The 230686-nt window shown below is 41.5% G+C and carries 208 protein-coding genes, 4 tRNA genes and 1 pseudogene (2 of these 213 only partly in view); 194 read left to right on the forward strand and 19 right to left on the reverse strand.

All coding sequences use genetic code 11. The features are described from left to right. From LI288_RS06360 to whiA, 14 genes are all read left to right on the forward strand, one after another. Window positions 1-1720: the 3' portion of a tetratricopeptide repeat protein gene (locus tag LI288_RS06360; protein ID WP_227089826.1), read on the forward strand. It extends 1172 nt beyond the left edge of the window; only the last 1720 of its 2892 coding nucleotides appear in the window; the start codon falls outside the window, past its left edge; the stop codon is at window positions 1718-1720. A 60-nt stretch (window positions 1721-1780) separates the two neighbouring features. Next, window positions 1781-3769 (forward strand): transketolase, encoded by a 1989-nt coding sequence (gene tkt, locus LI288_RS06365; protein WP_227089827.1) that lies wholly within the window; start codon window positions 1781-1783, stop codon window positions 3767-3769. A 158-nt stretch (window positions 3770-3927) separates the two neighbouring features. Then, the gene (locus LI288_RS06370) at window positions 3928-5139 is read left to right on the forward strand and encodes an iron-containing alcohol dehydrogenase (protein WP_022433178.1); all 1212 of its coding nucleotides are present in this window, start codon (window positions 3928-3930) and stop codon (window positions 5137-5139) included. A 153-nt stretch (window positions 5140-5292) separates the two neighbouring features. Continuing rightward, window positions 5293-5844, forward strand: a complete 552-nt coding sequence (locus tag LI288_RS06375) for an RNA polymerase sigma factor (protein ID WP_022433177.1) — start codon at window positions 5293-5295, stop codon at window positions 5842-5844. Continuing rightward, a complete protein-coding gene (locus LI288_RS06380; protein ID WP_022433176.1) occupies window positions 5837-6814 on the forward strand; it encodes a hypothetical protein in 978 nt (325 codons plus the stop codon). The genes LI288_RS06375 and LI288_RS06380 overlap by 8 nt, the downstream gene beginning before the upstream one ends. Before the next feature lie 52 nt (window positions 6815-6866). After that, complete coding sequence (locus tag LI288_RS06385) at window positions 6867-7844, forward strand: AAA family ATPase (RefSeq protein ID WP_022433175.1); 978 nt, start codon at window positions 6867-6869, stop codon at window positions 7842-7844. Next, a complete protein-coding gene (locus LI288_RS06390) occupies window positions 7845-8930 on the forward strand; it encodes a DUF58 domain-containing protein (protein ID WP_227089828.1) in 1086 nt (361 codons plus the stop codon). It abuts the gene before it with no gap. A 33-nt stretch (window positions 8931-8963) separates the two neighbouring features. After that, the gene (locus tag LI288_RS06395) at window positions 8964-11384 is read left to right on the forward strand and encodes a transglutaminase-like domain-containing protein (protein WP_227089829.1); all 2421 of its coding nucleotides are present in this window, start codon (window positions 8964-8966) and stop codon (window positions 11382-11384) included. 12 nt (window positions 11385-11396) lie between these two features. Further along, the gene (uvrC, locus tag LI288_RS06400; protein WP_022433171.1) at window positions 11397-13217 is read left to right on the forward strand and encodes an excinuclease ABC subunit UvrC; all 1821 of its coding nucleotides are present in this window, start codon (window positions 11397-11399) and stop codon (window positions 13215-13217) included. A 241-nt stretch (window positions 13218-13458) separates the two neighbouring features. Then, window positions 13459-14406 carry an HPr(Ser) kinase/phosphatase gene (hprK, locus tag LI288_RS06405; protein ID WP_227089830.1) on the forward strand — a complete coding sequence of 316 codons (948 nt, stop codon included), beginning with the start codon at window positions 13459-13461 and terminating at the stop codon, window positions 14404-14406. After that, complete coding sequence (locus LI288_RS06410) at window positions 14396-15358, forward strand: ROK family glucokinase (RefSeq protein WP_320055225.1); 963 nt, start codon at window positions 14396-14398, stop codon at window positions 15356-15358. Before hprK ends, LI288_RS06410 begins: the two co-directional genes overlap by 11 nt. Before the next feature lie 4 nt (window positions 15359-15362). After that, window positions 15363-16307 (forward strand): UDP-N-acetylmuramate dehydrogenase, encoded by a 945-nt coding sequence (murB, locus tag LI288_RS06415; RefSeq protein WP_022433168.1) that lies wholly within the window; start codon window positions 15363-15365, stop codon window positions 16305-16307. A 28-nt stretch (window positions 16308-16335) separates the two neighbouring features. Next, a complete protein-coding gene (rapZ, locus tag LI288_RS06420; RefSeq protein ID WP_022433167.1) occupies window positions 16336-17208 on the forward strand; it encodes an RNase adapter RapZ in 873 nt (290 codons plus the stop codon). 11 nt (window positions 17209-17219) lie between these two features. Then, window positions 17220-18164, forward strand: a complete 945-nt coding sequence (whiA, locus tag LI288_RS06425) for a DNA-binding protein WhiA (protein ID WP_022433166.1) — start codon at window positions 17220-17222, stop codon at window positions 18162-18164. A gap of 76 nt (window positions 18165-18240) precedes the next feature. Here whiA and LI288_RS06430 read toward each other — a convergent pair whose 3' ends face one another. Both LI288_RS06430 and LI288_RS06435 read right to left on the reverse strand, forming a co-directional pair. Continuing rightward, complete coding sequence (locus tag LI288_RS06430; protein ID WP_022433165.1) at window positions 18241-18999, reverse strand: SDR family NAD(P)-dependent oxidoreductase; 759 nt, start codon at window positions 18997-18999, stop codon at window positions 18241-18243. A gap of 14 nt (window positions 19000-19013) precedes the next feature. Continuing rightward, the gene (locus LI288_RS06435; RefSeq protein ID WP_022433164.1) at window positions 19014-19601 is read right to left on the reverse strand and encodes an HD domain-containing protein; all 588 of its coding nucleotides are present in this window, start codon (window positions 19599-19601) and stop codon (window positions 19014-19016) included. A gap of 275 nt (window positions 19602-19876) precedes the next feature. Between LI288_RS06435 and LI288_RS06440 the strand changes: the two genes are divergently transcribed. From LI288_RS06440 to LI288_RS06465, 6 genes are all read left to right on the forward strand, one after another. Next, window positions 19877-20434 carry a YcxB family protein gene (locus LI288_RS06440; protein ID WP_227089831.1) on the forward strand — a complete coding sequence of 186 codons (558 nt, stop codon included), beginning with the start codon at window positions 19877-19879 and terminating at the stop codon, window positions 20432-20434. A gap of 131 nt (window positions 20435-20565) precedes the next feature. Next, complete coding sequence (locus tag LI288_RS06445) at window positions 20566-21147, forward strand: hypothetical protein (protein ID WP_227089832.1); 582 nt, start codon at window positions 20566-20568, stop codon at window positions 21145-21147. 98 nt (window positions 21148-21245) lie between these two features. Further along, complete coding sequence (locus tag LI288_RS06450; RefSeq protein WP_022433161.1) at window positions 21246-22640, forward strand: citrate/2-methylcitrate synthase; 1395 nt, start codon at window positions 21246-21248, stop codon at window positions 22638-22640. A 29-nt stretch (window positions 22641-22669) separates the two neighbouring features. Continuing rightward, a complete protein-coding gene (aroA, locus tag LI288_RS06455; protein ID WP_227089833.1) occupies window positions 22670-23962 on the forward strand; it encodes a 3-phosphoshikimate 1-carboxyvinyltransferase in 1293 nt (430 codons plus the stop codon). Window positions 23963-23996: 34 nt separating this feature from the next. Beyond that, entirely contained in the window at window positions 23997-24665 is a 669-nt protein-coding gene (locus LI288_RS06460; RefSeq protein ID WP_227089834.1) for a GntR family transcriptional regulator, read from the forward strand. A 202-nt stretch (window positions 24666-24867) separates the two neighbouring features. Next, a complete protein-coding gene (locus tag LI288_RS06465) occupies window positions 24868-25998 on the forward strand; it encodes a hypothetical protein (RefSeq protein WP_227089835.1) in 1131 nt (376 codons plus the stop codon). Between the two features lie 3 nt (window positions 25999-26001). Here LI288_RS06465 and LI288_RS06470 read toward each other — a convergent pair whose 3' ends face one another. Beyond that, window positions 26002-26418 (reverse strand): GNAT family N-acetyltransferase, encoded by a 417-nt coding sequence (locus LI288_RS06470; protein WP_227089836.1) that lies wholly within the window; start codon window positions 26416-26418, stop codon window positions 26002-26004. 263 nt (window positions 26419-26681) lie between these two features. Here LI288_RS06470 and LI288_RS06475 point away from each other — a divergent pair, with 263 nt between their 5' ends. The 40 genes from LI288_RS06475 to LI288_RS06670 all read left to right on the forward strand — a co-directional run bounded on the left by LI288_RS06475 (window position 26682) and on the right by LI288_RS06670 (window position 74657). Then, entirely contained in the window at window positions 26682-27080 is a 399-nt protein-coding gene (locus tag LI288_RS06475; protein WP_227089837.1) for a hypothetical protein, read from the forward strand. A 268-nt stretch (window positions 27081-27348) separates the two neighbouring features. Then, on the forward strand, window positions 27349-28032 hold the full coding sequence (locus LI288_RS06480; protein ID WP_227089838.1) for an RluA family pseudouridine synthase: 684 nt from the start codon (window positions 27349-27351) through the stop codon (window positions 28030-28032). A 214-nt stretch (window positions 28033-28246) separates the two neighbouring features. Continuing rightward, on the forward strand, window positions 28247-29344 hold the full coding sequence (locus tag LI288_RS06485; RefSeq protein ID WP_227089839.1) for an AI-2E family transporter: 1098 nt from the start codon (window positions 28247-28249) through the stop codon (window positions 29342-29344). 37 nt (window positions 29345-29381) lie between these two features. Further along, window positions 29382-30821, forward strand: a complete 1440-nt coding sequence (gene proS, locus LI288_RS06490; protein WP_022433151.1) for a proline--tRNA ligase — start codon at window positions 29382-29384, stop codon at window positions 30819-30821. Between the two features lie 180 nt (window positions 30822-31001). Then, on the forward strand, window positions 31002-32246 hold the full coding sequence (locus LI288_RS06495) for a CCA tRNA nucleotidyltransferase (protein WP_436970287.1): 1245 nt from the start codon (window positions 31002-31004) through the stop codon (window positions 32244-32246). Window positions 32247-32567: 321 nt separating this feature from the next. Beyond that, window positions 32568-33605 (forward strand): hypothetical protein, encoded by a 1038-nt coding sequence (locus LI288_RS06500; protein WP_227089841.1) that lies wholly within the window; start codon window positions 32568-32570, stop codon window positions 33603-33605. A gap of 95 nt (window positions 33606-33700) precedes the next feature. Then, window positions 33701-35041: a PEGA domain-containing protein gene (locus LI288_RS06505; RefSeq protein ID WP_227089842.1), complete on the forward strand. Its 1341-nt coding sequence runs from the start codon at window positions 33701-33703 to the stop codon at window positions 35039-35041. Between the two features lie 112 nt (window positions 35042-35153). Next, window positions 35154-36359, forward strand: a complete 1206-nt coding sequence (locus LI288_RS06510; RefSeq protein ID WP_227089843.1) for a DegT/DnrJ/EryC1/StrS family aminotransferase — start codon at window positions 35154-35156, stop codon at window positions 36357-36359. Window positions 36360-36413: 54 nt separating this feature from the next. Beyond that, a complete protein-coding gene (locus tag LI288_RS06515; protein WP_022433146.1) occupies window positions 36414-37100 on the forward strand; it encodes a sugar transferase in 687 nt (228 codons plus the stop codon). A gap of 54 nt (window positions 37101-37154) precedes the next feature. Then, window positions 37155-38243, forward strand: a complete 1089-nt coding sequence (locus tag LI288_RS06520) for a glycosyltransferase family 2 protein (protein WP_022433145.1) — start codon at window positions 37155-37157, stop codon at window positions 38241-38243. After that, on the forward strand, window positions 38230-40092 hold the full coding sequence (locus tag LI288_RS06525; RefSeq protein WP_022433144.1) for a polysaccharide biosynthesis protein: 1863 nt from the start codon (window positions 38230-38232) through the stop codon (window positions 40090-40092). Before LI288_RS06520 ends, LI288_RS06525 begins: the two co-directional genes overlap by 14 nt. 20 nt (window positions 40093-40112) lie before the next feature. Continuing rightward, entirely contained in the window at window positions 40113-41180 is a 1068-nt protein-coding gene (locus LI288_RS06530) for a glycosyltransferase family 4 protein (RefSeq protein WP_227089844.1), read from the forward strand. A gap of 121 nt (window positions 41181-41301) precedes the next feature. Next, window positions 41302-42396 (forward strand): glycosyltransferase family 4 protein, encoded by a 1095-nt coding sequence (locus LI288_RS06535; protein WP_227089845.1) that lies wholly within the window; start codon window positions 41302-41304, stop codon window positions 42394-42396. Between the two features lie 7 nt (window positions 42397-42403). Then, window positions 42404-43678: a glycosyltransferase family 4 protein gene (locus LI288_RS06540; protein WP_227089846.1), complete on the forward strand. Its 1275-nt coding sequence runs from the start codon at window positions 42404-42406 to the stop codon at window positions 43676-43678. Continuing rightward, a complete protein-coding gene (locus LI288_RS06545) occupies window positions 43675-44451 on the forward strand; it encodes an ABC transporter permease (RefSeq protein WP_022433140.1) in 777 nt (258 codons plus the stop codon). Before LI288_RS06540 ends, LI288_RS06545 begins: the two co-directional genes overlap by 4 nt. A 22-nt stretch (window positions 44452-44473) precedes the next feature. Beyond that, window positions 44474-45736 carry an ABC transporter ATP-binding protein gene (locus tag LI288_RS06550; RefSeq protein WP_022433139.1) on the forward strand — a complete coding sequence of 421 codons (1263 nt, stop codon included), beginning with the start codon at window positions 44474-44476 and terminating at the stop codon, window positions 45734-45736. 17 nt (window positions 45737-45753) lie between these two features. Continuing rightward, window positions 45754-46215, forward strand: coding sequence for a hypothetical protein (locus tag LI288_RS06555; RefSeq protein ID WP_227089847.1), 462 nt, complete (start codon window positions 45754-45756; stop codon window positions 46213-46215). A 32-nt stretch (window positions 46216-46247) separates the two neighbouring features. Continuing rightward, window positions 46248-47330: a glycosyltransferase gene (locus LI288_RS14410; RefSeq protein WP_227089848.1), complete on the forward strand. Its 1083-nt coding sequence runs from the start codon at window positions 46248-46250 to the stop codon at window positions 47328-47330. Window positions 47331-47333: 3 nt separating this feature from the next. Beyond that, window positions 47334-48515, forward strand: a complete 1182-nt coding sequence (locus LI288_RS06565; RefSeq protein ID WP_022433136.1) for a glycosyltransferase family 4 protein — start codon at window positions 47334-47336, stop codon at window positions 48513-48515. A gap of 41 nt (window positions 48516-48556) precedes the next feature. Then, window positions 48557-49756, forward strand: coding sequence for a glycosyltransferase family 4 protein (locus tag LI288_RS06570; RefSeq protein ID WP_227089849.1), 1200 nt, complete (start codon window positions 48557-48559; stop codon window positions 49754-49756). Beyond that, the gene (locus LI288_RS06575) at window positions 49746-50795 is read left to right on the forward strand and encodes a glycosyltransferase family 4 protein (protein WP_227089850.1); all 1050 of its coding nucleotides are present in this window, start codon (window positions 49746-49748) and stop codon (window positions 50793-50795) included. Before LI288_RS06570 ends, LI288_RS06575 begins: the two co-directional genes overlap by 11 nt. Before the next feature lie 7 nt (window positions 50796-50802). Further along, on the forward strand, window positions 50803-51915 hold the full coding sequence (locus tag LI288_RS06580; RefSeq protein ID WP_227089851.1) for a hypothetical protein: 1113 nt from the start codon (window positions 50803-50805) through the stop codon (window positions 51913-51915). A gap of 2 nt (window positions 51916-51917) precedes the next feature. Beyond that, a complete protein-coding gene (locus LI288_RS06585; RefSeq protein ID WP_227089852.1) occupies window positions 51918-53507 on the forward strand; it encodes an MBOAT family O-acyltransferase in 1590 nt (529 codons plus the stop codon). Between the two features lie 373 nt (window positions 53508-53880). Next, a complete protein-coding gene (locus LI288_RS06590; protein WP_227089853.1) occupies window positions 53881-54951 on the forward strand; it encodes a mannose-1-phosphate guanylyltransferase in 1071 nt (356 codons plus the stop codon). 45 nt (window positions 54952-54996) lie between these two features. Continuing rightward, complete coding sequence (gmd, locus tag LI288_RS06595) at window positions 54997-56025, forward strand: GDP-mannose 4,6-dehydratase (protein WP_227089854.1); 1029 nt, start codon at window positions 54997-54999, stop codon at window positions 56023-56025. A 25-nt stretch (window positions 56026-56050) separates the two neighbouring features. Further along, complete coding sequence (locus LI288_RS06600) at window positions 56051-57001, forward strand: GDP-mannose 4,6-dehydratase (protein ID WP_022433130.1); 951 nt, start codon at window positions 56051-56053, stop codon at window positions 56999-57001. An 84-nt stretch (window positions 57002-57085) separates the two neighbouring features. Then, window positions 57086-57167, forward strand: a tRNA-Tyr gene (locus LI288_RS06605). Window positions 57168-57207: 40 nt separating this feature from the next. Next, window positions 57208-57294, forward strand: a tRNA-Leu gene (locus LI288_RS06610). A gap of 78 nt (window positions 57295-57372) precedes the next feature. Then, entirely contained in the window at window positions 57373-59151 is a 1779-nt protein-coding gene (locus tag LI288_RS06615; RefSeq protein ID WP_227089855.1) for a hypothetical protein, read from the forward strand. Window positions 59152-59178: 27 nt separating this feature from the next. Next, a complete protein-coding gene (locus LI288_RS06620) occupies window positions 59179-61878 on the forward strand; it encodes a hypothetical protein (RefSeq protein WP_227089856.1) in 2700 nt (899 codons plus the stop codon). Window positions 61879-61895: 17 nt separating this feature from the next. Next, entirely contained in the window at window positions 61896-62693 is a 798-nt protein-coding gene (locus LI288_RS06625) for a glycosyltransferase family 2 protein (RefSeq protein WP_227089857.1), read from the forward strand. Window positions 62694-62725: 32 nt separating this feature from the next. Next, window positions 62726-63868 (forward strand): glycosyltransferase family 4 protein, encoded by a 1143-nt coding sequence (locus LI288_RS06630; RefSeq protein WP_227089858.1) that lies wholly within the window; start codon window positions 62726-62728, stop codon window positions 63866-63868. Between the two features lie 2 nt (window positions 63869-63870). Continuing rightward, window positions 63871-64809 carry a glycosyltransferase family 2 protein gene (locus LI288_RS06635; protein WP_227089859.1) on the forward strand — a complete coding sequence of 313 codons (939 nt, stop codon included), beginning with the start codon at window positions 63871-63873 and terminating at the stop codon, window positions 64807-64809. Between the two features lie 136 nt (window positions 64810-64945). Further along, window positions 64946-65725, forward strand: a complete 780-nt coding sequence (locus LI288_RS06640) for an ABC transporter permease (protein WP_022433124.1) — start codon at window positions 64946-64948, stop codon at window positions 65723-65725. Next, on the forward strand, window positions 65725-66987 hold the full coding sequence (locus LI288_RS06645) for an ABC transporter ATP-binding protein (RefSeq protein WP_227089860.1): 1263 nt from the start codon (window positions 65725-65727) through the stop codon (window positions 66985-66987). Before LI288_RS06640 ends, LI288_RS06645 begins: the two co-directional genes overlap by 1 nt. Window positions 66988-67183: 196 nt before the next feature. Beyond that, window positions 67184-68281 (forward strand): UDP-galactopyranose mutase, encoded by a 1098-nt coding sequence (gene glf, locus LI288_RS06650; protein WP_022433122.1) that lies wholly within the window; start codon window positions 67184-67186, stop codon window positions 68279-68281. A gap of 70 nt (window positions 68282-68351) precedes the next feature. Next, window positions 68352-70217 carry a glycosyltransferase gene (locus LI288_RS06655; protein WP_227089861.1) on the forward strand — a complete coding sequence of 622 codons (1866 nt, stop codon included), beginning with the start codon at window positions 68352-68354 and terminating at the stop codon, window positions 70215-70217. A gap of 26 nt (window positions 70218-70243) precedes the next feature. Next, window positions 70244-72007, forward strand: coding sequence for a right-handed parallel beta-helix repeat-containing protein (locus tag LI288_RS06660; RefSeq protein WP_227089862.1), 1764 nt, complete (start codon window positions 70244-70246; stop codon window positions 72005-72007). Window positions 72008-72081: 74 nt separating this feature from the next. Continuing rightward, window positions 72082-73638: a glycoside hydrolase family 25 protein gene (locus LI288_RS06665; RefSeq protein ID WP_227089863.1), complete on the forward strand. Its 1557-nt coding sequence runs from the start codon at window positions 72082-72084 to the stop codon at window positions 73636-73638. A 2-nt stretch (window positions 73639-73640) separates the two neighbouring features. Further along, window positions 73641-74657 carry an acyltransferase family protein gene (locus LI288_RS06670; protein WP_227089864.1) on the forward strand — a complete coding sequence of 339 codons (1017 nt, stop codon included), beginning with the start codon at window positions 73641-73643 and terminating at the stop codon, window positions 74655-74657. An 85-nt stretch (window positions 74658-74742) separates the two neighbouring features. Here LI288_RS06670 and LI288_RS06675 read toward each other — a convergent pair whose 3' ends face one another. Together LI288_RS06675 and LI288_RS06680 are read right to left on the reverse strand one after the other, a co-directional pair. Next, complete coding sequence (locus tag LI288_RS06675) at window positions 74743-78168, reverse strand: RICIN domain-containing protein (RefSeq protein WP_227089865.1); 3426 nt, start codon at window positions 78166-78168, stop codon at window positions 74743-74745. Window positions 78169-78211: 43 nt separating this feature from the next. Further along, window positions 78212-80272, reverse strand: coding sequence for an acyltransferase family protein (locus LI288_RS06680; RefSeq protein ID WP_227089866.1), 2061 nt, complete (start codon window positions 80270-80272; stop codon window positions 78212-78214). Between the two features lie 244 nt (window positions 80273-80516). Here LI288_RS06680 and LI288_RS06685 point away from each other — a divergent pair, with 244 nt between their 5' ends. The 26 genes from LI288_RS06685 (at window position 80517) to LI288_RS06810 (ending at window position 108072) form a co-directional block, all read left to right on the forward strand. Next, window positions 80517-81854 (forward strand): SGNH/GDSL hydrolase family protein, encoded by a 1338-nt coding sequence (locus tag LI288_RS06685; RefSeq protein ID WP_227089867.1) that lies wholly within the window; start codon window positions 80517-80519, stop codon window positions 81852-81854. A 156-nt stretch (window positions 81855-82010) separates the two neighbouring features. Beyond that, on the forward strand, window positions 82011-82934 hold the full coding sequence (locus tag LI288_RS06690; protein WP_227089868.1) for a magnesium transporter CorA family protein: 924 nt from the start codon (window positions 82011-82013) through the stop codon (window positions 82932-82934). Between the two features lie 229 nt (window positions 82935-83163). Further along, complete coding sequence (locus tag LI288_RS06695; protein ID WP_227089869.1) at window positions 83164-84573, forward strand: sugar transferase; 1410 nt, start codon at window positions 83164-83166, stop codon at window positions 84571-84573. A gap of 35 nt (window positions 84574-84608) precedes the next feature. Beyond that, window positions 84609-85607 carry a GHMP family kinase ATP-binding protein gene (locus tag LI288_RS06700; protein ID WP_227089870.1) on the forward strand — a complete coding sequence of 333 codons (999 nt, stop codon included), beginning with the start codon at window positions 84609-84611 and terminating at the stop codon, window positions 85605-85607. Between the two features lie 27 nt (window positions 85608-85634). Then, window positions 85635-86927: an HAD-IIIA family hydrolase gene (locus tag LI288_RS06705; RefSeq protein WP_227089871.1), complete on the forward strand. Its 1293-nt coding sequence runs from the start codon at window positions 85635-85637 to the stop codon at window positions 86925-86927. Between the two features lie 21 nt (window positions 86928-86948). Continuing rightward, window positions 86949-87596, forward strand: coding sequence for a D-sedoheptulose-7-phosphate isomerase (locus LI288_RS06710; RefSeq protein ID WP_264473947.1), 648 nt, complete (start codon window positions 86949-86951; stop codon window positions 87594-87596). A gap of 2 nt (window positions 87597-87598) precedes the next feature. Continuing rightward, the gene (locus tag LI288_RS06715; protein ID WP_227089873.1) at window positions 87599-88336 is read left to right on the forward strand and encodes a WecB/TagA/CpsF family glycosyltransferase; all 738 of its coding nucleotides are present in this window, start codon (window positions 87599-87601) and stop codon (window positions 88334-88336) included. A gap of 22 nt (window positions 88337-88358) precedes the next feature. Further along, window positions 88359-89450 (forward strand): glycosyltransferase family 4 protein, encoded by a 1092-nt coding sequence (locus tag LI288_RS06720; protein ID WP_227089874.1) that lies wholly within the window; start codon window positions 88359-88361, stop codon window positions 89448-89450. Between the two features lie 4 nt (window positions 89451-89454). Beyond that, complete coding sequence (locus LI288_RS06725) at window positions 89455-90549, forward strand: glycosyltransferase family 2 protein (RefSeq protein WP_227089875.1); 1095 nt, start codon at window positions 89455-89457, stop codon at window positions 90547-90549. 14 nt (window positions 90550-90563) lie between these two features. Beyond that, complete coding sequence (locus LI288_RS14415) at window positions 90564-91127, forward strand: acyltransferase (protein WP_320055226.1); 564 nt, start codon at window positions 90564-90566, stop codon at window positions 91125-91127. Between the two features lie 22 nt (window positions 91128-91149). Then, entirely contained in the window at window positions 91150-92160 is a 1011-nt protein-coding gene (locus LI288_RS06735; RefSeq protein ID WP_227089876.1) for a glycosyltransferase family 2 protein, read from the forward strand. Between the two features lie 11 nt (window positions 92161-92171). Further along, window positions 92172-92885, forward strand: coding sequence for an acyltransferase (locus LI288_RS06740; protein ID WP_227089877.1), 714 nt, complete (start codon window positions 92172-92174; stop codon window positions 92883-92885). A 5-nt stretch (window positions 92886-92890) separates the two neighbouring features. Further along, entirely contained in the window at window positions 92891-93853 is a 963-nt protein-coding gene (locus tag LI288_RS06745) for a glycosyltransferase family 2 protein (RefSeq protein ID WP_227089878.1), read from the forward strand. 66 nt (window positions 93854-93919) lie between these two features. Beyond that, window positions 93920-95098, forward strand: coding sequence for an O-antigen ligase family protein (locus LI288_RS06750; protein ID WP_227089879.1), 1179 nt, complete (start codon window positions 93920-93922; stop codon window positions 95096-95098). Next, a complete protein-coding gene (locus LI288_RS06755; protein WP_227089880.1) occupies window positions 95088-96035 on the forward strand; it encodes a glycosyltransferase family 2 protein in 948 nt (315 codons plus the stop codon). The genes LI288_RS06750 and LI288_RS06755 overlap by 11 nt, the downstream gene beginning before the upstream one ends. Further along, window positions 96032-97096 carry a polysaccharide pyruvyl transferase family protein gene (locus LI288_RS06760; RefSeq protein WP_227089881.1) on the forward strand — a complete coding sequence of 355 codons (1065 nt, stop codon included), beginning with the start codon at window positions 96032-96034 and terminating at the stop codon, window positions 97094-97096. The genes LI288_RS06755 and LI288_RS06760 overlap by 4 nt, the downstream gene beginning before the upstream one ends. Further along, window positions 97096-98205, forward strand: a complete 1110-nt coding sequence (locus LI288_RS06765; protein ID WP_227089882.1) for a radical SAM protein — start codon at window positions 97096-97098, stop codon at window positions 98203-98205. The genes LI288_RS06760 and LI288_RS06765 overlap by 1 nt, the downstream gene beginning before the upstream one ends. Before the next feature lies 1 nt (window position 98206). After that, entirely contained in the window at window positions 98207-99601 is a 1395-nt protein-coding gene (locus LI288_RS06770) for a lipopolysaccharide biosynthesis protein (protein ID WP_227089883.1), read from the forward strand. A gap of 61 nt (window positions 99602-99662) precedes the next feature. Then, a complete protein-coding gene (locus LI288_RS06775; RefSeq protein WP_227089884.1) occupies window positions 99663-100142 on the forward strand; it encodes a hypothetical protein in 480 nt (159 codons plus the stop codon). A 21-nt stretch (window positions 100143-100163) separates the two neighbouring features. Next, complete coding sequence (gene glmS, locus LI288_RS06780; protein WP_227089885.1) at window positions 100164-102002, forward strand: glutamine--fructose-6-phosphate transaminase (isomerizing); 1839 nt, start codon at window positions 100164-100166, stop codon at window positions 102000-102002. A 31-nt stretch (window positions 102003-102033) separates the two neighbouring features. Next, on the forward strand, window positions 102034-103203 hold the full coding sequence (locus LI288_RS06785; protein WP_227089886.1) for a hypothetical protein: 1170 nt from the start codon (window positions 102034-102036) through the stop codon (window positions 103201-103203). After that, a complete protein-coding gene (locus LI288_RS06790; RefSeq protein WP_227089887.1) occupies window positions 103203-103730 on the forward strand; it encodes an RICIN domain-containing protein in 528 nt (175 codons plus the stop codon). The genes LI288_RS06785 and LI288_RS06790 overlap by 1 nt, the downstream gene beginning before the upstream one ends. Window positions 103731-103906: 176 nt before the next feature. Further along, window positions 103907-104932: an Rpn family recombination-promoting nuclease/putative transposase gene (locus tag LI288_RS06795; protein WP_227089888.1), complete on the forward strand. Its 1026-nt coding sequence runs from the start codon at window positions 103907-103909 to the stop codon at window positions 104930-104932. 41 nt (window positions 104933-104973) lie between these two features. Continuing rightward, the gene (locus LI288_RS06800) at window positions 104974-105939 is read left to right on the forward strand and encodes a hypothetical protein (RefSeq protein WP_227089889.1); all 966 of its coding nucleotides are present in this window, start codon (window positions 104974-104976) and stop codon (window positions 105937-105939) included. Between the two features lie 226 nt (window positions 105940-106165). Further along, the gene (locus LI288_RS06805; protein WP_227089890.1) at window positions 106166-107830 is read left to right on the forward strand and encodes a retron Ec67 family RNA-directed DNA polymerase/endonuclease; all 1665 of its coding nucleotides are present in this window, start codon (window positions 106166-106168) and stop codon (window positions 107828-107830) included. Between the two features lie 14 nt (window positions 107831-107844). Then, complete coding sequence (locus LI288_RS06810) at window positions 107845-108072, forward strand: hypothetical protein (protein WP_227089891.1); 228 nt, start codon at window positions 107845-107847, stop codon at window positions 108070-108072. 35 nt (window positions 108073-108107) lie between these two features. Here the strand turns inward: LI288_RS06810 and LI288_RS06815 are convergent, their stop codons facing one another. Then, entirely contained in the window at window positions 108108-108818 is a 711-nt protein-coding gene (locus LI288_RS06815; protein ID WP_227089892.1) for a LytR/AlgR family response regulator transcription factor, read from the reverse strand. Between the two features lie 200 nt (window positions 108819-109018). On the opposite strand from LI288_RS06815, the gene LI288_RS06820 reads away from it, so the two are divergent. The 29 genes from LI288_RS06820 (at window position 109019) to LI288_RS06960 (ending at window position 141746) form a co-directional block, all read left to right on the forward strand. Next, window positions 109019-110230 carry a C40 family peptidase gene (locus LI288_RS06820; RefSeq protein ID WP_227089893.1) on the forward strand — a complete coding sequence of 404 codons (1212 nt, stop codon included), beginning with the start codon at window positions 109019-109021 and terminating at the stop codon, window positions 110228-110230. Window positions 110231-110320: 90 nt separating this feature from the next. Then, entirely contained in the window at window positions 110321-111547 is a 1227-nt protein-coding gene (locus tag LI288_RS06825) for an AAA family ATPase (protein WP_227089894.1), read from the forward strand. 12 nt (window positions 111548-111559) lie between these two features. Beyond that, window positions 111560-112234: a DUF4276 family protein gene (locus tag LI288_RS06830; RefSeq protein ID WP_227089895.1), complete on the forward strand. Its 675-nt coding sequence runs from the start codon at window positions 111560-111562 to the stop codon at window positions 112232-112234. A 146-nt stretch (window positions 112235-112380) separates the two neighbouring features. Beyond that, window positions 112381-112830: an RrF2 family transcriptional regulator gene (locus tag LI288_RS06835; protein ID WP_022431716.1), complete on the forward strand. Its 450-nt coding sequence runs from the start codon at window positions 112381-112383 to the stop codon at window positions 112828-112830. Between the two features lie 105 nt (window positions 112831-112935). Further along, window positions 112936-113694 carry a Fe-S cluster assembly ATPase SufC gene (gene sufC, locus LI288_RS06840; RefSeq protein ID WP_227089896.1) on the forward strand — a complete coding sequence of 253 codons (759 nt, stop codon included), beginning with the start codon at window positions 112936-112938 and terminating at the stop codon, window positions 113692-113694. A 51-nt stretch (window positions 113695-113745) separates the two neighbouring features. After that, a complete protein-coding gene (gene sufB / locus LI288_RS06845) occupies window positions 113746-115152 on the forward strand; it encodes a Fe-S cluster assembly protein SufB (protein ID WP_227089897.1) in 1407 nt (468 codons plus the stop codon). A 21-nt stretch (window positions 115153-115173) separates the two neighbouring features. After that, a complete protein-coding gene (locus LI288_RS06850) occupies window positions 115174-116271 on the forward strand; it encodes a SufB/SufD family protein (RefSeq protein ID WP_227089898.1) in 1098 nt (365 codons plus the stop codon). Continuing rightward, a complete protein-coding gene (locus LI288_RS06855; RefSeq protein WP_227089899.1) occupies window positions 116258-117475 on the forward strand; it encodes an aminotransferase class V-fold PLP-dependent enzyme in 1218 nt (405 codons plus the stop codon). The genes LI288_RS06850 and LI288_RS06855 overlap by 14 nt, the downstream gene beginning before the upstream one ends. Then, window positions 117465-117890, forward strand: coding sequence for a Fe-S cluster assembly sulfur transfer protein SufU (gene sufU, locus LI288_RS06860; RefSeq protein WP_227089900.1), 426 nt, complete (start codon window positions 117465-117467; stop codon window positions 117888-117890). Before LI288_RS06855 ends, sufU begins: the two co-directional genes overlap by 11 nt. A gap of 69 nt (window positions 117891-117959) precedes the next feature. Then, the gene (locus LI288_RS06865; protein ID WP_227089901.1) at window positions 117960-119468 is read left to right on the forward strand and encodes a transglutaminase domain-containing protein; all 1509 of its coding nucleotides are present in this window, start codon (window positions 117960-117962) and stop codon (window positions 119466-119468) included. Between the two features lie 21 nt (window positions 119469-119489). Beyond that, window positions 119490-119687 (forward strand): hypothetical protein, encoded by a 198-nt coding sequence (locus LI288_RS06870; protein WP_227089902.1) that lies wholly within the window; start codon window positions 119490-119492, stop codon window positions 119685-119687. A gap of 16 nt (window positions 119688-119703) precedes the next feature. Continuing rightward, entirely contained in the window at window positions 119704-120600 is an 897-nt protein-coding gene (locus LI288_RS06875) for a glycosyltransferase (RefSeq protein ID WP_227089903.1), read from the forward strand. Window positions 120601-120606: 6 nt separating this feature from the next. Then, entirely contained in the window at window positions 120607-121383 is a 777-nt protein-coding gene (locus LI288_RS06880) for a hypothetical protein (protein WP_227089904.1), read from the forward strand. 85 nt (window positions 121384-121468) lie between these two features. Continuing rightward, the gene (locus LI288_RS06885; RefSeq protein ID WP_022431726.1) at window positions 121469-122470 is read left to right on the forward strand and encodes a glycosyltransferase family 2 protein; all 1002 of its coding nucleotides are present in this window, start codon (window positions 121469-121471) and stop codon (window positions 122468-122470) included. Further along, a complete protein-coding gene (locus LI288_RS06890) occupies window positions 122467-123639 on the forward strand; it encodes a glycosyltransferase family 4 protein (RefSeq protein ID WP_227089905.1) in 1173 nt (390 codons plus the stop codon). Before LI288_RS06885 ends, LI288_RS06890 begins: the two co-directional genes overlap by 4 nt. A 92-nt stretch (window positions 123640-123731) precedes the next feature. Next, complete coding sequence (locus LI288_RS06895; protein ID WP_227089906.1) at window positions 123732-125003, forward strand: hypothetical protein; 1272 nt, start codon at window positions 123732-123734, stop codon at window positions 125001-125003. 170 nt (window positions 125004-125173) lie between these two features. Continuing rightward, window positions 125174-125950 (forward strand): glucose-1-phosphate cytidylyltransferase, encoded by a 777-nt coding sequence (gene rfbF / locus LI288_RS06900; protein ID WP_022431729.1) that lies wholly within the window; start codon window positions 125174-125176, stop codon window positions 125948-125950. 11 nt (window positions 125951-125961) lie between these two features. Then, window positions 125962-127011, forward strand: a complete 1050-nt coding sequence (gene rfbG / locus LI288_RS06905) for a CDP-glucose 4,6-dehydratase (RefSeq protein WP_022431730.1) — start codon at window positions 125962-125964, stop codon at window positions 127009-127011. A 36-nt stretch (window positions 127012-127047) separates the two neighbouring features. Next, a complete protein-coding gene (gene rfbH / locus LI288_RS06910; protein ID WP_022431731.1) occupies window positions 127048-128385 on the forward strand; it encodes a lipopolysaccharide biosynthesis protein RfbH in 1338 nt (445 codons plus the stop codon). Between the two features lie 3 nt (window positions 128386-128388). Continuing rightward, complete coding sequence (locus LI288_RS06915; RefSeq protein WP_227089907.1) at window positions 128389-128871, forward strand: GtrA family protein; 483 nt, start codon at window positions 128389-128391, stop codon at window positions 128869-128871. A 2-nt stretch (window positions 128872-128873) separates the two neighbouring features. Next, window positions 128874-130745 (forward strand): thiamine pyrophosphate-binding protein, encoded by a 1872-nt coding sequence (locus tag LI288_RS06920; protein ID WP_227089908.1) that lies wholly within the window; start codon window positions 128874-128876, stop codon window positions 130743-130745. Between the two features lie 11 nt (window positions 130746-130756). Next, window positions 130757-131674 (forward strand): NAD-dependent epimerase/dehydratase family protein, encoded by a 918-nt coding sequence (locus tag LI288_RS06925; RefSeq protein ID WP_227089909.1) that lies wholly within the window; start codon window positions 130757-130759, stop codon window positions 131672-131674. Between the two features lie 13 nt (window positions 131675-131687). Further along, window positions 131688-132644 (forward strand): glycosyltransferase family 2 protein, encoded by a 957-nt coding sequence (locus LI288_RS06930; protein ID WP_227089910.1) that lies wholly within the window; start codon window positions 131688-131690, stop codon window positions 132642-132644. A gap of 24 nt (window positions 132645-132668) precedes the next feature. Beyond that, window positions 132669-135029, forward strand: coding sequence for a type I phosphomannose isomerase catalytic subunit (locus LI288_RS06935; RefSeq protein ID WP_227089911.1), 2361 nt, complete (start codon window positions 132669-132671; stop codon window positions 135027-135029). A gap of 39 nt (window positions 135030-135068) precedes the next feature. Further along, entirely contained in the window at window positions 135069-135617 is a 549-nt protein-coding gene (locus tag LI288_RS06940) for a hypothetical protein (RefSeq protein ID WP_022431737.1), read from the forward strand. A 14-nt stretch (window positions 135618-135631) separates the two neighbouring features. Next, window positions 135632-138388 (forward strand): YfhO family protein, encoded by a 2757-nt coding sequence (locus tag LI288_RS06945; protein ID WP_227089912.1) that lies wholly within the window; start codon window positions 135632-135634, stop codon window positions 138386-138388. Between the two features lie 144 nt (window positions 138389-138532). Next, entirely contained in the window at window positions 138533-139708 is a 1176-nt protein-coding gene (locus tag LI288_RS06950; RefSeq protein ID WP_227089913.1) for a hypothetical protein, read from the forward strand. 19 nt (window positions 139709-139727) lie between these two features. Beyond that, window positions 139728-140894, forward strand: coding sequence for a hypothetical protein (locus tag LI288_RS06955; protein WP_227089914.1), 1167 nt, complete (start codon window positions 139728-139730; stop codon window positions 140892-140894). 111 nt (window positions 140895-141005) lie between these two features. After that, window positions 141006-141746: a polyprenol monophosphomannose synthase gene (locus LI288_RS06960; RefSeq protein WP_022431741.1), complete on the forward strand. Its 741-nt coding sequence runs from the start codon at window positions 141006-141008 to the stop codon at window positions 141744-141746. A 304-nt stretch (window positions 141747-142050) separates the two neighbouring features. On the opposite strand, the gene LI288_RS06965 is transcribed toward LI288_RS06960, so the two are convergent. Further along, entirely contained in the window at window positions 142051-142476 is a 426-nt protein-coding gene (locus LI288_RS06965; RefSeq protein WP_022431742.1) for a GtrA family protein, read from the reverse strand. A 196-nt stretch (window positions 142477-142672) separates the two neighbouring features. On the opposite strand from LI288_RS06965, the gene LI288_RS06970 reads away from it, so the two are divergent. The 6 genes from LI288_RS06970 (at window position 142673) to LI288_RS06995 (ending at window position 150161) form a co-directional block, all read left to right on the forward strand. Then, window positions 142673-144187 carry an MBOAT family O-acyltransferase gene (locus LI288_RS06970; RefSeq protein WP_022431743.1) on the forward strand — a complete coding sequence of 505 codons (1515 nt, stop codon included), beginning with the start codon at window positions 142673-142675 and terminating at the stop codon, window positions 144185-144187. A gap of 27 nt (window positions 144188-144214) precedes the next feature. Then, complete coding sequence (locus LI288_RS06975; protein ID WP_227089915.1) at window positions 144215-145261, forward strand: hypothetical protein; 1047 nt, start codon at window positions 144215-144217, stop codon at window positions 145259-145261. Window positions 145262-145317: 56 nt separating this feature from the next. Beyond that, window positions 145318-146334 (forward strand): UDP-glucose 4-epimerase GalE, encoded by a 1017-nt coding sequence (gene galE, locus LI288_RS06980; RefSeq protein ID WP_022431745.1) that lies wholly within the window; start codon window positions 145318-145320, stop codon window positions 146332-146334. Window positions 146335-146374: 40 nt separating this feature from the next. Continuing rightward, entirely contained in the window at window positions 146375-147730 is a 1356-nt protein-coding gene (gene glmM / locus LI288_RS06985) for a phosphoglucosamine mutase (protein ID WP_227089916.1), read from the forward strand. Between the two features lie 220 nt (window positions 147731-147950). After that, window positions 147951-148433 (forward strand): protease complex subunit PrcB family protein, encoded by a 483-nt coding sequence (locus LI288_RS06990; protein ID WP_227089917.1) that lies wholly within the window; start codon window positions 147951-147953, stop codon window positions 148431-148433. 135 nt (window positions 148434-148568) lie between these two features. Continuing rightward, complete coding sequence (locus tag LI288_RS06995; RefSeq protein ID WP_022431748.1) at window positions 148569-150161, forward strand: DUF3794 and LysM peptidoglycan-binding domain-containing protein; 1593 nt, start codon at window positions 148569-148571, stop codon at window positions 150159-150161. A gap of 154 nt (window positions 150162-150315) precedes the next feature. On the opposite strand, the gene LI288_RS07000 is transcribed toward LI288_RS06995, so the two are convergent. Together LI288_RS07000 and LI288_RS07005 are read right to left on the reverse strand one after the other, a co-directional pair. Further along, window positions 150316-151134: an ATP-binding protein gene (locus LI288_RS07000; protein ID WP_227089918.1), complete on the reverse strand. Its 819-nt coding sequence runs from the start codon at window positions 151132-151134 to the stop codon at window positions 150316-150318. Window positions 151135-151985: 851 nt separating this feature from the next. Then, window positions 151986-152774 (reverse strand): sporulation initiation factor Spo0A C-terminal domain-containing protein, encoded by a 789-nt coding sequence (locus tag LI288_RS07005; protein WP_227089919.1) that lies wholly within the window; start codon window positions 152772-152774, stop codon window positions 151986-151988. Between the two features lie 524 nt (window positions 152775-153298). Between LI288_RS07005 and LI288_RS07010 the strand changes: the two genes are divergently transcribed. The 26 genes from LI288_RS07010 (at window position 153299) to LI288_RS07135 (ending at window position 174400) form a co-directional block, all read left to right on the forward strand. After that, on the forward strand, window positions 153299-154486 hold the full coding sequence (locus LI288_RS07010) for a site-2 protease family protein (protein WP_227089920.1): 1188 nt from the start codon (window positions 153299-153301) through the stop codon (window positions 154484-154486). Window positions 154487-154720: 234 nt separating this feature from the next. After that, on the forward strand, window positions 154721-154900 hold the full coding sequence (locus tag LI288_RS07015) for a hypothetical protein (RefSeq protein WP_022431759.1): 180 nt from the start codon (window positions 154721-154723) through the stop codon (window positions 154898-154900). Window positions 154901-154916: 16 nt separating this feature from the next. Continuing rightward, window positions 154917-155525 carry a signal peptidase II gene (locus LI288_RS07020; protein ID WP_227089921.1) on the forward strand — a complete coding sequence of 203 codons (609 nt, stop codon included), beginning with the start codon at window positions 154917-154919 and terminating at the stop codon, window positions 155523-155525. Between the two features lie 368 nt (window positions 155526-155893). Continuing rightward, window positions 155894-156067 carry a hypothetical protein gene (locus LI288_RS07025; protein ID WP_227089922.1) on the forward strand — a complete coding sequence of 58 codons (174 nt, stop codon included), beginning with the start codon at window positions 155894-155896 and terminating at the stop codon, window positions 156065-156067. A gap of 268 nt (window positions 156068-156335) precedes the next feature. Beyond that, the gene (locus tag LI288_RS07030) at window positions 156336-156968 is read left to right on the forward strand and encodes a hypothetical protein (RefSeq protein WP_227089923.1); all 633 of its coding nucleotides are present in this window, start codon (window positions 156336-156338) and stop codon (window positions 156966-156968) included. 14 nt (window positions 156969-156982) lie between these two features. Next, window positions 156983-158122, forward strand: coding sequence for an ABC transporter permease (locus tag LI288_RS07035; protein ID WP_227089924.1), 1140 nt, complete (start codon window positions 156983-156985; stop codon window positions 158120-158122). A gap of 4 nt (window positions 158123-158126) precedes the next feature. Then, on the forward strand, window positions 158127-158789 hold the full coding sequence (locus LI288_RS07040; protein WP_227089925.1) for an ABC transporter ATP-binding protein: 663 nt from the start codon (window positions 158127-158129) through the stop codon (window positions 158787-158789). Further along, window positions 158789-159043 carry a hypothetical protein gene (locus LI288_RS07045; protein ID WP_227089926.1) on the forward strand — a complete coding sequence of 85 codons (255 nt, stop codon included), beginning with the start codon at window positions 158789-158791 and terminating at the stop codon, window positions 159041-159043. The genes LI288_RS07040 and LI288_RS07045 overlap by 1 nt, the downstream gene beginning before the upstream one ends. A gap of 19 nt (window positions 159044-159062) precedes the next feature. After that, on the forward strand, window positions 159063-160340 hold the full coding sequence (locus LI288_RS07050) for a hypothetical protein (RefSeq protein ID WP_227089927.1): 1278 nt from the start codon (window positions 159063-159065) through the stop codon (window positions 160338-160340). Between the two features lie 25 nt (window positions 160341-160365). Beyond that, window positions 160366-161079, forward strand: a complete 714-nt coding sequence (locus LI288_RS07055; RefSeq protein ID WP_227089928.1) for a hypothetical protein — start codon at window positions 160366-160368, stop codon at window positions 161077-161079. 85 nt (window positions 161080-161164) lie between these two features. Continuing rightward, window positions 161165-162358: a hypothetical protein gene (locus tag LI288_RS07060; protein ID WP_022431772.1), complete on the forward strand. Its 1194-nt coding sequence runs from the start codon at window positions 161165-161167 to the stop codon at window positions 162356-162358. Window positions 162359-162384: 26 nt separating this feature from the next. Beyond that, entirely contained in the window at window positions 162385-162663 is a 279-nt protein-coding gene (locus LI288_RS07065; protein WP_022431773.1) for a hypothetical protein, read from the forward strand. 52 nt (window positions 162664-162715) lie between these two features. After that, window positions 162716-163594, forward strand: coding sequence for a hypothetical protein (locus LI288_RS07070; RefSeq protein WP_227089929.1), 879 nt, complete (start codon window positions 162716-162718; stop codon window positions 163592-163594). Further along, window positions 163587-163805 (forward strand): hypothetical protein, encoded by a 219-nt coding sequence (locus LI288_RS07075; protein WP_227089930.1) that lies wholly within the window; start codon window positions 163587-163589, stop codon window positions 163803-163805. Before LI288_RS07070 ends, LI288_RS07075 begins: the two co-directional genes overlap by 8 nt. Then, window positions 163806-164210 (forward strand): hypothetical protein, encoded by a 405-nt coding sequence (locus tag LI288_RS07080; protein WP_227089931.1) that lies wholly within the window; start codon window positions 163806-163808, stop codon window positions 164208-164210. Continuing rightward, a complete protein-coding gene (locus LI288_RS07085) occupies window positions 164210-164932 on the forward strand; it encodes a hypothetical protein (protein WP_227089932.1) in 723 nt (240 codons plus the stop codon). The genes LI288_RS07080 and LI288_RS07085 overlap by 1 nt, the downstream gene beginning before the upstream one ends. 19 nt (window positions 164933-164951) lie before the next feature. After that, window positions 164952-165599, forward strand: a complete 648-nt coding sequence (locus LI288_RS07090; RefSeq protein WP_022431777.1) for an ATP-binding cassette domain-containing protein — start codon at window positions 164952-164954, stop codon at window positions 165597-165599. Between the two features lie 54 nt (window positions 165600-165653). Beyond that, window positions 165654-166820, forward strand: a complete 1167-nt coding sequence (locus tag LI288_RS07095; protein WP_227089933.1) for a hypothetical protein — start codon at window positions 165654-165656, stop codon at window positions 166818-166820. A gap of 48 nt (window positions 166821-166868) precedes the next feature. Beyond that, window positions 166869-167180: a hypothetical protein gene (locus LI288_RS07100; RefSeq protein ID WP_227089934.1), complete on the forward strand. Its 312-nt coding sequence runs from the start codon at window positions 166869-166871 to the stop codon at window positions 167178-167180. A 168-nt stretch (window positions 167181-167348) separates the two neighbouring features. Further along, entirely contained in the window at window positions 167349-167477 is a 129-nt protein-coding gene (locus LI288_RS07105) for an AgrD family cyclic lactone autoinducer peptide (protein WP_227089935.1), read from the forward strand. A gap of 35 nt (window positions 167478-167512) precedes the next feature. Beyond that, on the forward strand, window positions 167513-167887 hold the full coding sequence (locus tag LI288_RS07110; RefSeq protein ID WP_227089936.1) for a hypothetical protein: 375 nt from the start codon (window positions 167513-167515) through the stop codon (window positions 167885-167887). Window positions 167888-168035: 148 nt separating this feature from the next. After that, the gene (locus tag LI288_RS07115) at window positions 168036-169322 is read left to right on the forward strand and encodes a hypothetical protein (RefSeq protein ID WP_227089937.1); all 1287 of its coding nucleotides are present in this window, start codon (window positions 168036-168038) and stop codon (window positions 169320-169322) included. A 39-nt stretch (window positions 169323-169361) separates the two neighbouring features. Then, a complete protein-coding gene (locus LI288_RS07120) occupies window positions 169362-171698 on the forward strand; it encodes a hypothetical protein (protein WP_227089938.1) in 2337 nt (778 codons plus the stop codon). A 42-nt stretch (window positions 171699-171740) separates the two neighbouring features. After that, window positions 171741-172457 (forward strand): LytR/AlgR family response regulator transcription factor, encoded by a 717-nt coding sequence (locus LI288_RS07125; RefSeq protein WP_227089939.1) that lies wholly within the window; start codon window positions 171741-171743, stop codon window positions 172455-172457. 11 nt (window positions 172458-172468) lie between these two features. Next, a complete protein-coding gene (locus tag LI288_RS07130) occupies window positions 172469-173773 on the forward strand; it encodes a sensor histidine kinase (RefSeq protein ID WP_227089940.1) in 1305 nt (434 codons plus the stop codon). 42 nt (window positions 173774-173815) lie between these two features. Then, on the forward strand, window positions 173816-174400 hold the full coding sequence (locus tag LI288_RS07135) for an accessory gene regulator ArgB-like protein (protein ID WP_227089941.1): 585 nt from the start codon (window positions 173816-173818) through the stop codon (window positions 174398-174400). A 163-nt stretch (window positions 174401-174563) separates the two neighbouring features. Here LI288_RS07135 and LI288_RS07140 read toward each other — a convergent pair whose 3' ends face one another. After that, on the reverse strand, window positions 174564-175178 hold the full coding sequence (locus tag LI288_RS07140; protein WP_227089942.1) for a hypothetical protein: 615 nt from the start codon (window positions 175176-175178) through the stop codon (window positions 174564-174566). A gap of 612 nt (window positions 175179-175790) precedes the next feature. Here LI288_RS07140 and LI288_RS07145 point away from each other — a divergent pair. Both LI288_RS07145 and LI288_RS07150 read left to right on the forward strand, forming a co-directional pair. Further along, complete coding sequence (locus LI288_RS07145; RefSeq protein ID WP_227089943.1) at window positions 175791-176417, forward strand: flavodoxin family protein; 627 nt, start codon at window positions 175791-175793, stop codon at window positions 176415-176417. 203 nt (window positions 176418-176620) lie between these two features. Continuing rightward, window positions 176621-177859, forward strand: coding sequence for a hypothetical protein (locus LI288_RS07150; protein ID WP_227089944.1), 1239 nt, complete (start codon window positions 176621-176623; stop codon window positions 177857-177859). Window positions 177860-178045: 186 nt separating this feature from the next. Here the strand turns inward: LI288_RS07150 and LI288_RS07155 are convergent, their stop codons facing one another. Next, entirely contained in the window at window positions 178046-179446 is a 1401-nt protein-coding gene (locus tag LI288_RS07155; RefSeq protein ID WP_227089945.1) for an MATE family efflux transporter, read from the reverse strand. A gap of 157 nt (window positions 179447-179603) precedes the next feature. Here LI288_RS07155 and LI288_RS07160 point away from each other — a divergent pair, with 157 nt between their 5' ends. The 15 genes and pseudogenes from LI288_RS07160 (at window position 179604) to LI288_RS07230 (ending at window position 193416) form a co-directional block, all read left to right on the forward strand. After that, on the forward strand, window positions 179604-180476 hold the full coding sequence (locus LI288_RS07160) for an AraC family transcriptional regulator (protein WP_227089946.1): 873 nt from the start codon (window positions 179604-179606) through the stop codon (window positions 180474-180476). Window positions 180477-180558: 82 nt separating this feature from the next. After that, window positions 180559-181422 (forward strand): 4-(cytidine 5'-diphospho)-2-C-methyl-D-erythritol kinase, encoded by an 864-nt coding sequence (gene ispE, locus LI288_RS07165; protein ID WP_227089947.1) that lies wholly within the window; start codon window positions 180559-180561, stop codon window positions 181420-181422. A gap of 30 nt (window positions 181423-181452) precedes the next feature. Continuing rightward, window positions 181453-182121, forward strand: a complete 669-nt coding sequence (locus LI288_RS07170) for a GntR family transcriptional regulator (protein WP_022431785.1) — start codon at window positions 181453-181455, stop codon at window positions 182119-182121. A 211-nt stretch (window positions 182122-182332) separates the two neighbouring features. Further along, window positions 182333-182992 (forward strand): stage II sporulation protein R, encoded by a 660-nt coding sequence (gene spoIIR / locus LI288_RS07175; protein WP_022431786.1) that lies wholly within the window; start codon window positions 182333-182335, stop codon window positions 182990-182992. Between the two features lie 112 nt (window positions 182993-183104). Beyond that, a complete protein-coding gene (gene murI, locus LI288_RS07180; protein ID WP_227090122.1) occupies window positions 183105-183923 on the forward strand; it encodes a glutamate racemase in 819 nt (272 codons plus the stop codon). A gap of 8 nt (window positions 183924-183931) precedes the next feature. Further along, on the forward strand, window positions 183932-184399 hold the full coding sequence (locus tag LI288_RS07185; RefSeq protein ID WP_022431788.1) for a DUF1934 domain-containing protein: 468 nt from the start codon (window positions 183932-183934) through the stop codon (window positions 184397-184399). Between the two features lie 22 nt (window positions 184400-184421). Further along, window positions 184422-185753 (forward strand): MATE family efflux transporter, encoded by a 1332-nt coding sequence (locus LI288_RS07190; protein ID WP_022431789.1) that lies wholly within the window; start codon window positions 184422-184424, stop codon window positions 185751-185753. 100 nt (window positions 185754-185853) lie between these two features. Next, window positions 185854-187596, forward strand: a complete 1743-nt coding sequence (locus LI288_RS07195) for a methyl-accepting chemotaxis protein (RefSeq protein WP_227089948.1) — start codon at window positions 185854-185856, stop codon at window positions 187594-187596. A 105-nt stretch (window positions 187597-187701) separates the two neighbouring features. Continuing rightward, window positions 187702-187953 (forward strand): hypothetical protein, encoded by a 252-nt coding sequence (locus tag LI288_RS07200; protein WP_022431791.1) that lies wholly within the window; start codon window positions 187702-187704, stop codon window positions 187951-187953. Between the two features lie 267 nt (window positions 187954-188220). Beyond that, window positions 188221-188847, forward strand: a pseudogene (locus LI288_RS14590) (amino acid ABC transporter substrate-binding protein); the annotation flags it as partial. Window positions 188848-189003: 156 nt separating this feature from the next. Continuing rightward, window positions 189004-189648 carry an amino acid ABC transporter permease gene (locus LI288_RS14595; RefSeq protein WP_264473948.1) on the forward strand — a complete coding sequence of 215 codons (645 nt, stop codon included), beginning with the start codon at window positions 189004-189006 and terminating at the stop codon, window positions 189646-189648. Between the two features lie 73 nt (window positions 189649-189721). Beyond that, complete coding sequence (locus tag LI288_RS07215) at window positions 189722-190480, forward strand: amino acid ABC transporter ATP-binding protein (RefSeq protein WP_227089949.1); 759 nt, start codon at window positions 189722-189724, stop codon at window positions 190478-190480. A 17-nt stretch (window positions 190481-190497) separates the two neighbouring features. Continuing rightward, the gene (locus LI288_RS07220; protein WP_227089950.1) at window positions 190498-191340 is read left to right on the forward strand and encodes a M15 family metallopeptidase; all 843 of its coding nucleotides are present in this window, start codon (window positions 190498-190500) and stop codon (window positions 191338-191340) included. A 106-nt stretch (window positions 191341-191446) separates the two neighbouring features. Beyond that, window positions 191447-192430 (forward strand): D-isomer specific 2-hydroxyacid dehydrogenase family protein, encoded by a 984-nt coding sequence (locus LI288_RS07225; protein WP_022431795.1) that lies wholly within the window; start codon window positions 191447-191449, stop codon window positions 192428-192430. Window positions 192431-192543: 113 nt separating this feature from the next. Continuing rightward, the gene (locus LI288_RS07230) at window positions 192544-193416 is read left to right on the forward strand and encodes a phosphoribosylaminoimidazolesuccinocarboxamide synthase (protein WP_227089951.1); all 873 of its coding nucleotides are present in this window, start codon (window positions 192544-192546) and stop codon (window positions 193414-193416) included. A 232-nt stretch (window positions 193417-193648) separates the two neighbouring features. On the opposite strand, the gene rfbC is transcribed toward LI288_RS07230, so the two are convergent. The 5 genes from rfbC to LI288_RS07255 form a co-directional block, all read right to left on the reverse strand. Continuing rightward, window positions 193649-194260 carry a dTDP-4-dehydrorhamnose 3,5-epimerase gene (gene rfbC / locus LI288_RS07235; RefSeq protein WP_022431797.1) on the reverse strand — a complete coding sequence of 204 codons (612 nt, stop codon included), beginning with the start codon at window positions 194258-194260 and terminating at the stop codon, window positions 193649-193651. Window positions 194261-194394: 134 nt separating this feature from the next. After that, window positions 194395-195279: a dTDP-4-dehydrorhamnose reductase gene (gene rfbD, locus LI288_RS07240; RefSeq protein WP_227089952.1), complete on the reverse strand. Its 885-nt coding sequence runs from the start codon at window positions 195277-195279 to the stop codon at window positions 194395-194397. A gap of 18 nt (window positions 195280-195297) precedes the next feature. Further along, window positions 195298-196317, reverse strand: coding sequence for a dTDP-glucose 4,6-dehydratase (gene rfbB / locus LI288_RS07245; RefSeq protein ID WP_022431799.1), 1020 nt, complete (start codon window positions 196315-196317; stop codon window positions 195298-195300). A 10-nt stretch (window positions 196318-196327) separates the two neighbouring features. Beyond that, window positions 196328-197224, reverse strand: coding sequence for a glucose-1-phosphate thymidylyltransferase RfbA (rfbA, locus tag LI288_RS07250; RefSeq protein WP_022431800.1), 897 nt, complete (start codon window positions 197222-197224; stop codon window positions 196328-196330). A gap of 137 nt (window positions 197225-197361) precedes the next feature. Next, window positions 197362-198546 (reverse strand): MerR family transcriptional regulator, encoded by a 1185-nt coding sequence (locus LI288_RS07255; protein ID WP_227089953.1) that lies wholly within the window; start codon window positions 198544-198546, stop codon window positions 197362-197364. A gap of 212 nt (window positions 198547-198758) precedes the next feature. Between LI288_RS07255 and LI288_RS07260 the strand changes: the two genes are divergently transcribed. From LI288_RS07260 to LI288_RS07310, 11 genes are all read left to right on the forward strand, one after another. After that, window positions 198759-199082: a P-II family nitrogen regulator gene (locus LI288_RS07260; RefSeq protein ID WP_022431802.1), complete on the forward strand. Its 324-nt coding sequence runs from the start codon at window positions 198759-198761 to the stop codon at window positions 199080-199082. A gap of 16 nt (window positions 199083-199098) precedes the next feature. Further along, window positions 199099-199431 carry a P-II family nitrogen regulator gene (locus LI288_RS07265; RefSeq protein ID WP_022431803.1) on the forward strand — a complete coding sequence of 111 codons (333 nt, stop codon included), beginning with the start codon at window positions 199099-199101 and terminating at the stop codon, window positions 199429-199431. Window positions 199432-199561: 130 nt separating this feature from the next. Next, entirely contained in the window at window positions 199562-200344 is a 783-nt protein-coding gene (locus tag LI288_RS07270) for an ABC transporter permease (protein ID WP_022431804.1), read from the forward strand. A gap of 53 nt (window positions 200345-200397) precedes the next feature. Then, window positions 200398-201435, forward strand: coding sequence for a taurine ABC transporter substrate-binding protein (locus tag LI288_RS07275; protein ID WP_227089954.1), 1038 nt, complete (start codon window positions 200398-200400; stop codon window positions 201433-201435). A gap of 29 nt (window positions 201436-201464) precedes the next feature. Next, a complete protein-coding gene (locus tag LI288_RS07280; protein WP_227089955.1) occupies window positions 201465-202280 on the forward strand; it encodes an ABC transporter ATP-binding protein in 816 nt (271 codons plus the stop codon). A gap of 175 nt (window positions 202281-202455) precedes the next feature. Further along, window positions 202456-203652 (forward strand): BMP family ABC transporter substrate-binding protein, encoded by a 1197-nt coding sequence (locus LI288_RS07285; protein ID WP_227089956.1) that lies wholly within the window; start codon window positions 202456-202458, stop codon window positions 203650-203652. Between the two features lie 12 nt (window positions 203653-203664). Beyond that, window positions 203665-205365 (forward strand): methyl-accepting chemotaxis protein, encoded by a 1701-nt coding sequence (locus LI288_RS07290; protein WP_227089957.1) that lies wholly within the window; start codon window positions 203665-203667, stop codon window positions 205363-205365. A gap of 371 nt (window positions 205366-205736) precedes the next feature. Beyond that, window positions 205737-205961: a hypothetical protein gene (locus LI288_RS07295; RefSeq protein ID WP_227089958.1), complete on the forward strand. Its 225-nt coding sequence runs from the start codon at window positions 205737-205739 to the stop codon at window positions 205959-205961. Window positions 205962-206014: 53 nt separating this feature from the next. Next, complete coding sequence (locus tag LI288_RS07300; RefSeq protein ID WP_227089959.1) at window positions 206015-207106, forward strand: iron-containing alcohol dehydrogenase family protein; 1092 nt, start codon at window positions 206015-206017, stop codon at window positions 207104-207106. Window positions 207107-208136: 1030 nt separating this feature from the next. After that, complete coding sequence (locus tag LI288_RS07305) at window positions 208137-209042, forward strand: delta-lactam-biosynthetic de-N-acetylase (protein WP_227089960.1); 906 nt, start codon at window positions 208137-208139, stop codon at window positions 209040-209042. Window positions 209043-209153: 111 nt separating this feature from the next. Continuing rightward, window positions 209154-210941 carry an ABC transporter ATP-binding protein gene (locus tag LI288_RS07310; RefSeq protein WP_227089961.1) on the forward strand — a complete coding sequence of 596 codons (1788 nt, stop codon included), beginning with the start codon at window positions 209154-209156 and terminating at the stop codon, window positions 210939-210941. A gap of 105 nt (window positions 210942-211046) precedes the next feature. Here the strand turns inward: LI288_RS07310 and LI288_RS07315 are convergent, their stop codons facing one another. Both LI288_RS07315 and LI288_RS07320 read right to left on the reverse strand, forming a co-directional pair. Further along, window positions 211047-213170, reverse strand: coding sequence for a methyl-accepting chemotaxis protein (locus tag LI288_RS07315; RefSeq protein WP_227089962.1), 2124 nt, complete (start codon window positions 213168-213170; stop codon window positions 211047-211049). Window positions 213171-213187: 17 nt separating this feature from the next. Continuing rightward, window positions 213188-214144, reverse strand: a complete 957-nt coding sequence (locus LI288_RS07320; RefSeq protein WP_022431814.1) for an alpha/beta hydrolase — start codon at window positions 214142-214144, stop codon at window positions 213188-213190. A gap of 198 nt (window positions 214145-214342) precedes the next feature. Here LI288_RS07320 and LI288_RS07325 point away from each other — a divergent pair, with 198 nt between their 5' ends. The 19 genes from LI288_RS07325 to LI288_RS07415 all read left to right on the forward strand — a co-directional run bounded on the left by LI288_RS07325 (window position 214343) and on the right by LI288_RS07415 (window position 230643). Then, window positions 214343-216460 (forward strand): methyl-accepting chemotaxis protein, encoded by a 2118-nt coding sequence (locus LI288_RS07325; protein WP_227089963.1) that lies wholly within the window; start codon window positions 214343-214345, stop codon window positions 216458-216460. Between the two features lie 211 nt (window positions 216461-216671). After that, on the forward strand, window positions 216672-217220 hold the full coding sequence (gene spoVT / locus LI288_RS07330; RefSeq protein WP_227089964.1) for a stage V sporulation protein T: 549 nt from the start codon (window positions 216672-216674) through the stop codon (window positions 217218-217220). Between the two features lie 30 nt (window positions 217221-217250). Further along, on the forward strand, window positions 217251-217763 hold the full coding sequence (locus LI288_RS07335; protein WP_022431817.1) for a MazG nucleotide pyrophosphohydrolase domain-containing protein: 513 nt from the start codon (window positions 217251-217253) through the stop codon (window positions 217761-217763). A 174-nt stretch (window positions 217764-217937) separates the two neighbouring features. Further along, entirely contained in the window at window positions 217938-218213 is a 276-nt protein-coding gene (locus LI288_RS07340; RefSeq protein ID WP_022431818.1) for an HU family DNA-binding protein, read from the forward strand. A gap of 120 nt (window positions 218214-218333) precedes the next feature. Further along, window positions 218334-218573: an RNA-binding S4 domain-containing protein gene (locus LI288_RS07345; RefSeq protein ID WP_022431819.1), complete on the forward strand. Its 240-nt coding sequence runs from the start codon at window positions 218334-218336 to the stop codon at window positions 218571-218573. A 64-nt stretch (window positions 218574-218637) separates the two neighbouring features. Next, window positions 218638-218925: a sporulation protein YabP gene (gene yabP, locus LI288_RS07350; RefSeq protein WP_022431820.1), complete on the forward strand. Its 288-nt coding sequence runs from the start codon at window positions 218638-218640 to the stop codon at window positions 218923-218925. Then, a complete protein-coding gene (gene yabQ, locus LI288_RS07355) occupies window positions 218922-219350 on the forward strand; it encodes a spore cortex biosynthesis protein YabQ (RefSeq protein WP_022431821.1) in 429 nt (142 codons plus the stop codon). The genes yabP and yabQ overlap by 4 nt, the downstream gene beginning before the upstream one ends. After that, window positions 219340-219666, forward strand: coding sequence for a septum formation initiator family protein (locus tag LI288_RS07360; RefSeq protein ID WP_227089965.1), 327 nt, complete (start codon window positions 219340-219342; stop codon window positions 219664-219666). The genes yabQ and LI288_RS07360 overlap by 11 nt, the downstream gene beginning before the upstream one ends. A gap of 92 nt (window positions 219667-219758) precedes the next feature. Further along, a complete protein-coding gene (locus tag LI288_RS07365; RefSeq protein ID WP_022431823.1) occupies window positions 219759-220883 on the forward strand; it encodes a SpoIIE family protein phosphatase in 1125 nt (374 codons plus the stop codon). Between the two features lie 15 nt (window positions 220884-220898). Beyond that, window positions 220899-222452 (forward strand): tRNA lysidine(34) synthetase TilS, encoded by a 1554-nt coding sequence (tilS, locus tag LI288_RS07370; protein ID WP_227089966.1) that lies wholly within the window; start codon window positions 220899-220901, stop codon window positions 222450-222452. A gap of 1 nt (window position 222453) precedes the next feature. After that, window positions 222454-222981: a hypoxanthine phosphoribosyltransferase gene (gene hpt, locus LI288_RS07375; protein ID WP_022431825.1), complete on the forward strand. Its 528-nt coding sequence runs from the start codon at window positions 222454-222456 to the stop codon at window positions 222979-222981. 20 nt (window positions 222982-223001) lie between these two features. Continuing rightward, the gene (gene ftsH / locus LI288_RS07380) at window positions 223002-224822 is read left to right on the forward strand and encodes an ATP-dependent zinc metalloprotease FtsH (protein WP_227089967.1); all 1821 of its coding nucleotides are present in this window, start codon (window positions 223002-223004) and stop codon (window positions 224820-224822) included. 365 nt (window positions 224823-225187) lie between these two features. Beyond that, a complete protein-coding gene (locus tag LI288_RS07385) occupies window positions 225188-227245 on the forward strand; it encodes a glycoside hydrolase family 13 protein (protein ID WP_440311445.1) in 2058 nt (685 codons plus the stop codon). A 33-nt stretch (window positions 227246-227278) separates the two neighbouring features. Beyond that, window positions 227279-228181, forward strand: coding sequence for a GDSL-type esterase/lipase family protein (locus LI288_RS07390; protein ID WP_227089969.1), 903 nt, complete (start codon window positions 227279-227281; stop codon window positions 228179-228181). Further along, window positions 228181-228909, forward strand: coding sequence for a tRNA (guanosine(37)-N1)-methyltransferase TrmD (gene trmD, locus LI288_RS07395; protein WP_022431829.1), 729 nt, complete (start codon window positions 228181-228183; stop codon window positions 228907-228909). The genes LI288_RS07390 and trmD overlap by 1 nt, the downstream gene beginning before the upstream one ends. A 104-nt stretch (window positions 228910-229013) precedes the next feature. Next, window positions 229014-229086, forward strand: a tRNA-Phe gene (locus LI288_RS07400). A gap of 5 nt (window positions 229087-229091) precedes the next feature. Further along, window positions 229092-229162 (forward strand) — tRNA-Gly (locus LI288_RS07405). Window positions 229163-229269: 107 nt separating this feature from the next. Next, the gene (gene nth, locus LI288_RS07410) at window positions 229270-229899 is read left to right on the forward strand and encodes an endonuclease III (protein WP_227089970.1); all 630 of its coding nucleotides are present in this window, start codon (window positions 229270-229272) and stop codon (window positions 229897-229899) included. A gap of 27 nt (window positions 229900-229926) precedes the next feature. After that, a complete protein-coding gene (locus tag LI288_RS07415) occupies window positions 229927-230643 on the forward strand; it encodes a 3'-5' exonuclease (RefSeq protein ID WP_227089971.1) in 717 nt (238 codons plus the stop codon). A 32-nt stretch (window positions 230644-230675) separates the two neighbouring features. Here the strand turns inward: LI288_RS07415 and LI288_RS07420 are convergent, their stop codons facing one another. Then, window positions 230676-230686, reverse strand: the final stretch of a protein-coding gene (locus LI288_RS07420) for a hypothetical protein (RefSeq protein ID WP_227089972.1). It continues 481 nt past the right edge of the window; 11 of the gene's 492 nt are visible here — the last part of the coding sequence; its start codon lies off the right edge, out of view; its stop codon occupies window positions 230676-230678.

Here is a 230686-nt window from a genome sequence, read left to right on the forward strand (position 1 = left end):
AGAGATTAAAGTGGACATTCCGGCATATAACAATCCGTATGATACACAAAATTTACAGGCGGCACTCGCTAAAAATTTAAGTGAATTCATGGAGGAAGAAAAAGCAGAGGCAGAGGCACTGCGTCCTCAGCCGGCGAAGCAGGAAGAAACGGCCGGTGAAAGTCAGGAAGATGAACAGATTGAAGGTCAGTTAAGCCTTGCAGACTGGTTAGAAGCGGTCCGTGAAGAAAAATACGGAAAGCAGAATACAAGGGAATTCTCAAAGACAGAGCTGGAAAAGATGTTAGATGAGAAGGACGAAAAGAGTGCGGCATACGAGCGCATTATGGTTGAGCAGAAAGCAGCGGCACAGGCAGCAGGCAAAGCCTTTGATGAAAAAGAAGCAAGCCGCCATGCACACGCACAGGTGATGTTACAGGCAGCAAAGACCGATCTTGCAATCCGTACCGGAAAAGCAACCGTACACTTAGAAGAAGCAGCAGCACAGGATGTCCGTCGTCAGCAGGCAGAGGAAGAAGCAAGAAGAAAAGCGGAGGCCGAAGTACAGATTCAGAGGCGCATGGAAGAAGCCCAGAAAGCAAGAGCCGAGGCAGAAGCCAGACGGTTAGCCGAAGCACAGCGTGCAGCTGAAGAAGCCAAGCGGGAAGCTGCAAAGAAAGCTGAAGCACAGCGTATAGCCGAACAGGAAGCAGCGCAGCAGGCAGAAGCCCAGCGGTTGGCGGAAGAAGCAGCACAAAGAGAACAGGCACAGCGTGCGGCAGAGCAGGAAGCGGCGCAAAGACAGCGGGCGGCTGTCAGTGAGGAAGTTTCATTAAATACACAGCAGCTTCCGCCGATGGAAGACCATCTTTCCGATATGAATCCGCTGGAAGCAATCAGCAGTGCAAAGCTTGCCAGTGCCGTACAGCAGGAGAAAGTTTACACCGGCATGGGCGAAGGCACGGAAATTGATGAAGAAAAGAAGTTAAGCGGAGAACTTGCAAAGATTTTCAGAAAATACCGTGAAATGCCGGGACTGGAAAGCCAGCTGGCAGCATATTTTGAAAGCCTTGAACAGGAAATGGCGATTTCAACGTCGCAGGTCGGCAATATTATCATTTCCGGTAATTCAAGCTCAGATAAGTCTGATCTTGCAAGAGCCATTGTGCGTGCGGTGAATTACCTGTATCCGGAACACACACGTAAGATTGCAAAGACGACCGGTGACAGTATCAATAACCGTGGACTGGCAAAGGCGATGAATAAGTTAAAAGGCACCGCACTGATTGTTGAAGGTGCGGGGGCAATCCAGCCGAAGCGTATGAGTGAAATGCTGGAATGTCTGGAACAGGATACGGAACGTATGATTGTTATTCTGGAGGATTCGGATGCAGAAATGAATGTACTGCTGAATTTTAACCCGGAAATGACACAGAAGTTTAATCATCGCATCGTGTTAAAACAGTACACGGTCAATGAACTGGTTGAAATGGCAAGAAAATTTGCAAGAAAACGCCAGTATGAAGTCAGTGATGATGCGCTGCTGGAACTTTATTTAAAGATTGATAAATTACGCAATAATGTAGATAATATCCGTATGGATGATATTAAGGAAATTATCAATCACGCAATTGTAAAAGCAGAAAAACGCGGCTCAAAAAGATTTTTTGGCGGTTTAAAGAGAAAACGCGGCGAAAACGGAGATGTTACCATCCTTGTTGAAGCAGATTTTAAAGATTGATAAAAAAAAATAAAAATGCCGGTACAGGCACACAATAAGAAATGGAGGAAATGAATCATTATGAAGAACATAGAGGAACTGTCAGTAAATACAATCCGTGTGTTATCAGCAGAAGCGATTCAGAAAGCAAAATCAGGACATCCGGGACTGCCGCTTGGCGCAGCACCGATGGCATATGAATTATGGACAAACCATATGAACCACAATCCGGCAGACCCGGAATGGGCAAACAGAGATCGTTTTGTACTCTCAGGAGGACACGGCTCGATGCTGTTATATTCTTTATTACATTTGTTTGGCTACGGAAATCTTTCTATGGAAGACTTAAAGAATTTCAGACAGCTGGGTTCATTGACACCGGGACATCCGGAATACGGTCATACCGTTGGTATTGAAGCAACGACAGGCCCGCTTGGACAGGGTATGGCAATGGCAGTCGGTATGGCAATGGCAGAAGCACATCTTGCCGCTGTATTTAACAAAGACGGTTACGATATTGTAGACCACTATACTTATGTACTTGGCGGTGACGGCTGTATGATGGAAGGTATTTCATCAGAAGCATTTTCACTCGCAGGAACATTAGGACTGCATAAGCTGATTGTATTTTATGATTCCAACAACATTTCTATTGAAGGAAGCACCGATATTGCATTTACGGAAGACGTAACAAAGCGTTTTGAAGCATTCGGCTTCCAGACACTTGAAGTTAAAGACGGCAACAATCTTGCAGAAATTGCTGCAGCGATTGAAGCGGCAAAAGCAGATACAACCCGTCCGACAATGATTAAGGTCAATACGGTGATCGGCTATGGCTGTCCTGCAAAGCAGGGTAAGGCAAGCGCACACGGTGAACCGCTCGGTGAAGAAAATGTTGCGGCTTTAAAGGAATATTTAGAGTGGCCTTGCAAGGAAGCATTTACTGTTCCGCAGGAAGTATATGATCATTTCAACGAAGCTGCCAAGAAGAAAGCAGCAGTTGAAGATGAATGGAATGTATTATTTGAAAAGTACAGAAAAGAATATCCGGATATGGCAGAAAAATGGGATGCTTATTACAACGGATATGATTTATCAAAGCTGTTTGATTCAGAAGATTACTGGAAGAAAGCAGAAAAACCGGAAGCGACCAGAAGCACATCCGGCAGCATTTTAAATGAAATTAAACAGTTCATGCCAAACCTGATTGGCGGTTCAGCCGACCTTGCACCGTCCAATAAGACAAACATGAAGGATGCCGGTGATTTTTCAAAAGACAATTATGCAGGTACCAATCTGCATTTCGGCGTCAGGGAACAGGCGATGGCGGCAATCGGCAACGGACTTGCACTGCATGGCGGATTAAAGGCATTTGTAGCGACATTCTTTGTATTCAGTGATTATACAAAGCCAATGGCAAGACTGTCCGCATTAATGAATCTGCCGCTGACATTTATCTTTACACATGATAGCATCGGTGTCGGAGAAGACGGACCGACACACGAACCGGTTGAACAGCTTGCGGCATTCCGCTCCCTGCCAAATTTCTGTGTATACAGACCGTGTGACAGAACAGAAACCGCAGCGGCATGGTACCGTGCAGTTACTTCAAAAGACCAGCCGACAGCACTTGTGCTGACAAGACAGAATCTTTCACAGATGCAGGGTTCTTCAAAGGAAGCATTAAAGGGTGGCTATATCTTAGAGGATTCTAAGAAGGAAGTGCCGGATGCCATCATTATTGCCAGTGGTTCGGAAGTAGAACTGGCAGTTAATGCAAAGGCAGAACTTGCAAAAGACGGCGTGGACGTGCGTGTTGTCAGTATGCCGAGTATGGAAGCATTTGAAGAACAGACAGCAGAATACAAGGAATCCGTTCTTCCGAAGGCATGCCGGAAGAGAGTTGCGGTCGAAGCGCTTTCAGACTTCGGCTGGTACCGTTACGTGGGCTTAGACGGCAAAGTTGTTTCCATGACAGGCTTTGGCGCATCCGGTCCTGCGGCATCACTGTTTGAAAAATTCGGATTTACAACGGAAAATGTTGTAGCGGCTGTAAAATCTGTTTTATAAAAGTATTGAAAAATTTATGTAAAACATACAAAAAATTCAAAAAAAACACTTGCAATTCACAGCAGATAATACTATAATAAACTCAAGATTGTTGAAAAATTAACAAAGTCCTGCGGGGACATTCAACAAAATACATAGTATATGGAGGATTTTGAGTTATGACACGTTTTACATTACCAAGAGACTTATATCACGGAAAAGGATCATTAGAGGCATTAAAGACACTGGAAGGTAAGAAAGCCATTATCTGTGTAGGCGGCGGTTCTATGAAGCGCAACGGCTTCTTACAGAAGGCAGAAGACTACTTAAAAGAAGCAGGAATGGAAGTAAAACTGTTTGAGGGCATCGAATCCGACCCGTCAGTAGACACTGTCATGAAGGGTGCTAAGGTTATGGAAGAATACGGACCGGACTGGATTGTAGCGATTGGCGGCGGTTCTCCGATTGATGCAGCAAAGGCAATGTGGGTAAAATATGAATATCCTGACATTACATTTGAAGAAATGTGCAAGGTATTCGGTATGCCGAAGCTTCGTAAAAAAGCACATTTCTGTGCAGTATCTTCTACATCCGGTACAGCAACGGAAGTTACGGCATTCTCAGTTATCACAGATTACGAAAAAGGTATTAAGTATCCGCTGGCTGATTTTGAAATTACACCGGATGTTGCAATCGTAGACCCTGAACTGGCTGAAACAATGCCTGTAAAGCTGGTAGCCCATACAGGTATGGATGCGATGACACATGCCATTGAAGCGTATGTATCAACCGCAAACTGCGATTATACAGACCCACTGGCACTTCATGCAATTAAGATGATTCATGAAACACTGATTAAGTCATACAACGGAGATATGGCAGCCCGTGATTCTATGCACAACGCACAGTGTCTTGCAGGTATGGCATTCTCCAACGCATTACTCGGTATCGTTCATTCAATGGCACATAAGACCGGTGCTGCATTTGAAGGCGGACATATTATCCACGGTGCTGCCAATGCAATGTATCTGCCAAAGGTTATCAAATACAATGCCAAGAATGAGGAAGCTGCCAAGAGATATGCAGAAATTGCAGATTTCATTCACTTAGGCGGTAATACAACAGAAGAAAAGATTGATAAACTCATCGAACTGCTCCGCAAGATGAATGATGAACTCAATATCCCGCACTGCATCAAGCATTATGGTGAAGGCGGACTTCCGGCAGAAGAAGGTATTGTACCGGAAGATGAGTTCTTAAAGAAGCTTCCTGAAATTGCAGCAAACGCAATTCTTGATGCCTGTACAGGTTCTAATCCTCGTCAGCCAAATCAGGAAGAAATGGAGAAATTACTGAAGTGCTGCTATTATGACACAGAAGTAGATTTCTAATCAATAAGCTTATAACGGAAAAATAAATTTTCCATTTTACGTTTCTCCTTTCATAAATGCCGTATTTTTCATAGAATATATGAAAATACGGCATTTTTTTTGCAACTATATCATGTCCGGTTTCGTATAAAGAATAAGAGGAGGTGGCAGGAAGTGTTTGAAACAGATGAAACGCTTATCAGGCGCATATTACAGGGGAAAGACCGTGAGGCAGGTGAACTGCTGGTTGAACGGCATTATAAAAGAATATATAAAGAGATTTACTTAAAAACTTCAGATGAGGAGCTTGCAAAAGACCTTACGCAGGAAGCATTTATACAGATATTAAAAAATCTATATCAGTTTGACAGTAAAAAGGCGTCCTTTAAGACGTGGATTACAAGAATTGCCTGCAATAAAGTGATTGATTACATGAGAAGCCGCCAGCACCATGAAATGCTTATGACTGAAATTTTGGACGATTATGATAAAGAAGATGCGCACAATCTTGAGGAACGTGTGACAAACCGCATGGCAACACAGCGGGTAGAGCAATTACTTGAAAAAGAGGAAGTACAAAACCAGAAGATATTTAACCTGAAAGCACAGCAGGGTTACACATTTGAAGAAGTCAGTACGATTACGGGGGTAACAAAAACTGCTGTAAAAAACCGCTATTACTCCATGGTGAGAAAGATGAGAAAGGAGCTGAGTGATTATGAGTAGGATTAAATATCCGGGTGAACAGGAAATGAAGCGCCAGATTCAGGTGATTTTGGATGAGTCCGGCATGTTTGAAGATGACGAAAAAAGTCAGGGTTATACAGAGTGTGTGCAGGTGAAGAAACGTCCGGCGGTAAAGACGGCGATTTTATTTCCCCTGGCAGCCGCGGCGGTAATGTTTCTTGTTGTCACTGCGGCAGGACTGATACCGCAGCAGACAAATTCCAGGGTCGAACCGATGACAAATGTGCTGACGGATGATACAATAAGATCAGTATCAAAAACACAGCTAAGCGACGATATTACGGTTCAGATTTGTACAGACTGTTCTTATCTGCCATTAAAAGCATCCGGGTCAGACAGCGTATCGGACAGACAGATACAGTTTAGTTATACGTATCCGAAAATTTATTATCAGGGAACAGAGGTGGAGTCTGTTACGCGCTATTACGAGGACAGAATCGAACAGTTAAAAACACAGGCGCAGACACAGTTTAAGAATGTTGCCTTTGTAAAGGATTTGGATATTCCGGTAAAGATTTCATATCATTGTTCGGCATTAAACGATGTGACCGCACCGGAAAATAATCTGGTGTCAATTTATGAAAATTATTCGGAGAGTTATACAGCATACGATAAAGATGGGGCGTATGTTACGGTAATGACCAATGCTGTTTATGGTGGGAATTTTAATGCAAAGACAGGAAAGAAGCTCTCTTTAAATGAACTTTTTGAAGAAAATGACTTGTCAGGGCTGGAAAAAGAATGGATCGGTATCGGACAGACAGAACAGGAATTACAGACGATTGCAGATACGGATGCATGGTATTTATCGCAGGACGGACTGGCACTGTGTATCAACGGCTGTGAAAACGATTATGAGAATAACGCAGGAAAGCTGCGGTATCACAATGTTTCATGCAAAACAAATGTCGTGGCTTATGACACGCTTTCCGGATTAAAGAAAGGCTAAAAATCCACAGGCAGAATGAATACAGGAAGATACGGCAGAATGTGAGGAGAGTATGCCAAACGAGATGGAAGAATTAGAATTTTATTTAAAAAAGGCAAAACAGGTTGTATATGAAGTCAAAAAGACAGTTGTCGGCAAAGATGAGGCTATCTGCAAACTGCTGATGGCAATCTTAGCAAAGGGACATATTCTGATTGAAGATATTCCGGGGGTCGGAAAGACAACGATGGCGCTGGCATTTTCAAAGGCACTGGGATTGGAATGTAACCGGCTGCAGTTTACACCGGATATTATGCCGTCGGATCTGACGGGATTTAACTTATACAACCGTCAGACAGGGCAGTTTGAGTACAAGCCGGGAGCTGTGCTGTGCAATATTTTACTGGCAGATGAAATTAACAGAACCTCGCCAAAGACCCAGTCTGCGCTGTTAGAGGTGATGGAGGAGCGCAGGGTGACGGTGGACAGCCAAAGCATTGAGCTGCCAAAGCCGTTTATGGTCATGGCAACACAGAATCCGTTTGGTTCAATCGGAACACAGAAACTTCCGGAATCCCAGCTTGACCGTTTTATGATTCAGATATCACTGGGATATCCGACCGTGGAAGATGAAATTGCCATTTTAAAAAATAAGACAAACGGCAGTCCGAAAATTATTTCGGAAAAGGTGCTGACAGCAGAAGAATTAATGGCAATGCAGGCTTATGTGGAACAAATCTATGTCGATGACAGGGTTTATGATTATGTGGCGCGGATTGCAAAGGCAACGAGAAACAGCCCAGAGATTTTACAGGGCATCAGTCCGAGAGGAAGTATCGCGGTGCTTGCGATTGCCAAGGCGGAAGCGTTCTTACGCGGACATACTTATGTGCTGCCGTCGGATATCCAGTATGTATTAATGGATGCTGCGGCACACCGTATTATTGTGGATAACGGATTGAGAAATGGAAATGTGACGGCAGAAACGGCATTAAAAAATGTGCTTGAAACCGTTTCCGTGCCGAAACTGGATGTGAAAAGGGTCGTTTAAATGAGAAAAAGAAGACTTTTGTATATCGTCTGTCTGCTGGGGGTATTCTGGCTGAATGTCATCTATGTCGAATACCAGTTCTTTCTGCTGCTGGTACTGCTGATTGTTGTTCCGGCGATTTCCGGGGTGCTGTTTGAACTGGCGGCAAACGGATTAAAGCTGTATCTGAACATTCCACAGAAGGAAGTGCATCCCGGACAGCTGGTGACAGTGTGCATTAAGGCCGTAAACCGCCATGTGATATTTTTAGGGAAACAGCAGTTTCAGATTGGCGTGGTCTATCTGAATACTCCGGGAAATGAAAAGGAAATGCTGCAATGTGACGGAGTTACGGAAAAAGTACAGCAGACAATGGCGGAATTTAGTCCAAAGCACTGCGGCATCGCACAAATTGACATTGAAAAAGTATTTTTGCAGGATTATCTGGGGCTGATTGGTACACAAAAGAATTTTCGCGGAAGCTGCCAGCTTGCCGTACTGCCGGAGCCGGTTTTATCCACGCGGATCAGGACGGGGATGGAAAAACAGCAGGAATACCGCTATTCAGCGGTAGCAGATGATGATTCGGATATTCTGGATTTGCGGGCGTTCCGTCCTGGTGATAATTTAAACCATATCCACTGGAATTTAAGCCTTCGTACAGATGATTTGATTGTGCGGCAGTATGGAGAACAGATTGATGTAAAAAAAGTGATTCTTGTGGATTTAAGCATTTTGAACACAGCGCAGTACAGGAGCCGAATGGATGCAGTCTATACAGCAGTGGCTTCCATTGCCAATTTATACGTTGAAAATGAGGTGAATACGCTGATTCTTGCATGGAACGGACAGAAACAAAGTGCAGAGTATCTGGAAGTCCATGACCGGACAGAATTAAACCGTGCCATGATACGGCTGATGCAGATTCCATGCAGCAGCAGGGCAGGAGAGCATGCAGCGGCGGTATATTTAAAGGACATTGAAGCACAGGGACAGCAGGCATTATTTGTGACAGCAGGAAGCTATGAGAATAACAAAGTAAGAATTGTCAATGTGGAAAAGATACAGTTACAGGAACTGATCGATGAACTTTGGGAAAAGATATAAGGGACAGAAATTAGAAACAAGGGGTAAGACAGCATGGAAGAAAATCGTGAAATCAGTTACATCGTAAGAATGCTTCTTACAACAATCGGATCATATGGAATTATAAGGGTGCTGACTTCATGCGCCCTTTTTCAAGTGTCGGATATGGCAGTGATTTTTGGAATTCTGGCGGCTGCTGTTATTTGTGTGTACGGACTGTACGGCAGGAAAAAGCATTTTTTAACCGTGACGGGAATTATATTTGCCGGATTGTCCGTTTTGAGTTTTGGCATTTTAAGAGCCGGATTCTGCCACATTTATAATGACTGTATGACAGCCCTTGAAAAGCCATACGGACTGAGTCTTGGCAGAATTGCCGTAAAGGAAACGGCGGCGCGGCCGATGCAAGAAACAATAGCGGTGTTGTTTATTGCAGTTCTTGTGACATTTGCAGCAGCAGTTATTGTGATTTACCTGCACAGTATGCTGGGGACACTGCTTTCTATTCTGCCGCTGCTTATTTTATTCGTATCGCTGGGAGCAGTCCCGGACAGCTGTACATTTTTTCTGTGTATCAGCTACGTGCTTGGTGTTTCGGCTTTGCAGGGGCAAAAAGGCGGGGAACAGCAGTCACTGATGGTTTTGTTTTTATGTCTGATTGCACTGACGGTTTCGGTTATTGTGCGCCCGCCGGTAAACTATGAACGGTTTCAGGTATTTCAGGTGTTAAATGAAGAAGCGAAAAACCGTTTTTCATGGGTCGGCGGAGATTTAGAAACAGATGTTGACCTTGCAAACGGTGGAATTAATAACGGGGAACTGGGGAAAATTGATGGTATCCGCTACAGCAACCAGACCCTGCTGACAGTGACTACGCAAAGTACCGGGAAAAATCAGTATTTTCCGAGGTTTATCGGGCTGGATTATGATACAGGCCGGTGGTCAGAGCTGCTAAGCAGTACACTAAAAAACGATCAGAAGGAAAATCTTGTGGATTATATGGATACACAGGCGCAGGCGCAGCAGTATATTGAAAATACAGTGGGCAGTTATTACCAGATGATAAAAAAAGTACCATATATTCTCCGGTATACGGATGGAACGACACAGAACGGAACCAATGTCATTGCCGGTGTGAATAGTTACAGTGCTTTTAATAATCTTTTGGAGTATCTGCGGTATGAGTATCTTGGCGGTGGTGCGCCTTTGTATAAAAATATGGTTTCTTATCAGAATCTGGTAAAAAATAATTATCTTGATGTGCCGTATGATGTACGGGAAGTGATTGAAAATCTGCTCGGAGAAACCAGCGTTACAACGACGGAACAAAAAGAAAATTATATTAAATATGTAAAAGATTATCTTTCACAAAACTATACTTACAATATGTTTCCGGGGAAAGTGCCGGAAAATGAAGATTTTGTAAAATATTTTCTGACAGAAAGCAAAGAGGGATATTGTACATATTTTGCAACGGCGGCAGTACTGATGTACCGCTGTGCAGGAATTCCGGCAAGATATGTCGAAGGATATGTGGCGGCAGATGATACTATAAAGTCGGGAGTTCCGATACAGACGACACAGACAAGAAAGACATCGGACAATGTGCAGACGGAAGAAAATGTTGTTGAATATCAGGTGGATTTAAAGGACAATGCGGCACATGCATGGGTAGAAGTCTATATGGACGGTTACGGCTGGGTTACGGTGGAAGTGACACCGCAGGCATCGGCGCAGGGCAGTACCGGTGCAGCCACAGAAGCAGGCGCATCATCCGGAGAAGGACAGAATATACAGCAGGAATTACAGACAGAAAGCCCGTCAGAAGTTTCCACAGACGGACAGGAACTGACACAGGATGCAGCCGTACAGCCGTTGGAACAGCAGACAGATTCAGTTCCGGAAATTTCACAGGGTGCAGCCGGAGAGGCAGATAACACGGCACAGGATGACAGCAGTGCAGGTAGTACGCATGTGGGGAAGGCGCAGACAGAATCTGCTTTTACACGGCTTGTAAAACAGTATCCGCTGCTTTGGATTCCAATCGGACTGATATTGCTGTTTACAGTAATGTCTGCTATAATTCTGATACGGTATTTTACTGTCAGACAGATGCGTACAGCAAAGAAAAGAAAGACAGATATTAAGAGTATGGTACAGGAAGAACGGCGGGAAATGGTGATGGAGGCTTACCGTAGTTTTGAAAAAATGCTTGCGACAGCGGGATATGGCAGAACAAGCGGTCTGGAGTACGAAGCGTATGCGGGCTATCTGACCGAGGCATCGGAAATTTTTAAGGAAAATCATATCAAACGGATTTTTGATCTGGTACTGCGGTGTTCATTTTCCGAAATACCGGTCAGTGAGCAGGAGTACCGCGAGTACCGCAGGGATATGCAGAATATCCGCAATGCCATAGAACAAAAGCTTGGATTTTGGGAAAGACTGTATTTTAAGTATATATGGTTGTTTTAAATAAGGAGAGGTATGTTTGATTTAGAAGATGAGTTAAAGAAACTCCCGGCAAAGCCGGGAGTTTATATTATGCATGACAATACGGATACGATTATTTATGTGGGAAAAGCTGTGAGCCTGAAAAACAGGGTGCGGCAGTATTTTCAAAGCAGCCGGAATCATTCGTCCAAAATAAAGAAAATGGTTTCGCACATCGCTTATTTTGAGTATATTATTACAGATTCCGAACTGGAAGCGCTGGTTTTGGAGTGCAACCTGATTAAGGAGCACCGCCCGAAGTATAATACGATGTTAAAGGACGATAAAACCTATCCGTTTATCAAAGTTACGACAGGTGAAGCGTATCCGAGAGTTTTATTTTCAAGGGATATGAAGCATGGTGCGGGCAGATACTTTGGCCCGTATACTTCGGCAGGGGCGGTCAAGGACACGATTGAACTGCTCTGCAAGCTCTATAAAATCAGAACGTGCAGCCGCAATCTGCCAAAAGATGAGGGGAAACAGCGCCCATGCCTGAATTACCATATCGGGCAGTGCAGTGCGCCGTGCCAGGGATACATTTCTGAAATCGAATACAGAAAAAACGTAGATAGTGTGCTGGAATTTTTAAACGGCAATTATGATAAAATTTTAAAACAGCTGACGGCGCAGATGAATGACTGCGCGGAAAAACTCGAATATGAAGAAGCGGCGCGCTTCCGGGATTTAATCCAAAGTGTTAAGCAGGTGGCACAGAAGCAGAAAATTACGGCAGATGACGAAACCGACCGTGACGTGGTGGCGTGTGCAAGTGACGGCACGGATGCGGTGGTACAGATTTTTTATATCCGCAGCGGAAAGCTTCTCGGCAGGGATCATTTTCATATGAGCGTGGCGGAAGGTGATACCAGAAGTGATATTATCAGCGGATTTTTAAAGCAGTATTACGGCGGGACACCCTATATTCCAAATGTAGTAATGCTACAGGAAGAAATTGAAGATGCGCAGATTATCAGCGAGTGGCTCGGCAGTATGAAAAAGCGCAAGGTGTCTGTTGTGACACCGAAAAAAGGCACAAAGGAAAAACTCGTGGAGCTGGCATATAAAAATGCACAGATGGTGCTGCTTCAGGATACGGAAAAGATTAAACGGGAAGAACAGCGGACAGTCGGTGCAATGCAGGAAATTGCAGACTGGCTTTCCCTGCCGCATCTGGTACGCGCGGAAGCTTATGATATTTCCAACACCAGCGGTATTGAATCCGTTGGTTCAATGGTTGTTTTTGAAAACGGACGGCCAAAGAAAAATGATTACAGAAAATTTAAGATAAAAACGGTGAAAGGACCGGACGATTATAAAAGTATGCGCGAAGTACTGACAAGGCGTTTTCTGCGCGGAAAAGAGCAGTCGGAAGGATTTGCGGTATACCCGGATATTATCATGATGGATGGCGGCAGAGGACAGGTCAATATTGCACTGGAGGTTTTAAAGGAGCTGGATTTACACATTCCGGTGTGCGGCATGGTCAAAGACGACAATCACAGAACCCGCGGACTCTACTATAATAATATAGAAATTCCAATTGACAGGAACAGTGAAGGGTTTAAGCTGATTACAAGGATTCAGGACGAAGCACACCGTTTTGCCATTACGTATCACAGAAGCCTGCGAAGCAAGGCACAGGTTCATTCGGTATTAGACGGTATTGACGGTATTGGTCCGGCAAGAAGAAAGGCACTGATGAAGCATTTCTTAGACATTGAAAAAATCCGCACGGCACCGGTGGAGGAGCTGATGAAGGTGGACGGCATTACGGAAAAGGTGGCAGAAAATATTTATGCGTTTTTCCATTAAAAACCCATAATTGACCGCGTACTATACGGTGTGATAAAATAAAAATACTAAAAAGTCAGCGTAAAGAGTGCGACAAAGTCGCCCAGAAATAAGAGGATAGTGTGAAAAATCCTTAAATCAAAGTTTTTTCACACAACAGAATTTGTGCCGCAGGCGTCACGAATTCTGTTTATATCGCAGGACTGAATAATCAGTCCGCGATTCCTCCGGCATTAAAAATGCCTGCGGAAAGAGGAGTAGTATGAATGGAAGCGAAAGAGTGAAGCTGTCTAAAGTCGTTGAGAAGATGCAGCTTGAGAACATGACACCACAGATTGATATTTCAGGAACATGGCTTCATATTCCGGAGGTCAACAGACCGGCATTGCAGTTGACCGGGTTTTATAACCAGTTTGATAATGACCGGTTACAGATTATCGGAAATGTAGAATATTCATATTTAAAAAGCCTTTCGGAAACAGAGCGGTATGAGCGGTATATGCAGCTGCTTTCAAGCAATATTCCGTGTCTGGTATTCTGCCGCGGATTAGAGCCGGAACCGAAAATTTTAGAGCTTGCGGTGAAATGCCAGATACCGATTTTTAAATCACAGGAAGCGACATCTTCCTTTATGGCAGAGGTTATTGGCTGGTTAAAGGTACAGCTTGCACCGTGTATTGTTATTCACGGGGTGTTGGTTGATGTATATGGTGTCGGTGTGTTAATTACCGGTGAAAGTGGTATCGGTAAGAGTGAAGCGGCATTGGAACTCATTAAAAGAGGACACCGTCTTGTAACCGATGATGCAGTAGAAATCCGCAAAGTCAGCAACGAAACGCTGGTCGGTTCTGCGCCGGGTGTCACAAAGTATTTTATTGAACTGCGTGGTATCGGCATTATTGATGTTAAGACCCTGTTTGGTGTAGAAAGCGTTAAAGAAACCCAGCAGATTGATATGGTTATGCAGTTAGAAGACTGGAATAAAGACAGGGAATACGACAGACTGGGTCTGGAGGAAGAATATACAGAATACCTTGGCAATAAAGTGGTATGCCACGCACTGCCGGTACGTCCGGGACGAAATCTTGCGGTTATTGTAGAAGCGGCTGCGGTCAACCACAGACAGAAAAAAATGGGTTATAATGCGGCGAAGGAATTATACCGCAGAGTACAGGAAAATCTCATGCGGGGAGATGATGATGATGAATAAAGTTCTTTTTGGCATTGATATCGGCGGTACAACTGTAAAATGTGGATTATTTACACTGAATGGGGAACTGCTTGAAAAGTCAGAAATTCCAACGGATAAGCAGGATAACGGAAGCCGGATTCTGTCTGATGTGGCAGCACATATACGGAATATATTGGGAAAAAGGTGCCTGACAGTTTCAGATGTGGCGGGTGTCGGTATCGGTGTGCCGGGTGCGGTGACACCGGACGGCATTGTTAATAAATGTGTTAATTTAGGCTGGGATATCAAAGATGTTGCAAAAGAAATGCAGACATTTCTGCCGGTCTTTGTAAAAGTGGGAAATGATGCCAACATGGCGGCACTCGGTGAATTCTGGAAGGGCAGTGCGAAAGGCTATCAGAGCGTTATGCTGGTAACGGTAGGAACCGGTGTCGGCGGCGGGCTAATTATAGACGGAAAGCCGGTTGCCGGTGTACATGGTGCGGCGGCGGAAATCGGGCATCTGCCGATTGTGGAAGGCGAACAGGAAGCCTGCAACTGTGGGAAAAAAGGCTGTCTGGAGCAGGTAGCTTCCGCGACAGGCATTGTACGTGTTGCAAAGCGGATTCTGGCAGCAGCAGAAACAGAATCGGTTCTTAGAAATATAGACAATCTTACGGCAAAGGATGTATTTGATGCGGCACAGGCGGGAGATGCGCTTGCTGTGCAGACGGCAGAAACGGTCTGTGAATATTTAGGCAGGGGGCTTGCGTGCGTGGCGGCAGTTGTAGATCCGGAGTGCTTTTTAATCGGCGGCGGGGTATCCAAGGCAGGTAAATATTTTACGGATTTAATGGGGAAATATTATCAAAAGCATGCATTTCACCCAAGCCGCGGTACGAAGATTGTAACGGCACAGCTTGGTAACGATGCAGGCATGTATGGCGCGGCAAAGCTGGCGGCAGACAATATAAAGAATGGAGCGGAATAAAGAAATGGATAGGCTGGCAGAAATATTTGGAAAAGAAAATGTACTCAAAGATGAACCGATGAGCAGACATACGACATTTCGTATCGGGGGAGCGGCAGATTTCTTTGTTAAAGTACAGACAATATCGCAGCTTCAGGAAGCCATGCGCTATTTAAAAAAAGAGCAGATTCCATTTTATATTGTCGGAAACGGAAGCAATCTTTTAGTGCGTGATGAGGGTGTGCGCGGTGTTGTATTGCAGCTGGGGGAGCGTTTCAGCGGTTATGAATTTCTGCACGAAACGCCCGGCAGTGTGGCACAGTCAGGCACGGCGGTTGACAAGAATCAGATTGTCATGGTGCGTGCAAAGGCGGGTTCCCTGCTTGGCAGACTGGGTAAAGAATTTGCGGAATACAGCCTTTCGGGATTTGAATTTGCTTCGGGAATTCCGGGAACACTCGGCGGTGCGGTTTATATGAATGCCGGGGCTTACGGCGGAGAAATCAAAGACATTTTAGTGCGTGCAACCCTTATGGATATGGACGGCAGCCTGTTTGAATTTACGAATCAGCAGATGCAGTTCGGATACCGCAAAAGCATTGCGGCAGAGAAAAATTATATTGTACTGGAAGCCGATCTGGCGCTGCACGTATCATCGAAAGAAGAAGTGCTTGCAAAAATGGCAGAGCTTTCCGCACAGCGCAGATTAAAACAGCCGCTGGAATATCCGAGCGCCGGAAGTACGTTTAAACGACCGGAAGGATATTTTGCAGGCAAGTTAATTTCCGATGCCGGATTAAAAGGATTTTCTGTCGGCGGCGCACAGGTTTCCGAAAAACATGCCGGATTTGTGATTAATACCGGCAATGCAACGGCTGCAGATGTCATTGCACTGACTGATGCCGTGCGCGATAAAGTATTTGAAAAATACGGTGTAAAACTGGAATTAGAGATAAAGCAGTTAGGATAGGCTTTCAGTGAAAGGACGGCTCATCGTTATGAAAATGGTTATTGTTACAGGAATGTCGGGTGCGGGCAAATCAACGGCACTCAATGTATTGGAAGACGAAGGCTATTATTGCGTTGATAATATGCCGATTTCCTTAGTCGTAAAATTTGCGGAGCTGGCGGCAGGTCAGGAAGAAGGATATTCAGACATTGCGCTGGGAATTGATATCCGCAGCGGCAACGCACTCGGGGAATTCGATGAGGTTTTAGATGAGCTTTCCCGCAGGCACTACCGGTATAAAATCCTGTATCTGGACTCAAGCGATGAGGTGCTTGTCAAACGCTATAAAGAAACGCGCAGAACGCATCCGCTTGCAAAAGATGACCGTGTTGATAAAGGCATTGCAAGAGAGCGCAAAAAGCTGGAGTTTTTAAAGAAGCGCGCGGATTACATTATTGATACCAGCCAGCTTCTGACAAGGGAATTTAAGCAGGAGCTTGAAAAGATTTTTATTCAGGGAGAGCATTACAACAACCTGTTTGTAACCGTGTTATCCTTTGGATTTAAATACGGGATTCCGTCGGATGCCGACCTTGTTTTTGATGTCCGTTTTCTGCCAAATCCCTACTACGTCAGTGAATTAAAGCCGCTGACGGGAAATGATAAGGCGATTCAGGATTATGTCATGGGATTTAAGGCGGCAAGGGATTTTTTGGACAAAATTACGGACTTAGTGGCATTTTTACTGCCCAACTATGTGCAGGAGGGGAAAAACAGCTTAGTTATTGCGATAGGCTGTACCGGTGGAAAACACCGCTCCGTGACACTTGCAAATGCCCTTGCGGACAGGTTAAAACACACGGAATACGGCTGTAAGGTCGAACACCGGGATATAGATAAAGATACGAAACGTAAAAAGTGAGGACAGGAAACATGTCGTTTTCATCTGAGGTGAAAGAAGAATTAGGAAAAAGGCTGGATACGGCAAGGCACTGCCAGATTGCGGAATTTGCCGCCATTATGGCATTTTGTGGTAAAATGCGCAGTGACAGCGGTGAGGAAATGCAGATTGAGGTCATGACGGAAAATGAAGTCGTTTTGCAGAAATTCATCCTGCTGGCAGAAAGCATTTTTGAAATGGAAGAACACGATTTTGTGATTGAACATGAGGGAAAGAAAAACAGTCTGATTCATGTGTATATTAAAGAGCCGGTTTATGTTACAAAGATTCTGATGACATTAAAGTGGTGTGATGAGCAGTTTACGCAGATTGAGCCGGTTTTTGTGCATCCGATTCTGGTGCAGAAGGAGTGCTGTAAAAAAGCATTTATCCGCGGGGCGTATCTTGCGGCGGGTTCAATCAGCGACCCTAACAAATTTTATCATTATGAAATTGTCTGCGAATACGAAGAAGATGCGGTGCAGCTACAGGAATTACTGCTGTATTTTGAGCTGGATGCCAAGGTGATTCAGCGCAAGCGCAATTACATTGTATATTTAAAAGAAGGAAATAACATTACAGATGTACTCAATCTCATGGGTGCGGTGGTGTCCCAAATGAATCTGTATAATATTATGATTTTAAAGGGGATGCGAAATGATGTAAACCGCAAGGTCAACTGTGAAACTGCCAATTTAAATAAGACGATTGAGGCGGCGGTCAAACAGATCCGCGACATTGAATATCTGCGGGATACGGTCGGATTAGAGAGCCTGTCGGACGGACTGCGCCAGGTCGCCTATGTGCGCCTTGAAAATCCCGATATGAATTTAAAGGACATCGGGGAACGCTTAAATCCGACAGTTGGCAAATCCGGTGTGAATCACCGCCTGCGTAAAATCAGTGAAATGGCAGAACAGCTTCGCGGAGAAGCCTAAGGCGCCAACCGGCATAAACAGACATAAAGGGCAGATGAGAAAACGTCCGTGCGGATTTCTCATCTGCCCTTTGCAGTTAGTAGCCTTTCTTTTTTTGCTGTTTAGAAAGAATGGAAAGTAAAATCTTTTTCGGTGTAAAGCGGCTGCCCCATACGGCGGCACGCATAAGTGGTGATGGTACAATCGTAAGCGTACCTTTTGACATTTCCTTTAAGCAGTAAGAAACACAGCGTTTTGCGGAAATGCCCGGAAGGGCGAAAGTGACATTTGCCGTTTCGTTAAAATTTGTATTGACAGGACCAGGACAGAGCATACTGATATGGACATTGCTGTGTACTTCCTGTAATTCCTGATAAATGGCATTGGTCAGGCTGGTGACGTAGGCCTTGGTTGCGTAATAAGTAGACATATACGGTCCGCCGGGCAGCAGTCCGGCACTGGAAGCAACATTTAAAATGTAGCCGCGGTCTTTTTTCATCAATTCCGGCAGCAGTTTGCGCGTTAAAATGTGCAGTGCTTTGATGTTCACATTAATCATGTCCAGTGATTTTGATAAATCCGACTGCGCGAAGCGGTCTAAGTCGCCAAATCCTGCGTTGTTAATCAGAATTTGGATATCAAGCGGTTTTAATTCTTCTGCAAGCTGCATACACTGTGCTTCTTTGGATAAGTCGCAGGAAATGATGCGGCATTTGCAGGCAAGTTCTGCGGCAAGTTCTTCTAACGCTTTGGTGTTACGTGCCACTAAAATCAAGTTGTAGCCGCGTGCGGCAAGCTGCGCTGCAAATTCTTTTCCGATGCCGGAGCTGGCACCGGTGATACATGCTGTAGGCATAAAATCCCTTCTTTCTAATTTGATATGTTCCCTTTTTCGATGTTTTCACGAATGATACGGTCAACGACCTCAAATAACTGTTCTGAGCCGAGGCGGGTTTTGGACTGACGTCCGTAAACCTGTTCTGCGGTAACACCGTGTTCACGCCAGTCTCCGCCGCCGTTGCTGTTATTTAAAAGTAACGGCTGTAAATTATCCATGGAATGTGCAAATTTGGATTCCGGTGTTTCATACGCTTCAAATTCGTCAAACAGCGCAGTCAATTCTTCTTTTTGTTCGTCCGGAAGCAGGGAGAAAATGCGTTCCTTTGCGGCATCTTCCCTTGCTTTCTGCGTTTTTAAGCCCTCGGCATCATACGCATACGTATCGCCTGCATCAATTTCCACAATATCGTGAATCAGGCACATCAGCATAACTTTTGCAATGTCTACAGGCTCATTGGAATATTCCTGCAGCAGATATGCCATGATAGCCATATGCCATGCGTGTTCGGCATCATTTTCATTTCTTCCGTGCCCCGACAGGTGTGTCTGTCGGAAAATATTTTTTTCTTTGTCAATTTCCAGCGCAAAATCCAGCTGTTGTTTTAATCGGTTATTCATACTATCCCCATTCCTGAGCAACTTGTTGCGAAGTGGCGATGAGAAATTCGCGCAGGCGATTTCTCATCTGCCATTAGGGATATTTGTTTTTGCTCAAAAACAAATATCCGTATGAAAAATAAGCGCATCAGCGTCATTTTTCACATTATCTCCATTTCATACTAATCTCCTGATTCTTATTGTAACTTTTTCAATTCTGATTTACAATAAGAACATATTTGTTTTTCATAAGGGAAAAGAAAATGTCCGGACGTCGGATAAAGGGGTATAAGTATATGGTAATAAAGAATCAGACAAAAATGAAAAAGGAGCATATTCAGGCAGTCATGCGCGCGGCAAATTTCGACAATGACCGCTATAAAAAGTTTAAGCTGATGTACAATTTTTTCGGACTGTTATTCGGCATGATGTTTGTGCGCTATCTCATATTTGAAATGCTTGGAAGCAGTGAGCGCCAGCCGGTCATGATGGTGTTATACGGCATTGTGGGAGCGGTCTTTTTGTATATCGGCATGTACGGCATGGATAAAAGCAATTATAAAAAGTATTACCGCATTTACGGCAATATGATAGGAATTACGTTTACTTACGAGGCAGACAGTGAAGGAATCCGCATGACTGATGAGGAAGGCGACAATGAATTTTTTGAATGGGAACGCATGTTAAAATGGGTAGAAGATTTAGACAGCTTTTTTGTATACATGGGGCTGGAGGAGTGCCTGATTTTAGACAAGAACAGTTTTGTGGAAGGAACGGACATTAATTTTAAGGAACTGCTGACGGCGGTTGCGGGACTGAAAAAAGAGGAAAATGGAGATGAGTATGAAAAATAACGCTGATGCGCTTATTTTTCACACAGCATTTTGTGCCGCAGGCGTCACAAAATAGCTTTTATCGCAGAGCCAAATGTAACTTTGGCTCGCGATTCCTCCGGCATTAGAATGCCTGCGGAATGAGAGGAAATATGACAGAAAAGGTATATATGCGTGAACTGACCGAACAGGAAATGACAGAAATTTATCAAAGTCATCTGGTTGAGGATTTTCCGGCGGGGGAGGTAAAGCCGCTGGCACATATGTTAGAGGGCAGAAAAAAGGGACAGTATGAGGCATACGGGCTGTTTGAGAAGGATACGTTAAAGGGTTATGCGTATTTTATCAAAAACAGCACACAGCCGGCTGCACTGCTGGACTATTTTGCGATTGTCCGGGGGCTGCGGAGTGCCGGTTACGGTTCGCTGTTTTTAAAGAAATTACAGGCAATGTGCATAGAACAGCAAAAACAGCTGATTCTGGAAGTGGAAAACCCGGATTATGAAACGAGGGAAGATAAAAAGGTACTGATGCACCGCCGCATTGCATTTTATCAGAAAAACGGCATGCAGTTAAGCGGTGTGACATGCAATTTTTATGACAATGAATACCGCATTATGTATGCGGGAGCGCATTGTGAAGATACAAAAGTGCAGGAAATAACGATGAATACATATCTGAACTTTTTCGGTGCAGATGTTGTCCGGAAACGTGCGGTATTTCATGCGCTTTAATGCTGTAGCGAATTGACAAAGAAAAGTAAATGTTGCATAATACATTGAAGACTTTTTTGAAAATGAGAAAAGACAACGGGGAAAAAGGAGGAAGCAATATGAATAATCAGCAGATGATGGAATTGACAACCGTAGAAAAGAGTGAGTTTGAACAGTTGGTATCTGAATGTACCCGCTCCGGTTCAATTGATTCCAATTTGTATATTGAATACGACGTTAAGAGAGGTCTGCGTGACAGTAACGGTAACGGTGTGCTTACCGGTCTGACAGAGATTTCCGACGTCTGCGGATGTCATAGTGTGAACGGACGAAAGATTCCGGTGGACGGTGAATTATATTTTCAGGGATACAATGTGGAAGATATTATCAAGGGTTCATCCAGAGACCGTTTCCGTTTTGAGGAAGTGACGTATCTGCTGTTATTCGGTTCGCTGCCGGATGATAAGCAGTTTGAAAGCTTTCTTAGAATCCTTACGGATTTACAGGAACTTTCCGGTGCGTTTATCCGTGATGTTATCATGAAGGCAACCAGTGCGAATCTGATGAATTCCCTGATGAAAAGTATTTTAAGCCTGTATTCTTACGATGAAAATCCGGACGATATTTCCGTGCCGAATGTCCTGCGCCAGTCTTTACAGCTGATTGCAAAAATGCCGCTGCTTGCGGTTTATGCATATCAGGCATACAGACATTACAAGCTGGACGGCACACTGATGATTAAGAATCCGAAAAAGGGCTATTCCACAGCGGAAAATATTTTATATATGTTAAGAGATGACGGACAGTTCAGCGAACTTGAAGCCAAGGTACTCGACATCTGTCTGGTACTTCATGCAGAGCACGGCGGCGGTAACAACTCTACATTTACAACACACGTTGTTACATCTTCCGGTACGGATACGTATTCTGCGATTTCTGCATCAATTGCATCTTTAAAAGGACCAAAGCACGGCGGTGCCAACTTAAAGGTACAGAAAATGTTTGCAGACATCGAAGCAAACTGCAAGGATTGGGAAGACAGAGAGGAAGTCTGTGCATATCTTAACAAAATTCTTGATAAGGAAGCCTTTGACAAGGCAGGACTGATTTACGGTATGGGACATGCCGTTTATACCAATTCTGACCCGCGTGAAGTGATTTTAAAGAGATTTGCAAAGCGCCTGTCAGAGGAAAAGGGCATGCAGAGAGAATTTGCACTGTATGAACTGGTAGAAAAGGAAGCCGGGGAACTGATTATGCACAAGAGAAAGCTGTTTAAGCCGGTTTGTGCAAATGTCGATTTCTACAGCGGATTTGTATACAGTATGCTGGGAATCCCGGAAGAATTATTTACTCCGATTTTTGCGATTGCAAGAATTTCAGGATGGTGTGCACACCGCCTGGAAGAACTTGTTAATGCAGGAAAGATTATCCGTCCGGCATATAAGTATGTGGGACATCACAGACCATACTGCACAATGCAGGATCGAAATGAAGGAAAACAGCCGAGATAGGCGAATATAGATAAAAGCAGGAGAAGAAAATGTCACAGTATAAGGTAAAAACAGTTCATCACCCGCTGAACTGTACGGTTGAAGTACCGGGGTCTAAGAGTATCACAAACAGGGCACTGTTAATGGCGGCGCTTTCAGATGGGGAGTGTACGCTTCATAGCGTGTTATTCAGCGATGATTCAAGACATTTTTTGACAAGTTTAATTGCCCTTGGATATGTCATTGAAGTCAATGAGGTGGATAAGTATGTGCTGATTCACGGAAAAGGCAGACAGATTCCGAAGAAGGAAGCAGCGATTGATGTAGGAAGTGCGGGTACGGCAGCAAGATTTTTAACGGCAATGTTGGCACTTTCCGATGGGGCATATACCATTCAGGCATCAGAACAGATGAAAAAACGTCCGATGCTGCCGCTGTTTGAGGCGCTGACCTCGATGGGGGCGGAATTTACATTTTTAGAAAAACCGGGACATCTTCCGGTACAGGTTAAGGGTGCGGCATTTGGCGGAAAAAAGCCTGCCGATAAGGTACAGGTAGATATCAGCGAAAGTACACAGTTTTTAAGTGCATTGCTTATGGTTGCGCCGATGCTTGAAAATGGTTTAAAGATTCACATTACCAGTAGAAAAACAGACGGCTCGTATATCCGCATTACAACGAAGATGATGCACCAGTTTGGCTGTAACGTAGTTCATGAAGGCAGTTTATATGCGATTGCACCGGCAGAGCGGTATATGCCGGGAACATATCAGATTGAGCCGGACGTATCGGCGGCATGCTATTTTTATGCAGCAGCGGCGCTGACAGGCGGACACGTTATTGTAAAAAATGTGCATTCAACCTCCATGCAGGGTGATATGAAATTTATTGACGTTTTAAAACAGATGGGATGTGCCGTTACGGAAGAACGAGAAGGCATCTGTGTGACAGGACCAAAAGACGGTGTATACAGTGGAGTGGACATTGATATGAATGATTTTTCAGACCAGACCATGACACTGGCGGCGCTGGCACCGTTTGCCCAGACACCGACGTATATCCGCAACATCGGACATATCCGTTTACAGGAGTCTGACAGAATCCATGCCATTGTAACGGAGCTTACACGGCTTGGCATTGAAGTAAAAGAAGAAGAATCTGCAATTTTAATTTATCCGGGAACGGTAAAGCCTGGAATTGTCAGTACATATGATGACCACCGTATGGCAATGGCATTTGCACTGCTCGGTATTCGTGCGGAAGGAATTGTGATTGATAATTGTGAGTGCTGCCGAAAGACCTTTGAAGATTACTTTAAGGTACTGGATCGGGTACTTGCGTAAATGACAGCAAATCAGCGGGAAATGGGGTGTGCAGTTGGACAGCAGGCGACAGGGGTCAGCGAAAGACTATGTGGTACAGGAGCTGATTCATGACATTGTAAATATAAAGTTAAAGCCGGGAGAAAAGTTATGTGAACCGGCATTGTGTGAGCGCTTCGGGGTCAGCCGCACACCGTTTCGGGAGGCGGAACTGGAACTGGCACAGCGGAAATTAATCGTTGTCCGTCCGAAGATTGGCACATTTGTATCGTTTATTGATAAGGAACTGGTAGAGGAAGTGCGCCATTTAAGAAGCGTTCTGGAAGCGGAGCTTGCGGTGATGGCATGCTCTATGCTGACAAAAAAAGATATTGACCGGCTCTGGGAAAATGTTGCGGTCTGGGAAATGTATATGCAGCGGGGCGATTACGAGAAAATTTTACAGCTGGATAAATCGTTTCATGCCATGGTGTATGAGATGTGCGGCAGAACTTACTGGCATGAACTGGTGGAAAGTATTTCACCGCATTTTGACAGAACGACCGTACTGAGCCTGCAATGCCGTCCAACCGATAATATTTTGTCCGACCATAAAAATCTTGTCGAAGCTATAGAAAAAAAAGATGCGGTGCTTGCCGGGCAGGTGGCAAGACAGCACATGGACCGCTATTCGGAAAACATTGACACGATTTATCAGCAGTTTGGTGAATATTTTGCAAAATGATGGAAGTTACAGCTCTTTACGGGCTGTAATTTTTTTATGGGGTGCGCTGGCAATCAGCGGTGCATGAAAATGTACAGTATAGTAAAACATTGGTAAAAAAATATCAATGTGGTATAATGTGCATAGTGAAGCTTGCTGTTGGCTATATTGTTTTTGAGCAAAAACAAATAGTAATACTGGCAGATGAGAAATCGGCTGCGGAATGGAGGAGATTAGTGTGCGGATTCATGTATTGGGCGATTCAATCGTAACGGCATATGGCAGTGACGAGAATAATTTTATCGGCGGATGGGGTGACCATTTAAACAGTTTTTTTAAAAATGAAGTACCGGTGTTTGTTTATGCAGAAGGTGGCAGAAGCAGCCGGAGTTTTCTGAACGAGGGCAGATTTATTAATTATGGAATATTTTCAAAGGATAAATTTCCATATGGCATGGGACCGGCATATGACAGGATTTGCCCCGGAGATTATGTTCTAATGCAGTTTTGTCATAATGATGATGAGAGCAAAGGATACGGCACCTATGTAGACAGGCTGACGCCACTTGGAATACCGGACGGTCATGGAATCTATCCGACAGTCGTGCCTGATGAACAGATGAAGGTGTCAACCGGAGAAATTCCGCCGGAATATGTTACATTGCTGAGAAAAAACGGAATGGCAGAGCAGGAAATAGCTGTTTATGAAAGAAAGTACCGGGAACTGATTGCGCAGTATGGTGAAAAATATTGGTCGTATGATTGTGGTGCAACATATAAAGGATATTTGAAATTTTATATTGATAAAATAAGAGCGCGCGGAGCAGTTCCGGTATTAGTAACACCACCGCCGCGTCAGTATTATAAAAATGGAAAAATTGCGGCAGTTGCAGGACAGCATGGTGGAGAGGATGCATTTGGTGCATTTCCTTATGTGAGGGCAATCAGGCAGCTTGGAAGACAGGAAAATGTTGTTGTACTGGATTTGTTTCAAAGAAGTTTGGAATTGCTGGAGCGGCTTGGAGAAACGACGGCAAAAAGTCTTCAAAGCATTAAAGATAAAGAGGGCGTAACAATTGGAGAAGCACGGTATGGCAGACCAGAGAAATGGGTGGAGGATTATGATATATATTGGGAAAATGGAAATTTTACAGTAGATAAGACACATCAGAATCGCCTGGGGTCATATCTGTATGCGGCAATAATTGCAGATTGTATTAGTGAGCAGATTTCCAATCTGACACAGTGGCAGCTTCCATGTGCATCAAAGTCTATGCGTTGTCCGGCGAGGATTCGGACATTTATTCCGGTAATGGAAGCTGCAGTGCATCATATTGGTATAAAGATAGTGTAAAAATTACAGCGTTTTTTCCATATAAATATGCGGGCAGTTTTCCTCAAGGTATTCTTCACCCTGACGGACAAAGCCCAGCGTTTCATAAAAGCCTGCGGCGCGCACCTGTGCAGAAATGCCGATTTTTGCGGCATTTTTTGCAGTTACATAAGACTGTGCTTCGGTTAAAAGTAAAGACCCCAGTCTCGTGCCGCGGTAAGGCTTTAAAACAGCAATTCTTCCAAAGATATAGATACTTTTTGCCGGATCATAAAAAATTCTGCATGTTGCAACAGGACTGCCATTTTCGTATCCGACAAGAAAATGCGCCTCGTTATCCTTTTCGTCAAATTCATTTTTAAAGCCCTGTTCTTTTACAAAAACTTCTTTTCGGATAAAAACGGCGTCTTCCGGTAACGTATCAAAATGTTTTATCTGCATAATAATCCTCATTTCTGAGCAACTTGTTGCGAAGCGGCGATGAGAAATTCGCGCAGGCGATTTCTCATCTGCCATCATAGCAATTTGTTTTTGCTCAGAAACAAATCGCTGTGTGAAAAATCAGCACATCAGTGTGATTTTTCACACTATTCTCCATATTCCTGTAGTTGTTTTATAAATATTTTATATCGGTAAATGATGAATCGTATGATACTATATTAGCGGGAAAGTGTCAATTTGCACATCCGCAGAATCTTGACAGATTGAAAAAATTAATTCTTAATGATATACTAAAGCCCATAGAGGACAATTGTGAATCAGGAAATATAGAGGCATCTGATGCGGTGTCGTTAAAAGAACTGACACTGAAATTGTATGACCATCTATATGCCCACTATTATGAGATGATAAACGGAGGCGTAAATTCGATGGTAAATGATGTATTAGAGCTGGAAAGCGACAAGATTATTGCGCGGATTCGTGCGGAATTTGCGGACGAACTGGATCAGACCAAAGAACAGCTTGAGGAAGCGCGGGAAGAAACGGCAAAGACCAAGGAAATCATCCGGCAGTTACGGGCAGGAAAAGAAATTGTAGAAGTGGCAGACGAGCTTCAGATTTCAACAGATAAGGTGAATGAAATTGCAGAATTATTAAAGTAGAAAATCATAAAAACAGGGAGCGGTTCAGCAATTCCTGAATAACTCCCTGTCTGATTAAAGAAAAAGTATGCTTACCATTCCGAAGAAGGGCAGGATTGGCTGGGTGGAAGTGGATTGTTATTGTAATTATTCATGTGAAGGCCCCTTTATTTTTTTAGTAAGAGTATGAGTATAATTGTAGGGGATTGGTGAATGTTCGTCAAGAAGGAAATTACAGCCGGAAATACAGGAACAGATGGTGATAAAAAGCAGAATGGAAGGAAAAAACGTGAAAATTATCTATGAAGATACGGAAAAATTAATTGTAGAAAAACCGGCAGGGGTATTGACCCAGTCGGCGCGTTCCTTTGATACAGACCTTGTCAGTGAAGTGCTGACCTACAGAAGGAGCAAAAAAGAAACAGCATATGCGGCAGTTATTAACCGGCTGGACAGACCGGTTGGCGGGCTGGTGCTGTTTGCAAAGACAAAGCAGGCGGCGGCGCGGCTGTCAAAGGAAATGCAGCAAAATACACTGAATAAACAGTATTATGCGTTGATTTGTGGAAAACCGGAGCAGTCAAAGGGAACGTTTGTGGATTATCTGCAAAAAGATGCGAAAGCGAATCTGTCCAAAGTTGTTTCAAAGGAAAGCAAAGAAGCAAAGCGGGCAGAGTTAGAATATGAAGTACTAAAAACCGTGTATGTACAAGCGCATGAACAGATGCCGGTTACACTTGTAAAAATTCATCTGATTACCGGAAGACATCACCAGATACGGGTGCAGTTTGCTTCCCGCGGACTGCCGTTACTGGGAGATACCCGGTACGGCGACCAGACAGAAGCAGACTACCGGATGGCTTTACAAAAAAGCGGAAAACCGCTGATACAGCAGTATGAAATTGCGTTGTGTGCGTATGCACTGACCGTAGACAAAAAGACTTATGAACTTGCACTGCCGTGGCAGGTTTAAATTCTAAAAAAAACGGAAATACTGTTCTCATAAAAGCGGCATAAAAATGCCTGCCAAGAATCGAGGGAGTATGAAAAATAATGCTGATGCGATTATTTTTCATACGGTTGTTTATTTTCAGATGAAAACAAACAACCTTGATGGCAGATGAGAAATCGCCTGCGCGAATTTCTCATCGCCACTTCGCAGCAAAGCTGCTCAGAATCGAGGGAGTATGAATAATAAAGAATCAGTATGGACGTTTAGGCGGCGGATGGTATTGCTTTTGGGAAGCGGTGTCATTGTTTTTTTGGTATATCTGGCGGTGCGGTATCTTTTTGTACTGGCATCTCCGTTTATTATTGCTTATGGTATTGCACTGGTGATTGAAAAACCGGTCAATGCGCTGGCAAAGGTGTTCAGAGGGAAAAAGGCGCTGGCATCGACTTTGATTGTAACAGGGCTGACCATTATCATTGCGGCGGCGGTTTTTTATATTACATGGCTGGGTGTGGCAGAAATTAAGAGTTTTATTGCTAATTTTGAATATTTATTTATTATGGTACGGCAGAAAACCGCGGGGATTTGTCTGGATGTTGATGGAATGTTAGGGCTTTCGGACGGATGCAGCCTGGAATTTGTATGCAGCTGTGCAGACAGAATCCGGCGCATTTTCCGAAACGGACAGCCGGAAGAAGTTGTTAGCAGTGTGCTGCGGATTTCCTTTCCGATTCTTGTAAACACGGCGGTTATTGCAGGTGCAGTCATTGTGTGCCTGATTTCCGTAGTGTATTTATCCGGTGTGCTTGAAAAGGTAAGAAAATGGCGGGAAAACAGCATTTTCAGGGAGGAAGTCTGTGCGCTGACACTGGAACTCAAAAAACTGATACAGGTTTATTTTAAAATAGAACTTATCATTATGCTTATTAATGCCGGAATCTGTATTGCGGGATTGCTGCTTATTCACAATCCGTATGCGGTTGTGATTGGCATTTTAATCGGACTGGTGGATGCACTGCCGTTTTTTGGCACGGGGACGGTACTGATTCCGTGGGCGGTTATTTTACTGCTGTTTCGCAATTACTATGCCGGTGCGGTACTGCTGTCCGTGTATGTGATGACGTATTTTGTCCGCGAAATCATGGAGTCAAAATGTATGGGCGACCGGCTGGGCATTGCACCTTTTACAATGCTGATGGTCATATTTACGGGCATTATGGTGTATGGAATTTTGGGATTTATTTTAGGACCGTTGTCATACTGTATGATGAAAGCACTCATAAGATATTTTGCAAGTGTTCTTGAAAATGCGGGGGGAACGTGGTACACTTGAAGCTATCTAGCGATTGCGAGGAAAATGGAGGAGAATCATGGCTGAAGAGAAGAAGTTAGTTGAGGCAATTACATCCATGGATGTGGACTTTGCCCAGTGGTATACAGATGTTGTAAAAAAAGCAGAACTGATGGGATATTCCAGTGTCAAGGGCTGCATGATTTTTAAACCGGCAGGTTATGCAATCTGGGAAAATATCCAGAAGGAACTGGACAGAAGATTTAAGGAAACAGGCGTTGAAAATGTATATATGCCGATGTTCATTCCGGAAAGCCTGTTAGAGCGTGAAAAAGACCATGTAGAAGGCTTTGCACCGGAAGTTGCATGGGTAACATACGGCGGCTTAAATCCGCTTCAGGAAAGACTGTGTGTCAGACCGACTTCCGAAACACTGTTTTGCGATTTTTATAAAGATGAAATCCAGTCTTACAGAGATTTGCCAAAGGTATACAACCAGTGGTGTTCTGTTGTAAGATGGGAAAAGGAAACAAGACCGTTCCTTCGTTCAAGGGAATTCTTATGGCAGGAAGGCCACACGGCACATGCGACAGCAGAAGAAGCTGAGGCAAGAACACAGCAGATGTTAAATGTTTATGCGGATTTCTGTGAACAGGTGCTTGCTATTCCGGTTGTAAAGGGACGTAAGACGGATAAAGAAAAATTTGCGGGTGCAGAAGCAACGTATACAATTGAAGCATTAATGCATGACGGTAAGGCATTACAGTCCGGTACAAGCCATAACTTCGGTGACGGATTTGCCAAGGCATTTGGTATACAGTATACAGACAAAGACAATAAGTTAAAGTATGTACATCAGACTTCATGGGGTATGACAACACGATTAATCGGTGCGCTGATTATGGTACACGGCGATGATTCGGGACTGGTGCTTCCGCCAAAGATTGCGCCGGTACAGGTTGACGTGATTCCGATTATGCAGAATAAGGACGGCGTGCTTAATAAGGCATATGAAGTGAAGGAAGCCCTTGTAAAGGCGGGTCTGCGTGTCAAAGTAGACGACACCGACAAGAAGCCGGGCTGGAAGTTCTCAGAACAGGAAATGAGAGGTATTCCGGTCAGAGTTGAAATGGGACCGCGTGATATTGAAGCCGGACAGGCAATTATCGTAAGACGTGATACCAGAGAAAAGACAACGGTTGCAATTGAATCACTTGCAGAAGAAATCAAGAACATTTTAGACAAGATGCAGACTGAAATGTTAGAGCGTGCAAGAACACATCGTGAAGCACATACCTATGTTGCGACAAATTACGACGAATTTAAAGATGTTGTTGCCAATAAGCCGGGCTTTGTAAAGGCAATGTGGTGTGGTGACCAGGCATGTGAAGATAAAATTAAAGAAGAAACAACGGCAACTTCAAGATGTATGCCATTTGAACAGGAACACCTTTCCGATGTATGTGTATGCTGTGGCAGACCTGCAAAGAAAATGGTTTACTGGGGTAAAGCATACTAAGAGTTGAAATACGTTAAATAAATCCGTCTTGTACGGGTGATTATGGGCGCAACGCAGCATAATGGCTTGTATAAGGCGGATAATTTTATTTATTTTCAAAAATTACGGTGACAGACAGAAACAAAAATGAAAAGTGGAATTGAAATGGGAGCAGGAATGGAACAACAGGAAAAAAATGAAATCAGGCTGGAACTGCCGGAAAAAGTGCGGCAGATAATAGAACAGATTCAGAAACACGGATTTGAGGCATATGCGGTTGGCGGCTGTGTAAGGGACAGTCTGCTTGGCAGAACGCCGGATGACTGGGACATTACCACATCGGCAAAGCCGCAGGAAGTCAAGGCAATTTTTCCAAGGACGATAGATACGGGTATTGAACACGGCACGGTAACGGTCATGATGGGAAAAGAGGGATTTGAAGTGACAACCTACCGGATTGACGGCGCTTATTTAGATGGCAGACACCCGGAATCCGTGGAATTTTCTTCAAATCTGGTTGAAGATTTAAAGCGCAGGGATTTTACGATTAATGCCATGGCATATAATGAACAGCAGGGGCTGGTAGATGTATTTGAAGGCATAGAGGATATGCAGAGGAAAGTTATCCGTTGTGTCGGCAATCCCAAAGAGCGTTTTGGCGAAGATGCACTGCGCATGATGCGCGCAATCCGTTTTTCGGCACAGCTTGGTTTTGAAATTGAAGAAGAAACATACCGTGCTGTAGAAGAACTGGCACCGACACTTGAAAAAGTCAGCATGGAGCGGATACAGGTGGAACTGGTAAAGACTCTTTTGTCCGCACACCCGGATTACGTGCGGTTTTATCAGGAAACAGGACTGTTTTGTGATGTATTGCCGCAGGCGGATGTTATTTTGTCCGGAAAATTTAAAAATCCGACGTTAAAGCTTCTTACACATGCTAAAAATACGTCGGTACTGCGCTATGCGGCGCTGTTTTACCATGCCGGACCGGATACGGCAAAAGAGGCATTAAAGCGGCTGAAACTGGATAATTACACGGTCAATACGGTATCAAAGCTTCTGTTGTATACACAGAAGTCTATAGAGGAAAATGAACCGGCGGTGCGTGAGGCAACTTATACATATGGAAAAGAGATGATGCCGCTCATTTTTGCACATCAACATGCGCTGTTAGATACGACAGAGGAGCTGGTCGGCATTGGCATGACAACAAAGCGCAGGCATCTGGAAACCGTAGAGCGGATGTATGAAGACATTATAAAGCGCGGCGACTGCATTTCTATCAAAGACCTGGATATTACGGGAAATGACCTTATGGAATACGGACTTACCGGAACGCAGATTGGAAAGACGTTAAAAGACCTGCTCCATATTGTGCTTGAAAATCCAAAGCTCAATGAGAAGGAAACGCTGGTTGCCATGATAGAACATTTAGACCTCTAAAAATGTGTTCATTTTTTACCATTACCCCTCATATGATAAGTTGGGAAGTGCGAAAATCCATAAATCAAAGATTTTCGCACGACACTTTGTGCCGCAGGCGCCGCAAAGTGTTATTATCGCAGAGCCAAATAAGATATGGCTCGCGGTTCCTCCGGCATTAAAATGCCTACGGAGTTTGAAGAAGCCTTAAATCAGAGCTTCTTTAAACGGCTATTTGTTTCTGAGCGAAAACAAATAGCCATGATTGCAGATGAGAAATCGCCTGCGCGAATTTCTCATCGCATCTTCGCGACAAGGTCGCTCAGGAATGTGGGGAATGGTATGAATGAGAAATCGCTAGAGGTGTTGAAACAGTATGATTTTGAAGTGAACCGCGTACTGCGGGGGCGCGGCGGTATGATTTTAAATACGGACCGCGGTGTGAAATTATTTCTGGAATGTGTAAAAAGTGATAAATATTATGAGCGTGAAAACGACATTACAAGACGTGTTGCGGACAGCGGATTTTTGTGGGTGGATACCTATGTGCAAAACAGCAGTGGGGAGATTCTGACACCGGATGAAGACGGCAGACGGTTTTATGTCAAAGACTGGTATGAAGGAAAAGAGTGTAATGTGCGGGATTTAAAGGATTTGTGCAGGGCGGTGCAGACATTGGCACAGCTGCACCTTGTGCTTTTAGAGGTTGCAGGAGAGTTTTCCGGTACCACAGAAGAACAAAATGAAAAGGATGTGAAAGCCAAAGCTTTGTCAGGCATTGAAGCGGGAGGAGAAACCCAGCTGCGCCTGATGTATACACGCCATATGAAAGAGCTGAAACTCACGGGAAATTACCTGAAAAATAAAAAAAAGAAGTCCGAATTTGAGCAGCTTGCATATAAGAATATAGGAAGCTTTTTTTCGGAGGCGGAAAAAGCAGTACAGCTGCTTGCAGGACCACAATTTCAGGAGCGTCTTTCTTATGCGAAAAAAACAGGTGAGCTATGTCATGGCAGCTATAATTATCACAATATTATATTTACTAACGGAAATACTGCGGTTACTAATTTTGATAAGTATAAAAATGAATGTCAGATTAGTGATTTGTATCAGTTCATGCGTAAAATTCTTGAAAAATACGACTGGGATATCCAGACAGCCTATAAGATGATGGAAGAATACGATAAAATCAAGCCGGTCAGCGATACCGAGCGGGCGCTGCTTGCGGCACTGTTTGCATTTCCGGAAAAATTCTGGAAAGTCATGAATTACTATTTTAATTCCAATAAGGCATGGATTCCGCCAAAAACCAAAGAAAAACTGGAAAAAGTCGTGCAGCAGAATGAAAAAAGACAAAAATTTTTAGAAACGCTTTTGTAAAAATATGAAAAAATGATGGCAATAATTGCATATACCGTCCGCTTGTGATAGAATTGCCCATGACAGTCGAAAAGAATATTGGGGTACAGATATTTATGAATAATAAAAAAACGATAAAAAAAATATTTGCGGTTTTCCTGCTTCCGGCGCTTTTATTGTCCGGCTGCGGAAAGCAGAGCAGCAATAAGACACTGATTCCGGGCAGTTCTATTCTGCCGGCACCGACAAAGGCAGTAACGGAAATGGAAACGAAGAAAGCCAACCAGATTGATTTAACAGGAGTGCTTACGTACGTCAATACAGACGATCTGATTATGCACTTTGTGGATATAGACACAGGAACAGAATATGAAGTAGCGTATACGGGTGGTACGGATATTCAGGACAAATACGGAAAAATTATTGCGGCAACAGGGACGCAGCTGGGTCAGATTTATGATGTGACCTGCAATAAGAGCGGAAAAGCGACTGAGATTCACGGCTCATCAGATGCATGGGAAAAGAACAGCCTGACCGGTGTTGAGTTTGATGAAAGTGCAAGGAGAGTGAAGCAGGCAGGCAGCTCTTATGTTTACGCTTCCTATGCGGCAGTGCTGTCAAATGCCAATAAGATTAATATTGCACAGATTGTTGCACAGGACGAAGTGACACTGCGCGGTGTGGGAGATACCGTTTATTCAATTACAGTTGATAAGGGGCACGGATACATTACCTTTCAGGGTGTAGATGCATTTATCGGCGGCTATGCAAGTATCGGAACAAAGCAGTTATTTGAAGTGACAAGCGGAATGCTTACAACAACACAGGAAGGAACTTATACAGTTGAGCTGCAAAAGGGAAGCCTGACGGGAACAAAGACCGTGACAGTGGCAAGAGATGCTTCCGTGACAGTGGATTTTAGTGAATTTACAACAAAAGCGACCCAGCGGGGGGCTGTGAACTTCTCGATTACACCGGCAAATGCGGTGATGACGATTGACGGCGTAGAAACGGATTATTCACAGCCTGTTTCCTTAGCCTACGGAAAACACCGCGTGGTATTGTCCGCAAACGGCTACGAGCAGTATGTTGAAACGGTTGCAGTCAGCCAGGCGTATCAGACGGTTGTGATTGACATGACGGCATCATCGGCAACGACGACAGCCGCAGGTTCAACCAAGACGGCGACAACGGCAGCGAATAAAGCAACGACAGCAGCGGATTTAACTTCGGGCTATACCGTAAATATTACGGCGCCGGAAGGGGCGGCACTGTATGTAGACAGTGTTTACATCGGACTTGTGCCATGCTCATTCCATAAATCCTATGGAAGTAAGACGATTACGTTATCCAAGAGCGGATATAAGACGGTCAGCTATACGGTTGCCATTGCCAATGCAGCAGGAAACTTAACGTATGCGTTCCCGGATATGGAGGAAGGCAGTGATACGCAGTAGCCGCCGTTTTGCATAGAAGAATACAGGATAAATTAATGAATAAACCGGTTTTGTACGGATAAGCTAGTATAAAACGGATACCACGCCGTCAGACGGCAGATTGTGAGGAACTATGACGAAGAAATTAAACATACCGTTTTCACCTCCGGATATTACAGAAGAAGAAATTCAGGCAGTGGCAGAAGTGATGCGGTCAGGATGGATTACAACAGGACCAAAGACAAAACAGTTCGAAAAAGAGATTGCGGCATACTGCCATACACAAAAGGCAGTGTGCATGAATTCGGCAACCGCCTGTCTTGAAATGACACTGCGGCTGTTTGGAATCGGAGAGGGCGATGAAGTCATTGTTCCGGCATATACTTATACAGCATCAGCAAGCGTTGTCTGCCATGTGGGGGCAACGCTTAAGCTGGTTGACTGCGCGCCGGGCAGTTTCCATTTGGATTATGATGCGTTAGAACAGGCAGTGACGGAAAAGACAAAAGCCATTATTCCGGTAGATATTGCGGGTGTTATGGTGGATTATGACAGAATCCGCGCGCTTGCAGAGCGTAAAAAAGCACTGTTTCACCCGGCATCGCCGTTACAGGAAGCACTGGGACGCATTTTGATTCTGGCAGATTCGGCACATGGCTTCGGTGCGAAAAGAAACGGAAAAATGAGCGGCGAGTGTGCGGATTTTACAAGCTTTTCATTTCATGCCGTAAAGAACTTAACGACCGCAGAGGGCGGCGGGCTTGTATGGCGCGATATTCCGGGCGTGGATAACGAAGAGCTGTATCACAAATTGATGCTGTTAAGCCTGCACGGACAGTCCAAGGATGCACTGGCAAAGACAAAGCTTGGTGCATGGGAATATGATATTATAGGAACGTATTATAAATGTAACATGACGGATATTATGGCGGCTGTCGGACTGGTGCAGTTTGCGCGCTATCCGAAGCTTCTTGCAAGAAGGAAAGAGATTATAGAGCGGTATAATAAAGGGCTTGCAAAGCTTCCGGCAGAGGCACTTACCCATTTTGACGATACGGTAACTTCAAGCGGACATCTCTATCTTGTGCGCCTTACAGGAAAAGGTGAAGAATACCGCAACGATATTATTACCAGGATGGCGGAAAACGGTGTGGCATGCAATGTCCACTTCAAGCCGCTGCCAATGCATACGGCATATAAAAATCTGGGATTTCATATCGAAGATTTTCCGAATGCCTATGAAATGTATCACAACGAGATTACACTGCCGCTGCATACCTGCCTGACGGATGAACAGGCAGATTATGTGATTGACACATTTTGCAGCCTTGTAAAATAATAAATGGTGGCAGCAGCCGTTCACAGTAAATGGCGCCCGGAATAGGAACAGATTATGGAATTAAGAGAGTGGACAAACCTTCCCGATAAAATGCGGACAAAAGAGGTCCGGAAATATTACAACATCCTGGTAAAACGCAGCGCGTGGTTTAGGGCAAAACGAATACTTGATGTGATTGTGGCTTCCATTATGTTTGCCGTACTTGCACTGCCGATGCTTATTGTCGCGGTATTGATAAAGCTGGATTCTCCGGGACCTGTATTTTTCAGGCAGGAGCGTGTAACCCAGTATGGAAGGATTTTTAGGATATATAAATTCCGTACCATGGTCAACAATGCAAGCCGCATGGGTACGCAGGTGACAGTCAGCAATGATGCGCGTATTACGCGTGTCGGAAGGTGGCTTCGTAAATTAAGAATTGATGAATTTCCGCAGCTGTTTAACATTTTAGCGGGTGATATGACACTGGTCGGCACAAGACCGGAGGTTTTAAAATACGTGGATGCCTATACGCCGGAGATGTATGCGACACTTCTGCTTCCTGCGGGACTGACTTCAAGGACAAGCATTGCGTATAAAGATGAGGAAAGGCTTCTTTCAAATGCAGAAGACGCAGATAAGGTTTATATAGAAGAAGTGCTTCCGGCAAAAATGAGATATAATCTGGAAAGCCTGAAAAAATTCGGACTGAAATCGGATATGAGTGTACTATGGAACACCTTTGTATCGGTGATTCATTAAGGAAAAGCAAATATCGGATTTTTGCAGCCGAAGTTGTTTAGAATGAGGAAAGTTATGTTTATTACGATATGTGTGATTGCGTATAATGAAGAACAGACACTGCCTGCGATTTTAAAGGATATTGCGGCGCAGGATTATGCACACGGCAGCATGGAAGTGGTGCTGGTCGATTCTGCATCGACAGACCACACGAAGAAAATCATGCAGGAATTCGCAGCACAGAATACAACACAGCCCGATATGGGATTTGTAAGCGTAAGCGTGCTTGACAATCCAAAGCGGACACTGCCGTGCGGCTGGAATGTTGCCCTGAAAGCCTACCGCGGAGAAGCCATTTTAAAGGTTGATGCGCATGCATCCATTCCGAAAGACTTTGTTACGAAAAATGTGGCGGTGTTAGAGAGCGGGGAAGATGTGTGCGGCGGACAAAGACCGAACATTATCGAACAGCCGACACCGTTTCGCAATACATTGCTTCTGGCAGAAAGCTCCATGTTTGGTTCGAGTATTGCACCGTACCGCAACAATCCCGGCAAAAGCTATGTGAAATCCATGTTTCACGCAGCGTACCGCAGGAAGGTATTTGAATCCATCGGCGGATTTGATGAGCGGCTTGCAAGAACCGAAGACAATGAAATCCACTATCGTATGAGAAAGGCGGGCTTTAAGCTGTGCTTTGACCCGGAGATTATTTCCTATCAGCATATCCGTCCGGATTTAGGAAAAATGTTAAAGCAGAAATATGCCAACGGCTACTGGATCGGACTGACAACCGGTGTGTGCGCACCGTGCCTTTCCCTGTATCATTTTGTGCCGTTTGCCTTTGTGATGGCAATTATCCTGTCGGTACTTTTTTGTACAGGCTTTGCCATTGCAGGCAGCATAACGGCACTTAGCGGGGCGGCGCTGGTGATTTTCAAAGTTATAGCGGGGCTTACGGGGCTGATGTGGGTGCTGTACGGACTGCTGGCGGTCATTATGGCGCTGGCGGCGGTGATTGGTGCACCGGAAATACGAAATAAAACCTGTCTGGCACTTCCGTTTCTATTTTTAATGCTGCATGTCAGTTATGGAACCGGAACGGTCATAGGATTGATAAAAATGCCTTTTTGGGTGAAAGGAATAAAAAATGGAAGAAACTAGAAAAGACAGGATACAGCTTCTCGTCAGAAGAATATGCCTGATTATTACGGATATCCTGTTAGTAAACGGATGTGTATTTTTATCGCTGCTGATGCGTTTTGAAATCAGCATTTCGGCAATCCCGGAGGAATATCTGCTCAAGTATCAGAAAAACATGATTCCTTTTACGATTGTTGCCATTATTATATTCTGGTGTTTCAGAATGTATCACAGTTTATGGCAGTATGCCAGCATTGCGGAACTTTATAAAATTGTGGAGGCCTGTATTGTAACGGAATTTGCCCATATCTGTGTAACGGCATACATGGGCTGGATGCTTCCAAGAAGCTGTTATTTTACATCCGGGGTATTTTTAATCGTTGCAATGAGTGCCAGCCGTTTTATGTACCGCATGATACGTACCGTCTTGCAGAATTACCGCCACACCGCAGAGCAGGTGCGGATTATGATTATCGGTGCGGGTGAGGCAACCAACGTATTAATGCGTGAAATCCAGAATTCGCGTTATATGGACAACTCCAAGGTGGTCTGTATTATTGATGACGATACACAGAAGGTCGGAAAATATATCCGCGGCGTCAAGGTTGTCGGCACAAGAAATAAAATTAAAGAAGTTGCAAAGGTCTATGACATTGATGAAATTATTTTTGCGATTCCGTCTGCATCCATGGAGGACAAGCGCAACATTTTAAATATCTGCAAAGAAACCGACTGTAATTTAAAGATTCTGCCGGGCGTTTACCAGATGGTAGATGGCGAAATTAACGTCAATTCTATCCGGAGCGTTGATGTTTTGGATCTGCTCGGCCGTGACCCGATTGAAGTCGATCTGGATTCCATTATGGGGTATGTTAAAGATAAGACAATACTTGTCACCGGCGGCGGCGGGTCTATCGGTTCGGAGCTTTGCAGACAGCTTGTAAGCCACAAGCCGAAGTGCCTGATTATATTTGATATTTATGAAAATAATGCATATGAAATCCAGCAGGAATTAAAGATGACCTACCCGGATGCCAATGTGGTAACACTGATTGGTTCTATCCGGAATATTTCCCGTCTGGAAAGCGTTTTTGCACAGTACCGTCCGGAAATTGTATATCATGCGGCGGCACATAAGCATGTACCGCTGATGGAAGACAGTCCGAATGAAGCCGTTAAGAATAACGTTGTCGGCACATGGAATGTTGCGAAAATGGCGGACAAGTACGGTGTCGGCAAGTTTGTAATGATTTCTACGGATAAGGCGGTCAACCCGACCAATGTCATGGGGGCAACCAAGAGAATCTGTGAAATGATTATCCAGTCGTACAACGAGCGTTCACAGACGGATTTTGTAGCCGTGCGTTTCGGCAATGTACTCGGAAGCAACGGTTCGGTCATTCCGCTGTTTAAAAAGCAGATTGAAGCGGGCGGTCCGGTAACGGTCACAGACCCGAACATTATCCGTTATTTTATGACAATACCGGAGGCGGTTTCGCTTGTTTTACAGGCGGGCGCTTACGCAAAGGGCGGAGAGATTTTTATTCTGGATATGGGAGAGCCGGTCAAAATCGATGATCTGGCAAAGAACCTGATCCGATTATCCGGCTATACGTTAGGCGTCAACATGGAGATTAAGTATACGGGATTACGTCCGGGTGAAAAGCTCTATGAAGAACTGCTGATGAAAGAAGAAGGTCTGCAGGATACCGCCAATAAGCTGATTCATATCGGCAAGCCGATTGAATTTGACAAAGAACATTTCTTTGAGCATCTGGAAGAATTAAAAGAAGAAGCTTATGCAGAAACGGGAGATATCCGCACACTGATACAAAAAGTGGCGCCGACATATCACCCAAAAGAAAACTAGAAACAAGGAATTAAAAATTTATGGGACAGTATTATGCAATCAACGGCAGCTTTCTGCTGGAACCCGCACTGGGCGTACAGCGGTATGCGGCGGAGATTCTAAAGCAGATGAATAAAATGGCTCCGGCATATAAGGAGTGCCTGCGGCTGGTGCTGGTGCTGCCTGAAACACCGCGCATTGAGGAAATCCGCCGGGAATTTTCAAATATTGAAGTACGCTGTGCGGGAAAAAGCAGGCGTGTAAAAGTGTGGGAGCAGGTCTGTTTTGCACGTTTTTTAAAAAAAGAGAAGGCAAAGGGAATCTGCCTGTGCAATACCGTGCCGCTGTTTTCAAAGGGCGGGCTGGTCTGTGTCCACGATATTGTCTTTAAGACACACCCGGAATATTTTAAAGAGCCGGGTGCATGGCATGAAATTTTATACCGTAAATGGATGTATACACACGCATTTCATAAGGCAGATATCATTGTGACGGTCAGTGAGACGTCCAAAAAAGAAATTTTAGAGCAGTACAGGGTGCATGCAGGACAGATTTATGTGGCAGGGAACGGCTGGCAGCATATGGACCGTAAAGATACGGATGAAACCATTTTCCAGAAGTATCCTAAGCTTACGAAAGGGGCGTATTACTATTATCTGGCATCGCTTGCACCGAATAAAAATCTGTCATGGATTTTAAAAAATGCCGCAGGAAATCCGGATAAAATCTATGTGCTTTCGGGAAAACCGCTGGGCGATGATTCCGGGGTGGAAAAACTGGATAATGTCATCTGCACGGGCTATGTGTCCGACAGCGAAGCGCGGGCGCTGATGCAATACTGCCGGGCGTTTTTATTTCCTTCTACGTATGAAGGCTTTGGCATACCACCGATGGAAGCGTTGTGCATGGGGGCGCCGGTGGTGCTTGGCGATATTCCGGTGCTGCATGAGATTTACGGAAATGCGGCATATTACGTGGACTGTGACAATGCGGACATCAGCATTGAACAACTGTTAAAACAAGGCGGCAGGGAAGCACCGGAAACGGTATTATCCCGGTATTCGTGGGAAAAATCCGCACGGATTATGATGGAAGCTTTGACAAAATAGTGTAAAACGAGTATAGTGATACTGTTTGATAAAAAGTTACAGCTGGAGAATAAACACACCGAAAACGGTTATCATAAAAACAACGATAAAAAAGCCGCACAGACGGCAGAATGGATAGAATATGAAGATTGCAGTAGATGCCCGTACATTAGGCAGCAGACCTAGTGGTGTGGGGATGTATCTGAATGATTTCTTAAAGGTTCTGATGAAATACCGGGAATTTGAGTTTGTACTGCTTTCCGATGTGGCAGAAAGCGAGTACATCCGATATTTTATGGAAAAGGGAATTCCCGTAATTACACAGGGGAAAGCCGTATACCGCAGTGCGGGCGTGTATTCCTACTTTTCATTTATTCAGAAACAGTTAAATGAAATTCAGCCGGATTTATTCTGGGAGGTCAATACCATTATCCCAATCCGCTTAAAAGGAAATTTTAAAACCATGATTACAATTCATGATATGTTTCCGATTGAATATGTCGAATATTTTGGCATTGTTTACAGCCTGTATTTTAAACATAATCTTGCAAAGACATTAAGAAATACGGATATGATTCTGTACAATTCAATACAGACGAAAAAGACAACAGAAAAGCTTTTTCCGGCGGCACGAAAAATTGCAAACTGCAATGCCTACATCATTGCCAATCCGTTAAAGGACACATGGGAAACAACGGATAAAGGTTACTTTTTATATGTAGGCAATATGGAAAAGCGCAAAGGCGTGGATCTCTTATTAAAGGGCTACCGCAGATACCGGGAGCTTGGCGGCACAAAGGAGCTGATTCTTGCAGGGAAAATGCAGGAAGACGATATTGACAGTCTGTTAAAGGAAACCATGGCACAGACAAAGGGCATTACGTATCTGGATTATGTGACCCATGATAAAAAACATCAGCTGTTTGCAGACTGCTCCTGCTTTGTATTTCCGTCTAAGGCGGAGGGCTTTGGCATGCCGTTAATTGAAGTCATGAAGTTTGGAAAGCCGATGATTGTGGGCAATCTCGATATTTATGATGAAATTATCGGACAGCATGGAGACCGTTTTGATTTAAACGGCACCGAACAGCACCAGATTGACAATCTGGCAGAAAAAATGCTGCATTTTAACAGCAATGTCGATGAAGAAGCCTATAAAGAGATTATTGCAAAATATGCACCGGAGAAGCTTGGCAGAATCGTCCGGGATTTTATTTTAACGATACAGAAAGGTTGAACCGTTTATGAGTCTTTCAAAAGCAGCATTAAACATGGCGGAAGCCCTGCGTCCGGTGCTGGTAAAGCTGATACCGCAGAAAATGCTGAGTGCAGTTAAAGCAAAAGTCATCGAAAAAGGTGCAAAAGACCTTGAAAAAACAGAGATTACACCATTTGAGCCGCAGGCACACAAAAAGGGCATCAACCTGATTGGCAGCATCAAAAGCGATACGGGATTGGGACAGAGTATGCGCCTGGTCGCTGAAATTTTAGAAAACAGCACATGGGATTATACAGTGTATGATTATTTTGTGCCGCCGGGGGGCAGCAGAACCAACGAAGCTTTTGACGGTAAAATTACGCAGACCGGTCCGTATAATATCAATCTGATTCACGTTAATCCGAGTGAACTGCCGCTTGCCTTTATGGACGTGGGTAAGAATCAATGGGATACGCGCTACAATATCGGATACTGGCTGTGGGAATTAGAGGAGTTTCCAAAGGAGTGGCTTCCGGCATTTCATCTGCTCGATGAAGTGTGGACACCGTCCGAGTTTATTTCGCAAAACTTAAGAAAATATACAGATAAGCCGATCTATACCCTGCCCTACAGTGTTACGGCACCGGCAGATGCGGCATATGACAGGGATTATTTTCATCTGCCAAAAGACCGCTTTTTATTTCTGATGATGTATGACAGCGGGAGCGGCATGGTGCGTAAAAATCCGCTGGGTGCGATTGAAGCATTTAAACAGGCATTTGACCGGGGAAATAAACAGGTCGGGCTGGTCATTAAAATGAACCGCTCGGAACAAAGCGAAAAAGATATTGAGAATATCCGCACAAAACTTGACGGATATGATAATATATATTTTATATGCGAAACACTGTCTAAAACGGCAGTCAACAGCCTGACGGCATGTGTGGATGTTTTTGTATCCTTACACCGGGCAGAGGGCTTCGGACTGGTCATGGCAGAGGCGATGCTGCTTGGCACGCCGGTCATTGCAACAAACTGGTCTGCCAATACGGAATTTATGAACCGGGAATCTGCCTGTATGGTGGATTACAAAAAAACGGCAATAGAACAGGATATCCCGCCGTTTAAAAAGGGGTATCACTGGGCGGAAGCCGATGTGGCACAGGCGGCGGCTTATATGAAGCGGCTTTGTGAAGATTCTGCATTTTATGAGCAGAAAAAAGCGGCGGCAGGGGCATATATCCGGGAAAAGACCAAAATGCAGCATTCTGTCAGTCTGTTAGAGGACAGACTGGGAAAAATATTGGAGGAAAGAAAGTGAAGCAGTTAAGAGAATTATATGAATACAGGGAAATGATTTTCAGTCTTGTCAAAAAAGATTTACGTGGCAGATATAAAGGCTCTGTATTGGGATTTTTGTGGACATTTATCAATCCGTTATTACAGCTTGTCGTGTTTACCCTTGTGTTTTCGGTTATCATGAAAGCAGGTTATGAACAGTATTATATGTTCTTATTTGTGGCACTTGTTCCATGGATGTTTTTTGCTTCCAGCGTACAGGACGGTTCAACGAGCATTTTAAGGGAAAAGGATATGGTCAAAAAAATCTATTTCCCGCGTGAGGTACTGCCGATTGCAACGGTAACGAGCGGCTTTGTCAATATGCTTTTAACCTTTATTGTTATTTTTGCGGCACTGCTTGTCAGCGGAAGAAAAGTGCAGTTTCTGGGACTTGCCTGCCTTCCGGTCGTTATGATTGTAGAATACATACTGTGTCTTGGCATTGCATTAATTGTTGCATCCCTGACCGTGTATCTGCGTGATTTACAGTATATTCTCGGTATTTTAGTGATGGCGTTACAGTATATGACACCGGTGATGTACGGAAGCGATATGGTTCCGGACTGGGCAATGCCGATTTTCAGACTCAATCCGATGACACCGGTGATAGAAATTTATCGTGATATTTTATACTACGGCAATGTGCCGCAGATGTCATCTTTACTGCTTGCACTATTTATCGGTATTGTATTTATTATTGTAGGCGAATTGTTATTTAAGAAGCTGCAAAAGGGCTTTGCAGAGAATTTCTAATAGAGAAAGGCTGTTTTTGGATATGAAAAATGAGGAAAATGCAATCGAGGTAAGGGACGTTACCAAGACCTTTAAAGTGTATTATGATAAAGGAACGGAATTAAAGGAAAAACTGTTGTTTTGGAAGCGCAACCGCTACGAAAACCGTGTGGTTTTAGACCATATCAGTTTTGAGGTCAAAAAAGGCGAAGCCATCGGACTTGTCGGTAAAAACGGTTGTGGAAAGAGTACAACCTTAAAAATGCTTACAAGGATTATCTATCCGAACTCCGGTGAAATCGAAATGTGCGGACGGGTATCAAGCTTAATCGAACTGGGTGCCGGTTTCCATCCGGATATGAGCGGCAGGGAAAACATTTACACCAATGCGGCAATTTTCGGACTGACAAAGAAAGAAATTGATGAGCGTCTAGAGGAAATCATCGCATTTTCTGAGCTGGAGGAATTTATCGATAATCCGGTAAGGACCTATTCCTCCGGGATGTATACACGACTGGCATTTTCTGTTGCGATTAATGTTGATGCGGATATTCTGCTGATTGATGAAATCCTTGCCGTAGGGGATGCCAATTTCCAGGCAAAGTGTTTTAATAAATTAAGAGAAATTAAGGCAAGCGGCACAACGATTGTGATTGTATCCCATTCTCTCGGACAGATTGAGCAGATTTGTGACCGTTCAATCTGGATATGCGAAGGTAAAATTGCAATGGAAGGAAAACCAAAGGAAGTCCATCTGGAATATCTGGATTATATGAATACCCAGAGAATCGACCAGCAGGAAAAAGAACGGTTACGCCTTCAGAAGCTGGAATTACAGAATATGCAGGCAGAAGAAGAAAAAAAGCGCAAGGCAAAAATGAAGCGTTACGGTTCGGAAGATGCCAAGTTTACACAGATTAAGATGTTAGATGCCGACGGAAAAGAGCAGACGACGTTTCGTACCGGTGAAAAAATGGTGCTGGATTTAAGCTATCACGTAGAAAAGAAAGTAACGGATGCCGTATTCGGCTACGGGATTTTCAGAAGTGACGGACTCTGGGTTTACGGAACCAATACCCGTATTGACCGCGTAGACAATTTTGATATTGATAAGGATGGCAGGTTTGTCATTACCATGCCGGAACTCAATCTCATTCCGGGACAGTACTGGCTGGATATTACGATTGAATACGGAGAAGGCAATCCGGTGGATTACTATAAAGAAGCCCTCAAATTTGAAGTGGTATCGAATATGACGGACGTGGGTGTCGCAAGAATCGCGCATTCATGGGAACTTGAGATTTAAGGATAGAGGAGAGAACAATGGAACAGGAACAGATTAATATTGAGGATATTATGCAGGAAATCCGTGCGGAAATCCGTGCAAAGGGATATGCAGACAATGAAATTCCGTTTAGCGATATTGCCTGTCTGGTAGGCGGTACGGAAGTGCCGTTTGACCTGAAGGATTACTTAGACGATATTTCTATGATGGATGAGAGCAGAACCGTGCTTGCATACCGTGACATTTCATCGACACGTAAAGGGGTAGGCAAACTCATTACCTTTGTCAAAAAGGTGATCCGTAAGATGGTATGCTTCTATGTAGAACCGCTTGTAGACGACCAGAACCGCTTTAATGAACTGACAACAAGGGTTGTGGCACAGACGGTCCGCAGATACAATGATGATGATGCGCGTATTGAGGAACTTGAGAAGAAGATTTACAAGTGCGAGCGCCGTATCCGTGAACTCGAAGAAGAATTAAAAAAGAATCAGGCGTAAATGTTTAAGAATGAGGATTAGGAGGATTTACCGTGAAAATCTATCAGCTCCTTCCGACGCTTGCATTTGGGGACGCAGTCAGCAATGATGCCCTTGCGTTGGAAAAAGTGATTCGGGAAATGGGATATAAAACCGAAATCTTTGCAGAAAGCATTGATGCGCGCCTGCCAAAGGGCAGTGCAAAGTTTGTGGAAAAGCTGCCGAGGCTGAATGAAAAGGATATCATTTTATATCACTTATCTACCGGAACAAAGTTAAATTACCGGCTGGCACAGATGCACTGCAGAAAAGTTATGGTGTATCACAATATTACGCCGCCGCAGTTTTTTGAAGAATACAGTGTCAAGGCGGCGCAGCTGTGCCAGAACGGATTAGAAGGTGCCTCTTATCTTGCCGATAAGGTGGATTACTGCCTTGCCGTGTCAGAATACAACAAACAGGATTTAATCCGTATGGGATACACCTGTCCGATTGATGTCCTGCCGATCCTGATACCGTTTGATGATTACGCAAAGACACCGTCACAGCAGGTTATTGACCGCTACAGTGACGGTTATACCAATCTTATTTTTACGGGAAGAATTGCACCGAATAAGCGTCAGGAGGATGTCATCCGTGCATTTTACGACTATAAAAAGTTTTATAACCCGAAATCCCGCCTGATACTGGTGGGCGGACATAACGGCATGGAGCGGTATTACCACCGCTTAAAAAGTTACATTAATGCACTGGAACTGGAAGATGTGGTATTTCCGGGACATATTAAATTTGATGAAATCCTCGCATATTATAAAATTGCAGACGTCTTTTTATGCCAGAGCGAGCATGAGGGCTTCTGCGTGCCGATTGTAGAAGCGATGTATTTTGATGTGCCGGTTGTGGCATACGATTCCTCGGCGATTGCAGGTACGCTCGGCGGGGGCGGATTTTTATTAAAGGATAAAAATCCGGTAGAAACGGCAGGTGTGATTAACCGTGTTGTGACCGATGAAGCACTGCGGACACAGATCATCAAAAATCAGCAGGCAAGACTTGCCGATTTTGACCACAAGGTAATTGAGGCGCAGTTTAAGACGTATCTGGATACGTTTATAAACGGCGGACGGAAAGGATAAGTCATGAAAAGAAAACTGGCATTTGTTGTCCAGCGCTACGGTCTGGAAGTAAACGGCGGCGCGGAGCTGCTTTCCAGACAGCTTGTTGAACATTTACAGCAGCAGTACGATATTGAAGTGCTGACAACCAAAGCGATTGAATATACAACATGGAAAAATGAATATACCAACGATGTGGATGTGATTAACGGTGTGACCGTCAGACGTTTCGGTGTGGACAAGCCGCGTGATTTAAACCGGTTCGGTAAATTTTCAGGAAAAGTCATCGGCAATCCGGAGCATACCATGGAGCAGGAAGAACAGTGGTTTGAAATGCAGGGACCGCATGTACCGGAACTGATTGATTACATCAAAGACCATGCAGATGATTATGAAGCATTCATTTTTATGACCTATCTGTATTATACAACCGTTAAGGGACTGCCGCTTGTTAAAGATAAGGCAATCTTAATTTCAACGGCGCATGATGAGCCGCCGATTTACTTAAAGACATTTGATACACTGTTTCAGATGCCGAAGGCACTTTTCTATCTGACCGTGGAGGAAAAGAAGTTTGTGGAACGCAAATTCCGCAATGAGCGCATTATCAACAATGACGGCTACGGCGGAAGCGGCGTGGAAGTGCCGGATACGATTGATTCACAGTTCTGTAAAAATAAATACGGTATTGACAATTACATGGTTTATGCCGGAAGAATTGATGAAGCGAAGGGCTGTAAGGAATTATTTGACTATTTCCTGCGCTATAAAAAGGAAAATCAGAACGATTTAAAGCTTGTCATGATGGGAAAACCGGTTATTCCGATTCCAAAAAGTGACGATATTGTAAGCCTTGGCTTTGTGAGCGACCAGGAAAAGTTCGATGTCATGTCCGGGGCGAAGTTTCTGATTATGCCGTCACCGTTTGAAAGTCTTTCCATTGTGGTACTGGAGGCGATGACACTTTCCGTTCCGGTTGTGGTAAACGGCAGATGTGACGTCTTAAAGGGTCACTGTGTCCGCAGTAACGGCGGACTGTATTATAAGTCTTACTATGAATTTGAAGGGTGTGTAAACTACATGCTGACGCACCCGGATACGGCGGCAGGCATGGGTGCAAACGGAAGGAAATATGTCGATGCCAACTATACATGGGAAAAGATAACGGACAGATTTATTGATATTGTAGAAAGGGTTTGCAATTAGTGTAAAAAATCACACTGATGTTGCTCAGAAACAGAGGTAGTATGAAAAGAATTGCATTTGTGGCGCCTTGGTACGGGGATAATATTCCGGGCGGTGCTGAGGCGGCATTGCGGGGCATAACAGATCATTTATTTGCAGCGGGCATGGATATTGAAATCCTGACAACGACTGTGGAAAAATTTACGGCAGACTGGAATAAGGATTTTTATAAGCCGGGCAGTTATACGAGCAAGAACGGAATCCCAATCCGCCGTTTTAAAATCAGAAAGCGCAATACGGCGGCATTTGATGCGGTCAATGCAAAGCTGATACAAAAAAGCGGACTGACATTGGAAGAAGAAAATACGTTTCACAAAGAAATGATTAACAGCCCGGATTTGTATGACTATATCCGTGAGAACAGAGCGCAGTATAGCTGCTTTGTTTTTATTCCTTACATGTTTGGTACAACGTACTGGGGTGTGCAGGCATGTCCCGGACAGGCGGTGCTGATTCCGTGTTTTCACGATGAAAGCTATGCACATATGAAGACTTTCCGTACCGTTTATTCGGAAGTGGCGGGGATGCTTTTTAACGCACAGCCGGAGCAGGATTTAACGGAGCATCTGTGTGATACGAGCCGCATGAAGACGGAAGTCATGGGGCTGGGCATGGATACGAAGCTGACTTATGATGCGGATCGTTTCCGTAAAAAATACAATATTAACGACCCGTTTATTTTGTATGCGGGACGTAAAGATAAGGGTAAAAATATCGACACACTGGTACAGTATTTTAAGCGCTACAAACAGAATGAGCAGGATAACTTAAAGCTGGTGTTAATCGGCGGCGGGGAGCTTGAAATCCCGACGGAAATTAAAAACGATGTCTATGACTTAGGCTTTGTGGATTTACAGGATAAATATGATGCGTACGGTGCAGCGGCACTGCTTTGCCAGCCTTCTAAAAATGAAAGCTTTTCCTTTGTGATCATGGAAAGCTGGCTGTGCAGACGTCCGGTACTCGTACACGAAGGCTGTGCGGTTACGAAAAATTTTGTAAGCTGCTGCAACGGAGGACTGTATTTCGGCAATTATTATGATTTTCAGGAAACTGTAAAATATATTTTAAATCACCCGGATATCGCTGATATCATGGCAAAGAACGGACACGACTATGTGTGTGATAATTTTGCCTGGGATATCATGGTGGAAAAATATAAGCGCTTTTTTAAAGAATTAGAGGAGCAGCATGCGAAGTAAAAAGAAGTATTTGATTGACGGAAGATTTCTGAATTCAATGACAACAGGGATTGACCGGTATGCGTATCAGCTGTTGGCGTGTCTGGATAAAATCTGTAAAGGATTAGATATTGCCATTTTAGTTCCGGCAAATGCAAAGGAAATTCCTGCGTATAAAAATATCCGTGTGATTGTCAAAAAACGGACACGCTTTTGGACACAGCTGGTATTTGGCCCGTATGCACGGCTGCACGGCAGGATACCGGTCAATCTGTGCAATGAAGCTTCGGTGCTTGCACCGAAGGGCATTGTCTGTCTGCACGATGTCTGTTATGCGGAATCTGAAAAAATGTATCCGTTTCTGACAGAATTTCCGAAAGAGGAACGGGACTGGTTTTTAAAGATTTATCAGAGAATCTGTAAAAAAGCGGACAGGCTGGTTACGGTATCGGAATTTTCAAAGCAGCGGATTCATGTATTGTTAGGCGTGCCGGACGAAAAGATTGCGGTAATTGGCAACGGCTGGCAGCATTTTAACGGCGTTACGCCGGATATGCGCATTTTTGAGCAATATCCGCAGCTTAAAAGAAAAAAATTTTTTTTTACACTGACTTCCGTCAACCGTAATAAAAATCTTGACTGGGTTTTAAAGGCGGCTGAAAATAACCCGCAGGCGCAGTTTGCGGCGGCGGGCAGGAAACTGGACAGCGCCGTGGATTTTTCGCAGTATCCGAATGTGACATATGTTGCAGATGTTTCGGATTGTGAGATTAAAGCGCTGATGCAGGAAGCAAAAGCTTTTATTTTCCCATCTTTTTATGAGGGCTTTGGAATCCCGCCGTTAGAGGCGATGAGCGTGGGAACACCGGTCATTGTATCCCATGCGGCAAGCCTGCCGGAAATATTCGGTACGGCGGCGCATTATATAGAGCCGGATAATCCGAGGGTTGACATAGAAAAGCTGCTGGCACAGCCGGTATCGGAAAAAGAACCGGTGCTTGCACGTTACAGCTGGGAGAAATCAGCAGAACAGCTGCTGTCATTATTAAAGGAGAATTAAAACGAAAATGAAAAAGAGTATGCCATGGATCAGGTGTGCGGGATTTTTAGTGGGACTGGCGGTCATTCTTGGGATTTGTGACTTTTGCTTTGCACCGTCTGGTTATGTAAGGTTTATCCTGCATGAAGTGAACCGAAAAGATACGCAGTATGATACGATTATACTGGGTGCATCGCATGCACGAAGTGCAATTAATCCGGAATATCTGGATGAAGAACTGGGAACCAATACACTCAATCTTGCAATTCCAGGGGAAACGGTAAAAGATGCGTACTATCTGTTAAAAGATGCGTGTGAAAGCAATGATGTGAAGACGGTAATTATGGATGTGGATTACCAGTACTGGATGGATGAACAGCCGCAGGGCTATTTTACGGAACCGTTTATCTGTCAGAATATTACGAATTTAAAGGTAAAGACGGAATATCTGCTGGATAACTGGGATACGATTGATTTAAGAAATGTTCTGGTAAGACGGTTGAGCTGGGACTGCACATGGTCTTCCGTAAAGCAGAACGTCAGTACGAAAATGACAGAAGCTTACCGTGAATATTCTATTGAAGCAGCAGGGGTTGACGGCAAAGTTGAAGGCGCAGACGGTCCGTATATCGGCAAGGGCTTCTTTTACCGTGACACTTTTGGCGGTAAACCGGGTGGTGCCGATTATATTGATTTGTGGGTCGGCCGTGATAACGCCGGTGTCGACGTAAATGTATCTGAGCAGTTTGGCTGGATTAACGATTACTGTAAGGAAAACGGAATTGAACTCATCTGCGTGACGTCACCGATTGCGCCGGCAGCGATGCAGAAACTCGGCATGGGTAAAGTACATGATACGCTGCAAAAAGCTTTTGATGAATTGGGGCTGAAGTATTATGACTTTAACAAGGCACTGATGAGTTTTGTCCCGAGAGATGATATTCACTACGGTGATCTTGAAGGCCATATGGGCGGTGCGCTTGCCAATACATATTCACAGGCGTTTGCTAAATTGTTAAAAGATGCACAAGACGGTGAAATTCAGGAATCGGATTATTTTTATGCATCCTTTGATGAAATGTATCAGACGATGAAAAGCGATTACACAAAAGCTACGGGACTTGAATGGGAGGGATATTAAAAATGTCATTTACAACACTTCATTTTTTTCTGTTTCTTGCAATGGGTGTGCTGATTTACTATCTGCTTCCAAAGAAGCTGCAGTGGGTATGGCTGCTCGTATTAAGTTATTTATATTACTTTACATTCAGTATTAAGACATCGGTCTTTTTGATATTTACAACGGTCGTCACGTATACGGGCGGCATCCTGTTGACCCGCATGAATGAAAGCAGTAAGGCCTATCTGGCAGCCAATAAGGAAACATTGGACCGTGCGGCAAAAAAAGCCTATAAAGAAAAGGTCAAGAAAAACAAACGCCGTGTCGTAGTGGCAATGCTTCTGCTGTGCTTCGGACTGCTTGGCGTTGTAAAATATTTAAATTTCGTGATTGAAAATATTGATGCACTGGTGCTGGCGGTCGGACACGGACAGTATTTTGAACCGGTCAACATCATTTTACCGCTGGGAATTTCATTTTATACATTCCAGTCCATCAGTTATATTATTGACGTTTATCAGGGGAAATACAGTGCCGAAAAGAATCTTTTTAAATATGCACTGTTTGTATCCTTTTTTCCGCAGCTGTTACAGGGTCCGATCGGTCGTTTTGACCGGCTGGCGCACCAGCTTTATGAAGGACGTTCTTTTTCGTTAAAGGCGGCAGAGTTTGGCTTACAGCGGATCCTTTGGGGCTGTTTTAAGAAAATGGTGCTGGCAGATCGTGTGGCAGGCTTTGTTACAACGGTATTCGGCAATTATACGGAATATGGCGGCTGGTATAATTTAGTGGCAGTATTACTGTACTGTGTACAGCTGTATGCGGATTTTTCCGGCGGTATTGATATTGTAATCGGTACGGCAGAGATTTTTGGAATCCGCATGGACGAAAACTTCCGTCAGCCGTTCTTTTCAAAATCCATCGGAGAATTCTGGAGAAGATGGCACATTACACTGGGGACATGGATGAAGGATTACATTTTCTATCCATTTTCTCTTTCAAAGCAGATGAACCGCTTCGGTAAGTGGAGTAAAAAGCATCTGGGCAATACCGTGGGAAAGGCAATGCCAATCTGTCTTGCCGACCTTTTGATTTTCTTCGTTGTCGGTATATGGCATGGCGCAGCATGGAAATATATCGCATACGGTATGTATAATGGTATTATTATTGCCGTAAGCAGTCTGTTAGAGCCACTGTATGCAAAGGGCTTTGAAAAGACAAAGATTCACAAAGAATCGAAGGCATGGACGGTGGTTCAGATTATAAGAACCTTTATCCTTGTCAATATCGGCTGGTATTTTGATATGGCGGTGTCATTTAGTGCGGCACTGGTCATGATGAAAGAAACCTTTACAAAAATGAGCATGAGCCAGTTTACCGGTACGGCATTTTTAGAACTTGGCATGGGTAGGAGAGATTTCCTGATTGTGCTGGCAGGCTGTATCATCATTTTTATTGTCAGTCTGCTTAAAGAACGCGGTGTGGCAGTCCGGGAGGCAATTGCGGCAAAGCCGCTCATTGTCCGCTGGGCAGTCTGGTATGCGTTTATTGTCATTATTTTTATTTTTGCCTATACAGGTGATGGTTCAGCATTTATTTACGCGAACTTCTGATACAATAATCCATAAGCGGAGGAGAGACAGCCATGATACACATGAAATTGTATCATGGCTGCTGCTTTTTATGTGTAACTTCGTAAACAAATGTACATAATGATATACGTACAAAGTGCAGGAATGGTTTGTATATAAATAAGAAATACACGCTTGTTGACAGGAAAAACAGAAAACGGTATAATTGACACCAAATTGAGAATGCCGCAGGAGCGGCAGAAATGGAGATCAGTGTGACAAAACCTTAAATCAAAGCTTTGTCACACAGCACTTTGTGCCGCAGGCGTCACAAAGTCGCTTTTTATCGCAGAGCCAAATAAGATTTGGCTCGCGATTCCTCCGGCATTAAAATGCCTGCGGAATGGAGATTAGTATGAAGAAAACAGCACTCATTATGGCAGGTGGCAAGGGTGAACGTTTCTGGCCGAGAAGCCGTGTAACACTTCCAAAGCAGTTTTTATCCCTGACGGACGACGGAAAGACCATGATTCAGCTGACGGTTGAGCGTATCCGCCCACTCGTAGAGCTTGAAGATGTTTATATAGCAACGAATAAGAATTATAAGGAACTTGTAAAGCAGCAGCTTCCGGGTCTGCCGGAGGAAAACATCCTCTGTGAGCCGGTTGGAAGAAATACAGCACCGTGTATCGGACTGGGTGCCGTTCATGTGGCAAAAAAATATGACGATGCCGTGATGATTGTATTGCCGTCTGACCATCTGATTAAGCACAACGATATTTTTGCGGAAACTTTTACAAATGCGTGTGCGCTTGCAGAGGAAGGTGAAAATCTTGTAACCGTTGGTATCACACCGAACTATCCGGAAACAGGCTACGGTTATATCAAGTATGACAGCGCTGCAAAGAATGGGGAGAGCTATCCGGTACAGCGATTTGTGGAAAAGCCGGATTTAGAAACCGCTAAGTCTTATTTGGCAGATGGCAGCTATCTTTGGAATTCAGGCATGTTTGTCTGGAGAGTGTCTACGATTTTGGACTGCTTCAAAAAGTATATGCCATCCACCTATGACGGTCTGTTAAAGATTAAAGAAGCCGTGGGAACACCGCAGGAAGATACCGTGCTGGAAAAGGAATTCCCGAATCTGGAATCCCAGTCCGTCGATTACGGTATTATGGAAAAGGCAGAAAACATTTACACACTGGCAGGAAACTTCGGCTGGGATGATGTCGGTTCATGGCTGGCAGTCGGAAGAATCAAGCAGAATGACGAGAACGGCAATGTCGTCAATGGCAATGTTGTTGCAGTCAATACGAAAAACTGTGTCATTGAAGGAGCTGACAAGCTCATTGCAACCGTAGGACTCCGGGATGTTGTGGTGGTGGATACAAAGGATGCTACGCTGATTACAACGAAGGAAAATGCCGGAGAAATCAAGCAGGTACTCGCAAAATTAAGAGAGTCCGGCAGAAATGAATATTTATAAAAATAAATAATTATCCAATAATAATAATTGTATAGGAGAAGAATAATGAAAAACGCATTAATTACAGGAATCACAGGACAGGACGGGTCTTACCTTGCAGAACTTTTACTGGAAAAAGGTTATAAAGTATATGGCCTGATGAGAAGAAAGAGCGTAGTAGATTATGGTAACGTAGACCATATCAAGGATAAGATTCACTTTATCTATGCAGATATGCAGGATATTGTATCTTTAATCACAGCCATGAAGATTTCGCAGGCAGATGAAGTCTACAATCTGGCTGCACAGTCTTTCGTTGCAACTTCATGGGATACACCATGTACGACAGCAGACATTGATGCTATCGGTGTTACCAATATGCTTGAAGCAATCCGCATTGTAAAACCGGAAGCAAGATTTTATCAGGCTTCAACATCAGAAATGTTCGGTAAGGTACAGGCAATTCCACAGGACGAAACAACACCGTTTTATCCGAGAAGCCCATACGGCGTTGCAAAGCTTTACGGACATTGGATTACAAAGAATTACAGAGAAAGCTATGATATGTATGCCTGCTCAGGTATTCTTTTCAACCATGAAAGTGAAAGACGTGGTCTGGAATTCGTAACAAGAAAGATTACACATGCGGTTGCACGCATTAAGCTGGGCGTACAGGATTACGTAGAACTGGGAAATCTGGATGCAAAACGTGACTGGGGTCACTCAAAGGATTACGTGCGCGCAATGTGGCTGTTATTACAGCAGGATCATGCAGAAGATTATGTAATTGCAACCAATGAAACAAGAACGGTCCGTGAATTTGCAGAAGCTGCATTCAAGGCAGCCGGCATTGAGGTGGAATTTGAAGGCGAAGGCGTGAATGAAATCGCAAAGGATAAGGCAACAGGAAAGGTTGTATTAAAGGTAAATCCGGATTTCTTCAGACCGGCAGAAGTAGAACTTTTAATTGGTAATCCTGCAAAGGCAGAAAAAGAACTTGGCTGGGAAAGAGAAATCAGTTTTAACGAACTGGTAGAACGCATGGTAAAGAATGACCTTGCAATCGTAGAAAAAGAAATCAAGTCAGCCAACTAAAATACATGCCAAATGGGAGAAAACTATGAAAGCATTGATTATTGGGGGCGGCGGATTCGTAGGCCCGTATCTGGTAAATCATCTTCATGATGATTTAGGATATGAGGTCGCCGTAACAAAGACCGCAAAAGAACAGCTTGCCCTTTCAAATGCAGTCGTCTATGATTGTGATATTCTGAATAAAAGTGAGATTACCGATGTGTTGGAAACAGTGCGCCCGGATTATATTTTTCATCTGGCTGCACAGTCTTCGGTATCGGTATCGTGGAAAAATCCGGCGCTGACCATTGATGTCAATATCAAGGGTGCAGTCAATATGCTGGATGCTGTCCGCGAACTGGATTATAAGCCGCGTGTACTGTTGATTGGTTCAGGAGAAGAATACGGACATATCCGGCAGGAAGAATGTCCGATTATTGAAGATACGGTGCTTCGTCCGGGAAATATCTACGCGGCAACAAAGTCCTGCCAGAATATGCTTGGCAGCATTTATGCGGCGGCATACCATATGGATGTCATGATGGTCCGTGCATTTAATCATATCGGTCCGAACCAGACACCGCTTTTTGTAGTTGCGGATTTCTGTAAACAGGTGGCAGAGATTGAAAAAGGAATCAAAGACCCGGTGATGTATGTCGGAAATCTTTCGGCAAAGCGTGATTTTACTGATGTGCGTGATGTTGTAAGAGCATACGCCCTACTGGTGCAGAAGGGAAAAGCCGGTGAAACCTATAATATCGGAACAGGACATGCACTGGCAATTCAGGAAATTTTAGACCGGATTATTTCACTCTCGGATAAGAAAATTGAAGTCCGGGTAGATGCACAAAGACTGCGTCCGGTCGATGTGCCGATTATTGAACCGGATATTTCAAAGGTACATGACTGTACCGGCTGGAAACCACAGATTCCGTTGGAGCAGACCTTACGGGAAACACTGGAATACTGGAGAGTGCAGGACTTATGTCAGAAGTAAAAGTTTTTAAATTTATAAAAAAACAATTGCCAACGACATAAAGATATGATAAAATAACAAAATGTGAGCGATATGCTCACGTTTGGACGGATTCCCGAGTGGCCAAAGGGGACAGACTGTAAATCTGCTGGCGATGCCTTCGAAGGTTCGAATCCTTCTCCGTCCATTCTGTTTCATCTATATAAAAGAAACGGAGTAACAATCAGGCCGGCGTGGCGGAATTGGCAGACGCACAGGACTTAAAATCCTGCGGGACTTATACTCCCGTACCGGTTCGACCCCGGTCGCCGGCATATAAATTTTGGAAAAAGACTGTCGTTTATACGGCAGTCTTTTTTGTTTTAATAAAACGAAAAGGAACGAATCATTTTATGAAAAAAGAACAAGTATGGGAATTTGTGAAAAAATGGTATAAAGATGCGGCTGCACTCGTATTTATTACGTTGGCAGTTACTGTTTTGGTAGTGCATTTTCTGGGACTTCGAGGACAGGATTTAACATATCCGCTTGAATACAAGGGTGGTGATGAAATGTCAGCGCTTGTATCGGTAAGGCTGGTGCAGGAATCCGGATGGAATATCGGAACGGACAAACTGACAGCATTGGATGGGTATTATTATAATACCTCGGATGTCATTGCAGGTCTGCATAATGCAGATGTATTTTTTGAGAAATTATTTTTATGGATTACGGGCGGACAGGTTGCCAAAACGGTCAATCTTGTCTATTTATCCGCATTTTATATGATTGCCTATGTGGCATATTTTGTTCTCAGACAGCTCCGCATTAAAGAGTGGCTGTCAATAGGCGGGGCGCTCGTATATGCTTTCCTGCCGTTTATCTTTATCCGCGGCATCGGGCACATTGTATTGTCCTGCTACTATTTTGTTCCGCTTGCGGTATTAATGTGTATCTGGCTGTATGAAGATGAACGCTTTATGCTGCCGGGCAAGGGCTTTTTTAAGTATAAACGCAACTATGCGGGCTTTATCATGGCATTTTTAATTGCCAGCGAAGGCATTGGTTACTGGCAGATATTTGCCTGCTTTTTCTTAATGGTGGCAATGCTTACGGCACTGCTCCGCACGAAAGACTGGAATTATTTGAAGCGCGGCTGTATCAGTATCCTCAGTGTGATTGTATGCGTTGTGATTTCCATTATCCCGGAAATTTTTTACAGGATTGTACATGGTGGAACAGGACTGGAAGGCAGAATCCGCAGTATTGCCGATTCTGAAACGTACTGTTTAAAGATTATCCAGCTGCTGCTTCCGGTAAACGGACACGGTATCAGACCGCTTGAAAAGCTGATTTATGCGTATAATGAATATGTACCGTGTGTCAATGAAAACTGGACGGCATACATCGGCATTGTCGGTGCGGTCGGATTTTTATTCCTGCTGGTATGGCTTTTTACAAGAAGAAAGAACGAAAGCACGCTTACAAAGCGCCTGACAGTACTTGCAGACCTCAATATCTGCGGGATTCTGCTGGCAACAATGGGTGGTTTCGGTTCTATCATATTTATGACGGGCATTGAAATTATCAGAGGATATAACAGAATCTCCGTATTTATCGGATTTTTTGCCATAACCGCGGTCTGCCTGCTTTTAAATGAGTGGGAAGGAAAGATTGCGAAAACCGTATGGAAATGTGTATACATGGGCGGAGTTGCCCTTGTGATGCTGTTTGCCATCTGGGAGCAGAATCCGTCCGTATCTTTTAATTTTGAAAGTAATAAAGAAGAATGGATAAGTGATGCGGATTTCTTTGCACGGGTGGATGCAGTCATGGATGAAGATGACAGTATATTCCAGCTTCCGTATGCAGAGTATCCGGAAGGGGATATTCAGAATGATATGGGACATTTATCACATTATATCGGATATCTTCATTCTGATAAGTTAAAATGGAGTTTTGGTACAACAGACGGAAGTGACACGGATATCTGGTATGAACAAACGGCTTCCCTGCCGGTTGATAAGATGATTCAGGAAATTTTATCAAAGGGTTTTGACGGTCTGTATATTAACCGCGATGCCTATGAAGAACCGGAGTGGACGGCGCTGGAAAAGAGCGTGCAGGAATATACCGGTGTGACACCGGTTGTAAGTAATGATGAAAGACTGGTTTTCTATAAATTAAGATAAATTTAAGAGAATATTGGAGGGTTTGACGTGAATAGTACAGCAGTGGTACTGATGATAATAACAGTGCTTACGTATGGAATTGTATGTATCGGAAAAAGGATGGAGCTGATGGATGCAGTCACCGTTTCTTTTGCAGTGCTGCTTGCAGGCTTTGGCATGTCAGGAGGAATTCTTGCCCTTTTCGGCGGATTTTCGCTCAATAAGACACTGGCGGTTTTATGGCTGTTGTCTGTTGTGGCGGCGGTAATCTGTCGGATTGCGGGAGGAAAACCAAATGTCTGTTTAAAGCAAACGGAAAGTATCGTCAGACCCTTTTTGCGTACACTCATTTTATTATGTCTGGCAGGTCTGGTGTATGTGGTTACAACGCATTTCCAACCGGAAGATGACATCATGATTAATGCAGGCAAAGGGTTTACACAGTATCTGTGGCTGGTATCCGGCATTGTGCTTGTGCTTGTGTGTGTGGCGGATATCCTGATACACTGCATGGGGTATATAAAAGCAGAAAAAACGGCACAGAAGATTTTGCCGGAACTTTTTGTGGCAGGAATTGTTATAACGGCAGCAGGCATCGTTATTGAGGCAGGCGTGCACAGCGGAATAGCAGGCATTTTGACGGCGGTGCTGCTGCTTGTGGCAGCCGGGGCAGCAGGCGTGGGACTTTCGATGCTTTATCAGCAGAGAGATTTTGCAGAACTTGTCCTGCTTGGTGTATCGGAAACAGTGCTTGCATATCTGCTTTCAGCGGGCATTTTAATCGGATTGAATATTTTTTCACTGGAAAGAGCGGCAGCGTTGACACTGGGATTTACAGTGGCAGCGGCGGGAGCGGCTTATGCATATAAAAAGACAAAGCCGTCCTGCACATTCCAGTGGAAGAAAAATCTTATAGGGATTGGCTTTTTGCTGGCGGTGATACCGCTTGTGGGGACGACATTCGGAATGTTTGGCATGGGACAGGACGAAGGCGTTTATCAGGCAAAGGCAATCGGATATGTCTATGGTTATAATAATAATTTTATGACATTTGACGAGTACGGGGATTGTGTATCAGCATCGGATAAAAGTGATTACATGGCGGCAATCGGAAATCATCTGGAGGGATATAATTTTACGCTGGATGAAGAACAGGTGCAGGGCGTGGCACAAAATGATACAACCGGCAGTCTGCATGGGGTACATACATTCAGTGCGCTGCTTGCCGTATATGCAAGAGTTTGCGGCGTGGAGCATATGATGCAGCTGGGAACATGGATTCTGGCATTATCTGTATTTCTTTTATGGCTTGTGCTTGAAAATCTGGAAATAAAGACACTGTATAAAGCGATTGCACTCTTTTTATATGTATTGTCACCACAGGTTTTGTGGCAGGCAAAAACCTCTCTTGTGGAAACAACGCTGGCATTTGTCATTTTAGCAATGCTTTATCTTTTAACAGACAAAAAGCATGAAGAATACCGATGGCTCTTTTGCATACCGGTCGTTGTATTTGCATTTTTACATATTACAATTTATGTATTTATGCCGTTATTTGTGCTGATGGCATACGGATTATATTTTAAAACAGGCAGGAAAAGCTATATTGCCGGGGCAGTTGTCATGCTTGCCGGATATCTTGCAGGTTTTTTCATGATGTGTGCAAGTTCGCTTACGTATGTGTATGGCAACTATGACCGTTTATATATCGGACCGGTAGGCCCGTCAAACCTCAAAGCCTTTGTAACGGCGGTGTCCGTGGCAGGAATCGTGTTTTCGCTGGTGCTGGGACTTCTTCCGGTAAAGAAAAACACAAAAGCGGTATCCGTAAATGCACAATCTATGCGGAAAGAGCAGAATCGGTTCAAGAATACCTGCTGGCGGATTTTTGTATGGGTATTTGCAGCGGCAGGACTCGCAGCATGCCTGCTGGTAATGAAAAAAAGTGCGTATCCGTCAGCCTATATGACAAGCTATGCGTATCTGTTAAGCAGTGGTATAATACTCATGCCGGTGATTTTTATCGCGGCCTTTTTACGTCCGTCATGGTTTAAAAAGAAGGATTCTATTGTACTTTTGACGGCAATGTTTTATTATTGTGTTATCATTTATTCAGCCGTATTTAAGAAAGAAATACTACATTATTATTACTATGGAAGATATATTGTGCCATATATAGCAGTAATCGTTGTACTGGGGGCGTATATATTGTCACGGACGGCGGAAAGTATGGCTCATATCCGGATTTTAAGGGACGGATACGGTATGCTCTGTGCAGCGGCGGCGCTTGCGGTGGCAGCAGTTCTGATTCCGTATGCGGGGATTGTAGTGAACGGTCAGGATCAGACCCAGCTGCAGTGGAAAATTCTTACAGAGCTTGCAGAAACCGTAGATGAAAAAGACAGTGTGGTGGTACTTGGGGAAGAAGTCGTTCCACAGCTGATGGTTTCGTTAAAATATATGACAGATTGTCCGGTATATCCGTTAAAGGAAGATAAAGAAGCGGCAGCAGTGCAGTGTGCAAGGTTAAAAGACCGTTACAGCCATGTCTATGTAATCAGCGGAGAACCTGAATCCGGAGCGGTAGCGGATAGCGGGATGGACACCGTTTATCATAAAGATAATAAAATACAGATGGATGTAAAGATGCCGGAAGAACTGGACGGTATTGCAGCGTGGATTCCGTATGCACAGGAATTTGTAAGCAGCATACAGCCGGTGGCGGTATATGAATATATATCTGAATAACAGGGTATTGGAGAAGTATGTATCAGTTAAGGGGAAAATTATCAATTGTCATGCCGGCCTATAATGAGGAGGCACTGATTTATAACAGTATTATGCAGACACTATCCATCGTGGAGCAGTTTGCACCGGATATGGAGATTATTGCCGTCAATGACGGCAGTAAGGATAAGACAAAGCAGGAAATTGAGCGTGCCATACGCGATGATGCGAAACAGCCGCACCCGGTTGTGCCGGGCATGCGGGTGTCCGGCACACGCATAAAGCTGGTGACATCCAATAAAAACCGTGGCAAGGGCAATGCCATTATTTCAGGAATCAGTCAGGCAGAGGGCGATTATATTGCGTTTGTGGATGCGGATTTAGAGTTAAATCCCGCACAGCTTGAGGGCTATTTAAAGAAAATGCAGGAAAGCGGAAGCGATGTTGTGATTGGATGTAAGTTCCACAAGGATTCTGAACTTCACTATCCGTTTGTACGCAAGGTGATAAGCCTTGGCTACTATATGATGCTTCTTGTGCTGTTTCATCTGAATGTGCGTGATACACAGACCGGATTAAAGGTTTTTAAGGCAGAGGCTGTAAAGCCGGTGGCACATCTGGTGCGGACGTCCGGGTTTGCATACGATATTGAACTTTTAGTAGCGGTTCACCGCAGAGGGTTTAAAATCGAGCAGATGCCGGTGAAGGTTGTCTATGTGCGGGATAAGAATACCCGAAGAATCGGGATGTACGATATTGTAAAGGCATTCCGGGATACGTGGGCGATTTTCTACAGGGTATATTTTAAACATTATTACGATGAGCCGTCCGAATAAACGGCATTAAAAATGTGAATGTGGTGAGAATGATGAAAGAGGATGAACCAAAAAAAATACTGCTTAATTATATATATTTGAGCCGTCAGCATGCCGGGGGAAAAGACCAGGTTGCGATAAATCTGCTGGAAGGCATTTGTAAAAATAAAGACATGGGTGCGTGCGTTGTGCTGTGCTATGACTATGCAAAGGCTTATCTGGAGCAGATTGCACCCGGAGTGACGGTAATCACGGTAAAACCGCCGAAAAAAGAGTCAGAGCTGGTACGTCTGCTGGATATTGAGCGGGTAAATACATGGATTGTGCCGAAGGTCATCCGTAAATACAATATCGGTGTTGTTTTTCATGCCAGCTGTACCAACGGACTGAGAAAACTGAAGGTACCGACCGTCATGATTCCACACGATATTAAAGCGGTATCGCACCGGGTGATGGGCAGTGTGAAGGTGGCATGGTATAAATATCTGTTATACAAAATCATGTATGCAGTGGATTTTAAGCACGCAGATAAAATTATTGCTATCAGTAAAGCAGACCGCTCAGAAATCCAGAATTATTATGCGCGGTATAAAGATAAGATTGTGCAGATTTATAATCCGATTAAGGTACATGTCAATGACGTGATTCCGCCGACACCAAAAAAAGGTGATATTGTTGCAATTAATCTGCAGTTTCACCATAAAAATATTATTACGCTGATTAAAGCATTTGAAATGATTGCAGACTGCATTGACAGGAATCTGGTGCTGGTGGGCAATGTGCCAAAGCGCGTAGCGTATTTAAAGGAGTATGTAGAGCAGCATAACCTGTCCGGGCGTGTCATTTTTACGGGTTTTGTGGACGGAAAGAAAAAAAGAGAGCTTTTGGTAAACAGCTGCCTGTATATTAATCCATCCCTGTTTGAGGGCTTTGGCATGACGGCGGTGGAAGCGATGATTTTAAAGGTGCCGACATTGCTGTCCAGAGTATCCGCAAATTATGAGGTGACAAAGGGACTGTGCCATTATTATGAACCGGCGGATGATGTGGAAGCACTTGCCGCAGCGATTCTGGATTTTTTTAAAGAACCGGAAAACGGTGAGGCGCTTGAAGATAAAAGCAAGGAAATGCTGAAAATGTATGATTACCAGAAAATCGCGGCGCAGTATATGGAATTATTCAGGGAGTGTCTGTAAATATGAATGAAATCAAAGTAAGCATTATTACTCCGTTATATAAAGGAACAGACTATATTCCGGGTCTGATGGCGATGATACGAAAAAATGCAGAGCTACTTCCGGCTGCGCAAAAAGGTAAAAATGTGCCGAAGGCAAAACTGGAATTTATTCTGGTCAATGACAGTCCGGCAGACGGCCTTTTGAAGGAAGAAGAACTGATACGAAATTATGTACCTGACCAGGCTTTTGAGCTGACTGCCGTCAACCACACGGAAAATCAAGGGATTCATGCGGCAAGACTGACAGGGCTTTCAAAAGCACAGGGAGAGTACATCTTATTTTTAGACCAGGACGATGCCATTTCAGACAGTGCGGTATGGACATTACTTACAGCGGCAGAGCAGACCCACGCAGATGTTGTGGCGGGCAATGGCTGCCGCTTATTTTTTACGCCGGAGCATATTTTAGAAAAACAGATTCCGATTTATGCCAAAAAGGCGGTACTAAAAGAAGTGGGGCATGAAAAAATGTATCTGTATGGCACAGATATGATATTTTCACCGGGACAGTGCCTGATCCGTAAAGCTGTGATACCCAGGGACTGGTGCAAACGCCGTCTTACCGTAAACGGCTGTGACGATTTTCTGCTGTGGCTGCTGATGTTTCACGAAAAAAGAAGCTTCTGTGCCATAGAGGATAAAATCTATATCCACAATGATACCGTAAACAGTTATTCATCATCGTATGAGGCAATGGAGCGTTCTTTTTATGCCGTCTGTGAATTTCTGGAACAGACAGACGGATATGATAAAAAGAAAATACAGATTCTGCGCCGCCGCTATGCGTTAAAATCAAAGCTAAAACAAAATGGAAGTAAACGGCAAAAAATAAGTGTAGTACTGATGAATCTGGACATTCTTTATTATACTTTAAAATATAAAATAAAGGGATACTATTAAAAATAAAGAGATATCCTATAAAAATGCAAAGGGTTATCAAAGATTTGTATTGTGTAGATATTACAAATGTGTTACGATTAGGAATGGTTTATTACAAAGAATTAAAATTCTTGCAATATGAAAGGATAGAATCTTCATGAAAGAACGAATCAAAGACATTATTTCCTACAGCGATATGATAGGAAGTCTTGTGAAAAAGGATTTAAGAGGGAAATATAAGGGTTCCGTATTAGGATTTTTATGGACGTTTATCAATCCGCTTTGTCAGATTATAGTATATACCATTGTGTTTTCAGTGATTGTCCGAAGCAACCTGGACAAGTTTTATGTTTACATGATTGTGGGCATGATTCCGTGGCTGTTTTTTGATATGTCACTCCGGCAGGGGTCCGGCTGTGTACGGTATCAGGGGGATATGATTAAAAAAATCTATTTTCCGAGGGAAGTCCTTCCGGTTTCCTGTGTGACCTCTAATTTTATCAATATGCTGTTTTGTTTTGTTATTGTATTTGCCGTATTATTTATTTCAGGAATCGGTGTGCGCATAGAGGCACTGCTTTACCTGCCGCTTATTATGGCAATCGAATATCTGCTGTCACTGGGCTTTGCCCTGATTGTATCGGCAGGAACCGTATTTTTTAAGGATTTGGAACACATTACAACCGTTGTTTTAATGGCATGGATTTACGGAACACCGATTATGTATTCCCTGGAGATGATTCCGGCGAATATCAAGTGGCTGTTTAAGGTGAATCCGATGACTGCGGTTATTGAGTCTTATCACAGAATTTTATACTGGAAAGAGCTTCCATTAGGAAAAGATATATTATATTCAGCCGTATTTGCGATTGTCATGGTGATTATCGGAGAACTCGTATTTGCCAAGCTGGATGATAATTTTGCGGAGGAATTATAATGAGTGAAATACAGTATTCCGTAGAAGTAAAAGATGTTGAAAAGCATTTTAAGGTTTATATGGACAAGGGAAGCACGCTCAAGGAACGTGCAATATTCCACAACAGAAACCGCCACGAAAACAGACAGATTCTAGACGGCATTTCCTTTGAGATTCCAAAGGGACAGGCAGTGGGACTGATTGGGCGTAACGGCTGCGGCAAAAGTACAACATTAAAGCTGCTCACAAAGATTTTAAAGCCGAATTCCGGCACGGTAAAGGTCGAAGGCAGGGTATCGAGCCTGATTGAACTGGGTGCGGGATTTCACCCGGATATGTCAGGCAGGGAAAACATTTATATCAACGCGACTATTTTCGGTTTAAAAAAAGAAGAAATTGACGAGCGGCTTGAAGAAATTATCCGCTTTTCGGAGCTTGAAGAGTATATTGACAATCCGGTGCGTACCTATTCGTCCGGTATGTATATGCGTCTTGCGTTTGCCGTTGCGATTAACGTCAACGCCGATGTACTGCTGATTGATGAAATTCTTGCAGTCGGCGATGTCAGCTTCCAGAAAAAGTGTTTTGAACGCTTAAAAGAGATTAAAGAGCAGGGAACGACCATTGTTATTGTATCGCACTCCATGGAACAGTTATACAGCATCTGTGACCGTTTAATCTGGCTGGAGGAAGGCAAAATCCGGGAAGACGGAAGTCCGAAGCTGATTGGCATGCATTATCTGGATTCGATGGAAGATGAGCGTATCGCAAGGCTGGCAGAGGAAAGCAAAGAAAAGCTTTCCGATGAAAGAGGACGCTCGATACTTGAACTGACACAGAATGTCCACCCGGAGGCGCGCCGGGACGGAAGTCACGAGGTGCGGTTTACCAAAGTGGATTTATACGACAATGACGGAAATCCATGTCAGACCTTTAGTACAGGCGATAAGGTTGTTTTAAAGTTTTCATATGCGACAGCCTTAAAAGGCATTGCCGTCAATTTCAATATGGATTTTGTCCGCGATAACTGGCAGTACTGCTACGGCAGCTGCTTTGCAAAGCCGGGAGATGCGCTTCCGGTATTAGACGAAAGCGGAGAAGTCACATTTACCATAGAAAAGCTGATGCTGCTTCCGGGCAAGTATTATCTGGACATCGGTATCAACGGCGAACACGGAGAACTTTACGACAATGTCCGCAACATTATGCAGATTACGGTACGCGATTATGTCCACAATGAATTTGGACCGTGTACATTTGAACACGATTGGGAAATAGTGTAAAAAAAACAAAGTGCTATGATGGCATATGAGAAATAGGAGGTAAAATCCCCTGCTCCTGCCTGGGGCAGAATGTGAGTAAACTCACATGGCATTTTGCTTCGCAAAACAAGGAGGTAAAATCCTCTGCTCCTGCTTGGGGCAGAATGTGAGTAAACTCACATGGCATTTTGCTTCGCAAAACAAGGAGGATTAAAAAATGAAGTATGATTATTTAGTAGTAGGTGCAGGTCTTTACGGTGCAGTTTTTGCATATGAAGCCAAAAAGAAGGGAAAGACCTGTCTGGTGATTGATAAGAGAGACCATATTGCAGGTAACATTTACTGTGAGAATGTATCCGGCATTAATGTGCATAAATACGGTGCGCATATTTTCCATACATCTGATAAGAAAATCTGGGAATATGTCAATCAGTTTGCGGAATTTAACAACTATATCAACTCACCGGTAGCAAGATATAAGAATGAACTCTACAATCTGCCGTTTAACATGAATACCTTCAGCAAAATGTGGAATATTGCAACACCACAGGAAGCAAAGGACATTATTGCATCACAGATTGCAGACTTAAATATTACAGAGCCAAAGAACCTTGAAGAACAGGCACTTTCCTTAGTCGGAAAAGACGTTTACGAAAAGCTGATTAAGGGTTACACCGAAAAGCAGTGGGGACGTGACTGCAAGGATTTACCGTCCTTTATCATCAAGCGTCTTCCGCTTCGTTTTATCTATGATAACAACTACTTCAACGACAGATATCAGGGTATCCCGATTGGCGGTTACACAAAGATTGTAGAAAAGATGTTAGACGGCATTGAAGTCCGTTTAAATACCAATTACCTTGACAACAGAGAAGAATTTGATGCAATGGCAGATAAGATTGTATACACCGGTATGATTGACCAGTTCTATGATTATAAGCTGGGTGTACTTGAATACCGTTCCGTACGTTTTGAAACAGAAGAGCTGCCGATGGAAAACTATCAGGGAAATGCCGTTGTCAACTACACAGAAAGAGAAGTGCCGTATACAAGAATTATTGAGCATAAGCACTTTGAATTCGGCAAGCAGCCGACAACCATTATTTCAAGAGAGTACTCAAGCGAATGGAAGAAGGGCGACGAGCCGTACTATCCGGTCAATAATGATAAGAACAATGCACTGTATCAGCAGTACAAGGAGCTTGCCGACAAGGAACACAAGGTCATCTTCGGCGGACGTCTTGGTGGATACAAGTATTACGATATGGATAAGGTGATTGCCGCAGCACTTGAAATGTGCGAAAAAGAACTGTAAAACAGGGAAAGATAAAGATAAATACTCCAAAAGCGGAGTGGATTAGATAGAATGGGAGAAATGAATTAAGATGAAGCTTCAGAAAATACTTTGGCCGACAGAGGGATTATGTACCGAGGAAAAATTATATCTGCACACCAATGTGATTGATGATGATTTTAACATTAACAGAGATGAGAATCATTTAAAAAGCGATTTAAACTTTATCAACCGCAGTAAAGTCTATATGATGCCGGGCGGAGGTTTTTCGCTGGATAAAGGCGGTAAAGTGGAATTTGATACGTATTTTAACGGCTTTTCTATTGAAAAGTGGAGAAAGTACACACAGGTAAAAGAAGTATCCATCAATCTGGAATTACAGGGTGATGTGCTGGTGACACTTTCAAGCAAGCTTTTCCTTCACGGTGAAGTTTTAAAGAAAGAGCTGGTAAGACAGGAAGTACACACAACAGAGAGAAGCTTCTATTCATTCCCATTCGGCAATGAAGAAAAAGGTATGCTCTATTTTGAAGTGACCGCACTCTCAGACGGTGCTGCGCTTTACGGCGGTTACTACGAGGATACGGCGATTGAAAAGCCTGCAAGACAGCCTAAAATCGGGATTGATATCTGTACCTTTAAGCGTGAACGTTATATTGAAAAGAATATCGGACTGTTAAATGCGCATGTATTTAACAATCCGGACAGCCCGTTACAGGAACATCTCGAGGTTTTTGTATCCGATAACGGACAGACATTGGATATTGACAAGCTTGGCAATGACAAAATTCATATCGTACGCAACAAAAATACCGGCGGTGCAGGCGGATTTACAAGAGGTCTTATGGAAATCTTAAAGAACGGCAATCCGCATGGCATTACCCATGCGCTGTTAATGGATGATGATATTACAATCGATACAGAATCCATTGAAAAGACCTATACGATTCTTTCGCTGTTAAAGGATGAATATGCCGATGCGTTTATCGGCGGTGCAATGCTTCGTATTGATAAGCCGAATATACAGGTGGAATCCGGTGCATCATGGAATGCCGGGAATTTGATTTCCAATAAGTCCAACTTAAACATGAATGTGACATGGGACTGCCTCTTTAATGAAATTGAAGAATATACGGAATTTAACGCATGGTGGTACTGCTGTTTTCCAATGGATGTTGTATCAGAGGAAAATCTGCCGCTGCCAATCTTTATCCGTGGCGATGACCTTGAATACGGCCTGCGCAACATGAAGCATCTGATTTTGATGAACGGTATCTGCGTATGGCATGAACCTTTTGAAAATAAATATTCTTCATTTTTGGAATACTACATTATCCGTAACAGATTGGTGGACAATACATTCCACTTTCCGGACTGGGGCAAGGCACAGTTAAAGAAGGCAGTCTGGGGACAGTGGCGCAGAGAGTGTAAGTTCTACCGCTATAAGAATGTGGATTTACATACCAGAGGTGTCAGGGATTTCTTAAAGGGTGTGGATTTCTTCTTAAATACAGACGGTGAAAAACTGCACAAGGAAATTATGGCAGCAGGCTATAAGGCAGTGCCGATGGACCAGATTAGTGTGCCGTTCCACTATAAGACATACGAGGCATCCAGAACGACAAAGTTAAGCATACTGCACAATATCGTGCGTAAGCTGACCTTAAACGGTTATCTGCTTCCGGCGAAGCATATCCGTATTGTATCCATGGCACAGGTAACATTCCCGGCAGTATGGAGAGCAAAAAAGATTGTATTTTACGATGTAACAGCCAATAAAGCATTTGAATGTGAAAGAAGCTGGGGTCAGGCTGTTGCAAAGTTTTTCCAGGTACTGGGACTTACCATTCAGATTGACTTTAAATACAATAAAGCAAAAAAAGATTTCTTAAAGCGTGGAAATGAAATTAAAAACATTCAGTTCTGGAGTAAATACCTCGGACTGGATAAGCAGTAAAATGTCTGTGGTATGGAGGAGCAACATTGAAAAAGCGAAGGAATAAAAAGAGGATAATCATTGCGGCGGTGATTGTATACCTTGCGGTTATCGGCATTGTAGCAGTCTGGGAATCCGGCAGGCAAAAGCCGGCAAATCCCGATACTGCGGCGGCACAGGAGGAAGCTTATAACCGTAAGAAAGCAGTGATTGATGCACAGGAGAAAGCAGAGCAGCAGGCTTATGATAAAGCGGTACAGTTGCTGGATTATGACGTGGACAGTGCAGCAATGAAAATATCACCGGCAGACTGTTACAGCATTATGACAGCCAACAAGCTTCCGGCATTATCGAGAATGGCAGCAGAAGATTCAAAAAAATATATGGGGAATCTTCAGGTGTTACAAAAGATTGAAAAGCTCGGTATTGATACGGCGTCCTTTGAAACACCGGAACTCAACTGGAAAAATGTATACAACCGGGTTTCAGACACAATGCAGAAAGAAAATACATTTTCAGATAAAATTTCCTTTACAGGAAGCACAGCTTCCCAGTTAAATACCCTGATTGCACAGAGCACGGATGCATATATTACAATTGAGAGCAGTACGGTACGGATGGATGAACCAATCCGCATGAAATCCGGTATTGCGCTGGATGCAGCAGGAGTTACATTTACAGGAAGCACGGATGACCGCGTGGCACAGGCAGTAATTGCAGAAGACTGTACGAATTTTGCACTGTATAACCTGAATCTGACAGCGGGCTGTTATGAGTACGGTATTTATATTATCAGAAGCAATACATTTACAATCGAAAACTGTACCATTTCCAATGCTCTTTATAAGGGACTGGTTATGATGGGTGAAAACAAGAATTTCACAATCAGAAACAATACGGTTTCGTATAATGGTAACGGCGCAGTTTTTCTGAATGGAAATATCAGTAATGGTATTATTGCAGGAAATGATGTCGTTGATAATTACGGCACCAGAAACCTCACAGCCGGGATTGTAATGACTTCCATGGAAATTGACGATTATTATACGGCGTATAATGAGTTTAAAGATGAACATTTATATAACCTGTTAGATACGCCGCATGATATTGTGTTATATCAGAATAATGTAAAACATAATAATTCATCAGGTATTTATTCCGATGGGGCATATCAGATTTATATTGTTGAAAATATTATTTATCAGAATGATAAAGAGGGTATGTGTCTGGATTACGGTACATTCGGTGCGTATGTCAGCAACAATATTGTCAAAGAAAACGGCGGACGTCTAAGACAGTCCGATGAAGATTTAGAAGCGGACTTTGTAACGACGTTTGGACGTCTGTCAGATGGTTCGTCACCGGCAAAGCTTCCGGGCATTTCGATTGATAATTCGGCATATAATACGATTGTCAATAACAATGTTACGCAGAATTACGGAAGCGGTGTGAAGATGGTGCGTTCCGCATACCGCAATATTATTATGGAAAATTCTGTATCAGATAATAATAAAGGAAAAAGTGATGATTTCCATTTCTTTGGAATTGAAATTGGACATGAAAGTACGCCGGATGAACCGGTTAAAGGACTGGACTTTACAGCTTCCTATGAAAATATTGTATGCAGAAATATAGTGACGGGAAGCAATTATGCCGGTGTGTTTTTAGCAGTGGAATCTTATTGTAATGACGTATTTGACAATACGATTCTTGGCAGTGAGTGGTATGCAATTGAGTGCCACAGTAATATGTTTAACAGTATGCCAAACAATATTATGGACCAGGAGATCCTCAATTTGTATGCACGCTGATTACATAAAGGGAAAATGTAGATAGTGTTTGACGGGCATGGAAATTGCGATATTTCATGCGGAAAAGAGGTAAGATGAAAAAGACATTCGTAGGCGCAGTGGCTGCACTGTTGTTTATGTTTTGCTTTAGTTTGCATCCGGTAAGCGCGCAGGCGGCAGAACATATGCTCCAGATGGAAAATGATGAATGGGTATGTTATACCGCTGGACAGCGTGATAATTCTTATACCGGGATGGCTGTTAATGAATATGGCTGGTGGTATCTGACAGATGGTGAAATTGACTGGGATTATACCGGAATGGCATGTAATGAATACGGCTGGTGGTATATGAACAATGGTGCATTGGATTTATCCTATACGGGTATTGCTGATGTAAACGGTGAGCCGTGGTATGTAGTCAATGGCACAATTGATTTCAGTTACAATGGCATGGTAAATGCAAGCGGCAGCTGGTGGTATCTGAATCAGAATAAAGTAGATACAGATTTTACCGGTCTTGCATTAAATGAATACGGCTGGTGGTATATAAATGCCGGTGAAATTGATTTTTCATATACCGGACTTGGATATAATGAGTATGGCTGGTGGTATGTTGATAACGGTACTGTAGATTTATCGTATACAGGCATGGCACAGTTAGGATATGACTGGTGGTATGTGACAAATGGTGTCTTAGACAGAGATTATACCGGAATGACTGTTTATGATGGAAACTGGTACTATCTGATAAACGGTTTTCTTGACAGAAGCTATGAAGGCCTTGCAGATAACGAGTATGGCTGGTGGTATATTTCGAACGGAACAATTGACTTTACATATAATGGAATGGCAGCAAATGAGTATGGCTGGTGGTATGTAAGCAGCGGCGGAGTCGATGGCACTTTTACGGGTGTTGCTTCAAACAGCTATGGTTCATGGTATTTTGAAAACGGTACAATTAATTATAGTTATGACGGTGAATATACCTATGTAGGAATTACATATATTGTTAAAAATGGTCTGGCAACGTCGCTTCAGAAGTCATCCGTCGGAATTGATGTATCAAAGCACAATGGAGAAATTGACTGGGATGCCGTAAAAGCAGACGGGATTAAATTTGCCATTATCCGTGTCGGTTACGGTAATGATGATACAGATCAGGATGATGTATGGGCAGTACGCAATATGCAGGAATGCGAACGCGTAGGTATTCCGTATGGCGTATATCTGTATTCGTATGCAGTCAATGAAGATGAGGCAAACAGCGAAGCAAATCATATTTTAAGAATGTTACAGGGATTTAATCCGGTATTGGGTGTGTATATTGATATCGAAGATACGGAATATTATAACGAATATAATATTGATCCGTACAGCTCAGAGGGCAGGGAACTGATTACCCGTATAGCAGTCACTGTAATGGACAGAGTCAGCCGCGCAGGTTATACTGCCGGTGTGTATGCTAACTGGAATTATTTTCAGAATGTATTAATCCAGAGTGAGATTCAGGCTTATAAGTGGCTCGCATGGTATAAAGAAGATACATCTGAGGTTCCGGAAGGTGACTGGATTATGTGGCAGTATACAAGCACCGGACATGTAAACGGTATAGAAGGCAATGTTGATATGAACTTCTGGTATGGATTTTAAAGATGGAAAAAACAAAACAAAGAATAAGCTGGATTGATGTTACAAAAGGAATTGCCATATATCTGGTGATTCTCGGACATTCGCTGATTGGCCTGAAGGTAAATGATTATATTTTTGCGTTTCATATGCCATTATTTTTCATTGCTTCAGGACTGTTATTCCGCGAAAAGAGTATCAAAAAAACCATTGCAGGCAATATTAAAAAGCTGCTTGTCCCATATTACATTACGAGTGTATGTGTAATTCTTGGAAGGGCAGTCAGTGCGTACTTACAGGGCTGGACGGTTCAGAATATCCGGAATTTGTGCTTAAATACGATGATTGGTGCAGTTTTCGGATATGGTGTAGATGGAAGTAAATGGTTCTTTACAGTCTGGATGATCGGTGCAATCTGGTTTTTATGGGCATTTTTCTGGAGTGACATTATTATACATGTAGTATTTCATTATACAAAGAGCTGGCAGGAATGGCAGAGAGCGTTTTTAATCATCGGAATCTCGGCAGTTTCTTATATTGTAGGACAGTATATCTGGATTCCAACGAATTTAGATGTGGGCGGATTTGCAATTTTATTTGTTTATATCGGCTATCTGCTCCAAAAAATCCGGATATGGGAGAAGGGAAAGCTTCCGTGGATTTGCTGGATTCTTTGTGTAATCGTATGGGTCTATGCTTCCCATACGGGCGGGATTAATATGGTAATCCGTGTCGTGCCAAACTTCGTCGTTTTATTCGGTGCAGTTGCAGGAAGTGTCATGACGATGAAGCTTGCCATACAACTGGATAAAATCCCGGGAATCAGCAGATGCCTTTCCTGGTTTGGAAAGAACAGCATGAAAATCTTATGTGTGCATTTATTTGAAATATTGATTCTTTCGTGGGATTTTATAGAAGTGAAATGCCATGTGCCGGTTACAAGACTGACAACCATTATTTTAAGGACAATATTTATTGTGGTTGTTGTTTTATGTATCAACGGAGTGCAGGGCATATATAAGAAACAAAAGAAACAGAAGTAAAAAAAGGGGCAGCGGCTTTACAATCATTGTAAAGCCGCTGCCTTTTTTAGGTGCGCCCGATAATAAGCGCTGCGTTTTAAGGGAGCTAGTTTAAAGTAATATTGTTTTTTACAGTACTGCTCATAGATGAGAAATCTGCAGCGCCAAATGTATAGGCTGATGAGAACTTATTGTACATAATGACATTTTCACAAGAAGAACCACCGTTATTTGCAGTATCATCATCGGCAATAAATACACCGAAATCGTGTGAACCTGTTACGGTATTATTTAAAACAACATTCCAGTTGCTTCCTAAACCATCAATATAACCGAGGTTTTCGGTTTCAACAGCAAGCGGTTCAATATCAATACCGGAACTCTTTGCACCCATCTGGTTGTATGCATTATCCGTACAGATATTGTTTACGATAATATTACCCAGACCGGTACGAACCAGTTTAATACCGCTGCAGCTGTTGTTATAGACGTTATTGCTGTCAACAATATTGTAAATACCATTATCAATAGATACACCCGGAAGTCCGCCTGCAATACCGTTGTTTACAACTTCATTGTGGGCAAAGTAGTTGCCGATGCAGCCACTGTCAAGGCATACGCCTTCAAGGATACTGTCACGCAGTGTATTATAAGTGATATATGTCTTATAAGAACCGATGCAGTATAAAGCTTCACCGCTGCAGCCTGAAACAACATTTCCGGTTACAATGATATCATGAGGACCGGTTGTTTCATTGTCAACACGGATCTGCTGACCGTTCTGCAGACAGCTGATTGCAATACCTGCAAAACCTTTTGCGCCTGAAATACGGTTGCTGTCAATCAAAAGGTTTGAATGATTGCCATAAACGGCAATAGCGTCATCGCCGACATTGTTAATGGTGTTGCCGCGGATGATTCCGTTTACGGTTGAACCGTATTCGTCAGAAATCATGATACCGCTCTTAGTAGCATTATTTAATGTATTGTTTTCAAGCAGAATATTGTCAGCACTGAATACATTAATGCTGTTTACATAAGGAATGTCGGTAGATAAATTCTTTACGCCGCAGTTTGTGGATGGAATTACACCATTTTTATACACATATAATACAACACCGACATCAGGGGCTTCAGTATAACCGGCTTTCATAACAAGGCTGTGACCGTTTCCGTCTAAAATTGTATCAGATGGAACCATGATAATACCAAAAGAACCATTGGTGTTCTTATACACCTGAATGTCCTGTGTAAGCTGTACAATCTTTCCGGTGTTGTTTTGTAAGAACTGATTTAAATCGTCTACGTCAGTTCCGGTATACTGTACAGTCTGTGTAGGTAATCCGCTTAATGCACTCTGAATATTTGTATTCAATGAAGTCATGCTGGTTTCCGGGTTCATAAGGTCAGAACGGGAAAGTCCTAATGTATGTAATCTTGAGATAACCTGGATGCCGTTTAAGGAATCCAGCGCATTCAGTGCAGATAAATCATATTTCACGCTGTAATCCGTTACAGAAGCATTCAGATCAGAAATTGAAATATTTTCTGCGTTGCTGCTTAAGCCTGCATCAGATGTCATATAAGTCTGATGTGCGGCAGACTGGAAAACATATCCGTCAGAAGTCTTTGTTACCAGCCATTTTGCTTCTGCAGCGTCAGAAGATGCCGCAAAATACATAGAACCATTACCGTTTGCTGCACAGAATCCGTTCTGTGTTAATGAATATACGGTATAAACGCCGTTTCCTAAAGAAGAAATACGGTAATTGTTATTACCGAAAGAGTAAATACCGGTTGTTAAAGATTCCTGACCAAAGGATTTTGGTGTCAGAACAAAACGCTGGGCAGAAGTATCATGTCCGATGGCCTGCTGCAGTGAAGTTCCAAAAGCAGCTGCACCGCTTAAAGTTAAGTACTGATAGCTGTTTGCGGAAATAAAACTGTAAGTGCCGTTTGTGTTTTTCTGGATATACCATGTCTGGTCAATATTATCAGTACCCTGCGCCTGCATTACGGCAGTGCCGATAGAAATAGAACCCTTTGTATACACAAAACGCTGTGAATTGGCATTTTTAATTTTATAAAGACCCTTTGAAGAATCAATACAGTTGATATAGAATAACTGTTCAGAACCTTCAGAAGCGTCAGCCAGTGTAATCGGTGTATCGTCTTTTACAGAAGCATCCTTTGCAGAAAGCATCGCAGCTGTGTTATCAGAAGCAGCGATGGTATAAGCACCGTCAGCAAGAATCTGTGTATACGGAGATACAAAGTTAAAGGTCTGTGTTCCTGCATTAGACCATAAAGCGGTTCCTACATTGGAATTATTCTCGCTGGTCATGTAGAAGGTATAATCTGTACGCGCAATAGCAATCGTATATACACCTGCAGAAGTTTCAGTAACCGTCCAGTTCTTTGTTCCGTTTACGGAATCAGAAGTAACCTGTACATTGTCTGTAAAAGCATTGGTTCCCCAGCCATGGTTGTAAGAATTAATCAGCCACTTGTGTGATGCATCATCTCCGTTGGCATCAATATAAGCAAGGGACATGAAACAGTAGGTTGAGCTGGCTTCATCTTTAACAACAAGGAATTTCTGGCTGTTCGCGCCGGTAATCTTAGACATTACCAGATTGTAGCCGCCTTCTGCAGTAGCGGATTCCTCTACTGTTAGGGCATAGTTTGGATTGCTGTTGCTGCGGATCATATACACACCGCCGGTGAGTTCTCCTGTAGCAGCATTGCCGACACGGAAAATGTCTTCACGCGGAACGGCAAAACCGCCGGTAACATCATAAGTCATACCGTTAAAAGTGAATTCTCCGTTGAAATTAAAATCAATTACGCCGTTATTGTAGTACCAGTAACCGTATGCGTTACTGCCGATGCCGTGGAAACTTAAATCCAATGCACCGTTGGTGATATACCACCATCCAAAATCATTGGCAGCCATACCGGTGTAGTTCCAGTTTAAGGCACCGTTAGTCATATACCACCATCCAAAATCGTTGGCAGCCATACCGGTGTAATTCCAGTCTAAGGCACCGTTAGTGATGTACCACCATCCAAAATCGTTGGCAGCCATACCGGTGTAATTCCAGTCTAAGGCACCGTTAGTCATATACCACCATCCGAAATCATTGGCAGCCATACCGGTGTAATTCCAGTCTAATACACCGTTGGTGATATACCACCATCCAAAATCGTTGGCAGCCATGCCGGTATAATTCCAGTCAATTGTACCACCGGAAACATACCACCATCCGAATTCGTTGGCAGCCATACCGGTATAATTCCAGTCAATTGTACCGTTGGATACGTACCACCAGCCAAAGTCATTCTGGGCAAGACCGGTGTAGGATGTATCAACGACACCGTCTACATAGTAGTACCAGGTATTGTCCACAGGATTCAGGTACAGCCAGCCGCCGCCGGCAGCCTGTGCAGTATTTGGTTTTGCAAAAAGGCAAAGCGCAAATACAAATGCAGCAATAAAAGCTGCACACATTTTTTGTACTGCTTTCTTCATAGAAATCCTCCTTTAGTAAATAAATTTATATTTTAAAAAACCGTCACCTGGCAGTTTTTAAAATAACAGATTGAAAAAATGTTTTTATGGCAATCCACAACACCAGCGTAGCACAAATACAGATCATACGCATTAAAAACTGCATAAAAACATCTGCATTCAAAAGAAGTCCTTCCCAGTGGATAAATTGTGCTTCAATACAGTGAATGCCTAAAACAGCAAGGCTGTTTCTGCCAAAAAACTTCAAAACCGCCGTCGGTATCGTGTAACGGCTGAGCATCTGACAGCACAGGCATAAAATGACCGTTCCGCATACTGCACCTGACAGACTAAGTGGAAAAAGCGGGTAGGAACGTATGGATAATTCAATTCCGCCCTTTTGTATCTGCAAAAGCCAGATACAGCCGGTCAGCACAATGCTTAAAGGATAGCGTTTTAAATATTGCCAGACAGAATATTTGTTTAAAAGATATCCGGCATAAATGAACGCAGCTGCGGTCATGGAAACATCAAAACTTTCCGGTAAAAATGCAACATGCGTGCCGATATACCAGCCGATGATGGTGACGGCAGCCACCAGAATGCATGTAAGTGCTTCTTTTTCGCGTGAAAGCTTTAAAATGGCAATAAAAAGCATCCGGGCAAAGAAAAGGCAGATTACAAACCAGATAACAAATACACTGCCAATGTCCGTAAAAACAGAAGACGAGTAACTCATGCCAAACAGTGCAATCTTTGCCTGCATGCGTAACAGTGAAACGGTTGTATCCATGCTGATTCCGACATAAAGCCATTGGCGCCATACACGGACAAATGCAACCAGTACTTCAATGCCAAAGTAAGGCAGAAGAAGCCCTTTCCATGTGCTTTTAAAAAAGTGCTTCCAGGAACAGTTTTTGGTAAAATAGCCGCTTAACAGCATAAAAGCCGGCATATGGAAAGAAAATATAATCTGGCGGATATTGCTGTCAATTGGCATATGTGCATAAAGCATAAGCAGAATACAGGTGCCTTTTGCCATATCAACCCATTCTACGCGTTTGCTTACCGGAGCTGCACCGGATTCTGTGGTCAGTGTATTTTTCCCGTGTCCGGCAGGATGCAGCCGCCGGAGTAAAAGGCATATCAGCAGTCCGCCGGTTATCAGCAGGATATGGATTACAAAAAACAGTACAGCCTGTACATAAGTATTTGTTATCCGGTGTTCATTGAAGCAGGTCAGTAAAGAACTCCATGGAAAACAGTTCAGTTCGGTTAAATGCAGACAAAAAATAAGCATAAAGTGCGAACCAATCCGGTTTCCGAGGGCGGTTAACCGTGGACAGTGCTGCTCAATAAGCATTGCTGCATAAAAAAGAAAAATGCAGGCACAAAAAGCAGCCAGCCAGTCCCAGATGCCATAGCCGTAATTGTTATTTACCATGAATAACCTGCCGCCGCCTTTGGCAATGTATACCGCAGAAAGAACAAAACAGACAGCCGGAATAAAAGGTGCTTCTTTTAATCTGGCAAGGATATTCTTTTCGCGGAGCATAAAGCCGCAGAATACGAAAATGGTTCCTGTCATAGCAGTCTGGATACTATAAGGAAGCCAGAAAATCCGGCTGGTAGCAAAACCGGCAAGTGCAGTCAGCACAATGCCGATGACGGCATACCGGGTACGCAGGCACAAATGTGTAATATTAACGGCAAAAAATAATGCCGGAAGAAAACACAGCGAGCCGATCATGCGGATATATGCAGGTGTAAAGTAATCTACACCGGAACCGTAAAAGGCTGCCCATACCCATAACAGCAGCTCATGAAAAGACTCTGTAAAACCGGACCCTGTAAAAAAAATACGGACTGCCATAATAGCAATAATGACCGCACAGGTAATAAAATACGGAATCATCAAAGTGCGGAAAGTATAAAGCAGTGTCTGCTGGATGTTTTTAATTTCTAAAAAATATCCACTGATAATAAATAAGACCGGAATATGAAAAGTGAAAATAATCCGGGTTATAATATCAGGACATAAATACCATTGACTGCCTACGATAATACATAAAATTGTAATGCCAGACACAATGTTAAAAAGTGGTTTTGAATCAAGCTTATCCATTGTAAATTTTCCTTTGCAGATATACTAAAATAATATTTATATTGTTATGTACAGTATACCGTAAAAACAAGGAATTCTCAAGGAAATTAGCAGGTATTTACAGCGGATGTTGAATCGTAAACTGCGTTGTGTTATCATTTGCAGAATACGAAAGCTTTACGGGAAAGGAATTCGTATATTAATAAGGAGGCAGATTTTTGCAAATGCCTAAGCAGGGATTTAAAGAAGAAAGGAAAAGATACAAGTGAAAAAAATATTTCGAAAAAAGAAGGCAGTTGTATGGATTGCCGCAATAGCAGGGATGATAGCAGCATTTGGCTGTTTTACAGAAAAAGCGCAGGCAGCGGGATTTTCCGGCATGACCTTTTATCACCGCTTTTTGATTAACTGCTGGGGTGACTCGATGACAGCAGGACAGGGAGGAAGCGGTGTATCCTATCCGAGGGTTTTAAAAGAACTGACGGGATTTCCGGTCAATAATTTCGGTGTCAGCGGGGAAAACACTTATGAAATCGTAGACCGCAGTGCAGAATACGGAGATCAGTCCGGTGACATCATGATTATCGAGATGGGGGATAACGGAAAGTGGAAGAATATGGATGATTTAATCAAGCAGTATCAGAATATGCTTGATGAGGCAGACTGTTCTAATTATATCATCATCAGTTCGACAGATGATCCCAATGATACCGACCAGATATGGGGAGAGAGCGGTTATGAACCGGGTATGCAGGATACATGGTATGAGGCAGCATTAAAAGATGCATTTGGGGAACACGTGGTTACGGCAAGAAAGTATCTGATTGAAAACGGGCTTTCAATTAACGGACTGGATGAAACAGACGAGGACAGGGAACGTGCCGAAAAGGGGCTGATTTCGTTACAGTTAAGAAATTACTGGATTGATAACACTCATCTGAACGGATATGGATACCGTGCGCAGGCTTATGCCGTATATGAAAAAGGCATAGAACTGGGATACTGGTTTGCGAATGGCGGAGATGTTACTTCTGACAGCTGGGTAGTTGTAGAGGATGATGTCATTCAGGCAGATTACACAGGAATGGCATCCAATGAATATGGCTGGTGGTATTTTAACGATGGAACACTTGATTTAAGTTATACGGGAATGGCATCCAATGAATATGGCTGGTGGTATATGACCAATGGCGCCTTGGATTTAAGTTATACGGGAATGGCATCCAATGAATATGGCTGGTGGTATATGACCAATGGCGCCTTGGATTTAAGTTATACGGGAATGGCATTGAATGAATACGGCTGGTGGTACATGACCAACGGCGCATTGGATTTAAGTTATACAGGAATGGCACTAAATGAATACGGCTGGTGGTACATGACCAACGGCGCACTGGATTTAAGTTATACAGGAATGGCATTAAATGAATACGGCTGGTGGTACTTTAACAATGGGCTGCTTGACTTAAATTATACAGGAATCGCATTCAATGAGTATGGCAGCTGGTATTACAGAAACGGAATCATTGCTTATGATTATTCGGGAACCGTAGCGGATAATGGAAAGACATATACCGTACAGAACGGATTTGTCATCGCTTAAAAAGCGCAGAATTAGAGTTGTAAAGGCGGCAGTACCATGCACGGATAAATGGTATCTGCCGTTTTTTTGCGGTTAAACCGCCGGAAAAGGGGAAATACTGTTGTTGTATGATACAGGAGCTTAGGGAGTATGAGTTTCAGGGGAATGGAGACCAGTATGCAGGATGGCGTGTTTTATCAGATTGTATCGTACGGTCTGAAAACGGTTTGTGAAGATGAATTCTGGGAACAAAAAGACACAATTGCAGTAATCGATGCGCATAAACTGGAAAACAGCCAGTCATTTGGACAGTTTTGCTGTGGATGCAGCGGAGGGGAATATATCCGCGGGTGCAGGGTGATACAGGATAAAAGCCATACGCTGATAGAATGGCATGTGCCGGAAAAAACAAAAAAGAATGTGTCGTGGCATTTTGCAGTTTTTATAACAGCAGAAAAAATTGTCTGTATACAATATACAGGCTCAGCCGGAAAAGTGCAGGAACTTATAAATACGTTTCTTCATAAAGAAGCCTATACCAAAGAACGTTTTTTGTATGAGCTGTTTGGTGCAATGACCGCAGATGATCTGCAGTATATGGAAAAACTGGAAAGGACGTTATCCGTATTAGAAGAAGAAGTGTTTCGTGCGGGCGGAATGGATTTTAACAGCAGTATGTTACAGGTAAAAAAGAAAATTTTTCAGTTTTACCGTTATTACAGCCAGTTCATTGAAATCGCAGCTGCGCTGGAAGAAAATGAAAATTCTGTTCTGGATGCACAACACACGGCTTATTTTGCAAGAATCAAAGAAAAAGCACAGCGGCTTGCCGCAGAAACACAGGTGCTTAGGGAGTATGCAGTGCAGGTACAGGAGGTTTATCAGTCGGAACTGGGAATCCGCCAGAATCACATTATGAAAATACTGACGACAGTAACAACGGTGTGCCTGCCGCTGTCACTGATTGCCGGCTGGTACGGCATGAATTTTTCTTATATGCCGGAATTATCGTGGCGGTACGGTTATCCGATGGCAGCAGGAATCAGCGCGCTGGTACTGGTTTTGCTGCTGTGGCTATTCCGCCGGAAGGGGTTTTGGTAGGGGAAAAAGATATTGTACATCATCTATCTGAAATAAATTGTATCAAAAAAATGCAGGGGGGGGTATAAGTATGCCCACCCCTTTGCATTTTGGGAAAATCAGATGAAAACAGCCGCAAAATTGTTGCAGACAAGGCAGTTTATACAATTGACAAGAATAAAGAGTTGGGATAATATAGAAAAGATAGGAAAAATACCTACAGATTAGAAAAATTAGTTGAGGATAAAAGATGAATCAGGGAGAAGAAAAAGTTCAAAACGCCCTTCTGTTTATCACAGATTTCATCGGATTAATTGCAAGTTATTATATCGCCGGGTATCTCTGGCTGGTGTTGTGGAAAAATGTTTCAGCACAGGTCTATTTTTCACAGATGGGGGACAGTCTGGTATCAGTAGTGGTATCCTATATGCTTGCGTTTTTATTCTATTCAAAGAATAATGATTTTTTACAGAGGGGAAAATTTGAAGAACTAAAAGCAGTAGTACATCTGAACGTTATAATGGCATGTATTATTGCCATTTATGAATTATTAAAAAGAACAAACCAGCAGTTTCCGAGAGGGGTCTACGTACTGGTGGTTGTGTTTAATGTTATATTGGCATATATTATAAGAATTATTGTGAAAAAATCCGTTTTAAGCCGTGCAAAGCTTGGCAAGTCCGTGAATCGTGTGGTAGCAATTACCACCGGTGACCGCGTGGATGGATTAAAAGAAATTGAAAAATGGAATACAACAAAGCAGATTTCAGGCATTATTATTGTTGACCGGGATATGCGTGGAACGGAAATAAACGGCATACCGGTTGTAGCAGATGTACATGACATGATTCAATACATAAAAGGCGGGATAGTAGACGAGGTGTATATTGATCTGAACACTGCCCGGATGGAAAAAATCACATCCCTTGTGATGGAACTGGAAGAAATGGGTGTGGTTGTTCATCTGCATCTGAATACGCTTGAAAATTATAAGGACTTTGATATGAGCCTTGGAAAGCTCGGCAATATTCCGGTTGCGACATTTGCCAACCGTTTCTATGATTATAAGGAACTGGCATTTAAACGGGCGATTGATATTGTCGGTTCGCTCGTTGGACTCTGCATTATGGCAGTTGCCATGATTTTTGTTGTCCCGGCAATCAAGCTGGAATCCAAGGGACCGGTATTTTTTAAGCAGAAACGTGTCGGAAAGAACGGACGGTATTTTTATGTATACAAGTTCCGCTCCATGTATATGGACGCAGAAGAACGTAAAAAAGAACTGATGGCACAGAATGAAATGCAGGGACTGATGTTCAAGATGAAGGACGACCCGCGTATTACAAAGGTCGGAAAGTTTATCAGAAAGACCAGTATTGATGAACTGCCGCAGTTTATTAATGTATTAAAGGGCGATATGAGCCTTGTGGGCACACGTCCGCCAACGGTGAATGAATTCAGACAGTATCAGGGACACCACAAGCGCAGACTGTCCATGAAACCGGGCATTACTGGTATGTGGCAGGCATATGGCAGAAGTACGGTAACAGACTTTGAAGAAATTGTAAAAATGGATTTGGATTACATCGACCACTGGAGCCTCGGACTGGATATGAAGATACTTTGCAGAACGGTTGTGGCAGTGTTTCAGGGGGGATGAAAATGTGGATATTTGATGTGTAGGAGATTATAGAAATGATTATCACAAAAACACCATTTAGAATGTCTTTTTTTGGCGGTGGAACGGATATGCCGCATTTTTTTAATGAATATGGAGGTGCGGTAATATCAACAACTTTTGATAAATATTGTTATGTTAATGTAAGACATTTGCCGCGCTTTTTTGATTATACAACAGAACTGTCATATGCCAAAATTGAAAGAGTACAGGAAGTAGAGCAAATAGTACATCCGGCAATTAGAAATGCCATGAAAATGTTGGATATGCATGAATTAAGACTTACATATGAGGCGGATTTACCAGCACGTTCAGGTTTGGGAACGAGTAGTTCATTTGCAGTTGGTATGCTAAATGCTTTTTATGCGTTGAAGGGGAAATATGCGGATAAGAAGAAATTGGCAGATGAAGCGATTTATTTGGAAAGAAATTTATGTAATGAAGCTGGCGGTTGGCAAGATCAGATAGCAGCAGCGTATGGTGGATTGAATCGTATAAATTTTAATGCAGATGGTTACGAAGTATTACCTATTATAATAGATACGGAACGAAAAAGACAGTTAGACAATAATCTTATGATGTTTTTTACCGGTTTTACTAGGTTTTCGGCTGAAATACAGGCAACGAATAATATTACGGCGAAGGATAAAATATCACAATTAAAGGAAATGTATGCTCTAGTAGATGAAGCTGAAAAAATTCTCGTGAATAAAAATACGAATTTAGAAGAATTTGGACGATTATTGGATTATACATGGAAATTAAAAAGACAGACAGGAGCTAAAGTTTCAACAAGCGATATTGATGAACTCTACAAAAAAGGATTAGAGGCTGGTGCAGTAGGAGGAAAGCTATTAGGCGCTGGCGGAGGCGGTTTTTTGGTTTTTTATGTTAATGAGGAGAAACAGGAAAGTGTAAAAAATGCAATGAAAGATTTGCTCCATGTTCCGTTCGATTTCGAGGATGGGGGAACAAGAGTGATACATTACACACCAGAAACATATATTCCCATGTGATTTAAAATAAGCAGAAAGGATTAATCAATGAAAACTGTTATAATGGCTGGTGGAAGGGGAACCCGTATATCTTCAGTTGCAAGCGATATTCCCAAACCAATGATTAAGATAGAAGGGATGCCAGTTTTAGAAAGAGAAATAGCATGTCTGAAAAAACAAGGATTTACAGATATTATTATTACTGTCAGTCATCTTGGTAATATTATTATGGATTATTTTGGTGATGGAAGTAAAATTTCACCGGTAACAGGAGAATCTTTTGGTGTAAATATAGAGTATTATTATGAAAACAAACCGTTAGGAAATGCAGGGGCATTGTTTGAACTTAAAGATAGATTAAATGAGGATTTTCTGTTATTAAATGCAGATGCAATGTTTGATATTAATTTTAAACGATTTGTTGCATATCATAAAAAAATGGGTGGACTGGTAACATTGTTTACCCATCCAAATAGTCATCCGTATGATAGTGGATTGATTGTCGCAGATAACTGTGGAACAGTTGAGAAGTGGATTGCGAAAGAGGATATAAGACCACAATTCTATAAAAATAGAGTAAATGCGGGGTTACATATTATTTCACCATCTGTTTTAGATATACGACCAGAAACTGAAAAGGTTGATTTAGACAGACAGTTATTAAAACCTTTAGCAGGTACTGGGAAAATGTATATATATGATAGTCCTGAATATGTAAAAGATATGGGTACGCCAGATAGATATTATACAGTATGTGAAGATGTACGTACAGGAAAAGTTACTGCAAAAAATTTGGGTAACAAGCAGAAAGCAATTTTTTTAGATAGGGATGGAACAATCAACAAATATGTAGGGTTTCTAAGAAATATTGATCAATTTGAATTGTTAGATAAAGTATCTGCTGCAATAAAAAAAATCAATGAATCCGGGTATTTGGCAATTGTTGTTACAAATCAGCCAGTTATTGCAAGGGGGGAAGTGAGTGTTAAAGAACTAGAAAGTATTCATAATAAAATGGAAACACTATTAGGACTTGATGGGGCATTTTTAGATGCTGTCTATTATTGTCCGCACCATCCGGATAGGGGATATGAGGGAGAAAGACCTGAATATAAAATACAGTGTGATTGTAGAAAACCTAAGCCGGGAATGTTGTTAAAAGCAGCTCGGGATTTTAATATAGATTTGGCAAACTCATGGATGGTTGGTGATGGCGAAAATGATATTAAAGCAGGGAAAGAAGCAGGCTGCAGGACAGCATTGATAACAAAAGAAGATGACAGGTATAATCAAGATTTAACGGTAATGTCATTGTGGCAATTTGTAGAAGAAATATTATAATAGAAAGAGAAGAGATAAGTGTTGGATAATAAAGTGCAAAAACATATAGAGTTATTAGTTAAAAGATATCCTCAATTGAAAAGCATACAAAGTCAAATTGAACAGGCATACTTAGTGTTGGAAGAATGTTATGCCAATGGTGGTAAACTACTTATTGCTGGAAACGGTGGTTCAGCAGCAGATGCTGAACATATTGCAGGTGAATTAATGAAGCGGTTTAAAATAAAAAGACCAGTTTCAAAAGAATTTGCTGAAAAGCTAGCAGAGATAGATGCTGTTAGAGGAAAACAATTAGCGGACAATTTAGAGTGTTCACTTATGGCAATTCCATTAGTGGCACATGAAGCATTAACAACGGCATATATAAACGATGTTGATGGTTATGGAGTATTTGCACAGCAGCTTTTTGGCTATGGAAGAAAAGGTGATGTGTTTTTAGGAATATCCACATCTGGAAATAGTAAGAACATAATGAACGCAACAGTTGTTGCAAGAGCATCGGGAATTAAGGTCATTGGACTTACTGGAGAAACAGGTGGCGAGTTGGCGAAAGTAGCAGATGTAGCAGTTAAGGTGCCTGAAAAAGAAACTTATATGATACAAGAACTTCATTTGCCAATATATCATTGCTGGTGCTTAATGCTGGAAGAAAGGTTTTTCGGAGAATAAGTATGAAAAAGCAAAAATTATTGAATACATATGTAAACAATGTAAGTATGGAGCAGACGATTTCAGAGATTGAAGAAATGATTGCAAATGATAAAAAGTCATATATTGTTGCAATAAATGTTGATGTTGTGATGAAAATTGAAAATGATTCATATTTGAAAAAAATAGTTGATAGTGCTGATATGGTGTTAGTTGATGGAAAACCGCTAATTTGGATATCAAAAATGCATAAGCAACCTGTAAAGGCTAAAATTTCTGGATCTGATTTAGTACCGAAATTATGTGAAGTGGCAGCAAAAAAGAATTATACAATCTTTATTTTGGGTGGTAAGGATGGAATTGCTGAAAAAGCAAAAAAAAATTTGGAGAGGAAACATCCTGGCATAAGGGTAGTTGGTACATATGCACCTCCATTTGGATTTGAAAAAAATCAAAGGGAATTAAAGAAAACGAATGATATAATTACAAAGGCAAAACCAGATATACTGATTGCTTGTTTTGGCTGCCCGAAGCAGGAGAAATATATATATGAAAATATAGAAAAGTATGATGCAAAGGTATCAATCTGTGCAGGGGCAACTGTGGATTTTTTGGCAGGAAATGTTAAAAGAGCACCTAAATGGATGAGTGAACATGGCTTAGAATGGTTTTATCGTTTTTTACAGGAACCTAAGAGAATGTTTAAAAGATATTTTGTTGACGATTTGAAAATATTAAAACTTATTTTTAAATACAAGTAGTGGAAAATGGATGGGATAGGATATGAATTTATCAGGACAAAATGTATTACTGTTTACACGAACAATGGGACTTGGTGGAACAGAAAATGTTGTATTGCAGCTATGTGAGATTTTAAAACCACAAGTTCACAATATAGTAGTATGTTCTTGTGGAGGGGTAAATGTAGAAAAGTTAGATACAATGGGAATAAAACATTATACCGTACCGGATATTACAATAAAAAATCCAATCACAGTCATTAAAATTGTTACAGAACTTAAAAGAATAATACGGCAGGAAAAGATTACAGTTATTCATTCACATCATCGAATGGCAGCTTTTTATGCTAGAGTAGTTGCAAACTCTAATATTATTCAAATTGTAAATGCACACAATACATTTTATGATAAAAAAACGCTTACGAAAATAGCATATAAGAAAGCAAACATTATTGCAGTTGGTGAGCAGGTAAAGAAAAATATGGTTGAATATTTTGGAATATCAGCTGATAAAGTTGCAGTGATTCATAATGCGATAAAACCGTTTGAAGGTCCGGTGGTTTTGGATACAGAACTTGAGCAAGCAAGGCAGCAGGGATATACATTAGTCGGAAATATTGGAAGACTTTCTGAACAGAAGGGAATAGAATATTTTATAAAAGCTGCGGCATTGGTATATAAAGAAAATCCGAATATTCGATTCTATATTGTTGGTGATGGTGAAGATGCTGAAAAGTTAAAGAAATTGACAGATTCATTGTTGCCTGAAGGGATACTGACATTTATGGGATATCGTTCGGATATTCAGAATGTTATGAGTCAGATGGATTTTATCGTGTTGAGTTCATTGTGGGAAGGTCTGCCGTTGACGCCAATAGAAGCATTTTCAGTTGGAAAGACAGTAATAGCTACTAATGTTGATGGAACACCGGAAATTGTAAAAGATGGGGAAAATGGATTATTGGTTCATAGTGCAGATGAAGTTCAAATAGCCCAAAAGATATTATACATATGCAAAGAGCAGAGTATTAGACAAAAATTAGAAGAGAACGCAGTTAAGACCTATGAGAAGAGGTTTACAATAGATACAATGAAGGAAAGATATATTCAATATTATAAAAGCGTGATAGGGTAAATGAATGAGAGAAGATGTTTTAGTTAGTGTAGTTATACCGGTATATAATACAGAACAGTATTTAGAAAGAACAATGAAATGTTTGTTAAATCAAACATATAAAAATTGGGAGGCAATTTTTATAGATGATGGTTCGGTAGACGGAAGTGGAGAATTGTTGGATAAATTTGAAGCTTTAGATAATAGAATTTCAGTTATTCATAAAGTAAACGAAGGTGTTTCAATAGCTCGAAATGTAGGAATTGATAATATTAAAGGGAAGAAAGTACTTTTTTTAGACTCGGATGATATATTTGAAAAAACACTAATTGAAAAGTGTGTTCGATATATAGAATTAAATCAGGTAGAAGCTGTTTTGTATGGATATGCAGATATGTATAACGGTACGGTTGTAAATGTGCATGAATTTGTATTAGAAAAAGAAAAATATATAGGGAATGATACAATAATACAGCAGTTGATGCCGCATTTTCTGGGAATATCATATGAAGATATTAATGGCTGGATAAAAAACCAGCATGGTTTACGGTATGGAAAAGAACATACTGCAATGTGGCGGATTATGTGTGATGTTGAATGTATAAAAAAGAATGCAATTAGATTTAATAAAAACTTGTCAGTTGGTGAAGATACAATGTTTATGAATGAGTATTTATATAACTGTAATTCAATTGGAGTTTTAAAAGATACGCTCTATTATTTAGTAGCTAGAGAGGGAAGCGCAAATAATGTTAATAATCATAATGTAGAGTTGATGATTAATAATAAATTAAAATTGGTTGAGGAAAAGAACAAGTTTGCAGAGAGAGTTAAGGAACATAAACAAATTGATATCACAGGATTTTTTGATGGCAATAATGTTTTATCAACGATACAGATAATGTTAATGCTTATAAACAGTCAAGAATATAAAATTGGTGAAAAATATGAAGAGTTAAAAGCATTTTATAATAATCAATATATAAAAAATTCTATTTTAAAGTTTAAACCAGTAAAGGGGATTAAAAGTATTCCTATTGTTCTGTTAAGGCATAATAGAATTTTATTGATGGTAGTATGTAGTATTTTACCCCAAAAGATAATGGGGAAAATTGTTTAATAAAAGAGGTAAAAATGGAAAAATCTGAGAATAGAAAAATGAGTAAGCCAGTTAAATGTATATATTATGCGGTGGTTTTGTTTGGTAATGTAGTTATTAATAAAATACCAAGCAGACATATTAGAAAGTGGTTTTATCAGTTGTTAGGAGCAAAGATAGGAAAAAACACAGTGATATGTAGAAGAACAGAGATTTTGTTTCCGAAAGGCTTAGAATTAAAAGAAAATATAGCCATTGGCTGGTTTGTCGATTTAGACGCGCGAGGTGGAATCAGTGTGGATCATGATACGAATATATCCAGTCACACAACTTTTATTACAGGAAGTCATGATATTGACAATCCAAAGTTTGAGGCCTCTTTTAAACCAATTACAATAGGGCATCATTGTTGGATAGGAACGGGAGCTACAGTATTGCAGGGAGTGACGATTGGAGATGGAGCAGTAGTAGCAGCGGGCGCGGTTGTTACAAAAGATGTACCACCATTTGAAGTGTGGGGAGGGGTGCCAGCTAAATTTATAAGAAAAAGAAATGATAAGATTGCCTATAATGTTAAAGGTGCACCTATATTACATTAAATTATAAGTAAAGGAAAATAAAATGAAGTTAAGTGTTGTGGTTCCAGTATATAATGTTGAAAAGTATTTATCTATCTGTATTGATAGCATTATTAATCAATCGACAAAGGTATATGAAGTTATTTTAGTAGATGATGGGTCAACGGATACAAGTGGAACTATATGTGATAGTTATGCTGAAAAGTATGATTATATTAAAGTTATTCATAAGAAAAATGCCGGACTTGGAATGGCTAGAAATACAGGATTGGAAAAGGTTACTGGAGATTTTGTTACATTTGTAGATTCAGATGATTATTGGGATATTGATTATGTTGAGAGTATAATGGCACAGATAAAAGAAACGGGGTGTGATACTTGTAAAACGAGTTTCAGACGAGTAGATTTACAGGAGAATATTATATTTGAGCAGGCAGTATCATATGACATATATAAAAATAGTGATATTAAAACAAAGTTATTGCCAAGGTTTATAGGAAGTGATATTAAAGAAAAAGATTCGATTCCAATGTCATCATGCTGCACGATTTATTCTATGGATATTATAAATAACAATAACCTTAGATTTGTTTCAGAACGTGAATGGATATCGGAAGACATAATATTTAATATTGATTATTATGCAAAGGCAAATTTTGTAGTATTATCAGATTATATAGGATATAATTATCGCATAAATCCAGGTTCGTTAACGACCAAGTATCTGCCAGGCAGATTGACCAAATGCAAGCAGATATATTATAAGGAATGTAAAGTATTAAATGAAATTGGGATTTATGAAATATGTCGATATAGATTAAAAAGACAATTTATGATTTATTTGACAATGTGTTTTGCGCAGTTAAATAGGCGAACAAGTGGAAAAACTAAAAAGAAAATAAAAGATGAAATAAGGCATATATGTAAAGATAAAGAGGTAAAAGAAATTATTTGTGATTATCCAGTAAAAGGATTGGGGGTAAAACAAAGGTTTTTTTTATGGTTGGTTAAGAATAGCTTTGTTACACTGTTATATTTATATTATTGTATTTAAAGGGGGAAGGTATGATAAAAAGGATTATAAAAGCAATCATATATAGAGAGCGTGCATCATCGAAATCGTATGTTAAATGGCTAAAAAACAAAGGAGTTAGAATAGGTAAGGGTACTGTATTTATCGGTCCGAAAGAGACATTGGTTGATGTTACTCGACCCTGGTTGGTAACTATAGGGGAAGATTGCCAGATCACTCCAGGTGTAGTCATTTTGACACATGATTATGGTTGGGCAGTGATAAAAAGAGTTTATGGTGAAGTATTGGGAAGTGCACAAAAGGTTGTTATAGGAGATAATGTCTACATAGGAATGAATTCAACAATATTACCGGGGGTAACGATAGGCTCTAATGTTGTTATTGGTGCCAATACAGTTGTTACGAAAGATATTCCTGATAATGTAGTAGTTGTAGGGAATCCAGCTAGAATTGTACGGACATTAGATGAATATTATCAAAAACGGAAAAATGTTCAAATCGAAGAGGCGGTACAGATGGTGAAAATGTATTATGATAGATACAATAAAGTACCAGATAAAACAATTATGAGAGAATATTTTTGGCTATTTGAGGATAATTATGATGAGCTTAATCCAGAGTTTAAAAATGTAATGCAGTTAGTGGATGGAAGTGTTGAAAAATCACGTAGACAATTTGGTGAAAATCAAAAAAAATTTAAAAATTATGAAGATTTTTTAAGATATTGTAAAATGGATAAGGAGTAAATTTTATGCTATTAAGTGTAATTGTTCCAGTGTATAATGTGGAGAAATTTATAGATAAATGTGTAGAAAGTATTATTAATCAAAGTTATAAAGATATTGAAATTATACTGGTCGATGATGGCTCGACAGATAATAGTGGAAATATATGTGATATATGGGGGGAAAAGGATGATAGGATTGTGGTTATACATAAGACTAATGGTGGGCTATCATCAGCAAGAAATGCAGGTATAGAAGTGGCAAAAGGAGAATATGTTGGATTTGTAGATAGTGATGATTATATAGATGCAGATATGTATGAAGATATGGTTGATGCAGTAATAAATTCTCAAAAAGATATTATAGCCTGTGGACAAACAATAGAATTGTTTGATCAGAGTAGCAAAAATATACATATAACAAACAGAAAAGAATATAAAAAGATGGAGGCAATTCGTCAAGTGTTATTAGAAGATGAATTGGATGTGTCAGCATGTGATAAAATTTTTAGAAGAAAATTATTTGGTACAATACTTTTCCCGGTTGGAAAAATAAGTGAGGACGCAGCAATTGTTTTACAACTTATTGATGCATCAAATGGCGTATATCATGTTGGTAAACCTTATTATCATTATATATATAGGCAAGAAAGCATCAGTAAGGCAAAATATCATCATGGAAAATTAGATGCTTTATATAATTGTATTAATATGAAGGCGTTTTTAGAAGATAAATATCCGAATCTCATAAGAGAATGGAAAATATATACATGTTGTACAAGCGGGGCATTATTACAAAATATGTACGAAGATAGAACAGCAATTAAAAAGTATAAACAGGATTATCAAATGTTGTTAAAATATTATAATAAAACGTTTATGAGTAGTTTATTTGCAAAGAGTTTGAACTGGAAACAGAAAATTAAGTTTATACTTACATATTTTCATTTGTATCCTATTTTTGTTGAGGTGAAACGAAAGATGCGTTAGAATGAAATTAAAGAGTAGTTATTTGATATTATACAAAGTGTTTTAGATGAAATGGAGTATAGATAAGTGGGTTATAAAATAAAACTATCAACAATAGAAATAATTTTACTTGTTTTAACAGTAATAAAGATATCATTTATACCTAATGATATCTTTATGATTATTAGATATTTGACAATTATATATTTTATTGTTAGATATTTTAAAAACTTTTTTGATAGTAAATTAGTATTAGGGTTGTTTTTCGCATATACTATAATTTTAAGTTATTCATCATGGATAAATACATCTAGTGTAACATGGACAATATCTGCTGCAGCATTGGGGTTAAATTATATCGTTATATTTGTGGTATTTTCGAAGTTTTGCAAGGATAGGACAAATGATGAGTTAATTATACTACTTATAAGGATTTTAGGCTGTTTAATTATAATTAATGATTTTTTCTTTTTAATAGCTTCATATAATTTTGCAAATGCCGATGAAACCTATATCATAGGTAATAAATTTGAAGTGGCATTTTGTCATGCTCTTTTGGCATGTTTAATATATGTAAGAGGTAAAAGTATAATAAGCAAAGTGGAAACATTAGCTTTCCTAGTGTATAGTATTATCATTTCAATGATTGTTAATTGCACAACGGGTATTGTAATATTAAGTGTATTAGTTATTATGTTATGGAGTCCTAATTGGCTGAAAGCAGTACTTGAAAAGCCATATACATTTATTCTTGCATTAGGTGGTGAGAACATATTAATTTGGGGAACGACACAATTATTTAAACAACCATATGTTCAAAATATTATTGTAAATGTATTCCATAAATCTCCGGATATGACAGGAAGGGAGCGGTTATATAGGGCTACCTTGAATTTAGTACAAGAGAAACCGTTATGGGGGTATGGCTATAACACAGATATTTATAGAATAATGTTTGGATATGGCAATGCACAAAATGGTTTATTTCACATAATTACTCAAGCGGGTATAATAGGCGCAGTTATATATTTTTTGGGGATTGTTTTTGCATTAGCAAAGGCCGATAAAAATCATTCAATGTATGGTATGTATATGTATATATATGCAATGCTTATAGGTTCAGCAGTAGAAATTAATCTTTCAAAACTATTTATTATGGGAGTTGCAGTTATATTTGCATGTAATAAAACATTACAAAATATAAATGAAGAAAATAAAAGGAAAGGCTTTAAAATAAGGAAAAAGGTGAAATTCATTGTTAATTAGTGTAATTGTTCCAGTATATAATGTAGAACTGTATTTATCTAGATGTATCCAAAGCATTATTAAACAAACGTATAAAGAATTAGAGATTATTTTAGTAGATGATGGCTCTACAGATTTAAGTGGACAATTATGCGAACAGTGGAAAGAAAAAGATAGTAGGATTATAGTGATTCATAAAGCAAATGGCGGTTTATCATCAGCTAGAAATGCTGGAATAGAAATTGCAAAGGGAAAATATTTGGCGTTTGTAGATAGTGATGATTATATTGCAGAAGATATGATTGATACGATGGTAGGGGATATACAAAACTATGGTGTTGATGTAGCTTGTGTTAATTACATGGAATTTGATGATAGTAATGTAAATCAAGTAATACAGAATCAGGAAAGCAAAACGATAGTTTTAGACACATTGTCTGCAATTAAATGTTTATATTCTAATGAAAAAATATGTAACTTTGCATGGAACAAAATGTATAAGAAAGAATTGTTTGAATCAATTAGGTATCCATTGGGACGAAAAATGGAGGATTTAGGTACGACATATCGTTTATTTGATTTGAGCAAGAATATATCATATAATTCAAAAAGATTGTATTATTATTATCAGCGAGAGAACAGTATTTTACATAATTTAAATAAAAGTTTTTATATTGATAAAACATTATTGACAATACAACGCTCAAAGTATTTACGAAAAAAGTATGGAGATTTTATAGAAAATACAGAATATGTAGTGAATACAATATTTGAAAGTTATCAATATATTTACGGTGATGAAAAATTAGATAAAATAGTTACGGAGGAAATGGATTATATATGGAAATATTGCAGATCAAGTTTTAATGAAAAAAGGAAGATAAAAATACTAATTTTTCAAATTAGTAAGAAAATGTTTTTAAAAATATTTAATAAAGGGAAAATTAATAACTCATGATAGATTATATAAAACAGTGGATAAAAATAAGAATAAAGTATTTTATAGATGTGATAAAAATGTATGATAAAAGTATTGATATAGATTTAAAGCAGGGACAAAAATATGTTTTTATTTTTTTTGCTGCGGATTATAATAATTTAGGAGATATTGCGATTACATATGCGCAGGAAAAATTTATAAAAGAAAATTTAAGTAAAGAGTATAAAATTATAAAAATAGTGGAATCCGAAACATATCAGTGGGTAAAAGCTATTCGGAAATTACAGGTAGATGATGTAATTATTACGCTTATTGGAGGAGGAAATAATGGTTCATTATATGAATTCTTAGAGGAACCAAGACGATTTATACTGAAATTTTTAAGAAAATATAAAATAGTGTCTTTTCCACAATCGGTTTTTTTTGAAGAAGAATATAAATATAAACCGTATAAAAAAGCATTTTTAAAGTTATGTAAAAAGTGTGAGAATTTAGCATTAGTAGCAAGAGAGATGAATTCATATAATTTTTACAAAAAAAATTGTTATCAAAATAATTGCTTGCTTGTACCAGACATTGTTTTTTCTTTACAAACTGAATTTGAGTTATTTGGTCAAAGCGATAAAGAGAATAAAGTAACCTATATATTAAGAGATGATAAAGAGAAAGCCTTGGATTTAAATGGTCAATTACAAGTTATAGATTGTATAAACAAAAAAATAAAAAAACAACAATTTTTAGATACATGTAGTATAAAATATGAAAACGATATATATAGATTGATTTTTGATTATGTAGATAAGTTGAAAACATCAAAATTAGCAGTAACAGATAGATTGCATGGTATGATATTGTGTTATCTATTAAAATTGCCATGTATCGTGATTAATAATAATAATGATAAGATAAAATCGACATTTGAAACATGGATGTTGCATCAAAATTATATTAAAATGTATGATGTTAATTCTGGTATGGAAGAATTAAAAAGTATTATAAATTGTTTAGATAATATTACACCTGTTCAAGAACAAGATTTAACTAAGCAATTTAGTAGTTTAAAGGAGAGTCTAAAATAATGCAAAAAATTTGTATCAAAAGATTTTTTGAGTGCTTAATTCCAGTAACAGTTTGCAATTTAAAGTGTAGTTATTGTTATGTCATTCAACGGGATTATAGAAATATGAAATTGTGTGAACTAAAATATTCACCGGAATATATTGGAAAATGTTTAACACAGAAAAGACTTGGAGGACCTTGTTTTTTTTCAATCTGTGGTGCAGGAGAAACGTTGGCACAACCAGAGGTGGTAGATATAGCTCATGAATTATTGAAAAATGGTCATATTGTTAATATAACAACAAATGGTACGTTAACAAATAGGTTTAAAGAATTTGAAAATTTTTTGCCGGAAGAGTTAGAAAGATTGCATTTTAGTTTTTCTTTTCATTATTTGGAATTAAAACGTTTAAATTTGATAGAAACATTTTTTGAAAATGTAAAATTTATAAAAAAAATTGGATCATCAATGCTCGTCCAATTAAATCTGTGTGATGATTATTTGCCATACTTAGATGAAATAAAAAAAATATGTAAAGAAAATATTGGTGCATACCCGCAGATTGCAGCAACAAGAAAAGAGAGTTATGGATTAAAAAAAGTCCAGCTGTATACGGATATGTCAGAGGAAGAGTATGTTTCAAAAGGCAGAGAATTTGAATCAGAATTATTTGAATATACCATGCAAAATTTTAATGTTAAACGTAAGGAATTTTGTTATGCAGGAGAGCGGTCAGGAACATTAGATTTAGATACAGGAGCATTGCGTAAATGTTATGGAGATACTAAACCACAGATGATTTTTGAAAACCCCACAGAACCAATTAAGTTTGAAGCAATTGGTAAATATTGCAGGAGTTCATTTTGTTTTAATTCTAGTCATTTTATGTCTTTAGGTGTTATAGACAATGGGGATTGTAGGACATATTGTGGGTTAAGAGATAGACCGGAAGCGGGTTGGTTTAATGAAACAGTAAAATATGCATTATCAAGGAAACTTTCTGAAACAAATGGACCATATTCAATTATTAACAAATGTAAAATTAATATTAAACAATTTTATATAAAAAGTACATATAAAATATGGTGCTATTTAAATAAAATAAAAAAAATTATTCTGGAGAGGTAGAATGAGTAGAACGAAGGAATTGGCAAAAAATACTGCAATTATATCGATTGGAAGAGTTGGAACACAACTTGTTAGTTTTTTTTTGCTTCCATTGTATACTGCAAAATTGGCAACGAGTGAATATGGAAATGTTGATTTTGTAACAACACTTGCATCATTTATTGTTCCTGTTATTACAATGTTAATGGAAGAATCAATGTTTAGGTTTTTAATTGATGCAGAGACGGAAATAGAAAAAAAGAAGATTATTAGTCAAGCATTTATATTTAGTTTTTTAAATTTGTTCGTAGGGATGGTTGTTGCTATTCCATTACTTTTAAAATCTGGATATGAATTAGGATATCCAATATTATTGTATACGATTTCTTGTGTTTTTATTGCGTTGGCAAATGCATTATCAAGGGGGGTAGGTAGGATTTCTTTATATGCTTTTTCTAATTTTATATGTAGCGTAAGTATAATTTCATTAAATATTATATTAATACTTATATTGGATATGGGTTTTTGGGGAATGATAATTGCAAATGTATTATCAAATATTATAGTGTCATTATTAGTATTTACAATATTAAAAGTGTGGAGCTATATTAATGTTAGATATTTTGATCTAAATATGATGAAATATATGTTGAAGTATTCTTTACCATTAGTGCCGAATACTATAAGCTGGTCTATTATTAATGTGTCGGATCGTCTTGTAATTGTCTCTGTGTTGGGTGCATCTGCAAATGGTTTATATTCGGTAGCGAATAAATTTCCGAATATAATTAATACATTTTATAATTTCTTTAATATTGCATGGAGAGAGTCTTCAGCAAGAATATTAAAGAGCAATGATGTTGGGGAATTTAAAAAAATATATGGATTTATAAAGAAAGAGTTGTTTTTAGTTACAATAATGTTAATTTCAGGGATACAATTTGTTTATCCTTTTTTTATAAATAAAAATTATCAATCAAGTGTAGCATATGTTCCTATTTTGACAATTAGTGTATATTATTTATCTTTATCAGCTTTTTATGGTGGCATTTATACAGCATATAAAAAAACTACTATATTGGGGACAACTTCGTTTGTTGCGGCTATAGTTAATGTACTTATAGATATAGTGTTAATTAAATTTGTTGGAATATATGCAGCGGCAATTTCGACAGTAGTGTCGGCATTTTATTTGTATTATTATAGGAAAAGAAAAATGTCACATTATTTGGACGTGAAAGATAATCGGGATTGGAAAATTCTGGTGACATTTATAATATTGCTTATTCTTTTTTATAAAGCTTCCTTAATAATACATATCGTTGAATTTATATTTGTGGTTTGTAGTGCAATTTATGTCAATAAGGAAGAAATAAACAAAATATATAGAAGTGTTATCTTAAATAGTAAAAAATAAAATTTGCAATTATGCATAGATGGTATATAATAAAAAATACATGGTCAGAGGAGTAGATAAAATGCAAAAAAAAATAAGTGATAAATCCAATACTATGATATACATTAGCTGTATTATTTTTATGATTGTAGTATTTGGATGCGGCTATATTTCTAATAATATAATACGGAATAAAGAGAAAAATTATGAAATTCAAGATGTGCAAACATTGGAATATATGCAGAAAGCAGTGAACAATGCGTTGCAAGAGGATGATGTAAAAAAAGAATTGGACGGTTTTATGGTAAATTCCAAAGTTAAAAATTTTTATATAGGTAGCAGTGAAAGCCAATATGAATATTTGAAAAAGTATTTACCACTATTGTATAGTAATATTAATGATGCAACTGAAAGAAAAATAAAATCAATGACAGCAAAATCTTACGGCATAAGAGCTGAGATTGATGAAGAATATAATTGTACATTAAAGATATGTGACTGGTCGACAGAGCATAATATTATTCGGGCGCAGTATTTGAATCAAGAATTTATTGCCCAGTAAAATTAATTGTGAGGTGTGGTTATGTGTGGAATAGTAGGATACATAGGTAATGAACAGGCAGCTCCAATTTTGTTGGATGGATTATCTAAACTGGAATACAGAGGATACGATTCCGCAGGATTGGCAATTCGTAATGGTGAAAATATAACCGAGATTGTAAAAGCAAAAGGCAGATTGAAAAATCTGGAAGAAAAAACGGATAACGGACATGCCTTAAAAGGTGACTGTGGAATCGGACATACCCGTTGGGCAACACATGGAGAACCGTCAGAAACAAATGCTCACCCGCATTGTACGGACGATATGAATGTGGTGGCAGTACATAATGGTATTATTGAGAATTATCAGGAACTGAAAGAAAAACTGTTAAAAAAAGGATATACCTTTTATTCTTCCACAGATACAGAAGTAGCCGTAAAACTAATTGATTATTATTATAAAAAGTATCTTGGAACACCGGTAGATGCTATTAATCATGCAATGGTGCGTATCAGGGGATCATATGCACTGGCAGTAATGTTTAAAGATTATCCGGAAGAAATTTATGTGGCAAGAAAAGACAGTCCGATGATTATCGGGGTGCAGGATCATGCAGCATATCTTGCATCCGATGTGCCTGCAATTTTAAAATATACACGTCATGTTTATTATATTGGTAATATGGAGATCGGCAAACTTGAAAAGGGTAAAGTGACATTTTATAATCTTGACGGTGAAGAAATTGAAAAGGAACTGGTGGAGATAAAATGGGATGCAAAAGCCGCAGAAAAAGGCGGATTTGAACATTTTATGATGAAAGAAATCCATGAGCAGCCAAAGGCAGTGGCGGATACATTACATTCAGTTGTTAAAGATGGCAGTATTGATTTGTCAGCAGTTGGTTTGACAAAAGAGGATATTCAGTCAATTAGTCAGATTTATATTGTAGCATGTGGTTCGGCATGGCATGTTGGAATGGTTGCGCAGTATGTCATTGAAGATTTGGCAAAGATTCCGGTGAGAGTAGAACTGGCATCCGAATTCCGCTACAGAAAACCATTATTAGACAAGAATGGACTGGTTATTTTAATCAGTCAGTCCGGAGAAACCGCAGATACGCTGGCAGCTTTAAGAGAGGCAAAAAACAGACAGGTAAAGACACTTGCAATAGTAAATGTAGTAGGTTCTTCTATTGCAAGGGAAGCGGACAATGTATTTTATACATTGGCAGGACCGGAAATATCAGTGGCAACAACAAAGGCATACAGTGCCCAGTTGATTGCGGCATATACGCTGGCATTGCAGTTTGCAAAGGAACGCAATGAAATTGAAATGCCGGAATATGAAAAATTAATAAAAGAGTTGGATACATTACCGGATAAAATTCAGGAAGTGATTGATAACCAGGAGGAAATACAGAAATTTGCAGCCAAACAGGCCGCGGCAAAAGATGTATTTTTTATCGGACGTGGTATTGATTATGCTGTAAGCCTTGAAGGAAGTCTGAAATTAAAGGAAATCAGCTATATTCATTCAGAGGCATATGCCGCCGGGGAATTAAAGCATGGTACAATTAGTCTGATTGAGGATGGTACATTAGTGATTGGTGTACTTACGCAGGATGAATTGTATGAAAAGACTATCAGTAATATGGTTGAATGTAAGAGCCGTGGGGCATATCTTATGGGACTTACCACATATGGCAATTATACAGTTGAAGACACGGCGGAGTTTACAGTATATGTGCCAAAGACAGATGCACATTTTATGGCAAGTCTGGCAGTTGTCCCATTGCAGATGCTCGGATATTATGTGTCTGTGGCAAAGGGGCTTGATGTGGATAAACCGCGAAACCTGGCAAAAAGTGTAACGGTAGAATAGGAAACTTAAAATGAAACTTGGAGAACATGAGATGAAAAGTAATCAATCTGTGGCTGATGAAATTCGTAAATATATGAATTATATTTACTTAATTTTATTTGCTGGAATAACAATGTGGTATTATCTGTATTCAACGGTATTGGAGTATAAGTATCCCTATGCGTTGTATTTAGGATTAAGATATGCATTGATGGCATATGTACTGGTAAGTATTGCGCTTGTGGTATGGCAGAAGCAGTATAGTACCGTATTAGAACCTGTTTTTATGGTGCTGATACTTGTAAGCGCCGGTGTTGTAACGTATGTTGTGAAAGATAATGCAGTGTTTGATTTTGCACTGCTTTTAGTCGGAGCTAAAAATGTACCGTGGAAAAGAATAGCCTATGTCTATCTGTGCATAGCAGTAGTTATTCAGGGAGTTGCCTACTATGCATCAACGACAGGAATTATAGCAGATATTACTATGCAGGCTGACAGAGGAGTCAGACATTCACTGGGGATTATCTATCCGACAGATATGGCAGCGCATGTCCTTTTTATCATGCTGGTGTATGCTGCTCTGCGGGAAAAGAAGCTGACATTTGTAGAGATTACAATGATGGGTGTTGTAAGTTACTGGGTATATGGAAAGACACTGGCGCGGAATGACTTTATCTGTGCCATGGTAATGTGTCTGCTGTTACTTGTTGTAAAAGTACTGGGGCTGTGTAATATTCAGTTATCAAAGTACAAAGCTTTAAAGGCAGGCAGTATTTTAATGCTGGTAGCTGTTGTGGGCTGTGTGATGGCAGTTACATTTTATGATCCTGCTAATGCGGTATATCAGAAGCTGGATGCGGTTTTTTCTAACCGGATATCTTTAAGTTATCAGGGATTAGCTCAATATGGTATTACGGCTTTTGGCGCTGTTGTTGAGGAAAACCAGGCAGTGCTGGGGTATAATTTCTTTTTGGATAATTCATTTATTCGTATTGCGATTAAGTACGGATGGGTATTTTTATCCGTGATTACTTATATTTTTTATCTGTGCTTTAATAAAGCGGTTGATTGTAGGAAAGATGTAATGATTGTGGCATTGCTTATTATGCTGTTGTTTGGTATTTCAGAGCATCATCTGATAGATATCGCATTTTGTCCGCTTTGGTTTATGCTTTTTAGCAGCATGAAGACGGAAAGAAGAACCGGAAGGGGGCGGAACTGATGAAAAAGTATTGGATAAAGCTTGCAGGCTGCGCGGCAACGGCGGTTGTGATTTTTTTGGTTATATTAGGCATGGTGGATTTGCATACAGATGGCATTCTTGTACGGGATGGCTGTTATGTGATTCGTCCAAATGATATGAAGACCTACAGAATGGATGTGTATGGGAATTCCGGGATTGTAGGAACATGGGTGAATCTTGTTCGCGATGTTGATGGAGCAAGTCAGATTTTTGCGATTCATTATACCGGAGAAGATCAATATATGATTGAATATGGAGATCAGGGATACTGTATTGCAGTTGCATCAGATAAAGAAACGGTTGTTATGCAGGATTATGATGCGGAAAATGAATATAATAAGTGGTATATTTCAAGAATCGGTACGACACAAAATTATTTATTTACAAATGTGGCAACTGGCAATACACTTTGTTATGAATATTCATCAGATTTTTCAGCATATAGACTTTATGTAAAAACGTATGACGAAACATCCGGAAATTTTGCATTCTTTTTAGGTCAGTAGAAATAAAGTGAAATTTAGATAACGCAGGAGATATCAAAAAGATATTTACTGCGTTATTTTTTTATGATAAAAATCATAAAAACAATAGAATTATTATTGCACAAATATATAAACTATGATATGGTGAATATATACTGACATATAAAACTTAATACATTTGCAAAGGAGGGGGGGCAATGCATACGGAGGTACATAATGCCGTAACGGCGGCAGATCAGGGAACGCAGTATGATGAAAGTGCTAAAAGACTGCTGGGACAGAAAAGCATACTGGCACAGATACTGGTAAGAACGGTAGATGAATTTAAGGGAATGAATCCAAGATATGTGGAAACTTTAATCGAGGGAGAACCGTATATCAGCAGGATACCGTTAGAGCCGGGGCTGACGAATCAGGAAGTGATGCGGGTAAAATCCGGTCAGCGAATCACGGGATTAAATACAGAGAATCAGGAACATGCTGAGGGGTTGGTGCGGTTTGACATTGTATTTTATGTGCGGATGAAAGACGGACTTTCGCAGATTATTATTAATGTGGAAGCACAGAAAGATGAACCGCAGAGATATGGAATATTAAACAGGGCAGTATTTTACGTAAGCCGCTTGATTTCGTCACAGAAGGAACGGGATTTTGAAAACACGGAGTATGATGATATCAAAAGAGTGTATTCTATCTGGGTGTGTATGAACATGGAAGAAAACAGCTTAAGCCACATTCATCTGATAAAAGATGATCTGGTTGGATACCATGACTGGCGTGGAAAGCTGGATTTATTTAACATTGTTATGATAGGACTGGCAAAGGAACTGCCGGGGCAGGGAGAACAGTATGAACTGCACCGCCTGCTGGGAGCACTGTTTGCCGAGGGGTTGACAGCCGGAGAAAGACTGAATATCATAAAAGAAGAATATGATATACCGATAGAACAGACAATAGAGCAGGAGGTGGATGTGATGTGCAATCTGAGTCAGGGAATAAAGGAAGCGGGAATCGCAGAAGGGCGTGAAGAAGGGCGTGTTGAAGGACGTGAAGAAGGACGTGTTGAAGGACGAAGTGAAGGACGAGCCGAGGAAATCATTGAAACAGGTTACGAATTCGGACTTTCAGAGCAGGATATACTGGAACGGTTACAGAAGAAGCTGAGTATTTCATTGCAGAAGGCACAGGAGTATCTGTTGATGTTCGGGAAGCAGACGGTGTAGAAAGCAATGTTTTTGTGAATGGATTTGCAAAGGAGGGGGCAATGCATACGGAGGTACATAATGCCGTAACGGCGGCAGATCAGGGAACGCAGTATGATGAAAGTGCTAAAAGACTGCTCGGGCAGAAAAGCATACTGGCACAGATACTGGTGAGAACGGTAGATGAATTTAAGGGAATGAATCCAAGATATGTGGAAACCTTAATTGAAGGAGAACCGTATATCAGCAGGATACCGTTAGAGCCGGGGCTGACGAATCCAGAAGCGATGAGGGCAAAATCCGGTCAGCGAATCACGGGATTAAATACAGAGAATCAGGAGCATGCAGAGGGGTTGGTGCGGTTTGACATTGTATTTTATGTGCGGATGAAAGACGGACTTTCCCAGATTATTATTAATGTTGAAGCACAGAAAGATGAGCCGCAGAGGTATGGAATTTTAAATAGGGCGGTATTTTACGTAAGCCGCCTGATTTCGTCACAGAAGGAACGGGATTTTGAAAACACGGAGTATGATGATATCAAGAGAGTATACTCTATCTGGGTGTGTATGAACATGGAGGAGAACAGCCTGAGCCATATCCATCTGGTAAAAGATGATCTGGTTGGATATCATGACTGGAGAGGGAAACTGGATTTATTTAACATTGTCATGATAGGACTGGCAAAAAAACTGCCAAAGCAGGGAGAGCAGTATGAACTGCACCGCCTGCTGGGAGCACTGTTTGCTGAGGGATTGACAGCCGGGGAAAGACTGAATATCATAAAAGAAGAATATGATATACCGATAGAACAGACAATAGAGCAGGAGGTGGATGTGATGTGCAATCTGAGTCAGGGAATAAAGGAAACTGGAATTGCCGAGGGACGAGCTGAAGAAATCATTGAAACAGGTTACGAGTTCGGACTTTCAGAGCAGGATATACTGGAACGGTTACAGAAGAAGCTGAGTATTTCATTGCAGAAGGCACAGGAGTATCTGTTAATGTTTGGGAAGCGGACGGTGTAAATGTTATATAGATTTTGTACATTGCACCTATATGGATAGAAAACAAATTGCAGTAATTTTTAAAATAATATATAATTGAATATGCGTGTGGCTAGATTTTTGGCTTGTGTTTCGCAAGCTTTGATGGAAATGGTAGGAGGATTTGCAGAAATATACGCCCTTCCGTCCTGTGTATAAAGGGAAAAATGCATAATGAGTAGCCACACGCTTTTTGGGTATACAGAGCATGAAAAAATTAAAAGAACTACAGACGAGAGAAGATCTAGCGTTATATTTGGCAATTCCATTGCAAAAATTAACGTATATATTGTATAAAAGCAAACCGGATAGTTATTATGATACATTTGAGATTCCAAAGAAAAATGGTGAATCAAGGCAGATTCATGCACCTTCGGGGGATTTAAAACAACTTCAGAGAAAATTGGCACAACGGCTTTGGGATGTTTATAGAGAATTTATAGAAGAAAATGAAATTCAGGATAACATATCACATGCATTTCAAAAAGGAAAAAGTATTATTACCAATGCGAACATTCATAGAAATAAACGGTATGTACTAAATTTAGATTTAAAAGATTTTTTTGACCATTTTCATTTTGGGCGTGTAAGAGGTTTTTTTATGAAAAATAAAAATTTTGAATTACCTGTTGAGATTGCGACAATGATAGCACAGTTGACCTGTTATGAGGGTAAATTGCCGCAAGGAGCGCCGACATCCCCTATTATAACGAATTTAGTTTGTAATATTTTAGATATGCGTCTACTAAAAATAGCAAAGAAGTATCGGGTAGTTTATACTCGGTATGCAGATGATATGACCTTTTCTACAAACGACAAAAAATTTTTGGAAAATCAAGAGAATTTCATGAAAAGTATAAAAAAAGAAATTGAAAGTTTTGGCTTTGAAATAAATGATAAGAAAACGAGATTGTTATTTTGCGATTCAAGGCAGGAAGTAACAGGTCTGGTTGTGAATAAAAAAATCAGTGTGAATCGTGAGTATTGTAAAAGAACAAGAGCAATGGCGGATGCTTTTTATAGACGGGGAATATTTGAGATATGTGGTGAAGAAGGTTCGGTAAATCAGCTTGAGGGAAGAATTTCTTTTATCAATCAGATTGATTGTTACAACAACAAAAATGATCGGGAACAAAAACATACATTTTGGACGTTAAATGCGAGAGAGCGCCAGTATCAGAAATTTTTATTTTTTAAATATTTTTATGCAAATACAAAGCCGCTTATTGTCACTGAGGGAAAAACAGACATCGTATATTTGCGGGCGGCATTAAAAAAATATTATAAGGAGTATCCTGAACTTATAAAGAAACAGGATGATAATTTTGAATTTCAAGTGACATTTCTGAGAAGAAGTTCCCGCTTAAAATATTTTTTAGGAATTCAAAAAGATGGGGCGGATACCATGAAGAATATTTATAATTTTTATTCAGGCAAAAATAATGCACCCAAACTGTATTCATGGTTTGCACAGAATAGTTGCAAGAAATCCCAAAATCCTGTTATTTTTATTTTTGATAATGAACAGGTGTCTGACCGTCCGCTGAAAAAGTTTTTAAATCATTTAAACAATAAAGGTTTGTTAGAAAGTAGCAATTATAATCATATACAGGATAATCTTTATATTTTAACCAATCCTTTAGTGAACGGAAAAAAAGAATGTGAAATTGAAGATTTATTTGATGATGTGGTGCTTTCGCATACGATTGATGGAAAAATATTTTCAAGAAAAGAAACAGACAATGAAAAATATTATGGTAAAGCAATTTTTTCACAATATGTTGAACGGCAGTATGACAGCATAGATTTTAGTAATTTTAAACCGATGCTGGAAGATATAAAATCTATTGTGGGAAGTAAAAAACAGGGTTGATGCTGTGAAGTAATATGTCTATAGAGCAGGAGGTGGATGTGATGTGCAATCTGAGTCAGGGAATAAAGGAAGCGGGAATCGCAGAAGGGCGAAATGAAGGACGAGCCGAGGAAATCATTGAAACAGGTTACGAATTCGGACTGTCAGAACAGGATATACTGGAGCGGTTACAGAAGAAGCTGAGTATTTCATTGCAGAAGGCGCAGGAATATTTGTTAATGTTTGGGAAGCGGACGGTGTAGAATAATGGAAATCAAAGGAGTTGGGAAATCACCTGCTAATAAAGCAGATGATTTTCTAACTCCTTTTTAAACGTTCTCCCAACAGGAATAATATGATTATGAATATGCAGATAAAGGTTGGTCTTGTCATAGGATGTAATAAAATTTGTATTAATAATATATTTTCTGTGGCAGCGGGTGAAATACGATGGAAGTATTTTAGCAATGGAAGATAAAGAATAGGTATTACTTGTAAAGCCGCCGTTGGGACAAGTGAAAGTCAGATAATGCCCGTTTGCTTTTATGAGTAAAATATTTGATAAACACACGTGAGTCGTAACATCATTTAATAATTTAATGGTCAGATAGTTGTTATCAGTCGTATTGGATAATGTGGCGAGCAGCTCTTTCATGGCATGAACCAGTACAGCTTCATTATAGGGCTTTTCAAGGTAATGGTAGCAGTGGACTTCATTAACACATTTTTGGATAGTATCAGAGGTGCCGGTGCTAAAAAGCACAGGGGTTGTCCGATAAGCAGGGAGACTTCGGATATACCGGGCAAAAGTGATGCCGTTAAAGGCATCGGAAGCGGATGAGAGCTGTATGTCAAGAATAAAAATATCATACTGAACTGATAAAATGGATTTTTGAGCATCATTATAATTTTGACAACAGGTATAATGAAATTGCGGCCAGTGTTTTTTAAGAATATTATATAAAATTTGTAATTCTGTACAATTGTCTTCTAAAAGTAATATATTCATACGAATCCCCGTTTCTGAATAACTTAATATATAAGTATTTTAAGGTCTTATTATAAAGATGTCAAAAAGAAACAGGGCATTGAGGTATAAAAAATTGTCATTGGGGAAAGTTGTCTTGAAATTTAGGAAAAACAGACCTATGATTGCAATAAATTATCGCATATGCAATAAATAAAATCACAATTAGGAAGGAAATAAAGATGAAAAACACAAAATTCAGTGTATTTAAACTGGCAGCTTGTATGCTTGCACTGGCAGGCTGCATATTGCTGTGGCCAAATCAGCAGACCTATGCCGCCGAACTTCAGAAGGATAATTATAATGGCTGGTATTATGAAAACGGACAGGCATATTGGTATGATAACGGTGTACTGGCACGGTCAAAAGAAGTTTATGATCCACAGACAGATGCATGGTATTGGTTTGAAGCAGATGGAACAATGGCAAGGGATAAGGATGTCTTTATTGTATTAAATGCAGACGGAACAGGAAAGTGGACACGTTACGACAGCGACGGCAGAATGGTAAAAGGAGAAAGCTACAAAAACGGTGCATGGTATTATTTTGATTTAACGACAGGTGCTATGGCAAAGGGTTTTGTTAATCTTCCACAGTCAGATGATCCGAATGGCAAGTGGGTATACTATGATCCGATCACAGGAAGAATGCAGTATGGAGAGCAGTATATTGATGGATACTGGTATTATTTTGATACAGCTACCGGAAAGATGGCGCATGGAATTACTAATATTCCGGATAATGATGATGCCGGCGGCAAATGGGTATATTATGATTCTACCACCGGAAGAATGCAGTATGGGGAGCAGTATATTGACGGTAACCGGTATTATTTTGATACAGCTACCGGAAAGATGGCGCATGGAAAATATTACCGTGACGGTGCATATTACTATTACGACACAGTAACCGGAATTATGCAGTACGGAGAACAGACAATTGATGGGGACGAATATTATTTTGATACAGAAACCGGAGCAATGGTTACCGGAGAAGTTGAACGTGATGGAAGGTACTACTATTATGATGATGAAACCGGAGCAATGCTGGGACTTGGTGAGCAGATTGTAAAATATGCAGAAAAATTTTTAGGTACACCTTATACGTGGGGAGGTACATCACCGGATACCGGATTTGACTGTTCGGGATTTACACAGTACGTATACAGTAATTTTGGAATAGATTTAGACAGGACATCATCAGCACAGAGAAGACAGGGAGAAGCTGTAGATGAAGATGATATTATGCTGGGCGATCTGGTGTGCTATAGTGGACATGTTGCAATTTATGTAGGAAATGGACAGGTTATTCATTCACCACAGGAGGGCGAAGTGGTTAAAATTTCCAATATGCATATGATGTCGATTATAACGATTAGAAGATTTATAGATTAGTTTTTCTTGCACAATGTATTTTTTTATGATAGTATACATAAAAGCGTATTGTGTATACTATCATAAAATTTCAAACGGAGAGGTTGGTATATGGGTCGAATAGCAGGAATACAGATTAAGAATTACGGTTCGTTAAAGAATATAAAACTGGGGAAATTATTAGGCGATAATAGCGGCAGGGAATTAACCAACATGAATGCCATTATAGGGCAGAGCGGAACGGGTAAGAGTACGCTTGCCGATGCGTTTGGCTTTTTAGCAGACTGTATGGAAAAAGGTGTTGAGACTGCATGCGATTTGAATAATCGCGGCGGATATGAAAGTATTATATCACAGGGGGTTAATGGCTCAATAGAATTTGAAATTTATTATCGTGAAACAAGTAATGAACCACCTATTACATATGAACTGTGCATTGGGCTGGATAAATATGAAAGACCCATCGTAGAAAAAGAAAGACTTCGTCAAAGACGTGCAAATGAACGTTATGGACGTCCAATGTCTTTTTTGTATCTGGAATATGGAAAAGGTTATGCGTTTAAAGGCGATAATAGTGGATTTGTAGAAGAAGAAAATAAGGAAATTGGGGAAAAAGTGGATGTTGAGTTAGCAGATCCAAGGCAGCTGGGAATTGTAACATTAGGAGAGTTAAGAGAACATCCAAGAATTGTACGATTTAAAAACTTTTTGAAAAATTGGTATTTATGTTATTTTAGTCCGACGGCAGCGAGGGAAATTCCAAATGCGGGACCACAAAAGTATTTAAACCGTCTGGGAAATAATGTAAATAATGTTGCACAATATCTGTATAGAGAGGACCCGAAAGATTTTATGAAGGTATTAAAGAGTATACAGACCAAGCTGCCGGGAATCCAGCAGATAACACCGGTTAAATTACAAAATGGCCAGTTAGTGCTGGAATTTTTAGAAAAAGGATTTAACAGGCCTTTTTATTCGCAGAAGATGTCAGACGGTACGTTGAAATTATTTGCATATTACCTGTTATTGTATGAAAAAGATGCAAGACCATTGGTATTTATTGAAGAACCGGAGAATGGATTGTATCATAAGTATCTTTCTGATTTGGCAGCTCAGATGAAGAATAGTATTAAAAATACATATTCCAAGCAGTTATTTATTACTACACACAGTCCATTTTTTGTAAATGCACTGTCACCGGAAGAAGTATGGGTTTTACAGAAACAGGAAGACGGCTTCTCGACAATTACACGGGCTTCTGATTTTGAGTATGTGAAACAGTTATGTGAGTCAGAGGTTGAATTGGGAGATTTATGGTACAGCAATTATTTTGGATAATATGAGGTGGATATGGAAGAATATGCATACATTGAAATTTTGATAGAGGATCAGTCGGGAGAAATTCTTGTAAAAAATATAATGGATAAGTATATAACTGAAGTTCCGGGTATCACGTACAAAATTCATAGTTTTAAGGGAATTGGTAAAATACCGAAAAAAGTGAATAAATTATCACAGGTTAAGACACAAAAATTATTAAATGATTTACCGATGTATTTAAAAGGAATTGGACGCACGCTGGAGAGTATGCCGGGTAAAAAAGCTATTTTTGTTATTCTTGATAGTGATGATACGGATTGTGCCGAATTAAAAAAAGATTTGGTTGAGATGTATGTAAAATCAGGAGTAACCGTTGATGTGTATTTTTGTATTGCAATAGAAGAAATGGAAGCGTGGCTTCTAGGGGATGAGAAAGCAATAGAAGAAGCATATCCACAGGCCAAAATGCCGTTGTTAAGAAAATACGTTCAGGATAGTATTGTAGGAACATGGGAGTATTTGGCGGATGTAGTTTATAGCGGCGGTGTGAATGCCTTAAAAAAGAAAGCGGAGTCTTATTATGAGATAGGGTTGTTTAAATGTGAATGCGCCGGAAATATTGGAATGTATTTAAATATTCATGAAAATAAATCACCAAGTTTTAATTATTTTATAAATAAGCTGAATGATTTTTGTGAAGTTTAGTTTAGAATAATTCATATAACGCAGCAAAAGAGCCACAGCACGTGTCCTCTTTTCCTGCGTTATATTTTTTTAATACATTCACCTATTGACATAGTAGGTAGATAGGAATATTATCTTGATAAAACAAAGGATTGGAGAACAGGCGTATGATGATTTCTTCAAAGGGCAGGTATGCCCTGCGGGTTATGGTATTTCTTGCGGAGCATAACTCAGATGAATATGTACCGCTAAAAGAAATATCGGAAAAAGAGCAGATTTCACAGAAGTATCTGGAGAGCATTGCAAGAATGTTGTCCAAAGAACATTTAATAGAAGGCATCAGCGGACACGGCGGAGGTTACCGGCTGGCAAGAAAACCGGAAGATTACCGGATTAGTGAAATATTGAGACTGACGGAAGGAACACTTGCACCGGTATCCTGCTTAAAGGACGATGCAGTGCCCTGCGACAGGGCAGGTGACTGCTGTACACTGCCAATCTGGAAAGGGCTGGCGGAGCTTGTGGATAAATATTTTGACAGCATGACACTGAAAGAAGTCGCAGAGAATGCCAGACAGCAGATGATACAAAATCAGAGATCAAATGAAAAAAGTTGATACAATATTACCCTGCCGGATACAAACAGGCAGGTTTGTGTCACAACAAAAATACACATAAAACAGCTTGCAATTAGGGTGATATAAAAATCAGGAGGAACAATCATGTCAGAAAAAGAATTACTGAATGTAAAAGATTTAGTTGTAGATGTAGAGGAAAAGGAAATTTTACACGGGGTCAACCTTACGATTCGTCCGGGAGAAACCCACGTACTTATGGGACCGAACGGAACCGGTAAATCTACACTGGGCTATACATTGCTTGGCAATCCACGCTACACGGTAAAGCAGGGGGAAATCCGGTTTGACGGAAAAAATATCACCGCAGAACCGGTCAATGAGCGTGCAAAGGCAGGCATCTTTTTATCTTTCCAGAATCCGCTGGAAGTGCCGGGTGTGACACTAAGCTCCTTTATCAGAAATGCGGTAGAGCAAAAGACCGGCAAAAGAATCCGTCTGTGGGAGTTTAAAAAGCAGCTGGAAGCGGCAATGGAACTGCTTGATATGGATAAGTCGTATGCAGAGCGTGATTTGAATGTCGGATTTTCCGGCGGTGAAAAAAAGAAAGCTGAGATTTTACAGCTCTTAATGTTAAAGCCAAAGCTGGCAATTCTTGATGAAACCGACTCCGGCCTGGATGTTGATGCCGTGCGCACTGTATCAGCCGGTATCCGTGAATATCAGAAAAACAGCGAAGGCAGTCTGCTGGTTATCACACACAGCACAAAAATTCTGGAATCCCTTCCGGTAGATTATACACATGTTATGGTGGAAGGAAAAATCATTAAGACAGGCGGCGCAGAGCTTGTTGATGAGATTAATGAAAGCGGTTTTGCAGGCTACGAGGCAGAGGAACACAGGTAGGAAAGCAGAGAATCAAGCATACAGCAAACAGCGGAAAGGGAGTAACAGGCGATGAAAGAAAAAAGCTATGTGGAAGACATCGACAGAAGCGTTTATGATTTCAAAGATGATGAAAAAGATGCGTATAAATTGCAGGCGGGTCTGACGCCGGAGATTGTAGAAAAATTATCAAAAGAAAAAAATGACCCGGTATGGATGCAGAACTTCCGTTTACAGGCATTACAGATTTACAATGAAATGCCCGTACCGGACTGGGGACCGTCGATTGAAGGACTGGATATGGCAAATATCGTGACCTATGTCCGTCCGAATACGAATATGAAAGCAAAATGGTCAGACGTACCGGAAGACATTAAAAATACATTTGAGCGGCTCGGTATCCCGCAGGCAGAGCGGAAATCCCTTGCCGGTGTCGGCGCGCAGTACGACTCTGAACTGGTATACCACAATGTGCGCGAGGAGGTTGCGGCACAGGGAGTTGTATACACGGATATGGAGAGTGCCTTAAAAGGCGAATATGCCGACATGGTACAGAAGCATTTTATGAAGCTGGTAAAGCCGAACGACCACAAATTTGCGGCACTGCACGGTGCAGTATGGTCCGGCGGTTCATTTGTGTATGTGCCAAAGGGGGTATCGGTAGAAATTCCGTTACAGTCGTATTTCCGGTTAAATGCGCCGGGAGCAGGACAGTTTGAGCATACGCTGATTATTGTGGATGAGGGCGCAGACCTGCATTTTATCGAGGGCTGTTCCGCACCGAAATATAACGTGGCAAATCTACATGCAGGCTGTGTGGAACTGTTTGTCGGCAAAAATGCAAGACTGCGGTATTCTACGATTGAAAACTGGTCAAAGAATATGTACAACTTAAATACAAAGCGCGCACTCGTTGAAGAAGGCGGCACGATTGAATGGGTTTCAGGTTCATTTGGTTCGCACGTTTCTTACCTGTATCCGATGAGCATTTTAAAGGGCAAGGGCGCAAAAATGGAGTTTACAGGCATTACATTTGCAGGAAAAGGACAAAATCTGGATACCGGAGCCAAGGTTGTACACAGTGCGCCGGATACCAGCTCTTATATTAATACAAAGTCGATTTCAAAGGACGGCGGTATTTCGACATTCCGATCTTGCGTTGTAGTGGCAAAGAATGCGAAGAACGCAAAGTCTTCCGTATCCTGCCAGTCCCTGATGTTAGATGCCATATCCCGCTCGGATACGATTCCGGCGATGGATATCCGCACAAAGGATGCCAATGTCGGACATGAAGCGCAGATTGGCAGTATTAGTGATGAAGCCGTATTTTATCTGATGTCCCGCGGCATGAGCGAGGAAGATGCGAGAGCCTGCATTGTCAGTGGATTTGCAGACAATGTATCAAAGGAGCTGCCACTGGAATATGCGGTTGAAATGAACAATCTGATTCGGTTGGAGATGAAGGGCAGTATTGGCTAGAAATGCGGAATGGAGATTAATATGAAAGAAACAGTGAATATAAAAATAAATCAGTTACCGTCTAAGACATGGCACTGGCTGAAATTAAATGAAACGAATTTTGCATGGACCGATGAAGCACAGGGCTGTACAATTGTAAAAAAAGAAAGCACAGAAAACGAAGCATTATCGGGCGGTAAAGAAACAGCAGAAGCATTGGCGGACATTAAAGCTTTCGAAGCTGTGGAAACCGGAGCGGGACGTCAGGCAGACTGCGTGTTTAAGGCAGTGGCGCCGGAAAGAATAACGGCGGCAGCAGGCAGAGAACCGGAAAATCCTGTGGTATATGAAATCAGCGGCACAGATACGGCATCTGCCGGTATGTTAGACATTTATGCAGAGGAAAACAGCCGGATTACGGTTGTGGAGCGCTTTACGAAAAAGACCCCGGAAGATACTAATCTGGCATTCCGTACACGCATGATTGCGGCAAAAAACAGCAAAATCCGTCTGGTGCAGGTCATAGCCCTCGGCGAGGAGCAGCCCCTTTTATCCGATACAGGCTGTGTCTGTGATGAAAATGCGCAGGTCGAGCTGTTGCAGTTATTTATCGGCAAGGGTCATGTATACAACGGCGTGCGTACAGATTTAAAGGGCGAGCGTGCGGATTTTCAGGTGCAGACAGGCTATCTTGTGCAGAATACCCAGCTTTTGGATATAAATTATATTGTAAATCACATCGGCAAGAAGACAACCAGCAATGTGACGGCAGACGGCACGTTAAAAGATGCCGCACACAAAGTATTCCGCGGTTCGATTGATTTTAAACGCGGCGCTTCGGGTGCAAAGGGAACGGAAAGCGAACAGGTACTGCTTCTGGGCGATGATGTCATCAATCAGACCATTCCGCTGATTCTTTGTGCGGAAGAAGATGTAGAAGGCAATCACGGTGCGGCAATCGGCGAACTTGATGAAGAAACACTGTTATATTTTGCGGCAAGGGGCATTGATAAAAAACATGCCGAAGATATTATGACACGGGCAAAGCTTGAACTTTTAACCCATAAGATTGACGATGAAGAAACAAAGGAATTTGCGGAAGAGCAGTTAAGTGAGGTATTGACAGATGACAGCTTATGATTACAGACAGGATTTTCCCCTGTTACGGGAAAATAAAACGGTTTATATTGATAATGCGGCAACGGCACAGCGGCCGGACTGCGTACTGGAAGCAGAAAAGCGGTTTTACGAAAAGGCAAATGCCAATCCCCTGCGCGGATTTTATCCGTTGAGCCTTGCGGCGACCGAGCAGTACGAAGAAGCAAGAAAGACCGTGCAGAAATTTATTCATGCGAAATCTTCCAAAGAGATTATTTTTACAAGAAATACGACAGAAAGCTTAAATCTGGTGGCATACAGCTACGGCCTTTCAAACCTGCGTGAGGGTGATGAAATTGTGGTTAGTATTATGGAACACCACAGCAACCTGCTTCCGTGGCAGATGGTGGCAAGACAGACCGGCGCAGTATTAAAATTTCTGGAATGTACACAGGAAGGAACGCTTCCTGACGAGGTGCTTGAAGCTGCGATTACGGAAAAGACAAAGCTTGTGGCAGTTGCACAGGTATCCAATGTCTTAGGCTGTGTCAATCCGGTTGAAAAAATCGTAAAACTGGCGCATGAAAAAGGCGCGGTTGTGGTTGTCGATGCCGCACAGAGCGCACCGCATATGCCGGTGGACGTAACGGCACTCGATGTCGATTTTCTCGCATTTTCGGGTCACAAACTCATGGGACCGATGGGAATCGGTGTATTATACGGAAAAGAAGAACTGTTAGAGAAAATGCCGCCATTTTTAACGGGCGGAGAAATGATTTCCACCGTGACAAGAGAAGGCGCAACGTATGCTAAACTGCCGCACAAATTTGAAGCGGGTACGGTCAATGCGGCAGGGGCTGCCGGACTTGCGGCGGCAATCCGCTATGTTGAAAAAATCGGCTTTGATACGATTATGGCAAAGGAAGAAGCACTTACAAAACGCGCCATGGAGGGTTTAAAGAAAGTGCCGCATCTGCATATTTTAGGCGATGAAGCTCCTGAAAATCATACGGGAATAGTTGCATTTACAATAGAAGGCGTACACCCGCATGATGTCAGCGAAATCCTTTCATCAGACGGAATTGATGTGCGTGCGGGACATCACTGCGCACAGCCGCTTTTAGAGTATCTGGGGGTACACAACGCAACGCGCGCAAGCTTTATGTTTTATAATACGCCGGAGGAAGTGGATGCATTTGTAGAAAGCACGGCGCAAATCAGAAGGAGAATGGGATATGGAGAATAGAAGCTTTTATAATGAAATTCTGACGGAACACAATATGCGCCCGGAATTTAAACACGACCTGCCGGATGCCAATATCGTACTGGAAGGGGTCAATCCGAACTGCGGCGATGATATCTGGCTGAAATTAAAAGTAGAAAACGGTATCATTAAAGACGGCGCATTTGTCGGGGACGGCTGTGCCATTTCACAGGCATCGGCAGACATTATGCTCGGCATGATTATCGGAAAGTCTAAAGAAGAGGCACTGCGCCTCGGAAAGCTGTTTTTACGCATGATTCAGGGCGAAGCAGATGACGAAGAAATCGAACAGCTTGAAGAAGCTTCGGCGTTAAAAGATATTGCCCATATGCCTGCGCGTGTAAAATGTGCCGTTCTTGGCTGGCATACGCTGGAAGAAGCGTTAAAAAAACTTTGACCAATTTGTATATCTGTGTTATGTTAAAAGAGAAACAGAGGACAGATTACAAAAGGGGGCATATTTTTTATGACTAAAATGCTGAAAAGCATCATTGCCGGTGCGGCAGTTCTGATTGGTGCATGTTTTATCGGACAGACCCAGCCGGTGCAGGCAGCAGATGATTATGCACTGCGTCTGGCAGAGGATAACCAGTGGTACTATTATCAGGATGACGAAGTCGATACAGCGTATCAGGGACTTGCGTTAAACGAATATGGCTGGTGGTACGTATCGGACGGTACAATTGACTGGGATTATGCCGGGATGGCGTTAAATGACTACGGCTGGTGGTATGTATCTAATGGTACAGTGGATTTTAACTACACCGGAATGGCATTAAACGAATATGGCTGGTGGTACTTTAACAATGGGGTACTGGATTTATCATATACCGGAATGGCGTTAAACGATTACGGCTGGTGGTATTTTAATAAGGGTCATCTTGATTTGTCATATACGGGAATGGCACGCAATGAATACGGCTGGTGGTATTTTGACAATGGGATGCTTGATTTGACGTATACAGGCATGGCATGCAATAAATACGGCTGGTGGTATTTTACAGATGGATTACTGGATTTAGAGTATTACGGTTTAGGTGAAAATGAGTACGGTTTATGGCTGTATGAAGACGGACGGATTAATTTTAATTATACGGGAAGCATCACGGACGGTTCACAGATTTACATCATTCAGAAGGGCTATGTTACAGAGATTTCAAAGGTACGTTGTAACCTTGATCCGAATGATCCGTATTACAATTATGAATACGCGTACAGAACAGGCGATACATCCGTTATTAAAACAGATGAACAGGAAGCGTTTTTTGAAGGCTTGTCCGCTTGTCTGGATGCTGCATTTGAGTATAATACCCTGTTTGAACAGGAAAAAGCAGTACACGATTACATGGTGTTAAATTCAGCATATGATTATGAAAGTTATCAGAACGGAACCGTACCGGAGGTATCACATACGGCAGAAGGCATATTTGTCTATAAGACAGCGGTATGTGACGGATATGCCAGTGCGTTTAAGCTGTGCATGGATATTTTAGGAATTCCATGTGAAACGATTACCGGAACAGCAGGTGGTATTGGACATGCATGGAATGCGGTAATGCTTGATGATGAGTGGTATATGGTAGATGTAACATGGGATGATCCGGTACCGGATACGCCGGGACAGGTGCTGTATGGGTATTTTAACATTACAGATGAAAAAATGAAGCAGGATCATACCTATACAAGTGATATTACGGCAGATGGAACAAAGTATTATTATCTTGGAATGCAGGAAAATTATTTTACAGATGCAGAGATAGATGATTATTATGCTTATATCAGTGAAAAGGCATCAGAAACATCAGGGAATGTTACAATTACGGCAATGGTAGAAAGTACGGATCAGGAAATTGACAGTGAATGGCTGGGTACATTTACAGATTCAGGCAGACTGGAGATTTCATATCGTGAACTGAGTCTTTCAGTTCAGTGGTCAGGGCATATCGCAACATTTACATGGACGTTGAAAAGATAGAAAATATTCAGGAGGAATAACATGGCGTTGTTTATGACACGGAAGAAAAGAGAGCAGATTGGGGATGAGATTGATGATTTACTGATGCGTCAGTATCATCACAGATGTAAGCTCGAAGAGGCACAACAGGCCGGAAACGAAGAACGTGTGCAGTATGAAAAGAATAAGATAGAAGAGGAAGAACTTCAGATTCAGAAATTAAGAAAAAAGCTTGCATAGCAGGCGTGGAGATGCTATGAAGTATTCAATTGTAATCGTTACATATAATCGTTGCGATTTATTAAAAGAGTGTATTACATGTGCGTTGCAGCAGACAATTGCTGCAACGCATATTGTCGTAATTGACAATGCATGCACAGATGATACCGACAGGTATTTAAACAGCCTTTCAATACCGCAGCTTGTACATTACCGGCTGGATCATAATGCAGGCGGGGCCGGCGGCTTTTATGAAGGACTCAAAAAGGCGCATGAACTGGGAGATGAAGCACACATTATAATAGATGATGATGCAATGCTTTCTAAAGATTTTGCAGAACAGCTGCTGGACAAAGCACGGAAAAATCCAGAGATACTTGCATTTGCAGGGGTTGTAAAGACGGATGGCTGTATTGTCCGGGATCACCGTCAGCGGATGAAAAGACCGGGATTCAGAATGGAAAAAATCCCACTGGAGGAATATCAAAAGGAGTCTTTTTACTGCGATACGGCCTCCTTTTGTGGCTTGATGATCCGTGATGAGGTGATTGAGCGGATCGGATATCCGCAAAAAGAGTATTTTATATGGTATGATGATACAGAATACTGTGTAAGAATCCGTGAAATCTCCCAGATTATGGTGATTCCGGCAGCAGTATTAAATCACAAAACGGTGTTTAAACCGATGGACTGGCCAAGGCATTATACATGGAAAGATTACTATGGAATCAGAAACCGCATGCACATGGTGCGTACCCATGGAAATTTGTGGGACTATGTGGTTTTGCGGCTGCTTTTGTGGATGGGCAGCGGTATGCGTAACAGAATATTTGCACTGGTTCATCTGCATCATGAGGATTGGAAAGAAGAAGTATCCATCTATAAGCGGGGAATCCGTGATGGAAAGAAATTTTTAAAAGAGAAACAGAGGTAGAGAAATATGCATAGTGAACAGACGGAACTGCATTTGCAGCATATGATTGAGCGGGCGCAGATGGGAATGCAGGGAGAAGAAAAAGAGATTGAGGAACTGCTTTTTGATGAGGTCTATACGTTAGTTTATACGATTTACAAGGATAAAGAAAAGACACAGAAAGTAGTGCGGACCATTTTGGAAAAGTATGTTGCAAATCTTTCGGACAGAAAAATTCTGGATGTACATAAAAATGTTCAGGTCTATGCAATTGTGCGGATTTATCAGGCGCTGGGTAAAAAGAACGGGACATTATATACAGCAGCTGAAAATATGAAAGAATATGAATACACCGTTATTGCAGATGATTCAGAATTTGAAAAAATTGCAGATACTTACGCAGATGCGTTCGAGAGCGTACATGCCTATAAAGGCAAACCGGAAGCATTTCAGAATTTAAAGGCAGAAAAGATGATAATGGCTGCTTTATATATGTATGAAAAATGTACTGTCAATGAAATCAGCAGAACCTTAAAAATTGATGAAAGCATTGTGAAAAATCAAATTGCACAGTTAAAGGAATGTATGCTTAAAATAGGAAAGAGCACGACAGTCAAAGAAAAACGGTCACAGGAAAATGTGCAGATGCGTAAAAAGCATGAGAAAACGCATCCGGGTGATGAACAGGACGAAAAAGGACTGGTCGACTACCTTTTGCCGAATCTGGGAAAAGGAGCAAGAACAGCAATTGATATAGCAGCTTCGGTTGTTGTTATAGCTGCCTATTTTGTCATTTTTCATTAAATGTATTGAAACAACACAAGAATTAGTGTATCATTAATTGATTGCATCTGATACAGGGTGCTATATATTGAATTGAGGATAGATTATGAAACTGATTATACAGATACCTTGTTTTAATGAGGCAGAAACCTTAGAGGTTACATTAAATGATTTGCCGAAACACATCGATGGAATTGATGAAATAGAGTATTTGATTATTGATGACGGAAGCCATGACAATACAGCGGAAGTTGCAAAGAAATGGGGGGTGCACTATGTTGTACGCTTTCGAAGGAACAAAGGTCTTGCCAAAGGATTTATGGCGGGGCTGGATGCCTGCTTAAAGAACGGGGCAGATATTATTGTCAATACCGATGCGGACAACCAGTACTGCGGTGCGGATATTGAAACACTGGTCAGACCGATTCTTGACAAAAAAGCGCATATTGTAATCGGAGAGCGTCCGATTGATGATACGGAGCATTTTACACCGCTAAAGAAAAAGCTTCAGCATTTTGGCAGCTGGGTTGTGCGCAAGGCAAGTAAGACGACAATTCCGGATGCACCAAGCGGATTCCGTGCGTATTCCAGAGAAGCTGCGATGAGAATTAATGTAATTAACGATTATACCTATACACTGGAAACAATTGTACAGTCAGGCCGTGAAAAAATGGCGGTGATGTCAGTGCCAATCCGGACCAACCCCGAATTGCGTGAATCCCGGCTGTTTCACAGCATGTGGGGATATATTAAAAAATCCATGCTGACAATTGTGAGAACCTATCTGATGTACCGCCCGCTATACTTCTTTTTTATGCTGGGAAGTATTCTTGCGCTGGTAGGCGTTGGCTTTTTTGTACGGTATTTTGTATTTTTTTGTTCCGGTGAAGGCGGTGGACATCTGCAGTCACTGATTTTAGCCAGTACCCTTCTGATTGTTGGTTTTCAGACAATTGTGGTCGGGCTGCTCGGCGATGTGATTTCCGCAAACCGTAAGATTTTACAGGATGTACAGTATCATGTAAGGAAAATGGATTACAGCAGACAGGAATGTGAAGATGAAAAATCTTCCGATTTAGTAAAAAATGAGTCAGGGTTATCAGAATGAAAAAAAGACTGCTTATAACAGGTTCGACCTTTCCACGCTATGAAAATGACACCGAACCGAGGTTTATACTGGATTTGGCAAAATATATGAAAGAATACGCAGAGGTGACGGTATTGGTACCGGCAGCGCCTAAAGCAGCAGATACAGAGGTGCTGGAGGGTGTGTCCGTGATACGGTACCACTATTTTCCGGTTCATTCATTAGAAACATTATGTTATCCAGGAGCAATCGTACCCAGAATCAGAGAAAAGAAAGTCAGGGGCCTTCTGGTTCCCTGGCTTTTTGTGTCATTATGGGTGCATCTTTTTAAAATGAGAAAGTCCTATGACATTGTTCAGGCAAACTGGCTGATTCCACAGGGAATTGTCCAGTCGTTCTTAAAAAAACCGTATATTGTGACTGGACATGGTGCAGATGTGACTTCACTGAATCGTGGATTGTTAAAAAAATTAAAAAAAAGGTGCTTAAAAAATGCATGGGGTGTCACTGCGGTATCCCGGCCTTTGATGGACGTATTGGACGGCATTTATAAGAATGGAAATCAGGCGGTAATTTCCATGGGGTGCGATACTTCACTTTTCGGACGGCAGTATCGTGAAGAAAATTATTTTGGACAGGGAAATCAAAAGGTACTTTTATTTGTCGGACGACTGGCAGAAAAAAAGGGAGTGTGCTATGCCATTGAAGCATTGAGAAATGTAGAGGATGCAATGCTTGTGATTGCCGGTGACGGACCGTTAAGGGAAGAACTGCAAAGACAGGCTGACAAAGTCATGCGGGAAACCGGAAAAAAAATTGTTTTTCTGGGGGCAAAAACACATGAGGAATTAAAAAAAATTTATGCTTCGGCAGATTTATTTGTAATGCCCAGCATTACGGCAAAAGACGGAGACAAAGAAGGCTTCGGGCTGGTGATACTGGAGGCATTTGCTTCTGGGCTTCCGATTGTGGCAAGCCGCTCCGGGGGGATTACGGATATTGTAAAAGACGGTGTCAACGGCTTCCTTGTTAAAGAAAAGGATGCCGGTGGCATGGCAGAACAGATAGACAGGCTCTTGAAAGATGAGGAAATCTATAATAAAATGCAGACAGAGGCAAAAAAGTCGGCTCAGCAGTATGATTACAGGCAGATAGCGGCACGTTATGCACAATTTTTAAAATTAATATGATATCAGGGGTGTGTGCGCAGCACGTAACAATCCGCAGGTATCATAGCAGGGGATGTCCCGGCATCATAAAATAGAAAAAATGGAGATTAGATATGGGGAAACTGGACGAACAGCTGATTCAGCTGATAAATAATGAAATAGAGGGAAAAGGCGGAGGATTTGAGGAGTTTTGTACACTGGCATCTGAAGTGGTACAGCCGGTTGTAAAAAAAGTGTTTCCGAAAAATGAAACATTGTATAAAAAGGCAGTGAAGCAGATTCTGGTGCGGATGTATCAGAAGATTGAAATGGCGGATATGAACCAGATCCGGGAATGGATGGAGCGGTTTGCGCTGGATGTTCTGGAAAAGAATTATCCAAGAGAAACGGCAGCGGCAAAAAAAAGAGAAACACGGCAGGAGCAGGAACCGGTAAAGAATGAAGAAAGTTTACAAAAAAGCGCCCGGACAGAAGAACAGGAACAGGATGAACTGATTGCGGCGGCGATGGCGGCCTTTGCAAAATTGCAGGATGACCAGCCGGAGGAACAGGTGGAACTGCCGGAAGAAGTGCAGTCTTTTTTTGAACCGGAACAGCCTAAAGAACAGGATTTGCAGGACACGCAGGAATTACAGATAGAAATAACACAGCCGGCCGGCCGGCAGCAGGAAACAGCAGATATCAGCCAGACAGGACCGGCAGCGCAGAAATCCGATGAAAACCCGGCAGGACAGACAGCACAGGAATCAGAAGAACTTCCGATGGAAGATGATGAAACGGAAGACATTGAAGGATTTTCGCTGGAAAGTGACGGGGACGAAGATGACGGAGATGAATTTGAGGAAGAACCGTCAGATGTCAGCAGTTTCTGGAACGACCGCAGCAATGTAAAAAAAATACTCATTGCTGCCATTCCGTGTGTAATAGCAGTTATCGTTGTTGTGGTACTGTTAGCAGGCGGAAAAAAGAAACAGCCGGTATCGGTGAATCACAGTATGTCAACCACGGCAAAACAGACAGAAACAACAACTGTAAGCACACAGACACAGTCGTCTTCACAGACACAGACAGTCCGGTCAGAAACACAGGAACAGACGGAACGGACGACAGCACATCAAACGGAAGAACAGACGACAAAAAAGACACAGTCATCAACAAAGAGCAGCACGACAACACAGCGGACACAAAAACAGGACAGCACTGAAAGTCCGGAAAAAACGGGTGATTCCGGAGATAACAATACACAGGAAGATACAGAACCAGCCACAGAGGAAAAGACAAAAGAACCGGAAACACAGCGTCCGGCAGAAGAAAAAACAACACCGGAAGCAACGGAGGGCACAACACAGAATAATACAAAAGCAACAATTAAAAAAATCCAGTAAATGGAATATAAAAATGGGAAGCCGCAGTCAGGAGCTTCCCATTTTTGTTCATTATTGCATAAATGGCAAAACTGTGCTATATTTACCAATATATGATTTTAACGTGGGGAAATATGTGGACATCGATACAGTAAAATCAGTTAAATTTTTTAAAATATACGGAGGTTGTGATGAAAGTAGTATTACTTGCAGGTGGATTTGGAACAAGAATTAGTGAGGAGAGCCATCTGAAACCAAAGCCGATGATTGAAATCGGAGGAAAGCCGATTTTATGGCACATTATGAAAGAATATTCCCATTATGGGTATAATGACTTTATCATCTGCTGTGGTTATAAGCAGTATGTGATTAAGGAGTGGTTTGCAGATTATGCGCTTCACAATTCGGATGTGACATTTGACTTTACACAGGGCGGTAAGATGACAGTTCACAATAACTTTTCAGAACCATGGAAGGTTACACTCGTTGATACCGGTTTAAATACCATGACAGGCGGACGTGTAAAGAGAATCCAGCCGTATGTCGGAGATGAAACCTTTATGCTCACTTACGGCGACGGTGTCTGTGATGTGAATATCAATGAACTGGTGAAGTTCCATCAGTCCCACGGCAAGATTGCAACGATGACATCTGTCAGTGTCGGACAGCGTTTCGGCGTACTTGATATTGATGAGAACAATACCATCCGTGCATTCCGCGAAAAGCAGGATTCTGACGGAAGCCGTATTAATGCGGGATATATGGTATTAGAACCGAAGATTTTTGATTTTATTGAAGGCGATTCCACAGTATTTGAAAAGGCACCGCTTGAAAAATGTGCCGAACTCGGAGAATTAAAGGCATACAACTACAATGGTTTCTGGCAGTGCATGGATACCAAGAGAGAAATGGAAAAATTAGAAGAACTCTGGCAGTCCGGCAAAGCACCTTGGAAGTCATGGGAATAAGGAGAACGACAATGGATTTGAGTTTTTATAAAGGCAAAAAAGTCCTGATTACAGGACACACAGGATTTAAAGGAAGCTGGCTTTGCAGAATCCTTGTAGGCGCAGGCGCACAGGTGACAGGCTATTCCCTGACACCGCCGACCGAGCCGAATCTTTTTTCAATGGCAGATGTCGAAGATAAAATGGAATCTGTCATTGGAGATATCCGTGATTTAGCACATTTAAAAGAAGTCTTTGAAAAGACCCAGCCGGAAATCGTACTGCACCTTGCGGCACAGCCGATTGTGCGCGATTCCTATAAAGACCCGGTATATACCTATGAAACCAATGTTATGGGAACGGTCAATATCTGTGAATGTGTACGTATCAATCCGTGTGTAAAGTCTTTTTTAAATGTCACAACGGACAAGGTTTACGAAAATAAGGAATGGGCATGGGGTTATCGTGAAAATGAACCGCTGGACGGATATGACCCGTATTCTAACAGTAAGTCCTGCTCAGAGCTGGTTACACACAGCTATATCAACTCCTTCTTTAATGATATGCCGGTAGCCGTATCGACCGCAAGAGCCGGAAATGTTATCGGTGGCGGCGATTTTGCCAATGACAGAATCGTACCGGATTGTGTCCGTGCGGCATTAAAGAAAGAAGATATTATTGTAAGAAATCCACATTCCACAAGACCGTACCAGCATGTCTTAGAACCACTGGCAGCATATCTTTTAATTGCGATGAAGCAGTACGAAGACAAGTCTTATGCGGGATTTTATAATGTAGGACCGGATGAGAGTGACTGCATTACTACAGGCAATCTTGTGGATACATTCTGTGCAAAATGGGGCGAAGGTTTAAAGTGGGTCAACAAGTATGACGGCGGTCCTCATGAGGCGAACTTCTTAAAGCTGGACTGCTCAAAGTTAAAGACAACCTTTGGCTGGAAGCCGGTATGGAATTTTGATACAGCAATTGAAAAGAGCGTGGCGTGGTCTAAGGTCTATGCGGCAGGCGGAGATATTCCTGCATGTATGGACGCACAGATTGCGGAATTTTTTGATAAATAAAGACAAATCCGATGAACAACAGAAAGGAATTATAGAATGTTTGAAAATAAGAATGAATTAGAAGCAAGAGAAGAGATTTTATCCTTTGTAGATGAATACTGTAAAAAATATCATGCCAAAAAAGAATATCACGAAGGTGACAGAATTTCCTACGCAAGCCGTGTTTATGACAGTGCAGAAATGAAGAATCTTGTGAATTCCGCACTGGAATTCTGGCTGACAGCAGGTCACTACACAGATGAATTTGAAAAGAAATTCGGTGAATACTTAAATGTAAAGTATGTATCGGTTGTAAACTCCGGTTCATCTGCCAACTTAAACGCATTTATGGCACTGACTTCTCCGCTGTTAGGTGACAGAAGAATTAAAAGAGGGGACGAGGTTATCACGGTTGCAGCAGGTTTCCCGACAACCGTAACACCGGCAATCCAGTACGGTGCAGTACCGGTATTTGTGGATGTAACGATTCCTCAGTACAATATTGATGTTACAAAGTTAGAAGAAGCATACAGCGAAAAGACAAAGGCTGTCATGATTGCACATACACTCGGTAATCCGTTTGATTTAACTGCCGTAAAGGATTTCTGCGATAAGCACAACTTATGGCTTGTTGAAGATAACTGTGATGCACTCGGTTCTAAGTATAACTATAAGGGTGAAGAAAAGTTCACAGGTACAGTCGGTGACATCGGAACATCCAGCTTTTATCCGCCACACCACATGACAATGGGCGAAGGCGGTGCTGTTTATACAAACAACCCACTGTTAAATAAGTGTATCCGTTCTTTCCGTGACTGGGGACGTGACTGTGTCTGCCCGTCCGGCAGGGACAACCTGTGCGGACACCGTTTTGACAAGCAGTACGGTGAACTTCCGTTAGGATATGACCACAAGTATGTATATTCTCATTTCGGATATAACTTAAAGGCAACCGATATGCAGGCAGCAGTCGGCTGTGCACAGCTTGAAAAATTCCCTTCTTTCGTAGAAAGAAGAAGACATAACTTTGACCGTTTAAGAGCGGCACTCGAAGGTATTCAGGATAAGGTAATTTTACCGGTACCGTGTGAAGGTTCACGTCCAAGCTGGTTTGGTTTCTTAATTACGGTAAAAGAAGGCATTGACAGAAAGAAAGTTGTTGAATACATTGAAAACCACGGTGTACAGACAAGAAATCTGTTTGCGGGCAACTTAATCAAGCACCCATGCTTTGACGAAATGCGTGCAACAGGAGAAGGTTTCCGTGTAGTCGGCGGATTAGACAACACAGACCGTATTATGAACGATACGTTCTGGGTAGGTGTATATCCGGGCATGACAGACGAAATGATTGACTATATGGCAAAGACCATTACGGAGGCTGTAAACCAGTAAACAATGAGTGAAAAAAACAAGGCACTGATAAACCAGATCATCCGTTTTGGGCTGGTCGGCATATCCAATACGATTGTATCCTATGTTATTTACGCCGTAGCGTTTGCACTGACAGATAATTATTTTCTTGCAAATGTGTTAAGCTGGCTGTTAAGCGTTCTGCACGCTTACATCTGGCAGAATGTATTTGTATTTAAAGAAGATAAAAATGCACAAAAGAGAGTCTGGTGGAAGGTTCTTTTAAAGACGTATGCAGCATACGCATTTACCGGGCTGCTGCTCAACAACCTTTTGCTGTGGCTGTGGGTGGACGTCATTGACATTTCAAGATTCTGTACAGGAATTGCCAATGGGCTTACGGAAATCGGCATTGTGCTGACGGACAGGGAGCTTTCAGGATATCTGGGACCGGTGCTGAATATGTTTGTCACGATACCGGTGAATTTTGTAATGAATAAATTCTGGGCATACCGCCAAAAGGAGTAAGTATGAAAGTAAAATTATCGTCATATGTTTCACAGTTTCTTGTAGATCACGGCATTACCCATGCCTTTACCGTTACAGGCGGTGGTGCAATGCACTTAAATGACAGTCTGGGACATCAGGAAGGACTGACCTGTGTATACAATCATCATGAACAGGCATGTGCAATTGCGGCAGAAAGCTATGCAAGAATTCATAATAAGATTGCAGCACTTTGTGTTACAACGGGACCGGGCGGTACAAATGCAATGACCGGTGTTGTCGGAGGCTTTCTGGATTCGATTCCGATGCTTGTTATTTCCGGTCAGGTGCGTTTTGATACGACAGCCAGAAGTACGGGACTTGCGCTCCGCGCCATGGGCGACCAGGAATTTGATATTACAAAGTCAGCGGCAGCGATGACAAAATATGCCGAAATGGTGACAGATCCGAAGCGTATCCGTTACTGTCTTGAAAAGGCATATTATATTGCAACGACTGGCAGACCGGGTCCGTGCTGGATTGATATTCCGGTGAATTTTCAGGGAAGCTATATCGAAACGGAAGAACTGGAAGGGTTTGACCCGGCAGAATATGAAGCGGAGCAGGCACCGGCAATTCCCGATGAAACGGTTGACCTTATTCTCGATAAAATCCGCAGTGCAAAGCGTCCGGTATTTTATGCGGGAAACGGTATCCGCATTTCCGGTGGATATGAAGATTTCCGCAAAGTTGTGGAACTGCTTGGCATTCCGGTAGCGACGGGCTGGGACAGCATTGATGCCATTGAAGACGAACACCCGCTGTATGTGGGACGCGGCGGCATTATGGGCGACCGCGCCGGTAACTTTGCCGTACAGAACGCGGACTTAGTCTTTGCGTGCGGCAACCGTTTAAGTATCCGTCAGGTGGGCTATAACTGGAAGACATGGGCAAGAGAAGCCTATGTCATTGTCAATGATGTGGATGAAGCTGAGTTAAAGAAGCCGACCCTGCATGTGGATTTACCGGTATGGGGCGATGCAAAGGAACTGCTTGCAAAAATGGTTTCACGCCTTGAGGCAGAACAGGCAGCCGGAAATACACCGTTATTTAAAGAGAGCAGCTGGGTAGAAAGATGTCAGGAATGGAAGGCAAAGTATCCGGTTGTACAGAAAAAACATTATGAAGACACGAAGCATACCAATGTGTATGCGTTTATTAAAGAATTAAGCAGCCGTCTGTCAGAAGGACAGGTGACGGTTGTCGGCAACGGCTCAGCATGTGTAGTCGGAAGCCACGCTTATGTCATTAAAAAAGGACAGCGCTTTATTATCAACTCTGCGATTGCTTCCATGGGATATGACCTTCCGGCAGCAATCGGTGCGGTAGTCGCAGAACACGGCAATCTTGCATTAAACAGAGAAGCGTTAAAGCATGACGACATTAAAGATGTGATTTTAGTCACAGGGGACGGCAGCATCCAGATGAATATTCAGGAATTACAGACGATTATCCATCATCAGATGCCGATAAAGATATTTGTAATCAATAATCAGGGGTATCATTCAATCCGTCAGACACAGACGAATCTGTTTGAGAAGCATTTTGTCGGTATCGGACCGGAAAGCGGCGATTTAAGCTTCCCGGATATGGGCAAATTAGCGCCGGCTTACGGTTATCCGTTCTTTAGATGTGAAACCAATGCACAGCTTGATGAAACCATTTCAAAGGTGCTGGCAGTTAAAGGACCGGCAATCTGTGAGATTATGGTGTCTACCGAACAGAAATTTGAACCGAAGTCAGCGACAAAGCGGTTAGAAGACGGTACACTCGTATCGCCGCCGCTGGAAGACTTAGCACCGTTCCTTGACAGGGATGAATTTTACAGTAATATGATTATAAAGCCGATTTCATAGGGGAGAAGAAATTGAAACGAGCAGTTATTACGGGACCGACCGGTGCAATCGGAACAGCACTGATTGCAGAACTGATAAGCCACGGAATTGAAGTGGAAGCAGTTGTAAGACCGGATTCCAGAAGAACAGACAATATTCCAAAGTCACCGCTGGTACACATTGTGCCGTGTGATTTAAAAGAGTTAAAAACATTGCATGAAAAGATAGAACACGCAGACGTATTTTACCACTTTGGCTGGGACGGGACGTTTGGCAACAGCCGTAACAACGCTTACGGACAGCTTGAAAATGTCCGTTATGCGTTAGATGCCGTAGAAGCTGCCGCTGCACTGGGCTGTACGACATTTGTCGGCGCCGGCTCACAGGCAGAATACGGACGGGTGGAAGGCAGCTTAAATGCGTCTACACCGGCATTTCCCGAAAACGGCTACGGGATTGCAAAGCTCTGTACAGGTCAGATGACAAAAATCCTTTGTGAACAGAAGGGAATCCGCCATATCTGGACAAGGATCCTCAGCATTTACGGACCGTTTGATGGAGCAAAGACAATGGTTATGAGTACGATTGTCAGTCTCCTGAAAGGCGGGCGGCCGCAGTGTACCGCAGGAGAACAGATGTGGGATTACCTTTACAGCGCGGATGCAGGATATGCCATGTATCTTCTCGGAGAAAAAGGCGTGTCCGGTAAGACTTACTGTATCGGCGGTGGAACGGCAAGACCGCTTCGGGAATACATCGAAGCAATCCGTGATGCGGCAGCACCGGGGGCAGAGATTGGATTTGGAGAAATTCCTTATCAGGAAAAGCAGGTGATGTATCTGTGCGCAGATATTTCCGATCTGGAAAAAGACACAGGCTTTGCGCCGCGTGTAACGTTTGCGGAGGGAATTGAAAAAACCGTAGACTGGTGCAGGAAGAATTACGTATAAAGGAATAGAAGCGATGAAAAAGATTAGTATTATGGTGCCATGCTATAACGAGGAAGAAAATGTGGTTCCGTTAAGCGAGGCATTGATTGCGATGTTTGAAAAAGACCTCCCGCAGTATGATTATGAAATTTTGTTTATTGATAACGATTCAAGAGATACAACAAGGGTGAAGTTAAGAGCACTCTGTGAGAATAACAAAAAAATCAAAGCGATTTTTAATGCAAAGAATTTCGGTCAGTTTAATTCACCGTATTACGGCATTTTACAGACCGAGGGTGACTGTACGATTCCGGTCTGTGCGGATTTCCAGGACCCGATTGATGTTATTCCGCGGCTTGTTGCAGAGTGGGAAAAAGGATATAAAATTGTCTGTGCAGTAAAGACCAGCAGTAAGGAAAATCCGGTGATGTATTTCCTGCGTTCCTGCTACTACAAGATGATTAAGAAAATGTCTTCTGTAGACCAGATTGAGCATTTTACGGGCTTTGGACTGTATGATAAAAGCTTTGTACAGGTTCTGCGCGATTTAAAGGACCCGATTCCGTTTATCCGTGGCATTGTCGGCGAGCTGGGCTTTAAGCGCACGGAGATTGAATATACACAGGCACAAAGACGTGCCGGCAAGACCCATAACAATTTTTATACGTTGTATGATGCGGCAATGCTAAGCTTTACGTCTTATACGAAAATCGGGCTGCGTATTGCAACCTTTTTAGGCGCTGCCTGCGCAGGACTCAGTGTCATTGTGGCAATTATTTATTTTATTCTGAAATTAATATACTGGAACAGATTCCAGGCAGGTATGGTTCCACTGATTATTTTAGTCAGCCTGACCAGTTCACTCCAGCTGTTCTTTATCGGACTGCTTGGGGAATATATTTTAAGCATGAACAAGCGTCTGATGAACAGACCGCTGGTAGTGGAAGAAGAACGACTCAATTTCAAACCGGAGGAGCCGGAACAGGAATAACGCTTTGAGCAGATTGGAGATTGTATGAAGTGTGTAATACTTGCCGGAGGCAGTGGTGACAGCCTTTGGCCGCTCTCAAGAAAAAATTATCCGAAGCAGTTTATGAATATTAAAGAGGGACGATCTTTATTGCAGGAAACGGTTGTCAGAAATATGCCGTTTTGCGATGAATTTATTATTGTGACAAAGGAAAGCTACCGCAATATTGTAAACGGTCAGATGAAAGCATTCCAGAGCCTCAAGTATCGTGTTGTACTTGAAGGCAGTCCAAAGGGAACCGCTGCGGCAATTATGCTTGGCAGCCAGTTCTGCAACCAGTCCGAACTGGTGTTTGTTGTGACGGCTGACAACCTGATTGAGGGGCAGGAATATAAGGATGCAATTATTCGGGCAAAGGAGCTTGCAAAACAGGGCAGTATTGTTGCACTTGGTGTAAAGCCGGCAAAGAAAAATTCCAATTTCGGATATCTGTTAAGAGATGAGGAAAATGTCCTTAAATTTATTGAAAAAATCCGTCTGGACGATGATGAGAGCTTTGGCTATGACGATGGATTTTTATGGAACAGCGGTATGTTTTTATACCGTGCAGGGGATTTAATCAATGCGGCGAGGGCAATTTGTCCGGAACTCTATGATACCTGCCGGATGGCAAAGCGGAAGGTTGCAGCAATCCGCCGTACCGTGCGTTTTTCGCAGAAGGTCATGAAAGACATTCCACAAGGCAGTATTGAGCGCCTGATTTTTGAAAAGTTAAAGGATATGAAGGTCGTGGAAACGGCATTCCGCTGGAAAGATGTCGGGAATGTCTGCGACTTAGATGAAAATTCAAGTGTATCCCACAGCGAAAATGTCTTAAAAAACCACTGTGAAGATGTAATGGTTATTAACAGTGCAGACAGACAGCTTGTGGTGACAAATGATATTCAGGATGTTGTTGTTGTAAATACCGAAGATGCCGTTTACGTATCTTCCAAGGAACGCGTTGATGACATTAAAAATATCATTTCCGAGAATAAAGAAAAGTATGAAAATTACTTTGATTATAACCGGATTTCTTACAGAGAATGGGGAATCCATGAACTGCTTAATGCCTCAGACGGTTACAAGGTCAAAAAGGTAACGGTATTTCCGGGCATGAGCATGAATCTGCATCAGCATGAAATGCGCAGTGAGCATTGGTCTGTTGTAGAAGGAACGGCAACGATTACATTAGGAACGGAAACAAAAGATTACCATAAGTATGAAAGCGTTTTTGTCCCGATTGGCATGAAGCATAAGGTTGCCAATAAAACCGATAAAAATGTAGTCATTATCGAAGTCGGTATCGGTGAAATCTTATCCGAAAGCGATATGGTAAAGATATACAGTCAGGAAAGTGACGGAACGGCAGAGGACAATTATGTCAAAGCTGCTAACGAGCCGGTTGTCAAGTTAGATCCGGCGTTTAAGGATAATCTGTGGGGCGGCACAAAGCTTCGCACGGTATTCGGTAAAAAGTGTGATTATGACGTTATCGGCGAAAGCTGGGAGCTTTCCGCACACCCGGACGGACAGAGCCGGATTGCAGACGGCAGATATAAGGGCATGCTCTTTAATGACTATCTGTCCATTATCGGAAAAGAGGCGCTTGGCTGGAAGTGTCAGGCACAGGATCGTTTTCCGGTACTGATTAAATTTATTGATGCAAAGCAGGCATTATCAATCCAGATTCATCCTGATGATGAATATGCACTGGAAAATGAAGGCGAATACGGAAAGAACGAGATGTGGTATGTCATTGACTGTGAGCCGGGTGCATACCTTTACTGCGGACTTTCAAAGGACGTATCCAAAGAGGAGATTGAAGAACGTATTGCGAACAATACGATTACAGAGGTGTTAAACCGCATAGATGTAAAGCCGGGCGATGTCGTTATGGTAAAAGCAGGAACAATCCATGCGATTGGTGCGGGCATTTTAATCTGTGAAATCCAGCAGAATTCCAACAGTACATACCGCATGTACGATTACGACAGAAGGGATAAGTTCGGCAATCCGCGTGAACTGCACGTTGCAAAGGCACTGGACGTTGTCGATACCAAGGCATATGTCAAGGATGAAAACTGCGAAGTGATTCTGGAGAAAAACGATGCCTATACACTGGAACGTCTGGTACAGTGCAAGTATTTTGAATGCCTGAAATATGACATTTATTCAGAAGTCAAAATCGGCATGGATGAAACATCTTTCCTGTCTGTTTTATTTATTTCCGGTGAGGGAACCATTGAAACGGATGACGGCAATAAGACGATGCCGTACAAGGCAGGCGAAAGCTTCTTTATCAGCGCTGGCAAGCGTTCGGTTGTAATAAAGGGAACAGGAACCTGTATCGTTACGCATGTTTAAAATGAAAACTATAAAAGCAAAAGCACACAGGTGTTAAAAATGATGAAAAAAAAGAGCGTAAAAGCAGCATTTTATGCAGGGGCAGTAATACTTGCCTGTTTTTACCTGCTGGTATTGTGGTGGGGTAAAAATCCGGACGTAGGACTGGAATACAGAATGTATTATCTGACCCATGAGCTTTCTGACTGGCCGGGCTACGGAAAACTGTCCTATGAACCGGGAACGACAGAATATTGTACGACACTCAAAGATAAAGACGGAAATGAGCGCAGTATCAATGTATGCCGCCGCAAGGGAAAAGGCTGGAAGGAAGACCAGTACGAGGGCAGTACAAACAGCGGAAAGGACGCATATCTTTACTACGTGTTAAACCGCACGGCAGAGAATGCCTCCTATCAGTGTGAAGTCACGGAGTTTGCGGGAAACGGCAGGGTCGAAGTTTACTGCAACGACAGAAAAATTGGAGAAATACAGGGTACAGGAACATTTACATTTGAAATCGGAAAACTTGAGGAAAAGGAATGTGACACGATTCATTTTGTGGCAGATAATGTGACATTCTGTCTGTGGAGCAGTGCCATTCTTTAAAATAAAGGAGTTATATGAAAGAGAAAGTGAACGTTTTGGCAAAGAAATTAAAGCCATACAGTATCCCGGGGGCGATTACCCTGGCAGTTGTATTAATTACGCTGATTTTAAAAGGAATCTGGCCGTTTGGCGGAAACCGGATTGATTATTTTGACAATATGCAGCAGGTCGCGCCGCTGTATGCACATCTGTGGGATTTCATGCACGGAAAGGCATCGCTGTGGTTTGACTGGTATACGGGACTTGGAACGAATGTGTCCATGAGTATTTCAGCCTTTTCAATGTTAAGTCCTTTTAATCTGCTGTTATATTTAGTCCCGAGAAATCTCATTTTAGAGAGCATTTCCATACTGACGGCAGTAAAAATGGTATTTATGTCCGTTGCAATGTATGCATTGCTCAATCACAAATTCCCGAAGCTGCTCTATCCGGTAAAGACAGCGTTTGCCGTGATGTATTCGCTGTGTGGATACGTCATTTTATACGGCTCCTGCTTTACACCGTGGATGGACATTGTTGCACTGTTCCCGCTGCTGATGCTGGCGCTGGACAGACTGCTGACAACGGGAAAGAAGCTGTTTTACATCTTTATGGTGGCATTAAGCTTTATCATTAATTACTATTTAAGCGCAATGGCGCTCATTTACGTATTTTTAGTCAGCGGTGTCTATATTTTACTGCTGTGTGAGCGCAAAGCATGGAAAAAGCACGCATGGAATTTAGGCATTGGTACGGCGGCAGGCATGGGACTGTCCTGCTTTGTATTAATTCCGGTATTTATGCAGTTATCCGGCTCACAGAGAGGAAATGCGGGCGGCAGTATTGTATCGCAGTACCTTGGCTGGATTAAGGGTGCGATTGTCACAGACGGCTCTATGGCGGCATTCCAGCGTTATATGATGCTGTACGGATTAAGCTTTGTGCTTGCCGTGATTCTTATCGGGTTAAAGAAATATAAAGAAGATAAAAAAATGTGCCGTGTCATGGCGTGCCTGCTTGGAATTGCCCTGCTTCCGATGTTTGTGGAAGGCATCAATTTAATGTGGCACTTCGGCTCTTACAACGGCTATACATTAAGAAACGGTTTCCTGATTGCATTTACACTGCTTTGCATGGGCGCGTATTATGCACAGAAAATGTTTGCGGATATGCCGCTTGAAAAGAAGTATATCAAACGTCAGATTGTGATTGCGGCGGTAATGTGCCTGGTATATGCAGCCGGTTATCTGCTGATTCCGCAGAATAACGAGATTCTTGCGACAATCTTTTTTGTGGCAGTCTTTATCACGATGTTTATCGTTTATTTAAGAAAGCTCAAAGAAGAAAAGGACGAATTTAACGTCAAATCCGTGCTTGCCGTGATTGCGGTGGAAGTTTTCTTAGGGGCATTTGCACTGATTGGTCCGCCGAAGTTTTATACCTATGAAGCGTACCAGGTCGGTGATTATGTGCAGTATGCCAATGAAGCCTATGAAGCACTTGATATTGAAGAATCGGCAACAGACCGTATTGTCAATCCGGACATCAGCCTGAATGCCAATTATCCGCTGATACTGCGCCGTGGCGCACTGTCAAGCTTTACGGCGGCATTAGAGAGTGACACACAGACTTTTGCAAAAAACTGGGGATATTCAAAATATTTTCTGTGGCTGTTAGATTCCGGCGGAACCGTCTTTACGAATGCACTGTTTCATGTAACGGAGGCCGTCAATCAGAATGACTTGGACCCGGCGCTGTATACACTGGAAAAAAGTTATGCAGATTACGACATAGACAGTAAAGAAGCACCGCAGGAAGGATATAAATTATATTCTGCCAATTACCGGCTTCCGTTTGCAATGACCGTAGCGTCATCTTTTGCATCAGAAGACTTGGGCGTGGACTGGGTTGACTTACATAATAAGTTCTATACGGCACTTTCGGGAGATAAGGAACCGCTGGTAAAGGGTATGTCGTATTCTGTAAAAAAGAGTGATACAGTACTGGAATATAATACACAGATAAGCGGCAATGCGGCAGTGTATTTAAAGATTGTGGATATCAATAACCGCAACAGTGATGCCAATGCATCATGGCTGATCAGCTCCATGCATGTCTATGTCAATGACAAAGAAGTGCCGGTGCCGACACTGGGTGATGTGGAAAATACAGCGTACTTTACGGATTATAACAACAATCTGCTGTATCTGGGCTGTTTTGACAATGAGAGTATCGATATCCGTATTGAATACGATGACCCTTGGTATTTAAAAGTCAGCGAAGTCAGCTTTGCACAGCTGGATATGGATAAGATGGAGAAGTTGTGCAGAGCGTATGAAAATACAAAATGCGATGTATCTTATACCAATGATTCACTGACTGTTAAGCTTGACGGTTCGGCAACGAAAAATTATGCGTTGATACCGGTGGTTTACAGCAAAAACTGGAAAGTCAGCGTCAACGGGCAGCAGGTGCAGGCAAAAGAAATCGCAGGACTTTTTACAGGGGTAAAGATTCACTCCGGTGAAAATACAATTACCATGGAATTTGAACCACAGGGCAGAAAAGAAGGACTGCTGATTACGCTTGCTACACTTTTAATACTGGTTGTATGCCTTGTCATTGACCACTTTAAGAAAATCAATGTTCCGGCATGGATTCAGTATTGTGCGGTATTTGTATGGCTTCAGCTGCTCAATGCAGTAGTCGTTGCAATGTTTTTAATACCGGTGATTGCTGCAGTTCCGGCGTTTCTGTACCAGATTATATTAAAAATTATGCAGATTTTATAATAAAATGGGGCGGCATCCAATCGTGATAGGCGTCCCATTTTTGATTTTGGGCAAGAACAAATATCCCTGATGGCAGATGGGAAACCGCCTGCGCGAAATTCTTATCACAGCTTTGCGGCAAAACCGCTTAGAAATGAGGTAAATATGGAAAGACTGGCTAAAATATATAGAGAAAACGAAAATTTCCGGCTGATTTTAAAACTGTTTTTTATACTGCTGATGTCCCGCCTGTTTATGCTGGTGCTGATGGTGATTTATAACGTGTATATGGGAACGGACCGTTCCATTGCATTTTTAATGAACCAGTGGGATGCCAAGCGGTACCAGTTTATGATTGATAACGGATATACATTTCCGCTGGATACGGACCCACAGGCAAACTGGGCATTTTTCCCGATGTATGTGATGGTCTGCCGGTTTGTGAAAATGCTGACCTTCGGTGTAATGGACACGTACTGGGTCGGTATGACGGTATCAACGGTATGTATTTTTATCGCTGCATTTACAGCAGTTAAATATATGAGTCTGGTGCGTGGCGGCAGGAGTGAAGACTATCTTTTGATTCCGCTTCTGATGTTTGCAGGACCGTATTCCTTTTACTTTGGTTCGGTGTATACGGAAGCGATGTTTGTGCTGTTTATTGCGCTGTTTTTCTATGCAGCGGCTAAAAAGAAGTACTTGTGGGCGGGACTTGCGGCAGCATTTGCCAGTGCGACAAGAATTGTAGGCTGCCTGCTTGTATTTGCGCTGATTGTGGAAATGTATCTGGATTTGACACAAGACGGTGGAAAACTTATCACATGGGCAAAAATCAAAAGCTTCATCGTGCAGATGTTAAAACTGCCGGAACACATTTTTGCGGTTATGCTGTGTCCGTTCGGTGCATTCTGCTATATGACCTTCCTGCGCTTTTTCTGTGGCGATGTGTGGGCTTATAAAAACGTGCAGATTGCATGGCGTGAAGATACGTATTTTCCGGTTGTGGGCGTTTTATGGAAAGCGTGCACCGGACAGATTGAACCGCGATATACCTATATGGGCTGGTTCTGCATCGGTATTTTTATTGTGTATGGATATATGCTTTATCGCAGATACTATTCCATGGCGGTCTTTGGAATCATTTCGCTGTTAGTGCCGCTGACATCGCACGTAATGAGCACCTGCCGCTTTACAGTGGGCAGCTTTGTCGTATATATGGGCGTTTATGAGATTTTAAAGGGCGTACGTCCGAAAATACGCACGGCAATTCTGATATTTTTTGCATTTGCACAGATATGGCTGCTGTTTATGTGGTATAATTCAGACTGTTGGTTAATGTAAATAGAAAAGAGGGATATTTGTGAAAGTAAGAAAGAAAATTGTTGTCTGTTTTTCCGTAACGGTTTTTGTGGTACTGCTGATTGCTTCAGAGGTTCTGGTACATGGCGGTACAGTACAGACAACACCGGCACGATTACAAAAGATATCCAAAAATATATGGGACATTGTGGAAAGTGATAATGAAATTGCAGGCGGTTCGTCAATGCAGACGGAAAATCAGAAACCACATGAAACCAGAAAAAGAACCATCACAGCGGAAACTGTACCGTATGATGGTGTAAAGAGAAGTATTTCCTGCTGGGGTGACAGTATGATGTACGGCTGCGCGACTACACCGGGGTTTATTACGCTGGACGGTATTACAACAAATATCAGCTATGCCACGGCACCGGATATGCTTTCGCAGTTTACGGGGCTGAAAACATACAACCTTGGTGTCAACGGAGAAACGTCAAAAGAAATTGCGACCCGTGCAGGCGGTCTTACCATGGTGGTTGACCGTGATATTGTCATTGACGGGACAGGCATTGCTGAATTTAAGCTGCAGTCTTTATATGACGGGGATAATGTTTATATGGAAGATTACAGCGGTTATAATTTTCAGTCAGACCAGACCAATATCTGTGTGATTAACGGCGAAAAATATTATGTAACCAATTCTTATGACGGTGAAAGCCAGATTTTATACGGCACAGATGTGAATATTAAAGAAGGCACACCGGTTTATACACTGGCGGCGGTGGAGCGTAAAGATGACATTCTTGTGCTGGAAATCGGCAGTAACGCAGGCTGGTATAATGACTATGATGAATTAATTGCGCAGTATGATTCCATTTTGGAAGGTACAGGCTGTAAATATTATATTATTGTCGGTGATACCGATGACCCGGAACTGTCCGCGGATATGAATAAAATTTATATCGGCATGGGCGAAACACCGTGGGAGCAGGCATTATCCAAGGCATACGGGGATCATTTTATCAACATGCGGCTCTATATGATTCAGAATGGATTAAGTGACTGCGGACTGGAAGCAACCGATGAAGACCTTGACGGCTTTACAAGAGGTGAGATTTCACAACAGCTCAGGGCAGACTGGACACATTTTAATGCGTATGGCTACTATGCCAAAGCAAAGGGAATTTATGAAAAAGGTGTCGAACTCGGATACTGGGGCGGACAATAAAATAAGAAATTTATGTGAAAAACTTGTCAGATTGTAATAAAGGTATTATAATACACAAGTCGAAACATCGAAAAATAAAAACACATCAGGATAGATTTGAAGGAGAAAATTATGTTATCAGTAGTGGTACCAACATTTAATGAAGGAAAGAATATCAGAAATCTTGTAACACAGATTGATGATGCATTAAAAGGAATTCCTTATGAAATCGTTTTTGTAGACGACAGTAAAGATGATACACCACAGGTTATTATGGAAGTTGCAAAGGATTTTCCGGCTGTACGCATGGAACACAGAACCGGTGAAACAGGACTGGCAACTGCCGTATTAAAAGGATTTTCCCTTGCAAAGGGCGAATATATGGCATGCATGGATGCGGATTTACAGCATCCGCCAATCGTTTTAAAATATATGTATAAGGCAATGGAAAGCGGTGCAGACTTCTGTATTCCGAGCCGTCTGATTCCGGGCGGCGATGACGGCGGACTCAACTGGTACAGAAAGTTTGTATCCGGTACAGCCCGTAAAATCGGTCAGTTTATGTTACCGTGCCTGCGAAAGATTTCAGACCCGACAAGCGGTCTGTTCATGTTCCGCCGCGAGGTTATTGAAAATGCCGACTTACAGCCGATTGGATGGAAGATTATGGTGGAAGTTCTTGCAATGGGTACATACAAGAAGGTTGTAGAGATTCCGTACAAGTTCCAGCAGAGAACCGAAGGTGAATCCAAGTTATCAGGTAAAGTAACGATGGAATACTTAAAGCAGTTAAAGAATTTAAGAAAGCGTTACAATAAGGCAAATCATTATGAAGTAGAGATATGGTCTACAGAGAAGATGATGGCAGAATAAAAGCTTCCTTGGATATAACACCATTTCACCGTGTTACTTAACGGCAGCCTTGAACATGCCCCTACCTCAACGTGTTACTTGACAGTAGCCATGAACATGACCCCACCTCAACGTGTTACTTAACTTCGGTGGTGTCATGTTCATGGCTGTGAGAGTGTGGGTGAGCGGATATTGGGGCGTGTTTCTGGCGTAAAGGATTGCACAATTGGAAATTTCCAATGCGCGGCGGATTTCGTTAATATCCATGCGGGCGGCAATACAAAGACAGAGAATTTTATCCCGTCCCGGATTTGCTTTTGCGCCTTTATGCCGCATTTTCATTTCCCTGATTCTTTTCTTCAAGGAAAATCTTTCTTGAAACAAAGTTCCATACCATAACAATCGCCGTTGCCACGATTTTTGAAACCAGGTAATAGTAGGTCGGGATAAACGGAGATAAGATACCGTTTAAAATCCACATGATACCATCGTTGATACCAAGACCGATAACGCTTAATACGATAAAAATAATAAACTGGGTCTGTTTGGACTGGTCGGCTCTGCCTACAAATACATATTTCATGCTGGCAAGATAGTTAAAAATAACGGATACCGTAAAGGAAATCGTTGCCGCAATGATTGAATCCATATGTAAGAACTGAACCAGCACAAAAAGCACGGCATAGTCAATGACAAAAGCGATTGCACCGACAATTCCGAACTTTACAATCTGCTCGAATAATTTTTTCATATAATCTCCATTCCGCAGGCATTTTATGCCGCATTTTTGCTGTATGTGATACTCTACCATATTAAACGTGAAAATTTAAATAGTCAAGCGGCTTTTTCCCATTAATCCGTTGTACAATGTCTGTAAATGTGCTAAAATCAGCAAAGCGGGGAATGTTTTTTAGCAAAAGGAATTTAATAAAAACGGAGAAGAAAAAATGTCGTTTATTTCAGCAGGATTTTTTATGGCGATGGCGCTGACGGCGTGCCTGTATTATCTGATTCCGAAAAAATACCAGTGGGAGCTGCTGCTTTTTGTCAGCTTCGGCTTTTATGCCACTTACGGAATCCGCTATATGGGCTATATTTTGTTTACGATTATTACAAGCTACTGTATTACAAGGCTGATGGCTGCACAGAAAGAAAAGCTTATGCGGCGCAGATGGCTGATATTCGGGCTGGTTTCCAATTTCGGAATTCTTGTCTTTTTAAAGTATGTCAATTTTACAATACTGAATCTGACTTCATTGTTTTCGGTATTTCATCAGGCATTTCCGCTTGGAAAGCTTTCAATTGTGATGCCGCTTGGAATTTCTTTTTATACATTCCAGACAATGAGTTACGTGATAGATGTTTATCAGAAAAAATATGAACCGGAAACCAATATTTTCCGGCTGGCGCTGTTTACGGCATATCTGCCGCAGCTTTTACAGGGACCGATTGGACGTTATGACCGCCTTGCACCGCAGCTGTTTGAGCCGCACGATTTTAATCTGAAAAATATTGAGTACGGCGCACAGCGGATTGCATGGGGACTGGCAAAAAAGCTGATTTTAGCAGACCGCGCATACGTCTTTTCAAAAGCCGTATTTGCCGACTTGAATACATATTCGGGCATGTATGTGATTGTGGCACTGCTCACATTCTCCATTTATGAATACTGCGATTTTTCCGGCGGTATTGATGTGGTTATTGGTGTTTCCGAACTGTTTGGAATCCGTCTGGACGAGAACTTCCGCCAGCCGTATTTTTCAAAATCAATCGGGGAATTCTGGCGCAGATGGCATATTACACTGGGAACGTGGATGAAGGATTACATTTTTTATCCATTTTCCATTTCTAAAAAAATGCTGGCATTCGGTAAGAAAGCTAAGAAAATTTTTGGTAAAAAGACCGGTAAGATTCTGCCGATTTGTGCCGCCAATCTGCTGATTTTCTTTGTAGTCGGCGTATGGCACGGTGCGGCATGGAAGTATATTATTTACGGATTGTACAACGGACTGATTATTGCGGCAAGTAACCTGTTAAAGCCATATTACGCAAAATGGGCAGCAGTCTGTCATGTGAATACGGAAAGCCGGGGCTGGAAGACATTTCAGATATTCAGAACGTTTATTTTAGTCAATATCGGTTGGCTCTTTGATGCGTGTGCAACGGCGACAACTGCCTTTTATGCAATGCGCGCCGTATTTATCAATTTTAAAATCAGCATTTTAACAGACGGAAGTCTTTATAAGCTGGGACTGGTAAAAAGAGACTGGACGATTCTGATTGTGGCGACAATCATTTTGTTTATAAGCAGTGTGATGAAGGAAAAAGGGATGTCGCTGCGCGATTTCGTGGCGGAACGTCCGCTTGTTGTGCGCTGGGCAGTTTATCTGATATTGATATTTGCAACAGCACCGTTTGGCTATGTAAGCAGTTCAACGGAATTTATGTATGCACAGTTTTAGAAATGATTTAAAAGGAACGGAAAAATCATGAAAAAAAAGAAAAGTTTTACGTTGACGGCAGTCTTTGTGGCTTTGGTAGTGGTTTTAAATAATCTGCTGAATTTTATGCTCGTACAGCCGGGACTGACACGGGTTATGTTTCATGAACTTGAAACGACGAATCCGGACTGTCTGGTGTTAGGAACATCGCACGGCAGTTATGGGATTGCAACCGATGAACTGGAGAGCGGGCTTGATGCCGGTGCCATGAATATGTGCATCGGCGGTGAGTATATGATTGATGCCTATTACACGTTACAGTATGCCATAAAAATAAGCAGTCCTAAGGTCGTCGTGCTGGATATTGATTACCAGTATCTGATTAACCGCCACGATGAGAGTATTTTGTTTCATCAGGTGTATAACGGCTATCCCGACAGTCTGTTAAAGGTTTCCTATTTCTTTAGCAGAATCGCAAAAGAGGAATACCGCGGGGCATTTTTAAAATGGACGAATTACTGGCAGTGTTATTACATGATTGATAAGACGGTGGCAAAGAAGCTGTCTGATGACTATAAGGAATATTCGTCCGATGTTGTCAGCATGGATAAAAATGATGTCTATGAAGGAAAGGGCTTTATTAATAAGTCAAAAAATGCGTCTAAAGCAAAGACAACGGTACTTGGCTGGGACGAAAGCCTTGTTGCACAGAGCGAATGTCAGTATATTGAAAAAATGGTAGAGCTGTGCAGAAAAAATGATATTCAGATTGTTTTTACGACGGTCACGCAGGACCCCAGAACCGTTGCGCAGTATGCAGAAAAATTTGCACAGGCGGATTCTTATATCAGAAACCTTGCACAGAAATTAAATGTGGAGTATTATAATTTTAATTACCTTACTTTTGAGGCTTTTGACAGGGAAGAAGGAGATTTCTGGGACAGAGAGGGACATATGTACGGAGATACGGCGAAACGTTTTACGAAAGTTTACGCCGAAGTTCTTAAAAAAGCTTTGTCCGGAAGTCTTAAAAAGTCAGATTACTTTGGAGAAGACTTAAAAGAGATTTACAAGGACGTAGTGCCTTATGAATAAAACCGGAAGGTGAAAAATTTACATCAGAATGCCGAAATGGGCAGAATGGAGGATTTATGTCAATTTTAGTAACAGGTGGAGCAGGTTACATCGGAAGCCATACAGTTGTAGAATTACAGAACGCAGGATATGAGGTTGTTGTTGTGGATAACCTTGTCAATTCCAGCAGGGAAGCGTTAAAGAGAGTAGAAAAGATTACGGGAAAGCCGGTAACATTTTACGAAGCAGACATTAATGATAAAGAAGCACTGGAAAAGATTTTTGCACAGGAAAAAATTGAATCCTGCATTCATTTTGCCGGTTTAAAGGCAGTTGGTGAGTCAGTAGCCAAGCCTCTTGAATATTATATGAATAACATTTCAGGTTCACTGGTGTTGTTTGATGTCATGAGAAATCACGGCGTAAAAAATATCATTTTCTCATCTTCAGCAACTGTATACGGCGATCCGGCATTTGTACCGATTACAGAAGAATGCCCGAAGGGACAGATTACCAATCCATACGGTCAGACAAAGGGCATGTTAGAGCAGATTTTAACGGATATCCAGAAGGCAGACCCGGAATGGAATGTCATTTTACTGCGTTATTTCAACCCGATTGGTGCGCATGAGAGCGGAACAATCGGTGAAAATCCGAACGGTATTCCAAACAATCTGATGCCGTATATTACACAGGTTGCTGTCGGCAAGTTAAAGTGCCTCGGTGTTTTTGGCAACGATTACGATACACCGGACGGAACAGGCGTAAGAGATTATATCCACGTTGTAGACCTTGCCCTCGGACATGTTAAAGCAATTGAAAAATTACAGGAAAATCCGGGCTTAAAGATTTACAACCTCGGTACGGGACACGGTTATTCCGTACTGGATATTGTCAAGAACTTTGAAGCCGCTTCCGGCGTGCATATTCCTTACGAAATCAAGCCGCGCCGTGCAGGTGATATTGCAACCTGCTACTGCGATGCAAGCAAGGCATATAAGGAAATGGGCTGGAAGGCAGAGCGTGATTTAAAGAAGATGTGTGCCGATTCATGGAACTGGCAGAAAAACAATCCAAACGGATACCAGGCATAGTTAAAAAATCCTTAAAAATAAAGAATGGAGTGCAGTTAAAATGGGTAAATATTTTGGCACAGACGGTTTCCGCGGGGAAGCCAATGTCAATCTTACAGTAGAACATGCCTATAAAGTCGGCAGATTTTTAGGCTGGTATTATGGAAAGAACCACGAGGATGGAAAAGCAAAGGTTGTTATCGGAAAAGATACCAGAAGAAGCAGCTATATGTTTGAATATTCACTGGTTGCGGGACTTACGGCATCCGGTGCAGATGCTTATCTTTTACATGTAACAACGACACCGAGCGTATCATATGTGGTGCGGACAGAAGATTTTGACTGCGGTATTATGATTTCCGCAAGCCACAACCCATTTTACGACAACGGCATTAAGCTGATTAATGACAAGGGCGAAAAAATGCGCGAAGATGTCATTGATGAGATTGAAAAGTATTTAGATGGCGATATGGTGGAGCTTCCTTTTGCGACAAAGGAAAAAATCGGCTGTACCGTGGATTATACGGCAGGCAGAAACCGCTACATGGGGTATCTGATGAGCCTTGCAATTTACTCCTTTAAGGGAACGCGTATCGGTCTGGATGCCGCAAACGGAAGTGCATGGACACTTGCCAAGGGCATTTTTGATGCGCTGGGCGCAAAGACATACGTGATTCATGCAGAACCGGACGGAACCAATATCAATAACAACTGCGGTTCTACGCATATTGAAAGCCTGCAGGAGCTGGTACTTAGGGAACACTTAGATGCCGGATTTGCATTTGATGGAGATGCAGACCGTTGTCTGTGTGTGGATGAAAAGGGAAATGTGATTACAGGCGACCATATTTTATATATCTATGGCTGTTATATGAAAGAAAGAGGAAAGCTTGTCGATAATAAAGTCGTTACAACGGTCATGTCCAATTTCGGGCTGTACAAGGCTTTTGATGCAGTCGGCATCGACTATGAAAAGACCAAGGTCGGTGATAAGTATGTATATGAATGTATGTCAAAGAACGGCTATCGTCTGGGTGGTGAGCAGTCCGGTCATATCATTTTCAGCAAATATGCGACAACCGGTGACGGTATTATCACGGCATTGAAGATGATGGAAGTCATGCTGGCAAAGAAAAAGCCGTTAAGCCAGCTTGCCGAGCCGCTTGCAATTTATCCGCAGGTATTAAAAAATGTGCGTGTAACCGATAAGACACAGGCACAAAATGATGCCGATGTACGCGCAATGGTAGAGCGCGCAGCCAAGGAACTGGGCACAGACGGCAGAATCTTAGTCCGTGAAAGCGGAACAGAGCCGCTGGTGCGTGTCATGGTAGAAGCAGGTAATGTCGAAACCTGTGAAAAATACGTTGATGCAGTAATTGACGTTATCCGCAGCAAAGGGTATGTGATTGAATAGACATTAACAGATAAAAAGAATAAAGCAGGAAACTCCGCAATAAGATGTAACAAGTCTTATTGCGGAGTTTTTGTATGAAAAATCACACTGATGTGCTGATTTTTCATACGGTTGTTTGTTTCTGAGCGGAAACAAACAACCTTGATAGCAGATGAGAAATCGCCTGCGCGAATTTCTCATCGCTGCTTCGCGACAAAGTCGCTCAGAAATGGGGAATTGTATGAAGCAGAAAAGTAAAATATCCGGGAATGTTCCGGCAAGATGGCATGCGTTTTATGCTTGCGGGTTGTGTCTGCTTGTATCGGTGCTGATTGTGACAGGCGTGTTTGGGGCGGTGTCACTTAGCGGGTGCAGTATGATAAAAAAGGACAGCAGTAAGGTCATGGGGCTGGAATATACCGTAGTGAAAGAGGAGGAAATCCCTGTGGAATTAAAAAAACTGATAGAAGCCAAAAAAGCGAACACATTGCGCATGACCTATGCCACAAAGGATGCAACGTATATCGTGGCAGGCTACGGCACACAGCCGACCAGCGGCTACAGTATCCGTGTCAATGATCTGTATCTGGGAACAAATGCGGTTTATGCAGATGTCGATTTATTAGGGCCGGAGGCAGGAGAGGATATAACGGAACTGCCAACCACGCCGTATATTGTGTTAAAAATTGAAAAGCGGGAGGAGTCGGTGGTGTTTTGTATGTAATGAAAAAACAGCCATCAGCCTGATGCGGCAGCAGGATTGTATAAAAGCTGTTTAACGGTAATTAAAAAGTGCATAAAAGGGAACGGGCATACATAAAATAAAAATATAGAAAATAGTTGGGAAGGGAGATTTGATTTGAGAATCGACAGAGAAGAAATTCATGAAAATAAAATTGTATGCAGTAACACCATGCAGATTACACTGGATGATGATTTTAACGTCCCGGACAGCAAGGCAGACATTGAAACCATTGTAAAAGAACGTGGCAGTGTCCATATTGATACGGTCAAAGCGGTGGGCGACCGGGCAGAAGTCACAGGCGGAATGGATTTTGCGGTGCTGTATGCGGGCAGTGAAAGCGGTGAAAAATCCGTGCTTCCGGTTAAAATGACGGGGACAATGAATATCGGGGAAGTTGTGAACTTATCAGGGGACTGCGAGAATACATATGTTTCCTGTCAGGCAAAATTAGAAGATATTACGGTGAAAATGATTCACTCCAGAAAATTAAGCGTAAAGGCAATCATTTCACTGACCGTTGTATGTGAAGAAATTCACGATACGCCGATTGGCTGCGGACTTTTGGAAATGCAGGACGAGGACAAATTACAGCTTAAAACGACCGATGTGGAGTATTCGCAGCTTGCCGTGACAATGCGGGATAACCTGCGTATCCGTGAAAGCTTTCTGATTCCTGCGGGAAAGCCGGAGGTAGCGGAACTGCTGTGGGAAGATGTCGATGTACGCAGCTTCACGACAAGGCTGACCGATGACGGCATGGAAATTGCGGGGGAAATGAATGTATTTGTAATGTATTCGTCCACAGAAGAAAATAGCATGGCACAGTGGTATGAAACGACACAGAATTTCAGCGGGAAATTAGATGTCGCAGGCTGTACGCCGGATATGATCAGCTACGTCAAATACTATCCGGTCAATTCCAATGTTGAAGTAAAGCCGGATTATGACGGCGAAAATAAAGAGGTGCAGGTAGAACTTGTGCTGGCGCTGGACGTCAAGGTATATGAAGAAAAGGAAAAGACCATTCTTACAGATGTCTATTCGCCGGTTAAAAATGTCATCAACACCACGCAGACATCAGTCTTTCATAAGCTGTTGGTGCGTAACAATTCGCGCTGCCGTGCTTCGGACCGCATGAATACCGGGGAGTACACGAACATTTTGCAGATTTGCAACTGTACCGGGGTGGCGCAGATTGACGACATTACCGTTGAAGAAGACGGTCTGCTGGTTGACGGTGCGATTATTGCAAATGTGTTTTATGTAACTGCCAATGATGCGGCACCAATGGGCAGTATCCGTGCCGCCGTTCCGTTTTCCAATAAAATACAGGTAAAGTCTGACGAGGAGATTACTAATATGGAGTATGTCGTAAATGCAGGAGTAGAGCAGTTAAGCGCTGCCATGACGGGCAGTAATGAAATGGAGATTAAGGGAAGCGTGGGACTTGATGCAATCTGTTTTGCGCCGTGTGAAACCGAGTCGGTCATGGAGTGTGAAGTAGAGGAGTATGAGGAAAATGAGTTCTTAAAATTCCCAAGTATCATCGGGTATATCGCAACTGGTGAGGAAACGCTCTGGGATATTGCAAAGAAATATCACACTACGGTTGATTCGATTAAAAACGGCAACCACGTTCTTGCAGACCGTGCCAGCGAGCGTGTCAAACGCGGGGATAAGCTGCTGTTAGTAAAGGCGGCAAGGTAACAGCAGGGGAATAAAGCAAGGTCATAAGTGAGATAATAAGCAGGGTAATAAGCAAAATAAAGGACAGGGCATAAATCCGGGCAGAACGTTTTAGAGTAAGAAAACTGCCCGGATAAAAGGTGTTAGTGTGAAAACGCAACATCAGAAATGATGATTAGCACGGAAATATGTATAAGTCGTCACGGAAGCGGATTTGTCCAAGCTCCCGCCTGCGGTAAGTCTGGATAATATAATGCTTTTTGGCGTCAAATATCAGTGAAATCTGCTTTGTATAGGAATACGTACCGGGCGCATATTCCGTAATAACCAGTGAGGCGCGGTATTTTTTCTTGAGTTTCCAGATATCCATAAGCCCGATGCCGCTTCCACCGTTTCCGGCGTGTGTTGTGTGGGCTTTCAATCCGAAGTCCTGAAAAATTTCAGGTGAAAACGGCTGTCCGTTGTCGGAAATTTCAACAGACAGGTGATTTCCCATTCGCCCAAGGTTGATAAGAATTTTTTTATCCGCTACATCGGACATTGCAATAAATGCATTTTCAATCAAATCTGCCAGCAAATGGGAAAAATCTTCTTCCGAAAGGGACTGCAGGGCAGTCGTTTTGATGTTTTCGGTAATGCGGAGGTTATAATCAATCTGTTCCTGTAAGGCGCGCTGATACATTAATTGAAGAACGGCATCAACAGCACAGATACCGGTAGAGGCAAGCGGCTGTCCGTTTGTCTGGTATTCGGTCAAGTTGAATTTACGTTCCTGTGACATTGTCTGTAAATGAGCGGCAAGGGCAAGTCCCTGTTCTTTAAGCTGCTGAGGGGATAATGTATTCTGGTTTTGCAGAAATGTATTTACGGCAAGTTCCATGGCAGGAATGAGTTTGTTATCCCGGTGGATGATCTGTGCCAGCGCTTTATTATTTTCTAAAAGTCGGGAAATTTCCTGCTCTTTTTGGACAAGTTCATTTTTTAGTTTCTGCATTTCAAATTGCTGGAGCTTTCTGCGGTAATTCTTCGTTATAATAGCGCGCCACCATGAAATCAGGAGGAGGGCGCAGGGGAAGATGAGGAAAAGAGGAATGATAAACGGCAGGTAATTATTTTCAGTTGTATTAGAAATGCTTGCAGTAATATAACATATTAATATGAGCAGGCTGATGCAAGTACCGATATTGTTTAATTGAAGTTCATATAAAAATGGCATGCCCTTTTTCAGACGTTTAAATTGAAATGGAATATGTATTATAAAATACTGTAAAAATCCGTTCAATAATTTAATCACTACAAGGTTATTGATATTAATATATGAATACATGAAAAAAACAAGCGTAGAGAAAACAAAACTGGAAATTGTAAAAGAAACCAGGCTCATTGCAATAGAAATGATTGTGGCATTCAAAGATGTGGACCAGTCGGTTTTTGTAAATAGTGTAATAAAAATATAAAAAACGAATAATACTAAAAACATAGCAACAGGATATATCATTGAATGTATAAAACACAGACCGCAAGCGATAATTAGTGCGGAAAGAGTAAATAAAATCCGGGAGCGCAAAAATAAATCATTCAGATTTAAAATTTTACAATAACAGTAAAAGCAGCAAATTAATATAAAAAAGTGTGAAATAATAATAGCAGCGTACATAAAATCACCTATAGTTCCATAAAACAACAAAAAGCAACGAAAAAACAACAATAAAAACTAATTTTTTATTTCCGGCAGATGCTATAAGCTTAGCTTGAACATTAAAACCAGGAGGTAAAAATGAGCAGTCTTTATTGGAAAATATGGGAACTTATTTTTAAAAATTATTAATAAGTTGATACTTAAATTTATAATTGGCTCTGTATCTTATTCGCATAATAAAATATGAATTCCATAATAGTCGGAACACCTTTTTGTGAATGAATTCTCGCGGTGTAGTAAGTCAGCAAATCATCAATATCGGAAGTCCGCCATGCACGGTTGATAGCATTCTGCATGGCACGTTCGATACTGGAATCTGTTTTTTTATATTTTTCACCCAGCACTCTAAAAATGCGGGTTTTCGGTTCGTTAATGGTGGCAAGGATTGCATCGGTAAGATAGCGGTAACCAACAACTTTCGGGCTGATACCAATTAAATTCAACTCATGCTGGATTTTTTGAATCAGCCTTTTGTCTTTTGATTCAGACGGTTCAGTGGCTGTTATTTTAGAAGCTGTTTTGCCTTTCTCAGAAAAAATCACTTTTTTCATAATGCGCAGAAATTCCACAACATACTGTGCAGAATAATTTTCCTGATACTTTGCAAGAATAAAATCAGCACCTAACTGTCTTGCAGATTCATAGGTAATATTGCTTGAATTATTGGTGGTTACAAGGATATATGGGTGTTTGGAAAGTTCAAGCTGCTGAAGCTGTGCTAAGAAAAAAAGTCCGTCACCGCCGCCTTGATGCAGTTCAAGGTCTAATATAACGGCATCGGGAAGAAATTCCTTCATATACTCAATAGCAGTTGAAGCATTATTAGTAGATGCAACCAGTGTAACATCGTCTAACCGGCTGATATAATCGTTTATTTCCATGCATGAAGTGGCATCATCTTCCACTAAAAGAACACGAAGTGTATGCTCTGTCATCTGTAATTGTCCCCCTCGTTTATAACTCAATATTTAATATAATTATAGTATATAAACCAACGAAAAGCAACAAAAACCAACGAAAAATCACCAACGAAAACAAATGGAAACAGAAAGAGGAAATGGGTATAGTATAGACATAAGATAGGTAGAGGGGGAAGCTGTATATGCAGTTTTCTCGTTGCCGTTTGTGATGGATTGTTTAGAAAGGATTGTTATGGAAAATAAAATTAGTTTAGCACGGACGATTAGTATAATAGGCACATTAATATTGTGTATCGCTTTAGTAGGTAATTCATTTGAAGTGTTATCTGTAACAGCATTTCGTATAATAATAGCATTTGGAATTCTGATACAGATTATATCATTGATTTGCAGCGTAAAGAAAAGAGAATTTTAAGTTTTTTTGGTTCTAATCAGGCCAAAATTATTACAGATGAGCAGAGTGTATTAAGATATGTGCTGGATAAGATTGATTTGATTGATTAGGAAATAAGGCATGTTAAGAGGCAAAAAGGTTTGGTATGAAGAAGGTTAAATTTTATTTTGTATTCAGTTTGATAGTAGTTTTTCTTTCAGTGATAGGAATATTACTGGGTATGGTTCTAGTTACTATTGAACAGAAGCATCCGGAGTATCTTTCGGCAGGAATATTTAAAGGAATAATTATATTTTTTATGGCATTGCTGGTTACAGTATGCTTCCATGAGCTGGCGCATGCGATTGCTTTTAAATTACAGAAAATAGATATTCGTATGATTGCCATATTTCCAATATGTTTAATAAGAGAAAAAGAAGGTTTAAAGTTTCATATGGCTGTAAGTATGGAGATTGGATTGGGAGGAATTGTCATACCGGAGATACCAACAATTAGCAACCAAACAGAATATGAATCATTTCAGGATAAAATGAGGGTGTCTTTAGTGTCTGCACCGCTATGTTCGGCATTTATTGGATTGATTTCATTGATATTAGTGTTGTGTACGACAAAGTATATAGGCAACGATTTTTGCTCGTATTATTTTTTGTTTTTTTCAGCGGTATTTTTATGGTCTGTATATATTAATTTGACCTCTATGCTTGATTTAGGCAGTATCGTAGGGGATTATTCCGCCGTTAAAAAAATAAAAGACAATAACGGCTACGCATTATTACAGATTTATAACTATTTTCTTCTTCAGGAAAATGAAAAGAAATTTGAAATGAGAGAGAACCAAAGATATTTTATCGAAAAGCTATATGAAGCAGGAAATAATTTATCTTTGGATAAAGAGGATAATTCAATCAATGTTTTGCTAATAAATGCGGTATTGTATGAAAGTCTTATGCGAAGAAATAGAGATAATACAGAAATAATAAATTTCGACACAGACTTATGGAAAAGGAATATACATAATATTTTAAACAGACTACAATTTGAAGCATATTTTCAAACGTTCTCCCATGCTGTCATTTGTATGCATTACAACGGAAAATCAGAAGAAGCACTTGAGTTATGGGAGAAGTATAAAGATAAAATGCCAAGTACAAATGTTGGAAAATATAACAGTAAACAAGTTGAGTTATTCCTTTGTGGAAAAAATATTGAAGAATTAAAGGAAAAAGAAAATATTAAGATATCTTCTTTGGATTCTTTATTATCAAATATAAACAACTATTATGATGATGAAATTTATTTGAATAAGTTAATTATCGGGGAAATCGCATTATAATAATGAATAAAATTTTATAAGTAGAAAGGGTTATAAAATGCGGGGAACAAAATATTATAAAAGACTTATTGTTGGAAGTGTTCTTTTTGGAATGATTGTATTTGGAAATGAAGTATATAATAATGGCTTATGGAATTTATCGGGATTGTTATGGGTTGCTTATGGTGCAATAGGATTTGGTGTGTTATATCACATACTGTTTTCATGTTTTATTAAAAATAAGGTGAAGCATCAATGAACAAAAACAGTAAAACACAGCTGATTGTAATTATAGGAATTTTAGTTATAATAAATATTTCTGTTTTGATAATAAATGGTTACAAGGGAGAATCGATATTTAAGGACACTTTTATTTATGTGATAGATATATTGGCAACAATTTGGATAATAAAAGAGGATAGAAAGAAAAAATAATGTGAGGAAGATAGTGATGTGGTACTTTTTAATATTTCCCGTGATATTTGTACTATGGCGGGCATACCGGTTTGGCGGGGTGTGGCAGATTATCAGCAGTCTGGCATATATTGCGGTCAGCGGAGGCATTAGTATTGGGATATTTAAAACGATGATGAAGCAGAATCTGCTGAAAAAGAAGAAAAAATTAATTGCATATGTAGTGTTTGCGGTATTGGCAGACCAGCTTATAAAGGTAATAATATACCAGTATCAGCCGGACATAAATCTTATCGGAAAAGCACTGCGTATACAAATGGTATTAAATCGGGAGCAGTCGGCGTTATATAGTTTTTTTAATATCCATATGCAGACGGCTGTGATAATTATACAGAAAATATTGATATTTGGTGCTGTCACCGTTGTTTATATAAAATGGAAACAAAAAAATCAATACTATGCCTATGCGTATATAATGTTTTTAACAGCAATGACAGCATCAGTGATAGATTCTGCTTTGTGGGGATTTACGGTAGATTATTTGAATTTCTATCAATTATTCTGTCATGATTTAAAAGATTTATATGTAGATACGGCAGTAGGATTTTTATTGTTAGGCATGAGAGAAGATAGAAAGTGTGAATAAGATGAATAAAAGGATATATGCAGGGACTACGTTAATGATAATTATTTCATCAATCTTAATTGAGATAAAAAGTTATAATACAGTTTTTATCAGAATTAAAATAGCAATTATATTACTGACCTTTATATTAATAGGTATATCTTCATATATAAAATTGAAAAGCTACAAGTCGTAAAATATGTGAAAATATGCAAAGTACGTCGGAATATCGACAAAGTACGTCATGTGTCTTGAAAATAGGCGGTTTCTATGATACATATTGTTGTAATGGGATTAATTTTATGAGTATATTTATTGTTAAAATTCTAAAAGTACAGATTCAATAGCACTTGAGGAAAAGTCATTCTTTGGAGGGGATTGTAGATGGGATGAATAAAAAATTTGTGATAACAGTTGGAATACTTTTAATTATTACAGGAATAGCAGGAATTTACATGGTAATGAATAATGCTGGCGGAAGCTGGGGAAGAATCGTGACGGGACTGATAATTGTATTGGCAATAGTGAATGTGAGAAATATGTATCTTTTACAGAAAAAATAAAGCTTATGTGGATACTTGATGAAATAAAATGAAAGAAGCAGGGGAAATTTAAGCGTGGCTGCCAATATTGTGCTGATTATTTTAAAATTTGTATTGAAAGAGGACATTCAAAATGGTGCATTGATTATCAATTTGGTTATTATGATAATTGCTTTAATATTGGGGTACAGTGGTATTTTGAAAGCGGATAATTGTTGATTTGAAAATTTTTGATATATGGAGTGTTATTTAAGGTAATGTTGCAGCAGCAGATAAATGGGTATAAATCATGAAAAAGAATCATTATAAAAAGTATTATGGATATTATAAGAAAAATAAACGGGATCTGCTTATATGTGGAATATTGGCTTTGCTGACACTTGTTATTGTATATAAGATGCATTTTATTATTGCGATACATGAGAATAGGGGGTTTTATGCATCACTCATGGAATTCATAGGTTCGTGGTATTATATTTTTGAGGTTATTGATATTATTCGGCTTCAAGACAACGCAATAGCAAATGAATATGGTCAAAAATGTATTTTTTATCATAGATATCTGTCTTTAGCAGCCCTTCTGGTTTCCGCATTTTTTATCATATTCAGTTTGTTTTATGAGCTTGACTATAATGTTGCATTGCTCATATGGAGCGCATTAACTGTTGGTCATGTGTCATATTTTATAATGCTATTTATGTTTGATGAAGATTATTACTATTCCGGTGGATTTAAGATTTGTTATTCTGAAATAAATCATATTGAAGTTGAAGATGAAGTATATACTTCAAAAGCACTTGTTGTCGTATGTAAATTGATGAAAGACGAAAAAGTTATTGGCTATGATCGTATGGTGGCACAGGATTTTATCTGTTTGAAGGCTAAAATTGATGAGAAGACGAAAATAGTAAAAAAGTTATGAGGGGGAAAATGCAAATGAAAAATATGTTTAAATACTACTTATCCAATAAACGGCGGGGGATTTCTTTAATCTTTGTTATGGCACTTACGGTGTTTTCAATCTATTTTGTGACATCGCTGGTGCAGTCTATCTTTTCAACAGTCGAATATTCCAATATTGCATGTCTGAATGACTTTTCATTTGTATATCCGGTAGGCGGCTCATCATTTCTTTCAGATGAAACTGTAGAGAAAATCCAAAAAGATGACAGTGTAAAAAAGGCATATCCTATATTACTGGAGTATACGGTTATTAATAATATTTTCGGGACAACGAGCGGTTATGTCGCATTTATGGACGAAGCAGATATAGGGGAAATATTTGATGATTTTTCGCTGACGGTAACAGAGGGCAGACTGCCGGAGGAAAACAGTTACGAACTGATTATGCACGAAGACATGTTGAAAAATAAAGGTTTATCCGTTGGGGATACATTTGGCAGTGCAGTCGATGAAGGAGAACAGATTGACGGAAAATATACGATTACAGGGGCATTTTCAGGGGACAGCTATATGGCTTTCGGGACAAAAAGCTATAGACAGAAAGAATTGGAAGAACTGGGACTGGATTTTCAAAATACCACATTTGGACTACTTGTTACACCGAAAACAGATTTAGATACAATGAATACCATGCTGGATGCGATGAGTCACGATGAAACAGCGGCGATGACATTGTCGTATGCAAAAGAAACGCTTCAAGAGAATATAAGCAGTATCAAATTTTTAATGTTTGTCATCGTCATTGTAATCGCTGTGAGCATTTCTGCTGCGGTCTGCATTGTTCTTGAAACCATCTATAATGACAGAATGGAGGAATTTGGAATTTTATATGCCATTGGGTATAAAAAGAGCTGGTTATTTAGAAATATTATCACGGAAATTATAGCGCTGGTCTTTATTTCATGGATACTGGGGCTTGTGATTTCGTATGGATTTTTAACACTGGTTGCAAAATCAGTCTTTGAACCAATGGGACAGATGCTGTCCATTTTTTCGATTCAATCACTGCTTTATACAATCATTGTTATGGCAGTATTTGTAGTTGTAACCATTTTGGTAACAATATTAAAATTTGCAAAAAAAGATTTGATAGCCATTATAGAAATGAGGTAGGGGAATGCTGGGCGTAAAGAATATTGATTTAGAATATATTGACGGGAGAACCAAAAGAACTATTTTTTCAAATGTGTCCTTTGACATACATAGTGGGGAGTTTGTATCTTTATTGGGACCTTCAGGGTCGGGGAAAAGTTCATTATTATATATCGTTTCATTATTAAAGACACCGACAGCGGGAGAAATATATTTAGATGATGTAATGATTTCCGGGGCAAAAAATAAAAATGAAATCCGGTATGAAAATTTTGGATTTGTTTTTCAGCATCATTTTCTGATTCCGCATCTTACGGTGCTTGAAAATGTCTGTACGGCAAGCTATGAGAAAAATGTTGAAAAGCAGGCAAAAGATTTATTGGAGCGGCTGGGATTAAAAGATTTGATAAATCAGAAGCCGTATAGATTATCCGGCGGGGAGCGTCAGCGAGTTGCAATCGCAAGGGCAGTTGTAAAAAAGCCTCGGATTTTATTCGCAGATGAACCGACAGCATCACTGGATCACCATACGGCGCAGGAAATTATGACAATATTTTCGGAATTACAGGAAAATACAACTGTTGTCTGTGCAACGCACGATTACGGCATTTTGCCGCAGACGGCAAGAATATTAAGGATTGAAGACGGAAAAGTTGTAGAAGATGACAAAACAGGGGGAAATGAATAATGTCAGTCTGGGACATTGTACTGCTGATTTTTTGGGGCATATCGTGTATTTTAATCACTGTACAGATTATAAAAATAAGGAAAGAAAAGGCAAGAATTCCTGATAAGGATAAAAATTTAGCAAAATTTATGGTAGGTATGATTGCAGTATACAGTATTTTTGTATTAATCATGTGTAGTGGGATGAAAGATTTTATGACAATGATGATTCCGGCTGTGATAGTTTTATCGAGGACATTGAATTTGTACAAATAGGGGCAGAAAGGAGAATGTGATGGAAAAGCAGCATTTTCAGACAATATTTAAAACAGGCACGGCAATTCTTTTATGCGGTATGGTATTAACAGGCTGTGGAACAAAGAACCAGCAAAATGTAACAACCAATATTACTACGGTGGGGAATACGGCATTAGAACAGCCGATGCGGCTGGAGACATTAAAAGATGACGGAACGGATTATCAGGCATATTGGGGAACAAAGATACAGTGTATTACAAGAGGAGAACACGGATATTATTATCTGACACCGGAAGAACCGTTGTATTTGATGTATTGGGACGATGACACGCAGGAGAGCATAAAACTGTGTGCAAAAGCAGACTGCAATCATGATAATGCGGCGTGTAATGCGTATTTCGGAGATGTGCGTTATTATGACAGGACGGCGCAGGCGGCAGAATACGCTTCAGGATTTCAGATTTATTATTATAATGGCTTCCTTTATCTGCTGGGCACAGAAGGAAATCTGATTCAGGTCAGCCCGGACGGAAGTGAACGAAAAAGAATTACCAAAGTCTATGACTATGACGGAACGTCCAATACAAAGCTGGTATTTTATGAAAATGCCGTTTATGTGTATAACAGTGCGGGAAATCAGGGAAGCAGTGAAGAACATACCGAAACAATTACAAGATACACATTAGACGGTAAATCACAGGAGCGTGTTGTAGAGTGGAATGCCGTAAGCGGGGCGATTCACAGTGTGAAAAATTACGGAAATACAATATTCTTTTTATTATCTGGTCTGACAATTAATAAAAATGAGTCGGGGCAGGAATGGACCTATACCTATCAGGGACTGTATGCGTACAATCATCAGACCGGACAATCCGGAAAAATAATAGATGCAGAGATTACGTCATATTCGGTCGATGAAGAACAGGAGCAAATTTATTATTTCGCATATGCAGACGGCTTGTATGTGTATGATATAAAAACAGAGCAGACCCGGAAACTCTATGATGCAGGAAAAGAAATGGGTATTGCAGAAATGTCTTATGACGGAAAATATTTGTATCTGTATAATGGCGAATGGGTATCCTATGCAAAATCGAATGAAAAAACAGAAATTACGCGTAAATGTATTGTTCTTGCAACAGACGGAAATGTATTATATGAACTTCCGATTAACAAAGCGGGATATATGCTGTTTGGAAATGGGGATTATATTTTTGCCGAACAGATTGTAGCAGATGAACAACAGCAGGCAATGAAGCTGACATATATGAAGAAAACAGAATTTGCGCAGGGACAGTGGCAGGTACTAGAGTAAAAATGCCTGCGAAACGGAGAGGTGTATGAAAAATAAAAAAATTGTTGAATTAATGCTGATTTTAGGGGTAACAGCGGGGCTGGCAGGAGGCTGTACGCAGAAAACAAAAGAACAGTCCTATGTAAATATAACTGAAACGGCGGCAGAAAATAGTACAGAACAGTCACAGGAATATTTATATGATGAAAACGGAAATCAGTATCATTATATTAAAACCGAAGGATATGAGGTGAAAGAAATCTGTAATGACAGACAGTTTCAAGACGAAAAGGCGCTTTATGACGGAAAAAGTATGCAGACAACTGTGTATTCCATTGCAAATTCATTTGGTGAGAAGAAATATCAGGTGACATATCTGGATATTCAGAAGCTTTTTATGGAAGACGAAAATGTAAAAGAGATTTCATATACGGTTGAAAATATACCGGGGGCTTTGTATGCAAAAGGTGAGGACGAAAAACTGCCGACGTCATATCGTGAAATTATTTATGATGAAAATACTGCGGTAAAGCTTCTGCCGGAAAGTACGGAAACTTTATATTTACGTTTATACTCAGAAGCAAAAAATCAGAGTGCATCGGAAGAACAGCAGTCGTTGATAGAAGACTTGGAAAAGGTGATTTTACGTGCGGATATTACATATGAAGACGGTACAACGGTTACAAAGTATGCAAAGATAAAGTCGTCAAGTGCATACAGTGTGGGGTATCTTATCTTTTATGAAATACAGCCGGTATAACCGGATTGAATCCCGGCAGAAGACAAGTATACATATAGTGGTTAGGTGCAAAAATTTTACTGTTAAATGTAAAGGGGCTGATTTTATGTCAAAAAGAAAAATAAGCTATATCATCGGAGGTATTTGCATAGCAGTCTGCGTTGCGATGGCAGGAATATGGTTTCTGAACCGCAACAAAGTCAAAGATGATGCGGTAACGGTGGATATCCGGACAGATACGGTGTCAGCCGGTGAAAATGAGGAGAGCAGTTGGAATACAGATGTACACGGTATTGCCAAAGCGGAGGGCGGATATTATTATTTGCAGATGAAATCAAAGGGAATGTGCCTATATTTTTATGATGAGAGCGTGCAAAGGTCTATTGCGGTGTGCAGTAAGGCAGAATGTAATCATGGCGATGTGCAGTGTAATGCCTTTTTTCTGACATCAGAATATCTGTCATCGCCGGTTCATTATTATCAAGGAAACATTTATATGATAAAAGTAAAAAACGGAATGGGTGTGCTGACAAAAATCCAGCCGGACGGCAATGAAAGAGAGGAAATCTGTGAATTGTTTCCAAATGCAAATGTGACATCTGTCAGTATGGTTTTTCATGATAATGCGGCATATGTGTATGACCATACGGGACATGCAGGCAGTGAGCAGGAACAGGATGAAACGATTAAAAAAGTTGAACTGGACACAAAGAAAAGTGAAGATATATACACTTACCGCGGTACGGGAAGTGCAATTTCCGGGGCAAGAAGCTTTGGCAATAAATTATTTTTTAAAGTCAGAACATATGAAATTAACAAAGATACGTTGAAGCAGTCGTTTCAGTATCAACTGTATGCGTATGATTATGACACAGGAACGGTACAGACAGTAGCAGAGGGCAAAAACATATCGGATTACTATGTAGATTTGCAGAATAACATTTTATATTACTATGTTATCGGAGAGGGGCTGTATCAGTGCAGGCTGGATTCATCAGAACAGAAACTGATATATAAGGCAGATGCCATGATTGCCGTTGCTTCATTGTCATTTGACGGCAGGTATCTGTATATGGGAAATGGCGGCATCGGCAGTGCCACAGATGCCAAAAGTGCAATAGACAGAGTGGTTTATGTATTGGATACCGACGGAAATGTATGCAACAAAATCAATATGCAGAGCAATATGAAGCTGTACTACGGTGATGCGGATTATCTTTTTGCAGAAAGCGGCGACAAGGTGTTTTATATTTCCAAAGCTGACATTCTGACGGTGCAGGAGTGGAAAGAACTAGAATAAAAAAAACACACAAAGGTGGTATATAAATGAATAAGATAACTGATATTTTTGGTTATATATCAAGCAAACAAATGAATCTTGAATACATAGAAAAAATATTGCTACAGGCATTAGACCAAAAGCAAGATATGTACAAAGTTCCAGATACTGATATTGTAGTATATATAGGAATACCTAATGATTCAATATTAGATGAATATAAAAAAGGTGCAGTTCAAGACTTGTTGATTTGTAATAGAAATATAGCATATATCATCAAAAATAATCAGGTAATTGTTATCGCAGGCTATGTTATTGTAAATTGATGTATTTAAATTAAGGTGAAAATCAGGAAATACATAAGAGGAGGGGGAAGCAGTGCAGCTGACAAAATACAGGGCATTTGGAAAATCTCGGTTCATACAAATGGCGGTTTCGTTATTGAGTATGCTCATATATTGGGGATTTTCATCAGGAATATTTGAAATTTTGTTTAATTATAATGAAAGTTCCATTGATTATAATGCTCAAAAGGCAGAACAGGTACGTCACGATATGTTGGAGAGTAGTATGTATCTGAGTGAATATATGAATATACAGGGATACACAACAACGATTATGTTCATTCTGATGCTTGCTGTGCTGATTTTGTTTTATCAGGAAAAGAACGGATTATTTACGTTTCGATATGTCAGGGGAGAAAGCCAGAAGAAGGTAATTCTTTCAACGATTTTTCAGTATTCGTGGATAAATGCGTTGTGGTATTACATTATTTATATCATCTATCTGAGTATCGGGTACTGCATTATGGGAAACCGCATGGAATATATACCGAGAAATACATTTGACGGCATTTTTGGTGAGGGTTTTAGTGCGGCAAGTCCGTATTTGTATTATATGGTTCAGGGAATTCCTTCTATATTAATAGGAACTTTTGTTTATACATTGTTTGGCTGTGTGATCGCACTGTATTGTAAGAAAAGCTATCAGGCACTGCTTTGGATGCTGGGATATTTTTGGGGTACGCAGATTCTATTGGAATTTTTCCGGTGCACATTTTTAAAACAGCAGGCAGGACTTGCATGGCTTATCGGAAAATTTGAACCGACATTTCTGTACGGATTTTACGGCTATGTATATCATAATCCAACGATAAGAACAGCATTACAGACAATGGATTCACTTATTTTACCGGTTTTGTTATCCTGCGGTCTGCTGATTATTTTCTTTAGGAAAGAGGAAAAAATAAATGCGTAACAAAAAATATTTCATTGTACTGTTTATTTTTATAGCATATGCCGTTTATGACTTTGGCGGAATGGCATTTACAGATGGACTGTATTCTCCGCTGGTTCTGTATGGGTGCTATATATTTTTAATGGCAGATAAAATGAATGAATTAACGGCAATGTCGATTTACAGGTATCATTCTGTTAAGAATTTATATATTCAATATATGAAAAATTAGATGATGGCAGCATGTGTCTATCTGGCAGTATTTTTTGCGGCGGGGATGATTACAGGTGCTGCCTCAGCGGTATTTGACCGTGGATTTTTTGTATCATGCGGTGCAATGATAAAATTTCTGATTATCAGTTATGTGAATCTGCTTATCATCGGATTTTTGCAGCTGGTTTTAAGAATTTTGCTGGGGAAAAAAGGCGCAGCAGGGGCATTAGTGCTGTATTTGTTTATCTGTGTATTAAAATTTATGGCAGGCAGACCGTTTATCCAGCCATTTATACTGGATACGGCATACTATAGGTGGAAATGGATTGCAGCGCCAAGAACCGTGATAAATTATGGATTGTGCGTTCTTATTGTCATAGGACTGGCATATCTGCCGTATAGACAGGATAGGAAGATCCGGTAATGAAAAAATATTTATCAAAAAAATATATTAAATACATAGGAAGCCTGTGTGCGGTGTGGGCGGCGCTTTGGAATGTATTTCTGCTTGGAGTGTCACTGGAAAACTCCGGTCCGGCAGCAGACAGTACATTATTACAATGTATTTTGGGCAGTGAAAATTACGCACACGACTTTTTTACGCGGCAGTTCTGGTTCATCAGTGTGTTTGTATTTTATATGGCAGTTTATTTGGTCATATTTTTATTTCTACAGCATGAATCCGGAAAATACCGTTCAATGAAACTGCATCGGTATGGGAAAAAGGGGTATCTGAACCACTGCGAAAGCAAAGTCCTGCATGGCAGTCTGTATGCGGTACTGCTTGTTGCCACAGGGCTGGCAGGGATTGCTTTGTTCGGACGCATTACAGGCGCGGTTATTCGGACAGGCAATGCAGACATGGCAGCAGCAGTGCTGCTGCTTGTAAAGATATTTTTGTGCATGGTTTTATACGGAAAAATTACGGTATATCAAATATTAAGGAAAAACAGCGATTTTGCGGCATTTTTTATGCTTGTGGTTTTATTTGTACATCTGGCGGCAGAGGTGTATACACAAAAAATACATTTCTTAACGTATACAGGTGCGGTGGAAAGCCTGTGCGGTATTTTAATATTAATTGTGTTGAATACGGTAACAGAACTTGTTGTGAGAAAAAAGATAAAAACAATGGATTTGTGCTAAGACAGAAATGAGGGTATATATGGGCGAAGTGATTTTAAAGATAGAAAATGGAACAAAGAAATTTAAAAATGAGCTGATATTTCAAAATGTAAGCATGGAGTTTGAAAAGGGCAATAGTTATGGATTTGTAGGACCAAACGGCTGTGGAAAAAGTGTCTTTTTTAAGACTTTATGCGGATACTCCCTTTTGACAGAAGGACAGGTCATTTACCGGGGAAAAATTATCGGAAAAGAGCAGGATTTTATTGATGATGCAGGAATTGTCATCGAAGAACCGGAGTTTATAAACAGCCTGTCCGGTCTTGAAAATTTAAAAATTCTTGCAGAAATTCAAAAGAAAATTTCAGAAGCGGAAATTATAGAGGTTTTAAAACAATTTGATTTATATGAAGACAGAAATAAAAAGGTTGGAAAATATTCTGTCGGAATGAAGCAGAAGTTAAGACTTGCGCAGGCAGTGATGGAAAAGCCACAGGTGTTGATTTTAGACGAGCCGATGAACGGACTGGATAAAAAGTCGGTAAAAAAGGTCGAAGACATTTTAAAAGCATTTGTTGAAAACGGCGGAACACTGCTGATGACCAGCCATATAGAACAGCAGGTGGAAGCGTGCTGTAAAATTGTGTATGAAATTGACGGCGGGGAGATTTTGCGGGTGACGGATTGATGTTAAAGCTGATATTTTGACGGCATAGGAGTGGAAAGAGCTGGAATAAAAAGTATGAAAAAGAAAAAAATAGCGGTTATAGCAGCCATTGTGGTGGCGGTAGTAATTTTAGGGGGAATTGCCACATATGTATATGTATTTAAAAACAATCATTCAGCACCGGAAATTAAAGACGGTGTAACGGACACGCAAAGTAGCTGGAATACAGACACACATCACATTGCGGCTGGAAATGGAGGATATTATTATACACAATATGATGCAGACGGAAAGATAAGATTGTATTATACACAGGTAGAAAATGAAAATGGAGTTGTGTTATGCGCATTGCCGGAATGTACCCATAAAACGGATGCGTGCAGAGCGGTACTTTCAGGAGAGGCATATCAATTTGGAACGGTATATTACTATAAAGATTTTTTATATGTAATCCATAAGAAAGAGGGGATGGGCTATTTGTGTAAAATAGATTCAGACGGAAGCGGAAGGGAAGATGTATGCGCTTTATTTGCAATGGACAAATTTTCGTCTGTTTCATTGGTTTTTCATGAAAATGATATTTATGCGTATGACAGCGTGGGAAATGCCGGAGGAAGTGAAAATCATGTTCAGGAAATAAAGAAAATATCAATAGGGGATTATGCAGTGTCAACAGTCTATGAATACAGTGGAGTTGGTGCGGCGATTACAGGAGCAAGAGATTTTGACGGTTATCTGTATTTTATTGTAATGGAATATCGGCTGGATATGGATAGTAAAACGCATTATGCCGATGAACGGTTATACAGATATGATTACGGAAATGGCATAGCGGAAAAAGTAATTGACAAGCAGGTATCGGATTATTTTGTGTTGGGAGATACATTGGTTTATTTTGAAAGTGGTACGGGATTGTATGTTTATGATTTTAAAACACAAAAAGAAACTTTAGAAGTACAGGCAGATAAAAATATACTTGTTGCCGGTATTTCTTATGACGGTCAGTATTTTTATTTGGATAATGCCGGAATGGGAAGTATGACAGACGCAGCGAGCCGTATAGAAAGAGTAATCTATGTGTATGACAGGAGTTTTAATTTAATCAGGGAAATAGACTGCGGAAAAGACTGTACAGGAGTTTATTTTGGAGATGAAAAGTATCTTTTTATAAAACAACTGGATACAATCTGTTATATAAAGAAAGAAGATATTTTAAATGCGGAATGGGTACAGCTTAAATAATACGGCTTATACCAAGAGGATTTTAATTGATAAAAAGAGAGAAAAGTAATGAGCAATAATAAAACAGCTAAAAAGAGAATTATTTTAGCCCTGTTTTCAGTGATTCTGGTAGTTATAATGACAGTCTGTGCGGTTCAGGTAAGGCGAAAAGTATTGTATGACAGTGTTGTTGGAGAGTGTAGTAATCAGGAACTGACTGACCGCTGGCGAAGTAAGGGCGAGGCATATGATATTGAGGTTAATTCAAAGGGAATGGTTATATTTAAAGATAGAAAAGCAGCGTTAAAGCAGGCATTGGAAGATTACCAGCCGTTCACGTCAAAAAACGGCGTTTCATGCCAAAGGGGTTCTAATTGGTAAAAAATGCAGTTATACTGAAATCAAGAAATACACAAAGGTGTATATAAAGCAAAGATATAACAGGCTGTAAACAAACAGCCTTTATATAGAATAAACAGCCGTCTTGATGTTCAGATAAAGCGGGGGAAGAATGACAGCAGGCAAAGAGGGGGCAGAAAGGAGAATGTTATGAAAACGACAGTTTTAAAATTAGCAGCAAAGGCAGCATATGCAACTGCAAAAAAGGCAGGCAATTCAGCTTCTATCTATGGAATGTATCAGCCGAAAGAGCCGAAGACACTGAAAAAGAGCAAGTAAACTAAATTTGAAGGAATTTTATAGGAGGGAAGCGTATGCTAAGGATAAAAAATAGTTTGATTAAAAAGGCAATAGCTGCCGGTTTAATGATAGCTACGGTAATGGGGACAAGTATACCAACGTTTGCAAGTGAATGGCATTATGGCTATTTGAGTCATGGGGATATCATATCATTCAAAACACGAATGAATTATGATTATTCAGATGGTTCGTGGTGCGATATTTATTTCTATTCAGTTTCGGTTGCATTTATAGCAGACGGTTATGAAGAAAATAAGACGAATGAATGGCATTCTAACGCAAGCGGACATGCAGAGTACGACATTTATCAAGACGGACGCTTTGATGAAAGTATTTCTGTAATTACATCATTAGACGAATATGGAAATATTAGTGATTATATCTACTAATCATTATTCAAAGACAGCAGACGAAGTATAATACCGGACGAATTGTTTTTGAGCGAAAACAGTCAGCCGGAATGGCGGATGAGAAATCACCAGGGAGGGATTTCTCATCGCTGCTTCGTGATTAAATTGTTCAGAAATGGGGGCTATTATGAAAAAAGTATATGTTGGAATACTCATTTGTCTGGTGATAGTGATAGTCAGTGCAGGCTGTGGAAAGAAATATATGCAGGAAGCAGATGATACGGACTGGGAGCAGGGAACGGTACAAAATATTACAGATGCACAGTCATGTTACGTCAATAATAAGGTGGCAGATGATGGATATGGATATTATTTTACAGACGGAACGAAGGGGAAATATTACAGAATTTACTATTATGATGCTGGCTGTGAGCAGGCAGTGCCTTTATGCAGTAAGGTGAATTGCAGTCATAAAGGGGAAGATTGTAATGCTTATTATACAGCAGACCAGTGCTATAACGGGTATATCTGGTATCAGAACGGTCATTTATTCCGGCTTGAATATGATACAAAGACAGGGGATATGAAGCTGATATATTTTGATAAGGACGGAAGCAATGAAAAGAGTGCCGGAGTATTGTGGAATGGTGAAAATGTTGTAATGAACAAAGTATCCGATTATGAGAAAAATATGATACTTCACAAAGGATATATTTATTATTGCTATGAAACTGATATGCAGGAGGAAACGACCGTATATAGATTGAAAATTGACGGTTCAGGAGAAAAAGAACAGATTGGAATAGTAGAAAAGCCGGAGATTGAAGTGAAGAATCAAACCATAGCGGTGCGGAATAATCAGAATCGTGTTTATATTACAGTAGATTATTCTGTTAAAGATACTGCGCAGCATTATATGGAATTATATGAGTACAGACTTGAAAATGGAGAATTTTCCCGGAAAATGACAGAACAGGCGGAGTTAGACTATGCCTATCAATATGATGAAAGCGGAGAGCATATTATAGGTGTAACCGGTGAAGGATATGGGGCAGTGGATTTAAGAAATATTGCATTCGATGATGACGGAAATATGTATGTCTATCAGTCCATTACTGGGAAAGTTTTGAAATGTAATATAGATACGGGAGAAAATGTGCAGATTTATCAGGATGACGGATATGGGATTATAGAATGTGCCGGAGACTGTCTATATCTGAATCAGAAAGATACCGGGTCATTTGATAAACAGTATAAAATTACGGTGATAGATTTATCCGGAAATTATATAAAACAAATAGACTGTCAGACGGCGGCGAATAGTTATCCAAGCGGAAAAAATGATATCTTTATGAAGAAAAGAGTCAGCTCAGAGCAAAGGGTCAACAGTGAAGGAAAGAATATCATGGTTGAGTATCTGCTCTATGATATGACAACAGGGGAAAGCAAAGTGATACTTGAGGGGACAGCATAAGATAGCAAATGTACTGCCGGACAAAGGGGGAAAAAGGATATGATGGAATTTAAAAGAGTCTGGAATATCAAAGTAATCATTACTTTACTTTGTCTGGCAGCGGTAAGTGTGATTTTGTTTTATAATGAGCAGATTCAAAATGGAACAAATGAAATTATACGGTATGATGAAAGCTATAATCAGAACAGGTATAGTATTTTTGATGTAAATCAAATGGAACTGGATATGATAAATCAATACAATACCGGGAAGTGGAAAGAAACACAGGATGGACAGACAGATGATATCAAAGCATTTATAAATTGGTATTATGTTACATATATCGGAAAAAATTCTCCTAAAAGAGATGTCTTTATGGTAACAAAAGAACTATTTTATAATAAAGCAGTTTATGTTGAAGGGTATGCTCAAAGAATTGCCGGAATGTATGAAAATGCGAAAGCAATGGTACGTATCGGGGCATTTTCTGATAAAAATTCTTTTTCATACAAAAATATATTAAAGACAAGTTATGATTTATCCCAGAATGCACAAATAAAAACAGAACTGAGTGGAATGCGTGCGTGGGAAAGTGTTTACCAGTATAAAATCATCGGTTATTTTCATATTGCTTTTATGATGATAATTGTTTTTAGTTTTTTATCTGAAAGAAAAAAAGGCTTGTGGAGCATTATATTTTTATCAACGGGCGGCAGGTGGAAACTGGCGGCAAAAAGGCTCATGATAATTGCTGTATCTGCGGTTATATCTGCAGTAGTATTATATGGAACAATCTGGGGGGAAAGCTTATTTTTATACCATGGAGGTCAGAGCTTAACCGTGCCGGTTCAAAGCAGTTGTATTTTTTCGGATGTATTACTGCATATAAATAAAATTCAGTATATAGGATTAAATATTCTATTGTGTGCATGTGCCGCAATGACTGTCGCAGTTATTGTGTGGGGAATTATTTCCGTATGTAAAAGCCAGACGGGGTATATGGCTGTGCTGTTGTGTGTGTTTGTACCGGAATACATTTTTTATACAGTAATTTCCCAAAGAAATGCGCTCGCAGTATTGAAATACTTTAACATCTTTCAATTATTTGTACCAATGAACAGCGTGGTTGAATATGCAAACTGTGAAATCGGAACACTGCTATTTGGCAGAATAGAGCTTATTGCAGGTCTGGTATTGGCATTGTTTTTAGCGGGGGCATTTTTATCAATCCGGGCAGCACAGACAAATTATCCGATACATCATTTCTCTAAAATGAAAAAGACAGCGGACATAATTAGTGAAAAATATCACAGCTTAATAGCAAAGCTGACACCGTCTGGTCTGGAAGTCTATAAACTGCTTGTGATACAAAAAGGATTTATTATTTTATTAATACTTATCGTTTTGATGTCAAATGTAAAAATTTATGGAGGAGTTTCATATGACGAAGAAAGAATCATTTTGCGGGAATATTATGAAAAGACACAGGGAATGACGACTGGGGCAGCGGTAAATGTGGAAATTAGCAGCTATCGTGACAGGCTTGAAAGGATGCAGGAGCAGTATGCAGAATTAAAGTTGGCGGCTAAAGAAGAAAAAGAAGCAGACGGAGCGGTGCTGGATGAGCTGATAAAGGATATAACCGTATTGTCAACAGCAGTGGAGTATATGGAGCATCAGACGGAATATCTTGAAAATATGAAAGAAACACGGAGAGTAAATCCGGTTATTATAGCACCTTACATTTATGAAAATATGCTTGGAGGACGTTTGGATTACAGTATGAATATAGTGAGTCTGTATGTTTTTGTGACATTAATTCTGCTTATGAACGGAGCATTTGCTTATGAAAAAAAGGATAATATGACAATGGTCATACGAAGCGGTGCAAAGGGACGGACTTTTTTCGCTGTAAGAAAACTGTTGATTGAAAGTGTGCTTACGATATTAATAGGAGCTGGCGTATATGGATATTTTTATTATAAAGTATTATGTGTGTATCATCTGACTGGCATTGACAACAGTATTTTGTGTCTGGAAATGATGAAAGATTTTCCCATTGATATTACAATAAGGCAGTATTTAATTTGGGGTGTATTATGGAAGATTTTGTTTATGTGGACAGGAACAATGGTGATTACATTTATATCGCTGGTTTTACGGGAGCAGGCGGCATTACTGGTATCGCTGCTTATTTTAGTACCGCATGTGCTTTACCTGTTGAATTTTAAATTTTTTCAATATTTTTCTGTAATCATACCAATGAATACGTGGCAAATGTGGAGAATTTACCCAAAGAAAATAATTTATGCGGTATATTTGTGGGCATTTTTTATCGGAGGATTTGCAGCTTATGGTATTATAAAAAAATGGAGCATAAATACAAAATTACGATAGTGGTTATAGATATCAAAAAAATAATAAACGGGGAAATTAAAAATGCAGGAAACAGCGGTAAGATTTGCAATATGTGATGATGATAAAGTGTATGCGGAAAAAATGAAAGCGTTGATATTACAGACCTTTCAACTGCCGCAGCCGGTTGAGTGTGTGATTTATCTGAATCAGGAACAGATTCTAAAATATTATCATGAAGATAAAATTGATATTATTTTTATGGATATCGAGTTTGGCGATGTCATAGGATTTCAGGTGGCACGACGGTTAAGTATGCAGGATTCACAACTGGCGGTTGTATACATGACCAATTATGAGCATTATATCACAGAAGCCTTTGTATGCAGACCGCTGGGGTTTATCAGAAAAAGCCATGCAGAGGACGATTTGCAAATTGCAGGGCAGGAAATCCGGCGCTTCATCGGGCAGAAATACAGCCGGTTTGTGTTTGGCGGCGGGACGGCAGTCGTGGAAGTTCCGTTGTATAAAGTCTATGCGGTGGAAATTTACGGACATGATATGGTGATACTGCTGGCGGACGAAAATATCCGCGTGCGGGATAAGCTAATGCGGGTTGAAGATGAGCTGGAAGCACATGATTTTGTAAAAATAAGCCGAGGAAGAATGGTGCATTTAAAATATGTCACAGCGATTGAGGGGAAAACGGTACGATTGCATGAGAACTACGAATTTGCAGTAAGTGCAGACAAAATCAGTATGCTCAAAAGCCGGTGGCTTGCATACAAAATGCTGCATTAGAAGGGAAAATTATGACAGTCTTTGATTCATTTATTAATTTACTGCAAAGTGGAATGATAACGGCATTTCTGATACACTGCCTCGGAATTAAGAGAAAATTCCAGAAAAAAGCAGCAATTCTAGTTTTTGTGACGGTATTTTTCGTATATCTTGAAATACAGACATTTTTCACACCGTTTGAAAATTACGGAGTGTTATTAACGCTGCTGGTAACAGGGGTACTCAGCTTCGTATTTTGTGAAAAAGGTTGGATTGAAAAGTGTATCTGCAATGTGGTTATTCTGATGTTTTCAGTGGCTGCGGCGATTATCAGCGGAAGCATCGCAGGACTGATATGGAATGTGGGATATGTAGAACTCGTAGAGGGTGCTTCGGCACAGAAAATGGCGGCAATGCTTTTAACCCAGCTGCTATTAGGCATTTTTACAGGGATATTTATCCGGTTTCAGGACATTTTGACAGATACTTACGATTTAAAATTTACACTGGGCGTATTAAGTATCCCGTTAATTTCCATTGTGGTTGTTACGGCAATACTCAGCCAGCCGGTTGCGGGGAGGCGCGGCATTTTACAGGCGGGACTTATCACCGGGGGAATGATTGCCGTGAATCTGATTGTGTTTATCATGATGAAATATGAAAACAGACAGTATCGCGAAAAGCTCAAAAGTGAATTGCTGATAAGAAGTTATGAACAGCAGAAGGCAGATATTGAAGAAATTAATCAGCGTTACCGGATGACACAGAAAAACCGTCATGAAATGAAAAGGGTACTCAATCTGATACAGGACTATTTGCAAAACGGTGAGCAGGAAAAGGCGCTTTCCTATTTATCGGAACTAAATGTAGAGGAGCATATCATGTCAGAACAGATACTGTATACAAAAAATTCGGTATTAAATTATATGTTAAACCGGAATATCAGCAGGTGTAAAGAAAAAGGAATTGATGTCAAATGTATGGTTACAGGCAGTATTGACGGCATACCGGACAGGGACGTTTATATCCTGGCAGGTAATTTATTTGAAAATGCGGTGGAAGCGGCATGTCAGGCGGAAAATCCGTATATCAGCATTACAATCTGCGGAAACGATACCTGTCTGTATTTTGAATTTTACAATTCCACCAAAGAAAATGTCATGCAGATCAATCCGCAGTTAAAGACGACCAAAACAGAAAAGGCAGTGCATGGATACGGTATCGAAAATGTGCGGGAAATTGTCGAAAAATATCATGGTACAATAGAATACCGGAGTGAAGGGGATTTTCTGTTTGTCTGTAAAACCGTGCTGATAAAGGAAAATGTGGAATTATAAAAAATGAAAATAATGTAACCGGAATTGAAAGGAAGAGGGAGCATGATACACACAATTGCGCAGAAAACAGCAGATATTTTTTGCAGACAAAATGTGGCAGATGAAGAAAAGAAAGAAATCTATATTTATGGCATAGAACTTTTGGTTTCAAGCCTGATAGGTGCGGTGCTGATTCTGGGGATAAGCATAGGGATAGGAAAAATATGGAGTGGAGTAGTGTTTCTTTCGGTATTTATACTGGTACGCCAGTATACAGGTGGATACCATGCAGATACTTATGTGCGTTGCAACGCTGCATTTGTACTGACCTATCTGTTGACTGTCGGCATATGGATATTTTGCAGAGTGCATGATTTAAAAGTGGCAGTCTGGTTTATTCTGCTGGGTGCATATATAATAATGGCGGTGCTTGCACCGGTTGAAAATAAGAATAAACCATTAGATGATGAAGAAGTAAAAAAGTACAAATGGAAAAGCATTGTAATTTATTCGGCATTTATTATGGTAGTTCTTGCGGCAGATATTACGGGTGTTTTTTATGAGGTCTGCCTGTACATTAAAATTATATTAATTATCATAGCGGTTCTGATGGTTTTAGGAAAATTTAAGGAAAATCTGACAGAATAGAGAAGACAGTAATAGAAGTAAAAACCTCCGGCAGCAGAACGACTGTATTCCCAAAATATTGGAAATATACAGTCTTAAAAGTGCTGCCGGAGTTTTAAATTTTAAAAATTATAATTTTTAATAAGAAGCGGCATTGCCGTAAAACATAGCCTGAATGTGTGATTTATTTGAGCAAATCGGCAGTTGTGGCAGTAGAGCCGTTTTCCTTAAACCAATTGTCAAATTTATCCATAATAGCGCTGTGCGTATCGCTTGAAATAGAAGGCAGCTCTTGACCCCATGATTTGGTAGCAAGGGAGAATCCTTTTTCCACAGCCTTTACCATTTTTTCCATTTGCTTTTCATCACCGTTTGAAAGAGCAAGTGCAAATGAAAAAATACGGTCTGAAGTCTGATTAACACCCCAGTAGCCGTCTTCGGAAATGTCTTCCTTTGCCTGGGCAATCGTATCGGCATCCGCAGTAAAATTACCGCTTGCAAGAACCTTCCACATATCATCGGCTGTACCGATAGCAATACCCTGTTTTTGGAACATCTGTGTAACAAGGGACTGCATCTGTGCAGAACGTTTTTCTGAATCAGCTTTTAACTGGGCAACCAGTGCGGCATTTTTTGTCTGTTTAGAAGAAGCACTGACGGTTGTTTCGTAGGTAGCACCGGCTTCGGATTTGTAAGCGGATTCTTTAGAAGAAGCTGTTGCCTTATCTGCTTTCTGAACCTTTTCAATCGCTGTTGCAGCAGTAGCTGCATAACCTGCATTAATTCCATTTAAACTCATTATAAACCTCATTTCTGCACACCTTTTCGCTGCTCAAATTCATACCGGGTGTGCGTGGTATAAATTTTACTGCCCTCCGTGGCGACGCATTTGCAGTATTTTTGCTTCTATTTAATATATCGGACAGGACAGGAAAAAAATCAAGCGGGCAGAGGGAATATGTAATAATTTATTAAAGCTTGCGTATTCTGATTCAAAATGAATTAAAAAATGAAATCAAGGGAATACTTGAAATGCCTGTGGACATATGTTATAATGCCAGCAGGCAAACGAAATAATAGTCCAATCGGACAAGTGAAATCCCCGGAGCGGCAACTCCGGGGATTTCTTTAGGCTAGTTGTCACGGTTGTTTCTATCCAGCCATTTGCAAATGCAGTGGCAACCTACACCTGCCATAATAGAAACAAAAAACGAAATAATAATATCCAACCGGTACACCCCCTTTCTGTTGCCAGAATGGGTGTGACAACATTCGTATTATAGCATAGGTATGATTGATATAAAAAGCATTTTGTCATAATCCGTTTACTTTCCCGCATAGTATTGGTAAAATACAGTTGTTTACAAATTTACAAAATCAAAGATGTCAGAACGGCAGAAATGGAGGAATTATGAAGGTTTTATTAATCAACGGAAGTCCGAAGAAAGAAGGATGTACATATACGGCTTTAAAAGAGGTGGCAGATGAACTTGAAAGAAACGGTGTGGAAACAGAAATTTTTCATATCGGAACAGCGCCGGTAAAGGGCTGTATGGGCTGTGGTTACTGTGCAAAGACAGGAAATCATCAGTGTGTATACAATGACGATACTTTAAATGAAGCAATTTTAAAGGCAAAGGATGCAGACGGTTTTGTATTCGGTTCACCGGTACACTATGCGGCGGCTTCAGGGGCGATTACGTCATTCCTTGACAGACTGTTTTATGCAGGTTATCCAATGGCACACAAGCCGGGTGCGGCAGTAGTCAGCTGCAGACGCGGCGGCGCAACTGCGGCACTTGACCAGTTAAACAAGTATTTTACGATTGCGCAGATGCCGGTTGTTTCATCAAATTACTGGAATATGGTGCATGGCAATACACCGGAAGAAGTCTGTCAGGATAAAGAAGGTTTACAGACGATGCGTATTTTAGGTCGGAATATGGCATGGATGTTAAAATGTATCGAAGCCGGAAAGAACAATGGTGTGGCAGTGCCAGAGGCAGAGGCGAAGGTGAAGACGAATTATATACGGTAAGGGATATTTTTGTATCCGTGTCCCTCAACGTGCTACTTGACTTCGGTCCACGGATACAAAAATATCTGTGAGGGTGTGGTAGCCCGGTAGGGGAGCAGGTGGTACGCCCCTATGGGGCTGCCTTTTTCTGTAGTGAAGATTATGTTAAATGGATTACAAGATAATAGAAAATTCTATGAGTATAATAAAGAGGAAAATAGTAAATGACTTTGTATAAAGAATTACGAAATGAAATGGAAAATCATAAGGAATTTTGGAATTATTATAATGTGAACTTTGGTGATGCTTTTCAAAATCAAACGGCTGCGAGAGATTTTATTTATAAATATTTTGCAGGCGGTTCCAAGTTGCATTCCTTAGATATTTGGACAAAGTCTATAGATCAGTATATTGAAATGAGAAACGTACATACGGTTAATGTTTTTTTTATAGGGATTTTTTTACAAAGAAGAATAGATGAAAATATTTCAATTAAATCAGAAGTATCTTCAGATTATCCATTTTCATATCTTTGGTATCTTCTTTGCTTAGCCCATGATTTAGGATATACATATGAAAAGTATTCAACTACATATATAAAACGACCATTGAAATTATACTATGCTCATCACAATTATAACCAATGTAATAGGCTCAAAATATATAGTTCTAAATTTTATACAAGAAGAAAATGGTATGAGGATCATGGAATTGATATTGGATATTTAAATTCATCGTTATGGGGGAGAAGAATTATTTCGCATTACATGTACAGAAATCAAATATATAGGTTGAGTAAAGATATAGAATATAATAATGGTATACTAATAAAAAGACCAAGATATTCTTTAGGAACTATAAATAACTACTTTTATTATCGTTTATATGAAATGAATACGTTAGACCATGGAATTGTGGGGGCAGATGATTTTTATTCTAGATTAGTTGGCAACTATTTAAAAGAATATAGAAGAATGGACTCAAGGTATTTTGCTGAAGGCAATATTTGTTCGTTTTATAATCAGGAAGAACTTTATTTTTGCAGTGAACAAATAAAGATATTTGCATATATAGCAGATTGTATTGCATCACATAATATGTATAAGGCTGATGATAATGAGCGGTGTAGAGCAACATATGTTGAGTATTCTTTAAATAGTTTATTGCCGGAAATGTTTCAGCCTATATCCTATAAAGAGAACCCTTTATTGTTTATTCTTTGCGTGGCAGATACGATAGAGCCAAGCAAGAAGTTTATTGAATACAGCAACAAAGATGTTCTAAAATTAATATCAATAGAGTACAATGCATTTAATAATTTTTTACATGTAGAAGTAGATGAGAAATTATATGCAAGTACAGCAGGGAAAGAATATGTATCCAGCATAAAAGCCTTAGAACAATGGTGTGATATTAAGATAATGGTTGAAGTTAAAATGTTTGGTGAAAATGATACTGATTAAAAATAAGGATATATAGTATCGTATATGAAAATTGGAGCAGGAGGTACGCCCCTATGGGGCTGCCTCCTGCGTTTTGTATTTGTGGTACAGGTCTATTTTGGGATATATAAGTACAAAAAGAATCCCCGCCGGCGCTGAGGGGGGATGCGCTGACGGGGATATATCGAAATAGGGGAAACTGGCTAATTAAGTTGTAGACGGGTCTGGCTCTGCACTTTTTTCAATCTTTACAGTGCGGTGTTTCCAAATACCTGTCCAATATAAAATGTAGAGTATCAATGCGGAAGTCGCATTACTTACTACTACGGCATACCAGATACTTTCAACGCCCATATGCAGGAGTGTTGCACACACCCACAGGGTAAGAAAACGAAATACCCAGATACGGGACGCATCAACCATCATTGTTATCATCGTATGCCCGCAACCCTGAAATAATCCCTGGGTTACGTTATAAAATGCGTTTGTCCAGCAGCAGAGTGCCATGATGGATAAGAAATCCGTGGCAAGCGGGACAACTGCATCGTCCGAAGTAAAGAAGCGGACGATTGGCTCGGCAATGAAACGTCTTGATAAAATCATGCCGCATACAAATAAGAAAACAGCTCCAATCCGTAATGCGATGTGATAAGATTTATCGGTACGTTTAATATTACCGGCTCCGAAATTCTGCCCGACAATTGTGGATATGGCTGAGCCAATACCGTTGGCAGGCATGGTAATAATGCTGTTTATTTTATTGCCGATTCCGTAAGCAGTTGTAGCGGTTGTTCCGTATGCATTGACATTTTTTGTCATCAGCAGAAAACCAAACTGCATTGTACTTCCACCGATTGCCGTTGGAAGACCGATTTTCAGAATCGAAAGCATTTTTGTCTTTTCAAAACGGAATCCTTTAAAATTAATCTGAATCAGCTGTCCCTTGCGGGTTAATACATATAGTGCCAGAACAGCACTCGGAATCTTTGCAAGCAGTGTAGCCAGTGCTGCACCACTGATTCCCCAACCGAATTTCATCAGAAATAACGGATCCAGTATCAAATTTACGGATACACCCAGTACATTTAAAAGCATTGGACGAACCGTGTCACCCTGCGATTGTTTAACCGCTGTATATATATTTATCATAAAAAGGAATGGTAAGTCAAGTACTACAATGCGTAAATATGAAATTCCGTACAAAAAAATATCTCCTTCGGCACCTAACCAGCCGACAATGCCCGGTGTAATACACCAGCAGACGGCGGCGCAGACCAGTGAAAACAGCAGGGAACACAAGCATACGTGGTTTGCCATGCTGTTTGCCTGACGGTCTTCCTTTGCACCGAGATACTGCGAAATTAAAATTGCACCGGCGGTTGTAAGCCCGGTACCAAAATTTATTAAAATATTCTGAATCGGGGAGACAAGCGTGATTGCTGCCTGTGATTCTGTTCCGATTCTTCCAAGCCAGAACGTATCCGTTAAGTTATACATTGACTGGATAAAGCTGTTTATCATGACCGGAATGGCAAGCATTAAAATTGCCTGTATCAGATTTCCGCTCAGAATCATATTGCGTCTGTCCGCGCTTAAAGGTTTTGACATAAGCCCCTCCTTTGTCCTAAAAACATAAAAATCATCTTGACAACGCAAAGATAATTTGTGACTATATAAATAGTAACATAAAAAACAGTAATTTCTACGAAAATATCGTTTAAAAATGCAATAAATACAGAAAAATTGTTTTAAAGGAGCGGATTGTATGAAAAAAAACAAATCAGAGAACATTCCGGTGGATTTTAGTATTTTAAATGACATGCCGACTGATTTTAAAATTGACAGAATTACAAGAGAAGCAGGATTTCAGATGAAAACCTCGCATGTACATCCGTTTTATGATATTACCTATCTGATCAACGGGGAGTGTACCTGTTTTGTAAATCACAGTATTTATAAGCTTTCAAAGGGCGATTTGATTATTATTCCGCCGGGGGACATTCACAGAAGTACCTTTCACGGAAAGATACCGGTGGAGCGGTATGTGTTAAGCTTCCGCGAGGAGGAATTAAACTGGATAAGAAGTCTTATTGGCGATGAGATTGTATCAAAGAGTTTAAAAACCGGTGTGATTTCAATTCCAAGCAAGCGGCGTGATTACATTGAAGCCCTTTTAAATAAGCTGCTTTTTGAAAGTGAAGGACAGGATATTTTATCGCCTGCATTTATCCAGGCGGGACTGCTTGAACTTCTGCTGTTTATGATACGTTGTCAGCAGTACGAGAATAATGTCTATAAGGAAATTGATGTGGATAATCAGCTGATGCAGGAGATTGCCACCTATATTTATGAGCATTACGATAAGAAAATAACGCTTGATGATATGGCAGAGCGGTTTCATATCAGCCGTTCCTATCTGTCAAAGAAATTTAAGCAGGCAACCGGCTTTGGGTTTAAAGAATACCTTGTGAATGTCCGTATTAAAAATGCGTGCCGTCTGTTACTTGAAACGAATCATTCTATTACGGATATTGCATTTGAGTGCGGTTTTAACGACAGCAATTATTTTGGGGATGCGTTCCGTAGAATTAAGGGCATAGCACCTAATAAATACCGCAGAAACAAAGAAGCAATCTGATAAATATTACTTGCATTTAAAAAGTTGATTTTATATAATAAAACTGTGTATACAACATACAAGAAACAATTTGGAGAAAATCATGGATAGTATTAGATTGAAGGCAAGAGCAAAGATTAACTTAGGGCTGGATGTTTTGGGAAAACGCGAAGACGGTTATCATGAAGTGCGCATGGTCATGCAGACGATTGGCATTTACGACAGGCTGATTCTGACAAAGATTCCCGAAGAGGAAATCCGTATCACGTCCAATCTTGCATTTTTGCCGGTCAACGAAAATAACTTGATTTATAAAGCAATCAAATTATTAAAAGATGAATACCACTTTCCGGGTGGCGTTTCCGTGGATTTGAATAAGTTTATTCCGGTTGCGGCAGGCATGGCGGGCGGCAGTACGGATGCGGCATCGACGATGTTTGGTGTGAACAGGCTGTTTGGACTGAATCTTTCTATGGGAAAGATGATGGAACTGGGGGTGCGCCTGGGTGCAGATGTTCCGTATTGTGTCATGAGGGGAACGGCACTGGCAGAAGGCATCGGAGAAAAGCTTACACGAATCACACCTGTACCGCATATGTGGATTTTAATTGCAAAACCGCAGATTAATGTATCCACCAGGCTGGTTTATGAACAGCTTGATATGGGCGGCATACAAAAGCACCCTGATATTGACGGAATTATCCGGGCAATTGAAGCACAGGACGTTGTGCGGATTGCGCAGTCTATGGGCAATGTCCTTGAAAATGTAACTGTGCCGTTATATCCGGTGATTGAAACAATTAAGCAGGATATGCTCTCCCACGGGGCAATTAACGCAATGATGAGCGGAAGCGGACCGACTGTATTTGGTATTTTCCCGGATGAGCAGACCACGCTTGCGTGCCAGGCATTTTTAAAGAAAAAAGGCGATGCCAGACAGGTATATATTACAGAGAATTTTAATTAATGATTATATAAAGAACGGAGGATCAGACAGATGAAAGGCGAATTAAAGATGGATGTCAACGATTATCTTCCTTTAAGAGATGTTGTCTTTAATACATTAAGACAGGCAATTTTACGAGGTGAAATGGAGCCGGGAGAACGTCTTATGGAAATTCAGCTGGCACAAAAGCTGGGGGTCAGCAGAACACCGATCCGTGAAGCCATCCGTAAGCTTGAACTGGAAGGACTGGTTATCATGATTCCGCGAAAGGGTGCCGAGGTTGCCCACATCACGGAAAAGGATATGAAGGATGTACTGGAAGTGCGCTCTACATTAGAGGAACTGGTTGTAGAGCTTGCCATTAAAAATGTAACCGATGAAAAGATTGAAGAATTAAAGTGTGCCAATAAGGTTTTTGAATCTGCAATCGTATCAAAGGATGCCGTGAATATTGTAGAAGCGGATGTGAAGTTCCATGATATTTTGTATTCCATGACAAACAATGCACGCCTCATACAGATTATCAACAATCTGCGGGAACAGATGTACCGTTACCGTCTGGAATATGTAAAAGATGCGAGAACACATTCTATTATTATCAGTGAACATAATGATATTATCAAGCAGATCCGTGATAAGAATGTACCGGTTGCAAAGACCGTGATTCATCAGCATATCAGCAATCAGGAAAAGGGAATCAGCAGGCTGCTGAATCATTAAAAATTAAAAATAAATGTATAGTCTGTGTTTTTACGGTAATACTCCATTTAGAACGAAAACGCCGGAATAAAAGATTTTCACACGTCAAATGTAACCTGACGTTGGCAGCTTTGTGCCGCAGGCGCCACAAAGCTGCGCTTATCGCAGAACTTAAATAAATTCAGTTCGCGGTTTCTTCGGCATTAAAGTGCTTGTGGAATGGGGGAGTATTATGAGAAAGAAAAAACGCAGACTATCTGTATTTATAATGGTGATTTTAATTTTAACGGTTGGAATGGCAGGAATACGCACGGCAGAAGGATATGCGGCATGGCAGCAGGACAGTGCGGGCATTGCACAGGGGATTGCTACAGAGATTATCAGGTTTCATGTGCGGGCAAACAGTGATTCGGAAGCAGACCAGCAGTTAAAGCTTCAGGTGAAAGACCGTGTCGTTACATATATGGAGCCGTTGTTAAGGGAATCACAGGATATTGAACAGTCCAGACAGATTTTAGAGGAACAGACGGAAAATATCCGTACCCTTGCGTTAGATACCCTGCGGGAAGCGGGTAGTGATTATGATGTGGCAGTTTATTTTGAAAATAGTTATTTTCCGATGAAGTCATACGGCGATGTGACATTTCCGCCCGGAGAATACGAGGCATTCCGTATTGACATTGGAGCTCACGACGGAAAAAACTGGTGGTGCGTGTTATACCCGCCGCTCTGCTTTGTGGATACGTCTTACGGCGTGCTTCCGGATACCTCAAAAGATACTTTAAAGAATATTTTGACAGAAGATGAATATAATGCTATAACTAATACCCGGGTTGAGTACCGGTGTAAGTATTTAACCTTTTTAAACCGCCTGTTTGCGGAGAAAAAGTGAAAGCGTGCATATGGTTTTACGGCTGTGAGGCGGATTATTTGAAATGATGAATGAAAAGTATAATAAAGATAGAGAAAAGCCGCTCTGTGCGGCAGAATGGAGAAGAAATCCTATGGGAAGACAGGAGCCAATCGGCGTATTTGACTCAGGAGTAGGCGGACTTACCGTGGCGCGGGAAATCATGCGTCAGATTCCGAATGAACGGATTGTATATTTCGGCGATACGGCAAGAGTTCCTTACGGCAGTAAATCAAAAGAAACCGTGACAAAGTATTCCAGACAGATTATACGGTTTTTGCAGACAGAAAATGTAAAAGCAATTGTCATTGCGTGTAATACAGCCAGTGCATTTGCGCTGGATACCATGCAGAAGGAGTTTGACCTACCGATTATCGGGGTGGTAAAGCCGGGGGCAAAAATGGCGGCACAGACCACAAAAAACGGTAAAGTCGGTCTGATTGGGACGGAAGGCACAATCCGCAGCGGCGTTTATGCGGAATTTATCAAATCCTTTAAACCGGATGTAGAAGTTATCGGAAAAGCATGTCCGCTGTTTGTACCGCTGGTTGAGGAAGGCATGTGGCATGATACAATTACGGATCAGATGGCACAGCGGTACCTGGAAGGCTTAAAACAGCAGGATATTGACACGCTGATTATGGGCTGCACCCATTATCCGTTGTTACGTTCCACGATTCAGAAGACGATGGGTGAGCATGTCAATCTGGTTAATCCGGCATATGAAACGGCGATTGAATTAAAAAATGTGTTAGAACGGGAAAGCCTTGCCAATATTTGTGAGGTAGACAGTCCGTCTTCAATGTATCGTTTTTATGTCAGTGATGCAGCAGACAAGTTTAAGGCATTTGCCAATGCAATTCTGCCGTTTGACATTACCATGACACAGCAGATTAACATCGAACAGTATTAGGAGAAACCATGAAAGAAAAAGTATATATCAATATCAAGGGACTGCAGCTTGCTGCGCAGAATGTACCGCGCGATTATGAAGAGGATGAGGATGACCCGGTTGAAGTGATTAATGTCGGTCGTTACCGGATTATCAATGGCAAAGAATACATAAAATACGACGAGGTCTTAGAAGGAACGACAAAAAAATGTACAAGTACCATTAAAATTGCGGGAAATTCGGTTGAGGTTACAAAAAAAGGTCCTGTAACCGCACACCTGTCTTTTGTGCCGGGCGAAAAAACGATGACCTTTTACGAAACACCGTATGGTAATATCTACCTTGGCATTTTTTCGAGAAGCGTTGATATGCAGCGCACAGAGGATAAGCTGACAATCAGTATTGATTATGCGCTGGAGTTAAATTACGAACAGGTATCAGACTGTAAGGTAGATATTGAAATCAGTTCCAAAGGAAAATTTTCGCTGCTTTCATAGCGTTTTGCGGGAGGAGTTACAAATGTTATTCAGTAAAAAAGATTTACAAAAGCTCATCATTCCACTGATGTTTGAACAGCTGCTTGCAGTCAGTGTCGGCATGGTGGATACATTAATGGTCAGCCAGGCAGGAGAAGCTGCGATTTCAGGCGTGGCACTGGTGGATAATATTAACAGACTGATTATTCAGGTCATGGCAGCACTGGCAACAGGTGGTGCTGTTGTATGCAGTCAGTTTGTCGGAAAAGGAAAAGAAGAAGGCGCGAAGAAATCGGGCGCACAGTTAGAAACTGTGCTGCTCGTTTTTTCTGTCTGTATGACACTGCTTTCTTTAATCGGAACGAGAGGGCTGCTGCATGCGGTATTCGGAAATGTGTCAGAAGATGTTATGGACAGTGCAGTGCTTTATTTTACGGTAACATCGCTGTCGTTCCCGTTTTTAGGCATTTACAATGCGGGGGCTGCGATATTTAGAAGCATCGGCAACAGTAAAATCAGCATGCAGATCAGTCTGCTGATGAATGTGATTAATATTGTGGGAAATGCCATATTTGTATTTGGTTTCCACTGGGCGGTATTTGGTGTGGCACTGGCAACGCTGCTTAGCCGGATCGTGGCAGGCATAGTGATTACTCTGCTTGTCTGCGGAAAGACCAATCCAATCCGCATTGACAAATGGTCGGAATTAAAGCCGGACGGCAGTATTATTAAGAAAATTCTTGCAATCGGTATTCCAAGCGGCGTCGAAAACGGAATGTTCCAGATTGGAAAGCTTGCTGTAACCAGTATGGTTGCAACGTTTGGCACGGCATCAATTGCCGCCAATTCCGTAGGCTATACGGTGATTGATTTTGCCAATATTCCGGGAAATGCAATGGGACTGGCACTGATTACGGTTGTCGGACAGTGTATTGGTGCCGGTGAAAAAAAGCAGGCAAAGCAGTATACGAAAAAGCTCGTCGGACTGGCATATCTGGGTGACTGGATATGCAATATTGCGTTGTTTTTACTGGCGGGAACGATTGCAAAGTGTTTTCACTTATCACCGGAAGCCGTGCGGATTGCTGAGCAGATATTACACTGCTTTGCCGTTACATCCCTGTTTATCTGGCCGCTGTCCTTTACCCTGTCAAATGCGCTGAGAGCAGCGGGAGATGCAACCTTTACCATGATTGTAAGCATCGCTTCAATGTGGATATTCCGTGTCGGCAGTTCGTATTTCTTTGGCATCGTGCTGCAGATGGGTGTACTTGGTATATGGATTGGCATGTTTGTAGACTGGGGTGCAAGATCAGCACTGTTTGGCTGGCGGTTTTTAAGCGGAAAATGGCTTCAGAGGAAAGCATTGGCATAGGAAAATAGTCCGAAAAAAAGCTTCTGTTACTTGTTTTTTAATCCAGATTGTAATAAAATATAAATATTAATAGTCAGGATAAACGAAGGAGGACTTTGAGATGGACGACAAGGTATTGGAGAAGAAAAAGGGACTGAATCTGATGACAAAGATTCTTATTACGGCATTAATACCGCTGATTTTGATTGTAGTGCTTGCAGGTGTGTCAATTCATTCGGTCGGTTCAGTGGTTGCAAAAAAACTGGTCATGCATGAAATGCAGACAGCATCCTATGCATTGGAGATGACATTCGACAGCTTAGGCAGTGGTGATTACCACAGTGATGGTACAAATCTTTATAAGGGGAACTATAATCTGAACTCAAATAATCAGACAATTGACGATTTTAAAAAGAAGACCAATGTGGATGTAACCGTATTTTGGAAGAAGACACGTATGGTAACAAGCACTATTGACAAAGATGGGAAGCGTGTTACAGGGACTGCCATTCCGGACAGTGTTTATGATAAAGTAATGCAGGATGGAAAGTATTTCTCCGATAATGTGGATATTGAAGGTACAGAGTATTACGGTTATTATGAGGCTTTAAAAAATGCAGATGGCAGCAGTCAGGCAATTATTTTTACAGGAATGCCTTCAAGTGATGTAAAAGCAATTTATAAAAAACGTCTGGTTAACACAACGGTATTTATGATTATAATTACGCTGATGGCCTGTGCACTGCTTGCTGTGGTTATAACATTTATCGTGAAAGTAATTACAAAGGTAATCGGACATCTGGATGAAGTGGCAGATGGGGAAATGGATTTTAAAATCAGTGAAAAGCTTTTACAAAGAAGTGATGAAATTGGTAATATTGCGCGTTCAGTCCATACCCTGATAGGAGGGCTGGCTTCTATTGTTGTAAATATCCATCACTCAACAGGAGAACTGGCTGAATTTAAAGATGATTTTCAGAAAAAATTTGAAACGATTAATAATTCTATTTCAAATGTAAATGTGGCTGTGGATGAAATTGCAAATGGAGCGACAAGCCAGGCGGATGAAACGCAGAAAGTAAGCAGCCAGATTAATGATATGGGTGATGCCATTACAAAGACCTCCCAGAATGTCGATTCACTGACACAGAGTACTGAACAGATGAAGGAACATAATGAACAGCTGGATACAACCATTCAGGAACTGATGGCAATCAGTGACAGAAATAAAGAATCTTTAGATGCAGTTTATAACCAGACCAATGAAACCAATCAGTCTGTTATGCATATTGGTAATGCCGTAGATATGATTACGGATATTGCAGGTCAGACTAATCTGCTTTCATTAAATGCGAGCATTGAAGCCGCAAGAGCAGGTGAATACGGAAAAGGCTTTGCCGTTGTTGCAGACCAGATCAGACAGTTAGCAGACCAGTCTGCCAATACTGCAAAAGAAATCGGTGAGATTGTTGCAGAATTGATTGAAAATTCCAATACCAGTGTGGAAACCATGGGGGTTGTCCGACAGGAAATGACCGGACAGTATGAAAAGTTAAATACTACAAAAGACATATTTGAGCATTTGAATGAAGAGGTAAACAATGTAGTAACAGCCATTGAAAGTATTTCTACGGAAGTGGAATCCTTAGATAGATTAAAGGGAGAGGTACTCGGCAGTGCAGAAAGTCTGGCAGCGATTGCCCAGGAAAATGCGGCAAGCACCGAAGAAACATCTGCATCTATGGTGGAACTCGGTGAAATTGTCAACGACTGTAACACAAAGACCAAGCAGCTGGTTGACATTGCAGACAGCATGGAAGAAAACGTACATAAATTCCATGTCGCAAGCATCATCAAAGGTTAGCTGATGTTTTATAATACCGTGAGGAAATGACGATTAGAAAATGTTGGATTTTTTGTGAAGAGTGTGCTATGATAGCCAAAGAAATGGAAGGAATGGTGATAGGGCATGAGTGAGTTTAGTACCGCTGAGATTCATACCAATGAACGTCTGCTTCGTTCAGATGTGACGTTGGAAGAATGCAAAAAAATAGAAAAAGTGTTGCGCAAGAATAATATTTCTTATTTTGAAAAGTGGAAATTTCACACAGGGCTGTTTCATGTAATCAGCAGCCGTAAAAATTCCAAGTGTGATATATACATTCATTCAGATTCCATCGAAAGGGCAAAGCAGGCACTGGGAATCCAGACAACAAAGTAGTTTGTAGTACAATGATGTGCGGCAGTTTTGAAAGAGGATAACCTTTTAAAAACTGCCGCATTTTGATTATTGGAAAAGAATTCCGTAAGGTAAAATGCGGTACAAGAGCCGATTTAGCAGCCGGGCATGCCTGCTGTGAAGATAAAGACAAAAAGGGATTGGAGAAACAAAATGAAAAGGCAGATTTTAAAAGCACTTACAGTATTGCTGATAATATCGGCATTGACAGGCGGCATGGCAGCCTGTGGCAAAAAGGAAAAAGCGCAGATGTCAGACGGAACCTTTACGGTTGGCTTTGATGCGGAATTTCCGCCGTATGGTTACAAAGATGAAAGCGGCGAATATGTCGGTTTTGACTTGGACCTTGCACAGGAAGTCTGTAATCGCAATGGCTGGACACTTGTAAAGCAGCCGATTGACTGGGATTCAAAGGACATGGAATTAAATTCGGGAACCATCAGCTGTATCTGGAACGGATTTACGATGGACGGCAGGGAAGATGAATATACATGGTCTTCTGCCTATGTGGATAATTCACAGGTGGTTGTTGTAAGAGCCGACTCCGGCATTACAAAGCTTTCCGACCTTGCGGGAAAAGTTGTTGTTGTACAGGCGGATTCCTCTGCATTGGCAGCATTTACGGGAGAAGATGCAGAAGAAGCAAACCGTGCGCTTGCGGCAAGCTTTCAGTCCTTACAGCAGGTGTCTGATTATAACAGTGCGTTTATGAATCTGGAATCCGGTTCAGTCGATGCGGTCTGCATGGATATCGGTGTTGCAAAGTACGAACTGGAAGCCCGAGGCAGCAAATATGTGATGTTAAATGAACACGTATCTTCCGAGCAGTATGGCATCGGTTTTAAAAAGGGCAATACCGAATTAAGAAATCAGGTACAGGAAGCGTTAAATGAAATGCTGGCAGATGGTACATTTAACGAAATCGCACAGAAGTGGAAGCTGGAAGAAAGCGTATGTCTGGGACAGAGCGGTGCAGATGAAGTGCTGCTTGCCGAAAACGGACAGACACAGAAGAAAAATTCTGTTGCACAGCTGGGAGAAATCATTGTGCAGTTAAAAAACGGCATGTTTGCCACACTTGGTATTTTTATTCTCACACTGGTGTTCTCACTGCCGCTCGGACTTGTGATTACATTTATCCGTATGAGTAAAGTAAAGCTTTTACAGTGGATTGCGAAGATTTATATTTCAATTATGCGTGGTACGCCGTTGATGCTGCAGCTTCTGGTTGTATTTTTCGGACCATATTACCTGTTTGGCATTTCACTGTCATACTCGTATCGTTTCTATGCAGTTATTATTGGTTTTGCATTAAATTATGCGGCATATTTTGCAGAAATTTACCGCGCCGGTATCGAAGCTGTTCCGGCAGGACAGTATGAAGCCGCCGAGGTGCTGGGATATTCAAAGACACAGACCTTTGTACGTATTATATTCCCGCAGATGGTAAAGCGGGTGATGCCGCCTGTAACCAATGAAGTGATTACCCTGGTAAAGGATACATCGCTTGCCTTTGCACTGGCATACACAGAAATGTTTACGCTCGCAAAACAGGTTGCGGCAACGAATGCAAGCATTATGCCGCTGTTTGTAGCCGGTGTATTTTACTACATTTTCAACTTCTTAGTTGCATGGATTATGGAACAGATTGAAAAGAGCATGCAGTATTACAGATAAATTATAGATAACGTATCTGCGGATTGCCAAAAAGGCAGGCGGCAGGAAGCGTCTGCGGAAATGAGGAATTAAGATGAAATTATTAGAGATGAAGCATGTCGGCAAAAGTTTTGGCGAGCTTGAAGTATTAAAAGATATATCAATGGAAGTGGAAGAAGGCGAGGTTGTAGCAATTATCGGACCATCCGGCTCCGGAAAATCAACTCTGCTTCGCTGTGCAACCCTGCTTGAAACAATGGATAAGGGTGTTTTGAAATACTGTGGGGAAGCGGCAACGGATAATGCGGAGAGAGAAGCCACCCATTACGTATCCAGACAACAGCTGGCACAGTTAAAGAATAATTTTGGACTGGTTTTCCAGAATTTTAATCTGTTCCCGCATTATTCGGTTTTAAAAAATGTGACGGATGCGCCGATACATGTGCAGAAGCGTGACAGGGATGAAGTCTATAAAGAGGCAAGGGAGCTGCTTAGAAAAGTAGGACTTGCAGAAAAAGAAAACAGCTATCCGGGACAGTTATCCGGTGGACAGCAGCAGCGTGTGGCGATTGCCAGAGCGCTTGCCATGAATCCGAAAATGCTCTTTTTTGATGAGCCGACTTCGGCACTGGATCCGGAAATTACAGCCGGTATCTTAAAGGTACTGCGTGAGCTGGCACAGGAAAAAATGACGATGGTGATTGTAACGCATGAAATCGCATTTGCAAGGAAAGTGGCAGACCGTGTTATTTTTATGGACAGCGGTGTGATTGTCGAGCAGGGAAAGCCGGAAGATGTCATTGATAATCCGGATAATGAAAGAACAAAAGCATTTTTACAGAAGCTATCCTAATATGAATCGGAGGAATTATGGGTACAAAACCGGTAAGAATAGATAACAGAAAACGTGAAAAGGCACGCAGGCGCAGACAGACTGCCGCGGCGCGGGCGGCAGTGCTTGCAGCAGCGCTTGTGCTTGTGGCAGTGCTTGTAGTGGCTGGCATTATAAGACATCATAAAAAGACACAGACGGTGCAGAATGATACTTCTGCACAGACGGTATCACAGACAGAAAACGGTACAGATACTGTGCAGGGCCAGCAGACATCTCAGACAGAAGCAGCCGGAGAAACACTTGCAGGCACACAGGTACAGAGTGTGACGGCAAAGGGCTATGCCATTCAGGTGGTAGACGGTGTGACGTATATCGGCGGCGTGATGATTGCCAATAAGTCTTATTCCCTGCCGGAAAGCTATGCACCGGGTGATTTGCTGCCGGAAGTCAAAGAAGCCTTTGCAGTCATGCAGAAAGCCGCTGCCGCACAGGGCTTAAATATTTACATTTCTTCAGGTTACCGCTCATACAGCCGTCAGCAGACACTGTATAACAATTATGTAAAGAGTGATGGAAAGGCACTGGCAGATACGTATTCGTCAAGACCGGGATATTCGGAACACCAGACGGGACTCTGCTTTGATTTAAATACGATTGATGATTCCTTTGGTAATACGAAGGAAAGTGCATGGCTGGAACAGCATGCACAGGAGTACGGATTTATTATCCGTTTTCCAAAGGGAAAAGATGCACAGACCGGCTATCAGTATGAGCCGTGGCACCTGCGTTACTTAGGCATTGACATGGCAACAAAGGTGTATAACAGTGGACTTTCACTGGAAGAATATTTAGGAATTACGTCAGAGTATGCCGACTAGTGTGAAAAATCCATAAATGAAAGATTTTTCACACAGCAATTTGTTTCCGAGTGAAAACAAATTGCCTAATGGCAGATGAGAAATCGCTCAGAATAGGAGTAGTATAATGAAGCTTTTTGTATACAGTATGAGAGAATATGATGAACTGGCCTTTTTTGAGAAGTTCTGTGGGGAATACGGTGTGGAATTCGGGTATACGACACAGACACCGTGCCTTGAAAATGTAGAGCTTGCAAAGGGCTATGATGTTGTGGATATTATCACGACAATTATGGATAAGCCGATGATTGATGCGTTTCATGCGGCGGGAATCCGCTGTATTTCATCAAGAACGATTGGGTATGACCATATAGATACGGAATATGCCCATACGCTTGGCATGGGTGTGACTCATGTAACTTACAATCCGGCGAGTGTGGCGGATTATACCATTATGTTAATGCTGATGGGGTGCCGTAAGGCAAAGCACATTATGGAACGTGCCGCGATTCAGGATTATACGCTCAAAGGAAAAATCGGCAGGGAGTTCAGCGACTGTACGGTTGGTGTAATTGGTACGGGACGCATCGGAAAAACGGTGATTGACCATCTTGGCGGTTTTGGCTGTAAAATGCTTGCTTATGATATTTACGAGCAGGAAGCAGTAAGGGAAAAGGCAGAATACGTAAGCCTTGACAGACTGATTCGGGAAAGTGATATTATTACACTGCACGCACCGGCAACAGATGATAATTATCACATGATTGATACGCAGGCAATTCAGAAAATGAAGGACGGTGTCATTATAATCAATTGTGCGAGAGGTGCGCTGATTGACACGGATGCTTTAATTGAAGGCATTGAAAATGGAAAAGTTGGTTTTGCGGGGTTAGATGTTGTGGAACATGAGAGCGGACTGTATTATTTTAACCGTATGGGTGAACCGCTTGGCAATCCAAAGCTAGCAATCCTGCGTTCCTATTCCAATGTCGTTGTAACACCGCATACCGCATTTTACACGGATGAAGCCGTATCCAATATGGCAGAAAATTCGATTATCGGAGCAATGAAATTTATCAGCGGGGAACACAGCAGTTTTGAAGTCAGGTGATGGCAGATGAGAAATTGCCTGCGCTTGGCATATTTTCATAAAATACGGCTTGAGTACCGGTGTCGAATATTGTATACTAAAGTAAATTGTAAAAAATGGAGGATATAAAGAAAATGCAGGAATTTAAACCATTCAAAGAAGGAAAAGTAAGAGAAGTTTACGATATCGGAGAGAATCTTATTCTTGTGGCAACAGACAGAATATCAGCATTCGACCACATTTTAAAGAATAAGATTACAGATAAGGGTGCAATCTTAACACAGATGTCAAAGTTCTGGTTTGATTACACAAAGGATATTGTAAAGAATCATATGGTTTCTGTAGATGTAAAAGATATGCCGGAATTTTTCCAGTCAGAAAAATACGACGGAAACAGCATGCTGTGCAAGAAGCTGGAAATGCTCCCGATTGAATGTATCGTGCGTGGATACATTACAGGCAGTGGCTGGGAAAGCTACAAGAAGAACGGTACTGTTTGTGGCATCAGCCTTCCGGAAGGTTTAAAGGAATCAGAAAAACTGCCTGAACCGATTTATACTCCAAGTACAAAGGCTGAATTAGGCGACCATGATGAAAATATTTCTTTCGAGCAGAGCGTAGAAGTGTTAGAAAAGCTTTATTCGGGCAAGGGCAGAGATTATGCAACACAGATTAAGGACTGTACAATCAAGCTTTACAAGAAGTGCGCAGAATACGCATTAAGCAAGGGAATTATCATTGCAGATACAAAGTTTGAATTTGGTCTGGATGAGAACGGCAACGTTGTTATCGGTGATGAAATGCTCACACCGGACAGCTCAAGATTCTGGCCGTTAGAAGGATACGAAGCAGGAAAGTCACAGCCGTCATATGACAAGCAGTTCGTAAGAGACTGGTTAAAAGCAAATCCGGACAGCGACTACCTCCTCCCGGACGATGTAATCGATAAGACAATTGCAAAATATAAAGAAGCATTTGAATTATTAACAGGCAGAAAATTCGCTTAACTGTAAATGATGGAGCCAAGGCGTAAATAAAAGCAGGGAAGAACCCAAATAAGCCGAAGTCAAGTAACACGGTAAATTTTTGCCTATAATGTTCCGACTGCCACGCTCTCCCCTCATGGAGCCAAAGCGTAAATAAAAGCAGTGCAGTACCAAAATAAGCCGAAGTCAAGTAACACGTTGAGGCGTTTTTGGTACTGCACTGCTTTTCCATTCTACACTTTACGCGGAATCTTTACGCGAAATGAAACGTATCCTTCAATCCCTTCCACAGCTGATCCTTATCGCTGAGTAACAGCTTCGTGCCGTCATCAAGGCTGTAGCCGTCTCCGGACGGGGTGCCGTTATAGGAGCCGGTAAGCTTGGGCCATACAATTCCGATTTCCGGGTCATTCCATGCGAGACCGCCCTCGTCATTCGGGTGGTAGAAGTCCGTACATTTATAGCAGAATTCTGCGGTATCGCTTAATACTAAAAATCCGTGTGCAAAGCCTTCCGGGATATAAAACTGCTTTTTATTTTCTTCAGAAAGCTCTACACCGAACCACTTGCCGTATGTCTGGCTGTTTTCACGTAAATCCACGGCAACATCAAAAACGCAGCCTTTGATGACACGTACCAGTTTGCCCTGTGGGTACTGCTTCTGAAAATGTAAACCGCGTAGAACACCCTTTGAAGAAGCAGACTGGTTGTCCTGTACGAACTGCATTGTAAGTCCGGCTTCCTCCATATCCTTTTGATTGTAAGTTTCCATAAAATATCCGCGTGAATCGCCGTGAACGGTTGGTGTAATCACGCACAGGCCTTCAATTCCGCCTGCATTTTTTTCAACCTGAATCTGTCCCATATTATCTCCTTTTCTGAGCAACTTGTTGCGTAGATGCGATGAGAAATTCGCGCAGGCGATTTCTCATCTGCTATCATAACGATTTGTTTTTGTTCACACTTCTCCATTCCACGGGCATTTTCATGCCCTTGTTATTACAAAATTTCTTTCAAATATCGTTTTAGTGCATCCTGCCATGTCGGAAGCGGAGTAAATCCGTTTTCAACAAGCTTGTGCTTATCCAGACGGCTGTTAAACGGTCTTGCGGCTTTGGAAATGCCGTATTCCGCCGTGGTAACAGGAGCAACCGTTAAATGTCCGCTGTCATATTCACTGTGTCCTAAAGCCACAGCTTCGGCAAAAATAGCCGTCGCGAAGTCATACCAGCTGATAAAGCCGCCTTCGTTGGTTGCGTGGTAGTAACCGTATTTGTCGGTTTCGATCATATCGACAAGCAGGCGTGCCAAATCAAACGTATAAGTCGGTGTGCCAATCTGGTCATTGACAACCGTCAGTTTATCGTGGTTTGCGCCGACCTTTAACATCGTTTTGATAAAGTTATTGCCGTTTAGACCGAATACCCATGCAATACGGACGATAAAATACTTGGAAAGCAGACCGGAAACGGCGAGTTCCCCGTCTAATTTGCTCTGTCCGTACACATTTAACGGTGCATAGTCCTTACAGTCCGGTTTCCAGCTGTCAGTTCCCTGACCGTTAAATACATAGTCGGTTGAAATATACATGCAGGCAATATCCAGATGTTTACACATTTTAGCGATATTTTCCGTACCGACAGCGTTGACAAGATGGACTTTTTCCTGATTTTCGGCATCTTCTGCGGCATCGACAGCCGTCCATGCGGCACAGTGAATGACCGCTTCCGGAGAAACCGCTGTCAGTGTCTTTTCAACACTGGCAAAGTCCGTAATGTCCATTTCTTCAATATCAACGCCGACAGCAGTGTGTCCGCGTTTTTCAAGTTCATTTACAACGTCATGTCCGAGCTGTCCTTTGACACCGGTAACAAGCACTTTCATAAATTTATGTCCTTTCTATTAGCGGTTTTTATACATTTTTTCATAGTAATCCTGATATTCGCCGGAAATAATGGTTTTCCACCAGTCCTGATTGTCCAGATACCACCGGATGGTTTTCTTAATGCCGTCTGCGAACTTTGTTTCAGGAAGCCAGCCCAGTTCATTGTGAATCTTTGTCGGGTCAATGGCATAACGCATATCGTGTCCCTTGCGGTCGGTTACATAAGTAATCAGGCTTTCCGGTTTGCCAAGCTCCTTGCAGATAATCTTTACGATATCTATATTTTTCATTTCGTTATGACCGCCGATATTATAAACCTCACCGACACGTCCCTTGTGAATAATTAAATCAATCGCCTTGCAGTGGTCCTCTACATAGAGCCAGTCACGCACATTTTCACCTTTTCCGTAAACCGGAAGCGGCTTGTCATTTAAGGCATTTGCAATCATTAACGGAATCAGCTTTTCCGGAAAATGATATGGACCGTAGTTGTTGGAACAGCGGCTGATTGTTACCGGCAGGCCGTAGGTTCTGTGGTAGGCAAGCACCAGTAAATCCGCACCGGCCTTTGAGGAACTGTAAGGACTGCTGGTGTGAATCGGCGTTTCTTCCGTGAAGAATAAATCCGGTCTGTCAAGCGGCAGGTCGCCGTATACTTCATCGGTAGAAACCTGATGATAACGTGTAATGCCGTATTTGCGGCAGGCGTCCATTAAAACGGCAGTACCTTTGATGTTCGTATCCAGAAAGATTTCCGGGTTTTCAATAGAGCGGTCAACATGGCTTTCAGCGGCGAAGTTGACAACGATATCCGGCTTTTCTTCTTCAAAAAGACGGTAAACGGCCTCACGGTCCGTAATGCTTTCCTTTACAAAACGGAAATTCGGGTTGTCCATAACAGGCTCTAACGTTGATAAATTTCCGGCATAGGTTAGGCAGTCTAAGCAGACAATCCTGTAATCCGGGTATTTGTTTAACATATGAAAAATAAAGTTGCTTCCGATAAATCCGGCACCGCCGGTTACAATAATAGTCATAAATCCTCCTTTAGTGCAGTACATCCATATATTTGCCGTCTAAGACATCTTTTAAATACTGTCCGTACTGGTTTTTCTTTAACAGTTCATAAACCTTTAATACATCTTCCTTTGAAATCCAGCCGTTTAAATAAGCGATTTCTTCAAGGCAGGCAATCTTTCTGTGCTGGTGCTGTTCAATTGTTTTTACAAAATTGGTAGCTTCGACAAGGCTTTCGTGCGTTCCGGTATCCAGCCATGTAAAACCCTGTCCTAAAAGCTCGACATTTAACTGGTTTTCTTCCAGATAAATGCGGTTTAAATCAGTAATTTCAAGTTCGCCGCGCGCACTTGGCTTTAAATTTTTAGCGTATTTAACAACGCGGTTGTCATAAAAATACAGGCCGGTAACACAGTAATTGCTCTTTGGCTTTGCCGGTTTTTCTTCAATGGATACGGCTTTGCCATTTTTGTCAAATTCTACAATACCGAACCGCTCCGGGTCGTCTACGTAGTAGCCAAAAACGGTGGCACCTCTGCCGCTTTCGGCATTTTCAATCGCGGCTTTTAAACGTTTCTTTAAACCGTGTCCGGCAAAAATGTTATCGCCGAGTACCATGGCAACACTGTCATCACCGATAAATTCTTCACCGATAATAAATGCCTGTGCCAGTCCGTCCGGGCTTGGCTGTTCTTTGTAAGATAAGCGGACACCAAACTGGCTGCCGTCGCGCAGCAGTTCCTGAAAACGCGGTAAATCCTGTGGTGTTGAAATAATTAAAATGTCGCGGATGCCGGCATTCATGAGTACGGACAGCGGATAGTAAATCATCGGCTTATCGTAAACCGGCAGCAGTTGTTTTGAAGTGACCATTGTCAGCGGATAAAGACGTGTGCCTGAACCGCCTGCTAAAATAATTCCTTTCATAAAACCTCCAGTCTTTTGTAGAAACAGTAAATGCTTTGTTCTAAAATCAGGCAAATAAATTTTGTCAATATACCCAGTATAAAAGATGACGTTACGTCACCTTCAAGCCTTTTCCGGAAAATTTTATGAAAGAATTTCTATATTTTATTCCGGCAGATAAAAAGCCCTGCCGATTTTGTAATATGAAATCCTTTGAGCGTCTTTTTTTCCACAAAGCGGCGGAAATCCTGATAACGTTCTAACAGATACTGGTTCTGGTTGCCGTGGCAGGAAAGAATATATTCAATCAGCGGTGCCGCATCTGTGACATATAAGGCATCGTCATAGAGCTGTGTTGAAATTTCTGAAAAATACGGTGCAAGGAGTTCTGCGCCGTTTTCAAGCCCAAACCTTGCATACAGGGCATCACCGGATAATTGGATACGGCTGTCAAACTCCTGGACGAGTGCCGTGATTTCCTGCATATGGGAAGCACCGTAGGTACTGCATAGAAACCTTCCTCCGGGAACTAATATGCGGGATACTTCACAGCAGACTTTTGCAATATCATCACAGTAAAACAGTACATGATTGGCAATCACAAGGTCAAAGCTGTCTGAGGCAAATGGAATCCGGTGGCAGTCAAATGCCTGAAAAGAAAAGCGGGAATCACTGCCGATACGCCTTCTGACATCACGCAGCATGCCTTCTGAAATATCGGATAAGACTGCGGAAATATTTTGAGGAAGTTTTGCCATATTTTCATTCCAGAGTGTACCGTCCCCACAGCCGATTTCCAGAATGCGCATACCGTCTGTGATTTTACAGTTGTGGTAAATCCATGGAAACCATCCCGTCTGATTTTGGGAATACATTTCATGCAGACGGATACGGGCAGAAATATTGCTGGCATTCTGATACTGTGTCTTTAAACTCTTTTCCATACCAGTCAGGTGAATCAGATGCAGCATCTGGCTCCAGTTTACGGTGTGATTTTTGGAAATTTCACGGGAAGTATCCTGAATTGCCTGTTTCACCAGCTGCATCTGTTCGATTTTATCATCAATCAGCTTTAACTGGAGATTTAAGGCATTCTGCATCAGGTGATAGTCGGTATCATTAATCGTCATTTCACGGATATCTTCCAGTGAAAAACCGAGATATTTCAATAATAAAATCTGCTGGAGCCGTACAAAGTCCTCATCGGTATAAAAACGCGCACCGCTTTCATTAATATAAGAAGGTTTTAAAATATTCTGTTGGTCGTAATAGCGGATTGTCCGTACCGATACCTCTGCCATATGTGCAAACTGACCGGACGTATAATAACCTGGAAGCTTCATAATTGATACTCCTTTCCACAGGTATTTTAATGCATACACTTTTTCCTAGACACTATCACATTTTTATAAAAAAAGCAAAGACCTGTGCGTCAGCACAAAAAACTTTGTTTTTCAAGACATTGTGAATGGATACAGGAGGTGCTAAACTTTCAATCAGATTCAAACAAACAAAAGCACAACACCGCAGGAAGCGGTAGAAAAGGAGGGGCATTATGGTAATGATTCGGGCGATTATCAGACCGGAGAAAGTAGATGAAACCTTAAAGACACTGGCAGATGCAGGATATCCGGCGGTAACTAAAATTGAGGTATATGGACGAGGCAAGCAAAAGGGCTTACAGGTCGGTTCCGTGTTCTATGATGAACTTCCGAAGGAAATGCTGATGATTGTTGTAGACGATGAAGTAGAAGAAAAGGTTTGTTCTTTGATTATCGGAACGGCAAGAACCGGTGAAGGCAATTTCGGTGACGGACGAATTTTTGTAACACCGATTAAGAAAGCCTATACAATCAGTTCAAAGACAGAAGGACTGTAGAAAGGCAGGGAATGTTATGGTAGAAATTATCGCAATTGTGCGACCGAACAAAACGGCAGAAACCAAACAGGCACTGCTTGACATCGGAAAGCCGGGATTCACATGCGTGAGAGTCAGCGGCAGAGGAAAACAGGCAGTGGTACGGACCTTTATGGACGGTTCGGTCATTACAACAGGATTAAACAATAAGCGGATGTTTATTATAGAAGCAGAAAATGATGATGAACAGCTTATCGTTGATAAATTAATGGCAGTCAACTGCACCGGAGAACACGGTGACGGCAGAATCTTTACAGTGGATTTGCAAAGCTCTTACAGCGTAAGAGAGGGAAAGGTCATGACAATTTAATATATAAAACAAGGAAGCAAAGGGGCTTGACAGGAATAAATCCGTCAGGCTCCTTTTTGTCCGGCTATTTCTTTGTGAGCAAAAACAAATAGCTATGATGAAAAAATTTGCTCGGAAATGAGGATTAGGTATGAAGAAAAAGAAAAAAATTTCAACAGAACGGATTATTTCCGTCTGTGCAGTCATTTTATTTTTTGCCGCATGGTATCTGGTAACGGCACTGGAACTGGTTGACCCGAAGCTGATTCCGACACCGAAGGCAACATGGGATTCATTTGTAGAAGTTTTAACACAAGGATATAAGGGACACACCTTATTACAGCATTTGGGAACCAGTATGGAACGACTTTTAAAAGCCTTCCTGCTTTCCGTAGTAACGGCTGTACCGCTTGGACTTTTAAGTGGTTTTAGTTCCAAAATCAAGGCATTTGTCGAACCGTTTATCGAATTTTACAGACCACTGCCGCCGCTGGCGTACTACACGCTGCTGACACTGGCACTCGGTATCGGTAACAGTTCAAAGATTGCACTGTTATTCTTAGCCTGCTTTGCACCGATTTATGTAGCCTGTGTATCGGCAGTCGCAAGAATTAAGGAAGATTATATCAATGCCGCCTATACGGTCGGCGCAACCCGGATGCAGGTGTTCTGGAGTGTGATTTTACCTTCCTGTGCAGCCGAAATCTTTGTTGGATTAAGAACTGCTATCGGTGTAGCATATTCCACACTGGTAGCCGCCGAAATGGTAGCCGCATCTTCCGGTATCGGCTGGATGGTTGTTGATGCGGGCAACTGGTTTAGAAATGACATTATCTTTGTCGGTATTTTCGTTATGGGCTTTACGGGCCTTTTCATTGACTGGCTTTTAAAATTCCTTGAAAAGAAGCTGGTTCCGTGGAGCGGCAAGGATTGATAAAAATAGATGACAGAAGCAAAAAACAGGGATTAAAGAAGGGAGAAAACATTATGAGAGTAAAGAGATTGGTAAGTCTGGCACTGGCAGGTATGCTTGCGGCGTCTGTTGCATTAACGGGCTGCGGCAGTAAAAAGGAAGCAACGACATCGGATGGTAAAACCATTGTAAAAATCGGTACACAGCAGATGCCAAACGATGAAGGCATTGCAAAGGCAATGAATTATTTCCAGGAGGAAATGGGTGACAGCGTCAGCGTGGAAATCGTGGAATTTAGTTCCGGCAAAGACGTAAACACCGCCCTGGCGGCAGGAAGCATTGACTTTGGACTGGAGGGTTCTTGTCCGGCTTCGCTTGCAATCGCACAGGATTTAGGCGTGGAATTAATCTGGATTCATGAAGTTTTGGGTGATGTGGAATCCCTTGTTGCAACAGGCACATCAGGGATTAATATCGTAGCGGATTTAAAGGGTAAAAAGGTGGCGGTTCCGTTTGCATCCACAGCCCATTTTTCACTCTTAAAGGCAATGGAAAATGCCGGACTAAGTGCATCGGATGTAACGGTACTGGATATGCAGCCGGATAAAATCTACGCTTCATGGAACAGTGGCGATATTGACGCGGCTTATATCTGGGAGCCGACATTATCCCAGTTATCCAATAAGAAAACTGTAATAACGAGCGGCGAACTTGCAAAAGCCGGATATATGACCTCCAATGTTGAAGTGGTCCGTACAAAGTTTGCAGAAGCACACCCGGATATTGTAGCCGCTTATGTAAAGGCACTTGATAAATCCGTATCCATGTATAAGAACGATGAAAGCACCGCAATCAAGACGATTGCAGAAGCAATGGAACTGACAGAAGACAATGCAAAATTCCAGATGAGCGGTTCGACATGGCTGACAGGCAGTGAACAGATTTCCTCAACGTATCTTGGAACAAGCAGTGCAAAGGGTGCTGTGGGACAGAACCTTTACGACACGGCAGAATTTTTAAAGACACAGGGCAGTATTACAAAAGTACCGGACAAGTCCGTATTTGAAAAGGCAGTGAATCCGAAGTACATTGAAACCGCATTGGGTAAGTAATGTCAGACAGACAGAGAGAGGTGAAGGTTATGGCAAGTGAAATCAAAAGGGAAACGGTCGTTTCCATAAAAGATGCGTATTTAAGATACGCCAGTGAAAAGGGAAGTGTGACAGCACTTGAAAATGTCAATCTGGAAATTGAAAAGGGTGAGTTTATCTGTGTATTAGGCCCGTCCGGCTGTGGCAAGAGTACACTGCTTAAAATCATAGCAGGATTTCATCAGCCGACAGAAGGAACGGCAATGATGGGTGATACGCCGATTACAGGACCGTCTGCAGACCGCGGGGTTGTTTTCCAGACACCGACATTGTATCCATGGTTAAATATTTATCAAAATGTGGAATACGGACCGAAAATGCGTAAAGTTCCAAAAGATGAGCGCGAAGCTGGTGTTAAAAAGTATCTGGAGCTGGTCGGCTTAAAGGATTTTGCAAAGCAGAAGCCGTATGAATTATCCGGCGGCATGAAGCAGAGAGCCTCTCTTGCAAGGGTGCTTGTCAACCAGCCGAAAATGATTCTCATGGATGAGCCGTTTGGCGCGCTCGATGCCTTAACCAGACAGAACATGCAGACGTTAATCCGTGAAATCTGGAATAAGACCGGCAATACGATTTTCCTGATTACACACGATGTTGATGAAGCGCTGGCACTGGCAACAAGAGTAATCGTCATGTCTTCAAGACCGGGACGGATTGTCAAAGAATTTCATACGGATTTTACCTACGACATTGTAGGTACAAATCAGGAAAGTGCAAAATATACACAGGAATATATGCATATCCGTGAGGAAATATTAAGCATTATTAATACGCAGAATGCGGCATTGACGGCAGATGCCATTTAAAACACAAAGCAAAGCGGGCAGAAAATTATTTTTGTCCGCTTATTTGTGCGTATTAAAAAAATATAAAAAGTCTAAAAAAATCCAAAATAAAGCGTTACAAATTCTTATTTTTATGATAAATTATAGTATATATATGCAACCACAGGTGTATTGTAGTGACAAAGGGGAGATTCATATGAATAAGAAAGTGTATTGTAAGCGTACAAAAGCGTTTTACAGAATCTTTGCGGCAGCAGCGTGCAGTCTGCTGCTGGTAGGGTGTCAGGCACAGAAGCCGGACGATTATGCAACCAATCAGGGTTATTCTGATAACAGTACCGTATCGGTACAAAATACCACAGGCATTACCAAAGAAAATATCAAAGTCGGGGTCATTCATTTGTCTGATCCGGCAGAGGGAAGCGGCTATACCTATACACATGATTTAGGGATTCAGGGGATGCAGCAAAACCTCGGACTTTCAGATGACCAGATTATACGCAAAATCAATGTCGATGACAGTGATGCACAAAAGACACGCACTGCGATTCAGGAGTGTATTGATGCGGGCTGTAATATCATATTTTCCACAAGCTGGGGCTATATGCAGACCACCGCAGAAATGGCGGAACAGTATCCGTCTGTGTATTTTTCACACGGCACGGGCTATTTAAGCAACGGTAAAAATTTTAACAACTATTTCGGAAAAATCTATCAGCCGCGGTATTTAAGCGGAATTGTGGCAGGCGTGAACACCAAAACCAATAAAATCGGCTACGTTGCCGCAATGGATTCTTCCAATTCAGAAGTTACGGGCGGTATTGATGCTTTCGCACTGGGTGTATATTCTGTCAATCCGGATGCACAGATTTACGTTAAGGTAACAAACAGCTGGTACAGTCCTGAAGCGGAAAAAGCCGCCGCAGCGACATTGCTTGATATGAACTGTGACGTGATTACACAGCACTGTGACACGCTTTATCCCCAGACACTGGCACAGGAACGGGGCGTTTACAGTATCGGTTATAATTCGGATATGAGTAAAAATGCGCCAGATGCCTGTTTATGTAGTGTCATCTGGAACTGGAGTGCTTATTACACCTCTGCGGTACAGAGTGTTCTGGACGGAACGTGGGACGGCAGTAATTATTACGGCGGCATGAATGAAAATCTAGTCAGCATTACGGAACTGGCAGATTTTTGTGCGACAGGGACAAAACAGAAGGTGGACGAAGCCAAACAGCAGATTTTATCCGGGAAAAACGGTGTGTTTGACGGTGTCATTGAAACCAATACGGGAGAAACCGTAGGCGAACAGGGTAAAACACTTGATGCCGCAACGATTACCGGCAAAATCAATTGGTACTTTAAAACCGTTCACGTTGTCGAATAGGGGGAATTACAGATGAGTATTAAAAAGAAAATTTTATCCATTACCATTATACCGGTGCTGCTTTTAGGCATTGTATCCATTTTTTTAACCTTTACCACGGTAAAAGGTGCATTAATCAATCAGATTGAGGAAGCGCTAAAAGGCACTGCGGCGGCGACACTGGCAGCATATGACCAGAATACGGGCGATTACATACAGACCAGCAATGGCGATATCTGGAAGGGCAGCTATAACATTTCCAAGTCGGAAAGTCTGGTAGACCGTATCAAAAAGAACACGGATATGGATGTCACATTTTTCTATGGAAACGAACGGATTATGACTTCGGCTGCGGACTCGGATGGAAACCGCATTTTAGGTTCACCGGCGGGCGATGTGATTATTACAAAGGTTCTGCAAAACGGCGAAGAATATTTCAGCGAAAACGTATCATTAGAAGGAAATATAAATTATGGCTATTACATGCCGGTTTATCAGAATGGTTCGGACAGTGAGATTATCGGCATGGTCTTCGTCGGTACGGATAAGGCGCAAAAAGATGCGGTCATCAACAGGATTCTTGGCAGTATTGTTATGGCGGTGATTGTGATTATGCTTGTGTGTATTGCATTTGCCATGAAAATGGCATTGTCTATGAGCAGTAATATCCAAAGCAGCATCCTGGTTGTTGAGGAGCTGGCACAGGGCAACTTAAAAGTATGGGTCGATGAAAAACTGCTTGCAAGAAAAGATGAAATTGGTGCACTCTCGAAAGTAACGATTACACTCCGTGATGCCATGCAGTCCGTTATCCGTGAAATTTCGGAAAATGCCAAGCATTTGTCAGAGGCATCGGATGTGCTGGGGATGGCAGCAGACACCACCAACGGCACGATGACACAGGTAAAAGATACTGTGGCAATGATTGTGGATAATTCGGCACAGCAGGCAGAAAATTCCAAGAATACTTCGGCACAGATGCAGATTATGGGTGAAAATATCACGCAGACGACACAGGAAGTCGGCGTGTTAGACGAAAATGCACAGGCAATGCAGCAGTCCGGCCGCAGGGCGGCAGAAACGCTGTTAAATCTCATGAAAATCAATGACGAAGTGGAGCATACAATAAAAGAAGTACAGGAGCAGACGAACAGAACGAATGACTCCGTCAATAAAATTTACGAGGCAACGGCACTGATTACGTCGATTGCGGAAGAAACCAATCTGTTAAGCCTGAATGCTTCGATTGAGGCGGCAAGGGCAGGAGAAAGCGGCAGGGGCTTTGCCGTGGTTGCCGATCAGATTAAAAAGCTGGCAGACCAGTCCAACGAATCGAGCCGTGAAATCGGTGAAACTACGCAGGTACTTATGGAGGATTCCGCAAAAGCCGTGGAAAATATGCAGCAGATGCAGCAGATTCTACAGAATCAGAGTGAAAGCATGCAGGCAACCCAAAATATTGTGGAAGAGGTGCTTTCGGGTATTGGGGAATCCATGCAGAGTATCGGACAGATTAAAAGCAGTACACAGCGGCTTGACAGCTCCCGCAGTGAAGTCGTGGAAGCCGTGTCGGCGCTCTCTGAAATTGCCGGAAACAACATGGAAGGCACGAAAAAGACATATAATGAAACAGAAGCGGTTGCAGGAACATTTAAACAGGTCTATGAAAGTGCCGAACAGCTCCGTCAGATTGCCGAACAGCTTGTACAGAGCATTGATTATTTCAAAATGTAAAAAAGAGGTTGAATTTCACACAGTAATGTGCTAAACTCAGCAATAAATAAAAAAGACAAACCGTTGAATAAGAGTAGTAGCATGAGCGTAAGAGATTACAGAGAACTGCATGTGGTGAGAAAGCAGTATTTCCGGTTCATGTGAATGGACTTATGAGGGCAGCCTGAAATGATAGTAGGAGCTGACGGAAACTCTAACCGTTATGATGAGAGCATATCGTCTGACTGTAGTAATCGCCGTTTTGACGGACTATAGAAAGACCGTATGTGAGATTTCCATACAGGTGGCGTGCAGAAAAGATTTCTGTTCCTTTAGGGAACGGAAATCTTTTTTTTATTTCGGTTTGTAACAAAAAGAAAAGAGGAAAGACCATGAAGGAAAAGACACAAAACGCAGGCAGAGGCGCATCCCTTGCAATGGGTGTTGCATTTGTCGGATTCACAACACAGTTTGGCTTAATTCCGCTGGTTAAGACGGGTTATTCTTATATCGGTTATGCAACGCTGATTGTGATTGTGATACCGTTTATTGTCCATATGATTGTAGGCTGCGTGAAAAAACAGCCGGTCATGGGCAGCGAAGCAGCTGAAAATTAAAAAACTGATACGTGTTTTGCGGGCATGAAAATGTCTGCGGAAAGGATAGAATCATGAAATTAGAAAATTATGAATTACATTTACCGAGTTATTCTGTAGGAAAAGAGGTCTATAACCAGATTGGAAAAATCTGTAAACCATACGGCACAAAGGTGCTTGTAATCGGCGGTAAAAAGGCGCTTTCTGCGGCATTTGACAAAATCAGTAAAAATGCGGCGGACGGCGGGCTGGATATTATCGGAAAAGAAATTTACGGAACAGACTGCACGTATGAGGCAGTAGAACGCCTTGCCGCACTGCCGGCATTCAAAGAAGCCGATATGGTGTTTGCCGTGGGCGGTGGAAAGGCAATTGATACCTGCAAATGTCTGTGTATCGAGTGTGAAAAGCCGGTGTTTACATTCCCGACAATCGCTTCCAACTGTGCGGCATGTACTTCTGTTTCAATTATGTATCATGAAGACGGCACATTTTTCAAACCACATTTCTTTACACATCCGGCAGCTCACGCATTTATCGATACACAGATTATTGCCGCAGCACCGTACCGTTATCTGTGGGCGGGTATCGGCGACACGTATGCGAAAAATTACGAAGCTGAGATTTCTTCACGCGGTGAAAAACTGCCGCATTATACGGAGGTCGGGGTCGGATTTTCCAAAATGTGCCTGACACCGATGCTTGAATACGGCAGACAGGCATTGGAGGATAATAAAAAGGGTGTTGCAACCGAAGCACTGGAGCAGGTAGCTTTAGCGATTGTGGTTACGACAGCGATTGTATCCATTTTCCTTACAAGGGACTTTACACCGGATTACAACAGTGGTCTGGCACATGCCTGCTTTTATGCGCTGACGGCGTATCCGGTCATTGAAAAAGAACATCTGCACGGCGAGGTTGTCGGATTCGGTGTACTGTATGCCCTGCTTGTAGACGGACAACAGGAGGAATTTGAAAAAATCTATGCGTTAAATAAAGAGCTGGGACTTCCGGTGCGCATTGCCGATATCGGCATTACCGAGGAGCAGTTCTTTGAAACCATGGACAGGATTCCGCAGATGTCCGATATCCGCCATTATCCGTATGTAGTGACAAAGGAAATGCTGATGCAGGCATATGAAACGATAGAACAGCTGCCAGTATAAAATGTCAGAATATTCATAATAAAATATACAATTTATAGAAAAGAATGAAAATAATTAAAATTTATTTGAAAAAAGTATTGACAAATAATAACCTGCGTGTTAATATACAATCACAAACAAACAAGAACTTCAAACATAAGAGTTCTTAAAAGGAGGTTGATTCCAATGCAGAACGAAGGAATACACCTACAATATGAGAGTGGTAAGGCATAGCAGTTCCCTCGCAAGAATACCTTTACCGATATAACAAATGGAAGATTCCTATAAAGAGATAGGAAAAGAAGGAAAAGGTAATACAGGCTGGCACTCATATTGAAGATTTACCACAACAATAATATGAAAGATTTCAGATTTGTGTAAAGAAACAAATACTGAAAAGGTATCAAAAATATACGACCGGAACACTTCTGATACCAGTAAAAGATTTTGGTTATCAACGAAATCAAAGTCAATGAAGATGCAGAAGTAAAAGGAAACTATATTTCAGATATCTTGAAACTGTCAGAACCCGTGAAAGATGACAGAAAGAAGCTTCATATTATCCGAATGAAACAGATTCAATGAAAGCAATTTCAAGGAATCAGGTATCATTCAAAAAAATGTATCAATGTTCTAAGTAAGAAAACAAAAAGGAAGATTTTTTAAAGAAAAGATTCCAAAAAGAAAACTTACGAGCAGGGAATAAAAAGGTGATGTTGCCTTTGTACAATCAGAACAGATTTCATCGAAGAAATTGAAAAATGAAGTAAAATTCATAAAATCAATGAAGAATCGAAGAAAAAGGAGTTTAAAATTGGATAACGCAGAGTCTTAGAACGGCCGTTGTATCAAACATTCGTAGTTGGTATGACGGTCGTTCATTTTGCTCATTTTGCATTAAAAAGCATGAAAAAGGAATAGTGCCAAAACGGCGGGAATATAGTATATAGCGTGAAAAAATGCCGGTGTAATTATTTTTTGCATTGGAATTTGGTTCTTATGAAACAAATCTGCGCGGTAAAAATCTAGTATTTGTGGATTGGAGAGGTGTATGAAACTGCTGTGGAGGTCGGGACGCAGGCGCGGTAAAGCTGATGGCAAAGAAAAGGAAAAAGACATTAGGGAAAGCAGGAAACAGTGGTCGGGGATAACGGCACAGAAAGTAAGTATCGTGGCAGTGCTGTTTTTAGTAATGTATGCGCTGGGAGCGCTGACAGCAAAAAAGGCGGAGAGTGTCGGTGTGTCGGCATTACTGCATGAAAAAAGTGAAAACTGGGGACTGGGTTTTGGCACGGAAGGAAAGCCGCCGACAGGAAATGCGAGTGCAGAGGAATTAAAAAAATACAATGCGTATTTTATCGGGGATACAACACAGAATACGATTTATCTGACATTTGACTGCGGCTATGAAAACGGCAATACAGAGCCGATTTTAGATGCGTTGAAAAAACATGATGTAAAGGCGACCTTTTTTGTGGTCGGAAATTTTCTGGAAACCAGCCCGGAGATAGTCAAACGGATGATTGCGGAGGGGCATACGGTCGGCAATCATACCTATCATCATCTGGATATGTCATCCATTTCAAGCATGGATGCCTTTAAAAAGGAAACGCAGGACGTTGAAAATCTGTTTGAGCAGATTACAGGGACACCGATAACAAAATTTTACCGTCCGCCGCAGGGCAAATACAATATTGAAAACTTAAAAATGGCGCAGGAGCTTGGCTACCACACGTTTTTCTGGAGTCTTGCTTATGTGGACTGGTATCAGGATAAACAGCCGACAAAAGACGAAGCGTTTGGCAAGCTGCTTAAAAGAATACACCCCGGCGCAATCGTGCTGTTACATTCCACGTCTTCGACAAATGCGCAGATTTTAGACGAATTGTTGACCAAGTGGGAAGAAATGGGATATACTATAAAACCGTTGACAGAACTGGCTGGCGCAGCAACATGACACATAATAAATGTATTGTTTGACAAAACTTTAGGAAAAATGTTTGGCGAAGCCGGGTGAAGCGTGTAAAGATATAGATTTATGCGTGTACAGACAAAGAAAGAGAGTAAGATGAAGAAAAATGGGAGGAAACAAAACGTGAATACGAAAGAGTATGAAACAAAGGAGCTGCTTTCACGGTTTGCACCGTATTATAAGCCGCATATGGGGACGCTCTGCATGGATTTATTCTGTGCGGCGCTGACAACAATCTGCGAGCTGGTGCTTCCGCTGATTATGCGTTATATTACCAACGAAGGAATCCGGGATCTTGCGGCGTTGTCCGTAAAGACAATTCTGATGTTGGGTGCATTGTATCTGGTACTGCGTATTATTGATGGTATTGCGAATTATTATATGGCATATACGGGGCATGTTATGGGTGCAAAGATTGAAACCGGTATGCGTAAAGATGCGTATGCGCATTTGCAGAAGCTGTCTGATACGTATTATAACAATACGAAAGTCGGTCAGATTATGGGGCGGATTACCAACGATTTATTTGATGTTACCGAATTTGCGCATCACTGTCCGGAGGAATTCTTTATTGCGGCGATTAAAGGCATTGCAGGCTTTGCAATTCTTGCAATGATTAATCTGTGGCTGACACTGATTATTTTTGTGATTGTGCCGGTTATGGTTCTATCCTGTATGAAGCTGAACCGCAAAATGAAAAAGGCATTTGCGGCACAGCGGTATCAGATTGGTGAATTAAATGCGCGTATTGAAGATACCTTGCTGGGTCAGAAGGTTGTGAAGGCTTTCACAAATGAAGATATGGAAAATCAGAAGTTTGATGCGGATAACCACAGCTTCTTTGGGATTAAAAAAGAAACGTATAAATATATGGGCGCATTCCAGACCACAACCAGAATGTTTGACGGTGTGATGTATCTGGCAGTTGTGGTTGCCGGCGGTATTTTTATGGTTAGAGGCATGATTCTGCCGGGCGATCTGGTTGCGTATATGCTGTATGTAACGACATTTATTGCAACAATCCGCAGAATCATTGAATTTGCCGAGCAGTTCCAGCGCGGCATGACGGGAATTGAACGCTTTTTACAGATTATGGACGCCAAAATCGACATTTTTGACGAGCCGGGTGCAGTCGAATTAAAAGATGTAACAGGAGATATTACATTTAAAGATGTAAGCTTTGAGTATCCGGATGACCACAATCAGGTCTTTGAAAATCTGAATCTGACGATTCGTCCGGGCGAAAAGGTTGCCATTGTCGGACCGTCAGGCGGTGGAAAGACGACACTTTGTAACCTGATTCCGCGTTTTTATGATATTGATTCCGGCGAAATCAGCATTGACGGTAAAAATATTAAATCATTTACGTTAAAGAGCCTGCGCCAGCAGATTGGCATTGTACAGCAGGACGTCTATCTGTTTTCGGGCACGGTGTATGACAATATTGTATACGGCAGCTTAAATGCGACAAAGGAACAGGTTATTGAAGCCGCAAAGCTTGCCGGGGCAGATGGATTTATCAGGGAACTAAAAGACGGCTATCAGACCTATATCGGAGAACGAGGTGTGAAGCTTTCCGGCGGACAAAAACAAAGAATCAGCATCGCAAGGGTATTTTTAAAGAACCCGGCGATACTGATTCTGGATGAAGCGACCTCGGCGCTGGACAATGAAAGCGAGTATGAGGTTGCTAAGTCGTTAGAGAAGCTGTCAAAGGGCAGAACAACGATTACCATTGCACACCGCTTATCCAGTATCCGCAATTCGGACAGAATCTTAGTGCTTACGCAGGAAGGCATTGCCGAAGAAGGAAACCACGAAGCACTTATGGAAAAGAAAGGCATTTACTACCAGTTCTATACCATGGCGGACCGGCTGAAATAGCGGCGATGTCAGAAGCGGAACCGGTCACTTCATTCTGCATAACGGATAAGCCTTCGGTTACGGTGGCGTTTGGTTCAAGCTGTTTTATCGTAGTTATCTTATATTTTACACATGTTTCTGATTTTCGCGCAGGGCACTTTCTACATATTCCATAATGTAGTAGTTGTCCTCCGGCATCTGACAGCCGACAATATACGTGCCTTCATTTTCAGAAGAACGGATAATTCGGCCTTCCAGTACGGAATGGGCGGTCAGTGCAAAGTTATCAATGGCAATGGAAATGTCACGGCCCTTGGCAGAGGCAAAGAACGGGTCTTTTACCAGAAGGGCAAAACCGTTTGCACTGATATTGTCTAACTGACCCTTAAAGGTTTCACCGGAATTTTTCACGGTAATCGTACAGGTGTTGGAAATATCCATGCGTGGATATTTCCGGCGGTTTATAATCTGCGGACGGCTGGTAATCTGAATACGGTAAGTTCCTTCCGCAGCTGTTTTACCGCTGTCAGACTGAATCTTGGCATGGCTCCAGCAGTAAAGAACATTACCGACAGTAACCTGTACGGTACATGCTGCCGGTTTTGGCAGGCTGAGCTTCTTTTCAAGAGAGGCAAAAAGCGTATTTTCAACCTGTTCCAGTAATTCACCGTGGTATTCAATGTCTTTAGAAGAAGCATCATCATGAACGGTTACGGTCATCTTCATGCCGCGTTTTACATCATCAATGCCCATGAAACCGCCGATACCCAGTTCGCACATTAAATCCTGGATAACATCTTCAATGTTGTTGATATTCAGAGCCGTTTCCTCATATTTACTGCTCATGCGTTTGGTCGTTTCGTCAGAGTCGGAAATGCAGTTGGTCATGACATTTACAATATCAGTAACGTTTTCCATGTTGGAAACCAGCTGGCGGTTGGAATTTTCCACTTCTTTAATAGCGGTGTCAATAACCTGGATATGTTCACCCAGCTGTGAAGAATCCGCAGTAATTTTACCGACATTTTCGCCGGTTAAGGTTACTTTTTCAAGGGTCAGCTGAATCAGTTTCAAGGTCTGTTCGATAGAAGATGTCATTTTTTCTGAAATCTCATCCAGACGGGTTAAGGCATCCTGAATCTGACCGGATGAAGATTTGGTTTCGGTACTTAATGTGCGAATCTGTTCGGCAACGACCGCAAAGCCTTTTCCGGCTTCGCCGGCGCGTGCGGCTTCAATCGAAGCATTTAAGGCAAGCAGATTGGTCTGGCTTGAAATGCTGTCAATCGTACCGGTTTCTTCTTTTACTTTTTCAAATTCTGATTTGAATTCCTGTAAAACATTTTCAACTTCGCCAGACAGTTCAGACATCGTTCCGGCAGTTTTTACCAGTTCGTCAAGGTCTGCGGAACTGGTCTGTGCATGTGTAACGGATTCAGCTGTTAAGGAAACCATTTCGTTGATTAATGCAACAACGTGTTCCACCTGTGCATTAATATCACCGGTCATATCGGTGGAGGAGGTGGTATGCTGCTGTAATTTTCCGTTGTTGTCAGTTAATTCATTCATGCCAAGTAAAACAACGTCAGAGCCGTGTTTGTTTTCAGAAGCCAGTTCACGGACAACGGTAATACCGTTCATAATGGTATTGCTGGCAGTTTTTACCTTTTCAACGGTTGAGATGACACGCTGTAAGTCAGCCTTGATACTGTCGGTTAAAGCCCCATCAGATTCGTTTAAATGGCGGATAGACAGCACGTAGCAGATATAACATAAAACAATGCAGGATACCTGTAACTGGTAATTTTTTATATCAGCCGCAGAGTTGCAGCCAAGTACGACACCGCGGTATAAGGCGCTGCCGATGATGACAAGCGTATTGGCGATGCCGCAACGAATCATAAAGCTGCGGTTCTTGTAAAGAACCAGAAGGCTTGTGACAGGAAGCACATAGGTAAATGCAATCGGTGAAGCTGTTGTGCAGGATACAAAGGTATAAAAGATACCGTATCCGATAACAAGATCATATTTGTACAAATCAGTTGATTTTCCTTTTAGCCGCAGCAGAATATCGCCGATAAAGAAAGGAACCCAGCATAATACTACAAAAATAATGTAATTAGAAAACGGATACAGGCCGTTTGCGGCATCGGAGCCATAGTTGGCTGTGAGTAAAAGTGCAAAGACCAGCCAGATTCTGCGGGCTTTGATGTTGGCTTTTTCTTTGAAAACATTTTCATCATAGTTCATAAGTGTCATCTCCTGTTCTAGTATTTTTGAAGGAAATCAATCATGGATTTCATTGTCTGTAAACTTTCGTCAAGTTCCGGTTCAAATACGCTGAAAGCGTGTGTAAGCTTCGGATTTTTCGGAAAATTCAGTAAATCATGCGGCACCTGGTAACGTGCCAGTGCTTTTTCAAATTGTAACGTGTAGCGTTTTAAGTAATCGTTGTGGCTGGTTACCAGAAAACACGGCGGAAGTGCCTTTATAATATCAGGGTGTTCGGGATTTACAAACGGCGCAAAGGCACTCTTTTTGTAATTCTTTCCGTAAAGATACTTTGGAAGAAACAACCCGATTTTATCCTTTTTTGTTGTATAAAACATGCCACTGATGAGTCCCAGCGCATTGATATGTAAAGAAGACGGAGTGACTTTGGCAGCTTTTGCTGCGGCAGGGGCATGCTGCAGGGCAGCAGTGTAGGTTAAAAGACACGCACCGCCACTGTCTCCGACTGCATATACATGGGACAGATCACCGTTATCGGAAGAAATCCGCGTTTTTAAAAAGTCCATGGCACAGGCTAAATCCTGACACTGGTCGAAAAATGAACAGTCCGGTATCAGACGGTATTCCACGCTGTAGACTAAAAAACCAAGTTCGCTTAACCGCATGCAAAATAACCGGTTAAATTCTTTGCTGCCAAGTAAAAGTCCGCCGCCATGCACATTTACAATTACCGGGAGAAGTTCGCCGTCCTGTTTTTTCGGGCGGTAACAGTCCAGACGGTGTGAATCGCAGATGTGTGATTTACTGCTTTGCAGTGGGAAGTCCGTGTCCAAAGAAGTGTTGTCTTTTGCGGCAGAGCCGTCTGTCATATAAGGAATGTTTTTTATCTCTGTGACAGTATCCGGGAAAGTAAGTGTTAAATTCCGTTCGGCAGACGATTTCTCAAAGTCTTTTCGCTGTTTATAAAAATTTCTTATCATAAAGTCACTCATAGCAGTCTCCTATCATGGCCAGGGGGTTTTACCATGGCATCATATCATTATTTTAAGATATTTTTGAGGGCTTTTCAACAAAATAATGAAAATGATATCTTTTGATGGTGTCTGCGGGAATTAGTAGTCTTTTTTGATAAATTATGGTATACTTCTTAATAAAGAACTATGGCTGACTTACTAAAAGGAGAAATGTTTATGGAAAATTATAATGAAGCCTTTTTCAGGGCGAAGACGAACAAAAGAGCAAGCATAACATGGGTGCTTCTGCTGATCGTTGCGTGCATTTATTATGGCATCAAAGTCGGCACCGGAACACTGACACCGGGCTATTACGCAGCATTTGCGATTGTGGGCTGGGCAGTCTATATTGTCGGACAGGCACTGTTGTTTATTAAAGGAATGGATTTTAAACCGTATAAATGGATTGTGGGACTGGGATATCTTGCATTTTATTCGGTCATTGCATGGACGGCACTCGACCAGATTTCATATGTGTTTATCCTGCCGTTAATTTCAATTCTGATTTTATACAAAGACCCGAAGTTTATCCGCACGATGATGTGGATTACACTTTTTGTACTGATTTCAAGTAATGCTTATAAGGGGCTGGCAAAGGGCATGATGGATTATATGGCAAGTCCTGAATGTGCATTACAGCTGGTCATTGTAATTGGTTGTTATGTTTGTACCAATATGGCAATCAAACATCTGGTAGAATCCGATGGGGCGCTTACGCAGTCTATTAAAAGCAACTTAGAGCGCGTTGTCCGTACCGTAGAACAGGTTAAGGATGCAAGTAATGCCGTTGTAGACGGTGTAACGGTTGTCCGTGAACTGGCAGACGAGAACAGAACGGGTGCCAATGATGTTATGAAGGATATGCAGAATCTCGATGCCAACAACGGTGTCTTAAATGAAAAGACCCTTTCTTCCATGGAGATGACAAAGGTCATTGATACACAGGTCAAAGGTGTGGCTGACCTGATGGAACAGGTAGTAGACCTGATCGGGGCATCGGTTGAACATGCCAATGTGAGTGCGGGTGAACTGGTAGAGGTTGTGGAAACAACCAATAAGATGGCAGACCTTTCAAAACAGGTTGAACAGATTCTGGAAGATTTCAAGAAAGAATTTGAAAATGTAAAAGAAGAAACCAGTACAATTGAGGGCATTACCTCAAAGACCAATTTACTGGCGTTAAATGCTTCTATCGAAGCGGCAAGAGCCGGAGAAGCCGGAAAGGGCTTTGCGGTTGTAGCCAATGAAATCCGTAATTTGAGCAGCGGCACACAGGCATCTTCTAACAGTATCATGGAAGCGCTTTCCCATCTGGAAGAAACATCCCAGAAGATGCTTGAATCCATTGCAGAAACCATTGAACTGATACAGGTTAATATTGAAAAGGTATCGAATGTCAATGTAAGTGTAACCAATATTACACAGGATGCGACAAGCCTTGGAGAAAATATCAAGGTTGTAGACAGTGCTGTTAAAGAGGTTGAAAGTTCAAACCGCACGCTGACGGAAAACATGAATCAGGTCGGTGAAGTCATGGAAATCATGACACAGAGCATCAGTGGTGCAGAACTGACGACAAAGACGATGTTAAGTAAATATGAAGCCAGTGCAAAGAGTGCCATGGATATTGAAGGTGTAGTTGGTAAGCTGATGCGTGAACTGGGTGTTGGCGGATTTATGGGTGTTCAGGATATTAAACAGGGCATGAAGATTTCTATAGCTTTTGGGGATGCCGGCGGTAAGAAAGATGAATATCTGGGTGAAGTCGTAGACTGTATTGATAAAGATATTTTTGTAACACTGGATAGTAAGAGCGGACAGGCAGTTGATAAGCGTGACAGAAATGCGTTCTGTCGGTTAAATATTGTTGTGGATAATGTATTGTACTGCTGGGAGCACGTAGCAGTACAATACAGCAGACATGGCGAAAAGGGTCAGTTTAAGCTGAGCATTGAAACCAATCCACAGGTATTTAACAGAAGAAAATATCCGCGTATGCCGCTGGATAACAGATGTACAATCCGTATCAGCGGACAGGATACAGCTTATGACGGCAAGATGGTCAATATCAGTGCCAATGGTTTCGCATTTTCAGTAAACGATTCTGTATTTGAGCGTGCGAAGGGCAAAAATGTTACACTGGACGTTCAGGGCTTTGATGTGTTAGGCGATAAACCGCTGGAAGGCTGTGTTATCCGCTGTTCTAATAATGATGGAGAATATATTATCGGCTGCAGAATGCCGGAAGACAGCGAAGCAATTAAGGATTATGTAAGTAAGAATTACTGCGAATAAGATGCAGTACAAGCAGGATAACCCTCTGTTTACAGATATTGGTTTATAAAAAACTAGTGTGAACAGATGGCTTAGGTTTGTATAAATATTCACATTTTCCACATACTAACTCCAAAGCTAATATATAGCAAAAAGAGCGGCTTTATTGATTTGAACAGACATAGATTAATAAAGCTGCCGGCCCAAATATAGCATTGGAGGAAAGCAGATTATGAAAGCGACAGGCATTGTAAGAAGAATCGATGATTTGGGGAGAATTGTCATTCCCAAAGAAATCAGAAGAACGCTTCGCATCCGGGAGACAGACCCGCTTGAAATATTTACCGATAAAGAGGGTGAGATAATCTTAAAAAAATATTCACCCATCGGAGAGCTGGGGGCTTTTGCCAAAGAGTATGCGGAGTCGCTTGCGCAGACAACAGGGCATACCGTCTGCGTTTCGGACCGCGACCAGATTATTGCGGCAGCAGGTCCGGATAAAAAGGACATGATAAAAAAGAATATCACGAAAAAAATGGAGCAGCTTTTAGATAACAGAAGCACACTTGTTGCGGCAAGCGGGGACAGGGAGTTTGTGCCGGTTGCGGAGAATCTGGAAGAAGAATATAAGGAACAGGCATTAAGTCCGATTATCTGTGCCGGGGATGTACTCGGAGCAGTGATTATTACGACAAAAGACGGTAAAATACATTTTACGGATACTGAAAAAGCACTGGCTGCAGCAGCAGCTGATTTTTTAGGAAGACAGATGGAATCTTGATTGTGGAATTTAAGGGAGTATAAAAAACAGATGAAAAATCAAGAGTATTTAAAAGAAACGTATGAATGGAAGGACCTGCTGGCAATTGTGCATAAGCTGCGCCAGCCGGACGGCTGTCCGTGGGACAGCACGCAGACCTATGAGAGCATGAAAAAATGTGTGGCCGATGAAGCCGCAGAGGTTGTGGAAGCCGTAGACAACGAGGATTTTATCAATCTGAGGGAAGAACTCGGCGATTTAATGCTTCAGGTGCTGATGTATGCGGAAATTGCGCAGGAACGGCAGGAATTTACATTGGATGATGTTATTGACGAGCTGGCAAAGAAACTGGTCAGAAGACATCCGAATGTATTTGGCGATGAAGAAATGTCAAGGACACCCGGTGAAGGATTAAGCGTGTGGAAACGCGTTAAAAAAGAAGAAAAGCTGGGACGGTTAAAAGAGTACGAAAAGATGTATGAACAGGGGAAAATCCCTTTGAAGGCACTTGAAAAACAGCGGGAGAAATGCCGCATTTTAGAGGCACAGGAAGGCGCAGAGTAGGCGTGCGTTGGCATTTTTACTAAATTTTTGACGGGATTTCATTACAAAACCCTTGAAATGCCGTGAAAATGCCTAAAATAGGCGGTTTGTATTGACAAAAGCTGTAAAAAAGTTTATAAATGATTTTGTTGGGGAAATCCAATAGAAATATACTGATTGAGGAGAGAAATTCACATGAATAAGACTGAGTTAGTTGCAGCAATTGCTGACAAGACTGAATTATCTAAAAAAGACAGCGAAAAGGCATTAAAGGCATTTATCGATGTTGTAGGCGAAGAATTAAAGAAGGGCGAAAAAATCCAGTTAGTTGGTTTCGGTACTTTTGAAGTAACTGAAAGAGCAGCAAGAACAGGTAAGAACCCACAGACAGGCAAGGAAATTAAGATTGCAGCCTGCAAGGCACCTAAGTTTAAGGCTGGTAAGGCTTTAAAGGATGCTGTAAACGCTTAACTTAAGGCAAAAGAGAATCTAAGGCTGCCGTGCCGCCGATTGTATAATCGCGGGTGCGGCAGTTTTTTCATATGTGCGCCTGGCGGGGCTGCCGCCGGGATACAGCAAAAAGGAGCAGCGATGAGATTAGATAAATATTTAAAGGTATCCAGACTGATTAAGCGCCGTACCGTGGCAAATGAGGCGTGTGATGCGGGCAGGGTTGTGATTAACGGAAAAGTGGCAAAGGCATCGGCAGATGTAAAAGCCGGTGACGTGATTGAAATCGCATTTGGCAATAAGTCTGTGAAAGTCCGTGTAACCGATGTAAAGGATACTGTCAAAAAAGAAGAAGCAGCAGATATGTTTGAATATCTGTAGGCGGTTCTGAAATCATGCGGGCAGACATATACTGATACAATCAAGTATCAGGATGGAGGCCGTTATGGAAGAAAAAGTAAAACAGAAGCGTCTGCATAAAATGCACATGGAAAACCGCAATAAGCTGGAAATGACGGGTATCGTCGATGTCATTTCTTTTGATTTAAATAAAGTTATTCTGGAATCCGACTGCGGCATGATTACGATTAAAGGTGCAAATCTGCATGTCAGCCGGCTGTCCGTGGAAAAAGGAGAACTGGATATTGACGGTACGATTGAAAGCTATGCCTATTCCGAGGTAAATTCCTATGCCAAAAAGGGAGAATCCATGCTTGGAAGGCTGTTTCGATGATTGCAAAATTAATCTGGTGGGAGGGCAGGACATTATTGTCGGCACTCTTTTTAGGAATGGTGCTGGCATTAGAATATGACTGTATCCGTATCTTCAGACGCGTAATCCGTCATAAAAATATATGGGTGATGTCGGCAGAAGATATTTTGTACTGGATATATGCGGCAGTTACCGTATTCTGCATGACCTATGAAGTAAATGACGGTATTTTAAGAGGTTTTCTGGTGACAGGTTTTTTGGCAGGGGCGGTTTTATACCGGTATGCATTTGGCACATTTTTTGTAAAATACACTACAAAATTCATAAATTTATGTTTAAAGCCATTGAAAAAAGCACTCTGTTTGATTAAAATAGGAGTACATAAAATAACAGGCTGCATCAAAGCGGCGGCTGTAAGGAAAAGGGGGCAGGGCAATGAAGTTTGAAACACGCAGGGAAAGAGAAACAAGAAGAAAGCGGCAGAAACAGTCAGCAATTTTAGGCATGGTGCTTGCATTTGCCCTTGTCATGATTATGGGCGCTGTGATCTGGAGCGGCAAGCGGACACTGGAAAAGCAGAATAAAGAATATCAGGCACGCGTGGCACAGCTGCAGGAGCAGGTGGAAGAACAGCAGAACCGGTCTGATGAGATTGATGAATATAAAAAGTATATCCAGACCAAAAAATTTGCAGAAGAAGTTGCAAAGGACAAATTCGGCATGATTTATCCGGATGAACTGGTATTTAAACCGGAAAACTAATAAAATATTGTGACAGGTTACACTACCTGACAAAAACTGCACAAAACAGCGTCTATAATAGGCAGAAAAATGCCAGAAGCAGGAGGGGCTGTATGAGTGAAAGGGTGCAGGATTATGTAGTGGACTATTCCGTAACAAAGCTGGAGGAAACCGCCAGGACATTCAGACGTCTTGGCGAAGCGTATGAAAACGCTTCGGAACCGCAAAAAAGCGGTACCGGAATTTCCAAACAGCTTTTTTTAGTTGCGGATGTACTGGAAGAATGTATGACTATGTATGTGCATACGGAAGACGGAAAAAAAGATTTTGTCAGGGAACTGACACGCAAATGTTTCGTGAACGGGATACGCATAAAAAACGTACAGCATTTGTCAAAAAAAAATGGCAGAAATGCCATTGTGTTTCAGGCAAGGACTGTGGGCAGAAGCTGTGTGGCAGCAAAAAAAGTTGTTCCGGTGCTTACAGAAGTGCTGCGGAGCGGATATTATCCGGATGATTCCAACCGCCGGATTATCAATGAAGAATATCATCAGTACATTTTTATTCAGGAAGACCGGTTTAAACTGCTCAGTGGTGTGGCAAGAATGAATAAGGGAAAAAGTCATTTTAATGGGGATAACTTTCTGATTTCGCGGTTAGAATGTGGAAAAGCCATCGCTGCGATTGCAGACGGCATGGGCAGCGGAAAACGTGCTTACATTGAAAGCCGTATGGTCATTGAACTGATGGAAAACTGTATTGATGCCGGGTTTGATGAAAAAGCATCCATTGATCTGATTAATTCTGCGTATATTGCAGGCGGCGGAACGGGAAATCCGGTAACAATGGACATGAGTGTGATAGACTGCCAGTCGGGGTATATGCACTGTATGAAGCTGGGTGCGGTATCCACCTTTATCAGGCGGGACAAGTGGGTGGAGATTATCCAGTCAACGACACTGCCGATGGGGGTGTTAGAACAGGTCGATTATGACTGCACGACAAAGAAACTCTATGACGGCGATTATATTGTTATGGTCAGTGACGGAGTACTGGATAATATTCCGTGTGTGAATAAAGAGGAACGCATGGCACAGATGATTCATGCCCTGACGATACGGGAACCGTCCGCAATGGCAGAGAAACTTCTGGAACAGTCGCTTGCCTATAATGATATGAAAGCATCGGATGACTGTACGGTTTTGGTACTGGGCCTGTTTGACACCTATGAAAAATGAGAATATAATTGTTTTATGGTAAAGAAAATATACAAATATATACAGGAACACCGGATGTTAGAAAATACAGGCATCCTTGTTGCCGGCTTGTCCGGCGGTGCGGATTCGGTATGTCTGGTGGCTGTTTTAAAAGAAATTATAGAAAAAGAACAACTGGATATCCGTCTTCTGGCGGTGCATGTCAATCACGGAATCCGCGGAACAGAGGCAGAACGGGATGAGCAGTTTGCGAAGCAGCTTTGCAGACAGTTATCGGTGGAATATATAAGCCGCAGGGTGGATGTGCCGTCTGTGGCACACCAGGAGAAGCTGTCAGAGGAAGAGGCGGGAAGAATCCTGCGCTACCGCATTTTTAAGGAAATTGCCACGCAGCAGGAAAAGCATACAGGCAGAAAAGTAAAAATCGCCGTGGCACACCATCAGAATGACCAGGCTGAAACCGTACTGATGAATCTGGTACGGGGCAGCAGCCTGCGCGGAATTTGTGGAATCCGTCCGGTGCGGGACAATATTATCCGTCCGCTCTTATGTGTGAGCCGTGCACAGATTGAGGAATATCTGACATTGCAAGGACTTTCTTATGTGACGGACAGCACCAATGAGGAACTGGTGTATACAAGAAATAAAATACGCCGGGAACTGATTCCGTATCTTGAGAAGAATCTGAATCCCAATGCCGTACAGAAACTGACGGAACTGGCAGATAGCGTTTTGCAGGCGGAAGAATATATTGAACAGCAGGCGGCAGGGCTGTATGAAAAGGCGGTTATTTTACAGCCGCAGGAAAATCCGTCAAAACCGTCCGTAAAGTTGTCTGTAAAGGCGCTGGTTTCTGCACCGCCGGTTTTACAGCAGTATGCTATCCGGCGGGCAATAGAAGCGGCAGCCAATGGTGCAAAAGATATTTACAGGGTACATGTCGGGGCAGTGCAGGAGCTTCTTGAACATTCTGTCGGAAAATGTGTGAGCCTGCCGTATGGGCTGGTGGCGGTAAGGGGATATGATGAAATTACGATTGCGCGGAACAAAACGGCACACCTCGACAGCAGAAAGCAGTGTGGCGGTATACACGGCGGTACAGAGCAATGCGGAAGTATGCCGCAAAATCCGGCTGACAGTGCGGTGCAGATGCCGGATTTACGGGAATTTGAAAAAATATGGCGTGGGAAGAGAATAACTATTCCTGTCAATGAGCCGGTGTATTTTACACGGGTAAACGAATGCCGTAAGGCAGTGGTCATTTTAGAACAGGGCAGCTTATCAGAAATTTATGGAAATAACGACTATACGAAACTCTTTGATTATGATAAAATAAAGGATAATTTTTCTTTTCGTTTCCGGAAAACGGCAGATTTTATAAGGATTGACAGGAATGGCACGAAAAAGACCTTAAAAAAAGAACTGATTGATAAGAAAGTGCCAAGGCAGGTAAGAGATGCGGTTCTTCTGCTTGCCGTATCCAATGAGATATTGTGGGCGGCAGGTGTCAGACGAAGCAGTGCCGGGCTGGTTACGGATTCGACTCAAAGGATATTAAAAATAAGCGTAGTAATGCAGGAGGATAAATGAAATGGAACAGCACCATATCAGTGTGATGATATCAGAGGAAGAAATTGAAAAGAGAGTGTGTGAACTGGCAGCCCAGATCAGCAGTGATTTTGCAGGGGAAACCGTAAAACTGATCTGCATTTTAAAGGGCAGTGCTTTTTTTGCGTGTGAACTCGCAAAAAGAATTACCGTGCCGGTAATGATTGATTTTATGCAGGTATCCAGCTATGGAAGCGGCACGGTATCAAGCGGAACAGTTCAGATTAAAAAAGACCTGGACGAGCCGTTAAAAGATGAAAATGTTATCATTGTTGAAGACATCATTGATTCCGGAAATACATTGTCAAGACTTGTTCCGATGTTACAGGAACGCGGACCGAAAGATTTACGGATCTGTACACTGCTTAGCAAGCCGGAGCGCCGCGAAGTAGAAATAGATGTTGCTTATAACGGATTTGAAATTCCGGATAAATTTGTAGTCGGATATGGACTCGATTATGACCAGCATTACAGAAATCTGCCATATGTCGGTGTAATCGAAAGTGAATAAAGAAGAAAGAGGAGGAAAAGATGAATACAAACAGAAATAAAATGGGAGGAGTTGGCATCTATCTGGTGGTTATAGCGGTGATTGCCGTGCTTTATTTTGCACTGGCAAGACTTTCACCATCGTCATCATCATACAGCTACAGCAATTTCCTGTGGGATGTCCAGAACGGATATGTATCCAGCGTGTTAATCAAGCAGAATTCAGAAGTGCCGACCGGTGTACTCTCTATTACCAAGACGGACAACGGCGAGGAACTGTTAAATGTTTCCGATGTGCATGAAATTGAACAGTTACTGCTGGATAACAATATCCGGTACACGTTAAAAGATGTGACAAGAGACAGCGTATGGATTACAACGATTCTTCCGTTTGGTATCTGTCTGGTGATTATTATTGTAATTATGATGATGACCAACAGACAGGCAGGCGGCGGTGGCGGCGCGAAGATGATGAACTTCGGAAAAAGCCGTGCCAAGCTGATGAACGGTACACAAAACTCTGTTACATTTAAAGACGTTGCCGGTCTTCAGGAAGAAAAAGAAGAACTTGAAGAAATTGTGGATTTCTTAAAAAATCCGGTGAAATATACAGAACTGGGCGCAAGAATCCCGAAAGGCGTGATTTTAACAGGTCCTCCGGGAACCGGTAAGACACTGCTTGCAAAGGCAGTAGCAGGAGAAGCGGGTGTGCCTTTCTTTAATATTTCCGGTTCGGATTTCGTGGAAATGTTTGTCGGTGTCGGTGCTTCCCGTGTGCGTGACTTATTTGAAGAAGCCAAGAAAAACGCACCGTGTATCGTATTTATCGATGAAATCGATGCCGTGGCAAGACGCCGTGGTACCGGTATGGGCGGCGGACATGACGAGCGCGAGCAGACGTTAAACCAGATGCTTGTTGAGATGGACGGTTTTGGTATCAACGAAGGTATTATCGTGATGGCGGCAACAAACCGTATTGATATTTTAGACCCGGCGATTTTAAGACCGGGACGTTTTGATAGAAAAGTTGTTGTCGGACGGCCGGATGTACAGGGACGTCTTGAAATTTTAAATGTCCATGCGGCAAAGAAACCGCTCGGTGATGATGTGGATTTAGAAAGTCTTGCAAGAACCACAGCCGGATTTACCGGTGCGGATTTGGAAAATCTGTTAAATGAGGCGGCAATTAACGCAGCCAAGCGAAAAGAAAAATATATTACCAATGCAGATGTGAATTACGCATTTGTAAAGGTTGGCATCGGTGTGGAAAAACGCAGTAAGATTATTTCTGAAAAAGAAAAGAAGATTACGGCATACCACGAATCCGGACATGCAATTTTATTTCATCTGCTTCCGGATGTCGGTCCGGTGCATACGATTTCCATTATTCCGACGGGAATGGGGGCAGCAGGTTATACTATGCCGTTGCCGGAACGAGATGAAATGTTTAACACACGCGGAAAAATGCTTCAGAATATTATCGTCAGCTTAGGCGGACGTATTGCGGAAGAACTGGTATTTGATGATATTACCACCGGAGCATCACAGGATATTAAACAGGCCACGGAAACTGCCCGGTCAATGGTTACAAAATACGGCTTTTCATCAAAGCTGGGATTGATTAATTATGATAACGACAGTGATGAAGTCTTTATCGGCAGGGATCTGGCACATACCAGACCGTATGGTGAAGAAGTGGCTTCCCAGATTGATACGGAAGTAAAGAACATCATTGACGAGTGCTATGGCAAAGCCAAAAAGATGATTGAGGAGCATATGGACGTGCTTGAAAAGAGCGCACAGCTGCTTCTGGAAAAAGAAAAAGTAACCCGTGAGGAGTTTGAGGCGTTGTTTGAAAATTAGATTGTATTCAAAGGGTGGGGAAACGGTTGTGAAATATGCACAAAAAAAATCGACAAAATTCGTCAAGATTGTGAACACTTCACTTTGCGTTCATGATACTATAATTAACGTAAAAACCCCCCAATACATTATATATTTTTTGCTACACCCCATAATAAGTGAAATACCTTCTCCAAAAAGGACAGCCTTCCCCGGCTGTCCTTTTTACTGCTTATAGGGAGATTCAGGGACAAAATGATGATGTTGTTGAAATCTATTGAATTTCGTTATATAATAAAGAATGTGAAATTAAAAAGAGGAGTCTGTCCATGAGAATTGTAAAAGCCATTGAAAATATGACAGCCAGCAATCAGAAGCTGATGTATATGTGTAATACACGTCCGGTATTAAAGACAGGGGCGTTATTCAGTGACGTTACAGAAGAATATAGAATACCGGCAGAACCGCAGCCGGGGGATACGGTAAAGCTTCGCTTAAGAACAGGAAGGTATAATGTGGATACGGCATACCTGTATGTAAACAATCAGGAGTATGAGATGTACCGTGTTGCCAATAATACACTGTTTGATTACTACGAGGCATCGGTGGAAGTGGCGGAAGAAAAGCTTTATTACTATTTTAAAGTCGTTTCCGGCAAAAATGTCTGTTTTTATAATCAGATTGGCGCGGCAAAAGAATTAAATCCTTTTTATAATTTTCAGATTATGCCGGGCTTTCAGACCCCGGAGTGGGCAAAGGGTGCGGTGATGTATCAGATTTTTACAGACCGCTTCTGCAATGGGGATAAAAGCAATGATGTATTAAATGATGAATACAGCTATATCGGAGAGCATGTCTGTCAGGTGGACGACTGGAACCGGTATCCGGCGCAGATGGATGTGCGTAATTTCTACGGCGGCGACTTAAAAGGCGTATGGGACAAGCTGGATTATTTACAGGACTTAGGGGTAGAGGTTATTTACTTTAACCCGCTGTTTGTATCGCCGTCCAATCATAAATATGATATACAGGACTACGATTATATAGACCCGCATTTCGGTGTGATTGTATCGGATGAGGGAAAACTGCTCAGTGAGGGAGATCAGTGTAATACACATGCATCCCGGTATATGGACAGGGTAACGAATAAAAAGAATCTGGAAGCCAGTAATGAATTTTTTGCAAAGCTGGTGGAAGAAATTCACAAAAGAGGCATGAAGGTCATTATTGACGGCGTATTTAACCACTGCGGTTCGTTTAATAAATGGCTTGACAGGGAGCATATTTACAGTACAAGCCCGGAACAGTATGCATCCGGTGCGTATGAGAGCTTTAACAGTCCGTATCATACCTTTTTTAAATTCTACAGTAACCAGTGGCCGGATAACAACTCGTATGACGGCTGGTGGGGCAATGACACCCTGCCGAAGCTTAACTACGAGGAAGCGGATACACTGGAGCAGTATATTTTAGGTATTGGTAAAAAATGGGTATCCGAGCCGTACTGCGTAGACGGCTGGCGGCTGGATGTTGCGGCAGATCTGGGCAACAGCCGGGAATACAACCACCAGTTCTGGAAAAAGTTCAGAAAGGCAGTCAAGGAAGCCAATCCGGAAGCTGTCATTCTTGCAGAAAATTACGGCGATTCCTATGACTGGCTTCAGGGGGATGAATGGGATACCATTATGAACTATGATGCGTTTATGGAACCGGTGACGTGGTTTTTAACCGGTATGCAGAAGCACAGTGATGAGTTCCGTCAGGATATGCTTGGCAATGCGGGCAATTTTTTCGGGGCGATGCATCACAATATGTCCCGTATGGGTGGACAGGCAGTTGCGATTTCCATGAATGAACTTTCAAATCACGACCACTCGCGTTTTCTGACCAGAACGAACCACCGTGTCGGCAGAACGGCATCCGTCGGAGCAGAAGCTGCGAACGAAGGCGTAAATAAAGCCGTCTTTATGGAAGCTGTCATCATTCAGATGACATGGCCCGGAGCGCCGACTATTTATTATGGTGATGAAGCAGGCGTGTGCGGCTGGACAGACCCGGATAACAGAAGAACGTATCCGTGGGGCAGTGAAGATCAGGAACTGATTGCATTTCACAAGGCGGCAATTGCCATGCATAAGTCACAGGAAGTTTTAAAGACCGGTTCTTATAAACCGCTTGTCGGAGAGTATAATCTGATTGCTTATGGCAGATTTAATCAGAAGGATGCAGTTGTAGTCATTGTCAATAATTCTGAAGATGAAAGAAGGGTCAGGGTTCCGGTCTGGGAACTTGGCATTACGGATAAAGATGAGATGGAACAGATATTTGTGACATTTGACGGCGGTTTCGGTGAGGAACAGCTTTGGTATACAGTAAACGGCGGCTGGTTAGACATCGGTCTTAGAAAGACTTCGGCAGTCGTGTTAAAACGTGTAAAATGGTAGAAAAACAATAGTTAGAAAGGCTGGTAACAGGAAATGGATAACAATGGAAAAGATACAAAAAGTTCAGTGAAACTGAACCGGAAAATGAGAATGTGGCATAAATACAGGAATTACTGCTTCGGAGCGGCAGGTGTGCTTGTGGCACTGGTTATCTGCGTGGCAGTTATCCGGTTTATGGGAAGATCATCTTCCGACAATAAACAGCAGGCGGCAGTACCGCCGACAACGGCGCAGCAGATAACACAGAATGAAACACAGCCGGTAACACAGGCACCGACAGTGGCAGCAACAGAAGCACCGACAACACAGCCTGCAACAGAAGCTACAACGGCAGCACCGTCAAACAGCGGTATCCTTGCGATTGACGGACCTGCCGGAGAAGCAGATTTTACAACACAGGATTATTACAGTGATGCTGTATTGTTCGGGGATTCTATTATCGGCGGTATTCAGGAATACGGTTTCTTAAACAGCGCACATGTGGTTGCCGGAAATAACCTGACAACGACAAAGGCAGTTGCAGAAGTAGACAGCGTGGAACAGTTAAATCCGTCCAAGGTATTTATCATGGTCGGCTTAAATGATGTCAATTTCGGAAGCAAGAGCGCTGAAGCGATAGCAGAAGATTTAATTACACTGGCAGGAGCCGTAAAGGATAGCTGTCCGTCCGCAAAGGTATACATTTTATCCCTGCTTCCTGTAACAAGTGGATTTGAAGCGCGTGATACGAATAAAATCACACAGTCTGCGATTGATGATGTAAATGATACGGTAAGTGTTCTTGCAGCTTCTGCCGGATACACCTATATTGATGTGGCTTCTGCATATAAAAACGGTGCCGGATACTTAAATCCGGATTACAGCACCAACGGTATGAACCTGCATCATGATTACTATGCATTCCTGTTAAATTCAATCGCAGAGGTAGCAAAATAATGAGATTTCACGTACTGACCCTGTTTCCGCAGATGATTCTGGATGGCTTGAATACAAGTATTACAGGACGCGCAATCCAGAACGGAATCTTATCGGTAGATGCGGTAAATATCCGTGATTTTGCGGAAAATAAATATATGAAGGTGGACGATTATCCGTATGGCGGCGGTGCCGGACTGGTCATGCAGCCGGGACCTGTCTGCTCCGCGTATAAAAGCGTGACAGAGCGGATTGGAAAGAAGCCGAGAGTGGTGTATATGACACCGCAGGGGTATCCGTTTACACAGCAGATGGCACAGGAATTTGCACAGGAAGAAGATTTGTGTATTCTGTGCGGGCATTATGAGGGCATTGACGAGCGTGCTCTGGAAAAGATCGTGACCGATTATGTGTCCATTGGAGATTATGTGCTGACCGGCGGAGAACTGCCGGCAATGGTTGTGATTGATGCGGTGTCCAGACTGGTGCCGGGTGTTTTAAATAACAAAGAATCGGCAGAAACCGAAAGCTTTGAAAACGGACTGCTTGAATATCCGCAGTATACCCGTCCGGTGGAATTTGAAGGCATGCGAGTACCCGACATTCTTTTATCGGGACACCACGGCAATGTAGACGCATGGCGTCTTGAAAAGTCTGTTGAGCGGACAAAGAAGTACCGACCCGATTTGTATGAAGCTTATGTAAAGGAACAGGAATCCCTGCAGGATAAAAAGAAGCATAAAAAATAAATTTTGGGGATTGACTGAAAAAAAATATTATTGTATAATTATCACTGTGCTTGTCGTGTAAAGGCGGCACAGTGATAATAAAAGATAAGAAATCTTAGATTTCTGCCTAGATAGCTCAGTCGGTAGAGCAGAGGACTGAAAATCCTCGTGTCACTGGTTCGATTCCGGTTCTAGGCACTTTTGCGGGTGTAGTTCAATGGTAGAACACTAGCCTTCCAAGCTAGATACGTGGGTTCGATTCCCATCACCCGCTTTTTGTGTACCCAAAAACAAATAGCTTTTATCGCAGAGCCAAATCTGATATTTGGCTCGCGATTCCTTTGGTATTAAAATGCCTGCGGAATGGAGATTAGTGAGATTATGACAAAAAGAACGAAAAGCATTTTAGAGCGGTTAGATGAGCGGTATACGACAGAATTCCGATGTAGTTTAAATTACACGACACCGTGGGAGCTGCTTGCGGCAACGATGCTGTCGGCGCAGTGTACCGACGAGCGGGTCAATATTGTGACAAAGGATTTATTCGTAAAGTACCCGGACGTATCGGCAGTTGCACATGCAGATGTAAAGGAAATGGAGCAGGATATCCGCTCGATTGGATTTTACCACAGCAAGGCAAAGAACCTGATTGAAACGGCAAGAAGAATCTGTGTGGATTTTGGCGGAGAAGTGCCGTCTTCATTAGAGGAGCTTACAAGTCTTCCGGGGGTCGGCAGAAAGACGGCGAATGTCATCCGCGGCAATATTTTTCATGAACCGAGTATCGTAGTGGATACCCATGTCAAGCGTATTTCCCAAAGACTGGGTTTTACAAAGGAAACTGAACCGGAAAAGATTGAATATGATTTAATGAAGGTCCTGCCGAAAGATCACTGGATTGTATACAATATACAGATTATTACATTTGGACGGGAAATCTGTACGGCGCGTGCGCCAAAGTGCAGTGAGTGTTTTTTGCAGGATATCTGTAAATCAAAGGATAAGAGATAGAAAGTAAACGGGAAACGAGGATTGGTTATGATAAGGGACTATGTGGCACTGGATTTGGAAACTTCGGGGCTGAATCCGTCAGAAAATCAGATTATTGAAATCGGCATGGCAAAGGTCTGTGACGGCGAGATTACAGAAACCTACAGCCGTCTGTTAAATCCGAAGGAGAAGCTGTCGCAGCGGATTGTGGAACTGACCGGAATTACCGATGAAATGGTGGCAGGGCAGCCGCATGTTTCGGAAGTAATTGATGAAATTGTAAGTTTTATCGGGGATATGCCGCTTCTGGGACATAATATTATATTTGACTATTCATTTTTGAAAAAAGCGTGTGTGAATCATGGGATTCCTTTTGAAAAGAACGGAATTGATACCTTAAAGCTTGCAAGAAGACTGCTTCCTGAGGTGGAACATAAAAATCTGGATGTGCTTTGCGCATATTTTCAGATTAATCCGGGTAATTCGCATCGCGCCTTAGACGATGCGGTCAGCGCCCATCAGCTTTATTATAAGCTGTATGCGGTAAAGCCGGACGATGAAGGGTTTAGAGAAACCCTGCCGCTTAATTACACGGTCAAGAAAGATACACCGGTTACGGCGGCACAGAAACGGTATCTGGCAGCATTGGTTTCCTATCACGGACTGACACTGGAGCAGGACATTGACAGCCTGACAAAAAGCCGGGCTTCTAAAATCATTGATGGCATTATTTCGGAACATGGGAAACTGCCGTATAAAAAATAAAAAGTCTGTTTAATCGTAAGCGCAGTAAAAAGTTAGGCAGGTG

It is taken from the genome of Lachnospira pectinoschiza, from assembly GCF_020564355.1.
GTDB classification, from domain to species: domain Bacteria; phylum Bacillota; class Clostridia; order Lachnospirales; family Lachnospiraceae; genus Lachnospira; species Lachnospira intestinalis.

What these genes read in the sequence shown, in the direction of transcription:
- tkt (WP_227089827.1), top strand. Translation starts at nt 1,781, where the DNA reads ATGAAGAACATAGAGGAACTGTCAGTAAATACAATCCGTGTGTTATCA.
- LI288_RS06370 (WP_022433178.1), top strand. Translation starts at nt 3,928, where the DNA reads ATGACACGTTTTACATTACCAAGAGACTTATATCACGGAAAAGGATCA.
- LI288_RS06380 (WP_022433176.1), top strand. Translation starts at nt 5,837, where the DNA reads ATGAGTAGGATTAAATATCCGGGTGAACAGGAAATGAAGCGCCAGATT.
- LI288_RS06385 (WP_022433175.1), top strand. Translation starts at nt 6,867, where the DNA reads ATGCCAAACGAGATGGAAGAATTAGAATTTTATTTAAAAAAGGCAAAA.
- LI288_RS06390 (WP_227089828.1), top strand. Translation starts at nt 7,845, where the DNA reads ATGAGAAAAAGAAGACTTTTGTATATCGTCTGTCTGCTGGGGGTATTC.
- LI288_RS06395 (WP_227089829.1), top strand. Translation starts at nt 8,964, where the DNA reads ATGGAAGAAAATCGTGAAATCAGTTACATCGTAAGAATGCTTCTTACA.
- uvrC (WP_022433171.1), top strand. Translation starts at nt 11,397, where the DNA reads ATGTTTGATTTAGAAGATGAGTTAAAGAAACTCCCGGCAAAGCCGGGA.
- hprK (WP_227089830.1), top strand. Translation starts at nt 13,459, where the DNA reads ATGAATGGAAGCGAAAGAGTGAAGCTGTCTAAAGTCGTTGAGAAGATG.
- LI288_RS06410 (WP_320055225.1), top strand. Translation starts at nt 14,396, where the DNA reads ATGATGAATAAAGTTCTTTTTGGCATTGATATCGGCGGTACAACTGTA.
- murB (WP_022433168.1), top strand. Translation starts at nt 15,363, where the DNA reads ATGGATAGGCTGGCAGAAATATTTGGAAAAGAAAATGTACTCAAAGAT.
- rapZ (WP_022433167.1), top strand. Translation starts at nt 16,336, where the DNA reads ATGAAAATGGTTATTGTTACAGGAATGTCGGGTGCGGGCAAATCAACG.
- whiA (WP_022433166.1), top strand. Translation starts at nt 17,220, where the DNA reads ATGTCGTTTTCATCTGAGGTGAAAGAAGAATTAGGAAAAAGGCTGGAT.
- LI288_RS06430 (WP_022433165.1), bottom strand. Translation starts at nt 18,999, where the DNA reads ATGCCTACAGCATGTATCACCGGTGCCAGCTCCGGCATCGGAAAAGAA.
- LI288_RS06435 (WP_022433164.1), bottom strand. Translation starts at nt 19,601, where the DNA reads ATGAATAACCGATTAAAACAACAGCTGGATTTTGCGCTGGAAATTGAC.
- LI288_RS06440 (WP_227089831.1), top strand. Translation starts at nt 19,877, where the DNA reads ATGGTAATAAAGAATCAGACAAAAATGAAAAAGGAGCATATTCAGGCA.
- LI288_RS06445 (WP_227089832.1), top strand. Translation starts at nt 20,566, where the DNA reads ATGACAGAAAAGGTATATATGCGTGAACTGACCGAACAGGAAATGACA.
- LI288_RS06450 (WP_022433161.1), top strand. Translation starts at nt 21,246, where the DNA reads ATGAATAATCAGCAGATGATGGAATTGACAACCGTAGAAAAGAGTGAG.
- aroA (WP_227089833.1), top strand. Translation starts at nt 22,670, where the DNA reads ATGTCACAGTATAAGGTAAAAACAGTTCATCACCCGCTGAACTGTACG.
- LI288_RS06465 (WP_227089835.1), top strand. Translation starts at nt 24,868, where the DNA reads ATGGAGGAGATTAGTGTGCGGATTCATGTATTGGGCGATTCAATCGTA.
- LI288_RS06470 (WP_227089836.1), bottom strand. Translation starts at nt 26,418, where the DNA reads ATGCAGATAAAACATTTTGATACGTTACCGGAAGACGCCGTTTTTATC.
- LI288_RS06485 (WP_227089839.1), top strand. Translation starts at nt 28,247, where the DNA reads ATGAATAATAAAGAATCAGTATGGACGTTTAGGCGGCGGATGGTATTG.
- proS (WP_022433151.1), top strand. Translation starts at nt 29,382, where the DNA reads ATGGCTGAAGAGAAGAAGTTAGTTGAGGCAATTACATCCATGGATGTG.
- LI288_RS06500 (WP_227089841.1), top strand. Translation starts at nt 32,568, where the DNA reads ATGAATGAGAAATCGCTAGAGGTGTTGAAACAGTATGATTTTGAAGTG.
- LI288_RS06505 (WP_227089842.1), top strand. Translation starts at nt 33,701, where the DNA reads ATGAATAATAAAAAAACGATAAAAAAAATATTTGCGGTTTTCCTGCTT.
- LI288_RS06510 (WP_227089843.1), top strand. Translation starts at nt 35,154, where the DNA reads ATGACGAAGAAATTAAACATACCGTTTTCACCTCCGGATATTACAGAA.
- LI288_RS06515 (WP_022433146.1), top strand. Translation starts at nt 36,414, where the DNA reads ATGGAATTAAGAGAGTGGACAAACCTTCCCGATAAAATGCGGACAAAA.
- LI288_RS06520 (WP_022433145.1), top strand. Translation starts at nt 37,155, where the DNA reads ATGTTTATTACGATATGTGTGATTGCGTATAATGAAGAACAGACACTG.
- LI288_RS06525 (WP_022433144.1), top strand. Translation starts at nt 38,230, where the DNA reads ATGGAAGAAACTAGAAAAGACAGGATACAGCTTCTCGTCAGAAGAATA.
- LI288_RS06530 (WP_227089844.1), top strand. Translation starts at nt 40,113, where the DNA reads ATGGGACAGTATTATGCAATCAACGGCAGCTTTCTGCTGGAACCCGCA.
- LI288_RS06535 (WP_227089845.1), top strand. Translation starts at nt 41,302, where the DNA reads ATGAAGATTGCAGTAGATGCCCGTACATTAGGCAGCAGACCTAGTGGT.
- LI288_RS06540 (WP_227089846.1), top strand. Translation starts at nt 42,404, where the DNA reads ATGAGTCTTTCAAAAGCAGCATTAAACATGGCGGAAGCCCTGCGTCCG.
- LI288_RS06550 (WP_022433139.1), top strand. Translation starts at nt 44,474, where the DNA reads ATGAAAAATGAGGAAAATGCAATCGAGGTAAGGGACGTTACCAAGACC.
- LI288_RS06555 (WP_227089847.1), top strand. Translation starts at nt 45,754, where the DNA reads ATGGAACAGGAACAGATTAATATTGAGGATATTATGCAGGAAATCCGT.
- LI288_RS06565 (WP_022433136.1), top strand. Translation starts at nt 47,334, where the DNA reads ATGAAAAGAAAACTGGCATTTGTTGTCCAGCGCTACGGTCTGGAAGTA.
- LI288_RS06570 (WP_227089849.1), top strand. Translation starts at nt 48,557, where the DNA reads ATGAAAAGAATTGCATTTGTGGCGCCTTGGTACGGGGATAATATTCCG.
- LI288_RS06575 (WP_227089850.1), top strand. Translation starts at nt 49,746, where the DNA reads ATGCGAAGTAAAAAGAAGTATTTGATTGACGGAAGATTTCTGAATTCA.
- LI288_RS06580 (WP_227089851.1), top strand. Translation starts at nt 50,803, where the DNA reads ATGAAAAAGAGTATGCCATGGATCAGGTGTGCGGGATTTTTAGTGGGA.
- LI288_RS06585 (WP_227089852.1), top strand. Translation starts at nt 51,918, where the DNA reads ATGTCATTTACAACACTTCATTTTTTTCTGTTTCTTGCAATGGGTGTG.
- LI288_RS06590 (WP_227089853.1), top strand. Translation starts at nt 53,881, where the DNA reads ATGAAGAAAACAGCACTCATTATGGCAGGTGGCAAGGGTGAACGTTTC.
- gmd (WP_227089854.1), top strand. Translation starts at nt 54,997, where the DNA reads ATGAAAAACGCATTAATTACAGGAATCACAGGACAGGACGGGTCTTAC.
- LI288_RS06600 (WP_022433130.1), top strand. Translation starts at nt 56,051, where the DNA reads ATGAAAGCATTGATTATTGGGGGCGGCGGATTCGTAGGCCCGTATCTG.
- LI288_RS06615 (WP_227089855.1), top strand. Translation starts at nt 57,373, where the DNA reads ATGAAAAAAGAACAAGTATGGGAATTTGTGAAAAAATGGTATAAAGAT.
- LI288_RS06625 (WP_227089857.1), top strand. Translation starts at nt 61,896, where the DNA reads ATGTATCAGTTAAGGGGAAAATTATCAATTGTCATGCCGGCCTATAAT.
- LI288_RS06630 (WP_227089858.1), top strand. Translation starts at nt 62,726, where the DNA reads ATGAAAGAGGATGAACCAAAAAAAATACTGCTTAATTATATATATTTG.
- LI288_RS06635 (WP_227089859.1), top strand. Translation starts at nt 63,871, where the DNA reads ATGAATGAAATCAAAGTAAGCATTATTACTCCGTTATATAAAGGAACA.
- LI288_RS06640 (WP_022433124.1), top strand. Translation starts at nt 64,946, where the DNA reads ATGAAAGAACGAATCAAAGACATTATTTCCTACAGCGATATGATAGGA.
- LI288_RS06645 (WP_227089860.1), top strand. Translation starts at nt 65,725, where the DNA reads ATGAGTGAAATACAGTATTCCGTAGAAGTAAAAGATGTTGAAAAGCAT.
- glf (WP_022433122.1), top strand. Translation starts at nt 67,184, where the DNA reads ATGAAGTATGATTATTTAGTAGTAGGTGCAGGTCTTTACGGTGCAGTT.
- LI288_RS06655 (WP_227089861.1), top strand. Translation starts at nt 68,352, where the DNA reads ATGAAGCTTCAGAAAATACTTTGGCCGACAGAGGGATTATGTACCGAG.
- LI288_RS06665 (WP_227089863.1), top strand. Translation starts at nt 72,082, where the DNA reads ATGAAAAAGACATTCGTAGGCGCAGTGGCTGCACTGTTGTTTATGTTT.
- LI288_RS06670 (WP_227089864.1), top strand. Translation starts at nt 73,641, where the DNA reads ATGGAAAAAACAAAACAAAGAATAAGCTGGATTGATGTTACAAAAGGA.
- LI288_RS06675 (WP_227089865.1), bottom strand. Translation starts at nt 78,168, where the DNA reads ATGAAGAAAGCAGTACAAAAAATGTGTGCAGCTTTTATTGCTGCATTT.
- LI288_RS06680 (WP_227089866.1), bottom strand. Translation starts at nt 80,272, where the DNA reads ATGGATAAGCTTGATTCAAAACCACTTTTTAACATTGTGTCTGGCATT.
- LI288_RS06690 (WP_227089868.1), top strand. Translation starts at nt 82,011, where the DNA reads ATGCAGGATGGCGTGTTTTATCAGATTGTATCGTACGGTCTGAAAACG.
- LI288_RS06695 (WP_227089869.1), top strand. Translation starts at nt 83,164, where the DNA reads ATGAATCAGGGAGAAGAAAAAGTTCAAAACGCCCTTCTGTTTATCACA.
- LI288_RS06700 (WP_227089870.1), top strand. Translation starts at nt 84,609, where the DNA reads ATGATTATCACAAAAACACCATTTAGAATGTCTTTTTTTGGCGGTGGA.
- LI288_RS06705 (WP_227089871.1), top strand. Translation starts at nt 85,635, where the DNA reads ATGAAAACTGTTATAATGGCTGGTGGAAGGGGAACCCGTATATCTTCA.
- LI288_RS06715 (WP_227089873.1), top strand. Translation starts at nt 87,599, where the DNA reads ATGAAAAAGCAAAAATTATTGAATACATATGTAAACAATGTAAGTATG.
- LI288_RS06720 (WP_227089874.1), top strand. Translation starts at nt 88,359, where the DNA reads ATGAATTTATCAGGACAAAATGTATTACTGTTTACACGAACAATGGGA.
- LI288_RS06725 (WP_227089875.1), top strand. Translation starts at nt 89,455, where the DNA reads ATGAGAGAAGATGTTTTAGTTAGTGTAGTTATACCGGTATATAATACA.
- LI288_RS14415 (WP_320055226.1), top strand. Translation starts at nt 90,564, where the DNA reads ATGGAAAAATCTGAGAATAGAAAAATGAGTAAGCCAGTTAAATGTATA.
- LI288_RS06735 (WP_227089876.1), top strand. Translation starts at nt 91,150, where the DNA reads ATGAAGTTAAGTGTTGTGGTTCCAGTATATAATGTTGAAAAGTATTTA.
- LI288_RS06740 (WP_227089877.1), top strand. Translation starts at nt 92,172, where the DNA reads ATGATAAAAAGGATTATAAAAGCAATCATATATAGAGAGCGTGCATCA.
- LI288_RS06745 (WP_227089878.1), top strand. Translation starts at nt 92,891, where the DNA reads ATGCTATTAAGTGTAATTGTTCCAGTGTATAATGTGGAGAAATTTATA.
- LI288_RS06760 (WP_227089881.1), top strand. Translation starts at nt 96,032, where the DNA reads ATGATAGATTATATAAAACAGTGGATAAAAATAAGAATAAAGTATTTT.
- LI288_RS06765 (WP_227089882.1), top strand. Translation starts at nt 97,096, where the DNA reads ATGCAAAAAATTTGTATCAAAAGATTTTTTGAGTGCTTAATTCCAGTA.
- LI288_RS06770 (WP_227089883.1), top strand. Translation starts at nt 98,207, where the DNA reads ATGAGTAGAACGAAGGAATTGGCAAAAAATACTGCAATTATATCGATT.
- LI288_RS06775 (WP_227089884.1), top strand. Translation starts at nt 99,663, where the DNA reads ATGCAAAAAAAAATAAGTGATAAATCCAATACTATGATATACATTAGC.
- glmS (WP_227089885.1), top strand. Translation starts at nt 100,164, where the DNA reads ATGTGTGGAATAGTAGGATACATAGGTAATGAACAGGCAGCTCCAATT.
- LI288_RS06785 (WP_227089886.1), top strand. Translation starts at nt 102,034, where the DNA reads ATGAAAAGTAATCAATCTGTGGCTGATGAAATTCGTAAATATATGAAT.
- LI288_RS06790 (WP_227089887.1), top strand. Translation starts at nt 103,203, where the DNA reads ATGAAAAAGTATTGGATAAAGCTTGCAGGCTGCGCGGCAACGGCGGTT.
- LI288_RS06795 (WP_227089888.1), top strand. Translation starts at nt 103,907, where the DNA reads ATGCATACGGAGGTACATAATGCCGTAACGGCGGCAGATCAGGGAACG.
- LI288_RS06800 (WP_227089889.1), top strand. Translation starts at nt 104,974, where the DNA reads ATGCATACGGAGGTACATAATGCCGTAACGGCGGCAGATCAGGGAACG.
- LI288_RS06805 (WP_227089890.1), top strand. Translation starts at nt 106,166, where the DNA reads ATGAAAAAATTAAAAGAACTACAGACGAGAGAAGATCTAGCGTTATAT.
- LI288_RS06810 (WP_227089891.1), top strand. Translation starts at nt 107,845, where the DNA reads ATGTCTATAGAGCAGGAGGTGGATGTGATGTGCAATCTGAGTCAGGGA.
- LI288_RS06815 (WP_227089892.1), bottom strand. Translation starts at nt 108,818, where the DNA reads ATGAATATATTACTTTTAGAAGACAATTGTACAGAATTACAAATTTTA.
- LI288_RS06820 (WP_227089893.1), top strand. Translation starts at nt 109,019, where the DNA reads ATGAAAAACACAAAATTCAGTGTATTTAAACTGGCAGCTTGTATGCTT.
- LI288_RS06825 (WP_227089894.1), top strand. Translation starts at nt 110,321, where the DNA reads ATGGGTCGAATAGCAGGAATACAGATTAAGAATTACGGTTCGTTAAAG.
- LI288_RS06830 (WP_227089895.1), top strand. Translation starts at nt 111,560, where the DNA reads ATGGAAGAATATGCATACATTGAAATTTTGATAGAGGATCAGTCGGGA.
- LI288_RS06835 (WP_022431716.1), top strand. Translation starts at nt 112,381, where the DNA reads ATGATGATTTCTTCAAAGGGCAGGTATGCCCTGCGGGTTATGGTATTT.
- sufC (WP_227089896.1), top strand. Translation starts at nt 112,936, where the DNA reads ATGTCAGAAAAAGAATTACTGAATGTAAAAGATTTAGTTGTAGATGTA.
- sufB (WP_227089897.1), top strand. Translation starts at nt 113,746, where the DNA reads ATGAAAGAAAAAAGCTATGTGGAAGACATCGACAGAAGCGTTTATGAT.
- LI288_RS06850 (WP_227089898.1), top strand. Translation starts at nt 115,174, where the DNA reads ATGAAAGAAACAGTGAATATAAAAATAAATCAGTTACCGTCTAAGACA.
- LI288_RS06855 (WP_227089899.1), top strand. Translation starts at nt 116,258, where the DNA reads ATGACAGCTTATGATTACAGACAGGATTTTCCCCTGTTACGGGAAAAT.
- sufU (WP_227089900.1), top strand. Translation starts at nt 117,465, where the DNA reads ATGGAGAATAGAAGCTTTTATAATGAAATTCTGACGGAACACAATATG.
- LI288_RS06865 (WP_227089901.1), top strand. Translation starts at nt 117,960, where the DNA reads ATGACTAAAATGCTGAAAAGCATCATTGCCGGTGCGGCAGTTCTGATT.
- LI288_RS06870 (WP_227089902.1), top strand. Translation starts at nt 119,490, where the DNA reads ATGGCGTTGTTTATGACACGGAAGAAAAGAGAGCAGATTGGGGATGAG.
- LI288_RS06875 (WP_227089903.1), top strand. Translation starts at nt 119,704, where the DNA reads ATGAAGTATTCAATTGTAATCGTTACATATAATCGTTGCGATTTATTA.
- LI288_RS06880 (WP_227089904.1), top strand. Translation starts at nt 120,607, where the DNA reads ATGCATAGTGAACAGACGGAACTGCATTTGCAGCATATGATTGAGCGG.
- LI288_RS06885 (WP_022431726.1), top strand. Translation starts at nt 121,469, where the DNA reads ATGAAACTGATTATACAGATACCTTGTTTTAATGAGGCAGAAACCTTA.
- LI288_RS06890 (WP_227089905.1), top strand. Translation starts at nt 122,467, where the DNA reads ATGAAAAAAAGACTGCTTATAACAGGTTCGACCTTTCCACGCTATGAA.
- LI288_RS06895 (WP_227089906.1), top strand. Translation starts at nt 123,732, where the DNA reads ATGGGGAAACTGGACGAACAGCTGATTCAGCTGATAAATAATGAAATA.
- rfbF (WP_022431729.1), top strand. Translation starts at nt 125,174, where the DNA reads ATGAAAGTAGTATTACTTGCAGGTGGATTTGGAACAAGAATTAGTGAG.
- rfbG (WP_022431730.1), top strand. Translation starts at nt 125,962, where the DNA reads ATGGATTTGAGTTTTTATAAAGGCAAAAAAGTCCTGATTACAGGACAC.
- rfbH (WP_022431731.1), top strand. Translation starts at nt 127,048, where the DNA reads ATGTTTGAAAATAAGAATGAATTAGAAGCAAGAGAAGAGATTTTATCC.
- LI288_RS06915 (WP_227089907.1), top strand. Translation starts at nt 128,389, where the DNA reads ATGAGTGAAAAAAACAAGGCACTGATAAACCAGATCATCCGTTTTGGG.
- LI288_RS06920 (WP_227089908.1), top strand. Translation starts at nt 128,874, where the DNA reads ATGAAAGTAAAATTATCGTCATATGTTTCACAGTTTCTTGTAGATCAC.
- LI288_RS06930 (WP_227089910.1), top strand. Translation starts at nt 131,688, where the DNA reads ATGAAAAAGATTAGTATTATGGTGCCATGCTATAACGAGGAAGAAAAT.
- LI288_RS06935 (WP_227089911.1), top strand. Translation starts at nt 132,669, where the DNA reads ATGAAGTGTGTAATACTTGCCGGAGGCAGTGGTGACAGCCTTTGGCCG.
- LI288_RS06940 (WP_022431737.1), top strand. Translation starts at nt 135,069, where the DNA reads ATGATGAAAAAAAAGAGCGTAAAAGCAGCATTTTATGCAGGGGCAGTA.
- LI288_RS06945 (WP_227089912.1), top strand. Translation starts at nt 135,632, where the DNA reads ATGAAAGAGAAAGTGAACGTTTTGGCAAAGAAATTAAAGCCATACAGT.
- LI288_RS06950 (WP_227089913.1), top strand. Translation starts at nt 138,533, where the DNA reads ATGGAAAGACTGGCTAAAATATATAGAGAAAACGAAAATTTCCGGCTG.
- LI288_RS06960 (WP_022431741.1), top strand. Translation starts at nt 141,006, where the DNA reads ATGTTATCAGTAGTGGTACCAACATTTAATGAAGGAAAGAATATCAGA.
- LI288_RS06965 (WP_022431742.1), bottom strand. Translation starts at nt 142,476, where the DNA reads ATGAAAAAATTATTCGAGCAGATTGTAAAGTTCGGAATTGTCGGTGCA.
- LI288_RS06970 (WP_022431743.1), top strand. Translation starts at nt 142,673, where the DNA reads ATGTCGTTTATTTCAGCAGGATTTTTTATGGCGATGGCGCTGACGGCG.
- LI288_RS06975 (WP_227089915.1), top strand. Translation starts at nt 144,215, where the DNA reads ATGAAAAAAAAGAAAAGTTTTACGTTGACGGCAGTCTTTGTGGCTTTG.
- galE (WP_022431745.1), top strand. Translation starts at nt 145,318, where the DNA reads ATGTCAATTTTAGTAACAGGTGGAGCAGGTTACATCGGAAGCCATACA.
- glmM (WP_227089916.1), top strand. Translation starts at nt 146,375, where the DNA reads ATGGGTAAATATTTTGGCACAGACGGTTTCCGCGGGGAAGCCAATGTC.
- LI288_RS06990 (WP_227089917.1), top strand. Translation starts at nt 147,951, where the DNA reads ATGAAGCAGAAAAGTAAAATATCCGGGAATGTTCCGGCAAGATGGCAT.
- LI288_RS07000 (WP_227089918.1), bottom strand. Translation starts at nt 151,134, where the DNA reads ATGCAGAAACTAAAAAATGAACTTGTCCAAAAAGAGCAGGAAATTTCC.
- LI288_RS07005 (WP_227089919.1), bottom strand. Translation starts at nt 152,774, where the DNA reads ATGACAGAGCATACACTTCGTGTTCTTTTAGTGGAAGATGATGCCACT.
- LI288_RS07010 (WP_227089920.1), top strand. Translation starts at nt 153,299, where the DNA reads ATGAAGAAGGTTAAATTTTATTTTGTATTCAGTTTGATAGTAGTTTTT.
- LI288_RS07015 (WP_022431759.1), top strand. Translation starts at nt 154,721, where the DNA reads ATGAACAAAAACAGTAAAACACAGCTGATTGTAATTATAGGAATTTTA.
- LI288_RS07020 (WP_227089921.1), top strand. Translation starts at nt 154,917, where the DNA reads ATGTGGTACTTTTTAATATTTCCCGTGATATTTGTACTATGGCGGGCA.
- LI288_RS07025 (WP_227089922.1), top strand. Translation starts at nt 155,894, where the DNA reads ATGAATAAAAAATTTGTGATAACAGTTGGAATACTTTTAATTATTACA.
- LI288_RS07030 (WP_227089923.1), top strand. Translation starts at nt 156,336, where the DNA reads ATGAAAAAGAATCATTATAAAAAGTATTATGGATATTATAAGAAAAAT.
- LI288_RS07035 (WP_227089924.1), top strand. Translation starts at nt 156,983, where the DNA reads ATGAAAAATATGTTTAAATACTACTTATCCAATAAACGGCGGGGGATT.
- LI288_RS07040 (WP_227089925.1), top strand. Translation starts at nt 158,127, where the DNA reads ATGCTGGGCGTAAAGAATATTGATTTAGAATATATTGACGGGAGAACC.
- LI288_RS07045 (WP_227089926.1), top strand. Translation starts at nt 158,789, where the DNA reads ATGTCAGTCTGGGACATTGTACTGCTGATTTTTTGGGGCATATCGTGT.
- LI288_RS07050 (WP_227089927.1), top strand. Translation starts at nt 159,063, where the DNA reads ATGGAAAAGCAGCATTTTCAGACAATATTTAAAACAGGCACGGCAATT.
- LI288_RS07055 (WP_227089928.1), top strand. Translation starts at nt 160,366, where the DNA reads ATGAAAAATAAAAAAATTGTTGAATTAATGCTGATTTTAGGGGTAACA.
- LI288_RS07060 (WP_022431772.1), top strand. Translation starts at nt 161,165, where the DNA reads ATGTCAAAAAGAAAAATAAGCTATATCATCGGAGGTATTTGCATAGCA.
- LI288_RS07065 (WP_022431773.1), top strand. Translation starts at nt 162,385, where the DNA reads ATGAATAAGATAACTGATATTTTTGGTTATATATCAAGCAAACAAATG.
- LI288_RS07075 (WP_227089930.1), top strand. Translation starts at nt 163,587, where the DNA reads ATGCGTAACAAAAAATATTTCATTGTACTGTTTATTTTTATAGCATAT.
- LI288_RS07080 (WP_227089931.1), top strand. Translation starts at nt 163,806, where the DNA reads ATGATGGCAGCATGTGTCTATCTGGCAGTATTTTTTGCGGCGGGGATG.
- LI288_RS07085 (WP_227089932.1), top strand. Translation starts at nt 164,210, where the DNA reads ATGAAAAAATATTTATCAAAAAAATATATTAAATACATAGGAAGCCTG.
- LI288_RS07090 (WP_022431777.1), top strand. Translation starts at nt 164,952, where the DNA reads ATGGGCGAAGTGATTTTAAAGATAGAAAATGGAACAAAGAAATTTAAA.
- LI288_RS07095 (WP_227089933.1), top strand. Translation starts at nt 165,654, where the DNA reads ATGAAAAAGAAAAAAATAGCGGTTATAGCAGCCATTGTGGTGGCGGTA.
- LI288_RS07100 (WP_227089934.1), top strand. Translation starts at nt 166,869, where the DNA reads ATGAGCAATAATAAAACAGCTAAAAAGAGAATTATTTTAGCCCTGTTT.
- LI288_RS07105 (WP_227089935.1), top strand. Translation starts at nt 167,349, where the DNA reads ATGAAAACGACAGTTTTAAAATTAGCAGCAAAGGCAGCATATGCAACT.
- LI288_RS07110 (WP_227089936.1), top strand. Translation starts at nt 167,513, where the DNA reads ATGCTAAGGATAAAAAATAGTTTGATTAAAAAGGCAATAGCTGCCGGT.
- LI288_RS07115 (WP_227089937.1), top strand. Translation starts at nt 168,036, where the DNA reads ATGAAAAAAGTATATGTTGGAATACTCATTTGTCTGGTGATAGTGATA.
- LI288_RS07120 (WP_227089938.1), top strand. Translation starts at nt 169,362, where the DNA reads ATGATGGAATTTAAAAGAGTCTGGAATATCAAAGTAATCATTACTTTA.
- LI288_RS07125 (WP_227089939.1), top strand. Translation starts at nt 171,741, where the DNA reads ATGCAGGAAACAGCGGTAAGATTTGCAATATGTGATGATGATAAAGTG.
- LI288_RS07130 (WP_227089940.1), top strand. Translation starts at nt 172,469, where the DNA reads ATGACAGTCTTTGATTCATTTATTAATTTACTGCAAAGTGGAATGATA.
- LI288_RS07135 (WP_227089941.1), top strand. Translation starts at nt 173,816, where the DNA reads ATGATACACACAATTGCGCAGAAAACAGCAGATATTTTTTGCAGACAA.
- LI288_RS07140 (WP_227089942.1), bottom strand. Translation starts at nt 175,178, where the DNA reads ATGAGTTTAAATGGAATTAATGCAGGTTATGCAGCTACTGCTGCAACA.
- LI288_RS07145 (WP_227089943.1), top strand. Translation starts at nt 175,791, where the DNA reads ATGAAGGTTTTATTAATCAACGGAAGTCCGAAGAAAGAAGGATGTACA.
- LI288_RS07150 (WP_227089944.1), top strand. Translation starts at nt 176,621, where the DNA reads ATGACTTTGTATAAAGAATTACGAAATGAAATGGAAAATCATAAGGAA.
- LI288_RS07155 (WP_227089945.1), bottom strand. Translation starts at nt 179,446, where the DNA reads ATGTCAAAACCTTTAAGCGCGGACAGACGCAATATGATTCTGAGCGGA.
- LI288_RS07160 (WP_227089946.1), top strand. Translation starts at nt 179,604, where the DNA reads ATGAAAAAAAACAAATCAGAGAACATTCCGGTGGATTTTAGTATTTTA.
- ispE (WP_227089947.1), top strand. Translation starts at nt 180,559, where the DNA reads ATGGATAGTATTAGATTGAAGGCAAGAGCAAAGATTAACTTAGGGCTG.
- LI288_RS07170 (WP_022431785.1), top strand. Translation starts at nt 181,453, where the DNA reads ATGAAAGGCGAATTAAAGATGGATGTCAACGATTATCTTCCTTTAAGA.
- spoIIR (WP_022431786.1), top strand. Translation starts at nt 182,333, where the DNA reads ATGAGAAAGAAAAAACGCAGACTATCTGTATTTATAATGGTGATTTTA.
- murI (WP_227090122.1), top strand. Translation starts at nt 183,105, where the DNA reads ATGGGAAGACAGGAGCCAATCGGCGTATTTGACTCAGGAGTAGGCGGA.
- LI288_RS07185 (WP_022431788.1), top strand. Translation starts at nt 183,932, where the DNA reads ATGAAAGAAAAAGTATATATCAATATCAAGGGACTGCAGCTTGCTGCG.
- LI288_RS07190 (WP_022431789.1), top strand. Translation starts at nt 184,422, where the DNA reads ATGTTATTCAGTAAAAAAGATTTACAAAAGCTCATCATTCCACTGATG.
- LI288_RS07195 (WP_227089948.1), top strand. Translation starts at nt 185,854, where the DNA reads ATGGACGACAAGGTATTGGAGAAGAAAAAGGGACTGAATCTGATGACA.
- LI288_RS07200 (WP_022431791.1), top strand. Translation starts at nt 187,702, where the DNA reads ATGAGTGAGTTTAGTACCGCTGAGATTCATACCAATGAACGTCTGCTT.
- LI288_RS07215 (WP_227089949.1), top strand. Translation starts at nt 189,722, where the DNA reads ATGAAATTATTAGAGATGAAGCATGTCGGCAAAAGTTTTGGCGAGCTT.
- LI288_RS07220 (WP_227089950.1), top strand. Translation starts at nt 190,498, where the DNA reads ATGGGTACAAAACCGGTAAGAATAGATAACAGAAAACGTGAAAAGGCA.
- LI288_RS07225 (WP_022431795.1), top strand. Translation starts at nt 191,447, where the DNA reads ATGAAGCTTTTTGTATACAGTATGAGAGAATATGATGAACTGGCCTTT.
- LI288_RS07230 (WP_227089951.1), top strand. Translation starts at nt 192,544, where the DNA reads ATGCAGGAATTTAAACCATTCAAAGAAGGAAAAGTAAGAGAAGTTTAC.
- rfbC (WP_022431797.1), bottom strand. Translation starts at nt 194,260, where the DNA reads ATGGGACAGATTCAGGTTGAAAAAAATGCAGGCGGAATTGAAGGCCTG.
- rfbD (WP_227089952.1), bottom strand. Translation starts at nt 195,279, where the DNA reads ATGAAAGTGCTTGTTACCGGTGTCAAAGGACAGCTCGGACATGACGTT.
- rfbB (WP_022431799.1), bottom strand. Translation starts at nt 196,317, where the DNA reads ATGACTATTATTGTAACCGGCGGTGCCGGATTTATCGGAAGCAACTTT.
- rfbA (WP_022431800.1), bottom strand. Translation starts at nt 197,224, where the DNA reads ATGAAAGGAATTATTTTAGCAGGCGGTTCAGGCACACGTCTTTATCCG.
- LI288_RS07255 (WP_227089953.1), bottom strand. Translation starts at nt 198,546, where the DNA reads ATGAAGCTTCCAGGTTATTATACGTCCGGTCAGTTTGCACATATGGCA.
- LI288_RS07260 (WP_022431802.1), top strand. Translation starts at nt 198,759, where the DNA reads ATGGTAATGATTCGGGCGATTATCAGACCGGAGAAAGTAGATGAAACC.
- LI288_RS07265 (WP_022431803.1), top strand. Translation starts at nt 199,099, where the DNA reads ATGGTAGAAATTATCGCAATTGTGCGACCGAACAAAACGGCAGAAACC.
- LI288_RS07270 (WP_022431804.1), top strand. Translation starts at nt 199,562, where the DNA reads ATGAAGAAAAAGAAAAAAATTTCAACAGAACGGATTATTTCCGTCTGT.
- LI288_RS07275 (WP_227089954.1), top strand. Translation starts at nt 200,398, where the DNA reads ATGAGAGTAAAGAGATTGGTAAGTCTGGCACTGGCAGGTATGCTTGCG.
- LI288_RS07280 (WP_227089955.1), top strand. Translation starts at nt 201,465, where the DNA reads ATGGCAAGTGAAATCAAAAGGGAAACGGTCGTTTCCATAAAAGATGCG.
- LI288_RS07285 (WP_227089956.1), top strand. Translation starts at nt 202,456, where the DNA reads ATGAATAAGAAAGTGTATTGTAAGCGTACAAAAGCGTTTTACAGAATC.
- LI288_RS07290 (WP_227089957.1), top strand. Translation starts at nt 203,665, where the DNA reads ATGAGTATTAAAAAGAAAATTTTATCCATTACCATTATACCGGTGCTG.
- LI288_RS07295 (WP_227089958.1), top strand. Translation starts at nt 205,737, where the DNA reads ATGAAGGAAAAGACACAAAACGCAGGCAGAGGCGCATCCCTTGCAATG.
- LI288_RS07300 (WP_227089959.1), top strand. Translation starts at nt 206,015, where the DNA reads ATGAAATTAGAAAATTATGAATTACATTTACCGAGTTATTCTGTAGGA.
- LI288_RS07305 (WP_227089960.1), top strand. Translation starts at nt 208,137, where the DNA reads ATGAAACTGCTGTGGAGGTCGGGACGCAGGCGCGGTAAAGCTGATGGC.
- LI288_RS07310 (WP_227089961.1), top strand. Translation starts at nt 209,154, where the DNA reads ATGAAGAAAAATGGGAGGAAACAAAACGTGAATACGAAAGAGTATGAA.
- LI288_RS07315 (WP_227089962.1), bottom strand. Translation starts at nt 213,170, where the DNA reads ATGAACTATGATGAAAATGTTTTCAAAGAAAAAGCCAACATCAAAGCC.
- LI288_RS07320 (WP_022431814.1), bottom strand. Translation starts at nt 214,144, where the DNA reads ATGAGTGACTTTATGATAAGAAATTTTTATAAACAGCGAAAAGACTTT.
- LI288_RS07325 (WP_227089963.1), top strand. Translation starts at nt 214,343, where the DNA reads ATGGAAAATTATAATGAAGCCTTTTTCAGGGCGAAGACGAACAAAAGA.
- spoVT (WP_227089964.1), top strand. Translation starts at nt 216,672, where the DNA reads ATGAAAGCGACAGGCATTGTAAGAAGAATCGATGATTTGGGGAGAATT.
- LI288_RS07335 (WP_022431817.1), top strand. Translation starts at nt 217,251, where the DNA reads ATGAAAAATCAAGAGTATTTAAAAGAAACGTATGAATGGAAGGACCTG.
- LI288_RS07340 (WP_022431818.1), top strand. Translation starts at nt 217,938, where the DNA reads ATGAATAAGACTGAGTTAGTTGCAGCAATTGCTGACAAGACTGAATTA.
- LI288_RS07345 (WP_022431819.1), top strand. Translation starts at nt 218,334, where the DNA reads ATGAGATTAGATAAATATTTAAAGGTATCCAGACTGATTAAGCGCCGT.
- yabP (WP_022431820.1), top strand. Translation starts at nt 218,638, where the DNA reads ATGGAAGAAAAAGTAAAACAGAAGCGTCTGCATAAAATGCACATGGAA.
- yabQ (WP_022431821.1), top strand. Translation starts at nt 218,922, where the DNA reads ATGATTGCAAAATTAATCTGGTGGGAGGGCAGGACATTATTGTCGGCA.
- LI288_RS07360 (WP_227089965.1), top strand. Translation starts at nt 219,340, where the DNA reads ATGAAGTTTGAAACACGCAGGGAAAGAGAAACAAGAAGAAAGCGGCAG.
- LI288_RS07365 (WP_022431823.1), top strand. Translation starts at nt 219,759, where the DNA reads ATGAGTGAAAGGGTGCAGGATTATGTAGTGGACTATTCCGTAACAAAG.
- tilS (WP_227089966.1), top strand. Translation starts at nt 220,899, where the DNA reads ATGGTAAAGAAAATATACAAATATATACAGGAACACCGGATGTTAGAA.
- hpt (WP_022431825.1), top strand. Translation starts at nt 222,454, where the DNA reads ATGGAACAGCACCATATCAGTGTGATGATATCAGAGGAAGAAATTGAA.
- ftsH (WP_227089967.1), top strand. Translation starts at nt 223,002, where the DNA reads ATGAATACAAACAGAAATAAAATGGGAGGAGTTGGCATCTATCTGGTG.
- LI288_RS07385 (WP_440311445.1), top strand. Translation starts at nt 225,188, where the DNA reads ATGTGTAATACACGTCCGGTATTAAAGACAGGGGCGTTATTCAGTGAC.
- LI288_RS07390 (WP_227089969.1), top strand. Translation starts at nt 227,279, where the DNA reads ATGGATAACAATGGAAAAGATACAAAAAGTTCAGTGAAACTGAACCGG.
- trmD (WP_022431829.1), top strand. Translation starts at nt 228,181, where the DNA reads ATGAGATTTCACGTACTGACCCTGTTTCCGCAGATGATTCTGGATGGC.
- nth (WP_227089970.1), top strand. Translation starts at nt 229,270, where the DNA reads ATGACAAAAAGAACGAAAAGCATTTTAGAGCGGTTAGATGAGCGGTAT.
- LI288_RS07415 (WP_227089971.1), top strand. Translation starts at nt 229,927, where the DNA reads ATGATAAGGGACTATGTGGCACTGGATTTGGAAACTTCGGGGCTGAAT.